Below are 225,831 nucleotides of genomic sequence, written 5' to 3' on the forward strand. Positions count from 1 at the left end.
TTTTTAGGGAAAGCCCCGCACCAGACCGTAGAAATACGGTCACGGTGCGGGGCTTTTTCGCGTTCATGGTCCGCTTTGCGGCGTCGGTAGGGCGCCCGTACCCCCTGTGCAGGCATTGGCCCGCGCTGACGGTAGGGTCAGGGGGCATCGTCGGCACATTTCCCACAGGAGGCCCCCGGGTGGAGGTCCAGGAGACTCGCGTTCAGACGGACCGGGTGCTCACCATCCCCAATATCCTCAGCATGGCGCGCCTCGTGGGCGTGCCGCTCTTCCTGTGGCTGATTCTCCGACCCGTCTTCGGTGGTCCGAACAGCGACGGCTGGGCTCTGCTGGTGTTGGCGCTGAGCGGTGTCAGTGACTACCTGGACGGCAAGCTGGCCCGGCGGTGGAACCAGATCAGCAATCTGGGGCGCCTGCTCGACCCGGCCGCCGACCGGCTGTACATCCTTTCCACGCTGGTCGGCCTCACCTGGCGGGAGATCCTGCCGATTTGGCTGACCGCCGCCCTCGTGGCCCGTGAGTTGATGCTTCTGGTGATGGTGGGAATCCTCCGCCGGCACGGCTATCCGCCGCCCCAGGTGAACTTCCTGGGTAAGGCCGCTACGTTCAACCTGATGTACGCCTTCCCGCTGCTGCTGCTCAGTGACGGAAGCGGATGGCTGGCGTCACTCGCAGCGATTTTCGGATGGGCGTTCGCCGGATGGGGTACAACTCTGTATTGGTGGGCAGGAATCCTGTATGTGGTTCAGGTCCGCCGACTGGTGAAGGCGGACGTAGCGGCCGATTGAGTCCGGCGATCGTGGGCCCCTGGTGATGAGTGGGTAGCCGCGTATGACGCCAGAGACCCGTCCGTACGGGCGAAGTCGGCCAGACCGTCGCTTCTTGAGGAGGACGTTTCCGACATGAAGGCCGTCGTTATGGCTGGTGGCGAAGGCACACGCCTTCGCCCCATGACCTCGAGCATGCCCAAGCCGCTCCTGCCGGTGGTCAACCGGCCGATCATGGAGCATGTGCTTCGGCTGCTCAAGCGGCATGGGCTCAATGAAACCGTCGTCACCGTGCAGTTCCTGGCGTCACTCGTCCGGAACTACTTCGGTGACGGAGAAGAGCTCGGAATGGAGCTCACCTATGCCAACGAAGAGAAGCCCCTCGGCACCGCGGGCAGCGTCAAGAACGCCGAGGAAGCTCTTAAGGACGATGCCTTCCTGGTCATCTCCGGTGACGCCCTCACCGACTTCGACCTGACCGATCTCATCAATTTCCACAAGGAGAAGGGCGCACTCGTCACGGTGTGCCTGACACGCGTTCCCAACCCTCTTGAATTCGGCATCACCATTGTCGATGAAGAGGGCAAGGTCGAGCGCTTCCTTGAGAAGCCCACCTGGGGTCAGGTCTTCTCCGACACCGTGAACACGGGCATCTATGTGATGGAGCCCGAGGTCTTCGACTATGTCGAGGCCGACAAGTCCGTCGACTGGTCCGGTGACGTCTTCCCGCAGCTCATGAAGGAAGGCAAGCCGATCTACGGCTATGTCGCCGAGGGCTACTGGGAGGACGTGGGCACGCACGAGAGCTACGTCAAGGCGCAGGCCGACGTGCTCGAGGGCAAGGTCGACGTCGACATCGACGGATTCGAGATCTCCCCGGGAGTCTGGGTCGCCGAAGGCGCCGAGGTCCACCCCGATGCCGTGCTCCGCGGTCCCCTTTACATCGGGGACTACGCGAAGGTCGAAGCGGATGTGGAAATCCGTGAGCACACCGTCGTGGGATCCAATGTGGTGGTGAAGAGCGGCGCGTTCCTGCACAAGGCCGTCGTCCACGACAACGTGTACATCGGTCAGCACAGCAATCTCCGTGGCTGTGTGATCGGCAAGAACACGGACATCATGCGGGCCGCCAGAATCGAGGACGGCGCCGTTATCGGGGACGAGTGCCTCGTCGGTGAGGAATCGATCGTCCAGGGGAATGTCAGGGTCTATCCCTTCAAGACCATCGAGGCCGGCGCGTTCGTCAACACCTCGGTGATCTGGGAGTCGAGAGGGCAGGCCCATCTCTTCGGAGCCCGGGGCGTCTCCGGCATTCTCAATGTCGAGATCACACCCGAACTCGCCGTACGGCTCGCGGGGGCGTACGCCACCACGCTCAAGAAGGGGTCGACGGTCACCACGGCGCGCGACCACTCGCGTGGTGCGCGGGCGCTCAAGCGGGCCGTCATCTCGGCGCTCCAGGCCAGCGCCATAGACGTACGGGATCTGGAGAACGTGCCGCTGCCCGTCGCGCGCCAGCAGACGGCGCGGGGCAGTGCCGGCGGCATCATGATCCGGACCTCGCCGGGAGTGCCGGACTCCGTCGACATCATGTTCTTCGACGAGCGGGGCGCGGACCTCTCGCAGGCCGGCCAGCGCAAGCTCGACCGGGTCTACGCGCGCCAGGAGTACCGACGCGCCTTCCCCGGAGAGATCGGCGATCTCCAGTTCCCCTCCAGCGTCTTCGACTCGTACACCGGATCGCTGCTGCGCAAGGCCGACACCGCCGGGATCGCGGAGGCGGGCCTCAAGGTCGTCGTCGACGCCTCCAACGGAAGCGCCGGTCTGGTGCTGCCGAGTCTCCTCGGGCGGCTCAAGGTGGACGCCCTGACTATCAACCCCGGTCTCGACGAGTCCAGGCCCACGGAGACGGCGGAGAGCCGGCGGGCCGGGCTCGTGCGGCTCGGGGAGATCGTCGCCTCGGCGCGAGCCGCGTTCGGCGTGCGGTTCGACCCCGTCGGTGAGCGGCTCTCGCTGGTCGACGAGCGGGGCCGGATCGTCGAGGACGACCGGGCGCTGCTGGTGATGCTGGACCTGGTGGCGGCCGAGCGGCGCAGTGGGCGGGTCGCGCTGCCCGTCACGACGACCCGGATCGCCGAGCAGGTCGCCGCGTACCACGGCACCCAGGTCGAGTGGACGACGACCTCGCCGGACGACCTGACGAGGGTCGGCCGTGAGGAGTCCACGATCTTCGGTGGAGACGGGCGCGGCGGATTCATCGTGCCCGAGTTCAGCAGTGTCTTCGACGGTGCGGCCGCGTTCGTGCGGCTTCTCGGGCTGGTGGCGCGTACGCAGCTGACGCTGAGTCAGATCGATGCGCGGATACCGCAGGCACATGTGCTGCGGCGGGACATTCCGACGCCGTGGGCGGTCAAGGGCATGGTGATGCGCCGGGTCGTCGAGGCCGCCGGAGGCCGGTCCGTGGACACCACCGACGGCGTACGCGTCGTCGAGGCCGACGGCCGCTGGGTGATGGTGCTGCCCGACCCGGCCGAGGCCGTGACCCACCTGTGGGCCGAGGGGCCGGACGACGTGTCGGCTCAGGCGCTGCTCGACGAGTGGGCCGCGGTGGTCGACAGCGCGGGTCACTGACGTCCCGAGGGTGTGCCGGGCCGGGCCTTCGGGCCCGGCCCGGCACATCGGTGGGGCCATTCGGTGGTAGCGCCGCCGACGTGCGACGATGTGCGGCATGCCGCAGCAGCCCCCCGTTCGGAGCACACCGTCTCCGCCCCCGCGTCCCGACGCGTCGATGTCGCTGCTGACCAACGTCATGGACCACGCGCTCGACGACGGGTACGCGGAGGCGACCGCTCGGCGTGAGGCCGAGGGCGGCGCCGGAATGCCGCGCACGCTGAAGGCCAAACTGGGCCTCGCGGCCGGACTGGTGCTCGCCGCTCTCGTCGTGACGGTGGGGGCCGCGCAGGCGCGTTTCACCGCTCCCGTGGTCGCCAAGGAGCGCCAGGAGTTGATCAATAGGGTCGAGTCGGCGACCAAGGCCGCCGACAAGCTCGAGGACGACGTGGACGACCTGCGCACCGAGGTCGGCGACCGGCAGCGCAAGGCACTGGAGAAGCACGGCGGCGACCAGGGTGAATTGGTGGCGCTGCTGTCGGGTGCGACGGAAGTGCACGGTCCGGGCGTGAAACTCGTCGTCGACGACGCCAAGGAGACCGCCCCGGGTGACGGCAGCCGACCGCGCGAGAGCACGACGTTCGCGGACACCGGCCGGGTCCGGGACCGCGACATGCAGCGCGTCGTCAACGGGCTGTGGCAGTCCGGCGCGGAGGCGATCGCCATCAACGGGCAGCGGCTGACATCGTTTTCGGCGATCAGGGCCGCCGGCGACGCCATACTGGTCGACAACAGGCCCCTGGTGCCGCCGTACACGGTCCTCGCGGTCGGTGACGGCAAGAAGCTGAGCACCGACTTCCAGGACAGCGCGGACGGGCAGTATCTGCACGTGCTCCAGCAGAACTACGGGATCAGGGCCAGCGTTTCGGCCGAGGGCGACGTGCGCCTTCCGGCTGCGCCGAGCCTGACCGTGCGTACAGCAAAGCCAATGGCCACGGGCGCCGGCAAGGGCGCGGCCGCCACAGGGAAGGGCACATCGTGATCGCCGTACTTGGCCTCGTCGTGGGAGTCGTGGTCGGGCTTTTCGTCCGGCCCGAGGTGCCCGCGGTGGTCGAGCCGTATCTGCCGATCGCCGTCGTAGCGGCACTTGACGCGGTCTTCGGCGGCCTTCGCGCCATGCTCGACGGCATCTTCGTCGACAAGGTCTTCGTGGTCTCCTTCCTGTCGAACGTGGTGGTCGCGGCGCTGATCGTGTTCCTCGGCGACAAGTTGGGTGTCGGCGCGCAGCTGTCGACCGGCGTGGTCGTGGTGCTCGGCATCCGGATCTTCTCCAACGCGGCCGCCATCCGTCGGCACGTCTTCAGGGCCTGACGCCGATGAGTGACGCGGAGAAATACACCGATCAGGGTGACGGCGAGCAGGGGCCGTCCGCCGAGGTACCGGGTGAACCCACGGGGGCGGAGCCGCAGTTGACGGGTCGGCAGCGGCTCGCCGCGGGGCTCTGGCCGCCGCGGGTCAGCCGGGCTCAGCTCATCGTGGCGCTGCTGCTGTTCGTCCTCGGCCTCGGGCTGGCCATTCAGGTCCGGTCCAACAGCGACAACAGCGCGCTGCGCGGCGCCCGCCAGGAGGACCTGGTGCGCATCCTGGATGAACTCGACTCGCGTACGAAGCGTCTTGAGGACGAGAAGCAGCGTCTGGAGGGCCAGCGCACCGAGCTGGAGACCAGCTCCAACCAGGCGGAGGAGGCGCGCAAGCAGACCGTGGAGAAGGAGCAGCAGCTCGGCATTCTGGCCGGCACGGTCGCGGCGCAGGGCCCCGGCATCACGTTGACGATCAGCGACCCCAAGGGCGCCGTCGAGGCGGACAAGGTGCTCGACACGGTGCAGGAACTGCGCGCCGCCGGGGCGGAGGCGATCCAGATCAACGATGTGCGCGTGGTGGCCAACACCTACTTCTCGGACGAGACCGGTGGCATCGGGGTCGACGGCAAGAAGGTCGGCGGGCCGTACGTCTTCAAGGTGATCGGCAAGCCGCAGGATCTCGAGCCGGCGCTGAACATCCCCGGCGGAGTGGTGCAGACTCTGGAGAAGGAGCAGGCCACCGCCACGGTGGTCCGCTCGGAGAAGATCGTTGTGAACGCCTTGCGAGTGGCGAAGCGGCCTGACTACGCTCAGTCGTCCTCGCACTGATGAGGACGGGTATGCGTCCTGGCGCACAACGACAGGAGGTTGCGGGGGGTCGCCGCTCCGTAACAGTGGTGCGTGGTGGAAACTGTTTGGCGGATACGGACGTTGTGAGGGTGTCCGGTTCGGCCGGTGTGTTGGTTCTGGGTTCGTCCTGCCCCACGGGCGGGTCTGTTTCGGTCAAGGGGAATCGCCCGTGAAGTTGTTTGCGAAGTTGTTCGGCAAGAGCGCACGCCAGGACGGCGGCAGCGCCGCCAGGCACCGTGCTCAGCGCCCCGGAGAGCCGGAGGAGCAGGGCGGCGACCGCCCGCTGTTCCGCGATGAGGTGGCCGGTTCCGGTGGTGACATTCCGGGCGTGTCGTCTGTTGACCCGGCGGGCGCGGGACGCATAGGTTTCGGGGAACCGTCAACCTCAAGTACGGGTGGAGGGTTTGCCTCCGACCCGTATGCCACCAGTGCCCACGCGGTGCCGCCGCGGCAGGAGGATCCGTCGATGTCGGGCATGCCGGTCTGTACGAGGTGTGGGCACACCAATCCCGCAGCCAGCCGCTTCTGTTCCAACTGCGGCGCGCCGCTGCGGCCCGGTGTCGTTCCGGAGCGGGCTTCGGAGACCACCTCGACCATCTCGATCTCCGGTCTCGAGGCGTACGACGCCGAGGTCACCGGGCAGACGCAACTGCCGTCGCTCTCCCCGGAGGCGCAGGCCGCGGTCGACGCCCTTCCGCTGGGCTCGGCGCTCCTGGTGGTGCGCCGCGGGCCGAACTCGGGAAGCCGCTTCCTCCTGGACGGCGAACTGACGACGGCGGGCCGTCACCCGCAGAGCGACATCTTCCTGGACGACGTGACGGTCTCGCGCCGCCACGTGGAGTTCCGGCGCGGCCCCGACGGGCGGTTCACCGTCTCCGACGTCGGCAGCCTCAACGGTACGTATGTGAACCGCGAGCGGATCGACGCCGTCGATCTGAACAACGGCGACGAGGTCCAGATCGGCAAGTACCGGCTGGTCTTCTACGCGAGCCAGCGCGCGCTCTGAGCCCAGGCCAGGGAAGGTCCATGCTGCAGACACCGACGGGCGGTGCCGGATCGGGCACCGCCGCCGCGGGCGGCCGGCTGATGAGCATCGGCGGGGTGCTCAACCAGCTGCGCGACGAATTTCCCGAAGTGACGATCTCGAAGATCCGGTTCCTGGAGTCCGAGGGCCTGGTGGAGCCCCGGCGTACGCCGTCGGGGTATCGCAAGTTCAGCCCCGAGGACGTCGAGCGCCTGGCTCAGGTGCTGCGGATGCAGCGGGACCACTATCTGCCGCTCAAGGTCATCCGTGAGCACCTGGACGCCCTGGACCGCGGTGAGCAGCCCTCTCTGCCGGCCCCGGGCGGCGCCCGGGAGCTGCTGGACGGCCTGGGCGAACCGGACGGGGAACGGCCCACGGCAGCCCGGGTGGGCCGCGCCGAGCTGATGGCGGCCGCCGAGGTCACCGAGGCGGAACTGGCCGAGTGGGAGTCCTACGGTCTGCTCACGCCCGGGCCCGAGGGCGGTTTCGACGCCGAGTCGGTGAATGTGGCACGCCTTGTGGCGGATCTGGGGCGATTCGGTCTGGAACCCCGCCATCTGCGCGCCATGAAAGCAGCCGCGGACCGTGAGGCGGGGCTGATCGAGCAGGTCGTGGCGCCCCTGCGATTGCACCGTAATCCGCAGACCAGGGCCCATGCGGAGGCCACCACGAAGGAGCTCGCGGCGCTCTCCGTGCGCCTCCACGCGGCACTGGTGCAGACCGCCCTGGGTGTCCGGCTTCACTGATCTTGTGGCTGCCCGACTACCCAAACCTGCCGAGCACGTCCTAGGGTTGCTGTGTGAACGAGCTCGACGTCGTGGGTGTCCGGGTGGAAATGCCCTCCAACCAACCGATCGTGCTCCTGCGTGAAGTGGGAGGCGATAGGTACCTCCCTATCTGGATCGGTCCGGGGGAGGCGACCGCGATCGCCTTCGCCCAGCAGGGGATGGCGCCGGCGCGGCCGCTGACGCACGACCTTTTCAAGGACGTGCTGGAGGCCGTGGGCCAGGAACTGACCGAGGTCCGCATCACGGATCTGCGCGAAGGCGTCTTCTACGCGGAGCTGGTCTTCGCCAGTGGCGTGGAGGTGAGCGCCCGGCCGTCCGACGCCATAGCGCTGGCGCTGCGCACCGGCACGCCGATCTACGGCAGTGACGGTGTCCTCGATGACGCGGGAATCGCCATCCCGGACGAGCAGGAGGACGAAGTGGAGAAGTTCCGCGAGTTCCTCGACCAGATCTCGCCCGAGGACTTCGGTACCAACAGCCAGTGAGCACCGGAAACGAGTGATCCGGCGGCCGTCCGAGTGGTGCCGCGCACGGCGCGTGCGCCGGAGGGGTTTCGGCGCATTCGAGTAGCCTTTCCCGCAAGAGAGACACGGGAAACCACTCTCAGGGTGATTATCACTCGGCGTGCCGAGTGTGGCGATCGTTGACGCACCCCTGGTGACTGCCTACCGTCGAGTGGGCAGGTCAAGGACGGAGGGTCGGCGTGAGAATGAGCGGCGACGGTACGGCAGGGGGTGCTCCCGGACTCGGTTCGGGAGAGGGCGGGCCGTACCCGCTCCACAGCGGTACGTCCGAGCCGAGCACCGAAACGGTCGGATATCGGGGGCCCACCGCGTGCGCGGCGGCGGGCATCACCTACCGCCAGCTCGACTACTGGGCGCGCACCGGTCTGGTCGAGCCCAGTGTCCGCCCGGCCTACGGCTCGGGCACCCAGCGCCTCTACAGCTTCCGGGACGTCGTCGTCCTGAAGATCGTCAAGCGATTCCTCGACACCGGTGTGGCCCTTCAGAACATCCGGGCCGCCGTGCAGCACCTGCGCGATCGCGGCTTTCGCGATCTGGAGCGGATGACGCTGATGAGCGATGGCGCCACCGTCTACGAGTGCTCTTCGCCGGACGAGGTCGTGGACCTGCTCCAGGGCGGTCAGGGGATCTTCGGGATCGCGGTGGGCGTGGTGTGGCGGGACGTCGAGGCGGCGCTTTCGCAGCTCCACGGCGAGCGCGTCGACACGGGCGAGACCCTGGTCGGGCACAACCCGGCCGACGAGCTGGCCAGGCGGCGCAACCGGGCGGTCTGACCCCGCGGCGGCGGCCCGCGGGGACGATTGTCAGTGGCGTACGGCAGCATCGGAGATGTGAGAGCCGCGCCGACCATTCTGCATCTGGACATGGATGCCTTCTTCGCCGCCGCAGAGCAGGCGTCGAAGCCCAGCCTGCGCGGAAAACCCGTGGTGGTGGGCGGTCTCGGTCCACGCGGTGTGGTCTCGACGGCCTCGTACGAGGCGAGACGTTTCGGGATCCGCTCGGCGATGCCCATGGCGCAGGCCCGGCGGCTCTGCCCGAACGCGGCGTACCTGGTGCCGCGCTTCCAGCTCTACCGCACCATCAGCGAGCAGGTCATGGAGCTGCTTGGCCGGCTGTCTCCGCTGGTCGAGCCGCTGAGCCTGGACGAGGCCTTCGTGGACCTGGAGGCCGGCGGGGTGGCCTTCGGGTCGGCGGCGGCGCGGGAAGCCGGTGAGCGACTGCGCAGGGACATCAGAGCGGTCACCGGGCTGAGCGGGTCCGTCGGGCTCGCCGGGTCCAAGATGCTGGCCAAGATCGCTTCCGAGCAGGCCAAGCCGGACGGTCTGGTCCTCATGGAGCCCGGCACCGAGCGCGGCCTCCTCGCCCCCATGTCGGTGCGCATCCTCCCCGGTGTCGGCCCGGCCACCGGAGAACATCTGCGGCGGGCCGGCATGACCACCGTGTCCGACCTCTTCGAGGCGGGGGAGGACGAGCTCGTACGGCTCCTCGGGAAGTCGCACGGGGCCTCGCTCTACCGGATGGCGTCCGGGTACGACGACCGGCCCGTGGTGGCCGAGCGGGACGCCAAATCCGTGTCCGTGGAGGACACCTTCGACGTGGACCTGCACGACCGGCTCCGAATCACCGGCGAGGTGGGGCGCCTGGCCGACCGGTGTGTGCAGCGGCTGCGGGCCTCCGGGCACTCGGGGCGCACCATCGTGCTCAAGGTCCGGCGGTACGACTTCTCGACGCTGACGCGCTCCGAGACACTGCGCGGCCCCACCGACGACCCCGCCGTGGTCCGGGAGGCGGCGGCGCGGTTGCTGGACTCCGTGGACACCACGGGCGGCGTGCGCCTGCTCGGCGTCGGGGTCAGCGGGCTCACGGACTACACGCAGGAGGACCTGTTCGCGCAGGCCGCGGGCGAGCGGGACACACAGGAGCCGGAGAGCGAGGAGGCCACCGGGGTGGTCGAGGCGGCGGAGGCGGGAATCCCGGCGGAGGCCGTGGAAGCCCCGGCACAGAGGCGCTGGCTGGCCGGGCACGACGTGCGCCATGTCGAGTACGGGGCGGGGTGGGTGCAGGGCAGCGGCGTCGGGCGGGTAACGGTGCGCTTCGAGACGCCGACGGCCCGGGTGCCGGGGCGAGTGCGGACCTTCAAGGTGGACGACCCCGGCCTGGAGCCCTCGGAACCCCTGCCGCTGGTGGAGCGGACCGGCGCGGAGGCGGGAGCGGCCGAGGAAGAGACCGGAGTGCGGGGGGCCGGGGATGCGGACGGGAAGGCGGCGACCCCCGGCGGGTCGAAGCCGGACGGGATGGCGTCACCGGCGGATGTGCCGGAGACCGATGGACGGGAGTCGACCGCGGACGTGCCCGAGGCGGACGGGCAGGCGGCGACCGCGCGCGGCCCGCAGACGGCCCGGGAAGCGTTGGCCGAGGACGCACCTATGGCGGACGGGATGGCGTCGGCCCGGGATGTGCCCGGGGCGGACGGGCAGGCGGCGACCGCGCGCGGCCCGCAGACGGCCCGGGAAGCGTTGGCCGAGGACGCACCGATGATGGATGGGATGGCGTCGGCCCCCGACGTGCCCGGGGCGGACGGGCAGGCGGCGACCGCGCGCGGCCCGCAGACGGCCCGAGAAGCGTTGGCCGAGGATGCACCTATGGCGGACGGGATGGCGTCGGCCCCGGACGCGCCCGGGGCGGACGGACACGCATCGACCGCGCGCGGCCCGCAGCCGCTCGGGATGGCGGTGGCGGTGGCGGTGGACGGGGCGCAGGCGGTCGGGGTGGGCGGGGTGGAGGCCGCCGGGGTGGCGGTCGGCGCGGGTCGCCCGCCGGGTCAGATGTCGCCGCCCGCGAGTCGGCCGAAGTCCCGGTCGGAAGGCGGTGGGCCGGGTTCGGGGGCCGCGATGTCCAGGCCGTAGTGGTGGTAGAGCTGGAGCTCCTGTTCCGGGGAGAGATGGCGGCCCACGCCGAAGTCGGGCGCGTCCTTGATCAGGGCGCGGTCGTAGGGGACGCGCAGCGTCTCGTCGACCAGGGTGCTGGGTTCCAGGGGGACGAAGGCGTCCCTGCTGAACAGTCCGGTGCGTACGGCGGCCCACTCCGGGGCGCCCGTGGCGTCGTCGAGGTAAACCTCGTCCACCGTTCCGATCTTGTGTCCATTGCGGTCGTATGCCTTGCGGCCGATCAGGCTGCGCGGATCGATATCGGTCTGCACGGTCCCTCCAACTGGTCGCAACCGGTTACAACTGCTCCATAAGCACTACGAAAGGGCACATCGTGGGTGTTGGCCACTTGAGCAGTTGAACAAAGAATCGGCTCGGAGTGCGCTGGTAGGCTGGCAAACGGCTGCTGACCCCGTGCGGGAGAGTCCTCCGACGTACTCACTGAGTCCTCGGCGGACGCCGAAGGAGCAACTCCTCCCCGGAATCTCTCAGGCCCACGGACCGCACGGACGAGGTCACTCTGGAAAGCAGGACGGGGGAAGCACGGGCACTTCGGCCCGGGCGGAACCTTTCCTCACCGACGGTGAAAACCGGAGCGCCCCCGCGCGCCCCGGTGAAGCTCTCAGGTTGAGATGACAGAGGGGGAGGCCGTCCGGGTACCCGCGCCGTGGTACCCCTCGCAGGTCGTGCGACCAGGAGGCCTCCGTCATGACCGCCAACCGCATTCCGCTCAGCCGGCTCGAGCGCGGCATCCCCTTCGAGCAGCGCCACATCGGGCCCGATGCCGAGGCTCAGGCGAAGATGCTCGCCCAGGTCGGCTACGGCTCGCTCGACGAGCTGACCGCCGCCGCCGTTCCCGAGGTCATCAAGAGCGCCGGGGCACTGAACCTGCCCGACGCGCGGACCGAGGCCGAGGTGCTCGCCGAGCTGCGACAGCTCGCGGACCGCAACCAGGTGCTCGCCCCCATGATCGGCCTGGGTTACTACGGCACCTTCACGCCGCCGGTGATCCTGCGCAACGTCATGGAGAACCCGGCCTGGTACACGGCGTACACGCCCTACCAGCCCGAGATCTCGCAGGGCCGCCTGGAGGCGCTGCTCAACTTCCAGACCATGGTCGCCGAGCTCACCGGTCTGCCCACCTCGGGCGCCTCGCTCCTCGACGAGAGCACCGCGGCCGCCGAGGCGCTCGCCCTGTCCCGGCGCGTGGGCAAGGTCAAGGGCGGGGTCTTCCTCGTCGACGCCGACACCCTGCCGCAGACCATCGCCGTGATCCAGACCCGCGCCGAGCCGACCGGCGTCGAGGTCGTCGTCGCCGACCTGAGCGACGGCATCCCGGCCGAGGTCGCCGAGCGCGGTGTCTTCGGCGTGCTGCTCCAGTACCCCGGCGCCTCCGGCCAGGTCCGTGACATCAAGCCCGTCATCGACGCGGCCCACGAGCTCGGCGCGATCGTCACCGTCGCCGCCGACCTCCTCGCCCTCACCCTGCTCGCCTCGCCGGGCTCGCTCGGCGCGGACATCGCCGTCGGCACCACCCAGCGCTTCGGCGTCCCGATGGGCTTCGGCGGCCCGCACGCCGGGTTCATGGCGGTCCAGGAGAAGTTCGCCCGCAGCCTGCCCGGCCGCCTCGTCGGCGTCTCCGTCGACGCCGACGGCAACAAGGCCTACCGCCTGGCGCTCCAGACCCGCGAGCAGCACATCCGCCGCGAGAAAGCCACCAGCAACATCTGCACCGCCCAGGTGCTGCTCGCCGTCATGGCCGGGATGTACGCCGTCTACCACGGTCCGGACGGGCTGCGCCAGATCGCCCAGCGCACCCACCGCTACGCCGTCCTGCTCGCCGAGGGCCTCAAGGCCGCCGGGGTCGACGTCGTCCACGGCGCCTACTTCGACACGCTCACCGTGCGGGTCCCGGGCAGCGCCGCCAAGGCCGTGGCCGCCGCCCGCGAGGGCGGGGTCAACCTGTACCTCGTCGACGCCGACACCGTCTCCATCGCCTGTGACGAGACCACCAACCGGGCCCAACTGGCCGCCGTCTGGGCCGCGTTCGGGGCCGACGCCGACATCGAGACGCTGGACGCGACGGCCGCCGACACCCTGCCGGACGCGCTGCTGCGCACCGACGACTTCCTGACCCACCCGGTCTTCCACCAGCACCGCTCCGAGACCGCGATGCTGCGCTACCTGCGCAAGCTCGCCGACCGCGACTACGCGCTGGACCGGGGCATGATCCCGCTCGGCTCCTGCACGATGAAGCTGAACGCGACCACCGAGATGGAGCCGGTGACCTGGCCCGAGTTCGGGCAGATCCACCCCTTCGCGCCGGTCGACCAGGCCGCCGGCTACCTCACGCTCATCCGTGAGCTGGAGGAGCGGCTCGCCGAGGTCACCGGGTACGACGCGGTGTCCATCCAGCCCAACGCCGGTTCCCAGGGCGAGCTCGCGGGCCTGCTCGCGGTGCGCGCCTACCACCGCGCCAACGGCGACACCCAGCGCACCGTCTGCCTCATCCCGTCCTCCGCGCACGGCACCAACGCCGCGAGCGCCGTGATGGCCGGCATGAAGGTCGTCGTCGTCAAGACCGCCGACGACGGCGAGGTCGACGCCGCCGACCTGCGCGCCAAGATCGAGCAGTACCGCGACGAGCTCTCGGTGCTGATGATCACCTACCCGTCCACGCACGGTGTGTTCGAGGAGCACGTCGCCGACATCTGCGCCCAGGTCCACGAGGCCGGCGGCCAGGTGTACGTCGACGGTGCCAACCTCAACGCGCTGGTGGGCCTCGCCAAGCCGGGCAAGTTCGGCGGCGACGTCTCGCACCTCAACCTGCACAAGACGTTCTGCATCCCGCACGGCGGCGGCGGCCCCGGCGTCGGCCCGGTCGGTGTGCGCGCCCACCTCGCGCCGTACCTGCCGAACCACCCGCTCCAGCCGACCGCCGGTCCCGCGACGGGCGTCGGCCCGATCTCCGCGGCCCCCTGGGGCTCGGCCGGCATCCTGCCGATCTCCTGGGCGTACGTCCGTCTGATGGGTGGCGAGGGGCTCAAGCGGGCGACCCAGGTCGCCGTGCTCGCCGCCAACTACATCGCCAAGCGCCTGGAGCCGCACTACCCGGTGCTCTACACGGGCCCGGCCGGTCTCGTCGCCCACGAGTGCATCGTGGACCTGCGCCCGCTGTCCAAGGCGACCGGCGTCAGCGTCGACGACATCGCCAAGCGCCTGATCGACTACGGCTTCCACGCGCCGACCATGTCGTTCCCGGTGGCCGGCACGCTGATGATCGAGCCCACCGAGTCCGAGGACCTGGGCGAGATCGACCGGTTCTGCGACACGATGATCGCGATCCGCGGCGAGATCGAGAAGGTCGCCTCCGGCGCCTGGCCCGCCGACGACAACCCGCTCGCCAACGCCCCGCACACCGCGGCGGCGCTCGGCGGCGAGTGGAACCACGCCTACAGCCGCGAGGACGCCGTCTTCCCGGCCGGGGTGTCGGCCGCCGACAAGTACTGGCCGCCGGTCCGCCGCATCGACGGAGCCTTCGGCGACCGCAACCTGGTCTGCTCCTGCCCGCCGCTGGACGAGTACGACCACTGACCCACCCATGCGTAAGGGCCGGTTCGGGGTTGTCCCCGGGCCGGCCCTCATGTGTCCGTACGGGACGCTTCCGCTGGGGAGGCGTCCCTACGAGCGCTGTCCGTACGAAGCCGCGCTAGGCGGCGGTCGCCACCTGCTCCGCCGTGAGCGACCGGTGCGGGGCGATGATCTGCCCGTCCGGCAGCAGCTCACCGGTGTCCTCGAAGAGCAGGACACCGTTGCACAGCAGGCTCCAGCCCTGCTCCGGGTGGTGTGCCACGGGCTTCGCGGCTTCCCGGTCGGCGGAGAAGGCTGTCGGGCAGGCTGGCTGGTGCTGGCACATGGATGCGTTCTTTCGCTGCGTCGTGGTGAGTGTGCTGCGGCTCGATGCGTTGTTCATGGCCGCCCCCCGTAGTCAGTCGGTCGGTCCGTTCCCAGTGTTGCCCCACGGGAGTCAATCCGCAGGGATTTCGCGGCAGCGCTTCCTACTGCTTAAGGACGTGTCACCCGTGCGGACGGTTCAGCTCAACTGGCCTGTCTTTTCGGGTGGTTCGGGGTGGCCCGGCAGGACTAGCCCGTATGGCGGAGCCGCGCGTACGCAGCATAGACACACCAGGCCCCGCGACCACACTGGTCGCGGGGCACTTTTTTCGCCGGGCGCCGACGGAGGGGTCAGACGGGCTGGCCGAGCAGGGGAGCGGCGGCCAGGCGCAGGGTGAGGACCGGCAGCAGTTCGCTGACCCGCAGCGGACGGTGGGCGCAGATGCCGGGCGGGGCGGGGGCCAGCGGCACCAGGAGGTCGTGGGGCGCGGGGCTGCCCGAGCCGCCGTCGGCGGTCGTGTCCGCGTGCAGCCACAGGGTGAGCATGTACAGCTCGGGGATCGAGAGCAGCCGGGGCTGGTAGTGGGTGGCGAGCGGCTCGGCCTGGCGCAGGGCGCGCTGGGTCGAGGCGATGTAGGGGCCCTCGAAGAAGTGCGAGAAGGCCCAGCCGTCCGGAGTGAGGCGGGTGTCCGCGGCGGCGACCGGGTGGTCGGGGCCGCTGATCAGGAAGCGCCATCCGGCCAGGCGGGTGCGGGGGGTACGGCCGCCCGGGGTGATCCCGTCCAGGACGTGCAGGGGGAGCGGGAGTTCGGGGGTGAGCGGACCTTCGGCGGAGCGGAGGGCCGGGGTGCGGGCCTCGCGTACGGCGGTGGGGGAACCGAGTGCCGCGAGGACGCTGCGCAGGGCGGGCGCGGGGGCCGGGGGGACATGCAGCGGCATGGTGGGTCGCCTCTCACTTCGGAGACACGGTGATGCGTGGGCGGTGCGGACGGCGCTGTCTGCGGTGCGGGGTCAGAGGGGGGCCGACGATGGAGGGCCGGGGCGCCAACTCTCTGCCTCGTTTGCGGAGTTTATACGACACGTGTTCACGCGTTGTTTCGTCTAGCCGTCCCGGTATTTGCCCGCAAGCCGGTATCAGGCCCTTACATGCGGGCGCCCTACCGGGGGAAATATGGTGCGCGCCGCGCCGACCTGGAGATTTGTCCCGGCGGGGGTCGGCCGATTCTCGTCGGTGTTTTTCACCATTGCCGAGAACGCGGTAACTGCACGTTGCCGTATGCCCGCCGAATGTGCCGGAGGCCGTAGTCGGCGACGCTACTCCATCAGCACCTCCCGCGCAGGCGTTATGGATCAGTCAGTCTGGGCATTATCGACCATGACACGGAGTGCCCGGCGCCACCGGGCACCCATTCGAGGAGGGACCCATCGATGGGGGAGAAGGTCGTGGCAGGCGGATTCGACCTGTCCGATCGGCACCGCTACCGGGACAAGCTGCACCAGTGTCTGGAGGGGCTGGAGAAGCTGCTGGCCCAGAAGCGGTTCGACCGTCCCAAGAACATGATGGGGCTGGAGCTGGAACTGAATCTCGCGGGTCCCGACGGTATGCCGCGGATGATGAATGGCGCGGTGCTCGAACGCATCGCGAGCCGGGATTTCCAGACCGAACTCGGAATGTTCAATCTGGAAGTGAACATCGCTCCGCACCGGCTCGGAGGCCGGGTATTCGATCAGCTCGCCGAGGAGCTGCGCACTGCCCTCGGGTATGCCGATCGCAAGGCGGCCGAGGTCGACGCCGGCATCGTCATGATCGGTATTCTGCCGACGCTGACGCAGAACGATCTCGTACCCGGGAACCTTTCCGACGTCGACCGCTACCAGTTGCTCAACGATCAAATTGTGGCGGCCCGTGGGGAGGATTTCACCCTCGACATCCAAGGGGTGGAACGGCTCTCCTGCACCTCCGCGTCGATCGCCCCCGAGGCCGCCTGTACCTCCGTGCAGTTGCATCTGCAGGTGACGCCGGGGCGGTTCGCCGCGGTGTGGAACGCGGCTCAGGCGGTCACGGCCGTGCAGGTCGCGGTGGGTGCCAACGCGCCCTTCCTGTTCGGGCGTGAGCTGTGGCGGGAGTCCCGGCCGCCGCTGTTCGAGCAGGCCACCGACACCCGGCCGGCCGAGCTGCGCGCCCAAGGGGTGCGTCCGCGCACCTGGTTCGGGGAGCGCTGGGTGTCGTCCGCCTATGAACTCTTCGAGGAGAACCTGCGGTTCTTCCCGCCGCTGCTGCCCATCTGCGACGAGGAGGATCCGCTGCGCGTCATCGCGGACGGCGGGGTGCCGGGCCTGAAGGAGCTCGTGCTGCACAACGGCACGATCTACCGGTGGAACCGGCCGGTGTACGGGATCGCCGACGGGGTGCCTCATCTGCGGGTGGAGAACCGGGTGTTGCCGGCCGGGCCCACCGTCGCCGACGTCCTGGCCAACGCGGCCTTCTACTACGGCCTGGTGCGCGCCCTCGCGGAGGAGTCGCGGCCGGTGTGGACGCGGCTTCCCTTCGAGTCGGCCGCTTCCAACTTCGACGCCGCATGCCGCTACGGCATCGAGGCCGAGCTGCTGTGGCCGGTGCCGCGCCGCGGGGGCGGTGTCGCCCGGGTGCCGGCCATCAAGCTCGTCAGTGAGGAGCTGCTGCCGCTGGCGGCCGCGGGGCTCGACGCGTGGGGCATCGAGGCGGCCGACCGGGACCATTACCTCGGCATCATCGAGGAGCGCTGCCGGCGTCGCGTCAACGGGGCGTCCTGGCAGGTCGACACCTACCACCGGGCGCTGGCCGCCGGACTCGGCAGGGAGGCCGCGCTCGCGGCCACCACCCGGCGCTACCGGGAGCTGATGCTGGAGGGCGAGCCCGTGCACACCTGGCCGACCGGCTTCCCCGGCCCTGAGGCGCGCCGGCGCTAGGCGCGGTGCTGGGCCTGGCCCAGGGCCACGATCGCCTTCAGGATCACGGCCTGGATGTCGGCCGGGTCGTTGACCTGATACCCGGCGCCGCCGGCCGCCCGGGCGATCTCCCGCACCTCGTCCTGGTCGGCCTGCGGGCCGACCGCGATGGCGATCAGGGCCACCGGCTTCGAGGGGTCGGCGAGCTTCTGCAGCTGGGTGACGAGGTCGGCGCGGGAGATGCTGCCCGGGTCCTCGTTGGCGCCGTCGGTGAGCAGCACGACCGCGTTGAACTTGCCGCTCGCGTACGTCGATGTCGCCTCCTGGTAGGCGGCCAGAGTCGTGTCGAACAGGCCGGTCGCGCCCTGCGGCACCGGCTGGAGTGCGGCGAACGCCGACGTCAGCCTGGACCGCTGGGTGTGGCCGCCGGCCGCCGGGCCGCCCAGGCGGGCGGTCGGCACCAGGCGGCGGTAGTCGCGCGAGCCGTCGAGCCGGGTGGCGAAGTCCCACAGACCGATCTCGTCCTCGGCGGTGAACTGCGACAGCGCCTGGAGCAGCGAGGCCTTGGTGACGTCCATCCGGGAGCGCCCGCCCGAGCCCGGGACCACGGCCGCCATCGATCCGGAGGCGTCCACCACCGTGGTCAGGCGAGCGCTCTGCACGGTGATCGTCCACATGCCGAGGGCGTCCTGGAGTTCCTGGTTCGAGGGCGGGTCGGCGGTGGCGCTCGCGTACGGCTGGGGTGCGCCGGCCCCGGCCGCCGCAGCGACCTGGGTGGCGTCGGACCGGCCCGGTGTGCGGAACCCCCGCCCGGCCAGGGCGTGTTGGGAGCCGGGATCGCCGAGCAGCGTCAGGAAGCGCATCGCCGCCCGGCTCTCGTCGGTGCTCATGCCCGCCTCGCGGACCATGGTGTACGGATAGTCGAGCTGCGGCGCGCCGTCCTTGGGGTAGAAGAGCCGCAGCCCCGAGCCGGAACTCCCGCCGCCGTGTGCGGCGTTGTAGGAGAAGGCCGCCTGCTCGGACAGGACCACGGCCGCGCTGTGGCGCGAAGTGGCGCCGTCGGCAGGGGAGTTGTCGCGGGCCAGCGTGTCGACCACGTGGCCGTCGCTGTCGGCGACGCGCTGCGAGAGCACTTTGGCGAGAGCCGCGCCCTGGGTGGCGCCCTCGGCGCCCCGAGCCGCCGCGGACTTGCCGATGCAGCTCAGCGCGAGCAGGCCCGCCGCGCTGTGGGCGGGGTCCGCCGAGCCCAGGCCCAGCTTGTCGTCCTCGGCGGTGGCCAGGGCCAACTCGGCCCAGGTGTACGTCTTGTGCGGCCAGCCGAGCGACGTAGCCGCGCCGGGCAGCGCGCCGAGCGCGACGGGGGAGTCGGCGACATGGCCCGCGGTGACCACATTGGCCGAGCCGCTCGCGTCCTTGGCGCGCTCCACCCACATCGAGGCGTCCGGTATCCATACCGCGAAGTCGGGTCTGGAGCGGGAGGTGAAGGACGCGGCCACCTGATAGGAGTCGCGAGCGGTGACCCGGACGTCCATGCACGAGCCGTCCGAGGTGATCCGCTCCTTGCGGGCCCGGTCGGCGACGGCCTCGATCACGGGCGCCACATCGGGGGAGGCGACCAGGTCCAGACGGACGGCGGAGGACGCGCAGGAGCGGCCGAAGGAGAGCGCCCCGCGCTGTACGGCGATGGCGGCGCCCCCGGCCACGGCCAGGACGAGCGCGGTGGCGAGGGCGACGGTGCGCCGCCGGGCGGAGCCCCGGGCCGCCCCGGTGCTCCCGGTCGCGGCGTCGTCGGGCAAGCTGTGACGTCCCATGGCGGTGGTGCCCCTCCTTGAATCCCGAACAAGGAAAAGGGAGACCCGCACCCTCGTAATGGCGCCCGTCCCCCGGCCTGTCGCGCGCGATCTTCGTGATGTCCTTCGAGACCCTAGCGGGGCGGCCGTGGGGAGGGAACGGGATTCGTCAACTGGAGGCAGGTGTGCAGGTGGAGGCCGAGCGCGTGGCTGATTCTCTTCCCGAAGCGGGTACTTCACCGCGAATCCTGCGGTCCGAGACGGTGCTCGTCCTGGCGCTCTCGCTCGGTGCGAGCGGAGTGTCGGCGCTGATCAGCTTCGTGGGATCACTCACCAAGGAGGGCGGGCTCAAGCACCAGGCGGCGAACCTCAACGCTTCGCACGCTCCTGGACGGCCGTGGCTCGATCTCGCCTGGCAGCTCTTCGGCATCGCGACGGCCCTGGTGCCGGTCGCGCTCGTGGCACACCTGTTGTTCCGCGAGCGGGCCGACGGCCTGCGGACGCTCGGTCTGGACCGGAGGCGGCCCTGGTCGGACCTGGGGCGCGGGGTGCTGATCGCCGCCGGGATCGGCAGCGTGGGGCTCGCCTTCTATCTGGTGGCGCGGGCGGCGGGCGGCAACCTGACCGTGGTTCCCGAGTCGCTGCCGGGTGTGTGGTGGAAGTATCCGGTGCTGGTTCTCTCGGCGGTGCAGAACGCGGTGCTCGAAGAAGTGATCGTCGTCGGGTATCTGCTGCGCAGGCTCGGCCAGTTGGGGTGGACACCGATGGCCGCGCTGGTGGCGAGTTCCGTGCTGCGCGGCTCGTACCACCTCTACCAGGGCATCGGCGGCTTCGTCGGCAACATGGTGATGGGCGTGGTCTTCGTCCTGCTCTACCGCCGCTGGCAGCGGGTCGGGCCGCTCGTCGTGGCGCATGCGCTCCTCGACATCGGCGCGTTCGTCGGGTACGCGCTGCTCGCCGGGAAGGTGAGCTGGCTGCCGACGATGTGAGCGGCCGGGGGCGTGCAGGGTGAGCCGTCGAGTGGGCGTGAACGGGTAAGGGGCGTATGGCTATCGCCTACGCCCCTTACCCGTACGCGCCGTTCGACCGGGCGGTGCGGCCATGCGACGCGACCTGCCCTCAGGGGGTGGTCAGCAGCTCGCCGTCGATCACGGTCACGGCCCGGCCGATGAGCAGGGTGCGCTCACCACGCAGCTCGGTGCGGACGAACCCGGAGCGGGCCGAGGCCTGGAGGCCGGTGAGTTCGGTGCGGCCCAGGCGCGCCGACCAGAACGGGGCGAGGACGGTGTGGGCGCTGCCCGTCACCGGGTCCTCGTCGATGCCGACGTTGGGGAAGAAGCAGCGCGAGACGAAGTCGTAGCCGCGGGCCGGGTCGGCGGCCGGGGCCGTCGCGATGATGCCGCGCTCGGAGTGCCGGCCCAGTGCCCGGATGTCGGGCGCCAGGGAGCGTACGGCCGCTTCGTCGGGCAGCTCCACCAGGAGGTCGCCGATGTGGGCGGAGGTGCCGTGGGCCGAGACCACCGGGGCACCGAGTGCCTCGGCAAGAGCCGCCGGGACCGGCTCCTCCCGCAGGGCGGAGGTGGGGAAGTCCAGGGTGATCGTGCCGTCCTCGGCGGTGGTCGCCGTGAGGATGCCGCAGCGCGCGGCGAACCGTACCGTCCCGGTCGCCGCGCCCGTGGTGTGCAGCACGTGGGCGGTGGCCAGGGTGGCGTGGCCGCACATGTCGACCTCGGCGGCGGGTGTGAACCAGCGCAGCGCCCAGTCCGCCTCGCCGCCTGGCGGCAGGGGGTGGGCGAAGGCGGTCTCCGCGTGGTTGACCTCGCGGGCGACGTCCTGGAGCCAGGCGTCGGCAGGGAAGGCGTCGAGCAGCAGGACGCCGGTCGGGTTGCCGGCGAAGGGACGGTCGGTGAAGGCGTCGACGATTCGGATACGCATGGCGGCACCGTACGGGACGCGAAATCCCCGGGGCCAAGGCCAATGCGCGACCGCTGGACCGGTCGTGGGAGACGGCCGCCCCGGGGCGGCGGGCGCCTTTCCGCCGAGGCGGGCCGGGCAGCCACGTGCGCGGGACGGCGGAGTGGGCGCCTTCCCGCCGTCTGCTTGGTGTCGGTGTCGGTGTCGCGGAATTCAGGCGGTCAGGGGGACGGGGTGCACCTCGTCGGCCCGGTGGCCGGCCCGTTCGTGGATGCGCTGTACGGCTTCGGCCGACGGCGCCTCGGAGAGGCAGTAGACGGTGCCCGACTTCGGGTCCGCCCAGGCCTTCTGGAAGTGGACGCCTTCCTCTTTCTCGATGGCGAGGTCCGCTTGGTGGGCCTGCATCAACTGGTCGGCGGTGATGCCCGTCATGCCGTGGTGGACGTCCATGAACTGGGACATGGCGTCGCACCCCCTTCCGGCGATCGCTGCCGGGGCGTTCAGAACCGCCAAGTCCGTTTGGCCGGTTCCAGCTCCGCTCCCTCCATCCTGCGCCCGAAGGGCGGCGCGGGCGAGCGAGGGCGGCGCGATGGCGCGCGGGTCGGCGGCCCGGCGGCGGACTTCCCCGAGAAGGCTTGCCAAGCGTAAGTCGCCGATATATCGTTGACGCATCGCGACAGATCAACGATGGAAGGAAACGAACCATGCGTTCACATGGATACGGACAGCAGGGACCCGGCCATCGCGGTCGGGGCGACTTCGAGGGGCGGCGCGCCGCCTTCGGGCCCTTCGGTCCCGGCTTCGGCGGGGGCCCGTGGGGTGGTGGACCCGGCGGCCGTGGCGGCCGGGGTGGTCCCCGGGGCAGGGCGCGGCGCGGAGATGTCCGCGCGTCGATCCTGGCCCTCCTGAAGGACCGGTCGATGCACGGCTACGAGATGATCCAGGAGATCGCCGAGCGCAGTGGCGGGGCTTGGAAGCCCAGCCCGGGCTCGGTCTACCCCACCCTCCAGCTGCTGGAGGACGAGGGCCTGATCACCAGCGAGAGCGAGGGCGGCAAGAAGCTGTTCACGCTCACCGACGCCGGGCGCACGGAAGCCGAATCGGGAGCCGACGCTCCCTGGGAGGAAGCCGGGCGCGGGGTCGACTGGGAGGCCATGCACGAGATCCGGCAGGCCGGTTCCGGTCTGATGGAGGCGTTCGGTCAGGTCTGGAAGACCGGCTCCGCCGAACAGCGCCGGAAGGCGATCGCCGTCATCAACGACGCCCGTAAGAAGCTCTACCTGATCCTCGCCGACGAGGGCTGAACCTCATCGGGCGCCGAAGCCCCGCGGCCCATGGCCGCGGGGCTTCGGCGCGTTCAGGCGCACAGACCCGCGAGCTTGCGCAGCGACTCGTTGAGGGCCGCCGTCGCCGAGTCCTTCAGCTTGCCCGCCATCAGCGAGACCGCGGCGCCCGTGAACTCGCCGTCGATGCGGACCGTGCTGGCCTCGCCCTCGGGAATGACCGTGTACCGGTTGGTGACGTTCACGCCCATCGGGCCCTTGCCCTTGACGCCGAAGACCCGGCCGGCCTCGAACTCGTCCACCGTCCAGGCCACTTCGGCGGGGAAGCCCATGAGCTTCATGTTCTCCGCGTAGGTCGCGCCCAGCTCCAGCTTGTCCGGCCCGCCCGCGGGGAAGCTGGTGTGCGTGGCGTTCCACTCGCCGTACGAGGAGAAGTCGGTGAGCCGCGCCCACACCTTCTCTGCCGGAGCCTCGATACGTGCCTCCGCGCTGACCTCGGCCATGCGACCACTCCTTCGTGGGACGGTGACGGGGACGTGCGCGGAACGTAGCCGCAGCGGGGCGAACATTCAATACTGATGAACCGTCAGATCCACTGGGTCTCCAGGGCCCAGATCTGGGCGGAGTCGAACAGGTCGCAGGCGCGCGGCCGCGCGGACTCGTCGTGGCAGTGGAACGCGGCCCAGAACAGATCGCCGGGCAGCGCGTCCGGCGGCGCGTACACCCGGTACACGTACTGCTGTCCGTCCTCGGCCAGGAGGGCGACCATCCAGCACATCGGCGCTCCCTCGGCGGGCGGTGGGGACGGCTGTGTCATCCGGGAAGGACGAGCCCGCAGGCCAAAGCGGTTGCGCCGGGGGCGCGGGCGAGGACGGCGGGCGCCTTCGGGTTCCCCCCGGCGGGAGATTTCCGAGATCTCATCCGCAAGGAGGAGAAGCCGGTCATGCGTGCCCACCTTCTGCGGGAGGGCGAATGCTCCCGCACGGGGATGTTCCGCGAGCCGGCGCCTGGTGAGGTGGAGGGGTGCACAGTTCTCCCCCCGGAGCTCCCCGGACGACCGCCCCCGCAGACATCGACACCCGGCTCACCGCTGAGCTGAGCTCGGTGGTCGCGGGCGCCCGCAGGCGTGCGCTGCGCGACGGCGACCGTCAACTGGACACCGCGCACCTGCTGCACTCCCTGATGGAGAGCGACCCCGCGGTGCGCGCCGCCTTCGACGACGGCCCCCAGGTGGCGCGGGTGCTCGGGTATCTGGTGCAGCGCAGCATCGGGTACGGGCTGCGCTGGCAGGGGTCCGTCGAGGACTCGGGGGCCGTGCCCCTGGCGAGCCAGCCCGGCTGGTCGCCCAGCACGTTGGCGGCGGTCGAGTACGCGCTGGGTCTCGCCGACGGCCGCGGCGAACGGGTCACCGGACGGGACGTCCTGGCCGGTCTCGCCGCCGACCGCGACTGCCGCGCCGTCCAGGTGCTCCGGCACGCGGGCGTCGACACGGCCACGCTGGCCGAACGGCTGGCAGAGCCCGGGAGCGGCACGCTGCGCGGCCTGGGCGAGCCCGCGTGGCCGTCCTCGGCGTAGCTCGGCGGGTCCGGGCCCGGGCCCCCGCCCGGCCGTGCGCACGAGGCGCGTTCCGACAGGTGTTACGCGGATGAAGGTGCTGACCGCGGCTGTCATGATGGGCCGATGCACGCGTCTCGGGGAAGAAGCGTCGGCCTGGGACTCGCCCTGGCGTCGGCCTTCGCATTCGGTGGTTCAGGAGTGGCGGCCAAGCCGCTGATCGAAGCGGGGCTCGACCCGCTGCACGTGGTGTGGCTGCGGGTGACCGGGGCCGCGCTCGTCATGCTGCCGGTGGCCTGGCGCCACCGCCGTCTCGTGCTGCGCAGGCCCGCGCTGCTCGCCGGGTTCGGACTGCTGGCCGTCGCCGGGGTCCAGGCCTGCTACTTCGCCTCGATCTCGCGCATACCCGTCGGCGTCGCCCTGCTCGTCGAGTACCTGGCGCCCGCGCTCGTCCTCGGCTGGGTCCGGTTCGTCCAGCGCAGGGCCGTGAGCCGAGCTGCCGCGGCCGGCGTGGTGCTCGCCGTCGCCGGGCTCGCCTGTGTCGTCGAGGTGTGGTCCGGGCTCAGCTTCGACGCCGTCGGACTGCTCCTCGCGCTCGGCGCGGCCTGCTGCCAGGTCGGCTACTTCGTCCTGTCCGACCAAGGCGGCGAAGGCGAGGACACGGCGGACCCGCTCGGTGTCATCGCCTACGGACTGCTCATCGGCTCGCTCGTCCTGACCGCCGTGGCCCGCCCCTGGACCATGCGGTGGCCGGTGCTCGCCGGCAGCGCCGACATGAACGGCTCCCAGGTGCCCGCCGCGCTGCTGCTCTGCTGGATCGTGCTGATCGCGACCGTCATCGCCTATGTCACCGGGGTCGTCTCGGTGCGCAGGCTCTCGCCCCAGGTGGCCGGTGTGGTCGCCTGCCTGGAGGCGGTGCTCGCCACCGTGTTCGCCTGGATCCTGCTCGGTGAGCATCTCTCCGCGCCGCAGATCGTCGGCGGTGCGGTCGTCCTGACCGGCGCCTTCATCGCGCAGTCCGCGGCGCCGAAGGCGCCCTCGGGACCGCTCGTTTCCGGCGGGTCCGTGCCCGCCGAAGGGGAGTTGTCGGCCGGGCACTCCGCCGCCTAGGGTGGCGATCATGCATTCGACCGTACTGCCGCCTCCCGCCGCGTAAAGCGGGCGGCCACTGAGGACGAGGAACCGGCTCGGGCAGTCCCCGAGCGGCTCGCCGCTGCCCGCGTACTCCACGCCAGCGACCAGCCACCACCTTCCTCTTCGGAGTACGTACGTGTCGAACTCTTCGACGGGCCTCGCCATGGGCCCCTCCACCGCGCTGCCCGTCGGCCGTGGTCTGCTCTACCTCGCCGTCGCCGGAGTCGCCTGGGGCACTGCGGGCGGCGCCGCCGCCCTGGTCTTCGGGGCCAGCGACCTCGGACCACTCGCCCTGTCGTTCTGGCGCTGCGCCGGCGGACTCGTCCTGCTGCTCGGGGCGATGGCGCTGCGCCGCCGACCCGCCCCGGCCCCCGTCGCCGAACCGCGCCGCCGCAGGCTGCTGCGTATCCTCGGCAACGGGATCGGCCTGATGGTCTTCCAGAGCGCCTACTTCGCGGCCGTCGAGGCCACCGGACTCGCGGTCGCCACCGTGGTCACCCTGGGCGCGGGCCCCGTGCTCATCGCGCTCGGCGCCCGGCTCACCCTCGGCGAGCGGATCGGCCGGTCCGGCATCACCGCCGTCACCGGCGCGCTCGCCGGGCTCGCGGTCCTGTGTGCCGGCAACGGCGGGGGAGCGGTCCGGCCCGCCGGGATCGCCCTCGCGCTGGTGTCGGCCGCCGGGTACGCGGCCATCACCCTGCTCACCCGGTGGCTCGGCCGGGACGGCCGGGCGGCCGACCCGTCGGCCACCACGGCCTGGGCCTTCGGCGTCGCGGCCGTGCTCCTGCTGCCGTTCGCGGGCGCGGAGGGCCTGCTGCCGCACACCGTGGAACCGGCGCGGGTGGCCGTCCTGCTCGTGTACGTGGCGGCCGTCCCCACCGCCCTGGCCTACGCCCTCTACTTCGCGGGCGCCGCGGTCGTCCGGGCCGCCACCGTCTCCGTGATCATGCTGCTCGAACCGGTCAGCGCGGCCCTGCTCGCGGTGTCCGTGCTCGGCGAGCGGATCACCGCGGCCACCGCCGCCGGCACCTCACTGCTGCTCCTCGCGGTGATCGGGCTCGCGGCGGCCGAGACGCGGCAGGCGGCGAGGTCCCGCCGCGCGGCGGTGGCGGTGTAACGGCTGGGCCCGGCGGCGGTTCAGCGTCCGGTGAGGTAGTCCGGTACGGCCACCGCCGGGTCCAGGTCGTCCGCGGGCACGGGCTCGCCGTAGCCCGGGGCGAGCGGCAGGACGCCGGCCCAGTGCGGCAGCCCGAGGTCCTCGGCGTCGTCGTTGGGGCCGCCGGTGCGGAGCTTGGCCGAGACCTCGTTCAGGTCGAGGCTGATCACCGCGGTCGCGGCCAGTTCCTTGCCGTTCGCCGGACGCGAGTCCCGTGAGCGGCCGGGCACGACCTGGTCCACCAGCGCGTCGAGCGCTTCTCGCCTCTCCTGCGGGTCGGCCACCTCGTGCGCGATTCCGTGCACCACGACCGAGCGGTAGTTGATCGAGTGGTGGAAGGCCGACCGGGCGAGCACGATCCCGTCGACATGGGTGACCGTCAGGCAGACCGGCAGGCCCGGATCGGCCTGCCCGGCCGCGCGCAGCGGACGCGAACCCGTCGAGCCGTGTATGTAGAGCCGCTCGCCGACCCGGGCGAAGAGCGTCGGCAGCACGACGGGCGCGCCGTCCCGGACGAAGCCCAGGTGACAGACGCACGCCGTGTCCAGGATGCCGTGCACCAGTTCGCGGTCGTACGAGGCCCGCTCGCGCGAGCGGGTCGGCACGGTGCGGTCGGTCGCCGGGTAGGGGGCTGCGGTCGCGGTGTCCGCCATGGCGTTCTCCCTTGCGTTCTCTATTGCACTAGTTCATAATCCAGTTTGTGCTAGGAGAATATCGGATCGAGGGGCGCCGTGCATCGGAGATCGCCGAGAGCGTGGAGCGCGCGGTGGGTTCCGGCGGGCTCGAACCGGGCCAACTGCTGCCCCCGCTCAGGGAGTTGGCCACCGAACTCGGCGTGAATCCCAACACCGTCGCGGCCGCCTATCGGCTGCTGCGCGACCGAGGGGTGATCGAGACGGCGGGCCGCCGCGGCAGCCGCGTACGGCCGCGGCCCGCGAGCACCGCCCGCGACCTGATCCGCGCGGACGTGCCCGAGGGGGTGCGGAACATCGCCGACGGCAACCCGGACGCGCGGCTGCTGCCCCCGCTCGCCGAGGCGCTGGCGGCCGCCGCCCGCGACACCGTCGAACGGCCCGGCCGGTATCTGTACGGGCAGGAGCCCGTCGACGAGGAACTCGCCCGGCTCGCCCGCGCCGCCTTCGACGCGGGGGATGTGCCGGCCGGACCCGTCGGGGTGCTCTCGGGATCGCTCGACGCCATCGAGCGGGTGCTCACCGCCCATCTCAGGCCCGGCGACGCCGTGGCCATCGAGGACCCGGGCTGGGGCGCGCTGCTCGACCTCGTACCGGCGCTCGGCCTGAAACCCGAACCCATGGCGCTCGACGAGGAGGGACCGCTGCCCGAGGCGCTCGAACGCGCCCTCGCCGCGGGGGCCCGGGCCGTCGTGGTCACCTGCCGGGCGCAGAACCCGACCGGCGCGGCCGTGAGCGCGGCCCGCGCCCGGGCGCTGCGCGCCGTGCTGGCCGCGCACCCCGGGGTGCTGCTCATCGAGGACGACCACGGCCACGGCATGGTCGACCTGCCCCTGCACCCCATCGCGCCGGCCACCCGGCACTGGGCGTTCGTACGGTCGGTCGCGAAGGCGTACGGACCGGACCTCCGGCTCGCTCTCCTCACCGGGGACGCGGTCACCCTCGACCGGGTGCGGGGGCGCCAGCGGCTCGGCCCCGGCTGGGTCAGCAGGCTGCTCCAGCGGGCCGTCGTCGAGCTGTGGAACTCCGGTGCCGTCGACCCGGCGGAGGTCGCGCGCTCCTACCGCGAGCGGCGCGAGGGCCTTTTGCGGGCCCTGCGCGAGCGGGGTGTCGAGGCCCGGGGCCGCAGCGGGTTCACGGTGTGGGTGCCGGTGCCCGACGAGACGGGCGCGGTGTCCCGGCTGCTGCACGCGGGCTGGGCGGTCGCGCCCGGCGCCCGCTTCCGGATGGCCTCCGCGCCCGGGGTGCGGATCACCGTGTCGAGCCTGGCCCCGCAGGACATCGGCCCGCTCGCGGAGGCCGTCGCCTCGGCGGTCGGCCCGGGGCCGGGCACGCGCTACGCCTACTGACCCCGCTTGGCGCGCGGGCGGCTCTGGGTGAGTGCGGCGCCCGCGAGCACGACGGCGGCCCCGACCGGCGTGTTCCAGCTCAGGCTCTCGCCGAGCACCGCGACCCCGGCGGCCGTGGCGATCACCGGAATGAAATAGGTGACCATCTGCGCGGTCGTCGGCCCCACCTCGTTCACGAGCCCGTACTGGACCAGCACCGCGAGCCCCGTGCCGAGCGCGCCGAGCGCGGCCACGGCCAGCGACGGCACGAGCGGGAACGCATGCGGGAACCCGGCGAACAGCGGGGTGACCAGGGCGAGTTGGAGGCTCGCGACACCGAGCTGGGAGCCGATCAGGGACAGATTGGAGTGGCCGCCGCCCGCCAGGGTGCGCCGGACGTAGATCCAGCCGATCGGGTAGCACAGCGAGGCCAGCAGGGCCATCGCGGTACCCGTGACGTCCAGGCCGTGGAAGCCCTGCCACGCGCCGAGCACCGTCAGCACCCCGAGGAAACCGAGCCCGAGCCCCGCCACCCGGCGGCGGGTCGGCCGGTCCTCGGAGAGCGCCACCATCGACAGGGCCATGCCCCACAGCGGAGAGGTGGCGTTGCAGATGCCGGCCAGGGTCGACGGAATGGTCAGTTCCGAATAAGCGAAGAGGGAGAACGGCGCGGCGTTGAGAAGCAGCGCCGCCACCGTGAGGTGCAGCCACGTGCGGCGCCCGCGCGGCAGCCGCTCCCGCTTGACCGCCATCGCCACCGCGAGCACCAGGGTGCCGAACAGCAGCCGCCCGAGGGTGACCTGGAACGGGGCGTACCCGTCGGTTCCCACCTTGATCAGCAGAAAGCTGAAGCCCCAGATCAGTGAGAGCCCCGCGAACCGGACGCGCCAGTCCAGGGCCGGACGGCGGCGGGCGGCCGGCGTCGAGGACGGCGGAAGGGTGGTGGAGGGTGTAGAGGGTGTGGACCGGGGTGGGGTGGCGGTGCTCATGACCACCACCATGGGGCCCGGATACCGCGTAGCACAAGCGAGACTTCGCGCGAGGGTTCGGTTAGCATCGCTTACATGTTGAACCTGGAGCGTCTGCGAACCCTTGACGCGGTGGCCCGGCACGGCTCGGTGGGTGGCGCTGCCGACACCCTGCATGTGACGACCTCCGCCGTCTCCCAGCAGCTCGCCAAACTGGAGCGCGAGGCCGGCCAGCCGCTGCTCGCCAAGAACGGGCGCGGGGTGCGGCTCACCGACGCGGGCCGCCTCCTCGCCGAGCACGCCGCCCGCATCCTGTCCCAAGTGCAGGTCGCCCAGGCCGAGTTGGAGGCCCAGCGGGACCGCGTCGTCGGTGAGCTCAGGATCGCGGGGTTCGCCACCGCCGCCCGCGGCCTCTTCCCCGCCGCCCTGGCCTCGCTGCGCGCCGATCACCCGCAGCTGACGGTGCGCTCCGAGGAGCAGGAGGCCGACGAGTCGGTGCGGGGCGTGCTGCTCGGCGACCTCGACCTCGCCCTCGTCCTCGACTGGTACAACAAGCCGCTGCCGCTGCCCGACGGGCTCGCCAAGCGGACGGTCCTCGACGACGTGGCGGACGTGGCCCTGCCCGCGGGACACCCGCTGGCCGACCGTGCGACGGTCGATCTGGAGGAGTTTGCCGAGGACGAGTGGATCACCTGGCCGGAGGGCGAGTTCTGCAGCGAGTGGCTGCTCTTCACCCTGCGCGGCAAGGGCGTCGAGCCGAGAATCGCCCATGTGGCCCGCGAGCACGCCACGCAACTCGCCCTGGTCGAGGCGGGGTTGGGGGTCAGCATCGCCCCGCGCCTGGGCCGGGGCCCGGTGCCCGACGGGGTCAGGGTGGTCCCGGTGCGGGCCGCGATGAGCCGCCATGTGTACGCGGTGTGGCGCGCCGACGCCGACCGCAGACCCTCGATCCGGGCGGCGGTCGACGCGCTTGCGGCGGCGGGGGAGGGGCTGGGGTAGGCGTCGGCGCGCCCCGCGCCCGGCGCGGACAGGCGCCCGGCTCCGCCACCGTTCCCGTCACCGGCTCGCTCCCGCGCCTCAGCGCGCAAACTCGCCGCCCAGTTTGCGGAAGTCCCAGGACACCACCCGGTCCGGAGTCAGCCGCAGCCACGCGTGCCGTCCGTCGTGGACCATCTCGTCGAGGCCGAAGTGCTTGGCCGCGAACAGCGCCTCCACTTCGGCGAGTTCGGGGCACGGCTCGCCGGTGCGGGGCGCCTCGCCGACCGGGACGACGCTGCCGCTCAGCTCCACCCCGCGCAGCTCCCCGTACTCCGTGCCGTCGTCCACCACCACCGCGACCCGCGGGTCCTTGCCGAGCTGCCTCCAGCGCCGGCTGCGGGTGATCGAGTACAGCCAGAGCGAGCCGCCGTGCCAGACGTACCAGAGCGGCGCGACATGGGGGCTGCCGTCCGCCGATACGGTGGCGACCCGGCAGGTGCGCTGTGCGCCGAGGAAGGCGTCGCGCTCTTCGTCGCTCATCATGATCCGTCGGCCTCGGCGCTGTATGGCGGCCATGGCGCCTTCCCTTCCGTGCGTCGACGGTGCTGTCGCGTCCAACCATCCGTACCGACAACGGTTCTGACGATACGTCAGGAATCATGGCGCGCTCTTCCCTCGGTGCGCAATGGCGGTTAGCCTCCGGCGCCATGGCGACGAAGGAACTTCTCGCGCGACAGCTCGATCCCGCCTCCACGGCCTTGATGACCGTCGAGTGCCAGCAGGGCGTGGTCGGGGCGGACAGCGCCCTGCCCGAACTCGCCAAGACGGCAAGGGAGTCGGGCGTACTGCACAACGTGGCGCGGCTGGTGGCCGGGGCCCATGAGGCGGGCGTGCAGGTACTCCACGCGGTGGCCGAGCGGCGCCCCGACGGGCGCGGGGCCAACCGCAACGCGCGGCTCTTCCGGGCCGCCGAACGACTGCCGGTGCAGCAGTACTCCGGCTCCCGGGCGGTGCGGATCGCCGAGCCGATCGAGGTGGCCGACGAGGACATCGTCGTGCGCAGGCTGCACGGTCTGTCGCCGGTGGCCGGCACGGACGTGGACCCGCTCCTGCGCAACCTCGGCTGCCGCACCCTGATCGTGACCGGGGTCTCGGCCAACGTGGCGATCCCCAACGCGGTCTTCGACGCGGTGAACCTCGGTTACACCGCGGTGGTCGCCGCCGACGCGATCGCGGGGGTGCCGGCCGACTACACCCCCGCGATGATCCGGCACACCCTCGCCCTGGTCGCCACGGTGGCCACCACCGACGAGATCCTGGGCTGTCTGAGAGTGGGCCGCCGGGTCACGCGAGCCTGATCGAACCGCCCTCCACCGAGATCGCGGCGGCCGGCAGCGGAGCCGGGGCGGGGCCCGCCTTGACGCTGCCGTCCGCGACGTCGAACTTGCTGCCGTGGCAGGGGCAGTTGATGGTGCCGTCCGTGACCGACGACACGGCGCAGCCCTGGTGGGTGCACTTCGCGGAGAACGCCTTGAACCGGCCCGCGGCGGGCTGGGTCACCACGACGCCCTGCTCGGCGAAGATCTTTCCGCCGCCCTGCGGGATGTCCGACGTCTTGCCGAGCACGCCCTTGGTGTCCTTGCCGCCGCCGTCCCCGGCGGGCGCCGCGTTCCCGGTCCCCGCCGCGCTGTCCGAGCCGCCCCCGCACGCGGTGAGCGCGGCCGCGAGCCCGGCCGCGCCCACACACGCGATGACGGTGCGGCGCGCCGGTACCGGGGCGGGTACGGGCTGCGATTCGGTGCTCATGCTGACTGTCCTCTCGACGTACGACGCGTAGCTGCGAGGGGGAGTACGGGCGCGGGAGGCGGGGCGTTCAGCGGCGGGGTGACCTGCCGGGGCCAAGGATGCGGGGCGGGTGCGGGGGCGGCGGAAAAGGAGTCAGGGGCCCCGGGGAGCGCGACGTAGCCTGTGCGCATGCTCACCGAAGTCACCGCGACCCGCTACGTCACGCCGTTGCGTGAGGGCGGGTCGCTTCCGGGCATCGTCGAGGCCGACGATCTCGGAACCTACGTCATGAAGTTCACCGGGGCGGGCCAGGGCCGCAAGACGCTCGTCGCGGAGGTCATCTGCGGCGAACTCGGCCGCAGGCTCGGGCTGCGCGTCCCGGAGCTGGTCACCATCCAACTCGACCCGGTCATCGGCCTGTCCGAGCCCGACCAGGAGGTGCAGGAGCTCCTGAAGGCGAGCGGCGGCCTCAACCTCGGGATGGACTACCTGCCCGGCTCGCTCGGCTTCGACCCGCTCGCCTACCAGGTGGACGCGGCCGAGGCGGGCAGGGTCGTCTGGTTCGACGCGCTGATCAACAACGTCGACCGGTCGTGGCGCAACCCGAACATGCTGGTCTGGCACGGCGACCTGTGGCTCATCGACCACGGCGCCACCATGATCTGGCACCACAACTGGCCGGGCGCCGCCGCGTCCGCGGCCAAGCCGTACAACGCCTCCGACCACGCGCTCGCGCCGTTCGGCCCCGATGTCGCGGCCGCGGCCGCGGCCCTCGCGCCGCTGGTGACCGAGGAGCTCCTGACCGAGGTCGCGGCCCTCGTGCCCGACGAGTGGCTGCTCGACGAACCCGGCTTCGAGACGACCGACGCGCTGCGCCGCGCCTATGTCGAGCCGCTGCTCGCCCGCGCCGCGACGATCCACGAGCGGATCACCCTGGACGCGCCCGCCGTCACCAAGCCCTCGCAGGCCCCCGGCTGGCTGACGGACCACCTCAAGCCCTGGCCCCACCCCACCAAGAACAGCACGAAGGACGACGACCGTTGAGCAAGCGCGATGTCTTCGAGTACGCGCTGCTGCGCGTGGTGCCACGCGTCGAGCGCGGCGAGTGTTTCAACGCGGGCGTCCTGGTCTATTGCCGCGCCCACTCCTACGTCGCGGCGCGCACCCATCTGGACGAGGCGAAGCTGAGGGCGCTCGACCCGGGCGCGGACGTGCTGGGCGTACGGGCCGCGCTGCGCGCCGTCGAGGGAGTCTGCGGCGGCGGCGAGGGCGCCGGGCAGGCGGCGGGTGACGACGCGGGGCGCCGGTTCCGCTGGCTGATCGCACCGCGCTCCACGGTGGTCCAGCCGGGCCCGGTGCACACCGGCCTGACCGCCGATCCCGAGGCCGAGACCGAGCGACTGCTCGACCTGCTGGTGCGCTGAATCCGGCCCGCCGGGAATGTGACATGCGCCGAGGGGATCCGTGGGCCGTTGACACCGGGTGCCAGGGCTTCTAGCGTCTCGTCTGCTGAAGCTACTAAGCGGTTGCTCAGTCACTGAGGGCCGCGGATCCCAGGGCGAGGAGAACAGCATGTCCACCACCGAGCAGCGCGTCGCCATCGTGACCGGGGCGGCGCGGGGCATTGGCGCCGCGACCGCCGTCCGGCTTGCGGCCGAGGGCCGGGCCGTCGCCGTACTCGACCTCGACGAGGCGGCCTGCAAGGACACCGTCGACAAGATCACCGCGGCGGGCGGCCGGGCCATCGCCGTCGGCTGCGACGTCTCCGACAGCGCCCAGGTGGAGGCGGCCGTGGAGCGCGTCGCCTCCGAGCTCGGCGCGCCGACCATCCTCGTCAACAACGCCGGTGTGCTCCGCGACAACCTCCTCTTCAAGATGAGCGAGTCGGACTGGGACCTGGTCATGAACGTGCACCTCAAGGGCGCGTTCCTGATGGCCAAGGCCTGTCAGAAGCACATGGTGGACGCCAAGTGGGGCCGCATCGTCTCGCTCTCCTCGTCCTCCGCGCTCGGCAACCGCGGCCAGGCCAACTACTCCGCCGTCAAGGCAGGCCTCCAGGGCTTCACCAAGACCCTCGCCAAGGAACTCGGCAAGTTCGGGATCACCGCCAACGCGGTCGCGCCCGGCTTCATCGTCACCGAGATGACCGCGCAGACCGCCGCCCGCGTCGGCATGGGCTTCGAGGACTTCCAGGCCGCGGCCGCCGGCCAGATCCCCGTCCAGCGCGTCGGCTTCCCCGAGGACATCGCCAACGCCATCGCCTTCTTCACGGGCGACGCCGCGGGCTTCGTCTCCGGCCAGGTCATGTACGTGGCCGGCGGACCGCTCAACTAAGGCCAGGGACAAGGGACATGACTGAACTTCCTGAACTGTCCGGCAAGGTCGCCCTGATCACCGGCGGCAGCCGGGGCATCGGCTACGGCGTCGCCGAGGCGCTCGTCGCCCGCGGCGACCGGGTGTGCATCACCGGACGCGGCGAGGACGCCCTGAAGGAGGCCGTCGAACGGCTCGGCTCCGACCGCGTCATCGCGGTCGCCGGCAAGGCCGCCGACGAGGCCCACCAGGCCGCCGCCGTCGAGCGCACCATGGAGGCCTTCGGCCGGGTCGACTTCCTGGTCAACAACGCCGGTACCAACCCGGTGTTCGGCCCCATCGCCGAACTCGATCTGGGCGTGGCGCGCAAGGTGTTCGAGACCAATGTGGTCTCCGCGCTCGGCTTCGCCCAGCAGACCTGGAAGGCCTGGCAGCGGGACAACGGCGGCGCGATCGTCAACATCGCCTCCATCGCCGGCGTTTCCGCCTCGCCCTTCATCGGCGCGTACGGCATGAGCAAGGCCGCCATGGTGAACCTGACGCTCCAGCTGGCCCACGAGTTCGCGCCGGTCGTCCGCGTCAACGCGATCGCCCCGGCCGTCATCAAGACCAAGTTCGCCCAGGCGCTGTACGAGGGCCGCGAGGCGGAGGCCGCCGCGGCCTATCCGATGGGCCGGCTCGGCGTGCCGTCCGACATCGGCGGCGCCGCCGCGTTCCTCACCTCCGAGCAGTCGGCCTGGGTCACGGGGCAGACCCTGGTCGTCGACGGCGGGCTCTTCCTGAACGTCGGAGTCCACTGAGGAAGACCCCGGGAAAGGCGCTCGCCGCCCTGAGCGGATTTGCTCCCGAATAGTGCCCAGTGCCCCGTTGAGACGGTCGGTTGACCCAGCGGGGCACTGCGGTATGGTCTGCCGCCACGGCCGATCGAGGAGCGTGCACGTGTTCAGACGGACCAGCCGCCGGCGCACCGGCGCGGCCCTTGCGTCCATAGCCGTGCTGGGTGGCTGCGGACTGCTTCCGGGCAGCGGTTCGGGGCCCCAGCAGGGGATCACGGTGGGGACGACGAGCGAACCGAGCACGCTCGACCCGGCCGCCTCCTGGGACGGATCGTGGGAGCTCTACCGCAATGTCTTCCAGACCCTGGTGGCCTTTCCGACCGGCAGCACCTCGCCCCAGCCGGACGCCGCCCAGTCCTGCCGCTTCTCGGACAGGACGAGTCGCACCTTCACCTGCACACTGCGCAGGGGAATGGCCTTCTCCGACGGGACGAAGCTCGACGCGCACGCCGTCAAGTACTCGATCGACCGCATCGTGAGGATCAACGTGAAGGCCGGGCCCAAGGGCCTGCTCAGCAGCCTGGACACGGTCACCGCCGACGACGACCTGACCGTCACCTTCCACCTGAACAAGCCCGACGCGACCTTCCCCTATGTGCTCGGCGCGCCCGCCATGTCGATCGTCGACCCCGCGACGTACCCGGCCGACCGGCTCCGCGACGACGGCGGCCTCACCGGCTCGGGCCCCTACACCCTGGAGTCGTACAAGGCCGGCGACCGGGCCGTCCTGAAGAAGAACATCGGCTACCAGGGCTTCGCTCAACCCCAGAACGACGGCGTCACCATCCGCTACTTCCACGACTCCACCACTATGGTGGACGCCCTCAAGAGCAAGCGGATCGATCTCACCTATCGCGGCATCACCGCCGACGAGGTCGAGGACATCCGCCAGGAGAAGGCGGCGGGCAAGCCCTTCCAGCTCATCGAGAACACCGGCACCGAGATCCGCTTCCTGGTGTTCAACCCCAAGGACCCGCACGCCGCGAACGCGGCGGTGCGCCGCGCGGTCGCCCAGGTCGTGGACCGCGACGCCCTGGTCGCCAAGGTCTACAAGGGCACCGCCGAACCGCTGTACTCGATGGTCCCCACCGGCGTGAACGGGCACACCACCAGCTTCTTCGACACCTTCGGCTCGCCCAGCGTGCCCAAGGCGAGGGACATTCTGCGCAAGGCGGGCGTCAACGCCCCGGTGCCGCTGACGTTCTGGTACACCACCGACCGCTACGGCTCGTCCATGGCCGCGGAGTTCGCCGAGCTCAAGCGGCAGCTCGACGGCTCCGGGCTCTTCGACGTGACCCTGAAGAGCCGCCCCTGGAAGACCTACACCCAGGGCTTCCAGGCCGGCGACTTCCCCGTCTTCGGACGCGGCTGGTTCCCCGACTTCCCCGACCCGGACAACTTCATCGCCCCCTTCGTCGGCGAGGAGAACGCCGTCGGCACGCCGTACGAGCCCCGCGAGATCACCACCCGGCTGATCCCGCAGTCCCGACAGATCTCCGACCGGGGAGCGGCGAGCCGGCAGTTCGAGCGGGCCCAGGACATCCTCGTCGACGACGTGCGGCTGCTGCCGCTGTGGCAGGGCAAGCTCTGCATCGCGGCGAGCGACGACATCGCGGGCGGCGAGCGGGCCCTGGACCCGCAGACCGTCCTTCAGCTGTGGGAGCTGCACCGCAAGACGAGCTGGTAGGACACGGGCGCGGACGGCGTTGTCAGTGGCGGCGGGTAGGTTCGGAAATCCGCAGTGAGAGTGCGGAGTCGAACCGAATGTCCCACGGAGGTTGTTGACGTGACCGATACCGCCATGCTGCCCGAGTCCTGGCAGGGCGTCCTCGGCGAGGAGCTCCAGAAGCCGTACTTCAAGGAGCTCACCGCGTTCGTCGAGGAGGAGCGGGCGAACGGCCCCGTCTTCCCGCCCCGCGAGGAGGTGTTCGCGGCGCTGGACGCGACACCGTACGACAAGGTCAAGGTCCTCGTCCTCGGCCAGGACCCCTACCACGGCGAGGGCCAGGGGCACGGGCTGTGCTTCTCGGTGCGCCCGGGTGTCAGGACACCGCCCTCGCTGCGCAACATCTACAAGGAGATGCGCGACGAGCTCGGCCTGGAGATCCCCGACAACGGCTACCTCATGCCGTGGGCCGAGCAGGGGGTGCTGCTGCTCAACGCGGTGCTCACGGTGCGCTCCGGCGAGGCCAACTCGCACAAGGGCAAGGGCTGGGAGAAGTTCACCGACGCGGTGATCCGCGCCGTCGCCTCGCGGCCCGACCCGGCGGTGTTCGTGCTGTGGGGCAACTACGCGCAGAAGAAGCTCCCGTTGATCGACGAGGAGCGCCACGTCGTGGTCAAGGGGGCGCACCCGTCGCCACTGTCCGCCAAGAAGTTCTTCGGTTCGCATCCCTTCACGCAGATCAACGAGGCGGTCGCGGCGCAGGGGCACGCCCCCATCGACTGGCGCATCCCCAACCTGGGCTGAGCGGGGCGGGGCGGGGGAGCGGCGAGCGGGCTCTCGGGGGGAGGCGTGACGGCGTCCGGCTGACAGGGCGGGGGCGGCCGACCGAGCCTGAGGCCGATTGTCAGTGGGGGCCGCTAGCGTCGAGGACGTTCGAGTTTCGCGACGACTGGTGGAGACAGCGGTGACGGACATGCAGGAAGCACCCGGGGACCTCGTGATGACCCGCATCGGGCAGGCGATGATGCTGCTGCACGGCGGGGACCGCGAGGAGGCCCGCAACCGCTTCGTCGCCCTGTGGTCCCAGATCGGCGAGGACGGCGACGCCCTCCACCGCTGCACCCTGGCCCACTACATGGCGGACGCCCAGGACGATCCGGGGGACGAACTGGCGTGGGATCTCAGGGCGTTGGCCGCTGCCGACGGGCTGAGCCAGGACCGCCTCACCGAGCACCACGCCTCGCTCGCGGTGCGCGCCTTCTACCCCTCGCTCCACCTCAACCTCGCCGCCGACTACGTCAAGCTGCACCGCCCCGACGAGGCACGGCTCCATATCGAGCGCGCCCACGACGCCCTGGACACGCTGTCCGACGACGCGTACGGAAACGGCATCCGCGAGGCGGTGCGCCGCCTGGAGCGCCAGTTGGACGCCGCGTAGTCGGTGCGGCGTGGCGCGGTGACGGCTGCGGAGAGGGGGCGCGGGCGTGGCGGGCGCGGTGCGGGTATCTCGTGCCAGGGCGTCGCAGCTCCCGACATGACAGGCCGTCAACTGCCGTACGTCTCACGGCAGATGCGTGCCTGTGGGCTGTCGTCGCGCCAGCCGCCGTAGGCCTGGCCGAGCGCGCAGATACCGGCCGGGGCGGCCGGCGCGGGGGCGGTTCGGGGATGCCGCTTCGTCCTGGGTGCGGCGGGGCGGCCTCCGGTGCGCTCGGCGCCGGGACGACGTCCGCGACGGGGCGGATCCGGGCGGGCGGGCTCCTCGGGGGCGGGCGCGGCAGCGGTCGGCGGGGAGGAGGCGGCGTCGGGGGGCATGACGGTCTCCAGGGCCTCGCGGGCCGGGGCCTGGGCGATCCTCGCGGTGGCCTGCGGCCGAGGGACGGCGGGCGGCCCGGACGGCGGGGCGGGGGCGCGGTCCGCCTCGACGGAGACACAGCCCACGAGGCATCCGGACAGGCTCAGCGCCGTCACGGCCGCCAGGAGCCGGAGGGTGTTCGGGGTGCGGTGCATCCCTCAACTCTGCGGCCGCGTAAGGCGGTTGGGTGCCCGTGCGGGCCCGTGATGGCCCGCACGAGTGAAAGGGGTCGACGCGCGCGACGGCCCGGGCCCAGGGGCCGGCCTCCGTGCGGGCCGCCCCGGGTCAGGCTCCCGTCGCGCCGTCGATCGCCTCGCGGAGCAGATCTGCGTGGCCGTTGTGGCGGGCGTACTCCTCGATCATGTGGGTGTAGATCCAGCGCAGGTTGAAGTGCTGCCCGCCCCGTGCGGTGCCCGCGCTGAGGTCGTCGAGGACGTGTGCGGCCGCTATGTCCCGTGCGGCGGCGACCTCACCGCGCCAGGTGGCGAGCGCCTCGGCGTGGGTGTCCTCGGGGCCGAAGTGGAAGTCGCCGTCGGGGTCCTCGTCGGTCCCGTAGACGCCTTCGTCCGTCCCGCCCGCGAACACCGTGACGAACCACCAGCGTTCGACCTCGGCGAGATGGCGCAGCAGTCCGAGCAGGGTGAGCTCGGAGCTCGGGACGGCGGCCCGCTTGAGCTGCTCGTCGGAGAGGCCGGAACACTTCCAGACGAGCGTCTCGCGGTGGTATTCCAGCCAGCCGTCGAGCATGGCCCGCTCCCCGGCGTCCAGTGCGGGTTCATTGCGCTCGGTGGGCTCGGTCACGGGTGCCTCGGGGGTCGTCATGGGGTCATCCTGACTCGTGCCCGCGGCCTTGGCCAACGGTTATCGGCGCCCGGGTCCGGGTCCGATCCCGGGTCCGGTCAGCATGCCGCTCAGCAGCTCGGCGAAGCTCCGGCGGATCTCCGCAAGGGACGGAACCTCCGCGTGGTACGAACCGGCCGCGCAGGAGAACATCAGGCCCTCGCTGAACGAGATCAGCGACAGGGCGTGGCGCTCGGGCGCACTCGATCCGGCGGCCCGCATGAGCCGCACCAGAGGGGCCCTGAACTGTCGCCCGGCCGCGTCGTAGTACGCCCGCAGCTCGGGCCGCCGGGTGGCCTCCAGCGCCAACTCGTAACGGGACACGAGCAGTTCGCGGGGGCCGGTGAGATAGCGGTGCAGGGCGAGGGCCAGCGCCCCGGCGAGCTCGTCGAGGTCGCTGCCCGGTACCGGCATCTCCGCCGGGACGAGCACCTTGGCCTCGCGTTCGGCCTGGCGCCGGACCGCCGCTTCGAGCAGCGCCTGACGGGTTCGCGCCTGGTTGGAGGTCGAGCCCTGCGGCAGCCCGGCCCGCTCGTCGACGGCGCGGTGGGTCAGTCCCCGCATGCCCCGTTCGGTGAGCAGGGCGAGCGCGGAGTCGGCGATGAGATCGGCACGCGAGGTGCCGGGAGTGTGCGCGGGCATGGCCTCAATCTACCCCTCGCACTACAGATGTAGTAACGTCGTCCTCGGTACTACAGATGTAGTCGACAGGGGGCATCATGAGTGGACACAGGGACAGCGAGGGACGGCGCGCGGTGGTCGTCGGCGGGGGCATCGGCGGGCTCACCGCCGCGGCGGCCCTGACCCGGCGCGGCTGGCGGGTCACCGTCCTGGAGCGGGCCGAGGAGCTGAAGCCGGTCGGCGCGGGCATCGCGCTCGCCCCCAACGGCCTGCGGGCCCTCGACGTCATCGGCCTCGGTGACCGGATCAGGGCGCTCGCCGCCTGGCAGGGCGAGGGAGGCCTGCGCACCCCGAGCGGCCGCTGGCTCTCCCGGACCGACCCCGAGGCCGCCATCGAGGCCTTCGGCGACCCGATCGTCCTGCTGCACCGGGCGACGCTGACCGCGACACTGGCCGGGGCGCTCGCGGAGGGGACTGTGCACACCGGATCCGCGGCCGAACTCCTCGACCCCGGCGCCGCCGACCGCCCCGCCGTGGTCCGCACCGCCGACGGTGACATCGAGGCGGAGCTCGTCGTCGGTGCCGACGGCATCCACTCCGCGCTGCGCACGGCGCTCTTCCCCGCCCACCCCGGCGCGACGTACTCCGGATTCACCACCTGGCGCGTCGTGGTGCCGGACCCGGGCCGGCCCTTCGCCCCGCACGAGACCTGGGGGCCCGGCCGGATCTGGGGCACCCAGCCCCTGAAGGACGGCCGGATCTACGCGTACGCGGCGGCCAGGGCTCCTCGGAACGGACACGCCCCCGACAGTGAACAGGCCGAACTACGCAGGCTGTTCGGCACCTGGCACGACCCCATCCCGGCGATCCTCGACGCCGTGGGCGAGGGCCCGGCGCTGCGCAACGACGTGCACCACATCCTGGAAGCGCTGCCCGCCTACCACCGCGGCCGGGTCGCTCTCGTCGGCGACGCCGCACACGCCATGGCCCCCACCCTCGGCCAGGGCGGCAACCAGGCCATCGAGGACGCCATCGTCCTGGCCCACCACGCCGACCCGGCAGGCGACCTCGCCACCGGCCTCGCCCGCTACAGCGCCGAGCGGCTGCCGCGCACCATGGGCCTGGTGCGCACGGCGGACCGCACCGCGCGGCTCAACATGCTGCGCAACCCGCTCGGCATCGCGGTGCGCGACACCCTGATCGGTGCCCTCTCGGCACTGGCCCCCGGTCTCCTGCTGCGCTCCTTCGCCGCCACCGCCACCTGGCAGCCCCCCGCCGCACGTATGCTGACCAGGGAAGAAGGCTCAACACCGCTCGGCGACAGGAGAACCCCGTGAAGGTCGGATGCATCGGGCTCGGGGACATCGCGCAGAAGGCCTATCTGCCGGTTCTGACCACGCTCGCGGGCACGGAGCTGCATCTTCAGACCCGTACCCCCGCCACGCTCGCCGCGGTGGCCGCGGCCCACCGCATACCGGCCGCGCAGTGCCACACCGGCCTCGACTCGCTGCTCGCCCAGGGGCTCGACGCGGCGTTCGTCCACGCGCCGACCGCGGTGCACCCCGAGATCGTGACCCGGCTGCTCGAAGCGGGCGTCCCGACCTATGTCGACAAGCCGCTGGCGTATGAACTGGCCGAGTCCGAGCGGCTGGTGGCGCTCGCCGAGGAGCGCGGCGTCGGCCTCGCCGTCGGCTTCAACCGGCGCCTCGCGCCCGGCTACGCCCAGTGCGCCGACCACCCGCGCGAGCTGATCCTGATGCAGAAGAACCGCGTCGGCCTGCCCGAGGACCCGCGCACCCTGGTGCTCGACGACTTCATCCACGTCGTGGACACGCTGCGCTTCCTGGCGCCCGGCCCGATCGAGCACACCGTCGTGCGCGCCCGGGTCCGCGGGGGTCTGATGGAGCACGTCGTCCTTCAGCTCTCGGGCGACGGCTTCACCGCGATCGGCACCATGAACCGGATGAACGGGTCCACCGAGGAGATCCTGGAGGTCTCGGGCCAGGACACCAAGCGCCAGGTCCTGAATCTGGCCGAGGTCGTCGACCACAAGGGCCAGCCGTCGGTGCGCCGCCGCGGCGACTGGGTGCCCGTGGCCCGTCAGCGCGGCATCGAGCAGTCCGTCCTCTCCTTCCTCGACGCCGTACGGGCCGGAAAGACGCTCAGCGCACAGGACGCGCTGGCGACTCACGAGCTGTGCGAGAGGGTGGTGCGGGAAGCCCTGGAGCAGGCTTCCTGAGCGCCCGCGCGCCCTCGGCCGCGCCATAGGCGCCGAGCGCGACCAGCGCCGCGTGCACCGCCCAGTCGCCCAGGCGCACATAGGGCGTGGTGCCGGTCGCCAGCGGGACGTCGTACACCGCGGAGGTACTGGCCGAGGTGGGCAGCCACGCTCCGATCCGGGCGCCGTCGGGACCGTAGGCGGCGCTGATGCCGGTCAGGGTGGCATGCACCATCGGGCGGCCCGTCTCGGCGGCGCGCAGCGCGGCCAGCGAGGCGTGCTGGGCGGGCGCCCAGGTGTCCTGGAACGACGAGGTCGAGGACTGCGCGATGAGCAACTGAGCGCCACCGCGCACCAGATGACGGCTCATGTCGGGGAACGCCGACTCGAAGCACACCAGGGGACCCAGCCGCGCCCCGTCCGGCAGCGTCATCACCACCGGAGTGGTGCCGCGCCGGCGGTCCTCGTCGGCCGCCTTGCCGACCGAGGTCGCCCAGCCGAGCAGCGAACGCGCCGGGATGTACTCGCCGAACGGCACGAGCCGCATCTTGTCGTAGCGCTGCCCGGTGGGGCCGTGGGGGCCCACGAGGACCGAGCTCTTGAAGATGCCGGGCTTGTCGGACCTGCGCGCGTCCACGTTCACCAGGACGTCCGCGCCGACCTCCGTGGAGAGTTTCGCGATCCGCGCCGCCAGATCCGGCCTGGCCGCCAGGTCCTGCCCGACGCTGCTCTCGCCCCATACGACGAGGTCCACGTGCTGCCCCGCGAGGGCGCGGGTCAGCACCTCACCGCGGGCGAACCGAGCGTCACCGTTCTCGATCACGCCCGGCTGCACCACGGCGACCCTGATCCGGCCGTCCCCCTTCATGTGCGGAGCCCACATCCAGACGCCCCCAGCCGCCAGGGCGCACACCACGAGCGCGGACACCATGGCGAGACGAGCGGGGCGCAGCACCACCAGGAGGGCGACGGCGGTGTTCACCGCCACCACGAGCAGGCTCACCAGCCACACCCCGCCCACCGACGCCAGTCGCAGCGCGAAGGGCACCTCCCACTGGCTCGCGCCGAGCAACCCCCACGGCCCGCCCAGCCCCTGCCACGACCGGCAGAGCTCCACCACCAGCCAGCCCGACGGCACCACCGCGACCGCGGCCAGCGCACGCGGCACGGAGGGACGGCCCCCCATGGCAGAGCGCACCAGGACGCCCCACGGCGCCCACAACAGCCCGAGAAGCCCGGCCAGGACCACGATGAAGACGCTCAGGCTCGGCAGCAGCCAGTGGTGCACCGCCAGCATGAAACCCGTGCCGCCGAGCCAGCCGTCGAGCGCGGCCCGCCGGGCGCTGCCCGCCGAGCGCACGAGCAGCAGCAACGGCACCAGCGCCCCATAGGCGAGCCACCACAGCGCCGGCGCCGGGAAGGCGAGCGCGGGCAGCGCCCCCGCGAGCAGCGCGGCCGCGCCGCGCCACCAGGCGGAGCTCAGGCGTGGACCGTGACGGCCGACCGGGATCCGCATACCGCGCCTCCTTGCCCACCCCCGTGATCAGTTGGCTTCCCGCACTGCCAGTGTGCGGGAGAGGCGGCGTCGCGGACAGACGGCCCCGCGCCCGGCGCGCCCCGTCCGCCCCTCAGTTCCCGGCGAGCGCCCCCGACATCCGCCGCCACTTCTCGTGCACGGTCACCGAGCCGAGCCGCCACCCGGCCTCGGTACGGATCAGCGAGAACGCGTAGCGCCCACCGGATTCGAAGTCGGGCGCCGACGGGGTCCCGCCGCCGTCTGCGCCGAAGCACATCGGGTTGAGGTAGTCGGCGCGCAGCTCGGCGCGGTCGCCCGGGTAACCACCGAGGTCCTGGAGGGCGAGCAGCCGGTTGGCGATGAGGTGCTGGCGGACCGGGAAGAGCCGCATGGTCTCCGCGAGCCACTGGGCCACCTCCTCGACCGAGCCCTCGATGCCGCCCGCGGCGCCGTAGTCCGCGCGCCCGTCGGCGGTGAACAGGGCGCGGTAGGCGGTCCAGTCCCCGTCGTCGACGGCCGCCGCGTATCCGGTGATGAGTTCGTCGATGGCCAAGCGGTCGAGGAGGGTTCCGAGATCCACGCGCTGTGTCATCGGCTCAGTCTCCGCCAGTGGGACCCGAACGCCAAGAGCCCGTCGCTTGTGGCCCGTTGACGCTTCGTGCTACCGCTGGCGCCATGACGGACGAGACGACTCCCGCGGTACGCAGCGAACACGACGGCCCGGTCACCACGGTGATCCTGTCGCGTCCCGGGGCGCGCAACGCGGTGGACGGCCCCACCGCCCGGGCGCTCGCCGACGCCTTCCGTGCCTTCGAGGCGGACGAGCGGGCGGCGGTCGCGGTGCTCTGGGGCGAGGGCGGCACGTTCTGCGCGGGCGCCGACCTCAAGGCGATCGGCACCGAACGCGGCAACACGGTGACCGAGGACGGCGACGGGCCGATGGGCCCGACCCGGCTGCGGCTCTCCAAGCCGGTGATCGCGGCCGTGGCCGGCCACGCGGTGGCGGGCGGCCTCGAACTCGCGCTCTGGTGCGATCTGCGGGTGATGGAGGAGGACGCCGTGTTCGGGGTGTTCTGCCGGCGCTGGGGCGTGCCGTTGATCGACGGCGGGACGGTACGCCTGCCCCGGCTGATCGGGGCCGGCCGCGCCATGGACCTCGTCCTGACGGGCCGGCCGGTGGACGCGGCCGAGGCGCACGCCATCGGTCTAACCGACCGGATCGTGCCGCCCGGCACCGCGCGCACCCGGGCCGAGCGCCTGGCCGCGGAGATCGCCGCCTTCCCGCAGACGTGTCTGCGCCACGACCGGATGTCGCTGCTCGAACAGGAGGGCCTCGGGGAGTCCGAGGCGCTGCTCAACGAGGTGCGCCACGGCGCCCACGCGCTGGGCGAGGCGGCCGAGGGCGCCGCCCGGTTCACGGCGGGGGCGGGCCGGCACGGAGCCTTCGACAACTCCCCCTGAAACAAGGTCCGTTGGGGCCGTGCGCTACGGCCGGCGGATGTAGGGCGTCGTCAGCGTGAGCGGGGTGAAGCCGAGGCGCCGCAGGATGGGGCGGCTCCGGTCCGAGGCGTCGACCTGGAGGTAGCGGTAGCCGCGCTCGGCGGCGATGCGGGTGCGATACGCGATCAGGGCGCGGTAGATGCCCCGGCCGCGCCACTCGGGCAGGGTGCCGCCGCCCCACAGACTGGCGAACTCGGTACCGGGGTGGGCATCCATGCGGGCAGCGCTCACCGGGACCTCCCCCGCCATGGCCACGACCGCCGTGACGGTGTCGGGAACCTCGGCGAACTGGGCGAGCAGGCGCTCGCCCAGGGCGGCCGACGGCCGGCCGAAGGCACCGTCGTGGACGCGGTTCATGAGGGCCACTCCGGCCTCGTCGGTCACCGGGCGCAGGGTGATACCGGCCGGGGGCTCGACGTCGAGGGGGAGGTCGGCGACCCGGGCGACCATCACGGTCTCCTCGGGCTCGGCCTCGAACCCGGCCGCAGCCAGGCGCCGCCCGAGGTCGGCGGGGCGGTCGTGGGCGTACAGCTTCCACTCGAACTCGCTGCCCAGCGAGGCGAAGTGGCGTACCTGCGCGGCGATTTCGGCGTCCGCGCCCGACGCGGTCAGGTCGGACCAGAGGATCCCGTTCCACACGGGGGCGGGCCCCACCTGCCGTACTACGCCGCCGGACCGCTCGACCGTGGCGCCCGGGCCGTCCGGCTGGGCGTGCCGGCGCATCTGCCGGTCGAAGACCGCGAGCAATTCGTCATCGGGGGCGCCGGCCGGCGCGTCGGTGTGCATCGGGCCACTTCACCAGTGGGCGCGGGGCCCGGCAACCGAATTGGGGGCGGCTCAGGCCCGCGGCTTCGAGACGGCTCCCGCGGGGAGCGGGGTCGTCTCACCGACCGCCGCGGCCCAGTCGGCGAGCAGCCGCTCGTACTCCTCGGCGGGCCACTGTCCGTCCGCGCCGTCGACGAGCGCACGGATGGCGTCGTTGGCGGCATCCGCGTCGGACGGCGCGGGGCCGGGACGCTCGGAGGAGGAAGACATGCGACCAGGCTACGGGTCCGCTCGGACACTCGGCCCCGCCCGCTCCGTCGAAGTGCAGGTGGGAGCGGTGCGGGGTGGTCAAGGTCACAGCCGTGGGGGGTTTTGGAGCGGCGTACGTCACGCTGCCTGGGCGGTGTCGACGCGTACCGCGGCGGCCCATTCGACGAGGAGCCAGTGGTAGCGCTCCTCCTCGTCGGGCGAGAGGCGGCCGTCGGACTGCTCCCACAGCGAGCGGATGTCCGCGTTCACCACGTCGGCAGGGCGAAGGGAACGGCAGTCGTAAGTCGGGGGCATGGGGCAAGCCTACGGCCACGAGGTGACCCACCGCCACGGAGTAGGAACTCTCAGCCAACATGGAGCAGTTGAGGGGCGTGAGGCGACCGGTACACAGCGGCCGGGGAGCGAGAACCGGACGGCGAGAACCGGACACGCCGCGCCGCGCCCGCGCCAACTGTCCGCCGCCACCGAGGCGTTGTCCCGCACGAGGACAGGCCCCGCCGCCTATCCTCGCGCAATGGAGCAGAGCGAGGTTCTCAAACGAGTGATCGGCATTCTCACCGAGGCCGGGGACTACCGCCGCCGCATCGAGGAGGACGGCGAACAAGGGCCCCGGGACACGGAGATCGGCATCGTGACCGCACTGCTCAACGAGACGATGCCGCACATCCGGATCCCGGCCGACGCGACGCCGCAGGAGATGGCCACCCTGGTGGCGAGGGAGGTCGGCGGGGCCATCCGGCAGCTCGTGGCCGCCTTCAGCCTGGCGTTCCTGGCCCTGGCCCAGGTCCACGACTCCGGGGAGCCGGACATGTCGTCGGCCGATGTGTTGCGGGATCTGGCGCTGCGCGCGGAGGAGGCCAAGGGGGACGGGCCGCAGGCGCCGCAGGGCTGAGCGCCTCGACTGCGGCACCGCCGGGCCGGGTCAGAGGCCGCCACCCGCGTCCGGGGCGAGGGTGCCGGCGGCAATGAGGACGAACAGGGCGATGCCCAGCAGGACGCGGTAGATGACGAACGGCATGAAGCTCTTGGTCGTGATGAACGTCATGAACCACGCGATGACCGCGTATCCCACCGCGAAGGCGATGACCGCGGCCACCAGGGTGGGCAGCAGGGGGGCCTGCCCCGGGCCGCCCGCGTCCTTCAGCTCGAAGACCCCCGACGCGAGGACGGCCGGAACGGCGAGCAGGAAGGAGTAACGGGCCGCGGCCTCGCGGGTGTAGCCCATCAGCAGGCCGCCGCTGATGGTGGCGCCGGAGCGGGAGACACCCGGGATGAGCGCCATGGCCTGGCAGATGCCGTAGATCAGGCCGTCCTTGGTGCCGAGTTCGCGCAGCGACTTGCGTTCTCGGGCGGCCCGGTGGCGGCCGCCCGACTCGTCACGCGCCGCCAGGCGGTCGGCGATGCCGAGCACGACGCCCATCGCGATCAGGGTGGTGGCGATCACCCGCAGATCGCGGAACGAGGTGTCGATCTGGTGCTTGAGGACGATGCCGAGCACCCCGATCGGGATCGAACCGACGATGACCAGCCAGCCCATCCGCGCGTCGTGGTCGGCGCGCAGCGAGCGGTCGGTGAGCGAGCGGAACCAGGCCGAGACGATCCGCGCGATGTCGGAGCGGAAGTAGATCAGGACGGCCGTCTCGGTGCCGATCTGGGTGATCGCGGTGAACGCCGGCCCGGGATCCTGCCACCCCGCGAAGGCGGCCGTCAGCCGCAGATGAGCGCTGGAGGAGATCGGCAGGAACTCCGTAAGACCCTGGACGAGCCCGAGTATGAACGATTCGAACCAAGACATGGGGTGCTGCGCCATCCAAGGGGGGTCGGGGTCACGGCCGTTGGGCACGCCGAGGACCCGCCGGAACGCCGGGGCGGCCGCGGGCCCCCCCGGTGATCTCGCGCGGATCGAGGGGCACGGTAACGAGCCCGGGTTAACGGACGGTTGACGCCGCGAGGCCTGCGGGCAGCGCGCCGGTCCCATCCCGCACCGGCGGGCGGGGGCGGGATGGGACCGGCCGCCGCTACCGCTTGCGCAGCCCCTGCCGCTTGCGCCAGGCCACCGTCGCGGCGGCGGCGCCGCTCAGGACGATGAAGCCCATGGCGATCAGAAAGGGGGGCGAGGTCGGCGACGAGGCGCTGCCGCCCGCGACGACGTAGGCGAGGGTGTTGGGGACCGAACCGAGCCCCGTCGCCAGGAGGAACGGTGCCCACCCCATGCGGGAGACCGCCGCGCAGTAGTTGGCGGCGGCGAACGGCACCCCGGGGAACAACCGGATCACCATCATCGAGCGGAATCCGTGCCGCGACAGCTGGCCGTCCGCGGCCGTCAGCCAGCGTCCGCGCACCAGCGGCCGCAGCGCGTCCTGGCCCAGCACCCGGCCGAGACCGAACGCGATGCCCGCGCCCAGGACCGTGCCCCCCAGCGACGACACGAACCCGGCCGAGGTGGCGAAGAGGGCCCCGGCCGCCAGGTTGAGGATCGGGCGCGGCACGAACGCCGCGGCGCACAGCCCGTACGCCAGCGCGAACAGGGCCACCGCACCGGCGCCGCCCAGTTCGGGCAGCCGGCCGTCGGCGAGCAGCCGCTGCGGCTGGAGCACCAGCACGGCACTCCCCGCGGCCGCGAGCACCACCACGAGCAGCGTCAGTCTCGACCACGGCGAGAGCAGTGCTCTCCCACAGCGTGCGGCGAGACCGGACGTGGACCGGGCAGCGGGCTCGAACATCCGGGGAGAGTAACCGACAAAGGGCCTCGCCCGCCGTAAGCGAAGTCCCGCGCGAAGTCCTCCACCCCGTCCGCCCGCCGTGCGTACGGTGGGCTCCATGACCCCTCGCGCACCCCACAGCCCGCTCGCCGACGAGGTGCTCGCCCGCCTGGTGCGGATCTATCCCGGCGGCGGGGACCCGCACCGGGCCGGTGAGATGGACGCGTACATGAAGGGCGTCGCGCCCTTCCTCGGCATCCGCAGCCCCGAGCGCCGCGCGCTGTCGCGGACGGTGCTCGACGGCCTGGCGAAGCCCACCGAGGCGGACTGCGCGGCCGTGGCGCTGCGGTGCTGGGCGCTCCAGGAGCGCGAGTACCACTACTTCGCGGTGGACTACCTGCGCCGATACGTCCCGGTCTGCTCGTCGGCGTTCCTGCCGGTCGCCCGGCACCTCGTCGTCACCACCTCCTGGTGGGACACCGTCGACCACCTCGCGGCGCATGTCGTCGGCCCCCTGGTCGCCGCCGACGAGGAGCTGACCGCGGTGATGGACCGCTGGATCGACGACGACGACCTCTGGCTCGCGCGCACCGCCCTGCTCTACCAGCTCACCTACAAGGAGCGCACCGACCCCGACCGCCTCTTCGACTTCTGCCTGCGGCGCGCGGCGGACCCGGACTTCTTCATCCGCAAGGCCATCGGCTGGAGCCTGCGCGAGTACGCCAAGAGCGACCCGGGCGCCGTCCGCGCCTTCGTGGCGGCCGAGGGCGCACGGCTGTCCCCGCTGTCCGTGCGCGAGGCCCTGAAGAACCTGTGACGGGGGTTGGCCGCGCCAACTCCCGCCCGGCGAAAACCATTCGACGCGTCCGCACCCACCAGGGATGATCGGCGACATGTCCAGGTACGCCTTCCTCGCAGCGCCGTCCGCAGTCGCGGGCGCGCTGAAGGCTGCCGTCCTCACCGCGGCCGGCGTGTACGCGGCCGCAGCGCCCCTCGGCGGCGCCCGAAGCTGACCCTTCCCGGATATTCCGGCGGACCCCGCACGGGGAGGGTCGGCCGGATCCAGGGGTCCCAGCTCAGCTCCGCGACCACGCGAGGGACACTCAGCCATGCCCAAGACGGCATATGTACGCACCAAGCCCCACCTGAACATCGGCACCATGGGCCATGTCGACCACGGCAAGACCACCCTGACCGCCGCCATCACCAAAGTGCTCGCCGAGCGCGGCACCGGCACGTTCGTGCCGTTCGACCGGATCGACCGGGCCCCGGAGGAGGCCGCCCGCGGCATCACCATCAACATCGCGCACGTCGAGTACGAGACCGACACCCGCCACTACGCGCACGTCGACATGCCGGGCCACGCCGACTACGTCAAGAACATGGTCACCGGCGCCGCCCAGCTGGACGGGGCGATCCTGGTGGTCTCCGCCCTCGACGGAATCATGCCGCAGACGGCCGAACACGTCCTGCTCGCCCGCCAGGTGGGCGTCGACCACATCGTGGTCGCGCTCAACAAGGCGGACGCCGTCGACGACGGCGAGGACGCGGTGCTCGCCGACCTCGTCGAGCTGGAGGTGCGCGAGCTGCTCTCCGCGCACGGCTACGGGGGCGACGGCGTGCCCGTCGTGCGCGTCTCGGGGCTCAAGGCCCTTGCGGGCGAGCCGCGTTGGACCGAGGCGATCGGCGCGCTGCTCGACGCCGTGGACACCTATGTGCCGCTGCCCGAGCGCTATGTGGACGCGCCGTTCCTGCTGCCGGTCGAGAACGTGCTCACCATCACCGGGCGCGGCACCGTCGTCACCGGGGCCGTCGAACGCGGCACCGTGCGCGTCGGCGACCGGGTCCAGGTCCTGGGCGCGGACCTCGACTCCGTCGTCATCGGCCTGGAGACGTTCGGCAAGCCCATGGACTCGGCGCAGGCGGGCGACAACGTCGCGCTGCTCCTGCGCGGGGTGCCACGCGACGCGGTCCGCCGCGGGCACGTGGTCGCCGAGCCCGGCAGCGTCACGCCGAGCCGGAGGTTCACCGCCCAGGTGTACGTCCTGTCCACGCGCGAGGGGGGCCGCTCCACGCCGATCGCCACGGGCTACCGTCCGCAGTTCTACATCCGCACCGCGGACGTGGTCGGAGACGTGGACCTCGGCGGGCTCGCGGTGGCCCGGCCCGGCGACACGGTCACCATGACCGTGGAGCTCGGCCGCGACACGCCCCTGGAGCCGGGCCTCGGCTTCGCCATCCGGGAGGGCGGCCGCACGGTGGGCGCGGGAACCGTCGGCACGCTGCTGTAACGGGCCCCCGGGGCTCCGCCCCAGACCCCGTATCGCGCCTTAAGGGCGCTCGTCCTCAATCGCCGGACGGGCTGAAATGCCTCGATGCGGGCCAGCACCAGTACCGCTAAGGGGCGCGGGGAACTGCGCGACCAGCCACGCACGGTCCGCAGGATCGTTCTCAGGCGCCGGGCGGGCGGAGGTGGCCTGCGCTGGCCCGCACCGAGTAGTTAGGGGGGCGCGGGGAACTGCGCGACCAGCCCCGCACGGTCCGCGGCCGAAGACGGGTTTGGGGGCGCGGGGAACTGCGCGAGAGGGGACCGCGATCCGCGGACGAAGGCGGGTTTCAGGGGCGCGGGGAACTGCGCGGCCAGCCCCGCACGGCCCGCGGCCGAAGACGGGTTTCCGCGGGCCGGGGTCCGCAGGATCGGCGTGGGGTGAGGGGCGGGCCCGGGCCCGCGCCCCCCGCGTCGGCGGCGGGCGCACAATGGGACCGTGAACGACAACGCCCGCTCCGAGCCGATCCCCGTCATCCGGGAGGTCGACCGCGGCACCGCGAAGCTGCTGCCCGATGTCGACCGCGCGCGGGCGTGGCTGCTGACCGTGGACGGCGCCCCGCAGTCCTATGTCGACCTGGACGACCCCACCTACATCGAGTTCGAGTACGTCCGCAGGCTCGCGCACGTCGTGGACTGCGTGGCCGACGAGGGCGCCCCCCTGGACGTGCTGCACCTGGGCGGCGGCGCGCTCACCCTGCCCCGCTATGTCGCGGCGACGCGGCCCGGGTCGCGGCAGGACGTCGTGGAGGCCGACCGCGCGCTGCTCCAACTCGTCCGCGAAAAGCTGCCGTTGGCTCCCGGCACCGCGACGGCGCTGCACGCGGCGGACGCCAGGGCCTGGACGCTGGCCGCCCCCGCCGCCTCGGCGGACCTGCTGATCGCGGACGTCTTCGGCGGCTCACGGGTGCCGGCGCACCTCACCTCGATCGAGTACGCGCGGGCCGCCGAGCGGGTCCTCAAGCCCGGCGGTGTCTACGCGGCCAACCTCGCGGACGGCGCCCCGTTCGACTTCCTCCGCTCCCAACTCGCCACATTCCAGGCGGTGTTCACGGAGGTCGCGCTCATCGCCGAGCCATCGGTGCTGCGCGGACGGCGGTTCGGGAACGCGGTGCTGCTCGCTTCCCAGCGCCCCTTGGACGTCGCCGCGCTGGCCCGGCGCACCGCGGGGGACGCCTTTCCCGCCCGGGTCGAGCACGGCGACTCGCTGCGCCGGTTCATCGCGCGGGCGCAGCCGGTGGACGACGCGTCCGCACAGCCCTCACCCGAGCCTCCCGAGGGCGCCTTCAGCATCGGCTGAGACCTCGGGCGCGGCCAGGGCCACCGGTTCCCCGCGCCGGGTGAGACGGCGTACGTCGGGCACGCACAGGACCGCGGCTGTGAGCAGCACGATCAGCGCCGAGCAGCCCCACAGCGCGCTGGTGCGCCCGACCGCGTTCTGCGCGGGCCCGGCGAGCGCGGTCGCCACGGGGACCATGGCGATCGAACCGAGCCAGTCGTACGCCGAGACCCGCGAGAGTTTCTCCTCCGGGATCTCCTGGTTGAGGGCGGTCATCCAGGAGACCCCGAAGACCTCGATGGAGACGCCCGTCAGGAGCATGACCGCGGCGAGGCCGGCCACCGGCAGCGGCACCGCGAGCGCGGCCGACGGCAGCGCCAGCGGAAACACGCACAGGGTGCCCGCCAGCAGCAGCCGGCGCGGCTTCCAGCGCATCATCAAAAAGGCCCCGGCGACCGTGCCGGCGCCGAACGCGGCGAGCGCGAGGCCCCACGGCCCCGGTCCGCCCAACTCGTCGCGGGCCACCAGCGGCCCGTACACCGCCTCGGCGGCCGCGACCACGGCGTTGACCACGGCGAACTGCACCACGATCGACCACAGCCAGGGGCGCGTGACGAACTCCCGCCAGCCCTCCCGCAGATCGGAGATCATGCCGCCGCCCGCCGAGCGCGCCGGTATGTGGCTCACGTCGAGGAAGGCGCGCAGCGCACCGGCCGCCGCGAACGCCGCCGCGTCGATCGCGAGCACCCAGCCCGGGCCGAACGCGGCGATCAGCGCGCCGCCGAGCGCGGCCCCGCCGATGCCCGCGCCGTGCATCGCCATCCGGTAGAACGCGAAGGCGCGCCCCGCGTCCGCGCCGCTCACGGCGGACATCAGCATGCCCTCGGAGGCGGGGCCGAAGAACGCCTGTCCCACCCCGCCGAGCGCGGTGAGCGCCATCATCTGCCAGAGCCGGGGGTCACCGGTCAGGACGAGGAGCGCGAAGGCGCCCTGGGAAAGGAAGTTGAGGGTGTTGGCGGCCACCATCACCTTGTGCCGGGGCAGCCGGTCGGCGAGCGCGCCGCCGACCAGGAGGAAGAGCACCAGCGGTACGGTGCGCGCCGCGGCCACCAGCCCCACGTCGCCGGCGTCGCCGCCGGAGCTCAGCACGGCGAACGCCGCCGCGATCAGTGCGCCCTGGCTGCCCAGGTTCGTCACGATCGCGGCGGCGGTCAGCAGGGTGTAGTTGCGGCCCGCCCAGGACGGACGGCGCGTGGGCGGAGAGGTGGCGGCGGAAGTCACCCTGGGACTATCGCCGCCGCCACCCCGCGGTGCCAAACGGTTTGCCGCCCGCCGCCGTCAGGAGGTGGCGGGCACCAGGCGGATGGTGCTGAGGATCTTCTGGATGGTGTCCTCGTCGACCGCGCCCGGGACACCGGTGTTGGCGATGAGGCTCCAGGCGGCGAGGTCGCCCTTGGCGGTCTTGAAGCCGAAGAGCACGGACTGGCCCTCGGTGGAGCACTTGTCCGTCTTCTTCACGCCCGTCGTCTTGGCGCGCGCCACGCTGCCCTGAAGGCCGGACTTGGTGGTGTAGGGGACCGGCTTCTCGCCCGTTATGTGGTCCTTGTCCGGCTGGGTGTAGGCGTAGTACAGCCAGTCGTCCGCCTGCTCGGCCGCCTCACCCGTGGACTTCGCGCCGTTGGCGCCCTTGGTGCCGACGGTGACCAGCGGGGTGTTCGCGTCGCGGCCGCTGCTGCTCTTGGTGGTGCACCACTTGGACTTGAGGTAGGCGGGAGCGGACATCATCATGCCGCCGAACCCGTTGGGGTCCGCCTTGTCGGACCAGCCCGTGCTCATGGTGGGGCTGTCGACCTCCCAGTCCGGCGGCACGTCGAAGGCGTCGCCGCGGGCCGGGTTCACCACGACCTTCCAGCCCGCGATCACCGGCGGGACCGCGGCGCCGGCGCCGCGCGGGTTGGGCGCGGGGGAGGACGGCGTCGACGAGCCCGAGGCAGGAGCGGAGGGCGACTTGGAGCCCTTGCCGTCCGCCTGGGGGGTGCCCTTGTCGTCGTCCTTGAGGACCATGACCCCGGTCACGGCGGCGGCCACGACCACGGCGGTGGCGGCCACGATGGCGATGATCGTGGTCTTCTTCTTGTCGTTGTTCTGCGGCGGCTGCGGCGGCCCGGGCGGACCGGCCACCGGGTACTGCGGAACCGTCGGCTGCTGGTACGGGTTGGGCGTCTGGTACCCCTGCGGCGGGTATCCGGGCGGCTGCTGCCCCGGCTGCTGATAGGGATTGGGCTGCTGGTACCCCGGCTGCTGGTACGGGTTCTGATTCGGATCCTGCGGGTTCTGCTCGCCCCCGGGCGGCTGCTGTCCTGGCCACATGGCCAGTAACCATAGAGGTGCGCACGCGGTGCTGCTACGGCCGCCCCCGGCGGGGATGGCCAAGGAGGGCTACCCATGGGTAACATCGGGGCCCATGAGCGCTGATCAGATGTCCGTGGGCGAGATGCTCACCGCGACCGTTCCCATGGCCCGCACCCTTGAGCTGGAATTCCTGGAGACCACTCCCGAGCGCGCCGTGGTGCGGCTGCCGGACCGGGCCGAGTACCACAACCACCTCGGCGGCCCGCACGCCGGAGCGATGTTCACGCTCGCCGAGTCCGCCAGCGGCGCCATCGTCATCGCCGCCTTCGGCGACCAGATGCACCGCGCCGTGCCGCTGGCCGTCAAGGCGGAGATCGGCTACAAGAAGCTGGCCAAGGGCGTCGTCACCGCGACCGCGACGCTGGGCCGCCCGATCGCCGACGTGGTGGCCGACCTGGACGCCGGGCAGCGTCCCGAGTTTCCCGTCGTCATCGAGATCCAGCGCGCGGACGGCGCCGTGACCGGCGAGATGACCGTCGTCTGGACCCTGCGCCCCAACTCCTGATCCGGAGCGCGGACAACGGACCCCCAAGGCGTCCCGGCCACGGCCGGGACGCCTTCGTCATGTCCCGGCCCCGCCCCGTTCGGCCGCCTTGACTCTTCTATCGGACGGTCCTACGTTTCCGGCGCCTCGTGGCGCCTGACGGGTTGTCAACTCGCTGGTGGCGCATAGTGCGTTCACAGGTCGATCGGCCGCCCGCCGCCTGCTGTGCCGCGGTCCATCACGACGTGCCCGCACACAAAGGAGTGACGGCCCATGTCCGACACCGTTTCCCGAAGGTCGGCGCTGCGGCTGCTGGCCGGCGCCGCCACCGTCGTGGCCGCCGCCACCGGCGACTTCACGGCGTCCGCCCGCCCGCGCACCGACACCGCCGGGTCCCGCCGCACCGAGGCCCTGCTCGGCCGCCTCACCCTCGACGAGAAGCTCGGTCTGCTGCACGGCTCCGAGGACCCCCACGGCCTCGGCCAGGCCGGCTACCTGCCCGGCGTGCCCCGGCTCGGGATCCCCCCGCTGAGGCTGGCCGACGGACCCGCCGGCGTCCGCGTCACCGCGCACGCCACCGCCCTGCCCGCCCCCGTGATGCTCGCCGCCTCCTTCGACCCCGCGCTCGCCCGCGAGTACGGCGAGGTCATCGGCCGCGAGGGCCGAGCGCTGGGACAGGACGTACTCCTGTCGCCCATGGTCAACCTGATCAGGACCCCGTACGCCGGACGCAACTTCGAGACCTTCTCCGAGGACCCGCTGCTCAGCGCCGACATGGTCGCCGCGGAGATCCACGGCATCCAGAGCCAGGGACTCATCGCCACCGTCAAGCACTTCGCCCTCAACAACCAGGAGAAGGGCCGCCTGACCCTGGACGCGCGGATCGCCGAACAGCCCCTGCGCGAACTCGAACTCCGCGGCTTCGAGGCGGCGGTCGACGCCGGGGTGGGCGCGGTGATGGGCGCGTACAACAAGGTCAACGGAGCCTTCGCCTGCGAGAACAAGCCAATTCTCAGCGACGTCCTGCGCACCGACTGGGGCTTCGAGGGCTGGGTGATGACCGACTGGTTCGCCACCCACGGCCTCGGCGCCCTCGCCGCCGGACTCGACATGGAGATGCCCGCAGCCGTGCACTTCGCGGACACCCTCAAGGCGGCCGTGCTCGACGGAAGCGTCCCCGAGGCCCTCGTCGACCGCGCCGTGCGCCGCGTCCTGTCGGTCATGGAGCGCTTCGGACTGCTCGACGGGAGCGCTCCCGCCCGCCCCGCCCGCGACGCCCGGCGCGGGGCGCGCACCGCGCTCGCGGTCGCCCGGGCCGGGGCCACCCTGCTCCACAACCGGCACGCCACCCTGCCCCTTTCCGGCGCCGACGCCCGCCACATCGCGGTGATCGGGCCCACCGCGGTCCTCCCGTTCGTCAGCGGCGGCGGCAGCGCCCATGTCGTGCCCGACCACGCCCGCAGCCCGCTCGACGCCCTGCGCGCCCGGGCCGGGGAAGGTGCACGCGTCTGCCACACGCTCGGCGAGGACCTGTACGGAAAGCCGCTGCCCGGCACCTCCCCGGGCGCCGACTTCGAGGGCCAGCACGTCGACCCCGGCGCCACCTGGACCTACGACGGCACGCTCACCGTGGCCGATGACGACGAGTGGACCTTCTGCATCCACTACTCCGGTGACCGCCCCAAGGTGCTGCTCGACGGCACCGAGCTCTTCCCGCCCGCCCCCGGCCTCGGCGAACTCTTCGGCGGCGGCCTCGTCGGAACCGCCCCCGACGGGCTCGATGTCCGCCGCGCCACCCTCCACCTCCGCGCCGGAACGCACCGGCTCGTCATCACCGCCAAGGGCCGCGAGCGGGGGCAGCTGTTCCGGCTGCGCCGCGTCACCGGAGCCACCCGCGCCGCCGACGTCGCCGCGGCGGTCCGCGCCGCACGCGCGGCCCGCAGCGTGGTGCTGTTCGCGTACGAGGACGCCACCGAGGGCGCCGACCGCACCCGTCTGGCCCTGCCCGGCCACCAGAATGAGCTGATCGAGGCAGTCGCCGCCGCCAACTCCCGCACCACGGTGGTGCTCAACACCTCGTCGTGCACCACCATGCCGTGGCTGGGCCGGGTCGGCGCCGTGCTCCAGATGTACTACCCGGGCCAGGAAGGCGCCGACGCGACCGCCGCCGTCCTGTTCGGGGAGTGCGACCCCGGCGGCCGGCTCACCCAAACCTTCCCGGTCTCCGATGACCGCCACCCGACGGCCGGCGACCCCCGCCGCTATCCCGGAGTCGACGGCACCGAGGAGTACTCCGAGGGCCTGCGCCTGGGCTACCGCTGGTACGACGCCGAGGGCGTGACCCCGCTCTTCCCCTTCGGCCACGGCCTGTCCTACACGACGTTCGCCTACCGGGACCTGAGCGTGCGGCCCGACGGCGACGGGCTCGCGGTCGCCTTCACCGTCCGCAACACCGGACACCGCACCGGTGTCACCGTCGCGCAGGTCTACGTCGGCCCCTCGCCCGACCTGCGCCTCGACCAGGTCCGCCGGGCCCTGGCCGGCTACCGCCGCCTGGAACTGGAGCCCGGCCGCGACCGCCGGGTGACCGTACGCGTCGGCGCCCGCTCGCTGTCCTCGTGGGACCCCGAGCGGCACGCCTGGGTCCTCGGCACCGGACGGCGCGAGGTGAGCGTGGGCGTCTCGGCGGGCGAGACGCGCCTGGTGGGCCATGGCTCGGTCACGGCGCAGGCTCCGGCCCGCCGACCGTGACCGGGTAGGCTTCCCGGAGTGCGCCAGGGGGGCGCACTCCGGGCTCCGGCCCGGGCGAGGGAGGGAAGCGGCGTTGCACATCCAGGAGTGGCTGGAGCACATCCCCGCCGTCAGTGTCTATCTTCTGGTGGCGCTGGTCATCGGGGTCGAAAGCCTCGGGATCCCGCTCCCCGGCGAGATCGTCCTGGTCAGCTCGGCACTGCTCGCCTCCCAACAGGGCCACATCAACCCGGTCGTCCTCGGCGCCTGCGCCACGGCCGGAGCGGTCATCGGCGACTCGATCGGTTACGCGATCGGCCGCAAGGGCGGCAGGCCCCTGCTGGCCTGGCTCGGCGGCAAGTTCCCCAAGCACTTCAGCGAAGGCCATGTCGCCATGGCGGAACGGTCCTTCCAGAAGTGGGGCATGTGGGCGGTCTTCTTCGGCCGCTTCATCGCGCTGCTCCGCATCTTCGCGGGTCCTCTCGCGGGCGTTCTGCACATGCCGTACTGGAAGTTCCTCATCGCCAACGTGCTCGGCGGCATCTGCTGGGCGGGCGGGACGACGGCCGTCATCTACTACCTCGGCATCGTCGCCGAGTCCTGGCTGAAGAACTTCTCCTATCTGGGCCTGGTGGCGGCGCTGTTGATCGGTGTCGCGTCGATGCTGGTCGTCAAGAACCGGGCGAAGAAGTCCATGGCCGAGGCGGAGGCCGCGCAGCCCGCACCGGAGAACGTCCCGGCCGGGGACTGAACTCCCGCCTGCACGGTCCGGGCGCCCGAGCGGCGCCCCGCCGCTCCTCAGGTGCCGCGGTCCCGCAGCAGTACGGTCAGGGCCCGGCCGAACACGAACCGGCCGGCCGTCGCCGTCAACGGGTCCAGGGCGCGCGGCAGTCCACGTACGCGCAGCTCCTCACGCCAGCTCACGAGCGCCCCCGGCCCGGCCGTGGCCACCTCGATCTCGGCCCAGCCGGTGATGACCCGACCGCGCTTCTCCAGGCGGCACACGCCCGGGCGGCCCTCGGCCGGCGGGCGCCAGCGGGTGATCTCCATCGGGTCGTCGAAGGCAAGGCGGCCGAGCCCGGTGCGCGCCACGAAGACCGTGCCCGGCCCGGCCGGCGGCGGGGTGCGCACGGCGATCCGGGTCAAGGGCACGCCCTCGCCGTGCCGTTCCCAGTCGGTGAGCCTCCGCCACGCCTCGGCGGGGGTGACCTCGGTTCGGCGGTCGATCCGGAAGAGTGCCATCGCGTGATCGTAAGCGGGCCCCGCCCGCGCAGGCCGGAACACGGTCGCTTAGCGTGACACCCGGCGCGATGGAATCCGTACAAGGAGTGGCGCATGGCAGAGCAGGCATTGGTCGCGGCAGTGGGCGGCAAGGCGCCCGAGATCGCCCCGACCGCATTCACCGCACCCACCTCGGTGGTGCTCGGTGAGGTGACCCTGGGCGAGCGGGCGAGCATCTGGTACCACGCGGTCCTGCGCGCCGACTGCGGGCCGATCGTCATCGGCGCCGAGAGCAACATCCAGGACAACTGCACCGTCCATGTGGACCCGGGCTTCCCCGTCACCCTCGGCGAGCGGGTCACCGTCGGGCACAACGCGGTGCTGCACGGCTGCACCGTCGAGGACGACGTCCTGGTGGGCATGGGCGCCACCATCCTCAACGGCGCCCGGATCGGGGCGGGTTCACTGATCGCGGCACACGCCCTGGTACCCCAGGGCATGGTCGTGCCGCCCGGCTCCCTCGTCGCGGGCGTACCGGCCAAGGTGCGGCGCGAGCTGAGCGCGGAGGAGCGCGAGGGCATCAAGGTCAACGCCCTGATGTACCTCGGTCTGGCCGAGGACCACCGCGCGGCGCACGGCGGCTGAGGCCGGGCTGAGCGGAAGATCACAGGCGTCGGCCCTGATCGGCCGCGTCGGCGGTGAGTACCGTGAGCGGGTGCCCAAGAACAGAAACACGTTCTCGTCCCTGACCGCCTGGCGGCGCGAAATCGCCTCCCGCGCGGTCCATGGGGGCTGGGACTGGATCAAGCGGACGGGCGCGGTCACCGCCGAGCACCCGGGGCGGCTGCGCTTTCGCCGGATCGGCATCGGCACCCGCCTCGCCTTTCCGCAGGGCACCGTCTTCGGCGAGCCCTGGATCGAGCTGGGCGACCACTGCATCATCGGCGAACAGGTCACTCTGACCGCCGGGATGATGCCGGGCCTGGACCTCGGCGCCGAGCCGATCCTGACGCTGGGCAACGGGGTCGTGCTCGGCCGGGGCAGCCATGTCATCGCCGACACGACGATCACCATCGGCTCGGACACGTACTGCGGCCCGAACGTCTACATCACCTCGACCAATCACAGCTACGACGATCCCCGGCAGCCGGTGGGCAAGCAGTGGCCGCGCATGGAACCGGTGGAGATCGGCCCGGGCTGCTGGCTGGGCACGGGCGCGGTCGTCCTGCCCGGCGCGCGGCTCGGCCGCAATGTTGTCGTGGCGGCGGGCGCGGTGGTACGCGGTGAGGTGCCCGACCACGCCGTGGTGGCCGGGGCGCCCGCGAAGATCGTGCGTACCTGGGACGAGCAAGGCGGCTGGCAGCCGCCGCTGCGCACCCCCGCGCCGGTCCCCATCCCGGACGGCGTCACGCCCGAACAGCTTCTCGCCATCGCGGAGTTGAGCCCCGAAGAGGCCTGATCGGCCGGGTGCCCGATCGGCTGGTGGACTGATCAGCCGGTCGCCAGCAGCACGGTGCCGACCAGCGCGAGTCCGGCGCCCGCCGCCTGCACCGTACGCAACCGCTCCTTGAGCACACCGCGCGCCGCGAGCGCGGTGACCACCGGGTAGAGCGAGGCGAGCACCGCCGCGACGGTGACCGGGCCCTGCTGGGCGGCGATCGCGTACGTGCCGTTGGCGGCCACGTCGGCGAGGCCTACGAAGGCGAGCGCGGGCAGCGCGAGCCATACGGCGCGCGATCCGCCGTCCTCGGGCAGGGCGGCGCCGCCGCGCCGCACCGAGACCAGCAGCGCGGTGCCGCCGACGGCGACATTGGTGACGCGCTGCACGAAGAGCGCGAGGAAGAGACCGGTCACCGTGGTGGACGCCTCGGAGATCAGGGCCATCACCGCGCCGAAGCCGAAGGCGGCGAGCAGGGTCAGGAGAACGGCCTGGCGCCGCACCGCGGCACCCCGGAACTCCGGGCCACCCGCGAGCAGGACACCGGCCACGGCCACCGCGATCCCGGCGAACTGGAGCAGGCCGGGGCGCTCGCCGAGGACGAGACCGACCCCGACCGGCACCGCGACGCCGAGCGAGCCGAGCGGCGAGACGACACCCATGGGGCCCAGCGCCAGGGCCTTGTAGAAGCTGAGCATGGCGACCGGGCCCACGGCGCCCGCCGCCACAGCGAACCACAGCTGCGGGCCCGCTTCGCCGAGGCCGCCCGTGGCGACCACGACCGCCCCGAGGACCACCACGGCCACCGTCTGCGAGGCGACCACCACGGTCAGGGCGGGCATGCGCCGGGTGAGCAGTCCGCCCCCGAAGTCGGCCAGCCCCCACAGGAGGCTGGTGGCCAGGGCGAACAGTGCTGTCATGGGGGGCCTCGCAGTACAGTGCGGTGACACGGGAGATCAGTGGAGTGCACTCCACGGTAGTGCACTCCACTGGACTCTGTCATCGAAAATATTTGACGCCCTCTCTCTGTGGAGGGGGCCCTCCTCATGGACGGAATGTGTCGGACCTAGAACTGCTGACCCAGTCACTGGCCCGCAACGTCAAGCGCTGGCGCACCGAGCGGGGCTTCACCCTCGACGCGCTCGCGACGCGCGCCGGGGTCAGTCGCGGCATGCTCATCCAGATCGAGCAGGCCCGGACCAATCCCAGCGTGGGCACCGTGGTGAAGATCGGAGACGCGCTGGGCGTCAGCATCACCACGCTGCTCGACTACGAGAGCGGCCCCAAGGTGCGCATCGTCCCGCCCGAGCAGGCCGTCCGGCTGTGGTCCACCGAGCGGGGGAGCTCCAGCACGCTGCTCGCCGGCACCGAGGCGCCCGGTCCGCTGGAGATGTGGCGCTGGCACCTGATGCCGGGCGACGGCAGCTCCTCGGATCCGCACCCCGCGGGCACCGTCGAGCTGATCCACGTCACCGAAGGCACCCTCACCCTCGGCGTGGACGGCGTCGACCACCCGGTTCCGGCGGGGCATTCGGCGGCCTTCGAGGCCAACGCCGCGCACACGTACCGCAACGAGGGCTCCGAGCCGGTCGTCATGACGATGGCGATCTCCGTCCCGTTCGAACGCTGAGATGCCAACGGCCGGGCGCCCGGCGCCCTGTTAGCGTGGAACGCGCGCGCCCGCGCGTGCGGGGGAGTGGTGGGGCGGGAGGGGCGTGAGGCGTCGTGCCCACGGATGAACCGGTGTGTACTCCTTGGCGCGCACTCCGACCGGTTCCTCTACACGTTCTGGACGATTTTGGCCTTGTATCTGGTAATGGGGGCCGCCACGGGTGGAGGCTGACTATCGTCACTCTCGCGCCTGCGGGAGCGACGGAAGCGCGGTTCTTCGCGGACGAAACCACTCGTGCGGGTGGTTTCGGCGTCATCGCCGAACCTGGGGACGGGGCACGGCAGTTGTGGTGTCCCGGGGAGGCGGCAGTGGTCGGACCGGTCGCATGGCGTCGAAGCGCCCAGGGGCACGGCGTGCGGCCGCGAGTGGCTCGACGCACGCAACAGCCCATGCACTGATCCACCTGATCTACGAGCCGTGTTCCGCACAGCGATCCCCCAGACCCTGCTGCGAAGACGGCGCTTCGACACCGAAAGGCGCTCACGTGGAAGCTCTCGTCTCGGCGGCCGTACGGCCCGGCCCCGCCACCCACCGGTCGGCCGACCGGGGACTGCCGCTGGCCCGGCGGGCCGCGGCGCAGCACGCCGGGCGGGCTCCGGCGAATCTGGCCCGGGTGATCGCGGCCTGTGGCGCCCCACACGTCCCCGCCGCCTCCGCGTTCCAGTCGGCGCTCTGACGGGCGGAACGACTCCACCCATGGACCAGACGCTTTCGCCCGCCCTGTCGCAGTTCGTGCTGAAGGTACACAGCCGCTGCGATCTGGCGTGCGACCACTGTTACGTCTACGAGCACGCGGACACGAGCTGGCGGGGAAAGCCCCGGGCCGTGTCGCCGGAGATCCTCGCCCAGGTGGCGAACCGTATCGCCGAGCACGCCCGCAGCCATCGACTCCCCACCGTCCACGTCGTCCTGCACGGCGGAGAGCCCCTGCTCGCCGGCCCCGACCGGCTGCGCACCGCCGCCGACGAACTGCGCCGGGCCCTGCGAGGTGTGAGCGCCCTCGATCTGCGCATGCACACCAACGGCGTGCTCCTCGACGAGGAGTTCTGCGAACTCTTCCTCGAACTCGGCATCAAGGTGGGGGTGTCCCTGGACGGCGACAAGGTCTCCAACGACCGCCACCGGCGCTACGCCGACGGCCGCAGCAGCCACGCCAAGGTCATCCGGGCGATCGAGCTCCTCAACCGCCCCCGCTACCGGCCCCTGTTCGCCGGACTGCTCTGCACCATCGACGTCGAGAACGACCCGGTCGCCGTGTACGACGCCCTGCTCGAACTCGCGCCCCCGCGCATCGACTTCCTTCTGCCGCACGCCACTTGGGACACCCCGCCCCCGCGTCCCGGCGGCGCGCCCACGCCGTACGCGGACTGGCTCGACGCGATCTACCGGCGCTGGGACGCGGCGGGCCGGCCCGTGCCGGTCCGCATCTTCGACTCCGTCCTGCGCACCCTGCGGGGCGAGAGCAGCCTGACCGAGTCGCTCGGGCTCGCGCCCGCCGACCTCGTCGTGATCGAGACCGACGGCACCTTCGAGCAGGCCGACAGCCTCAAGACCTCGTACGACGGCGCCCCGGCCACCGGCATGGACGTCTTCCGGCACTCGCTCGACGACGTCCTCGCGCACCCCGGCATGCTCGCCCGCCAGCAGGGCGCCGAGCAGCTCTGCGCACAGTGCAGGGCCTGCCCGGTCGTCGAGTCCTGCGGCGGAGGCCTCTACGCCCACCGCTACCGGACCGGAACCGATTTCGACAACCCGTCGGTGTTCTGCCCCGATTTGATGGCTCTGGTCACCACCATCAGGGACCGGGAGGCGGCCGTGCCCGCGCCGGCCCCCGTTGCCGCCCAACTCCCGCTGGAACAGGGGGACTTCGAAACACTCGCGGCCGGCTTCGGCGGGGTGGACACCGTCGGGCGCCTCGCGGCCGCCCAACTCGACATCAACCAGGAACTGCTCGCCGCCGTCAGCGCGCAGCGCATCGCGCTCTCGGACCGCGAGGGCGCCGAGGCCTGGGAAGCCCTCACCGACTTGGACGCCGAGGTCCCCGATGAACTCGCCGGCGTACTCGCCCACCCCTACACCAGGCCCTGGGCGCTCGGCGTGCTCGGGGGCCGGGAGGCCCCCGCGGGCGGCCTCGCCGAAATCGCGGCCACCACCGCCCTGCGCGCCCGGCTCGACCGGACCGTCACGGTGCCGCTGCGCGGCACGACCCTGCGCCTGCCCGGCTTCGGCACCGTGCGGCTCGACGTCGCGGCCACCCACGCCGAAGTGACGGCGGGCGCCGACGGGTTCACCGTGCGCGCCGGTGCGCGCCGGATCGACATCGGCTGGCACGAGGGCATGGACGGGCTCACCCCGCACTGGCGGCCCGTGCGCCTCTTCGAGGGCGAGGGCTGGAACGTCGCGATCGAGGACACCGACCCGCTGCGGGACCGCCACGAGTGGCCCGTCGCCGATCGCCTCCCGGCCGGCGAGGCCAAGCTGTGGTCCGAGGACCTCACCGGAGCCTGGTCCCTGATCCGGCGCGAACTGCCCGCCTACGCCGACGGCGTGGCGGCGGGGCTGCGGGTGATCACCCCCCTGAACGCGCCGGACGGCAGCGATGTCAGCGCCGCCTGCAAGGACGCCTGGGGGGCGATCGGGGTGGCCCGGCCGGCCTCCCCCGAACAGCTCGCCCTGCTGATCGTCCACGAGTTCCAGCACGTGAAGCTCGCCGCCGTCCTCGACGCGGTCGACCTGTACGACACGGCCGACCACGACCGCTACTACGCCCCCTGGCGCGAGGACCCCCGCCCGATCGGCGGCCTGCTCCAGGGAACGTACGCCCACATCGCGGTGACCGACTTCTGGCGGGTGCGCCGCGAGACGGCTCCGCTGGCCACCGAACGCGGCGCCGCCGAGGCCGAGTTCGCTCGCTGGCGGCAGCAGACGGCGCGGGCCGTGGAGGTGCTGCTCGGCTCGGGCTCCCTCACCGACCTGGGAGAACGCTTCGTCGGGCGCATGGGCGAGACGGTGGCCGGCTGGCGGGACGAGGCGGTCTCACCCGCCGCGCTCGGCGCCGCGGAGGAGTCCGCCCGTCGCCACCGGGCCGCCTGGGAGGCCCGTACCGAAGGCGGAACCCGCTGAATTCATCAGCGAATTGAGCGAATTCTCCCCCCATTTGATTGATCCACTCCCGGAGCGCCGCATGATTTCGGTCATGATCTGATCGAAAATCCGGGAGTGGATCTCCCCATGGGTTTGTTCGTTCTGTTCCGCCGGAGAATCTTCCGTTCCTACACTGAGGTCCCATCCACTTGGACCGGGGGAGACAGTGGTGCAGGGATCAGTGGGGGCCGGGGGAGACGAGCAGAAGCCCTATTTCTTCCTCAGCTACGCGCACACGCCGAAGAGCGACCCCAAGGACAAGGACCCGAACCTCTGGGTCCAGCGTTTCTTCCGGGACCTCTGCGCCCATGTGATGCAGTTGACGCCCCTCCCGGCCGGCAGCGCCGGCTTCATGGATCAGCAGATGCAGCCCGGGGAGGGGTGGCAGGAACGGCTCTCGGAGGCGCTCGCCTTCTGCAAGGTGTTCGTACCGCTCTATTCGCCGCGCTATTTCCTCAGCGAACAGTGCGGCCGGGAGTGGTTCGCCTTCTCCAGCCGGGCCGCCGCGCAAAACACCCGTAACAGCAGCAACAACAGCAACCCCGTCACCGGAATAGTGCCGGCCCTGTGGGTGCCCGTGCCCACCCGGCAGCTCCCGCAGCCCGCGGAACGCCTCCAGTTCAACCACGCCACGTTCGGCGACGAGTACGCCGACGAGGGCTTCTACGGGCTCATCAAACTCAACTACCTGCGCGACCAGTACGAACGCGCCGTCTACCGGCTGGCCAAACGCATCGTCAACGTGGCCCAGCAGACCCAACTGGAACCCGGCGACCCCCACCAGGACTACGCCAAGGTGCCGCCCGCCTTCGGTCCGGCCGGGGGGCCCGCCCGGGAAATGGAGGTCGCCGTCCTCGCCTGCTCGCGCTCCAGCCTCCCCACCGGACGCAGCCCGGACTGCTACGGAACCGAGGCCCTGGACTGGAACCCGTACCATCCGGCTTCCTCCAGACCGCTCGCCGACCACACCGTCGACGTCGTACGCAATCTGAACTACACCGTGCACCTCAGCGACTTCGAGGCCGAGCCCCAGCGGCTCCTCGCCTCCGGACCGCCCGGGCCCGGTCTGCTGCTGCTCGACCGCTGGGCGCTGGACGCCCGGCGCCGCCGCGAACTGCTCGACCAGTTGGGCGCCACCCGCCGACCTTGGATCAGTGTCATGATCCCCGGAAATGTGGCGGACCCCGAAACCCGGGAGCGCGACGAGGAGCTGTCGCTGGGCACCGACGCCGCGCTCTCCACCCGGGTCAACGAGAGCGACGGACACCGCACACCCAGCGGCGGACTGCCCACCCTCGAAGCCTTCAGCAAGGCGATCCCGGGAGCCGTGAAGGCGGCGGTACGCCACTACGAGGCTCACGCGCCGACCTACCCACCGCCCGGAAGCGGCGGCCGGATGCCCCGGGTGCTCCCCGGCGGCATCGGCTACGGCGCACCGGGCCCCAGCGCCCGCGGTCGCGGTACTGACCAGGAGAAGAACCACGGTGATAAGGCGGAGGGCTCATCAGATGACTGAGAACCGCAACGGGACCGTCGTCACGTTCTACTCGTACAAGGGCGGCACCGGACGGACCATGGCGCTGGCCAACTGCGCCTGGATCCTGGCGGCCAACGGGTACCGGGTGCTGGCGGTCGACTGGGACCTGGAGGCGCCAGGTCTGCACCGGTTCTTCCACCCCTTCCTCGACCTCGCCGACCTGGAGGCGACCCCGGGCCTGATCAACCTGATCACCGACTACCAGGACGAGGCCCGGCGACCGGCCGACCGCGACCCCGACTGGCACCGCGAATACGCCCGGGTCCGCCCCCACGCCACCTCCCTCAACTGGAACTTCCCCCAGGGTGGCAGCCTGGACTTCCTCTCGGCCGGACGGCGCAACCGCGACTACCCCTCCATCGTCGGCAAGATGGACTGGGACGACTTCCACGAACGGTTCGGCGGCGGTCAGTTCTTCGACGCCATGCGCGACGACATGCAGCGCCATTACGACTACACCCTCATCGACAGCCGCACCGGCCTGAGCGACATCGCCGACATCTGCACCGTCCAGATGCCCGAAGTCCTCGTCGTCTGCTTCACGTTGAGCGACCAGAGCATCGACGGCGCTTCCGCGGTGGCCCGCGACATCGAGGAGCGCTACCACGAGCGGCGCATCCGCATCCTGCCCGTCCCGATGCGCATCGACGACGGCGAGAAGGAGAAGGCGGACGCCGGCCGGGCCCTGGCCCGCGAGAGCTTCCCCGGCTTCCCCAGCGGACTGAGCCCCGAGGAACTCGGCAACTACTGGGGCACGGTGGAGGTCCCGTACCGCCCCTTCTACGCGTACGAGGAGATCCTGGCCACCTTCGGCGACGCGCCCAACGTCAGCAGCTCCATGCTCAGCGCCTGCGAACGCCTCACCTCCGTCCTCACCGGCGGCCTGGTGAACTCGCTGCCGCCCATCGACGAGGCCGACCGCCTCACCCATGTCGCCGCCTACACCCGGCGCCGGCCCATGCCGCCGTCGAACCTGGTGCTCACCCATGTCGCCGAGGACCAGATGTGGGCCGACTGGCTGGTGTACGTCCTCACCGCGGCCGGTTTCCACGTCGTGCCGGTCGACGTCCGCGCCCCCCGGTCGAGCGCCACCGAGGCCGAGTTCACCTCCGGCGCCGGCTACCGGGTGATACCGGTCGTCTCCCAGGCCTACCTCAACTCCGAGCGGGCCAGGAGCTCCTGGGAGTCCGGGACCGGACTCGACATCTCCGGCGGCCGGCGCCACATCCTGCCGGTGCGCGTCGGCGACGTACGGCTCAGCCCGCCGCTCAGCAGCCGGGGCGTCATCGACCTCGTACGGCTCGACGAAGGGGATGCCGCGGCCGCCGTGCTCAGCGCGCTGGACCGGTCCGAGGCCGTCGCCGCCCTGGCGTCCGGGCCTCCCGGACCGCGCTATCCGGGCAGTGTGCCCAAGGTCTGGAACGTACGGCCCCGGCACGCCTGGTTCACCGGACGCACCTCCGTCCTGGAGCGGCTGCGGGACCAACTGCGCGGCGACAGCCGCTCCGCCCAGCGCTTCCCGCAGGTCCTCTACGGCCTCGGCGGCGTCGGCAAGACCCAGGTCGCGCGGGAGTACGCCCACCGTTTCCGCGCGGACTACGACCTGGTGTGGTGGATCGAGGCCGAGCAGCCCGACCGCGTGGTGTCCTCGCTCGCCGAGCTGGCCGCCGAGATGGATCTCAGGGCCGGCGACGTGGTGGCCGAGGCCGCGACCGCCGCCCTCCAGGCGCTGCGGCGCGGCGCGCCGTACTCGCGCTGGCTGCTGATCTTCGACAACGTCGAGGACCTCGACCGGGCGCTGAAGCTGCTCCCCGAGGACATGGAGCCCATCCCCGGCGAGACCTACGGCCACATCCTGGCGACCTGCCGCAACAAGCCCGCCTCCACCCAGGTGGAGGCCATCGAGGTCGAGGTCTTCACCCGGGCCGAGAGCATCGAGCACCTGTGCCGCCGGGTCACCAAACTCCCGACCGCCGACGCCGACCGGGTCGCCGACGCGGTCGGCGACCTGCCGCTCGCGGTCGAGGTGGCGGCCGCCTGGCTGGCCGAGACGGCGACCCCCGTCGACGCCTATGTGGAACAGCTCAGGGAGCAGAGCACCAAGGTCCTCTCGCTCGGCAAGCCCGAGGACTACTCGGAGCAGATCGGCGCGACCTGGAACATCTCGATCAGCCGGCTGCGCGATGAATCCAAGGCCGCGGTACGCCTGTTGGAGCTCTGCTCGTTCTTCTCCGCCGAACCGATCTCGATGCGGCTCATCGGCAGCGACTCGATGTTCGAGTCCCTCCTGCCGTACGACCCCGACCTGCGGGAGCGGTACATGCTGGGCAAGGTCATCCAGACCCTGAACCGGTTCGCGCTCGCCAAGGTCGACCCCGCCGACAGCAGCATCCAGGTCCACCGCCTGGTGCAGGCCGCCGTGCGGGCGGGCCTGAGCGACGAGGAGGTCGACACCGCCAAGCACGAGGTGCACCGCATCCTCGCCGAGGCCCGGCCCGTCGAGGGCGTCGACCGCGACAACCCGGTCAACGACCCCAAGAGCTGGCCCAGTTTCGAACTGATCTGGCCGCACCTGAGCGCCTCCGGCATCGCCGACTGCGACGAGGAGAAGGTCCGCCAGCTCATGGTCGACCGCATCCGCTATCTGCTCAAGCGCGGCGAGCTGGAGAGCGCCCGGGTGCTCGGCACCCAGCTCAACAAGGTCTGGACGCGCGAACTCGGCGAGAACGACCTCCAGACCCTCAACATCCGCTTCGAACTGGCCAACGCGCTGCGCGCCCAGGGCAAGTACCAGGAGGCCCGGGCGATGGACGAGGACACCCTCGCCCGCCAGATCAGCGTCCTGCGCAAGGACCACCCGGGCGACGACCACCCCAGCATCCTCATCACCACCGGCAGCCTCGCCGCCGACCTGCGCGCCCTCGGCCGGTTCGACGAGGCCCTCACCCGGGACCTCACGATCTACCACGGCCTTCGCCAGATCTTCGGCGAGAACCACCCGCGCACCCTCATCGCGGCCAACAACCTCGCCATCGACTACCGGCTCAGCGGTGACAGCGAGGCGGCCCGCAGGCTGGACGAGGAGACGGTGGAGCGCCGCAGCGCCCTCCTGGGCGAGGACCACCCCTTCACCCTCACCACCAAGGGCCACCTGGGCAGGGATCTGCGCGAGAGCGGCGAGTACACGGCCTCGGTGCAGGTGCTGCGCGAGGTGGTCTCCGCGTTCGAGCGGGTGCTGAACGCGGATGTGCCCGAGGCGCTGCGGACCGCCAAGAGCCTCGCCGTGTCGCTGCGCAAGGCGGGCCACCCGCACGAGGCGAAGCGGTTGACCGAGGAGACGTACAACCGCTACCGGGGCCGGTACGGGACCAAGGCGCCGGACGCGCTCGCCTGCTGTCTCAATCTGGCGGCCGACTTCTCGGCGACCGGTGACAAACAGGCGGCCTACGACCTCTCCCTCCAGGCCCTTGAGGGCTATCAGGGCACCCTGGGCGAGGAGCACCCCTTCACCCTGGCCTGCCGCAACAACGTCTACATCTATCAGCGGGGCCTCGGCGCCGCCGAGGAGGCGGCGCGCGGCGGTGAGGACGTGCGGGCCGCCCTGGAGGAAGTGCTGGGCTCACGCCACCCGTTCACCCTCTCCGCGGCGATCAATCTGGCCAACGCCTACGGTGACATGGGCCGGCCGGACCTGGCCGAACGCTGGGAACGGACGGCGCTCAAGGGCCTGTTGGAGCGGTTCGGACCGACCCACCCCGATGTGCTCGCCTGCCGCTCCAATCTGGCGATCACGCTGCGGGCGGCCGGGCGCGAGGACGAGGCGCAGCGGCTGCGGACCTCCATCCTGGAACCGGCCGCGAAACAGCTCGGCGTGGACCATCCGATCGCCGAGGCGGCCCGCGCCTGGCGCCGCATCAACCGCGACCTGGAGCCGCAGCCGGTGTGACGCGGCCCGGGGAGCGCACGGGTCTCAACGGCCCCGCGCTCCCCGGCTCGTCCGCACCCGCCCAACGGCCCGGCGCAGCCCGGCTCGCGCGTCCTCAGCCGCTCACCAGGTGGCCCAGCTCAGCACCCGGGTGAGCACCCGAAGCGCTCCGAAGTGGGCGGCGCCGCGCTCGACGATCAACTGGGCGCCGGGGATCCGCTCGGCCAGCCAGCGGGTGTGCTGCACGGGCGCGAACACGTCCTGTTCGCCGTGCCACAGCAGGACGGGCGCGGTGATGTCCTCCGGGCGGAACTCCCAGTCGGTGCTGAACGCCATCACGTCGTCCACCCAGCCGTCGGCCGAACTGCGCAACGCCTCCTCGAAGTTGCGCTCCAGCATCGCCCGGATGCCGGCGTCCGCGACGATGCCCCGGTCCGGCTTGGGCAGATCGTGCCGCATGTCGGCGACGGAGCGGCGCGGATCGGAGCGGATGGTGATCGAGCGCATCTCGAGCGCTGTCGTCAACTGCCCTTTACCGGCAGCCGCGTTGATGTACTCACGGACATTGGCCTCGGTCATTCCGTCGAACCAGTCGAGCCCCTGCGCGTCGCGCGGCGCGAGCCCCACCAGGGCCGCGGCCCGCGCCGTGCGGTCCGGGAGCAGCGCCGCACAGGCGAGCGCGTGCGGGGCGCCGCCGGAGCGGCCCACGACGGCGAACTCGTCGATGTCAAGGGCGTCGGCGATGGCCTCCACATCGGCCGCCGCGTGCGCCACCCGGCGCCCGGGCAGCCGGTCCGAATCTCCGTATCCCGGCCGGTCGAACGTGATGAGGCGGACACCGAGGCGGTAGAGCACCGCACTGCGAGGGGCCGGGCCGAGCCGGCTCCCCGGGGTGCCGTGCAGCAGGAACACCGGTCTGCCCTTCGGGTTCCCATAATTCTCGACCGCTAAGTCCCGCCCGTCCCTGGTACGAATCAGCTCCCCCAACTGGTGCCTCCCCCTAGGTCTGGTTGGCGCCAGTATGAGCGTGTGCGATTCAGTGGTACATACCCGCACTCGCCGAATGCGCGGCGGGCCCGCTCCGCTCAGCCGAGGCGGGGGATCTCGATCGCCGGGCACCGGTCCATGACCATGTCGAGCCCGGCCGCGCGCGTGCGGTCGTACGCGTCCTGGTCGACGACCCCGAGCTGGAACCAGACGGCCTTGGCCCCGACGGCGACGGCCTGATCGGCCACGGCACCGGCGAGCTCACTGTTGACGAACACGTCGACGACATCCACGGGAAAGGGAATGGCGTCGAGCGAGGCGTACCCCTGCTCCCCGTGCACGGTCTCCGCCTTGGGATGCACGGGCACGACCCGCTTCCCGAACCCCTGAAGCACCCGGGCCACGCCGTAGGCGGCCCGCCCCTGATTGGACGAGAGCCCCACGACGGCCCAGGTGTCGCCGGTCTCGGCGAGGATCCTGCGGATGACGTCCTGCTCGGACTGCTCGGACTGCTCGGGTTGCACGGTGGCTCCTGGGGGTCGGGGGTGGCCCATGGTCACTCGGGCAACGTCCGCACCGCCCGGCCGCATTCCGGTCAGGACCCCGCAATGAGGTCCGCGTGCTGGTCGGCGTGGGTCCCGCGCCCCACCCGCCGCGCGACCCCGTACTCCCGCAGCAGCACCCCCGCGGCGCCCCGCACCGACGGGCGGGCGGAGGATTTCAGGAGGGCGGGGCCCTTGCGGGTTGCCGCTGTCAGGGTGAGGTGGTCGAGGGCGATCAGGGCGCGGACCAGGGGGCGGCCGGGGGGCGGGACGAGGTGGGTCAGGGGGGCGCTTGCGGTGAGGGTGGTGCTGGCCCGGTCGAGCGAGGAGGCGATCAGCCTCCGGGTGCCGGGGAGGTCGCGGGCCTGCTCCAGGTCCTCGCGGGTGACCCCGCAGCGCTCCAACTCCTCGCGCGGCAGGGTGAGTCGGCCGTCGGCGAGGTCCTCCGCGAGGTCGTTGACGAAGTCGATCCGCTGGGCGGCGTCGATGTAAGTACGGCACGCCGCGCGGAACTCCTTCGCGTCGCCGTCCGGGGCCAGCAGACAGGCGACGAGCATGAACGCGGGCAGCGAGTACGCGTCGATGTAGGCCTGGTGGTCCGCCTCCGTGGCGAAGCCCGCGAAGTCCAGGTCGGCGCGGGCGGTGCGCAGGTAGTCCTCGACGTGGCCGCGCAGGCGGGGGTGGGCGCTGATGGTGTGCAGGAGCGGGCAGATAACCGGGTGGGCGCTGTCGCCGTCGGCCAGACCGTCACGCACCTGCCGCTCCCAGGCGGCATACGCCCCGGTCCGGTCGTCGAGGGGGCCGCTGTCCAGCAGGTTGTCGCTGTGGTGCATGAACGCGGTCGCCGCGACCACATGCGGGAACAGCGGTCGCGGCAGCAGCAGCCGGGCGGCCAGATAGGCGCTGCGCTTGAAGCGTGCGGCCAGTTCGCGCTGGCGGGTGTAGTCGTCGCGCAGTCCCGGGTCGCGGATGTCCGCGGCGTCGAGGGCCTGGTTCCACGCACTCATCGATGACCTCTCCCGGGGTGTGGATGCCGGGCTCCAGTGGATCACGGCCGGGCGGCCGGCCGCCCCTCAGGCCGTCGTGAACGTGTGGGTGCCCCCGAACGACCCGGCGACCTCGATGTCCACCACCAGCCTCGGGTGGGTGGCGACCACGGTGACGGAGGGGTCGGCGTGCCGCACGCGGTGGCCCGCCCCCTCGACGGTCACCCGCACCGTGTCCTGCGTCTGCGTGGGGTCGGACAGGGCGAACGTCCACCCGTGGGCGGTGCGCCCCCACATCATCGCGGCGGCCCCGGACACCCGGACCCGCTCGACGCCGCCCGCCGTGAAGAACGACGCCGCCGTCAACTGCCCGTCCAGGCGGGCTGATTGGACCTTCTCCGTGTTGGCCAGCACGTGCCAGCGCCCGCACGCCCGGCGTGTGCGGTCCGCCGAGGCGCCCGGCAGCACCGCGTAGGCGTAGCTCGCGGCGGCCGGGCGGACACCGTGGTCGAGGACGATCTTCTGGTAGCGCCGGGTGTAACGCTCCGCCGTGCCATGGGTGTTGGCCCCGGTGTCGATGCCGAGCCAGCTCCCGGTGCGGTCCTCACGCAGGAGGGTGAGGGGCTGTCGCCGTGGCCCGTCGAGGAGTACGTAGCCCGCCGTGCCCTCCAGATGCAGCCACCGCGCGTCGGGTACGGCGACCGGCGTACCGGGGAGGGCCCGGTCCGGGCGGCCGTCGACCAGCAGGCGGGCGGCGCCCCGCTCGCCGAGGTTGCGGTTCTCGATCGCCGTGCGCACCGGGGCACCGGAGGCGTCCGTGATGGCGGCGCCGAGGCAGATCACCGCGTCCGGGGTGAAGAACCAGGACTTCCTGGCCGACAGGGTGCCGTCCTGCGAGACGAAGTCCAGGCCGTGCGCGCCATGGGCGTCGTCGAAGCGCACCCCGCCGGCGTACGCGGTGGTGGTGCGCGGCGGGTCGGGGAGCAGCGTGGGCGGGGTGGCGTCCTTCTCGGTGGTGCCCGGGAGCAGGGTGGCGTCCACGGTCGGCCAGTAGGCGTCGCTGTAGTGGCCCTGTCGGCCCGGCAGGAAGGTGTAGAGCACGCCGTCGCCGGTGTACCACCCGTGCAGGTTCATGCCGTTGATGGACTCGTACCGGCAGATCCGCCGTGATCCTGTTCCGAGCGAAGCCGACCATCCCGGGGTGGTGTGCACCATCCGGTCCATCTGCGGGAACACCCGGTGTTCGCGGACGGCGGCGGCGGTGACGGCGCGCGGCGCGGAGGTGAGCCGTTCGGCGAACTCCACCTCGGGTACGCCCACGGGTTGCAGCCCGCCCGAGTACCTGCCGAGGTCGGCTACGTCGAGATAGGGCGCCCAGGTGCCCTCGTCGATCCAGCGCGCGGCCAGCGACGCGAGCCGGGAGCGGGCCGGTTCGGCGGCGGTCCTGGCGAGGAGAACCACGGCGGCGATGAACTGGTGCCCGGCGTCGTGCCCGGTCTCACCCTGGCGGGACAGCATCCGGCCGCGCACCGGCTCCATCATCGACCCGGCGAACAGGAACGGCGCGTACACCTCGGTGACCGCCGCCTCGAACATCTCCCGTACCGGCGGCGGGAGTTGGGTGCCGGTGGCGGCCGTGACATGGGTCAGGGCGGCGATCGCGCTCAGGAGCACCAGACCGTAGTGACCCGGGTAGGGCACCACCTCGTGCTGGATGAAGGACCCGTCGGTGCGGTAGCCGTCGCCCTCGGTGGACCGGCGGGTGAGGTCGGCGGCGCCGTGGCCCGCGACGTCGGTCACCGCCGCGAGGCCGGCGGCCACCCGGGCGGGGTCCTGCGCGAGCGCTCCGGACACCACCGTGATGAGCGCCTTGTCCGCCCGGTTGGCTCCGGTCTCGACCAACCCTGGTGTATTCGTGCGGTGGTTGGGGTCGGCGACGAAGCGCAGCACGGGACGCAGCACGCGTTCCCGGTCGGCGGCGGGCAAGTGGTCGCCGAGCGCCACGACGATCTGGAGCAGCCAGTAGGGCACGCCGATCTCGTAGGAGTACCAGTTGCCCATCTCCGGGGTGCCCTCGTTGTACTGCGTGCGGTAGAGGGTGGTGAGCGCGGTCACGAGGCGCTCGGGCAGGCCGGGGCGGCCCGACAGGGCGGAGCCGGGTGTCGCCCAGTCCACGGCGATCGTCCTCAACCGGTAGTACATGGTGGGGAAGTAGGTGCTGCCGGGCCCGGTCGGCAGGTCCGCCCAGAGCTGGTCGCCGGTCACATCCATGGCCGCGTCATACGCGAGAGCCACCTTGTCCAGGGCGGCAACGGCCCGGTCGCGCCGGAGCGAGGGGCGGCCCACGCCGACCTGGAGCTCGCGGTAGGCGGCGACGATCCGGGCGTGGTCCCCGGCGCCGGACGGGCCGCGCGGTGCGGCCGATGCGGGCTCCCCGAGCCCGAGGGGAACCGTGGCGGCCGCGGCCGCGGTTGCTCCGAAGCGCAGCACGTCTCTGCGGTCAAGCGACATCGCTCGTCCTCACACGGGGTTCGTCGGCGGCGGGAACCACATCACCCTCTGGTTCAACTACATGAACAATGCCTATGTACGAGAACTCTTGGGTGCAGCCAAGGTAGCCCCGGCCCCGAAAGGTGGTCAACGCCCCTGCCGGAAGCGCTACTTGAGAACCCCGCTTGTTGAGGAACGCCGCGGGATCGCCGAAAAACCCCGTGCCCTCTCCCCGCGCCGCTGCCTACACTCGCCGAGCGCGCCGCCCAGTAGGCGCCGCGCCGCACTTCGAGTAACGAGTGACGAGTGACGCCGACGAGCGAAGAGGAAGGGGGCCGGGCCATGCGTACGCAGTGCATCGCGGCCCTCGCCCCCTCGTGCCGGTACGACGTGATTCCGGTGTCCCGCGTCGGTCGGTGACGGCCGCGCGGCTTTCACCGCACGTAAGTGACGCAGCGTCAAACCCTTTGCCTGAGCGCACCGTTGTCGCAAGACGGCGGTCCCCTGGGCAGACCCGGTGACGCCGTCCGCAATCGCGCTGCCAGTTTCCGCGGTCCCTGAGACATCTCAGCGGCAGCACTCGAAAGGGCCTCAGGCCATGCGTACTCCCGTCCGCGCCCTCGCGACGACCCGTCTCTCCGCCCTGCGCAACCTCGGCATCCTCGCCCATGTCGACGCGGGCAAGACGACCCTCACCGAGCGGATCCTGTTCGCGACCGGCGCCGTCCACAAGCGCGGCGAGGTCCACGACGGGACGACCGTCACCGACTTCGACGCCCAGGAACGCGATCGCGGCATCACCATCTTCGCCGCCGCCGTGAGCTGTGACTGGGACGGACATCGCATCAACCTCATCGACACCCCGGGCCACGTCGACTTCGCGGACGAGGTCGAGCGGTCCCTGCGGGTCCTGGACGGCGCGGTCGCGGTGTTCGACGCGGTCGCCGGTGTGGAACCGCAGAGCGAGTCGGTCTGGCGCACGGCCGACCGGCACGGCGTGCCGCGGATCGCGTTCGTGAACAAGCTGGACCGGGCGGGCGCCGACCTCGACACGGCGGTCGCCTCCATCAAGGAGCGGCTCGGCGCCGTGCCGCTGGTGGTCCAGCTGCCCGTCGGACGCGAGGACGGCTTCACCGGCGTCATCGACCTGGTGCGCATGCGCACCCTGCTGTGGGACGGCGACACCCGTACCGAAGGGCCCGTCCCCGAGGGATGGTCCGACGAGGCCGCCGGACGGCGCCGGCTCCTGGAGGAGACGGTGGCGGAGCTCCATCCGGACGCGCTCGAAGAGCTCTGCGCGGCCTCGGCGCTGAGCGAGCGGACCCTGGTGCGCGCTCTGCGCGAGCTGACCCTCGCCGGTGACGCGGTGGTCGTGCTGTGCGGTTCGGCGTACCGCAACCGGGGGATCGAACCGCTCCTCGACGCGGTACTCGCCTATCTGCCCTCGCCCGCCGACATGCCGCCGGTACGCGGCACCGCCGACGGCCAGGAGCAGGAACGGGCGCCCGACCCGGCGGCACCGTTCGCGGCGCTCGCCTTCAAGGTGAACGCCACGGCGCGCGGCCGCCTGACCTATCTGCGGATCTACTCCGGCACCCTGCGCAAGGGCGCGTGGGTACGTGACGCGGCGAGTGGCCGCACCGAACGCGTCGGCAGGATCCTGCGTGTGCAGGCCGACCAGCACGAGGAGAGGGAGGAAGCGATGGCCGGGGACATCGTCGCGGTGGTCGGCCTCAAGACCGCCCGGCCCGGGGCGACCCTGTGCGCGCCGGACGCGCCCGTGCTGCTGGAGCCGCCCTCGGTCGCCGATCCCGTGGTGTCGGTCGCGGTGGAGGCCAGGCTCGCCACCGACACGGGACGGCTCGCCTCGGCCCTGGCCCGCCTGGCCGAGGAGGACCCGTCCCTGGTGGTGCGGTCCGACCCGGAGACCGGCCAGACCGTGCTCTCGGGCCTGGGCGAGCTCCATCTGGAGGTCGCGGTGGAGAAGATCCGCCGCGACCAGGACGTGGAGGTCACCGTGGGCCGCCCGCGGGTCTCCTACCGCGAGACCGTTCTGCGCGGCGTGAGCGGACTCGTGTACCGGCACGTCAAACAGGACGGCGGCGCCGGGCAGTTCGCGCACATCGTCCTGGACGTGGAGCCCTTGGACGAGGTGGGATTCGAATTCCGCTCGACGGTGGTCGGCGGCCGCGTGCCGCAGGAGTACGCGCGGGCCGTGGAGGCGGGCTGCCGTGACGCCCTGGCCGAGGGCCCGCTCGGCGGCCACCCGGTCACCGGCCTGCGGGTCACGCTCACCGACGGAGCGACCCACTCCAAGGACTCCTCGGAGATGGCGTTCCGCAGCGCGGGCCGGTTCGGGCTGCGTGAAGCGCTGCGGGCGAGTGAGATCGGACTCCTCGAACCCGTCGCGGAGATCACGGTGACCGTGCCCGAGGACGGCGTCGGCGGCGTCCTCGGCGATCTCGCCGCCCGTCGCGGCCAGGTCTCGGCGTCCACCGCCGACGCCGGAACCGCGGTGATCACCGCCACGGTTCCGCTGGCCGAGCTGTTCGGGTACGCCTCCCGGCTGCGCGGGCGGACCCAGGGCCGGGGCACCTTCACCACCCGCCCTGCCCCGCTCGCGCCGGTACCGGCCGCGGTCGCCGACGCCCTTCTGGCGCGGTAGCCGCCCCCTGCCCCGCCCCGGTCCGCCGGGGCGGGGCGCGTGGGGGCGCATAGGGTGGGCGGATGCAGGAGCAGTACCGCACCGTCGCCCGAGCGGGCGTGCACGAGAGCGAGATCAACCGGTCGCGCTTCATCTGCGCGCTCGCGCCCGCCGCCACCGAACAGGAAGCCCAGGACTTCGTCGCCCGCGTCCGCAAGGAGCACCCGACGGCCGGCCACCACTGCTTCGCCTACGTCATCGGGGCCGACGCCTCCGTACAGAAGGCGAGCGACGACGGCGAACCCGGCGGCACCGCCGGAGTCCCCATGCTCCAGATGCTGACCCGGCGCGAGGTGCGGTACGCCGTGGCCGTCGTCACCCGTTACTACGGCGGGGTCAAGCTGGGCGCGGGCGGTCTGATCCGGGCGTACGGAGGCGTCGTCGGCGAGGCGCTGGACGAGATCGGCACCATCGTGCGCCGGAGGTTCCGGCTGGCGACCGTCACCGTCGACCATCAGCGCGCCGGGAAACTGGAGAACGACCTCAGGGCGACCGGCCGCGCGGTGCGCGAGGTGGCCTACGCCGAGGCCGTCACCATCGAGATCGGGCTTCCCGAGGCCGACATCGAGGCCTTCCGGGGCTGGCTCGCCGACGCCACGGCCGGCACGGCCACGCTGGAGCTGGGCGGAGAGGCGTACGGAGACGCCTGAGCCGTACGACACCGGATGGCCACCCCTGTGCGCCTGAGCCGCCGGGGGCGGCCGGATGTTCCCGTTACCGCCCGTGATGTCAGACCCCACCGTTACCCTCGAGGATCATGAGATTCCTGCACACCTCGGACTGGCACCTGGGCCGGTCCTTCCACCGGGTCGATCTGCTCGGTGCCCAGGCCGCGTTCGTCGACCACGTGGTGGCGACGGTGCGTGACCGAGGTGTGGACGCGGTCCTGGTGGCGGGCGACGTATACGACCGCGCGGTGCCGCCGCTGGCCGCCGTCGACCTCTTCGACCGGGCGCTGCACCGCCTCGCCGACGTCGGCGTGCCCACCGTGATGATCTCCGGCAACCACGACTCGGCGCGCAGGCTCGGGGTGGGGGCCGGGCTCATCCAGCGGGCCGGAATCCATCTGCGGACCGACCCGGCGGGCTGCGGCACCCCGGTCATGATCGGCGACGTGGCCTGCTACGGGCTGCCCTATCTGGAACCCGCGCTGGTCCGCGACGAACTAGGCGCGCCCAGGGGCGGCCATGAGGCGGTGCTCTCCGCGGCCATGGACCGGGTGCGGGCCGACCTCGCGGAGCGCCCCGAAGGCACCCGCTCCGTCGTCCTGGCGCACGCCTTCGTGGCCGGCGGCGAGCCGAGCGACAGCGAACGCGACATCACCGTCGGGGGAGTGGCCGCCGTGCCCGCCGGGGTCTTCGACGGCGTGGACTACGTGGCCCTGGGCCACCTCCACGGCAGCCAGGTCATCACCGAACGGGTCCGCTACTCGGGCTCCCCGCTCGCCTACTCCTTCTCGGAGGCCGACCACCGCAAGTCCATGTGGCTGGTGGACCTCGCGGCCGACGGGGCCGTGGAGGCCGAGCGGATCGACTGCCCGGTGCCGCGACCCCTCGCCCGCATCCGGGGCCGGCTCGACGAGCTCCTCGACGACCCGGCCCTGACCCGGCACGAACAGGCCTGGGTGGAGGCCACGTTGACCGACGCCGTGCGCCCGGCCGACGCGATGACGAGGATCGCCACCCGCTTCCCCGGCACCCTGAGCCTCGCCTTCGACCCCGAGGGAGCCGACGGCGAGCCGCACGCCTCGTACGCGCAGCGCCTCAGCGGACGCAGCGACCAGCAGATCGCGGAGGACTTCGTGGCGCACGTACGCGGTGGCAGCGGCCCCGACGACCACGAACGGACGGTCCTGCAAGGGGCGTTCGACGCCGTGCGGGTGGACGACGGGGTGCGCGAGGTGGCCCGGTGAGGCTGCACCACATGCGGGTCACCGCCTTCGGCCCCTTCGCGGGCAGCCAGGAGGTCGACTTCGACGCGCTGTCCGCCGCGGGCCTGTTCCTGCTGCACGGCCCCACCGGCGCCGGCAAGACCTCGGTCCTCGACGCGGTCTGTTTCGCCCTGTACGGAGCGGTCCCCGGCGCCCGGCAGAGTCCCGCCACCCCCCTGCGCAGCGACCACGCCGCGCCGGACGTCTTCACCGAGGTCCTGCTCGAACTGACCGTCTCCGGACGGCGGTTGGAGGTCACCCGCCGTCCGCAGCAGGAACGGCCCAAGAAGCGGGGCAGCGGCTTCACCACCGAAAAGGCGCAGACCTGGCTGCGGGAGTACGACCCGGCGACCGGAGCCTGGCGGGCACTGAGCCGTTCGCACCAGGAGATCGGCGAGGAGCTCGGTCAGCTCATCGGGATGAGCCGGGAGCAGTTCTGCCAGGTGGTGCTGCTGCCGCAGGGGGAGTTCGCCAAGTTCCTGCGGTCCGACGCCGAAGCGCGCGGAAAGCTGCTCGGCAGGCTCTTCGACACCCGCCGGTTCGCGGCCGTCGAGGACCGGCTCGCCGAGCTGCGCAAGACCGCCGAGCGCCAGGTCAAGGACGGCGACGAACGATTGCTGGCCCTCGCCCAGCGGATGGCGCAGGCCGCCGGCGACACCGCGGACGCTCGCGCGTGGCCGCTGCCCGACGCACGGCCCGGCGACCCGGGCCTCGCTTCGGCCGTCCTGCAATGGGCGGCCGTCGCGCGCTGCGGGGCACGCGAACGCCTCGACATCGCCTCGGCCGCCGTGGCCACCGCCGAGAGCAGGCAGGCCGCCGCCCGCCGCACCGCCGAAGAGACCCGACGGCTGGCCGCACTCCAGGAGCGGTACGCCCAAGCCCGTTCCCGAGCCGATGAGTTGGCGGCCCGCCGCCCCGAGCTGGACGAGCTGAAGGACCGCCTGGAGACGGCCCGCAAGGCCGAACGGGTCTCGCCCGCCCTCGAATGGCAGGAACAGGCCCAGCGCGCCCACCGCGCGGCGACCGCCGAGCGGGACCGGTCCCGCGCCCGGCTGCACCCGGACCTCGCCGACGCCGGAGCGGAGCAACTGGCCGCCCTGGAACGGCGGATGCGCCAGGACCTCGGCGCCCTGGAGTCCGCCCGCCGGGCCGAGCGCCGCAGCGCCGAGATCGACGAGGAGCGTAACCGCCTCGACCGGCAGGCCCGCGCCGACGAGGACGTTCTCACCGACACCACGGCATGGCTCGCGGGCTGGGAGAGCGTCCGGCTCGGCCACCAGAACAGGATCGACGCCGCCCATGAGGCGGCGGCCCGCGCGGAACAGCTCGCCGGACAGCTCGAACCGGCCACCCGGCGCCTCGCCGCCGCCCGTGAACGCGACGCGCTCCAGGCCCGCTCGGCCGAGGCGACCCGAGCCCACGACGCCTCCCGCGAAGCCGCCAACACGGCGCACGAGCACTGGCTGACCCTGCGCGAGGAGCGGCTGCGCGGCATCGCGGCCGAGCTGGCCGCGCGGCTCCAGGAGGGCGAACCCTGCGCGGTGTGCGGCTCGGCCGAGCACCCGGCGCCCGCCCGCCCCGGCACCGGCCAGGTCGACCGCGCCGCCGAGGACGCCGCCCACCAGGCGTACCGCCGGGCGGACCGGATCCGCGCCGAGGCGGAGGCCGCCCTGTCCCGGGTACGCGAGGAGCTCGCGGGCGCCCGGGCCGCCGCGGGCGAGGCCGATGTCGCCGAACTGGCCGACGAGGCGGCGGAGTTGCAGCGAGAGCACCGCGCGGCGCGGGACGCGGCGGCCGGGCTGCACGAGGCCCGGCTCGCCCTCGCCTCGGCCGAGCGGGAGCACGGGCAACGCCTCGCCGCCCAGCGCACGGCCCAGGAGAACACCGCGGCCCGCACCGCGAGCCGTGAAGCCCTTGAGCGTGAACAGGCCGCGCTGGAAAGGGAGTTGAGCCAGGCCCGGGCCGGGGCGTCCAGCGTCGCGGAACAGGCCGGGCTGCTCGAACGCCGCGCCGCCATCCTCGCCGAGGCGGTGGAGGCGGTCCGCGCCGTCGAGGACAGCGCCGAGCGGCTCAAGGAGGCCGACGGACGGCTCTCGGAGGCCGCGTTCCGGGCCGGCTTCGACACCCCGGCCGCGGCGGCGGCAGCCCTGGTCGACGAGCGCGGCCAGCGGGACATCCAGCACCGGCTCGACGCCTGGCAGCAGGAGCGGGCCGCGGTGACCGCGTGCCTGGCCGAGCCGGAGACGGCCGCGGCCGGCCGTGCCGCGCCGGCCCGCACGGCGGAGGCGGACGCCGAGTCCGCGGCAGCCGAACGCGCCCTGCGCGACGCCGCGTCGGCCCTCGCCGCCGCCCGGGCCCGCTGTGCGGAACTGGGCACCCTGAGTGATGCGGCCGCCGAGGAGACCCGCGGGATCGGCCCGCTGCGCGAGGAGTACGAGCGGGTGGCCCGCCTGGCGGGGCTCACCGCGGGGACCTCCGCCGACAACGAGCGCAAGATGCGCCTGGAGTCCTACGTCCTGGCCGCCCGCCTCGAACAGGTCGCGGCCGCCGCCACGGCCCGCCTCCGGCGCATGTCGGGCGGGCGGTACACCCTGGTCCACTCCGACGCCAGGGGAGGCCGCGGCCGTTCGGGCCTCGGGCTGCATGTGGTGGACGCCTGGACGGGCCGCGAGAGGGACACCGCGACCCTGTCCGGGGGAGAGACCTTCTTCGCCTCCCTCGCCCTGGCACTCGGGCTGGCCGACGTCGTCACGGACGAGGCGGGCGGGGCGCGCCTGGACACCCTGTTCATCGACGAGGGCTTCGGCAGCCTCGACGACCAGACCCTGGACGAGGTCCTGGACGTACTGGACTCCCTGCGGGAGCGGGACCGCAGCGTAGGAATCGTCAGCCACGTGGGCGACCTGCGCCGCCGGATCCCGACGCAACTGGAAGTGGTGAAGGATCGCGCGGGGTCGACGGTACGGCTCCAGGGCGTCGGGGCCGAGGGCTGAGAGGAGCAGCCGGGGCCGGGCGGAGCGCTCCCGGGGGCTCCTGCCTGCGGTGACCGTCTCCACGACAGGAATCGAGATCCGGCTGTCACTGAGCAGGGTGGTATGTCCGCCGGCGCGGTCGCAGACTGGAGATGGAAGCGGACAATGGGGATAGCGCCGACATGACACTCAGGCGGCGCACTCGCTTCCCGCTGACGCGTCCGAGGAGCAGACATGCGTCGACAGAAGGTCAAGGCGGCAGTCTTCATCGGCGCAGTCGCGGCCCTGGCCGCAGCCCTCGGGCCAGCCGCCGCCGAGGGCCAACCCGGAGGGTCCGACACCGTCGTCGTCGACTGCTCCGGTCGCCCTCAGGTCCGGCCCAGCAGCTATTTGATCGCCTGCGGTGACGGCAACAACGGCCTCGTCTCCCTGCACTGGACGCAGTGGGGCCCGGCATCGGCCGCAGCCCGGGGCTTGGACCGGGTGAACGACTGCGTCCCGTACTGTGCCGCCGGCCGCTTCCACTCGTACCCGGTAACAGTCCGCCTCGACACCGTCCGCCCCAGACCAGGCCAACAAGGCCGGCCGCACTACACCGTCCTGCACGTGCACTACATGGCCGATACCCCGGCCCAGACGCCTCGTGACGCGGAGTACCCGATCTTGGAAGGCCGATAGGGAGTGCGCGGCTGGGGATGGTAGGTGGTGGCGGGGGTGAGGGCGATGACGTCCTTGGATACGACCCGTGGCACCTGATGGTGTACGGGGGCCCGAAGCGTAGGAATCGTCAGCCACATGGTCGACCTGCGGCGCCGCATCCCGGCGCAGCCCCCCCGGCAACCCCGCCAGGGGCGCGGGGAACTGCGCGATCGGCCCCGCACGGCCCGCACCCGACCGCACTCCACTCACCCCCCCCGGAGGGAATCCGCGGGGACGGGCCGGGCGCCTCACCGGGGTCTGGGGCGAAGCCCCAGGACAGGCCTCGGGGTAGGCTCGCCTCAGAGACCGATCGCCCGCCGCGGCAGCGGCGACGAATACACCACGCTCGTCGTCACCGCCCCCAACGCCCCGATCTTCCCCGAGATCTCCTCAAGATGGCTCATCGACCGCGCCCCCACCTTGATCACGAAGCAGTCGTCCCCCGTCACATGGTGCGCCTCCATGATCTCGGGAGTCGCCTCCACCAGATCGTGGAACGGCTTGTAGTTGCCGTTCGGATAGCGAAGCCGCACAAAGGCGAGGATCGGCCGGCCGAGACGTTCCTGGTCGACGACGGCCGTGTAGCCCGCGATCACCCCGGCCTCTTCGAGGCGGCGTACCCGCTCGGTCACGGCGCTCGCCGACATCGAGACGGCCCGGGCCAGCTCGGCGAAGGTCGCCCGCCCCTGCCGCTGGAGGGCTTCCAATATGCGCCAGTCGGTGGCGTCCGGGGAATACGCGTTCATCGCCCCAGACAACCGTGGAATCCCCGGCGAATCAAGGGGCGTTCCGGGGATCGGACCTTCCCGGAGTTGATCATCGACGGATAATTTTTCAGCCATGACAACACAGCTCACCGCCCCCGCCAACCCGGTCCTGCGCGTGGCCCCGGCCGCCCCAGACGACGCCGCCGCCTACTTCCGCGCCAGTCTGGTCTTCCACGCGGACGTCTCCGACGTGGCCTCGGTCCTGGCCGCCGGAGGCGACCCGGGCTTCGTGGTGCTGGACTCCCGCTCCACCGCGTCCTGGGACCAGGGCCATGTGCCCGGCGCCGTCCATCTGCCGACCGCGCAGATCGCCGAACAGGCCGAGACGCTCCTGGACAAGTCGGTCCCCGTCATTACGTACTGCTGGGGCCCGGGATGCAACGGCGGCACCCGCGCGGCGCTCGCGCTGGCCGAACTCGGCTTCCAGGTCAAGGAGATGCTGGGCGGCTTCGAGTACTGGGTGCGCGAGGGCTTCGCGTTCGAGACGTGGGAGGGCGAGGAGCGGCGCGACGCCGACCCGCTGACCGCGCCGGTCGGCGCGGACGACTGCGGCTGCTGAGGAACGGGACGGGGACGGCCCCGGGAAGGGACCGCCCCCGCGCGAACCTCAGAGCCTCACGGGCTTGAGCCTCACGCGCTCACAACCGCACGCGCTCACAACCGCACGCGCTCACAACCGCACGCGCTCAGAACCTCCCGACCCGGGACCGCACGACCCCGGAACCGCACAACCCTCAGAGCTTGGAGAGCTCGTCGACCAGGTCGTCGAGGCCGAGCGAACCCTGAGAGAGGGCCGCCATGTGCCAGGCCTTCGGGTCGAAGGCGTCGCCGTGGCGGGCCCGGGCGTTCTCCCGCCCGAGCAGCCAGGCACGCTCGCCCAGCTTGTAACCGATCGCCTGCCCCGGCATCGACAGATAGCGGATGAGCTCGCTCTGCACGAAGTCCGCCGGACGGCTGCTGTGGCCGCTGAAGAACTCATGGGCCAGCTCCGGCGTCCAGCGCTCGCCCGGGTGGAACGGCGAGTCGGCCGGGATCTCCAGCTCCAGGTGCATGCCGATGTCGATGATCACGCGACAGGCGCGCATCATCTGCGCGTCCAGGTAGCCGAGCCGGCGCTCCGGGTCGGTGAGGAAGCCCAGCTCGTCCATCAGGCGTTCCGCGTACAGCGCCCAGCCCTCGGCGTTGGCGCTGACGTGGCCGACGGTCGCCTGGTAGCGCGAGAGCTGGTCGGCGACGTGCACCCACTGCGCGATCTGGAGGTGATGGCCGGGCACGCCCTCGTGGTACCAGGTCGACACCAGGTCGTATACGGGGAAGCGGGTCTCGCCCATGGTGGGTAGCCAGGTGCGGCCGGGGCGGGAGAAGTCCTCGGAGGGGCCCGTGTAGTACGGGGCCGCGGCGCCGCCGGGCGGCGCGATGCGGGACTCCACCTTCCGTACCCGCTCGGCGAGTTCGAAGTGGGTGCCGTCGAGCGCCTCGATGGCCTCGTCCATCAGAGCCTGCAACCAGTCGCGCACCTCGTCGACGCCCTCGATGTGCGTGCCGTGCTCGTCGAGGTGGGCCAGCGCCTCCCAGGGCTCGGCGCCGGGGAGGATCTTGGCGGCCTCGGTCTTCATCTCGCCGAGCAGCCGGTGGTACTCGGACCAGCCGTAGGCGTACGCCTCGTCGAGGTCGAGCGCGGTGCCGTTGTAGTACTGCGACCAGCGCTGGTACCGCTCGCGTCCCACGGTGTCGGGGGCGCCCTCGATGGCCGGCGCGTATACGTCGCGCAGCCAGTCGCGCAGGGCGGTGAGAGCGGCGGAGGCGCCGGCCGCCGCGGTGTCGAGCTCGTCGCGCAGCGCGTCCGGGCCGGGTGCGGCGAGGCCCTCGAAGAAGCCGGTCTCCACCCATTCGCCGAGCTGCCCGATGACGGTTTCCGTGGCGCGCGGGCCGCCGAACAGCTTGCGTTCCAGGCCCAGTTCGAGCGAGGCGCGGTAGCCCTCGATGGCGTCGGGCACCGCGCGCAGCCGGGAGGCCAGCGCGCGCCAGTCCTCCTCGGTCTCCGTGGGCGACATGGTGAACGCCATCCGGACGCTGTGGACCGGCGAGTGCAGATTGCTGACCGTGCGCAGGCCCTCGTCCGCCTCGTGCACGCCGAGTTCGGAGGTCAGCCGCTCGCGCAGCAGTCGGCCGCAGCGCCGTTCGGCGTCGCTGTCGGCGCCGGGCAGGCGCTCGGCCTCGTCGAGGCGGGCGAGCGTGGTGCGTGCCAGGTCGGCCACGGCCGACTGTCCTGCGGGGGAGAAGTCCGGCAGGAGGGCGTGACTGGCCCTGACGCCCAGATAGCTTCCGGTGATCGGGTCGAGTTCGATGAGTGCGTCGACATAGGCGTCGGCGACCTGGCGGGGCAGCGCGCTGCTGGAAGTGACTGACATGCGGACATCCTCTCCGAGTGAGGGCTCCGCGTCACCACCCAGCTTGCCGAGCCACCTGACCGGGACGCCCGGCCGTTCGTACGACGACGCGCGGCCGGCCGCGATCGGCCGCGCATCCGCACTCCCTCAACGGCTCAGCCGCGCCCGAAGTGCCCGCGCCGCACGGCGTAGTTGGTGGGGGCCGCGGTGTCCAGGCGGGCGGTGACCACCAGGGTGCCCTCCTCGATCTGGTAGTCCAGGGGCAGTCCGAGCCCGCGCATGGCCGCGACCATGCCGGTGTTGGAGGCCTGGGTGACGGCGTACACGCTGTCGCAGCGGGCCTCGACGGCGAGGTCGACCAGGCGGCGCAACAGTTCGGAGCCGATGCCCCGGCGCTGCCAGGAGTCCTCGACGAGCAGGGCGACCTCCGTCTCGTCGCCGTCCCACAGGAGGTGGCCGAGCGCGACCAGGCGTCCCGAGGCGGTCTGCACCGCGAGGGTGCGGCCGTAGCGCGGACTGAGGAGGTGCCCGAGATAGCGGTCCGCGTCGGCGACCGGGCCGTGGTAGCGCAGTGCCAGCGTACGGTCGGAGCAGCGCTCGTGCATGGCCTTGGCGGCCTCGATGTCGCCCGGGGCGGCACGCCGTACGGTGATCTCGTTGCCCTCGGGCAGCGTCAGGACGTCCTCGCCGCGCGGGACGCGGGGGCCGAGCCGGGCGTCCAGCTCGACCAGCGCGCGGGCCCGCGCGAACTCGGTCGGGGTGAACGGGAGATGGGGCCGCTCGATGGTGATCGCCCCGCCGTTGGGGTCGCGCAGCCGCATCGTGGTCGACTCCAGTACGCCCTCCACCGGCGCGGTTTCACCCGTGGGGCGGCCGGTCAGGGAGACCGCGGGCAGCGAGTGGATCGTGCAGCGGCCGAGCAACTGGCGCAGCGCGAGCGGGAGTTCGGCGGCGTCGAGAGCGGTGCGGGTGGCGAGGCCGAGCACCCGGGTCGGCGCGTCCACCAGATCGTGGGCGTCGGCCCGCTCCGTCCAGGTGTCGCTGCCGCCGGCCGCCGCGACGGCCCGGGACAGTTCGTTGGCGGACAGTTCCGCCGGGGCGCGCAGCAGGAACTCGTCCACCGTGCCCTCGGCGAGCGGGTGCGTCTGGAGGGTGAGGATGTCCACACGGTGCCCGGCCAGCGCGACGCACAGCGCGGCGAGGCTGCCCGGCTCGTCCCGCACGGTCGTCCGCATCCGCCAGAGCGCCGTCTCGCGGGGAACGTCCTCGCCCTGCGGGCCGGTGGCGCTCGCCGGGTCGAGGCTCTCGCCCGTATCGACGGTGTCCGCGGGCGGAGGCGCATGGCTGTGGCGGCGTGCCCACCAGGTGTGGAACGCCGCCGTGGCGACCAGCGCCACCGCGGAGGCGATCAGCAGGACCGGCCCGTCGGGGCCGTGGGCGACCAGGTTCGCGAGCCCGTCGGCGACGGCCACGGCCGTGAACAGCGCGGCGAGTTCGACCAGGTCACGCCGCCAGTGGTGCCGGCGGCGGGCGCGCGGGTGGGAGATCCGTACTTGGGCGTCAGTCATGGCACCACTGTGACGCAGCGGTGTTGCGTGATCACGAACGCTTTGTGACTGACGGGTTAAGTGTGCTTCTGATGGCCTTTTGGTCGTTTTCTGTTGAACGTGTCCTGGAGTGATCGCCTCCGACTCCAGGCTCGCCACCCCGGCGGCGGGCCAGAAGAACCCGAAGTCGGTCTCGGATCAGACGAGTTGGATCGCCGACCGGGGCGACGGTCCGCCCACGGTACGGCTGCCGTCCAGGATGACGCGGGTCACCAGGGCGGGATCGTCGTTCATGGGCACATGGCCGCAGTCCGGGAGGCGGACGAGCCGGGCACCCGGAACGGCGAGTTTGGCGCGCACTCCCTGGCGACGCAGCAGCAGCCGGTCCTTGCTGCCCCACGCTATGGTCACCGGCACGCCGGGCACGTCATGCGTGAACAGGACGTCCTGCCCGGCGGCCAGGGTCTGCTCGAAGCCGGGCGCGGTGCGCAGCGCGACCGTCTCGGCCACGACGGCCTCGGGGGAGCGCCGGCTGGGCCGGGCGTAGATCGTGCTGGTCAGCGCGGTACGCCCGAGGGCCGTGCGGGCCATCCGCTCGATGAGGGGGAGCGGAAGCGCCTTCGCCGTCCGGCGCATCGTCTTGAGGACGGTGAACGCGTACTGCCGCTCGGCGGGGGTCCAGAAACCCGCGGGGGAGAGCACCGTCACGGAGCGGACGAGCTTCTCGCGCCCCAGCTCCAGGGCGAGCAGGCCACCCAGCGAATTGCCCGCGACGTGCGGTCGCTCGATGCCGAGCGCCTCACAGAGCGCGCCGAGGACCGGAACCACGGTGGACAGGCCGTAGGAGACGCCGTCCGGCAGGCCGGGCGAGGCGCCGAAGCCCGGCAGATCGATCGCGATCACATCGCGGTCGGCGGCGAGCAGATCGAAGACCGGGTCCCAGGCCTGAAGGTGATGGCCTATGCCATGGAGCAGCAGGAGCGGCTCACCCGTCCCTCGCCGTCGATAGGTCACCGAGGTGACGCGGCTCCCCAGGGGAGTGTCGATCGTGAACGAGACCTCTTCGGTCATGGGGCTGCTCCCTGATCCGGGGACCACGCTTAGACATCTTGTCAGCAACAACTACCGCCCAGTAGCCCGGAGTTCAAGAGGCATACCGGACAGGGGAGCGGCCGGCCGTCCATTCCCGGGGTGAGGCGAGGTGAGGCGGGGTGAGGCGGGGCGGTGCGGGGAGAGGTGAGGCGGTGCGGGGCGGCGCGAGGTGAGGCCCGAGCCGCGACGCCGACCGCGGGAGTCCCCTCCGCCCGTGGCCGGCCCAGTGGTGCGAACGCCGCGTGAACGCTGTGCGGAAACCCTCGTGTGCGCTCCGTAACGGACCGACCATTGGTCTTGACCAAGGGGGTGGGCCGCCCTATGGTCGCAGAGTTAGTGCAGGAACCTTTAATAAACAAGGGCACGGAAAGCCGCCGCGGACACGGCGATTGCGGAGGATCAGGGTGGGGACCACGCAGCTGGAATCGGTGCCGGAACCGAAGTACTGGCACCTCAAGACGGTACTCAGCGAGGCGCTCGACTCGGACTTCGCGGTGGGCGAGATCCTGCCCAACGAGCGTGATCTCGCGGCCCGGTTCGGCGTCGCACGGGCCACGCTCCGCCAGGCACTGGAACAGCTCGAACTCGAAGGCCGGCTCCAGCGCCGCCGCGGCGTGGGCACCACGGTCGCCCCGCCGCGCACGGCCGTGTCGGTCTCCACCGCCCGCCACGACTGGCCCGGCGCCCCCGGTGACGACTGGGAGACCGCCGACGCCACCGCCGCCGTGCCGCCCCTGGCCGTACGCCGCATGTTCGAGGGGGACGCCGCCGACGAGACGCACGTCGTGCGCCGCACCCGCCTCGCCCATGGCCAGGCCGTCGCCGCCGAGCTCCTCTATGTACCGGCCGGCTCGGTGCCCGAACTGTCCGCGATCGACGTGCCCTCGGGGCCGGCCCGCGGCCGCGCCGTGCTGCGCGAACTGCAGCGCCTGGATCTTGAAGGCCAGGACCGCGCGGTCGAACTGGGCTCCGCCCGCGCCGACGACGCCAAGGAACTGGACCGGCTGCCCGGTGCCCCCGTCCTCGTCGTGACCACCCGCTACTTCAGCGAGGGCCGTACCGCGGCGGTCTCTGTCGCCACCTACCGCGCGGACACCTGCCGGCTGACGTTCGGCGACTCCGGCGACGTCGAGATCAGCCACCCCGGCCAGCAGCGCCAAGCTTCCTGAACCACCCCACGGCCACGGCGTGGCGCCCCGTTATGGGCGCCCCGCGGTGGCCCGGCGTGGCGATCTCCGGCGCGGCGCAGGCTCAGCGCCGCGCCGTCACCGTTCCCTCGACGGCGAAGAGCTCCTCCTCGACATGGTCGAGGGCGAGACGCAGCGCGCCCGTCGCCACCACCGCCTCACCCAGCATGGAGAGCACCACGCGGGGCGGCCGCAGGCAGTAGCGGGCCAACTCCCTGCGCAGCGGCTCCAGTACGCCGTCGATGCCGGCCGCCCAGCCACCCACGACGACCAGCTCGGGGTCGAGGGCGAGCACCAGCGCGGCCACGTCGTGCACCAGGCGCTGAAGGAACCGTTCGACCGCCGCCTGCGCCCGCTCGTCTCCCTGCCGGGCCAGCGCGAACACATCCGCGACGGCCTGCTCGTCCAGCGGGTGCAGAGGCTCGCCCGTCGTCGAGAGCAGCTTCTCCGGCGTGACGTCGCGGCCGAGCAGATGCAGCGCGCCGATCTCGCCCGCCGCGCCGCCGAAGCCGCGGTGCAACCTGCCGCCGATCAGCGATCCGGCCCCCGGACTCAGCCCCGCCATGACGAAGACCACGTCGTCGGAGTCGACCGCCGCACCCTTCCAGTGCTCGGCCACGGCCGCCGCGTTGGCGTCGTTCTCGACCAGGACCGGGCAGCGGAAGGAACGCCTCAGCCGCTCGCCCAGCGGCAGACCCGTCCACTCGGGCAACGCGGTACCCAGCCGCACGGTGCCGTCGGCCTCCACGATGCCGGGGCTGCCGACGCCGACCGCGCGCAACGAACTACGGGCCACCCCGGCCCGGCGCAGCACATCCGCGACGGTCATCCGGACCCGTTCGAGGCGCTCGTCGGCCGAGGCGGTCTCGGGCACCTCACGTGATCCCGCGCCGAAGATCCGGCCGTCCAGACCCGACAACAGCGCGGCCACCCGGTGCGGACCGATCTCGATGCCCAGCAGATGGCCCGCCTCGGCACGGAACCGGAAGCGCCGCGCGGGCCGGCCCTGGCGGCGCGCCTCGCCCTCCTCGGGGGCGGACTCGACGACGAGCCCCGCCTCCATCAGCCCGTCGACCACACCCTCGACCGTCGGCCGGGACAGACCGGTGATCCGGGTCAGATCCGTCAGCGTCGGGGATTCCGCGCCCCGCAGGGCGTGCAGCACCACCGCGGAATTGATCCTCCGCAGCAGAGAGGGATCCCCGCCGGTCAGCCGCCCCAACGTGTGTCCTCCCAGCTCGTGCGCGTGTCTGCCGGATCGTACTCGCTGGTCAGGTGTACGGCGAGCGGCGGCCGGTAACGGAGGCGCATCAGCTCGGGGCCACGAATCCGGACTCGTACGCGGCGATGACCGCCTGGGTGCGGTCCCGCGCCCCCAACTTCGCCAGCACCGCGCTGACATGCGTCTTCACGGTCTCGGTGCCGACGATCAGCTTCGCGGCGATCTCGGCGTTGGAAAGCCCGCGCGCCATCAACCGCAGCACCGCGGCCTCCCGGTCGGTGAGCGCCGCCTCGGCCAGTGCCGTACGCGCCGAGCCGTTGCCGTACTCGGCGGCCAGGGCGCGCACCGCGGCCGGAAACAGCAGCGAGTCGCCCTCCGCGACCAGCCGGACCGCGTTCACGATCTCGGCGGGCCGGGCCCGCTTGAGCAGAAAACCGTCCGCCCCGGCCCGCAGCGCCTCGTACACGTACTCATCGTTCTCGAAGGTCGTCACGACGAGGATCTTCGGTGGATCGTCGACCGTGCGCAGCACCGCCCGGGTCGCCTCTATGCCGTCCAGGAGCGGCATCCGCACATCCATCGCGACGACGTCCGGGCGCAGTTGCCGCACCAGGGGGATCACGGCCGCGCCATCGGCCGCCTCGCCCACCACCTCGATGTCGGGTTGCGCCTCGAGCACGGCCCGCAGACCCGCGCGGACCAGGGGTTCGTCGTCGACCAGAAGTACGGTTACCGGCATCGGACCAGCGTAGTGGCAGTCCTCGCACAGACCGGCCGGCCTGTGGACAACGTCGGTGCCAGGACCCCTCCTGCCGGAGGCTGGGCGGCTGGGGCGGGGGCAGGGGCCGAGCCATATGCCCCCGTCCGCACCCCGGCCGCCACCCCAACTCCCCGTCAGATCAGGGAGTCCAGCGGCAGCCGCACCCGCACCCGCCACTCACCCTCGTGCGCCCCCGTGTCCGCCTCCCCTCCGAGCAGCGCGGCCCGCTCCCGCATCCCGCGCAGACCGCTTCCGCCCTTTGCGCCGGGTGCCGCGCCGCCCGTCAGCGGATTGGTCACGTCCATCTCAAGTCGCCCGCCCAGCACGGCCATCCGGATCCGCACGGGCACGGGCCCCGAGTGCCGCAGCACATTGGTGAGGGCCTCCTGAAGGATGCGGTATCCCTCCCGGGAGACGGGCCCCGGCACCTGTTCCAGGGGTCCGGAGAACTCCGCGTCGACTTCGGCGCCCGAGCCCCGGGCCGACTCGATGAGCCGGTCGGCCTCCAGCAGCGTGGGCCGCTGGCTGGCCGGGAGCCCCGTCTCACGCAGCACGAGCAGCACCCGCTCAAGATCCTCCAGAGCCGCCCGGCCGGTCTCCTCGATCGCGATGAGCGCCCGGTCGGTGAACGCGGGATCCCCGGCGGCGCGGGCCGCACCCGCCTGCACGACGGCGACGGTGAGCGCGTGGCCGATGGAATCGTGGATCTCGCGGGCGATGCGGTTGCGCTCGAGAAGCAACTCGGTCCGCTCCTCCAGAGCGGTGAGCCGCTCGGTGGCCGAGGGTCCGAGCAACGTGCGCGCGAGGAAGGTGATGAGGTCGCCTGCCAGCACCAGGCAGACCGCCATGACCATGAGCGGAACCACCGCGAGCGGTATCAGCCACCACCGCGAGGGCGGGCACGCGTCCAGCCAGCTGAAGACGGTCGGCGGGTTGCCGAGCCCGCGTGCGACCAGGTCCACGGAGAGCGACGGGGCCCATACGGTGCACGCCACCACCACCCCGGACAGCACGAGCCGGGCCTCCAGCCACAGCACGGTCCGCCAACGGTCGCGCCATGTGGCGGACGGCGCCACGGCGATGGACGCGTCGGGTCTCCCACGCTCGCCGGGGGTCAGGAGGAGCTGAGCCTGTATGCCCTCTTCGAGCCGCACCGCGGGGATCAGCCCGAGCGGCACGACGACCAGCGCGAGCACCCACATGTGGTCCATGTCGATGAAGAGCCAAATGGCCACGAACGCGACGGGGATGAGCAGATGCAGCCATCGTGTGTAGGTGACCGGGCGGGCCAGCAGGCGAAGAATGCGGTGCATCGGCCCATCGTCGCAGCGCGCGGATCCGTTGGGCTCCCCCGCGCGGGGGAGAAGCTCCCCTCGGCCGGGGGAGGCGTCCGACCTGCGTGGACGGCCAGGCTTGGGGGCATGACACGGATCGACGTCCAAGAGCTTCGCAAGGAATATGGCCGCACGCGAGCGGTGGACGGGCTGACCTTCACGGTCGAGCCCGGCCGGGTGACCGGCTTCCTCGGCCCCAACGGTGCGGGCAAGTCCACCACCCTGCGCATCATGCTCGGCCTCGACCGGCCGACGTCCGGCAGCGCGCTGATAGGCGGCCGCGCGTACGGGGATCTGGTGGAGCCGTTGCGCGAAGTGGGCGCGCTGCTCGACGCCCAGGCCGCACACGGCTCCCGCACCGCCCGCGCCCATCTGCTGGCCCTCGCGGTCAGCAACCGTATACCGCGGCGCCGAGTGGAGGAGGTCCTGGAGGAAGCCGGGCTCGCGGCGGTGGCGAACCGCCGGATCAAGACGTTCTCCCTCGGCATGCGCCAGCGGCTCGGCATCGCGGCCGCCCTCCTGGGCGATCCCGCGGTGGTGATCCTGGACGAGCCGTCCAACGGGCTCGACCCCGAAGGCATCATCTGGACAAGGGAGTTGATGCGCGCCCTGGCCCGGGACGGCAGAACGGTGCTCGTCTCCAGCCACCTCATGAACGAGACCGCGTCGTTCGCCGATCATCTCGTCGTCCTCGGCCGCGGCCGGCTCCTCGCCGACACCCCGATGCGTGACTTCATCGACTCCCGCATCCGCCCCAGGGTCCGGCTCCGCACCACTGACGACGCCCGGCTGCGGACCGTCCTGCGGGGCAAGGGATTCGACCCCGTGCGAGAGGAGGGCGGCGTGTGGACGGTGGAGGGCGCGAGCATCGACGACATCGGCCGCATCGCCGCCCATGAAGGCATACCGATTCTGGAACTCGCGCAACAGCAGGCCACGTTGGAGCAGGCCTATCTCGATCTGACGGCCGGCGAGGCGGAATACACGTCCACCGGCGCATCCCTCGACCAGGAGGCCTGAACCATGACGTTTCCCGCGGCGCTGCACACCGAGTGGATAAAGATCCGTTCGCTGCGCTCCCTGACGGGCTCCCTCCTGACCGTTCCCCTGGCGACGGCGGGCCTCTCCCTCCTCGCCTGCGGCGCGCTCGGTCGCCCGGCGCCCGGCAGCACGGACTTCGACCCGGTGCTGTTCTCCTACTACGGCCTGAACTTCGGGCAGTTGGCCGCCATCATCCTCGGCGTCATCGCGATGGCGGGGGAGTACAAGAACGACGGCATCCGGATATCGCTGGCGGCCGTGCCGAACAGAACCCTCTTCTACGGCGCCAAACTCGCCGCGGTGGGCGGCTGTGTGCTCGCCGCGGGCCTGGTGGCCAGCCTGATCAGCTTCCTGGGGGGCCAGGCGCTGATGGACCCGGGGTTCGGCATAGGCATCGCTGACCGGGGCGCGCTGCGCGCGATCATCGGCTGCGCCCTCTACCTGTCCCTGATCAGCCTGCTCGCGGCGGGCACGGCCGCGCTGCTGCGCAGTGTCACCGGCGCGCTCAGCGTCCTTGTGCCGCTGTTCCTGATCGTCCCGTTCGTGGTGGGAGACATGGCCCAGGGCGGCGGCGCCGCCGATTTCCTGCCCGACCGCGCCGGCCAACAGGTCCTTCTCCAGCACCCGGTGGGGGCGCTGGGGCCGTGGAGCGGGCTGGCCGTCCTGGCGGGATGGACAGCGCTCGCGGTGGCGGCCGGCTGGTGGTCGCTGCGGCGGCGGGACGCCTGACCGAATGGCGTCGGAGCCGAGCCTGACGACGCGCCAATTGTCAGTGCCGGGCGGTTTACTGACGACATGACCACCGCCCTGTATCTCCAGCACATCGACTGGTTGCGCTCCCGGGAGTTCCCCGGCGAGCGCAGCCGAAGCGGCTCGGATGTGAGCGGGCCGGGATACCACTGCTCATGCCTGAGCGCCGACGAGGAGGAGTGGGAGGACCTGACGGAACGCCTCGAAAAACGTGCCCAATGCGTCGCGGACCACGACGCGTTGGTGGCCGAGCTCACGCGACGCTGGGAGGAGCCGCAGTGGATCAGCCTCTGGAGTGCCCAGGCCCGGCTGGTCGCGGGCGAGGAGATACCGGAGCCGTGGGCGGAGTTCGCCGTCGGGTTCGACTTCCTGCACCTGTGGCGGGTCGACGGCCGCTGGATCGCGCTGGGCCTGGACCTGGAGGCGGAGGGACCGGGCTGGGACCTGAGCGTCACGGTGACGGAGATAGACCCTCCGTAGGAACAGGTTGGCGGTCGCTCCCTCGGAAGCGGCCACGGCGCCCGTCAGCGGTGTCAGTCGGAGGGGGAGCCCTGCGCGGCGAGGCGCAGCCGGGCGTATTCCTCGGCCATGGTCTGCGCGGTCCAATGGGCGTTGAGACCGCTGGGGTTGGGCAGCGCCCACACCCGGGTCGTGCCGATGGTGCGCTCCTGGGGCCCGATCCGGGCCTTGCGGTCATCGAAGGCCGTGCGGTACGCGGTCACTCCGACCACGGCCAGCCAGGTGGGCCGAAACCGCTCGACCTTCGCCGCCAGCAGGCGCCCGCCCTCGCGGAACTCCTCGGCGTCGATCTCGTCGGCCCGCGCGGCGGCCCGGGCCACCACATTGGTGATGCCGAGACCGTAGGAGAGAAGCTCGTCCTGCTCGGAGGGCTTCAACTGCCGTGGGGTGAAGCCGGACAGATGCAGTACCGGCCAGAAGCGGTTGCCGGGGCGGGCGAAGTGGTGGCCCGTGGCGCCGGACATCAGGCCGGGGTTGATGCCGCAGAAGAGTACGGACAGGCCGCTCGCGATCACGTCGGGGATGACGGTGTCACGAGCGGCCTGGAGTTCCTGGGGAGTCAGCACGGAAGCAGGATCACAGAATCGAGCCCGGGGCGTAACCGGCTGCCGCGGGGTGCTGCTTGAGGATCTCCTCGATGCGGGAGACAACGGCGGTCACCTGGTCGCCGGCCGCACCGGTGAAGGACAGCTTGTCGGCCATCAGCGCGTCGAGCTGGGAGCGGTCGAGCGGCATGCGCTCGTCGGCGGCCAGCTTGTCGAGCAACTCGTTGCGCTCGGCGCCCTGTTCGCGCATCGCGAGTGCGGAAGCCACCGCGTGCTCCTTGATGACCTCGTGCGCGGCCTCCCGGCCGACCCCGGCGCGGACGGCGGCCATCAGGACCTTGGTCGTCGCCAGGAACGGCAGGTAGCGGTCCAGCTCACGGGCGACCACGGCCGGGAACGCGCCGAACTCGTCGAGGACCGTCAGGAACGTTTCGAGCAGGCCGTCGAAAGCGAAGAACGCGTCGGGCAGCGCGACCCGGCGGACCACCGAGCAGGAGACGTCACCCTCGTTCCACTGGTCGCCCGCCAGCTCACCGGTCATCGAGGCGTAGCCGCGCAGGATCACCATCAGGCCGTTGACGCGCTCGCAGGAGCGGGTGTTCATCTTGTGCGGCATCGCGGACGAGCCGACCTGGCCGGGCTTGAAGCCCTCGGTGACCAGCTCGTGCCCGGCCATCAGCCGGATGGTCTTGGCGACCGAGGACGGGGCGGCGGCCAGCTGCACCAGCGCGGTCACCACGTCGTAGTCGAGAGAGCGGGGGTAGACCTGGCCGACGGAGGTGAAGGCGTGCGCGAAGCCGAGGTGGCCCGCGATGCGCTGCTCCAGGTCGGCGAGCTTCGAGGCGTCGCCGCCCAGCAGGTCCAGCATGTCCTGCGCGGTGCCGACGGGACCCTTGATCCCGCGCAGCGGGTAGCGGGCGAGCAGGTCCTCGAGGCGGCCGTAGGCGACGAGCAGCTCGTCGGCCGCCGTCGCGAAGCGCTTGCCCAGGGTGGTGGCCTGCGCGGCCACGTTGTGCGAGCGACCGGCCATGACCAGCTCGGCGTACTCGCCGGACAGCTTGCCGAGGCGGGCGAGGACCGCCACCGTGCGGTCCCGCATCAGTTCGAGGGAGAGCCGGATCTGGAGCTGCTCGACGTTCTCGGTCAGGTCGCGCGAGGTCATGCCCTTGTGGACCTGCTCGTGCCCGGCGAGGGCGTTGAACTCCTCGATGCGGGCCTTCACATCGTGCCGGGTGACCTTCTCGCGCTCGGCGATGGAGGCGAGGTCGACCTGGTCGATGACGCGCTCGTAGTCGGCCAGCGCTGCCTCGGGCACCTCGATCCCCAGGTCCTTCTGGGCGCGCAGCACGGCAAGCCACAGCTGGCGCTCCAGCTTGACCTTCTGCTCGGGGGACCAGAGGACGGCGAGCTCCGCGGAGGCGTAGCGGCCGGCCAGAACGTTCGGGATGCGAGGCTTCGCAGACACAGCAGTCACGGGTGGAGAGTCTACTGGCGATTTCTGCAGGCCAGCGCCCCACCCCGGTTTGTGCCTTACTACGAGCGGGGCCGCGATCCACGGAGCGCCACGGCGCATGGGCTCATCGTGATGGCCCGTTCACGCGTCGGCGTCCTCGTCCAGCTCGAACCCGAGAGCCTCGGCGGCGGCGAGCGGGGTCGGCTGGGCCCACCGCGAGGACATCGCCTCCCGCGAGGACAGCGAGCGCGGTTCCGCGCGGTCCAGATAGAGCACGCCGTCGAGGTGGTCCGTCTCGTGCTGCACGATGCGCGCGGGCCAGCCCGTGAACAGCTCGTCCACCACACGGCCCCGCTCGTCCAGCGCCCGCAGCCGCACCGTCGGGTGGCGGGCGACGACCGCGCCCCAGCCCGGCACACTCAGGCACCCCTCGAAGAAGGCGGCCCGGCCGGTGCCGACGGGCTCGTACGACGGATCGACGAGGACCCGGAACGGCTGCGGTACGCGGCCCCTGACCTGCCTGATCTCCTCGGACACCTCCGCCGCGTCCTCGATGACGGCGAGCCGCAGCGGCAGACCCACCTGCGGCGCCGCGAGACCGACACCGGGGGCGGCACGCATGGTCTCGCGCATCGCCTCGATCAGCCGGTCCAGACGCCGGCGGTCGAGGCGATCGCCGAACGCTTCGGTGGGCTGCCGCAGGACCGGGTCGCCTGCGGAGACGATCGGCAGGGGACCCGGTAGGGCGAGGAGGGCGTCGACGAGGTCGGGGAGCGCGGGAGACGACATGTGCCCAGCATGCCAAGGGTGATCACCCGGCGGGCACGCCGGGGTTCGCCAGGTTCGGGCGTCGGGTGCGCGCACGCCGGAATCGGGCCGGACGCGTCCGGCGCGGGCGTCCGACTCCGCACGGCGCGGGGCCACCGGCGCGAGCAGTCGGGTCGGGGCAACCGGCGCCCCTGCCGGGGCTCAGCGCTGCACCCCGCTCAGTCCTCCACGCGTACCCACTCCGAGACCGGGCCCGGATGCGCGTCGTCCGCCGGTGTGACCCAGAACGCCCGTCCCTGTTCCGCGCTGAAGTGGGCGCCGCTGCGGCCGTCGCCGGAGGACCGACCGGTGAGGCGACGTCCTATCCAGGGCACCAGATGCCGCCGGGCGAAGGCCAGATCGGCGGTACGGCTGCGGGCCCAGCCGGGCCGGACCGCGGGAGGCAGGGGCGCGCGCCAGTCGTCCTCGGCGTCCAGGCCCAGGGTCTGCCAGACCGCCTCGGCCACCTTGCGGTGCCCGTCCGCCGTCAGGTGCAGCCGGTCCACGTCCCACATCCGCTGGTCGCCGAGGGCCGGCACCCCGTACAGGTCGACCACCAACGCGCCGTGCTGTTCGGCGAGTTGGTCGACATGGGCGAAGAGTTCCTCCATGCGGGGCCGGAAACGTTGCAGCACCGGCCCGTCGCGGCCCGGGCTGCGCATCAGCACCAACTGCTTGCAGGCCGGGGCGAGCCGCTCGACCGCCTCCGTCAGGAGCCCGCGCACCCGGCCCATGTCGCACTTGGGCCGCAGCGTGTCGTTGAGGCCGCCGACCAGGGTGATGACGTCCGGGCGCAGGGCGACCGCCGGGGCCACCTGCTCCTCGACGATCTGCCCGATGAGCTTGCCGCGCACCGCGAGGTTGGCGTAGCGAAAACCCGGCGTACGGGCCGCGAGCCGGGTGGCGAGCACATCGGCCCAGCCGCGGTAGGACCCGTCGGGAAGCCGGTCGGACATGCCCTCCGTGAAGGAGTCCCCGAGCGCGGCAAAGCTGGTGTATGAGGCATTCATCTCCATGGCGGAGTGATCGTACCGCGCGGTACGGAAGTGGTCCGGGGCGGTGGCACCTGGCCGGGACCGTGATCACAAAGAGGCCGACCGGGGCCTGTCAGGGGTGTCCCGTTCTTGGTATGCCAGGAACACATCAACTATTCCGAACCCGGCCGGGACCGGCCGGTGAGAGAGCGAGCGAGCGATGCTGTTCACCGCGGCCTTCTGGAAGGCCACCGCCGAGCGGGCCATCCGCACCTTCGCACAGGCGCTCGCCGCCGTGCTGACGGCGGGCGCCACCAACCTGCTCGACGTCCACTGGACGGCGGCGTTCGCCACCGCCGGCATGGCCGCGCTGCTCGCCGTGCTGATGGCGGTCGGATCCTCGGGTCTGGGGCAGCCGGGCCCGGGCCTCACCGAGACCGTGATCCCGAGCCACCCCGCCAAATCCGCCCGGTGAGCGGAGCCTAGGCCGCGGCCGCCGGAGGCCCGACGAGCTCGCGCAGCACGTCCTCCATGGTCACCAGACCGGCCAGCCGGCCGTCCTCGTCGAGGACGGCCGCCAGGTGCGTACGGCTGCGGCGCATCGCGGTCAGCACGTCGTCCAGCGGGCTCGCGCCGCGCACCCGGGCGATCGGCCGCAGCGCGGCGACCGGGAAGGCCACCTCGCGCGGGACCGCGTCCAGCGCGTCCTTGACGTGCAGATAGCCCAGGATGCGGCTGCCGTCGTCGACGACCGGGAAGCGTGAGAACCCGGAACTCGCGGCGAGCCGCTCCAGCTCCTCCGGAGTGGTGCCGACCGCCGCCCGCACCACCTTGTCCAGCGGCACGACCACCTCCCGCACCGGTCGTCGGCCGAGTTCCAGCGCGTCGCGCAGGCGCTCGGCGGACCGGTCGTCGAGCAGTCCCGCATCGCCCGCGTCGGTCACCAGACGGGCCAGCTCGTCGTCCGAGAAGGTGGCCGCGACCTCGTCCTTGGCGTCCACCCTGAGCAGTTTCAGGAGGGTGTTGGCGAAGGCGTTGATCGCGAAGATCACCGGACGCAGCGCCCGGGTCAGCGTCACGAGCGGCGGACCGAGCAGCAGCGCCGTACGCGAGGGTTCGGCAAGGGCGATGTTCTTCGGCACCATCTCGCCGAGCAGCATGTGCAGATAGGTCGCGACGGCCAGGGCGATCACGAACGACACCGGGTGGATGAGTCCTTCCGGCACGCCCACCGCGTCGAAGACCGGGGCGACCAGGTGCGCGATGGCGGGTTCGGCGACCACACCGAGCACCAGGGTGCACAGCGTGATGCCGAGCTGCGCCGCCGCCATCAGGGCCGAGATGTGTTCCAGGCCCCAAATGACGCTGCGGGCTCGGCGGTTGCCGTCCTCGGCGAGCGGTTCGATCTGGCTGCGGCGCACCGAGATCAGCGCGAACTCGGCGCCGACGAAGAAGGCGTTGACGACCAGCGTGGCCAGGCCGATCAGAATCTGGATCACGGTCATCGGCCGGCCTCCTCGTCGTCCTCGTCGTCCTCGGTGTGCGGCGCGTGCAGCAGGACGCGGGCGGCGCGCCGGCCGGCGGCGTCGACCACGTCCATGCGCCATCCGGCCAGTTCCACCCGGTCGCCGACCCTCGGGATCCGGCCGAGCTCGGTGGCCACCAGGCCGGCGAGGGTCTCGTACGGGCCGTCCGGGACGCGCAGTCCGATCACGGCGAGCTGGTCGTCGCGGGCGGCGCCGTCGGCGGAGTACAGGGTGCGGCCGTCCGCGTCCTGCCCGGCGGGCGCGAGGTCGGGGGTCTCGTGCGGGTCGTGCTCGTCCCGCACCTCGCCCACGACCTCCTCCACGATGTCCTCCATGGTCACGACGCCCGCGGTGCCGCCGTACTCGTCGATGACGACGGCCATGGTGCGCTTGCCGTAGAGCTGGTCCAGGAGGCGGTCCACGGTGAGCGTCTCGGGTACCAGCAGCGGCTCGCGCAGCAGTGAGGTCACGGGATACAGGCGCCTGCGCTCGGCCGGCACTGCCAGGACGTCCTTGATGTGCGCGATGCCCACGACCGAGTCGAGGCTGCCGCGGTACACCGGGAAACGGGACAGGCCGGTGGCGCGGGTCGCGTTCGCGACGTCCTCGGCGGTGGCCTGGATGTCGAGCGCGGTGACCTGCACGCGGGGCGTCATCACGTTCTCCGCGTTGAGCTCGGCGAGCTTGAGGCTACGGACGAACAGCTCGGCGGTGTCCGCCTCCAGCGCGCCCTGCTTGGCCGAGTGCCGGGCGAGGGCGACCAGCTCCTGCGGGCTGCGGGCGGAGGCCAGCTCCTCGGCGGGCTCCAGACCGAAACGGCGTACGAGATGGTTGGCCGAGGTGTTGAGGTGGCTGATCAGCGGGCGGAAGGCCGCGCTGAAGGCGCGCTGCGGGGTCGAGACGACCTTCGCCACGGCGACCGGCGAGGAGATCGCCCAGTTCTTGGGGACCAGCTCGCCGACGACCATCAGGAACACCGTCGAGAGGACCATGCCGAGTACCAGCGCCACCGAACTCGCGGTCGTCGCGGACAGGCCGACCGCTTCGAGCGGGCCGGTGAGCAGCTTCGCGATCGACGGCTTGGCGATCATGCCGATGACGAGGCCGGTGACGGTGATGCCGAGCTGGGCGCCGGACAGCTGGAAGGTGAGGCTGCGCACCGCCTTGAGGGCACTGGAGGCACCGCGTTCGCCGCGCTCCACGGCCCGCTCCAGATCGCTGCGCTCGGCGGTGGTGAGGGAGAACTCGGCCGCCACGAAGACCGCGCACACCAGCGAGAGCAGTACGGCCGCCAGGAGCAGGAGCACTTCGGTCATCGGGTCACCTCCGTCCCATGATCGGCCAGAGGGAGGCGGGGCGCGCGGTGTCGCGCGGCGGTACTGGTACTGGGAGGCTCGCCCATGGGCGGACGCTCACACCTTTCAGTCGATGGGCAGAAGTCCACCCATGGTAAAGCAGTGGCAAAAGGACCGGCTCGGGCCGTTCAGGCCAGCGGCTTCACCCAGCGCCGCCACTGCTCCTGCGGACCGTAGCCCGCGGCCCGCCAGGCGTGCTGGGCCGTTTCGTTGCGCACCAGCACCATGGCGTCTGCCCGGCGCCCGCCGAGCGCCACGAACCGGTCCTCGGCCGCGGCCAGCAGCGCCCCGCCTATCCCGCGGCGGCGGTGGTCCGGATGGACGGCGAGCCGGTACAGATGGCAGCGCCAGCCGTCGAAGCCCGCGATCACGGTGCCGACCAGCGCGTCGCCGTCCTCGGCCAGGAGCAGCGCCTCGGGGTCGCGGGCGACCAGGCGCTCGACGCCAGCCCGGTCGTCGCTGATGCTCGTTCCCTCGGCGGCCGTCTTCCAGAAGGCCAGCACGGCGTCCAGATCCTCGGGCCGTGCGGCCCGGATGCGCGACTCGTTCATGCCCTCATCCCACCACCGGCGCGCGCGCCGCGGCGATCCGTTTTGGCATGCGGACGCGCAGCGCGGCGGCCGTCCGCCCAGGAGGGCGAGGCACGCCGCGGCCCTCGGCATCGCGCCCCGCCGCTATTCGTCCGGGCCCAGGGCCGGGCGGCGCGCCACCCCGAGCACACAGGGCGAGGACGGTGCGGGGACGCCCTTCTCCGGCACCCGAAGCCGCCGGTGGCCGACGATCTCGAAGCCCGCCGCCTCGATCGCGCGCAGCGGATCGCGTGCCGTGTGACAGCCGCCGAACAGGAGCGGCCACACCGTGCGGTCCAGGCCCCGCTGCACCGTCGCCAACGCACGGCCCTCGGCGCGGCCGTGCTCGAAGAAGCGCAGCTCGCCGCCGGGGCGCAGGACTCGCCGGATCTCGCCCAGCGCGCGGGGAAGATCCCGCACCGAGCACAGCACCAGGGAGGCGACCGCCGCGTCGAAGGCCTCGCTCTTGACCGGAAGCGCCTCTGCCGCGCCCGGCACCACATCCACCGGGACGTCCGCCTTCAGGGCCGCGCGGACCGCCAACTGCCGCAGCGTGCGCTCCGGTTCGAGTGCGACGACCTCGGACACGGCCGCCGGATAGTGCGCGAAGTTGAGCCCGTTGCCCGCGCCGATCTCGATGACCCGCCCCGAGAGTCCGTCGAGCAGTTCACGGCGGTACGCCTCGATCCCGGCCCTGACGTCCATCGCCTCGCTGAAGCGCGCGTAGAAACGGGCGAAGAGGGGGTGGTGCACGGCATCCGGGGCGATCTTGGTGCGCTGCGCCATGACGGACCTCCTGAGCCGGCGGACAACCCCTGTCGGCATTGTCCCCGCGCGGCGCCCGCTTCTACCCGTCCGCGGACGCCACGAAGCAGAACTCGTTGCCCTCGGGGTCGCGCATCACCTGGAAGGTGCCCTGCGCGTCGGTGACCGTCCCGCCCACGGGGTGTGCCCCGCGCCGCACGGCCGCCGCCCGGGCCCGGCGCACGTCCTCGACGGCGAGGTCCGGATGCAGCCGGTTCTTGGCCGTCTTCGCCTCCGCCACGCGCTGGAAGGCCAGGCGCGGCGAGCCCGGCGGATCGACGTACGCCCAGGAGGCGTCCCGCACCACCGGGCGCCCGCCGAGCAGCCCGGCCCAGAACCGGGCGAGCCGCTCCGGGTCGGCGCAGTCCACGACGAGCTGCCCGAGGCGGGCCCGTAACACAGCCATCAGCTACTCCAAACGCCGCCGAGCGCCGGGGCGAGCCAACCGGCCGCTCGGGTACGGAAGTCGGCGGGCGCCAGCCGTCCGGCGCCCTCGGGCACGGTGCCGAGCAACGGGGCGCCGGCCACCTTGGGAAGGTCCACGAGGTTGCATCGCGAGGCCAGGTCCGGCTCGGCGGGCCAGCTCCCCACGACGATCCCGGCGCATGCGAGGTCGCGGGCCCGCAGCGCCTCGGCGGTCAGGGCCGTCGAGTTGAGTGTGCCCAGTCCGGCGGGCGTCACCACCAGGACGGGGGCGCCGAGCAGCCGGGCCGCGTCCGCGAGGGTGCCGCCCTCGTCGTCGAAGCGGACCAGGAGGCCGCCCGCGCCCTCGACCAGGACCAGGTCGTGCTCGGTGGCCAGCTTGGCCGCCGCCTCGGCCACCTCACGGGGACCCACGGGCCTCATGCCCGCCCGGCGCGCCGAGGTGTCGGGCGCCAACGGCTCGGGGAACCGGGCCAGTTCGACCCCGGTCACCTCCTCGCCGGCCAGCCGCCGCACCTCGAAGACATCGCCGGGCTCGCCCGGCGCGACCCCCGTCTGGGCCGGTTTCAGGACGGCCACCGAGCGGCCGTCGGCGAGCGCGAGGGCGGCGACGGCGGCCGTGGTGACCGTCTTGCCGATCTCGGTCCCGGTGCCGCTCACGAACAGAATCGTCATCTCAGCCCTCCCGCGCCGCCGCGCACACGGCACGGCAGATGGTCGCCAGGTCGTCGTCGTCCGTCACATAGGGCGGCATCGTGTAGATCAGGTCCCGGAACGGCCGCAGCCACACGCCCTCGCGCACGGCCGCGGCGGTCGCCGCCGTCATGTCCACGGCGTGGTCGAGCTGCACCACGCCGATGGCGCCGAGCACCCGCACCTCGCGTACGCCCTCGATCGAGCGGGCCGCGCCGAGCCCGTCGCGCAGCCCGGCTTCGATGCGCTTGACCTCGCCCCGCCAGTCCTGGCCGAGCAGCAGGTCGATCGAGGCGAGCGCCACCGAGGCGGCCAGTGGGTTGCCCATGAAGGTCGGGCCGTGGGCCAGCACCGGCACCTCGCCCGAGGAGATGCCCTCGGCGACCTCGCTCGTGCAGAGCGTCGCCGCCATCGACAGATAACCGCCGGTCAGCGCCTTGCCGAGGCACATCACATCCGGCGAGATCGCCGCGTGACCGGCCGCGAACAGCTCGCCGGTGCGGCCGAAGCCGGACGCGATCTCGTCGAACACCAGGAGCACGCCGGACGCGTCGCACGCCTCGCGCAGCACCCGCAGATACTCGGGCGCGTGGAAGCGCATGCCGCCCGCGCCCTGTACCACCGGCTCCACGATGACCGCGGCCAGCTCGTCGGCGTGGCGCGCGATCGTCTCGCGCAGCTCACGGGCGTACGCCTCGTCGAACTCCGCGGGCGGGGCGCCCACGAACAGCTGGCGGGGCAGCGCGCCCTGCCACAGCTCGTGCATCCCGCCCTCGGGGTCGCACACCGACATCGGCTGCCAGGTGTCGCCGTGGTACCCGCCGCGCCAGGTCAGCAGCCGCTGCTTGCGCGGCTGCCCCACCGAGCGCCAGTACTGAAGGCACATCTTCACCGCGACCTCGACCGAGACCGACCCGGAGTCGCTGAGGAAGACGTGCTGGAGCGGGCCGGGCGTGATCTCCACCAGCCGGGCGGCGAGCCGGACGGCGGGCTCATGGGTGAGCCCGCCGAACATCACATGGCTCATCCGGTCGAGCTGGCCGCGCACCGCTTCGTTGAGCACCGGGTGGTTGTAGCCGTGCACGGCCGACCACCACGACGCCATGCCGTCGATCAACTCGCCCTGCCCGTAAGCCGGTTCGGCCAGGCGCAGCCGTACGCCCGACGCCGACTCGACGAGGAGCTGCTCCTGCCGGTTGGGCATCGGACCGTAGGGGTGCCACACATGGCGGCGGTCCAGGTCGAGCAGATCCGCGGGGGAGTGCTCAGGCATTGGGCGCGAGGTCCGTTCCGGCACCCCGGCGGCGTACGGCCACCAGATCCGTGCGGGCCTGGTCGGCGGCCACCTGCTCGGGCACCTCCGGCGCGCCGTGGCCGCCGCAGGGACCGCAGCCGCCGCCCTCGTGGGAGCCGCAGCCGCTGTCCTCGTGCGAACCGCACCCGGCCGGGCTCGTACCGCAGCCGGCTGCGGCGAGCGCGTCGGCGCGGTGGCGGGGCAGCGTCGTGGTGCCCGCGCCCTCCACCTCGAACCCGGCGTCCGCGATCATGTCGAGGTCGGCCTGCCCGGCCTGGCCCTCACTGGTGAGGTAGTCGCCGAGGAAGATCGAGTTCACCAAATGCAGTGCGAGCGGCTGCATGGTGCGCAGATGTACCTCGCGCCCGCCGGCGAGGCGCACCTCGACGTCCGGGCACACGAACCGGGTCATGGCGAGGATGCGCAGGCAGCGCTGCGGGGTGAGGTTCCACTCCTTGCCCAGGGGGGTGCCCTCGAACGGGATGAGGAAGTTCACCGGCACCGAGTCCGGGTCCAGCTCGCGCAGCGCGAAGACCACGTCCACCAGGTCCTCGTCGGACTCGCCCATGCCCGCGATCAGACCCGAGCAGGCCGAGAGGCCCGCGTCGTGGGCCTTCGTCACGGTGTCCACGCGGTCCTGGTAGGTGTGCGTGGTCGTGATGTCCCCGTACGTCCCCTCGGACGTGTTGAGGTTGTGGTTGTAGGCGTCGGCCCCGGCGGCGCGCAGCCGCTCGGCCTGGCCGTCCGAGAGCAGTCCGAGGCAGGCGCAGACCTCGACGCCCTCGTTCTGCTCCTTGATCGTTTCGATGGTCTCGGAGACGCGGGCGATGTCACGGTCGGTGGGGCCGCGGCCGCTGGCCACCAGGCAGACCCGCTTCGCGCCGCCCGCCACGCCCGCGGCCGCGGCCTTGGAGGCCTCGTCGGGCTTGAGCCACGTGTACTTCAGGATGTCGGCCTTGGAGCCGAGCCGCTGGGAGCAGTACGAACAGTCCTCGGGGCACAGGCCCGACTTCAGATTCACCAGATAGTTCAGCTTCACCCGGCGTCCGAACCACTGGCGGCGCACCTTGCCGGCCGCGGCCACCACATCGAGCAGTTCGTCGTCGGAGGTCGCCAGTACGGCGAGTGCCTCTTCGCGGGTCGGCAGTTCGCGCCGCAACCCCTTGTCCACCAGCGTGTTCAGCAGGTCCATGGCGCCGATCTTCGCGCACGCGACCGCCCCTGGCCAAGGTAGGGATCCCACAACACGGGCGGTTTGAGGTGTGTGTATCGCCACATCCTGACCAGGCATGGCACCCGCTAGGGTCTGTCGGCAGCCTACAAAAAGGGACTCCACCATGCCGCGAGCGCCGTTCGACTGGATCGACGGAGAATCACAGCGCCGCGAGCGCGCCGGTCTGGTCCGCACCCTGCGGCCGCGCGCGGCCGACCAGGACCTGCTCGACCTGGCGAGCAACGACTATCTCGGCCTGACCCGGCACCCCGCGGTCATCAAGGGCGCGGCCGAGGCGGCCCACCGCTGGGGCGCGGGTGCCACCGGCTCCCGTCTGGTGACCGGCACCACCGCGCTGCACACGGAACTGGAGCGCGAACTCGCGGCGTTCTGCGGCTTCGAGGCCGCCCTCGTCTTCTCCTCCGGTTACGCCGCGAACCTGGCGGCGCTGACCGCGCTCGGCCCGCACGGCTCGCTGATCGTCTCCGACGCGGGCAACCACGCCTCCATCGTGGACGGCTGCCGACTGGCGCGCGCCCGTACCGAGGTCGTTCCGCACGCCGAGCCGGAGGCCGTCCGCAAGGCCCTGGAGGCCCATGGCGGTCCCGGGCTCGCCGTGTCGGACTCGGTGTTCTCGGTGGACGGCGATGCCGCTCCGCTGTCCCAACTGGCCGACGCCTGCCGGGAGTTCGGGGCCGCCCTGGTGGTGGACGACGCCCATGGGCTCGGGGTGCTCGGCGAGGGCGGGCGCGGCGCGCTCCACGCGGCCGGGCTCTCGGGCGCGGACGACGTGGTCGCCACCGTCACCCTGTCGAAGTCGCTGGGCAGTCAGGGCGGCGCGGTGCTCGGCCCGGCCCGGGTCGTCCGCCACCTGGTGAACGCCGCCCGCACCTTCATCTTCGACACCGGACTCGCCCCCGCGGCGGTCGGCGGTGCGCTCGCCGCCCTGCGACACCTGCGCGCGGAGCCGGAGTTGGCCGCTCGGGCCCGCGCGGTCGCCGCTGAACTGCACAGCAGGCTCACCGCCGCCGGCCACCTCGCGGTCCGTCCCGACGCCGCGGTGGTCTCGGTGCGCGCTCCCTCGCCCGAGGCCGCGGTGGCCTGGGCGGCCGACTGCCGTGCGGCCGGGCTCGTGGTGGGCTGCTTCCGGCCGCCGTCGGTACCGGACGGCATCTCGCGCCTCCGCCTGACCGCGCGAGCCGACCTGACGGAGCGGCAGATCGACAGCGCGGTGGACACGATCCTGCGGACCGCCCCCACCGCCTGACGGCCCATCACCTGGTCGGTGCGTGGCGGTGAGGGGTCGTCAACTCGCCTATGGAAGCGTTGAGATGAAGCGCTGCCAGGCGGGGCTGCCGAAGAGCAGTGCGGGTCCGTCGGTGCGCTGGGAGTCGCGTACGGCGAGGAGCTCGCCAGGGAGCCGGGCCGTCTCGACGCAGTTGTTCATGCCCACGCTGCGGCTGCTGCGCCGCCAGGTGGCACCGGTGAGGGACGTACTGCAGGGAACGTGCGCAGGGTGTGCGGACATCATGCCTCCCCACTCGCCATGAACTAGCCCGGGCCTTCCCGGGCTGCTCTGGCGATGAGATCCAACGAGTTCTCGGAGGAAAGCGCGAGTGCCTGGACGGTCTCGAACGCGGCACTGTACGCCGTGAGGTCTTCTCTCCGTTCGAGATAGAGGCTACTCGTCAGATGGTCGATAACGACCACATCCAGATCTGAAATGGCCGGAAACGAAAAGACAATGAAAGGCCCGGTGAGGCCGACATAGCCGCCGTAATGGAAGGGAATGACCTGCAACCGCACATGCGGCAGCGCGGCGACCTCCAGCAGATGGCGCAACTGCTCCCGCATGGCGGCCCGGCCGCCCACCCAGCGCCGCACCACCGCCTCGTCGAGCACCGCGCTGAGCACGAGGGGAGGATCGCCGCGCAGCACCTCCTGGCGTGCGATCCGTACCTCCACCAGTGCGTCCACGGTCTCCGGCGACAGTCCCCGGAGCGCGGCCCGGGTCACCGCCCGCGCGTAGTCAGGCGTCTGCAACAGGCCGGGCACCACCGAGGTCTCCAGCGTGCGCGCCGAGCACGCCTGCGACTCCAGACTGATGAAGTCGCGGTACTGGGGCGGCAACAGACCCCGGTAGGCGTGCGCCCAGCCGACCCCGCCCCGGTCCGCTGAGTCGGCCAACGCCTGGAGCAGGTCCCGTAGTTGGGGATCATGAGCGTCGTACGCGTCGAGCAGCCGGGCCACATCGGCGGGCTTCGCCGCGCTGCGGCCGGTCTCGATCCGGCTCACCTTCGACTGGTGCCAGCCGACCCGCGAGGCCGCCTCCCCGCTCGTCAGGCCCGCGTCGTCGCGCAGTTTGCGCAACTCCTCGCCGAGCTTGCGCCTGCGCACCGCCGGTCCGTGCCCCATGGTCACCTCCTTCGCCTGCGGCGAAGGGTAAGTGTGGGCCCAAATCCGGTCTTCCGTCGGAGAGTTCACTGCTTTGAGGGACAGATATATGCATATCTTGGTGGATCGCACCCAAGACCGGCACGATGAGTGGCACTCTGGCGCGAAGCACAATCCGAGGTCGGCACCGTCGTCTCAGTGAGCGCTCATCCGCTACGAGTTCTCCAGCCGGTCCGGGTGGGAAAGGGACAGCGTCGCCATGGCAGACCATCTCGAAGCAACCATCACTCTGCCGAGCGACCCCGCCTCGGTCTCCGCGGCACGGCGGTATGTCGCCGAGGCTCTCGCCGACTGGGGTCTGCCGCCCGACGCCGAGGCTGCCGACACGGTCCGCCTCATCGTCTCCGAACTCGCCACCAACGCCGTCCAGCACACCTTCGGTCAGTCGCCCACCTTCACGGTGGAGATCCATCTGGAGCGCGAGGAGGAGCTGCGGATCGGCGTCACCGACAGCCATCCGCGCTGGCCGAAACGATTGCCCGCCGCCGTCCAGCAGGACAACGGCCGAGGCATGGTGATCATCCGCTGGCTGGCGGCCGAGTCGGGCGGCCGGCTCTCGGTCGCGCCCACCGAGGACGGCGGCAAGACGGTCTGGATCGCCCTTCCGTGGACGGCGCCGGTACAGAGCGGCTAGTTCCGTCAGCCCACCCGCCCGTACCAGACGGCGCCGCTCCAGATCCGTTCCAGGCGGACCACGTCGCCGGTCTTGGGGGAGTGCCAGATCCGCCCGTTCCCGGCGTAGATCCCGACGTGGTACACCCTGCGGCCGGAGTGGAAGAACACCAGGTCGCCGGCTTGGCGGGAGGACGCGGTGACATGCCGGGAGATGTTGTACTGCTGCTGCGCGGAGTGGGGCAGTTTGCGGCCCGCCTCCTTGAAGGAGTAGAGCGTGAGCCCCGAACAGTCGAAGCGGTGCGGACCCGTGGCGCCGTACTGATAGGGCGAGCCCTTCTTCGAGGCGGCCACATGGAGCGCCCTGCTCGCCACGGCCGCGGCGCTCGCCCCGGGCGTGATGCCCGGTGCCAGCGTCGACGCGCCCGTCACGGCGAGGGTGAGGACACAGACGGTGCCGAGACGGACCGCCAGGGACGGGACGTATGTCTGCGCGGTCATGCGCAACCCTTCGTCAAACCGCCTGCGAAGGATGACCTGTCGGGTTCGGACTGGCGAAGACGCCCGGCCGCGTCAGCGGCTTCACCCCGAGGGAGGGCCGGCGCTCGGCCCTCCCGAAGTACTCGGGTCCTCCACTCCTGCCGGTCCACTCCTGTCGACCAGAGGCCCGGAAACGGCGGCAGGACTCGGCGTCCGCCCGGACCGCCCCGCCGCGGTGGCGGGGCTTGTCGTTTCCAGGGATCTTCACGCACCGACTGTCGGATTACCGGACCAAAACGGCTTTCTGTGAGACTGCTCACGACTGACTCATTTGGGTGGACACGGGCAATCCGGCCTTCCCCATCGAGGGGCCGACGAGCCTCGTACCAGCGACGGAAGGATCGATTCCGCACTGTGGCCACACGCTGTAAGCGACTCGTAAGGGCCAGTCGACGGATCCGCCGGTGGTCCGAACGGGGGTAGCCCGTCTGGTCCGTTTCGCCGGTCCGGCGAGCGCGTTGGACGTCGCGAGCGCGTTCCGGCCCCTCAGGGCGTCGTCCGCGGCGGCACCATGAGCCGCCCCGCGCGCCGTTCGCCGTCCAGGACCCGCAGCGCCCGTGTCAGCGTCGGCGCGTACACCCGCGTCTCTCCGCGCCCGTGCATCAGCGCGAGCGCGTCCCGGACCGCGGCCGCGCGGCCGACCAGGGCCTGGGCCGCCCGCAGGGCCCCGTAGGTGTCATGGCCGTGCGCCGGATTGATCCGGCCGAGCAGATCGACCACTTCGAGATAGGAGTCGACGAACGCGGCCTCGGCACGCGTGAGGGCGGGCAGGGGCGGAAGTTCCGGTGGCAGCACGGCACTTCACCGCCCGCGCGAGGACGTCTTGCGGGACACGAGCACGTGGTCGGCGAGTCCGTACGCCACCGCACCCTCGGCGTCGAAGATCACGTCCCGCTCGATGTCGGCCGCCACCCGCTCGGCGGTCTTCCCGGTGTACTGGGCCAGGAGTCCGGTCAGCAGCCGTCGGCCGCGCAGGACTTCGGCCGCCTGGATCTCCAGATCGGACGGCTGGCCGCGCAGCGGCTCCTCGATGGCGGGCTCGCGCAGCAGCACCCGCGAGGCCGGCTGCACGGCGCGCTTGCCGGGCGTGCCCGCCGCGAGCAGCACCGCGGCCACCGAACTCACCTGCCCCAGGCAGAACGTCTGCACATCGCAGGTCACGAAGCGCATCGTGTCGTGGATCGCGGTCATCGCGGTGAGCGAGCCGCCCGGGGAGTTGATGTACAGCGAGATGTCCCGGTCCGGATCCGCGTGCTCCAGGTGCATCAGCTGGGCCATCACGTCATTGGCCGACGCGTCGTCGACCGGGGTGCCGAGAAAGACGATCCGCTCCGCGAAGAGCTTGGAGTACGGATCGAGCGTGCGGACGCCGATGGCGGTGCGCTCCTCGAACTGGGGGAGCACATGACGGGCGGCGGGACGGTGGTTCATGGCATACCTCTCCTCGACCGGCGGACCTGAGGGCCTCTGTAAAAAATGTACAGGACGTACGGAATGAAATACGGTCCTGATGCTGCCTCGATGAAGACATGCCAGGTCAGAGGCGGTTTCGCTGTGAGCGAGCGGAGGCTTTGCGCCGCCGGACGGCGGGGGAGCTGGCTCAATAGGCCCTCTCCCCAGGGTTTCCGCGGCTGACTAGCGTGCGTCGGCGCGGGGTCACCTGGGGAGAGGGCTCACTGACGTGTTCTATTTCGCATTCCGTCTCGTGCTGCTGCCGCTGCTGCGGTGGCTGTTCAGCCCACGCGTCGAGGGGGTGGGGCGGGTGCCCGAGACGGGTGCGGTGATCCTCGCGGGGAATCACCAGTCGTTCACCGATCAGCTCCTGCTGGGGGCGGCGCTCCGGCGTCGGCTGACCTTCCTGGCCAAGCAGGAGTACTTCACCGCGCCGGGCCTCGGTGGCCGGGCGACCGCGGCCCTGTTCCGTGCGCTCGGGCAGATCCCCGTCGACCGCTCCGGCAAGGACGCGGCCCGGGCAGCGATCGACACGGCGCTCCAAGTGCTGGCCCGGGAAGGGGTGTTGGGGATCTTCCCCGAAGGCACCCGCTCCCATGACGGACGCCTGTACAAGGGCAAGGTCGGGGTGGCGGCGATGGCGCTGCGCTCCGGTGCGCCGGTGGTCCCGGTCGCGATCATCGGAACGTTCGAGGCGCAGCCGAAGGGGCGCAGGCTGCCCCGGCGCGTACCGGTCGTCCTCCGATTCGGTGAACCTCTGGACTTCTCCCGCTACGCCGGGATGGAGGACGAGCGCCTGGTGCTGCGGGCCTCACCGACGAGATCATGTACGCGGTGCAGCGGTTGTCGGAGCAGGAGTACGTCGATGTGTACGCGGCCGAGGCCAGGGTGGCGTGGGAAGCCGGAGCCGCGGCGGCCTGACGTCACGGTGTCCGGGGGCGGGCTCCGACCGGGGCCCGCCTGCCTGCGCCGGAGCCGTCGCGCACGCCTCTGACCTGCGCACCCACTATGGCCGACGGACTTCTGTGGCCGCCGGTGAGCGGCGTCTAAGCTGGGAGACATGGCCTACGAGATTCCGGTGACGCAAGCCCGCGCAGAGCTCGCGGAGCTGATCAACCGCGTGGTGTACGGCGGGGAGCGGGTCGTGGTGACCCGCCACGGCAAGCCGCTCGTCGCCCTCGTCTCGGCCGCCGACCTGGAGAAACTCGAGGCCGCGCAGCAGGAGGAGGAACAGCAGGTGGCGAGCTCGCTCTCGTCCGTGCACCCCCTGAGGCCGTCCGCGCCGGCCGAACCCAGGCGCTTCGGGATCGCCGCCGAGCACCGGGGACCGCACGCCGGCGACTGACCCCCTGTCGCGTCCCCCGTAGGTGCTCCATACATGTACCGCCTGCCGTCCGGCACCCCCTCGATGATCATGCGTTCTTAAAGCGCCAGTTAACGCGCCGGAAAAACTTCCGCCCTAACGTGCAATGCCTGGCCAAGGGGCCGGGAGATGGCCCTCAACAGGATGTTGACGTCGGATACGGTTCCGCTGCGTCCGGGCGGAAGATGCCGGTCCGGCCCTTCTCCCTCCTCGACGCTCGCTGGGCCCGTCCACGGCCGTCCGTGGAGGGAAGGGCACGACTGTGAGGTGGGAAGCGTGCAACTGACGCCGCACGAGCAGGAACGGCTGCTCATCCATGTGGCCGCCGATGTGGCCGAGAAGCGCAGAGCCCGCGGGGTGAAGCTCAACCACCCCGAGTCCGTCGCCCTCATCACCTCGCACATCCTGGAAGGCGCCCGCGACGGTCGCACCGTCGCCGAACTCATGGCGTCGGGGCGGAAGTTGCTGTCCCGCAGCGATGTCATGCCGGGCATCGCGGAGATGATCCACGACGTCCAGGTCGAGGCCACGTTCCCCGACGGCACCAAGCTCGTCACCGTCCACGAACCGATCGTCTGACGGGGGCGCCGCCGTGATTCCCGGAGAGATCCTGTTCGCCGAGGACCCCATCGTGCTGAACGAAGGCCGCGAGGTCGTGCGCCTGACCGTCCTCAACGCCGCCGACCGGCCCGTCCAGGTCGGCTCCCACTACCACTTCGCCGAGGCCAACCCCGGTCTCCACTTCGACCGTACGGTTGCCCGGGGCAAGCGACTTCACATCGCCGCAGGCACCGCCGTCCGCTTCGAACCCGGCGTTCCCGTCGACGTAGAACTCGTCCCCCTGGCCGGACGGCGCATCGTGCCGGGGCTGCGCGGCGAGACCGGAGGGTCCCTCGATGACTGACCTCGACCGCGCCGTCTACGCCGACCTGTTCGGCCCCACCACCGGCGACCGCATCCGGCTCGCCGACACCCAACTCCTCGTCGAAATCGAGGAGGACCGCTCCGGCGGGCCCGGACGGTCGGGCGACGAGGCGGTGTTCGGCGGCGGCAAGGTGATCCGCGAGTCCATGGGGCAGGCGCGGACCACCCGCGCCGAAGGCGCACCCGACACCGTTGTCACCGGGGCCGTCATCATCGACCACTGGGGCATCGTCAAGGCCGACATCGGCATCCGCGACGGCCGGATCACCGGCATCGGCAAGGCCGGCAACCCGGACACCATGGACGGCGTCCACCCCGACCTCGTCATCGGACCCGAGACCGAGATCATCGCCGGCAACGGGAAGATCCTCACCGCGGGGGCCGTCGACACCCACGTCCACTTCATCTCGCCCACCCTCATCGACCAGGCGCTCTCCTCGGGCATCACCACCCTGGTCGGCGGCGGCACCGGCCCCGCCGAGGGGACCAAGGCCACCACCGTCACGCCCGGCCCCTGGCACCTGGCCCGGATGTTCGCCGCCCTGGAGAACGCGCCCGTCAATATCGGGCTGCTCGGCAAGGGCAACACCATGTCCCGCGAAGCCATGCACTCCCAACTGCGCGGTGGCGCCCTCGGATTCAAGATCCATGAGGACTGGGGGGCGACCCCGGCCGTCATCGACGCCTGCCTCGGCGTGTGCGAGGAGACCGGTGCCCAACTCGCCATCCACACCGACACGTTGAACGAGGCCGGTTTCGTCGGCGACACTCTCGCCGCCATCGCGGGCCGTTCCATCCACGCGTACCACACCGAAGGCGCGGGAGGCGGACACGCGCCCGACATCATCACCGTCGTCTCGCAGCCCAACGTGCTGCCCAGCTCGACCAATCCGACCCGGCCGCACACCGTCAACACCATCGAGGAACACCTCGACATGCTGATGGTCTGTCACCACCTCAACCCGGCGGTGCCGGAGGACCTGGCGTTCGCCGAGTCCCGGATCCGCCCCTCCACCATCGCGGCCGAGGACTTCCTGCACGACCTCGGAGCCATCTCGATCATCTCCTCCGACTCCCAGGCGATGGGCCGGATCGGCGAAGTCGTCCTGCGGACCTGGCAGACCGCACACGTCATGAAGGTGCGGCGCGGCGCGCTGCCCGGCGACGGACAAGCCGACAACCACCGGGCGCGGCGCTATGTCGCCAAATACACGATCAACCCCGCGGTCGCCCAGGGCCTCGACCGCGAGATCGGCTCCGTCGAGCCGGGCAAGCTCGCCGACCTCGTGCTGTGGGAGCCCGCGTTCTTCGGGGTCAAGCCGCTCCTCGTCATCAAGGGCGGCCAGATCGCCTACGCGCAGATGGGGGACGCCAACGCGTCGATCCCCACCCCGCAACCCATCCTGCCGCGGCCCATGTTCGGCGCCCAGGGCCGGGCGCCCGCCGCCAACTCCCTCAACTTCGTGTCCCAGTCCGCGCTGGAGGACGGGCTGCCCGAACGGCTCGGCCTGGACAAGCGGTTCGTGTCGATCGAGAACACGCGCCGGGTGAGCAAGGCGGACATGCGGGAGAACGACGCGCTGCCGGATGTCCGGGTCGACCCGGACACGTTCACCGTGACCATCGACGGGGATGTGGTGGAGCCCGCGCCCGCCACCGAACTCCCCATGGCCCAGCGGTACTTCCTCTTCTGACGGGTTGTCATTCCATGAGCCGCGCAGCCCTGCTCGTCCTCGCCGACGGCCGCTTCCCCGCCGGTGGCCACGCCCACTCCGGCGGCGCCGAAGCCGCCGTAGCCTCGGGGCGCGTCCGGACCGCCGCCGACCTCGCGGAGTTCTGCCGGGGGCGGTTGCACACCGCGGGCCTCACCTCCGCCGCGCTCGCGGCCGCGGCGGCGTCCGGCCTCGATCCGCTGATCCTGGACGAGGCCGCCGACGCCCGCACCCCGTCGCCGGCGCTCCGGGCCACCGCGCGCAAACTCGGCCGCCAGATGATGCGGGCCGCCCGCGCCACCTGGCCCTCGGCCGAACTCGACGCGCTGGCCGCGGCTCGCCCGCGCGGCGCCCATCAGCCGATCGTGCTCGGCCTCGCGGCCCGGGCGGCGGGGCTCGGGCCCGAGGACGCGGCGCACTGCGTGGCGTACGAGGTGGTCAGCGGGCCGGCCACGGCCGTGGTGCGGCTGCTGAGCCTCGACCCCTTCGAGGCGACGGGCGTCCTCGCCCGGCTCGCGCCGGAGATGGACGCGGTGGCCCGGCGGGCGGCGGTCGCCGCGGCTCAGGCGGTGCGGGGTGGGGTCGACGCGCTGCCCGCGGCGTCGGCTCCGTTGCTCGATGTCATGGCCGAGGCGCATGCGGGGTGGGCGGTGCGGCTGTTTGCGTCTTAGGGGTGCTTCGCCTCCGCGGCGGGCGCCTCTTTGGCAGGGCGCCGCGTCGTCCCTGCCGGGGGCTCCGCCCCCGGACCCCCGATCGCGCCTTAAGGGCGCTCGTCCTCAATCGCCGGACGGGCTCAACGGGTTGCACCCGGCCCGAACCTGTTGGAACGCCCGGTGTGGCTCAAGGGGTTGCACCCGGCCCGAACCTGTTGGAGTCCACGGCCTTCCTTCGTCCTCAAGCGCCGGGCCGGCTCAGGGAGTTGACCCTGCCCGGACCGGTTGTCCGTACCTACATCCCAAGGAGACCCCATGCACCTCGACCACTCCCACGAAGGACCCGCCGCCATCAGTGCCGACGCCCATCGGGGCGACGGGACACGGCGGGCGTTGCGGGTGGGGCTCGGGGGGCCCGTGGGGTCCGGGAAGACCGCTACCGTGGCCGCGCTCTGCCGGGCCCTTCGTGACCAGTTCTCCATCGCCGTCGTCACCAACGACATCTACACCCGCGAAGACGCCGCCTTCCTGCTGCGCAACGCCGTGTTGCCGCCCGAGCGGATCCAGGCCGTGGAGACCGGGGCCTGTCCGCACACCGCCATCCGCGACGACATCTCCGCCAACCTCGAAGCCGTCGAGGACCTGGAGGACTCCGTCGGGCCGCTGGATCTGATCCTCGTGGAGTCCGGCGGGGACAACCTCACGGCCACCTTCTCCAAGGGACTTGTCGACGCCCAGATCTTCGTCATCGACGTGGCGGGCGGGGACGACATTCCGCGCAAGGGCGGGCCGGGGGTCACCACGGCGGATCTGCTCGTCGTCAACAAGACCGACCTCGCGCCGTACGTCGGGTCCGACCTCGGGCGGATGGCGCGGGACGCCAAGGAGCAGCGGGCCGAACTCCCCGTCGTCTTCCAGTCGTTGAGGTCGCAGGCGGGCGTCGCCCAGGTCGCCGACTGGGTGCGGGAGCAGCTCGCGGCATGGGCGGCCTGACGCTCGGCGCGCCGGGAGTGCGCGCCACCGCCCGGATGGTCGCCACCCCGGGGGGCCTGCCCGTGCTGGAAGGCGGGGGGCCGCTCGCGCTGCGCCGCACCCGCGCGCGCGGTCCGTACCACCGGGTGACCGTCGTCGGCGCGATGAGCGCGCCACTCGGTGGCGACCGGATCGCGATCGAGGCCGAGGCGCGTGACGGGGCCCGCCTGCACGTGGACTCGGCCGCGGCCACCATCGCGCTGCCCGGCCGCGACGGTGAGCGGGCGCACTACGACGTACGCCTCGGCGTCGGCGAGGGCGCCGAACTGCGCTGGCTTCCCGAGCAGCTCATCTCGGCAGCCGGCAGCGAGCTCGTGATGCGTACGAGGATCGAGCTCGCGGCCGGTGCCCGTCTGGTGTTCCGTGAGGAGCAGGTGCTCGGCCGCCACGGTGAGACGCCCGGCACCCTCCTCACCCGCCTCACCGTGTACCGCGCCGGGCGCCCCCTGCTCGACCAGGAGCTGGCGTACGGGCCGGGCGCGCCGGGTGGCTGGGACGGGGGAGCGGTGCTCGGCGGCCACCGGGCGGTCGGCCAGTTGCTCATCGTCGGGCCGGAGTTCGCCGACCGTCCGGCCGAGCCGAAGGTGCTGGGCGAGAACGCCGTGCTCACCCCGCTCGCCGGGCCCGGCCTGCTCGTCACGGCCCTCGCTCCGGACGCCCGATTGCTGCGCCGCACCCTCGACGAGGTGCTGCGCGCCCACCCCCCGACACGCTGACCGCTCAGCGGAACACGTCGCACCGGCTATCGGTTCGGTAAAAAAACACCTGTACGGCCTGTGCACAGTGGCCTCACAGACGAAAGGATCGCCCGACAGGCCCAAACGGAGCGCTGAGACTGACAGCGCACTTCAGCAGGGGGAGGTACCACTTGAGACGCACCGCAGTGCTCGGCTCGGCCGGCACACTGATCGCGGGCACGCTGATGGTGGGCGCGATAGCGGCTCCGGTCGCCAACGCCGACAACCGCGACCACGGTTGGTCCGAGGCACGTGGCACGCAGGTCGCGGCAGACCGGGCCGCCAAGCAGGGCATCGCCTGGACCGACTGCCCGGCCGACTGGGCGTTGGCCAAGCCCATCCAGTGCGGCTACGTGAGCGTTCCGCTCGACTACTCGCGGCCCAACGGCAAGCAGATCAAGCTGGCCGTCGACCGCATCGGCAACACCGGCACCAAGGCCGAGCGCCAGGGCGCGCTCGTCTACAACCCGGGCGGCCCCGGCGGTTCGGGCATGCGCTTCCCGACCCGGGTGACCGGCAAGAACCCGCTGTGGACCAACACGTCCAAGGCGTACGACTTCGTGGGCTTCGACCCGCGCGGCGTGGGCCACTCGACGCCGATCTCCTGCGTCGACCCGCAGGAGTACGCCAAGGCTCCGAAGGCCGACCCGGTCCCGAGCAGCGAGGCCGACAAGCGCGCCCAGCGCAAGCTCGCCGCCGAGTACGCGGACGGCTGTGCCGAGCGCAGCGGCTGGATGCTGCCGTACATGACCACCCCGAACACCGCCCGCGACCTGGACGTCATCCGTGCCGCGCTCGGTGAGAAGCAGCTCAACTACCTGGGCGTCTCCTACGGCACCTACCTGGGCGCGGTCTACGGCACCCTCTTCCCCACGCATGTGCGCCGCATGATCGTGGACAGCGTGGTCAACCCGGACCGGGACAACATCTGGTACCAGGCCAACCTGGAGCAGGACGTCGCCTTCCAGGCCCGCTGGAACGAGTGGGAGGACTGGGTCGCCAAGTACGACGCCACCTTCCACCTCGGCACCACCCGGGCTCAGGTCGAGGCGCAGTGGCTGAAGCTGCGCGCCGACGCGAAGAAGAACCCGCTCGATGGCAAGGTCGGCCCGGCCGAACTCCTCGGCTTCTTCCAGAAGGCCCCGTACTACGACTCGTACTGGGTGCCGGTCGCCAAGGCGCTCAGCGCCTACGCGGCGGGCGACTCCAAGCCGGTCGTCCAGGCCGCCGCGTCCGACATGACGGACATCGCGGGCAACATCGCCTCCGAGAACGGCAACGCCGTCTACACGGCCGTCGAGTGCGCGGACGCCAAGTGGCCGACCAGCTGGCGCAAGTGGGACCGGGACAACACCCGTCTGAACAAGGACTACCCGTTCCTGACCTGGTCGAATGCCTGGATGAACCTGCCGTGTGCCACCTGGCCCACCAAGCAGCACAACCCGATCGAGGTCAAGACCGGCAAGGGTCTGCCCACCGTCCTGATCGTGCAGAGCACCAATGACGCCGCCACCCCGTTCCAGGGCGCCGTCGAGCTGCACAAGGCGTTCAAGAACTCGCGCCTCATCATCGAGAAGGGCGCCGGTTCGCACGGTGTGACCGGTCTCGTCAACCCGTGCATCAACTCGCGCGTGGACGACTACCTGCTCACCGGCAAGACCGACAAGGCGGACTTCACGTGCACCCCGCACGCGACGCCCGTTCCGTAACGGTCGACTGAGTGAAGGGGGGCGGCCGGATCCTTCCGGTCGCCCCCCTTTTTTTGCCGTCGTCCTGTCCGGCCTCAGCCGCGCCCGGCCAGCCAGGCGTCCTCGGCCGCGTAGTCGAACAGACCGACCGACGCGTAGTTCTTGGCCATCTTCGGGAACGCCTCGCTCCACTCCCGGCCCTCGAGCCGCGAGGCCAGATACTCCACCGTGGCCGGCAGCGACTCCGCGTACCCCGTCACCGGGCGGTAGCCCAGCTCCCGTTCGGCCGCCGACATGTCGTACACGATCGGATGCGCGGCGCTCCACGGCGTGATGCCGACGGTGCCGTGCGGCGGGGGCCCTTCCACCAGGACGAGTTCGCTGCGCACGCCGAGGACCTCGTCGATGGCCGCGCCGATCTCGGCGACCGTCGGCGCCTCGCCGTCCGCCGCGTTCAGGACCCGGTCGCCGGGCTTGAGCGCGGCCAGCCTGATCAGCTCCGCGAGGTTGGAGACATGCGCCGGATGGAAGCGGCTCTCGCCGTTGTGGGCGAGCACCCGCACCGGACGACCGTCCAACGCCCGCTTCACGAAGTACAGTTCGCGGGGCGTCTGGCATTGGGGCCCGTGGATCGCCCCCGCGCGCAACAGCGTGGAGGGGATGGAGGAGCCGAGCAGTTCCCGCTCCAGGGCCACCTTGCGGGTGCTGTACGTCGCGTCTCCGGGAGCGACGGTGCCCAGGGACTCCGGGATCGGGACCGGGTAGCGGGGCGATCCGTCCGGCTCGTCCTGGGTGTCGAAGTTACGGCCCTTGTCGTCCTCGTAGACGGCGCCGCTGGAGATCACCACCGTCGAGCCGATCCGGTCCGCGAGACCGATCAACTGCCGTGCGTGGTCCGGCCCCCACGCCACCATGTCGACCAGCACGTCGACGCCCTCCCCGAGGGCCGCCGCGAGAGCCGCGCCGTCCTCCCGGTCCACGCGGACGGTCCGCACCTCGCCCGGCCAGTTCGGGTCCGCCTCCCCTCCTCGCGAGGCGGCACGCACCTCCCAGCCGTCCTCGGCGAGCGCGCGCACCGCGGCCCGGCCGATCTGTCCCGTAGCGCCGATGACGAACGCGGTTCCTTGAGTCATGGCCCGGACGCTACGCCCGCGCCGACCACCGCGACCAGGCCGTTTCGCCGTGCGCGGATCCGCTCAGGGCCGAGCGCCGGCGGGAACTTCCGGCTCAGCCGATGAGGCCCCGGAAACGCCGCGACTCCTCCGCCTTCACATCGGCCGCGTACCGGTCCACGTACTCCTGACCCGACAACTCCATGACCTTGTACATGATTTCGTCGGTGACCGCCCGCAGGATGGCCTTCTCGTCCTCCATCCCCTCGTACCGGGAGAAGTCGAGGGGCTCACCGAAGCGGACCGACACGCGCCGGATCTTCGGGACGACCCGGCCGGGCGGCTGGATCTCGAAGGTGCCGACCATGGCGCAGGGGATCACGGGGACCTTGCCCCGGATGGCCATCACCGCGACGCCGACCTTGCCCTTGTACAGCTTGCCGTCCGGCGAACGCGTGCCCTCGGGGTAGATGCCGAGGAGCTCGTCCCTGGCGAGCACTCCGAGCCCCTCGCGGATCGCGGCCTTTCCCGCCTCCTTGCCGGAGCGGTCCACCGGGATCTGCCCGACCGCCCGGAAGAAGGCGGCGGTCAGCCGGCCCTTGATGCCGGGACCAGTGAAGTACTCCTGTTTGGCGAGGAAGGTGATGCGCCGCTTCAGCATCACCGGCATCAGGAAGTGGTCGGAGAACGAGAGGTGGTTGCCCGCGACGATCGCCGCGCCCTCCTCGGGAACGTACTCGAGACCCTCCAGCCTCGGCCGGAACAGCACTCTCAACAGGGGCCCCAGAACTGCGTACTTGAGGATGTAGTAGAGCACCCGCGAGCTCCTCACCATGCAGAAGGGTGGCCAGTGTAAAGGGCGGCTCCGGCCTCGGGTAACCATCTCGCCCGGCCCGCCACGGATCGATCATTCGATCATTTGTGTGCGAGTCATTGAGCGAACGAAGCGCGGAGTGTACAAACCGTTCACGTCTGCGTGTGAACCCTCCGCCTTCCTCATGCCTTTCCCCCTCATCCTCCGGGTTGGAGTCCCCATGACCACTCCCTGGTCCCGCCGTGGCTTCCTCTGCGCCACGGGCGCGTCCGCCCTCGCACTGGGGATCGCCGCCGCCCCGCCGGCGAGCGCCGCCGACGCCTATGACACGCTGCGCGCCAGATGGCGCACCCTGATCCTCGGGGCGGGGGTGGACCCCGCCGTCGAACCGTTCACGTCCAGGCTCGCCGACCTCGGCGCCTCGGCCGCGTCCCTGCGGGCCACGATGGCCCCCGCGAGCGGCTCCCTGTGGCCCGACGCCGTGTACGCGGACCCCGAACCGGACACCGACCAGGAGTCGTTCGGCTACTCGGCCCGGCTGAACGACAGCTGCACCCGGCTGCGCACCATGGCCGAGGCGTACAGCTGGCCGGGCACCGGCCTCACCGGCGACGGCGCCCTCGCCGCGGCCATCGCCACCGGCCTCGACCACCTCCACGCCGACGTCTACAACGAGAACCGAGCCGCCTACGGCAACTGGTACAACTGGCGGATCGGCGCCCCCCAAGCCCTGCTCGACACGTGCGTCCTGCTGTACGACCACCTGCCCGCGGCCCAACTGGGCGGCATCCTCACGGCGGTCGACCACTTCGTGCCGGACAGCGCCGTCGCCGTCTACGGCGGCACCAGCACCGGCGCCAATCGCGTCGACCTCTGCCGGGTGCTGGCCCTGCGCGGACTCCTCGGCAAGAACTCCGCGAAGCTCTCCCTGGCCAGGAACGCGCTCTCGCCGGTCTTTCCGTATGTGACCGAGGGCGACGGCCTCTACCGCGACGGCTCCTTCGTGCAGCACGCCCATGTGCCGTACACCGCCTCCTACGGAACGGTGATGCTCGGCGGCCTCGGCCTGCTGTTCGCGCTGCTCACCGGCTCCGCCTGGGAGGTCTCGGACCCCGCCCGGCAGGTCGTCCTCGACGCGGTCGAGAACGCCTGGGCGCCCTTCCTCTACAACGGCCTCGCCCTGGACTGCGTGGCGGGCCGCGCCATCAGCCGGGGTGTCGCCGCCTCGGACCCCGGGGCCCGCAGGCAGGACGACCATGTGCGCGGCCACGCGATCCTCGCCTCGATCCTGCTGCTCGGGCAGGGCGCCTCCGCCGCCGAGAACACCCGCTGGCGGGGACTGGTCAAGGGCTGGATGCAACGCGACTACTACAGCCCACCGCTGAGCGACCCCTTCCTCGGCCTGTCAAGTCTGGCTCTGCTCAAGGGAGTTCAGGACGACCGCACGGTGGCCGCGATCGCCGAACCCGTCGGCCACCGGATCTTCCCCTCCATGGCCCGGGCCACCCACCGCCGACCCGCCTGGGCGGCCGCCATCAGCATGGCCGACCAGCGGATCACGTACTACGAGACCGGCAACGGCGAGAACCTGCACGGCTGGCACACCGGCTCCGGAATGCTCTCCTGGTGGGGCGGCGGCTACGCCAACGGACAGTACAGCGACGACTTCTGGCCCACCGTGGACCCCTATCGGCTGCCCGGCACCAGCGTCTCGCGCAAGGTCCTCGCAGACGCGGCGGGCGGCGACTGGGGCGCGTCCCGCCCGGACGTCCACTGGGTGGGCGGCGCGAGCGACGGGCAACGGGCCACGATCGGCCAGTACCTCAAAGGGCTCCAGAGCACCCTGCTCGCCAAGAAGGCCTGGTTCTGCCTCGACGACGCGATCGTGTGCCTGGGCGCGGGCATCACCTGCCGGGACGGCACGGTGGTCGAGTCGACCGTCGACAACCGCAACCTCGGGCCGAGCGGAAGCGCGGCCCTCACCGTCGACGGCACCGTGCAGCCGCTCACCCACCCCTGGTCGGCGACCCTGACCGACGTCTCCTGGGTCCACCTCGCGGGTCATGCGGGCTATGTCTTCCCCGGCCGGGCCACGGTACGGGCCCGGCGCGAGGAGCGCACCGGGCGCTGGAGCGACATCAACAAGGGCGGCTCGACGGCGGCGGCCGGCCGCCACTACCTCACCCTGTGGGCCGACCACGGAACCGATCCGTCCGGCGCGGGCTACGCCTACCTTCTGATGCCGGGCGCCTCCGCGGCCCAGAGCGCCGCGCGCGCCGCCGACACCGGCTGGCTGACCGTGCTCGCCAACACCGACGACCAGCAGGGCGTACGGGTGCCCTCGCTCGGCTTCACCGGGGCCGCCTTCTGGTTCGGCGGCACGGTCGGCGCGCTCACCGCGAGTGCGCCGTGCGCGGTGATGATCAGCGAGCGGAGCGACGGCACGGCCGCGATCTGCGTCAGCGATCCCATGCGCGCGCAGACCTCGCTCACCCTCACCTGGAGACGGGCCGTGGCCTCGGTGATCTCACGGCCGGCCACCGTCACGGGTGTCGGCACCGGCGCGGCCCTGACCCTCACGTTCGGCGACCTCAGCGGCACCGGCGGGGCCACCCAGACCACCGTCGTCCGGCTCGGCTGACCCGCACGGCCGCCTCAGGTGCTGCGCGACACCGCGGCCGTCCCGATCGCGGTGAGCCCGAGCACCACCCAGCCGAACCACAGCCAGCCGCTGCTGCCGAGCGCCACCGTGTACGCCGTGATCACCACCAGCATCACCAGGGTGAGCACCATCATCGACTTCGTCGAACGGGGCATCGCGGTCCCCTTCCTCCCGGCAGGTGCCGTGAAGGCCATGGTCACCCCGAGAGGGGCCGGCGCGCTACTGCCCGCGCGTGTTCAGCGAGGCGAGATAGGCGTTGTAGGCCTGAAGTTCCTTGTCGCCGTCGCGCTCGGCGGCCCGGTCGGTGCGGCGCGCGTGCCGCTTCTCGGTGGCGTACCACTGGAAGACCAGGGCGATCAGGACGAGCACCGAGGGGATCTCGCTGAACGCCCAGGCGATGCCGCCGCCCGCCTGCTGGTCGGCGAGCGCGTCGATGCCGAGCGAGGCCGGGGGGTTCTTGTACGTGCTGATCATGGGCTCGCTGGCCATCATCAGGGCGATGCCGAAGAAGGCGTGGAAGGGCATCCCGGCGAAGAGCTCCAGCATCCGCATCACATAGCCGGGCCGGTGCGGCCCCGGGTCCACGCCCATGATCGGCCAGAAGAAGACCAGACCGACCGCGAGGAAGTGGACCATCATCGCGATGTGCCCGGTCTTGGACTCCATCAGGAAGTCGAACAGCGGCGTGAAATAGAGCCCGTACAGGCTCGCGATGAACAGCGGGATCGTGAACGCGGGGTGCGTGACGATCTTCATGTACCGGCTGTGCAGCAGCATCAACAGGACTTCACGCGGGCCCCTGCGGCCGCGCGGGGCGACCGGAAGCGCGCGCAGCGCGAGGGTGACCGGCGCCCCGAGCAGCAGCAGGATGGGCGACAGCATGCTGATCACCATGTGCTGCACCATGTGCGCGCTGAACATGACCATGCCGTAGTCGTTCAGCTTGGTGCACATGACGAGGGCGATGGTCAGGACGCCCACGGTCCAGAAGACCATCCGGCCGACCGGCCAGCTGTCGCCGCGCCGCCTCAGCCGGGCCACGCCCCACGCGTAGAGGGCGAGGCCGAGCAGACAGCCGATGAGGAAGAAGGGGTCCGCCGACCATTCCAGGCCCCGCGCCAGCGTGAACGGCGGCAGGTCCATGTTCATGTCCATGCCGTGCCCGCTGTGATCCATCCGCTGACTCCTGATTCGTACCGGTTGTCCCGCACCAGACTAGAACCGCCCCCGGCCGATGGTGCGGCCGGGGGCGGTTCCGTGCGGATCGAACGATCCGGAAAGCGGACGGAGGCGAGCGGTGCCTAGAGGACGCACTCCGCTTCGGCGTACCGCTCGGCCGGGACGGTCTTCAAGGTGGCCGTCGCCTCGGCGAGCGGGACCATCACGATGTCGGTGCCGCGCAGCGCGGTCAGCATCCCGAACTCGCCGCGGTGGGCGGCCTCCACCGCGTGCCAGCCGAACCGGGTGGCGAGCACACGGTCGTACGCGGTGGGCGTGCCGCCGCGCTGGACGTGCCCGAGGATGACCGGCCGGGCCTCCTTGCCGAGGCGCTGCTCCAACTCGATGGAGAGCTGCCGGGCGACTCCGGCGAAGCGCTCGTGACCGTAGACATCGGTGCCGCCCACGTCGAACTGCATCGAGCCCTCACGCGGCTTGGCGCCCTCGGCGACCACCACGATCGCGAACTTCTTGCCCGCCGAGAAGCGTCGGCCGACCAGCTCGGTCAGCTCGCCGATATCGAAGGGACGCTCGGGCACCACGATGGCGTGGGCGCCGGCCGCCATGCCGGAGTGCAGCGCGATCCAGCCGGTGTGGCGGCCCATGACCTCGACGATCAGCACGCGCTGGTGCGACTCGGCGGTGGTCTTCAGACGGTCGAGGGCGTCGGTGGCCACGCCCACGGCGGTGTCGAAGCCGAAGGTGACATCGGTCGACGCGATGTCGTTGTCGATGGTCTTCGGCACGCCGACGATCGGAAGGCCCGCCTCGGACAGCAGGGTCGCGGCCTTCAGGGTGCCCTCGCCGCCGATCGGGATGATCGCGTCGAGGCCCAGCTCCGCGACATGCCCCTTGGCGCGCTCCACGCCGTCGCGCAGATGCGCGGGCTGGACGCGGGAGGAGCCGAGGATGGTGCCGCCACGGGCCAGGATGCCGCCGACCGCGTCGAGGTCGAGCTTGCGGTAGTCGGCTTCGAGCAGGCCCCGCCAGCCGTCGTGGAAGCCGATGACCTCGTCGCCGTGGTCGACGACCGCGCGGTGCACGACGGATCGGATGACGGCGTTGAGGCCGGGGCAGTCGCCGCCGGAGGTGAGCACACCAATTCGCATTGCCCGGAGAACCTTTGCAACGTGGGCCGACGACCGGACCACGTCGTCCGGTTGGATCCCCGTCACCCTACCGGCGCAAGGTGACGGGGGCCGAATCGGAGGTCCGCCTGATGGACGTCGTACGAACCTACGAGCCGTCCGGCGGCCGGGCCGGGAGGGCGCCGGTGCCGGACGCGCGCGTCATGCGGGCTGCGTCGCCGACGCGATGCGCTCCGCGCGCAGCGCCTCGTACCAGCGGTCGTCGGTCGGCGGCAGCGCGTTCACATCGAGGGCCAGCTTCAGGAGCATGTCCGCGATCTGTGGATTGCGGGCGAGGACCGGACCGTGCATGTACGTGCCGAACACGGTGTCGTTGTACGCGCCCTCGGTGCCGTCCCCGGTGCCGTTGCCCTTGCCCAGGCGCACCCGGGCGAACGGGCGGGCGGTGGGACCGAGGTGGGTGATGCCCTGGTGGTTCTCGAAGCCGGTCAGCTGGGGCAGGCCGAGGCGCTCGTCGATGTCTCCGAGCACATCGCCGACGCACCGCTCGCCCTCGCCGCGGGTCGAGATCACATCGATCAGGCCGAGGCCCTGCTGGCGCTCGCCGACGTCGTTGATGAACTCGTGGCCGAGGATTTGGTATCCGGCGCACACCGAGAAGATGATCGCGCCGTTGGACGCGGCGCGCTCCAGGCCGCCGTCGCGGCGCAGCCGCTCGGCCGCCAGCCGCTGCGGCCGGTCCTCGCCGCCGCCGATCAGGTAGATGTCACCGGAGGTCGGGATCGGCTGGTCGCTGCGGACGTCGAGCCGGTGCACCTCCAGACCGCGCTGGCGCGCACGGCGCTCCACGACCAGGGCGTTCCCCTGGTCGCCGTAGGTGCTCAGGAGGTCGGGGTAGACCCACACGAGGCGCAGGCTGTTGTCTGCCATGTCGCTTGCTTGCTCCTTGCTGAGTCAGTTGCCGACGACGCGGCGGACGTCCTGGAACGCGGTGTAGTTGGCGATCAGCTCGATCCGCCCGGGCGGCGCGAGTTGCGTGCACTCCTCCAGGCTCTCGCAGACCCGGAAGTTCAGGTTCGCGACCTCCAGGCGCACCGCCAGGTCCAGCTTGCGGTCGCCGATCACGAAGAGCGGATGGCCCGCGAGCCGGGTGTAGTCGACGTCCCACAGCCAGGAGGTGTCCGTGCCGTCCGCGCCACGGGCGTTGACGGACAGGACGACCGGCGTGGGCGGCGGGTCGATGAGGGAAAACGTTTCGAGCCAGCCCGCCGGGTTCTTCGCGAGCAGCAGCCGCAGCTCCCGGCCCTGGAAGGTGACGACGTCATAGCGGCCGGCCACCGCCTGCACCTGGTACATGCGTTCCAGGGCGACCTGCGGCGGCACCCCGAACACCGCGGCGACCGCGGCGGAGGTGGCGGCGTTGGCCTTGTTGGCGCGGCCGGGAAGCTGGAGGTGGATCGGCCAGGCCGAGCCGTGCGGGTCCAGCACGTAGTCGCCGTTGAGGACCCAACTGGGCGCCGGGCGGCGGAAACCGCACTCGCCGCAGAACCAGTCGTCGCCGGGCCGCTGCATCACACCGCCGCAGGCGGGGCACGACCAGGCGTCGTCCTTCCACTCCTGACCGGCCGCCACCCACACCACGTTGGGGGAGGAGGACGCGGCCCACACCACCAGCGGGTCGTCCGCGTTGGCGATGACCACGGCCTTCGAGCCGGACAGGCCCTCGCGCCACTTCTCGGCGAGCATCCGGGTCTCGGCGGCGCGGTCGAGCTGGTCGCGCGAGAGGTTCAGCAGCGCGATCGCCTTCGGCGTCACATCGCGCGCGACACCGGCCAGATACTTCTCGTCGACCTCGATCACGCCGTACTTGGCGTCCGAACCGCCCGCGAGGGCGGAGGTGATGCCGGCCGGCATGTTCGCGCCGAGCGCGTTCGACACCACGGGGCCGCTGGCCCCCAGTGCCTCGGCGATCAGCCGGGTCGTGGTCGTCTTGCCGTTCGTCGCCGACACCAGGACGACGTCCAGATGAGTGGCGAGCCGCCCGAGCAGATCGGGGTCGAGCTTGAGCGCGACGCGCCCGCCGATCACCGATCCACTGCCCCGGCCCGCCGCGCGCGACACCGCCGCGGCGGCCTTGCCCGCGGTCACCGCCAGCTTGGCTCGCGGTGACAGGGGCCCGGCACCTCCAACGTGTCCTGACATCGTCCTTGATCCTCCTTGCGCCTGGGTCGGGTGTCAGCCTATCGAGATCCGGTCAGCGCCCCGAACCGCGCCACCATCCGAAATGGCCCCGGCCCCTGGGAACGTACTCTTGCGCCCATGCGCCACCGCCCCATTCCCGGCAGTTCCGGCACCGTACGAGAGATGAGTCTCCTCGGTGACCGCACGCTCCATGCCCCCTGCGAGCCCGTCACGGACTTCGGTCCCGCCCTGCGCCGCCTTGTCGAGGACATGTTCGCGACGATGTACGCGGCGGACGGGGTCGGCCTGGCGGCCAACCAGATCGGCGTCGCCCAGCGGGTGTTCGTGTACGACTGCCCCGACGACGAGGATGTGCGACACCTGGGGTACGTCGTCAACCCCCGCCTCGTGGAGGCGGACGGCGTCGAGGTGCGCGGGCCCGAGGGCTGTCTGTCGCTGCCGGGGCTGGAGGCGCCGACCTCGCGCTTCGACCGTGCGGTGGTGGAGGGAGTGGACCTTGCGGGCGCGCCCGTGCGCGTCAAGGGTACGGGGTTCTTCGCGCGCTGCCTCCAGCACGAGTGCGATCACCTCGATGGGGTGGTGTACGCGGACCGGGTGACGGGCTGGGCCAAGTCCCGCCTGCACCGCGCGATCCGCAAGACCCCCTGGGGCTCCGCCCCGGCCCCCGTTCGCACCTGAACGTCGCTCGTCCTCACGCCGGAGCAGCTGAGGGGCGCGGGGAACCGCGCGAGCAACCACGCACGGTCCGCGGGCGCCCTGGGGCTCCGCCCCAGACCCCGTATCGCGCCTGAACGGCGCTCGTCCTCAATCGCCGGACGGGCTGAAGGTGCTCCAGCACCGAGCAGCTGAGGGGCGCGGGGAACTGCGCGAGCAACCACGCACGGTCCGCGGGCGCCCTGGGGCTCCGCCCCAGACCCCGTATCGCGCCTGAACGGCGCTCGTCCTCAAGCGCCGGACGGGCTGAAGGTGCTCCAGCACCGAGCAGCTAAGGGGCGCGGGGAGCTGCGCGAGCAACCACGCACGGTCCGCGGGCGCCCTGGGGCTCCGCCCCAGACCCCGTATCGCGCCTGAACGTCGCTCGTCCTCAATCGCCGGACGGGCTGAAGGTGCTCCAGCACCGAGCAGCTGAGGGGCGCGGGGAACTGCGCGACCAGCCGTCCACGGTCCGCGGACGACATGCTCCGCCGGAGGCTTTCGGGAAGGGGCGGGGTGGGGGATCAGAACCCCGGACCGTCGGCCCGGTCGCCCGCCCCGGCGAGCCGACCCCACAGCAGATCGGCGAGCGCCCGCACCAACTCCGCGCGGGAGCAGGGGCGTTCACCCAGCCACCAGTCGCCCGCCGCATGCATCATGCCGACGATTCCGTGCCCCCAGACCCGCGCGAGCACATCGCTCCCCGGCCCGAGGTCGATCCGCTCGGCTATGACGACGCCGAGGTCCTCGCCCATGCGGCGCAGCAGCGGCGCCGAGTGACGGCCCACGTCGAAGCCCTGCTCGGACTCGGGCGCCGGTGCGTCCTCGGCCGGATGCATCAGGAAGCGGTAGACCTGCGGCCGCGCCTCGATGGCGGCGAGATACGTCTCCAGGGTCGCCTCGACCCGCTCGCGGCGCTCGGCCGGCGCGTCGAGCGCGGCCCGCAGCGCGGAGAGCAGGGCGTCGGTGTGCCGTTTGGCGAGCGCCCGGTAGAGGCCGCCCTTGTCGCCGAAGTGGCGGTAGAGGATCGGCTTGGTGATGCCCGCCTCCGCCGCGATCGCGTTCATCGACGCCTTGGGGCCGTCCCGCAGCACCACCCGGTCCGCCGCCTCCAGCAGTTCGCGCCGCCGGCGCTCCGCCGCCGTTCGCTGCTGTTCGGCCTGCTGCGTGGTCTCCATGGGTCTCTTCTCCCCGCCCGTACTGCGTCTTCCGTGGGTTCCCGCTGTCGAAAGCCTTGCGCAACGTAACACTCCGCCCGCCTGCGGTGCTGCCGGGCGGGTGGCCGGTTGACAGCGGCTACCCGTCGGTAACAGACTGTTGTTACCGTAAGTAACAGTTGGAGTGGTGGAGGGGTCATGGCCGAGTTCACAATGGATCTCAACGACGACCAGAAGCAGGTCCGGGACTGGCTGCACGGCTTCGCCAAGGACGTGATCCGCCCCGCCGCCGCCGAGTGGGACGAGCGTGAGGAGACGCCCTGGCCGGTGATCCAGGAAGCCGCCAAGGTCGGAATCTACTCCCTCGACTTCTACGCGCAGCAGTTCTTCGACCCGACGGGTCTCGGCATCCCGGTCGCCATGGAGGAGCTGTTCTGGGGGGACGCGGGCATCGCGCTCTCCATCGTCGGCACCGGTCTCGCCGCCGTCGGCGTCCTCGCCAACGGCACCGAGGAGCAGATCGGCACCTGGATCCCGCAGATGTACGGCGATGTGACCGATGTCAAGGTCGCCGCCTTCTGCTCCTCCGAGCCGGACGCCGGCTCGGACGTCGCCTCGATGCGTACCAGGGCCGTCTACGACGAGGCCAAGGACGAGTGGATCCTGAACGGCACCAAGACCTGGGCCACCAACGGCGGCATCGCCAATGTCCACGTCGTCGTCGCGGTCGTCGATCCCGAACTCGGTTCCAAGGGCCACGCCTCCTTCATCGTGCCGCCGAACACCCCGGGCCTGACCCAGGGCCAGAAGTTCAAGAAGCACGGCATCCGCGCCTCGCACACGGCCGAGGTCGTCCTCGAAGACGTCCGTGTCCCCGGCCACTGCCTGCTGGGCGGCAAGGAGAAGCTCGACGAACGGCTGGCCCGCTCCCGTGAGAAGGCGAAGGCGGGTGGTGAGCGCGTGAAGAACGCCGCGATGGCCACCTTCGAGGCCTCCCGCCCGGCCGTCGGCGCGATGGCCGTCGGCACCGCGCGGGCCGCGTACGACTACGCGCTCGACTACGCCAAGACCCGTGAGCAGTTCGGCCGGCCCATCATCGACAACCAGGGCATCGCCTTCCAGCTCGCCGACATGCGCACCCGGATCGACGCGGCCCGCCTGCTGGTGTGGCGCGCGTCCTGGATGGCGACCACGGGCAAGAAGTTCGAGTCCGCCGAGGGCTCGATGTCCAAGCTGTACGCGAGCGAGACCGCGAAGAAGGTCACCGGGCAGGCCATCCAGATCCTCGGCGGCAACGGCTACACCCGCGAGTACCCGGTGGAGCGGATGCACCGGGACGCCGCCATCTACACGATCTTCGAAGGCACCAGCGAGATCCAGCGCCTGGTCATCGCCCGCACCCTGTCGGGCATGCCGATCCGCTAGGCGCGCCCGCCGTACAGGCGCACAGCCGCCCGGGCGTGCCCGGTCTGCCCGGGCGGCCCCGCAACAGTGCCCTCCCGTACCTGGCCCTGGGCCGCCTTCACCGCGTATGCAGAAAGGGATGTATTCCAGCGCAGGAAGAGGCTCCGTGCACGACCATGACGATGCCAGAAGGGTCGGCGCCGCGAACGGGCGCGGCCCGGCGGACAAGCCCGCGGCCAAGGGCGCGGCACCGCCGCAGGGCCTGCGCGCACTACAGGGCACCGTGGGGAACGCGGCCGTCGTGCAGATGCTCCGCCGGGCCGGTCACCCGGGGGAGCGGGAGGAGCACCGGCACGGGGCCGGCTGCGGGCACGCGGCCGAGCAGCCCGCCGTGCAGCGTTCCGCCGTGCACGACGTCCTGCGCGGCAGCGGCCGCCCCCTGGACGAGGCGACCCGGGGCGACATGGAGGCGCGGCTCGGCGCGGACTTCTCCGACGTCCGCATCCACAACGACTCCGCCGCCCGAGCCTCCGCGGCGGAGGTCGGCGCCCGCGCCTACACCTCGGGCAGCCATGTCGTCATCGGCGACGGCGGGAACGACAAGCACACGCTGGCCCACGAGTTGACCCATGTCATCCAGCAGCGCCAGGGCCCGGTCGCGGGGACCGACAACGGCTCGGGGCTCAAGGTCTCCGATCCCTCCGACCGGTTCGAGCGGGAGGCGGAGGCCAATGCCACCCGGGTGATGTCGGGCGGCTCCGCCCGGCAGTCCGCGCCCTCGGCCCCCGAGTCCGGACCCTCGGCATCGGTCCAGAGCGCCCCAGCCGAACCGGCGGTGCAACGCGCCATCACGGTCACCCTCGACGGATACGCCAGTGCCAAGAACGTCGCGGACAAGAACGATCTGACGCGGCAACAGGTCGGCGAGTACTACCGGATGGTCGTCGTGGACGACTACAAGCTGGCCGTCGGCTACGCCCAGGACGGCGGCACCACGCTGAAGGGCCTGGCGAAGGCGCTGCGAACTCCCGCCGGGAACGGGGCAGTTGAGCTGGACGCCCTCGTCGCGGAGATTCGGCGCGTGATCGCCACCGATGTGCCGGCGGACCTGCGGGCCAACAAGAACACCCGGTACGCGGTGGAGCCCCAGGGCGGCTACGAGCACCAGAGCCTGCCCAACGGCGGCAAGGAGGGCGTCTGGGCGAATGACGACGTCATGTGGGACGAGTTCGGCCAGGGGCTTGGCGAGCGCGCCGCCGAGGCGCAGGAGACCACCGGCCGCATCGGCAGTGACCCCCTCAAGCAGCTCACCTGGGGCATGGCCAAGGAACTGCTGCCCAGGCCGCTGACCAACCTGATCTTCGACGTGCGGTTCCAGCTGGAGAGCGGCACCCTGCTCGACGAGCGGACACCGGACCAGCTCACCAGGCGGGACGCGACACCGAACGAGCCGGGCACGCTGAGGAGTTGGCACCAGGACGACTCGGGCCGACTGCCTTCCACCGGCGCGGACCACACCGGCGGCCCCGAGGCCTTCCGCGCCCAGGTCCCCGAGGAGAGCCGGGGCCTGCACGACCACTACCGCGCCCACTCCCAGGCGGGCACCGGGTCCTCGACCCTGAATGCCGCCGGGTTCCCCCGTGGCTTCGCCGAGTACACGGGAACCGGCTCGAACTCCGAGCACAACACCAAGGTCGTCCTCGACTACATCCAGAAGCGCGTCTATCTGACGCTCACGCACTACCAGTACTGGGGCCTGGCCGTCGCCAACGGGCGCACCTACTTCGTGCCCTCCGAAACCCAGGACGCGGTTCAGGCCGACGGCAAGATCCGCAACGGGATGCAGCGCCAGCGCATCCCGGCGGGGACGCCGTACCGCCTCATGAGCCCCTGGGTACAGATCCTGGCGTGAGACATGACGAGGCGCTCCGCCCTCGGGTGAGGACGGAGCGCCGGGGTGTCGCGTACCGGGTCAGGCCGGCAGGTTGGCCTCGATGAGGGCCACGACCTCGGGGGCCTCGGGCTCGGTGCGCGGCCGGATGCGGGCGGCGACCTCGCCCTGCGGCGAGATCAGGAACTTCTCGAAGTTCCACTGGATGTCGCCGGCCTCGCCGTCGGCGTCCGCCGTCTTCGTCAGCTCCGCGTAGAGCGGGTGGCGGCTCTCGCCGTTGACGTCCGTCTTCTCCAGGAGCGGGAACGTCACGCCGTACGTCGCCGAGCAGAACGTGCCGATCTCCTCGGCGGTGCCGGGCTCCTGGCCGCCGAACTGGTTGCACGGCACGCCGAGCACGGTCAGGCCGCGCTCGCCGTACTGCTGCTGGAGCCGCTCCAGGCCGGCGTACTGCGGGGTCAGACCGCACTGGGACGCGACATTGACCAGGAGCACGGCCCGGCCCTTGTACTCGCCGAGCGAGGTCGTCTGGCCGGTGAGGGTGCGCAGCGGAATGTCGTACAGGCTCATTCGGTAACTCCTTCTGGAAAAAGGTGAGTTGATCAGTCGCCGGACGGGGTGAGGGGCCGGAAGAGGCCCTCTTGGACCACCGACACCAGCAGTTCGCCCGCGCGGTTGTAGATCCGGCCGCGGGCGAGGCCCCGCCCGCCCGTCGAGACCGGGGACTCCTGGTCGTACAGGAACCACTCGTCGGCGCGGAAGGGGCGGTGGAACCACATGGCGTGGTCGAGCGAGGCCATGTCGAAGCCGCGCGGGCCCCACAGCGGCTCGACCGGGATGCGCACCGCGTCGAGCAGCGTCATGTCGCTCGCGTACGTCAGCGCGCAGGTGTGCACCAGCGGGTCGTCGCCGAGCGGGCCCACCGCGCGCATCCAGACGGCGCTGCGCGGGTCCGCGCCCTTGATCTCCTCGGGCGTCCAGCGCAGCCGGTCCACGTACCGGATGTCGAACGGCTGGCGGCGCGCCATCCGCTCCAGGGACTCCGGCAGCGCCCCCAGGTGCGCGCGGATCTCCTCGGTGACCGTCGGCAGCGACTCAGGCTCGGGGAAGTCCAGGCGCGGCGGCAGTTGGTGCTCGATGCTGCCGGGCTCGGGGCGGTGGAACGACGCCGTCAGGTTGAAGATCGTGCGGCCCTGCTGCACCGCCGTGACCCGCCGGGTGGTGAAGGAGCGCCCGTCGCGCACCCGCTCCACCTGGTACACGATCGGCACACCGGGACGGCCCGGCCGCAGGAAGTAGGCGTGCAGCGAGTGCACCGGACGCTCGCCGTCCGTGGTGCGCCCAGCCGCGACCAGGGCCTGGCCCGCGACCTGGCCGCCGAAGACCCGCTGGAGGGACTCCTCGGGGCTGCGGCCGCGGAAGATGTTGACCTCGATCTGCTCCAGATCGAGCAGGTCGACGAGTCTCTCCGCCGGGTTGGTCATGTCGTCGCGGTCCTCTCGGAACGGGGGAGTGGGGGTCAGAGCTCGCCGACGTCGGTGACGCGCAGCACCGCGCGGCCCTCTTCGTCGGAGGCCGCCAGATCGACCTCGGCGCTGATGCCCCAGCCATGGTCGCCGTTGGGGTCGGCGAACGCCTGGCGGACGCGCCACAGGCCGTGCGCCGCGTCCTCCTCGATGGACAGGAGCTTGGGGCCGCGGGCGTCGGGCCCGGTGCCGAGGTCGTCGTACTCGTCCCAGTACTTGTCCATCGCCTCGCCCCACGCGTCCGCGTCCCAGCCGGACTCCGCGTCCAGCTCGCCGAGCGCGGTGAGGTTGTCCAGGGCGGCCAGCTCCACCCGGCGGAACATCGCGTTGCGCACGAGGACCCGGAAGGCGCGGGCGTTGGCCGTGACCGGCTTGACCTCGTCGGCCTTCTCCTGCGCCTCCTCGGCGGTCTGCACCTCGGGGTTGGCGAGCTGCTCCCACTCGTCCAGCAGGCTGGAGTCGACCTGGCGGACCATCTCGCCGAGCCAGGCGATGAGGTCTTCCAGGTCCTCGGTCTTCAGGTCGTCGGGGATGGTGTGGTCCAGCGCCTTGTACGCGCTCGCCAGATAGCGCAGGACGATGCCCTCGGTCCGCGCGAGCTCGTACCAGGAGGTGAACTCCGTGAAGGTGAGCGCCCGTTCGTACATGTCGCGGATCACGGACTTGGGCGAGACCGGGTGGTCGCCCACCCACGGGTGCGAGGTCTTGTAGACGTTGTAGGCGTGCCAGAGGAGCTCCTCCAGCGGCTTGGGGTAGGAGATCTCCTGGAGGCGCTCCATGCGCTCCTCGTACTCGACGCCGTCCGCCTTCATCCGCCCCACGGCCTCGCCGCGCGCCTTGTTCTGCATCGCGGCGAGGATCTGGCGCGGGTCGTCGAGGGTCGACTCGACGACCGAGACCATGTCGAGCGCGTAGGAGGGCGACTCCGGGTCCAGCAGGTCGAAGGCGGCCAGCGCGAAGGTGGACAGCGGCTGGTTCAGGGCGAAGTCCTGCTGGAGGTCGACGGTGAGCCGGATCGTGCGGCCCTCGGCGTCGGGGGTGTCCAGCTGCTCCACCACGCCGCCGTCGAGCAGCGAGCGGTAGATCGCGATGGCCCGGCGGATGTGCCGCAGCTGCGCCTTGCGCGGCTCGTGGTTGTCCTCCAGGAGGTGCCGCATCGCCTCGAAGGCGTTGCCCGGCCGGGCGATCACCGAGAGCAGCATGATGTTGGTGACCCGGAAGCGGGAGGTCAGCGGCTCGGGCTCGGAGCCGATCAGCTTCTCGAAGGTGGTGTCCGACCAGGCCACGAAGCCCTCGGGGGCCTTCTTGCGGACCACCTTGCGGCGCTTCTTCGGGTCGTCGCCGGCCTTGGCGAGCGCCTTCTCGTTCTCGATGACGTGCTCGGGCGCCTGCGCGACGACATACCCCGCCGTGTCGAATCCCGCCCGGCCCGCGCGGCCCGCGATCTGGTGGAACTCCCGGGCCCGCAGGGTGCGCACGCGGGTGCCGTCGTACTTCGTCAGAGCCGTGAACAGCACCGTGCGAATGGGGACGTTGACGCCGACGCCGAGCGTGTCCGTGCCGCAGATGACCTTCAACAGGCCTGCCTGGGCGAGCTTTTCGACCAGGCGGCGGTACTTGGGCAGCATGCCCGCGTGGTGGACGCCGATCCCGTGGCGGACGTAACGGGACAGGTTCTGGCCGAACTTGGTGGTGAAGCGGAAGTTGCCGATCAGGTCGGCGATCTTGTCCTTCTCCTCGCGTGTACACATGTTGATCGACATGAGCGACTGCGCCCGCTCGACCGCCTGCGCCTGCGTGAAGTGCACGATGTAGACGGGCGCCTGCCTGGTTTCGAGCAGCTCGGTCAGCGTCTCCGTGATGGGCGTCGTGACGTACTCGTACGAGAGCGGCACGGGCCGGGTCGCCGAGCGGACCACGGTGGTCTCACGGCCGGTGCGGCGCGTCAGGTCCTTCTCGAACATCGAGACGTCGCCGAGCGTGGCCGACATCAGGACGAACTGGGCCTGGGGGAGCTCCAGGATCGGGATCTGCCAGGCCCAGCCGCGGTCGGCCTCGGCGTAGAAGTGGAACTCGTCCATCACGACCTGGCCGATGTCGGCGTGCTTGCCGTCGCGCAGCGCGATGGAGGCGAGCACCTCGGCGGTGCAGCAGATGACGGGCGCGTCCGCGTTGACGGAGGCGTCGCCGGTCAGCATGCCGACGTTCTCGGTCCCGAACAGCTTGCACAGGTCGAAGAACTTCTCCGAGACCAGCGCCTTGATCGGCGCGGTGTAGAAGGTCACCTCGTCCCGGGCCAGCGCCGCGAAGTGCGCACCCGCCGCCACCAGGCTCTTTCCCGAGCCCGTCGGGGTGGACAGAATGACGTTGGCCCCCGAGACGACCTCGATCAGCGCCTCCTCCTGGGCCGGGTACAGGGTGATGCCCTGTTCCTCGGCCCAGGTGGAGAAGGCCTCGAAAAGGGCATCGGGGTCGGCACTCGGCGGCAGCTGATCGATAAGGGTCACGACCCCATCTTGCCTGGCGCGGGACCGTAAGCGGGAACCGGCCACCGACGCCAAGATCATCACGGGTAGGCTGCCGGCTCGGGCCGTCCACGGACGGGCCGTCAACGGGGCTTGTCGGCAAGAGGGATGGGGCGGGGCGCGGCCATGATGGGACCAGCACACTCACTGTCGGGGGCCGCGGCCTGGCTCGGGGTGGGCGCTGCCGCTGCCGCCGCCGGGCACCCCATGCCATGGCCGGTGCTCGCCGTCGGCGCCCTCATCACGGCGGGCGCGGCCCTCGCCCCCGACCTGGACCACAAGTCGGCGACCATCTCGCGCGCGTTCGGGCCGATCTCCAAGGGCCTGTGCGGCATCGTGGACGAGCTCTCGCACGCGGTCTACAAGGCGACCCGGGGCCCCGGCGACCCCCGCCGCAACGGCGGCCACCGCACCCTCACCCACACCTGGCTGTGGGCCGTCCTGATCGGGGCGGGCGCCTCGGCGGCGGCGGTGTTCGGCGGGCGCTGGGCGGTCCTCGCGATCCTCTTCGTGCATCTGGTGCTGGCGGTGGAAGGCCTGCTGTGGCGGGCCGCCCGCGTCTCCAGCGACGTACTGGTGTGGCTGCTCGGCGGGACGAGCGCGTGGATCCTCGCGGGCGTCCTCGACAAGCCGGGCAACGGCTCGGACTGGCTGTTCGCCGGCCCCGGCCAGGAGTACCTGTGGCTGGGCCTGCCGATCATTCTCGGCGCGCTGGTGCACGACATCGGCGACGCCCTGACGGTCTCGGGCTGCCCGATCCTGTGGCCCATCCCGCTGGGCCGCAAGCGCTGGGCTCCGCTCGGACCGCCGAAGGGCATGCGGTTCCGTGCGGGGAGCTGGGTGGAGCTGAAGGTTCTGATGCCGGCGTTCATGGTGCTGGGGGGTTTGGGGGCGGCGGGCGCGCTGAACTTCATCTGACCCCGGCGTCGCGCTTCCCTGCGGGGGTGGGGGGTTCGGGGGGTGGTTTGGCGTGCGGGGTTGGCCGTGCCCGTTTGCGCAGTTCCCCGCGCCCCTGAGGCCGCCGTCCGCCGTTGCCCGGGGCCGCCCCTTGCGCAGTTCCCCGCGCCCCTGGGGTGGTGCGGTTCGTCTTTGTCCGTCGGTGGTGGGTGGTTGCTCGCGCAGTTCCTCGCGCCCCTGAGGGGGGTGCGGTTTGTTTGTGTCGGTCGGTTGTGTGTGGTTGGTCGCGCAGTTCCCCGCGCCCCTGGGGGGGGTGCGGTTTGTTTGTGTCGGTCGGTTGTGTGTGGTTGCTCGCGCAGTTCCTCGCGCCCCTGGGGGTGCCGTCTGTCTTTGTTTGTTGGCTGTGTGGGGTCCCTTGTGGCCCTACGGGCGCCGTCCGGGACAGCGCCCTGAAGGGGCGCGGGGAACTGCGCGAGCAACCACGCACGGTCTGCTGTGAAAGACGGACGGTGGGGGCCCGCGCCGCGGTGCTGGGAAGCAGCGCGTTCCAGGGGCGCGGGGAACTGCGCGAGCAACCACGCACGGTCCGCAGCGAGAGAGGGACGGTGGGAGCCCGCGCCGCGGTGCCGGGGAGCAGGGTGTCCAGGGGCGCGGGGAACTGCGCGAGCAACCACGCACGGTCCGCAGCGCACAGACGGCCCGGGGCCACCCCGAGCGTGCCGGGCCGCACCTTGCCCCGAGGGCGCCCCGGCGCAGCCGAGCACGCCGAGCCGCACCCTGCCCCGAGGGCACCCCGGCCCAGCCGAGCGTGCCGGGCCCCCGCCCCGAGGGCCGCCCGCGCGCCGCAGGCTAGCCGTGCCAGGACCGCCAGAGCGCGGCGTACGCGCCCCCCGCCGCCACCAGTTCCTCATGGCTGCCCAGCTCCGCGATCCGCCCCCGCTCCACCACCGCGATCACATCCGCGTCGTGCGCGGTGTGCAGCCGGTGGGCGATCGCCACCACCGTGCGGCCGTCCAGGACGCGCGCCAGGGAGCGTTCCAGATGGCGGGCCGCCCGGGGGTCGAGCAGGGACGTCGCCTCGTCCAGGACCAGCGTGTGCGGGTCGGCCAGGACCAGGCGGGCCAGCGCGATCTGCTGGGCCTGCGCCGGGGTGAGGGCGAGGCCGCCCGAGCCGACCTCCGTGCCGAGACCGTCGTCGAGGGCGCGCGCCCAGCCGTCCGCGTCGACCGCCCCGAGCGCCGCCCACAGCTCGGCGTCGTCGGCGCCCGTGCGCGCCAGGAGCAGGTTGTCGCGCAGCGAGCCCACGAAGACGTGGTGCTCCTGGTTGACCAGGGCCACATGCTCGCGCACCCGCTCCGCCGGCATCCGCGAGAGCTCCGCCTCGCCGAGCGTGACGCTGCCCCGGCGCGGCGCGTAGATCCCCGCGAGCAGCCGGCCCAGCGTCGACTTGCCCGCCCCCGAAGGACCGACCAAGGCGACCCGGGTGCCCGGTGCCACCGAGAGCGACACCTCGTGCAGGACGTCCACGCCCTCGCGGTAGCCGAAGCGGACCGCGTCCGCCTCGACCTGCCGGCCCGAGGGGCGTACCTCCTCGTCGCCGGTGTCCGGCTCGATGTCGCGGACCCCGACCAGACGGCCGATCGAGACCTGCGCCACCTGGAGCTCGTCGTACCAGCGCAGAATGAGCCCGACCGGCTCGACCAGCATCTGGGCCAGGAGCGCGCCCGCGGTGAGCTCGCCCACGGTGATCCAGTCCTTGAGGACGAAGACCCCGCCGATCGTCAGCACGGACACCATGATCGTCATATGGGTGATGCTCACCACGGGGAACAGCACCGAGCGCAGGAACAGGGTGTACCGCTCCCACGCCGTCCACTCCCTGACCCGCTGGTCCGAGAGCGCGATCCGCCGCGCCCCCAGCCGGTGCGCCTCGACCGTGCGCCCCGCGTCGACCGTCTCCGTCAGCGCGGCGGCGACCGCCGCGTACCCGGCGGCCTCCGAACGGTAGGCGGCCGGGGCCCGGCGGAAGTACCAGCGGCAGCCCGTCACCAGGACCGGCAGCGCGATCAGCACCGCGAGGGCCAGCGGCGGGGCCGTGACGCCGAGGGCGCCGAGCAGCAGCGCCGCCCACACCACGCCGATGGCGAGCTGGGGCACGGCCTCACGCATCGCGTTGGCCAGGCGGTCGATGTCCGTGGTGATCCGGGACAGCAGGTCGCCCGTGCCGGCCCGTTCGAGCACGCTGGGCGGCAGGCCGACCGAGCGCACCAGGAAGTCCTCGCGCAGATCGGCCAGCATCTCCTCGCCGAGCATGCCGCCGCGCAGCCGGACGATCCGTACGAAGACCGTCTGCACGACCAGCGCGGCCGCGAACAGGGCGGCCACGCGCCCGAGTTGGAGGTCGCGCACCCCCGTCGAGAGGTCCTCGACGACGCCGCCCAGGAGATAGGGGCCCACCATCGACGCGATCACCGCGACGGCGTTGGTCCCGATCAGGATCGCGAACGCCCCGCGGTGGCGCCGCAGGAGTTCCCGTACGTACGCACGGACGGTGGCCGGGGTGCCCACCGGCAGGGTGGTGGCCGACTGGGGGGCCGCCGGGTCGTACTGCGGTGCTGCCACGCCGATCATGCCGACTCCTCCACTTTCTCCATCGCCCGCGCCTGCTCCTCGTCGGTCTCCCGGGTGACGACCGCCCGGTAGCGGGCGTCGGTGTGCACCAGTTCGCGGTGCAGCCCCACCGACACGACCTCGCCGTCGTGTACGAACACGATGCGCTCGGCCACGTCGAGCAGCAGCGGCGACGAGGTGAACACCACCGTGGTCCGGCCGGCCCGCAGTCGCTTGATGCCCTCCGCGACCCGCGCCTCGGTGTGCGAGTCGACCGCCGAGGTCGGCTCGTCGAGCACAAGGACCTCGGGATCGGTCACCAACGACCGTGCCAGCGCCAGGCGTTGACGCTGTCCGCCCGACAGCGACCGGCCGCGCTCGGTGATCCGGGTGTCCATCGGGTCGCCGTCACTGATCACCGACGCCTGGGCGAGCGCCTCCAGCACGTCCTCGCAGCGCGCCGCCGCGAGCGCGTCGGCCGCCTCGACCTGTCCCGACGACGGGACGTCGAGCAGCTCCCGCAACGTGCCGGAGAGCAGCACCGGGTCCTTGTCCTGGACGAGGACTGCGGTACGGGCGCGCTCGAGCGCCAACCCGTCGAGGGCGACCCCGCCGAGCAGTACCGAGGGCAGCCCGCCCGGCTCGGCGGCATGCCCGCCGAGCCGGTCCGCGAGCCGTCCCGCGGCGTCCGGGTCGCCGCACACCACGGCCGTGAACCGGCCCTCGGGTGCGAGAAGCCCGGTCGCCGGGTCGTACAGATCACCGGTCGGCAGATCCGCCGGCGGCCCGGACGACACCCCCGTGTCCGTCCCGGCCGGGTCGGTGACCCGCTGGAGCGCGAGCACCCGCGCCGCCCGCTTCGCGGAGGGCCGCGAGAACGAGTACGCCATCGCGATCTCCTCGAAGTGCTGCAAGGGGAACAGCATCAGCGTCACCGCGCTGTACACGGTGACCAGTTCACCCACCGCGATCCGCCCGTCCAGCGCGAGACGCGCGCCGTACAGGACCACCGTGATGAGCAGCAGCCCCGGAAGCAGCACCTGGACCGCCGAGATCAGCGACCACATGCGGGCGCTGTGCACGGCTGCCCGGCGCACCTCCTGGGAGGCCTCGCGATAGCGGCCGAGGAACAGCTCCTCGCCACCGATGCCCCGCAGCACCCGCAGCCCCGCGACCGTGTCGGACGCCAACTCGGTGGCCCGGCCCGCCTTTTCGCGCTGAAGGTCGGCACGCCGGGTGGCGCGCGGCAGCAACGGCAGGACGGCCAGGGCGAGTACGGGCAGCGCGACGGCGACGACCACGCCGAGCGCGGGCTGGTAGATCAGCAGCCCGACGCAGATGACGACCAGCGCGCCGGCCGAGGCCGCGAACCGTGACAGCGCCTCGACGAACCAGCCGATCTTCTCGACGTCACCGGTGGAGACCGCCACCACCTCGCCGGCCGCGACCCGGCGGGTGAGCACCGAGCCGAGTTCGGCCGTCTTGCGCGCGAGCAACTGCTGCACCCGAGCGGCCGCCGTGATCCAGTTGGTGACCGCGGTGCGGTGCAGCATCGTCTCGCCGACCGCGATGGCCACGCCGAGCAGCACATTGAGCGCGGCGGCGAACGCGAGCCGGTCGCCCGAGCGGTCGACGGCGGCCTGTACCGCGAGGCCGACGGTCAGCGGCAGCCCGGCGATGCCGCACTGCTGGAGCAGGCCCCACCCGACGGCCTTGAGCTGGCCGCCCAGCTGGTTGCGCGCCAGCCAGTACAGGAAGCGGGGCCCCGAGCGGACATCGGGTTCGCCGGGATCCGAATAGGGAAGATCGCGAATCTGCATGGTGTCCCGGGCTTCCTCGCGTCGAGTGGCTGGAGCCGTGCAAGGTTCGCCCTTCGTGCCCGCGGATTTCAATCGATTTTTCCGCGTTGGGGCCCAGAACCCGCCATCGCCCACTCCCCGGGTCTGGCGCCCCGGCCGCGCTCGCGCTTCACTCCTGGTCCATGAGACGACGAAGGATCATGTCCATGCTCGGCGGCCTGACCCTGGCCGCCGGTCTGGTGCTCGGCGCGGGCCCGGCCGCGGGCGCCGACACCCCGCCCGCCGAGTTCGGCACCGACTGGCACGACCCGCTGACCGCGGCGCCTCCGGTGACGACCCCGCACACCAGGTCCTGCCATGTCACCCTGGCCGAGGCCCAGTTCCGCGACTTCACGCCGTACAAGGGGAGTTACACGCCTCCCAGGGGCTGCGGCGACCGGTGGAGCAAGGTGGTGCTGCGCCTCGACGGCAAGGTCAAGGGGCGCCAGTACGACCGGCTCGGCTATCTCCACGTCGGTGGCACCGAGGTGTTGCGCACCTCCACGCCGGAGCCCTCCGTGGACGGCATCGCCTGGAACGTCGAGAAGGACGTCACCCGGTACAGCGCCACCTTCCGCTCCGCCCAGCCGGTCGAGATGCTCATCGGCAACACCGTGAACGACACCTACACCGGGGTCATCGACGTCAAGGTGACGCTCACCTTCTACGCCGCCGAAGGGCGCACCCCGCCCGCCGCGACCCCCGACACGGTGCTTCCCCTCGACACCCCGCGGGTGACCACGCCCCGCAACGCCGAGCGCGTCGTCGCCGAGGTGTATGCGACCGGATCGGGGGGCGGCTGCGAGGAGTTCTGGTATTTGGCGGTTCCCGAGCCCGCCCCGTACTCCTGCAAGGCGCCGGCCGGCCCCAACCGGGAGGTGCAGGTCAGGGTCGACGGTCAACTCGCCGGCATCGCCGCGCCGTTCCCCACGGTATGGACGGGCGGCTGGTCCAATCCCTTCCTCTGGTACGTCCTTCCCGCGCCCCGGGCCTTCGACGTGAAGCCCGTCGAGTACGACCTGACGCCGTACGCGGCCCTGCTCAACGACGGCCGCCCGCACCAGGTCGAGGTGTCCGTGGCCGGGGTTCCCGCCGGACAGGACGGCTGGTCCACGCCCACCAACCTCCTCATCTGGCAGGACGCGGGGAGGCAGGTCGTCACGGGCGCGCTGAGCCGGCACGAGGAGACGGCCCCCGTCAACTCGACCAATTACAAGCCGAGTTCGGCCGAACTGCGGCTTGACGCCACCGGCGAGCACCGGCTCACCACGGCCGGATACCTCGACACCTCGCACGGCCGCGTCACCACGACGGTGACCCGCTCGGTGACGTCCGACTCGACGCACCGCTGGACCGAAGGCGAGAACCTCGATGCGCTGAAGGCGAGTTGGCACGACGACCAGAGCGTCACGACCTCCGGCCGGGGCCCCGCGGTGACCGTCCGCGACAACCGTACGTACACGATGGACGGCACGACGACCATCGGCGCGGACGGCAGGCTGCGCACCGCCATCACCCTCGGCGACCGTGCGGACTCCCTGACCCTGCGCGGCGCGCGCCCCACCGCCTTCTCCCACCTCGACGACACCTATCGCGGTGACGCCTCCTGGACCATGAACGTGCCGCGCGAGCAGCGCCACGCGACCGGTACCTCCGCCGAGCGCTACCGCCTCTACGGCTCGGACGGCTGCTACGACCGGAGCCTGAAGACGGCCCAGGGCGCCCTGACCGAGGACGTCCGGTACTGCTGAGCCACCGTCCGCCCCCGGCCCGCGCGGCCGGGGGCGGACAGTGGCCTCACGCCTCGGCGGGCTTCTCGGAGTCCATCCCGGGGCGGGACCTGCGCCACTCGCCCCGGGTGAAGTCGGGGATCTGCTGCGGCAGGCCCCGCTCCTTGATGGAGCGATGGCTCAGCGGGACCGGCGAGGTCCAGGTCGCCGCGTCGTACACGTCGAAGTCGGGCACCAGGCCCAGGCGCATGCACTGCATCAGCCGGAACACCAGCATGTAGTCCATCCCGCCGTGTGCGCCGGGCGGGTTGGCGTGCTCCTTCCACAGCCAGTGGTCCCACTCGGCGTACTTCGAGAAGTCGCCCCAGGCGTCGTCCCGGTGGTCCGCCTCCAGATAGATCCGTTCGGGATAGTCCTCGAAGAGACCCTTGGTCCCGCCCAGGCTGTTGATCCTGCTGTAGGGGTGCGGCGTCGACACGTCGTGTTCCAGGCGGATCACCCGCCCCTTCGCGGTCGTCACCAGGCTGATCGTGCGATCGCTCCCGATGTACGTCTCCCTCCAGCTCGGGTCGCCCTCAGGCATGTGGGCGGCCCGGTACTGTGCCAGGCCCAGCGAGGGCGAGCCGACACTGACGATGCTCACCGCCCGGTCACCCCGGTTGAGGTCCATGTAGTTGGCGACGGGGCCGAAGCCGTGGTTGGGGTAGAGGTCGCCGCGCAGCCGGGTGTGCCAGAGCCTGCGCCAGGGGCCCTCGTAGTAGGAGGGGTCGAACATCATCGAGCGCAGATCGTGGTTGTACGCGCCCGCCCCGTGCAGCAGATCCCCGAACTTGCCCGCGTGCGCCATGCGCAGCACCCGCAGCTCGTTGCGCCCGTAGCAGCAGTTCTCCAGCTGCATGCAGTGCCTGCGGGTGCGCTCGGAGAGGTCCACCAGCTCCCAGAGCTCTTCGAGACGGAGCGCGACGGGACACTCCACCCCGACGTGAACTCCGTTCAGGAGCGCCGACTTGGCGATCTCGAAATGGGAGTCCCAGGGCGTGGCCACATGCGCGAAGTCGATGTCGCCGCGCTTGAGGAGTTCCTCGTAGTCGTGGTCACCGTGGACGTAGACGGCGGGGGAGGGCTGTCCGGCGGCCGTGACCTTGGCGGCGGCCCGCTCGGCCTTCGCCTTCACCGGATCACACAGGGCCACCACCTTGACGCCCGGCACGGCCAGATACAGATCGATCATCGCGCCACCGCGGTTGCCGAGGCCCACCATCGCGACGCGCACGGTCGACCGCCGCTGGAACGGCACCCCGATCATGGTGCTGCCCTGCCGCCGGGGGCTTTCCTCCTCCGGCTCCGCCGCCTCGGCGGACTGGCCGAACGCCCCGAGACCGAGCCCGGCGCCGGCCGCTCCCGCGGTCCACAGCACGGAGCGCCGGCTGACGTCGTGGTGTTCCGGACGTGCGTCGTTCATCGAGCCTCCTGGTGAGCTACAGGAATTCCGTGGGCTGACGACCGCGCGACGTCAACCGACCCAGGGAGCGACCCTGAAGGTGGGGTGCGTGCCGCGCAGGAGCGCCGCCGGTCTCTTGATACCGGCCCAGGCAGGCCCGATGGCGTTTCATCGGAAGGGCGACCGCGCGTGTCGGCCACCGGACGTCAGCAGCGGCGCTCCGGGTCTCCGTCCACCAGGGCCGTCAACAGCCCGCCGAGCACCTCGCGTTGATCATCCGTCAGGGGGGCCAGGATCTCCTCGGCGGCCCCCCGACGGGCGCCCCGCAGCGCGCGCAGCGTGGCGCGGCCCGCGTCGGTGAGCTCGATGCGGATCACCCGGCGGTTGGTCGGATCGGGCACCCGGCGCACGTCCCCGCTCTCCTCCAGGGCGTCGACCAGGCTGGTCACGGCGCGGGGCACGACCTCCAGGCGCGCGGCGAGATCGGCCATGCGCGGCGGCTCGGGCCAGTGGGCGACCGTGCGCAGCAGCCGCGCCTTGGCGGGCGTGATGCCCACCGGCTCCAGGTGCTGCTTCTGGATCCGGTGCAGTCGGCGGGTCAGCCGCAGCAACTGCTCGGCGAGCATGCCGTCGGCGTCGGGGGCCCGGGAAATAGGTGGCTGCATACGGGAACAATAACAGGACCCTGTTCATTGTGAGTATAGGTAACAATGAGCTATGCTCCCGAAGTCGTCACCGCTCCCGCCCCCGCCGGGCGGGCGCCCTCACCCCTGTCGAAGGAGCCCATGCGCCCCGAAACATCCACCTGGACGCCCCCGCCCCGCGGCACCGAGCCGCAGGAACCGGCGCAGATCCGCCGTATCCTCGGCCTCTTCCGCCCCTACCGTGGCCGGCTCGCCGTGGTCGGCCTGCTCGTCGCCGCCTCCTCGCTCGTCTCGGTCGCCTCGCCGTTCCTGCTGCGCGAGATCCTCGACGTGGCCATTCCGCAGAACCGCACGGGCCTGCTGAGCCTGCTGGCCCTCGGCATGATCGCCACGGCGGTCGTCAACAGCGTCTTCGGTGTCCTTCAGACGCTCATCAGCACCACCGTCGGCCAGCGCGTCATGCACGACCTGCGCACCGCCGTCTATGCCCAGCTCCAGCGAATGCCGCTGGCCTTCTTCACCCGGACGCGCACCGGCGAGGTGCAGTCCCGCATCGCCAATGACATCGGCGGCATGCAGGCGACCGTCACCTCCACCGCGACGTCATTGGTCTCCAACCTGACGGCCGTCGTCGCCTCCGTCGTCGCGATGCTCGCGCTCGACTGGCGCCTGACCTGCGTCTCGCTGCTTCTGCTGCCGCTCTTCGTGTGGATCAGCCGCAGGGTCGGCCGGGAGCGCAAGAAGATCACCACCCAGCGCCAGAAGCAGATGGCCGCGATGGCCGCCGAGGTCACCGAATCGCTGTCCGTCAGCGGCATCCTGCTCGGCCGCACCATGGGCCGGGCCGACTCGCTGACCAAGAACTTCGCCGCGGAGTCCGAGCGCCTCGTCGACCTCGAAGTCCGCTCCAACATGGCCGGCCGCTGGCGGATGTCCACCATCGGCATCGTCATGGCCGCCATGCCCGCCGTCATCTACTGGGCGGCCGGCATGGCCCTCCAGACCGGTGGCCCCGCCGTCTCGATCGGCACCCTGGTCGCGTTCGTCACGCTCCAGCAGGGCCTGTTCCGGCCCGCCGTGAGCCTGCTGTCCACGGGCGTCCAGATGCAGACCTCGCTCGCCCTGTTCCAGCGGATCTTCGAATACCTCGATCTGCCGGTGGACATCACCGAGCCCGACGAGCCGGTACGGCTGCCGGCGGCGCGCGGCGCGGTCCGCTTCGAGGGCGTCGACTTCCACTACGACGACACGCAGGAACGGCCCACCCTCTCCGGCATCGACCTGACTGTGCCCGCCGGGGGAAGCCTGGCCGTCGTCGGCCCGACCGGCTCCGGAAAGTCCACGCTCAGCTATCTGGTGCCGCGTCTGTACGACGTGACGGGTGGCCGCGTCACCCTCGACGGCGTCGACGTGCGCGAGCTCGACTTCGACAGCCTGGCCCGGGCGATCGGCGTGGTCTCCCAGGAGACCTATCTCTTCCACGCCTCGGTCGCCGAGAACCTGCGCTTCGCCAAACCGGAGGCCACCGACGAGGAGTTGGAGTCGGCGGCCCGCGCGGCCCAGATCCACGACCACATCGCCTCGCTGCCCGACGGCTACGACACCCTGGTCGGTGAGCGCGGCTACCGGTTCTCCGGTGGCGAGAAGCAGCGCCTGGCCATCGCCCGGACGATCCTGCGCGATCCGGCGGTCCTCATCCTCGACGAGGCCACCAGCGCGCTCGACACCCGTACCGAACACGCGGTGCAGCAGGCCATCGACGCGCTCTCCGAGGGGCGCACCACCATCACGATCGCCCACCGTCTGTCCACCGTGCGCGACGCGGACCAGATCGTCGTCCTCGACGGCGGCCTGATCGCCGAGCGCGGCACCCACGAGGAGCTCCTCGAGCGGGACGGCCGGTACGCGGCGCTGGTCCGCAGGGACGCCGAGCCGGCCCCCACGCGCGGGTGAGCCCGCGCACGGCCACGGCCGGCGCCCCGGCCACACGGCGAGCCCGGTCATATGTCTGATCCATCCCATATGCGGGGGTAGCGTGCCGCCATGAGCGAGACCACGTACCGCCGAAGCCGCCGGCTGACCCGCCGTGGCCGACTGCTCCTGCTGTTGTTCGCGCTGCTCCTGTCGGCGGGTGTGGTGCTCGTCCTGGTCCTGCGCGAGACCGGCGCTCCGGCCAGAACCCTCCTCGTCCCCGAGGGGTGGCGCGCCACGCAGGTGTACGCGGCCGTCGACAAGCGCCTGGAGCTGGCGCCCGGCACCACGCGCCGAGCCGCGTCGACGGCGAACCTCGACCTTCCGGCCGAGGCCAGGGGCAACCCCGAGGGCTATCTGTTCCCGGCCACCTATCCGGTCACGGACGACACGACCCCGGGCGGGCTGCTCGCGTACATGGTCCAGACGGCCAACAAGCGCTTCGGGCAGGACCGCATCGCCGAGGGCGCCCGGCGCGCGGGTCTGTCGGTCTATCAGGTGGTGACGATGGCCGGGATCGTGCAGGCGGAGGCGGACACCCCGGCCGACATGGGCAAGGTGGCGCGCGTCATCCGCAACCGGCTCGCCCACGGCATGCCGCTCCAGATGGACTCGACCCTGAACTACGCACTGAACCGCTCCACGCTCGCCACGACCACGGGCGACACCAAAATCGACAGCCCGTACAACACCTATGAACGCAAAGGACTGCCGCCCACGCCCATCGGCAACCCCGGCCGGCAGGCCCTCGACGCCGCCATCGACCCGACCCCCGGCACATGGCTGTACTTCGTGACGGTGGCCCCCGGGGACACGCGCTTCACCGACAGCTATGCCCAACACCGGCTGAACGTCAGCGAGTTCAACGAAAACCGCAAGAGCCACAAGGAGACGGACGGGACAGGCTGAAGGCGTTCGTTCCCAACGGACGGGACAGGCTGAACGCGTTCGTTCCCAACGGACGGGACAGGCTGAACGCGTTCGTTCCCAACGGACGGGGCGGGCTGAAGGCGTTCGTGGCGTTCGTTCCCATCGGGCAGGGCCGGCTCAAGGCGCCCCGTTCCCGTCGGCGCCGGCTGAACCTCGCCTGGCTCACACCCCCACGGCCTCGCGGTCGAGCAGCCGCCGGATCTCCCGCACCGCCGCCCGCCCGGCCCGGTTCGCGCCGATCGTCGAGGCGGACGGGCCATAGCCCACCAGATGGATCCGTTCGTCCCTGGCCGCCCTCGTTCCTTCGAGGCGGATGCCGCCGCCCGGCTCGCGCAGCCGCAGCGGGGCGAGGTGATCGATGGCCGGGCGGAAGCCGGTGGCCCACAGGATGACATCGGCCCCGATGCTCCGTCCGTCGTCCCACGCCACCCCGTGCTCGGTGATCCGGTCGAACATCGGCAGCCGGTCCAGGACACCACCGGCCCGCGCCGCCCGGACGGCGTCGTTCAGGGGCAGCCCCGTCACCGAGACCACGCTCGCCGGCGGCAGCCCCAGCCGCACTCGCTCCTCGACCAGGGCGACGGCGTCGCGCCCGGCCTCCTCGTCGAAGGGGCCCTCGCGGAAGACCGGCGGCCGCCGCGTCACCCAGGTCGTGTCCGCCGCGACCCCGGCGATCTCCATCAGGTGCTGGGTGCCCGAGGCCCCGCCACCCACCACGACCACCCGCTGCCCCCGGAAGGCGTCGGGGCCCGGATAGTCCGCGGTGTGCAACTGCCGCCCCCGGAACGTCTCCTGGCCCGGATAGCGCGGCCAGAACGGGCGGTCCCACGTCCCGGTGGCGTTGATCAGCGCACGGGTGGCGTAACCGCCCTCCGAGGTCTCGACGAGCAGCCGCCCCGCCTCGCCCTCCCGTACGGCGCTCACCTCGACGGGCCGGTGCACCCGCAGGTCGAAGGCGTCCTCGTAGGCGGCGAAATACGCGCCGATGACCTCGGCGGAGGGGCGGTCGGCGGACGCCCCCGTCAGCTCCATGCCGGGCAGCGCGTGCATCCCGTGGACTTTGCCATAGGTGAGCGAGGGCCAGCGGAACTGCCAAGCGCCGCCCGGCCGCGGCGCGTGGTCGAGCACCACGAAGTCCCGGCCGGGCTCCAGGCCCGCCTTCCGCAGGTGGTACGCGCCGGACAGGCCCGCCTGCCCGGCGCCTATGACCACCACGTCCATCGCGCGCACCCCGGAGTCGTTCACGGTTCTACCAACCTCCCAGGGGCCCGGGATCTTCCCGGGAGGCGCTCAGCGGCCGCCGCCCACCAGGAGCGGGGCCCCGCCGGGCGCCGAGGCCGGACGCCCGTTCGCGGCGGGCACCCCGAGCAGCGGGGAGGCCGGGATCGTCGGGAGCAGCCCGCGAGCCGCCAGCTCGGGCGTCACGCCCTCGCCGAACCAGTACGCCTCCTCCAGATGCGGATACCCGGAGAGCACGAAGTGCTCGATGCCGAGCGCGTGGTACTCCTCGATCCGGTCGGCCACCTCGCCGTGGCTGCCGACCAGCGCCGTGCCCGCTCCGCCCCGCACCAGGCCCACCCCCGCCCACAGGTTCGGCGAGATCTCCAGAGCGTCCCGCGAGCCGCCGTGCAGGGCCAGCATCCGCTGCTGGCCCACCGACTCGCTTCGGCCGAGCGCCTGTTGGGCCGCCGCGATGGTCTCGGCGTCGAGATCGCCGAGCAGCCGGTCGGCCGTGGCCCATGCCTCACGCGAGGAGTCCCGCGAGATGGTGTGCAGCCGGATGCCGAACCGCACCGTGCGCCCGCGCTCCTCCGCGAGTCCCCGGATCCAGTCGATCTTCTCCTTCACCTGGGCGGGCGGCTCGCCCCAGGTCAGATACACATCGGCGTGATCGGCGGCCACCGGCCCGGCCGCCGCCGAGGAACCCCCGAAGAAAATCTCCGGCAGCGGGTCCGGCGGCAGCGCGGTCAGACCGCCCTCCACCTGGTAGTGCTCGCCGTCGAAGTCGTACGGCCGGCCGCGCCAGACGCCGCGTACGACCGAGAGGAACTCCGAGGTGCGGGCATAGCGCCGGTCGTGGTCGAGGTGGTCACCGAAGCGGCGCTGCTCGGTGGAGTCGCCTCCCGTCACCACGTTGAGCAGCAGCCGCCCGCGCGTGATCCGCTGGTAGGTGGCCGCCATCTGCGCGGCGAGCACGGGGGAGATCACCCCGGGCCGGAAGGCGACGAGGAACTTCAGCCGGTCGGTGTGCTGGGCGAGCGCGGCCGTCGTGAGCCACGCGTCCTCGCACCAGGTGCCCGTAGGGGTCAGCACCGCCTCAAAACCCAACTGCTCGGCCGCTTTGGCGATTTGGGTCAGATACGCGATGTCGGGCGCGCGCACCCCGGTCACCGGGGCGATCCCCGAGCGCTTGAGGCCACCATCGGTGTAGGCGTGCCGGTCGACCAGGGTCCGGCCGTCACCGCCGGTGGGCAGGAACCAGTGCAGGTGAACGGTCATCAGGAAGAGGCCTTTCCGTACGAACGGGGCGTGGTGGTGGAGGCGGGCAGCGTGCCGTTGAAGCGGGTGTCGACGTAGTCCTTGAAGGCGAAACGGTGCGGTATCAGCCGGAGATCGGCGAAGGTGTCGGCGATCCGCTGCTCGGAGGAGACCGCCGCGTCGTCCACGGCCACCGGGACCCGGGTGCCGTTGCTGCGGCGCACCGAGTCGAGCGCCACCGTGTAGGGCAGCCCGGTCTCCTTCGACCAGACCTTGGCCCAGGCCTCGGGGTGCTTGAACACCCACTCCTGGGCGCGGTTGAGCCGCTGGAGGTAGTCCCCGATGGCCCGCGCCTTCGCCGGGTTCTTCAGCGCGGCGGGCGAGGCGACCTGGAACCCGAGGCCGTTGACGGTCCCCTCGCCCGTCGCCAGCACCCGCCCCTTCCCCGAGCCGAGGACCTGGGCGGTGTACGGATCCCACACCGCCCAGGCGTCGACCTTGCCCCGGTTGAACGCGGCCAGCGCGTCGGCGGGTTGGAGGAGCTTGACCTGGACGTCCCCGATGCCGAGCCCGGCCTTCTTCAGGGTGGCGAGAAGCTGGTAGTGGGCGGAGCTTCCCTGCGCGACGGCGATCGACTTGCCCCGCAGGTCCGCGGGGTGCTTCAGCGGGGAGCCGGGGGCGACGAGGATCGCCTCGCCGGCGGACGAGCCATGACTGGCCGCCACGACCTTGATCCTGGAGCCCGCGCCGGCGGCGAACACCGGCGGCGTGTTGCCGACCGCGCCGATGTCGACGGCCCCGGCGTTGACCGCTTCGAGCAGGGGTGGCCCCGAGGTGAACGTGGACCACTTGATCTTGTAATCGAGGTGGTCGAGCTCGCCGGCTGCCTTGAGGAGTGACTCGGAACCTCCCTTCTGGTCACCGGCGTTGAGCGTGAGGGAGCCGGAGCCGGAGCCGGATCCTGAACCAAGCCCGGTCCTGGAGTCGGCGGCCGGGCTGCCACCGCAGGCGGCGAGCAGCAGGGCGAGCGGCGGGAGCAGGGCGGGCAGGAGGTGGCGTCGCATGGGTGGGTGCTCTTTCTCGTGGATCGGAGGTCGTGGGTCGTGGGTCGGTGGCGTGGGTCAGCGGGAGGAGACGGCGGGTTGCTGTACGCCCAGTTCGGCGAGGAGCGCCGAGCGCAGCGCGGCGAAGCCGGGGGCGCCGACCGTGCGGGGCCGGTCGAGGGCGACGGGGGTGTCATGCGCGATGGCGCCGTCCCGCATCACCAGGACGCGGTCGGCGAGCAGCAGCGCCTCGTCCACGTCGTGCGTCACCAGCAGGACCGCGCAGCCGCGCCGCTGCCACAGCTCGGCGACGAGCTGCTGTGCCTTGATCCGGGTCAACGCGTCGAGCGCGCCGAACGGTTCGTCGAGCAGCAGCAGATCGGGCTCGCGCACCAGGGCTCTGGCGAGCGAGGCGCGCTGGGCCTCGCCACCGGACAGCGTTCGGGGCCACGCACCGGACCGGTGACCGAGGCCCACCTCCTCCAACGCGCTCTGGGCGACGGCCCGTTGAGGCTTTCCCGGAAGTCCGAGCAGGACATTGCGCCACACCCGCTTCCACGGCATGAGCCGGGGTGACTGGAAGGCGACGGCCCGCCGCTCGGGGACGAGCACCGTGCCCTCGATCTCCCGGTCGAGACCGGCGAGCACCCGCAGCAGGGTCGACTTGCCGCAACCGCTGCGCCCGAGCAGCGCGGTGAACTCGCCCGCCCGCAGGGTGAGATCGAGTCCGTCGATCACGGGGCGCCCGTCGAAGGCGCGGGTCAGGCCCTCGACCCGTACGGCGTCGGCGTCGGCCGAGGGGGTCACTGGCCGGTGAAGGTCGGTCGCCATTGGAGCAGCAGCCTTTCGAGAGTGCGGACGACAGCGTCGGCCAGCAGGCCGAGGAAGGCGTAGACGACGAGGCAGACGACGATCACGTCCGTGCGGAAGAACTCGCGGGCCTGGTTCATCAGGAAGCCGATGCCGGCGTCCGCGTTGATCGACTCGCCGAACACCAGGGCCAGCCAGGCGGTGGCGAGGGAGTAGCGCAGCCCGGTCATCGCGCCGGGCAGCGCGCCCGGCAGCACCACATGACGCACCAGTCCCCAGCGGCCGAGGCCCAACGCCTGGCCCGCTTCGACGAGTTGGGCATCGACGCCGCGGATTCCGGCGTACACGTTCAGATAGAGGTGGAAGGCCACACCGAGCGCGATGAGGGCGACCTTGGGGGCCTCGCCGATGCCGAGCCAGATGATGAACAGCGGGATCAGGCCCACCCAGGGCACGGTGCGCAGCATCTGCACGGTGGCGTCGATCAGGTCCTCGCCCAGCCGGGAGAGCCCGGAGGCGAGGGCCAGGACGATGCCGGCCGCGCCGCCGATGAGCAGGCCCACGGCCACCCGCTGGAGCGAGATGCCCATCGCCGACGGCAGCGTCCCGTCCCCGACGAGATCGGCCCCGGCGCGGGCGACCGTACCGGGCGAAGCCAGGGTGTCCGGGCTCAACACCCCACTGGCGCTGAGGACTTGCCACAGAACGAGCAGGGTCACGGGACCCACGGTGCGGCGCAGCCAGCGCGGCACCGAGCGCAGCCGACCGCCCCGGGACGTGAGGGGTACGACGATTTCCAGAGGGGGGCCGGCGGGCGGGGCGGGGGCGAGCCCGCCGGATGGGGCGGTCGTGTCCGGCGGGGCATGGTCGACGGTCATGGGGACTCCATGGGTCAGGGCAGCGAGAAGCGCTGGGGGAGGGGCGGACCCCGGGGCGTGCTCGGCCGCCGCACGACGACGTCGCCCCGTGCGGAGCCCGCCCCCACCGGAGGCGGGTGCGGGGCGTGACGGGCCGTGCGTGGGCGGGTGCGTGCGACGACTGCGAGGCAGGGGGCGGTCGGGCAGGGGACGGTGAGGTGGGAACCGCCGGGCGCGGCACGTTCCGGAAAGCCGCGAGGAAGCCTCGGGACTTGAGGACGCCTCAGGAGAACCTTCGGAACGCCCGCGTGACGCCGCGAAGAACGCGAGGCGTCAGACGCGGCGAAGGCGGGATCGGTGACCGCGGTCGGCCGAAGCGGCTGAGGGGAAGGGGCTCGGCCGTCGGGCGGGTGGGGTCAGGAGGTCAGCAGCCGCGGCGACAGGCGGCGGACGCCACCCGCAGCAGGTCGATGTGACCGCGCGTGGTGAGCAAGGCTGAACGTGACATGGCGTGAACGTAGCGACCCGTTCCGGACCGGGTCAACGGTGTCTCGCCGGTCGGACGCGCGATCTTGCCCCTCGGGCACGCCGTCGGTGCGGCTGCCGGGCGTACGCGGAGTGTGCGCGGGAAGATGGGAGGCATGTCCGACGCCTTCACCACCCACGTCCTGAACATCACCACCGGCTCCCACGAGACGGTCACCGATCTCACCGGGGACTGCGAGGAGTTCCTGCGCCGGCACGCGGCCGGCCGCGACGGTCTGCTCAACGTGTTCGTGCCGCACGCCACCGCCGGCGTCGCCGTCCTGGAGACCGGCGCCGGCAGCGACGACGACCTGCTCGCCACCCTGCACACCCTGCTCCCCGCCGACGACCGCTGGCAGCACCGCCACGGCAGCCCCGGCCACGGCCGCGACCATGTGCTGCCGGCCCTCGTCCCGCCGCACGCCACCCTGCCCGTCGTCGGGGGACGGCTCGCCCTGGGAACGTGGCAGTCGGTGTGTCTGGTGGACACGAACAAGGACAATCCGAACCGCGAGGTGCGGCTGAGTTTTCTCGGTTGAGTCCGGTGAAAGGAACTTTCCCCGTAGGGGAGTTGGGGGTGTGGCATCATAGCCGCGTCGTTCTCCCGGAGTGGGGAAGCCGAATCCGGGGAACCAGTCGAATCGGCATTGCAACGGCCTGCTTCTCCAACGTGGAAGGCGTGGAAGGCTAAGGATGAAGGTGTCTGGCTCTGCGTTACCGTCGCCGGAGGACCGTCGGCTCAGGCGCCGTCTCAAAAAGGTTCGTCACACGTGTGAGGCGCTGCTCGCGGAGTGGGGCATGGAGCACGGCTGCGGCATCGATGAACTGCACCGCTACCTCAGTGCGCAGAACCGGCGTCCGATCCATCTGATTCCGATGCCCTTCCCCGAGCGCCATCTCTTCGGACTGTGGCTGAAACTCGACGATTTCGACATCATCGCCTACGAGAAGGCGGCATCCGCGTCACACAAAGAACACATCATCGCCCATGAGCTCTCCCATATCGCCTTCGCGCACCGGGGCTCCGTGGAATTCGATCACACTGATACGAGTCAGTTGTTCACGAATGCCGAACCGGCGGCGGTTCGGAGCATGTTGATGCGTTCCCGCTACAGCGACGACGAGGAACAGGAAGCCGAGACGATGGCCTCGTTGATCCTGGCCCGCGCCACCAAGCGCTGGCTGGAACCCGCCTGGGGCGTTCCCGAGGAGGCCGCGGAGATCGTCGCCCGCATCGAGAACGGCGTCGGCCACCCGGACCCGTCATGAACACGGTCAATGGAGTCCTCACCTGGGTCTGCGCGTTCGGCGGGATCGCCGCCTTCGGCTACCGTCTCCCGGATCTGCTGCGCAGGAGGCAGGACGTCGCCCTGTGGGCGCTGTGTGTCTACTTCCTGTGTTCCGGGATCAGTTTCCTGGTCGACCTGGACGCGCTGCGGGTGCACATCTCCGCGCTGTTCGGACTGCCCAACATCACGTCGCTGATCGTCCAGGTCGCCGTCGTCGTCCTCACCGCGGCCCAGCAGGTCGTCCTCGTGTACTGGTCGTCGCCGCCCGAGGAGGCCCGCCACCGGGCCCGGCGCCGGGTGCTGTTCTTCGGCGCCGCCCTGTGCGTCCTGGTGGTGGCGTCCCTCGCCGTCAGCCCGGTCGCCAGCGCCAAAACGGCCACCTCCACCATCCTGCTCAGCATCCAGGACGGCCAGTACGCGCTGTACATGTCGTTCTATCTCGTCATGTGCGGTGTGGGGCAGTTCGAGACGGTCCGGCTCTCGCTGCGCTTCACCAAGATGGCCAACCGGCAGTGGCTCAAGGTCGGCATGCGCACGGTGACCGTCGGCGCGAGCCTGATCCTGGTCTACTGCGTCACCCGCAGCATCCAGATCGCCGGGACCCGGCTGCACTACGACGCCTCGGCCCTCGACCCGATCCAGTGGTCGTGCGGCACCATCGGAGCCCTGCTCCAGATCACCGGCTGGACCATCCCGTCCTGGGGCATCCATCTCACCCGCGCCGCGGGCTGGCTGCGCAGCTACCGCTCCTATCTGCGGCTGCGCCCCCTGTGGTGGGCGCTCTACCAGGCCTCCCCGGACATCGCGCTCGACCCGCCCCGGTCCTGGGCGCGCGACCTAGTCCCGCCGCGCGACCCGCACTACAGCCTCTACCGGCGGGTCATCGAGATACGCGACGGCCAGCTGATGCTCCGCACCTCGCTCTCACTCGCCGACTTCTCGCGGGTGGCCCGCTCGCTGGGCCTGCCCCAGGACCCGACCTCTCCCCTCGGTGAGGCGCTCCAGGTGCGGGCCGTCCTGGACCGTCCGGCCGAGGAGCGGGACGAGCAGGCCGACGCCGCCGACATCCCGGCGCGACCGCCGTACGACGACTTCCGTGACGAGGTGGAGTGGCTGACCCAGGTGGCGTCCTCGTTCACCGCGCTCACCCAGGGCCGGGCGGTGCGCGCACCCGACAGAATCCCCTCATGACACAGCCGCCCCATCCCGCTGCCGCGCCCTCCGGCAGGGCCGCCCGCGAGACGCTGACCGGCCTGGCGCGTAAGGAAGTCGTACGTCTGGTGGCGCTGGACGCGGCACAGGGGGCGAGGGCGGCCCTGCCCGCGGTGCGCGCGCTGCTGAGAAGCGTCCCGGAGCTGTCCGCCGAGCCGGCCGCGGGGGGCGGCGAGGACAGCGACCTGCTCGCGGCACTGGCCGAACTGTGCGAAGTGATCGGCTGGATCCTCTTCGACGCGGGTTCGGACCAGGCGGCCCACCGCATGAACACCCGGGCCCTCGCCCTCGCCGACCTCTGCGGCGACCGGGCCGTCGCCCGACTGGTGCTGCTCAACGACAGCATGCTGCACGCCCGCGCCGAACGGCCGCTGGCCGCCCTGGAGTCCGCCGCCCGGGTGGCCGGACCCCGCCCCCTGCCGACCCTGGTCGCCACCCTCGTCCTCGTGCGCCGGGCCCATGCCCTCGCCCTGCTGGGCGCGTCCCGCCCGGCCGAGCGCCTCATCTCCCGCGCCCGGAGCCGGTTCCTCGACGGCGCCTCGCCCCACGACCCGCCCTGGGCCTGGTGGATCGACCAGGCCGAACTCACCGGCCACCACGGCTGGGTGCTGGCCAGGCTGGGCGCCCGGGACCGGGCGATCCCCCTGCTGCACGAGGCCGCCACGGCACCCGGCCCCTCCTACCGCGACCTGTTCACCGCGGAGTTGCTCCAGGCGCTGGCCGGCGCCCGGGCCTGGAGCGAGGCCGAGGACCTCATCGTGGACATCGCCCCGCGCGCCGCCGGCATCGGCTCCGCGCGTACGACCCAGACCCTCACCAGGACCGCCACCCGGCTGCGCGGATGTGCGAAGGCGCCCGCGAACCTGCGGGACGCGGCGGTCCACCTGCTGGAGTCCGTGCCGCCGTACCCCGGCGGCCGAGGCCGTCCCTCCCGTTAGGGCCCGCCAGGACCGGCAGGGCACCACCCCCATCAGAACCCGACAGACAGGGATCACATGCTGCACATCAGGGTGTCCACGCCCGCGGCCGCCGCTCTCGTGGCGGTCGTTCTTCTCCTCACGACCGGCGGGCAGGTGTCCGAGGTCGCCTACGGCAAACCGGTCGCCCCGGTGGCGCAGCAACAGACCGCCACCGGCAGCGCCTATCTGGCGACACACCTCTACTTCGGGACGGGCCGCCACAACGGTCAACCACCCATAACCGACGAGCAGTTCATGAAGTTCGTCGCGGACGTGATCACCCCGCGCTTCCCCTCCGGGCTCACCATCCAGCAGGGCCGCGGCCAGTGGCGCGACAGGAGCGGCAGCATCAACCGGGAGATCTCCTACGAGCTGACCGTGCTCTATCCCACCCGCGAGGCCCGCGCCCACAACCTCGACATCGAGTACATCCGCGCCCTGTACTGCTCGATGTACGGCCTGGAATCCGTCGGGCGGGCCGACGTCAACGCCCAGGCCGACTTCTGACCGGTCCGGCCCCGGCCCCCGGGCGGGGGGTGCTCACAGTGCGAGCCGGCGTACGACGAAGACCATCGCGCCGAGCAGTACCAGGACCGCCCCCGTGATCAGGGAGTCCAGGTCCGTGACCCCGGTGAGCGCGAACCGGCGCCCGCCCGCCTGCGCCGCGCTCTCGCGGGGCGCGGCGGACGCGGCCGTCGCGCCCGTGGCACGCTCAGCGCGTGCCGGGGGGCCGGCGCCGGCCGCCGGGGAGGGGGAGTCCGGGGCACAGTCCAGTACGCCGGCGACGTCCTGACGGAAACCGCCGGGGCCAAGGACGGTGAACCGGTAGCTCTGCCCGTCGGCGACCGGGACCAGGACGGTGCGCGATCCGCCGGGCTCCACGGCGGCCGCGACACCCGCAAGACGGAAGGTGAACGGCTCGTCGCCCCCGTTGTTGGCGGTGACGGCCACACCGCCGCGGGCGCAGTCGTCCGCCGCGCTGACGGACGGCTGGGGCCCCCGCGCGGGCAGTGCCGCTCCGGTGCTCGCGACCGTCGCGACGGTCGCGAGCACAACGGCCCAGCGGGCCGCCCTCCGCTTCGGTGCGTACCTCACAAGGAGCCCTTCGGGCCGGGCGCGACAGGGGGACGTCCTCCAGTACGCGACCGAGCCGCCCGGTGTTCAACGCCGGGCGGCGGAGCATGAGTTGGGGTGAAGAGGGTCCCTCGTCACACGCTGCTCAACGCAGTTGGCGGCGGACCAGTTCGTGCAGGCGCCCGTGGGGGTCGGCGAGGAGTTCGGCGGGCGGCCCCTGCTGGACGATGCGGCCCTCGGACATGACGATCACCCGGTCCGCGTCCAGGACGGTGGAGAGGCGGTGGGCGATCACGAAACGGGTCGCCCTGAGGGCCTTGGTGCTCTCGATCACCGTGCGCTGGGTCTCGTTGTCCAGGGCGCTGGTCGCCTCGTCGAGGAAGAGGACGCGCGGGCGCCGCACCAGTGCCTGGGCGATCATCAGGCGCTGGCGCTGGCCGCCCGAGATGGCGCCGCCGCCGGAGATCATGGTGTGCAGGCCCATCGGCATCCGCTTGATGTCCTCGGCGAGACCCGCCATCGCCACGGCCTCCCACACCTCCTCCTGGCTGTACACCTCGGCCCCGCAGACGCAGTCCAGGATCGACCCGGTGAGCGGCTGGGCGTTCTGGAGCACCACCCCGCACTGGCGGCGCACGGCCGCCCGGTCGAGGGCCGCCAGATCCTGGCCGTCGTACAGGACGCTGCCGGAGACCGGGTCGTCGAAGCCGATGAGCAGCCTCAGCAGGGTCGACTTGCCGCAGCCGCTGGGCCCGACGACCGCCACGAACTCGCCCGGCGCCACCTTCAGCGACACGTCGTCCAGGACCAGCGGACCGTCGTCGCCGTAGCGGAACGACACACCCCGCGCCTCGATCTCCCCGGTGAGCTCACCGGGCCGGGTACCGGCCCCGCGCACCTCGGGCGCCTCGTCCAGGACCGGCTTGATCTGCTCGAACAGGGGCAGCACCGCGGCCGCCGAGACGAAGGCGCCGGTCAGTTGCGTGACGGCGGTGAGCAGCATCGTCACGGCCGTGTTGAAGGTCAGGAAGGCGCTCGCCGACAGCGTGCCGCGGGCGGGACCGGCGAGGAGGACGAACATGAGGAGCGAACACAGCGGCAGATAGACGGAGTTGAGGACCGTCGTCAGGTTCGTGATCCGGCCCGCCCGCTGTTGCAGCTCACGGCTGCGGGCGAACTCCGCCGCCCACGCCCCGTACGCGAAGCTCTCCGCCGCCGCGACCCGCAGCTTGGGCAGACCGCGCAGGGTCTGGAACGCCTGGTTGTTCAGCTTGTTGCCCAGCTCGACCAGGCGGCGCTGCCAGCGCAGCTCCCACATCCCGAGGGTGAGGAAGACGGCGACGATGACGATCAGCAGGGCCACGGTCACCAGCGCCAGCGGCACACTGAAGCACAGCAGCAGGACGAGGTTCATCACACCGACCGTGCCCGCCTGCACAACGACCGGCCCGATGCCCGAAAGGACCCGCCGGATCGCGCTCACGCCCATCGCCGCACTGGCCAGCTCACCGGTGGAGCGCCCGGCGAAGAACCGGGTGGGCAGGCTCAAAAGCCGGTCCCAGACGGCGGGTTGCAGGGTGCTCTCGATCCGTCCCTCCATCCGCAGCACGGTGAGGTTCTGGAGCAGCATGAACGAGGCGGAGACGATGCCGGTCACGACCACGGCCAGCGAGACCTGCACGATGAGGCCGCTCTGGGCGCGCGGCACATACACGCCGAGGACCTGTCCGGTCGCGATCGGCACCAGCGCGCCGAGCGCCACCGTCACCAGGGCCGCGAGCAGCAGCCGGCGTACGTCGGCGCGGGTGCCGCGCAGGCTGAACCGGAGCAGGCCCCACGTGCTCAGCGGCTGGTCCGGCAGCGGCCGGTAGAGCATGACGGCGCGCCCCTCGAACTCCTCGGCGTTGCCGGCGTCCACCCGGGTGCGCCGACCGGAGAGCGGATGCACCGCCTCGTACCCGCCGCGCCGCCACAGCAGGGCGACGGGCGTGCCGCTCGCTCGCCGCCCGACCAGCGGCCCCGCGTCCTCGCGCCACCAGCGCCCGGCGAGCCGGATGGGCCGGGTACGGATCCGGGAGGCCATCGCGACCCGCTCCACCGGATCGACGCGGTCGCCGGCCGCGCCGTCGAGGGACGGGTCCGCGAGCGTGATCCCGGCCGCGTCCGCGACCAGCCGGCAGGCCGCGTAGGTCGCGTCGTCGGCGGAACCCGCGGTGCGCGCGGGCGCCTTGCGGGTGCGCCCGATGGAGGTGAGCAGAGCGCGGTCGGCCTCCTCGCGGACGGCCTCACCCGCCTTGATCCCGGCCGCCGTACGGTCCTCGTGGGCCCGCTCCACGCGCTCGATCCAGCGGTCGAGGGCGGAGAGCAGCCGGTACTGCCGGTTGACCATGCCCTGCCACAGGGCCCCGTCGACGAGCAGGTCACCGGCTGCCTCGGCACTGAACGCAGCGCCGTACTGCACACTGCCCGGTGCCACCGGAAGCCACAGGATGTCGTCGTCGGCCACCGACTCGTCGGGCGCGGTCCGCCCGTCCAGCGGCGCCTCGAACAGAACCCGTTGGCCGCGCCCGACGCCCAGCGAGAAGGCGTGTTCCACCAGGCTGAGGGCCGCGTCCCCGGAGTCGTACCGGCTCGGGTGGGCGGCCCCGTACCCGTCGTAGTGCGGTTCGCGGTACAGCTCGCGCAGCGGAATGCGGCGCAGTACGCACTCCCGCAGGGGCCGCCCCACCAGCGTGTGCCGAGGGCCCTCGACGGGGCCGAGCAGCAGGGTGCCCGGTTCGAGCCGGCCCAGGAAGTGCCAGTGCCCCTGCTCCGCCGCGTCCACCGCGAACAGGTCCAGCGCTCCGCCAACCACGAGCCACAGCACCTGGGGGCCCTCCAGGGAGAAGCCTCCGGTGCCGGTGCAGTCGATGGGCTGCCCCAGCCCGCCGAGCGCGCCGACGACGGCGTCCTGCCCGGAGGCGTCCTGGGCCGTCCACGGGTGTACGGAGGTCACTCAGTGCTCCCCGACCAGCTCGGCGTACGGCCCCCGGGCGGCGACGAGCTCCTCGTGGCGGCCGCGCTCCACGACGGTCCCGTGGTCGAGGACCACGATCTCGTCGCTGTCGCGCACCGTGCTCAGCCGGTGGGCGATGACGACACAGGCGCAGCCGCGACGGCGCAGGTTGTCGATGATGGTGTGTTCGGTCTCGGCGTCCAGGGCGCTGGTGACCTCGTCCAGGACCAGGATGCTGGGCCGGCGCACCAGCGCCCGCGCGATCTCCAGGCGCTGGCGCTGGCCGCCGGAGAAGTTGCGCCCGTCCTGCTCGACCCGGCTGTGGATGCCGCCCGGCCGGCGCGCGACGACCTCGTACAGAGCCGCGTCCTTGAGAGCGGCCACCACGGCGTCGTCCGGGATCGAGGGGTCCCACAGCGCGACGTTGTCCCGCACCGTGCCCTCGAACAGGAAGACGTCCTGGTCGACGAAGGACACGGACGAGGCGAGGGCGCCGCGCGGGATGTCCTCCAGGCGCTGCCCGTCGATGCGGATGGTGCCCTCCCACGGTGCGTACAGACCCGAAATGAGCCTGGAAACGGTCGACTTGCCGCTTCCCGAGCCGCCCACCAGGGCCACCTGCTGCCCCGGCCCGACCGTGAGCGAGAACCCGGAGAGCAGGGGCTTGTCGAGCGGGCTGTAGCCGAAGGTGATGCCTTCGAGGCTGACATGGCCCTTGAGACGGCGGGTGCTCGCGGCCGGCTCGCGGCGGCTGTGCAGCGCGTCCACGGGGAAGTTCTCGACGTCTTTGAGGCGGGCCACATCGGCCGCGAAGTCCTGGATCCGGCCCGCGACGCCGTTCAGCCGTGTCACCGGCGCCGTGAAGCGGGTCACCAGCGCCTGGAAGGCGACGAGCAGACCGATGGAGATGTGCCCCTCCACCGCCCGAAGCCCGCCGATCCACAGGATGAGCGCGCTGTTGAGGGTGGCGAGCGCGGGGGCGACCACACCGAGCCAGGCGCTCGGCACCCCCAGGCGCTGCTGCTCCTCCAGGGTGGTGGCGTGCTGCCCCGCCCAGCGCCGGAAGAACCCGTTCTCACCGCCGGTGGCCTTCAGCGTCTCGATCAACTGGAGCCCGGTGTAAGCGGTGTTGGTGAGCCGCGCGCTGTCGGCGCGCAGCTTCTGCGTACGGGTGGCCCGCAGCCGGACCACGACGCGCATCGCGACCACGTTGAGCAGGGCGATACCCACCCCGATGACGGTGAGCTGGGGATCGTAGGTCCACAGCAGGGCGGCGTACAGCAGCACGACGACACCGTCCACGGCCGCCGCCGTCAGATCGCGGGCCAGCGTCTCGGCCACCGCGTCGTTGGACTGGAGCCGCTGGACGAGGTCGGCGGGGCTGCGCTGCGCGAAGAACGTGACCGGCAGCCTGAGCAGATGCCGGAAGAAGCGGGCGCTGCTGAGCGTCGAGGAGATGACGCGCCCCCGCAGGAGATTGGCCTGCTGAAGCCAGGTGAGCACGACGGTGAGGGCCACCATGGCGCCCATCGCCGCGAACAGCACGCCCAGCAAGGAAGTCTGATGGCCTATCAGGAAAAGGTCGATGTAGGTGCGGCTCAGCGCGGGCAGCGCGGCGCCGACGGCGACGAGCAGCAGACTCGCGAGCAGCGAGGCCAGCATCGTGCCCGTGGTGCCGCGCAGTCGTGCGGGCAGCGCGGCCAGCACGCCGGGCTTGCGCCCACCGGGGCGGAAGTCGGGGCCGGGCTCCAGGACCAGCACGACCCCCGTGAAGCTGGTGTCGAAGTCCTCCGACGCCACGAACCGGCGTCCCTTGTCCGGGTCGTTGATGTGCACGCCCCGGCGGCCGAGCCGACGCCCCATGCCGTCGTACACGACATAGTGGTTGAACTCCCAGAACAGGATGGCGGGCGCCTGGACCTCGGCGAGTGCGGCCGGTTCCATCTGCATGCCCTTGGCGGTGAGGCCGTAACCGCGCGCCGCCTTCAGGACGTTGCTGGCCCGTGAGCCGTCGCGTGAGACGCCGCACGCGATGCGCAGCTCCTCCAGCGGGACATGGCGTCCGTGGTGGGCGAGGACCATGGCGAGGCAGGCGGCGCCGCACTCCAGGGCCTCCATCTGGAGGACGGTGGGGCTGTGCACCGCCTTGGCCCGTGGAGCCCTCGGCGTTCGGCGCGCCCGCGCACGGCGCCTGCCGCCGGGCGGCTCCGCCGGGCGGCGCCGTCCGTGACCGGGGGGCGGGAGCTGGGAGGTGGAGGTGCGGGGTGCGGTCACGGGAGCAGCCAATCGAGGGGGCGCCGGTCGGCCAGGTGGACCGTGCCGGTGGCCGGGGTCATGGAGTCGACCGCGTAGGGCGGCCCGTCCGCCGACGACCAGCGGTAGCCGGACTTCGTGCCGGGCATACGGTCGAGGCGCACCAGGACCGGCACCGGCATGCCGTCCCGCGAGAACTGTTCGGCGAGCTGGTCGTCGCCGAGGAACGCGGCGATCTGGCGGGGGGTCTGCGCCGTCCTGCCGACGGCGGCCACCGTCCCGCGCAGCACCCCGTACCGCTCGGTCGGCACGGACTGCACGGCGAGGTCGACGGCCGCGCCGACGGGGACACCGGCCGCGCTGTCGCCGGGCACGTACACCATCACCACCAGGGGATCGTCGGGGCCGTCCGTGCGCTCCACGCTCGCCACGTGGGCACCGGTGGCGATGACCGAGCCGATGGTGGCGGAGAGACTGGTGAGACGGCCGGCGGCGATCGCGTGGACGACCCGGTCGCCCTGGGGCGTGTGGACCTTCAGGAGCGGCGCGTTGGCCGCCAGGGTCGCGCCCTCTTGGGCGAACATCCCGGTGACCTGGCCCTCGACGGGGCTCTGGAGGATGTAACTGCCCTGCGCGTGGGTGAGGATGCCGGGTGCGTCGATCGTGGAGGAAAGGGACCCCGTCACGGCCCAGAAAGAAGCGGCCGCCATGACCAGAACGGTGATGAGAAGGACAAGTCGTCCTTGCGGGCGCGCGAAACGCACGGGCAGGTCGAGTTCTTCGGGCGACTGCAGTTTGGAAAGGGCTTGCTGACGAAATTGCACGGAACTCTTTCCTCACCCGCGAAACATTCGCAAACCGTTGACCGTCGGCAATGAGCCCCGGAACCGAGCGGTTCCGGGGCTCGTGCGCGATCTCAGAGACCGGCGACGAGACCGGTGGCCAGGCCCGTGACGGCGCCCGTGTTCACGCCGGTGACCGAGCCGACCAGGCCGGTGACCGAGTTCACGATGCCCGAAACCGGCAGGACGGAGTCGGCGGTGCCGGTCACGTTGCCGAGCACGGTGCCCACGAGGCCGCCGGACACGTTGTCCAGGTCGGCGTCGGAGATCTCAAGGGTCTCGACCTGGGGAGCGTTGTTCATGGTGAGTACTGCCTTTCATGGGGACATTTCCTATCGGGAACACCTCGTCGGTGCTCCCGCAGTGGCCAGGATCAAAACACGCCGACGGCATGCACAGCCAATCGCCAAGGCGTGTTGTGACGGTTCCCCACCGGCTCGAATTGCCGTCACGTGCAGGCGCGTTCATGGTTTGGGAGCAGTTTCTTCACGAGCTTCACGAATCGAATTCCTCCGGGCTCGGCAGCGCTTTTCTCAAGTGGGACACTCCCGCACCAATGCCCCTCGGCCCGCCCCCGCGCCGGAGCGGGCTCGTGGTCGCGGTGACGGGTCCGCGCACGCGATGTGCAGATTCTCGGAAGGAGCCCTTCCGCTTGCCTCGCGGGCACGGACCGCCCACGGATGACACGCGTCAACGGCCTTGCAGCGCCTTGACGTTGGAGCCGAACGTCCAGTTCCTCGCACCGTCCCAGTTGAGGGACCACGTCATCAGACCCTTGAGGGCGCCGCCGTAGGCGTTCCACGCCTGCGCCACCTGACCGGTGGTCATATAGCCGCCTCCCGCGCCCGGCTGGGCCGGAAGTCCGGGCACCTGCTTGTCGTACGGGACCTTGATCGTGGTGCCCTGGACGACGAGCCCCTTGTTGAGGCAGGTGGTCTGCGCGGTGAACCCGGCGACGGTGCCGGCCTCGTAGGAGTCGCCGGAGCAGCCGTACATGCTGCCGTTGTAGTACTGCATGTTGAGCCACCACAGCCGGCCGTTGTCCGCGTACTTCTTCACGATCGGCAGATACGCGCCCCAGATGGAGCCGTAGGCCACGCTGCCGCCGGTGACATAGGCCGTCTCGGGCGCCATCGTCAGGCCGAAACCGGCCGGCATCCTGGCGAGCACGCCGTCGATGATGCGGATCAGATTGGCCTGGGAGGCCGACAGGGTGGTGATGGAGCCGCTGCCCACCAGGCCCGTCTCGATGTCGATGTCGATGCCGTCGAAGTTGTACCGCTGGAGGATCGGCACGATCGACGCCACGAAGCGGTCGGCCACGGCGCTCGAACTCAGGTCGATGCCGGCGGCGGCCCCGCCGATCGACATGAGGAGGGTCTGTCCCGACGCCTTGGCCTGGCACATCTCGGCGGGAGTGGGCACCTTCACCGTCGCGTCCATCCCGTCCTCCCACAGCACCGTGCCGTCCGAACGGATCACGGGGAAGGCCGTGTTGAGCACGTTGTAGCCGTGGGCGGCGATGCGGGAGTCGGTGATCGGGATCCAGCCGAGCGGCGGATGAACGCCGTTGGACGCCCCGTCCCAGTTCTCCCAGTACCCCTGGAGCACCTTGCCCGAGGGTCTCGGCTTCACCGCGCAGGTGTCGGCCCGGGGCGCACTCGGCGCCGCGCTCACCGGAGTCTGCGTCGCGAGCGCGAGCACGAGCCCGGCTCCCAGCAGACGTAACGTACGACCGATCATGCTGTGCTCCTTGCCTCCGGGAGCGCCCGCGACGGGGCACGGCCGCTCCTGGACCGTGGGGGGACCTGAGGAGGTGCGAGGGGGGTGGCGCCCCACACCGTAGATTGGTCCAGACCTTCCGTCAATCGGGTCGGCGGCTGAAGTCCTGGACCTGTCGGAGCGTCAGGAGGCGTGCGGCAGAGGGCAGTTGGGCATGAAGCGGCCGCAGGGGACCCGGCGCCGCCTACTTGGCGGCGGCCCGCCCCACCGACTCGACCAGCGGGAGCAGCCGGTGCGCGACGCGCTCGCGCAGCGCCACTTCGGTCCGGGTGCGGACCACCCCCGGAAGCTGGATGAGCCGCTGGATGACGTCTTCGAGGTGCTCGTTGTCGCGCGCGGCGACCCGGGTCAGCAGATCACCGCCACCGGTGATCGAGAACGCCTCGATGATCTCGGGCACCGCCGCCAGCGCGTCGCCGACCTCGTTCAGATGCCCCTGGGTCACCTCGATGTGGACGAAGGCGAGCACCGGGTGGCCGAGCGCCGCGGGGGAGAGCACCGGGCCGGTGCCGGTGATCACGCCGTCCCGCTCCATGCGGTCGAGCCGGGCCTGGAGCGTGCCGCGCGCGATGCCGAGGATGCGCGCGTACTCGCGGACGCTGGTGCGGGGCTGCTCGATGAGCAGACGCAGGATCCTGGTGTCGAGCGAGTCCACCGTCACGGTCCGTTGGCTCCTTCTGGTCCTGCCGATACGGGTGCCGACAGTACCAATGGCGCCCCGAACCGGACGGAGACGTACCGAAGGGCCGGGAGCGCGCCCGGGCACGAGATGCCGGCGGACACCGACGCCCGCGGGCCGGATGGGAGAGGATGGCCGGATGAATACTGGAGAGCTTGTGGCGGACGCGCTCGGACGCGTCCAGGGCGAAGTGCACGCCGCCGTCAAGGGTCTGTCGGCCGAGGACCTCGCGTTCCGGCCCGACGACGAGGCCAACTCGATCGCCTGGCTGATCTGGCATCTGACGCGGGTTCAGGACGACCACATCGCGGATGCCGCCGACCGGACCCAGGTGTGGACCGACCAGGGCTGGGCCGAACGGTTCGGCCTGTCGCTCGACGACGAGGAGACCGGCTACGGGCACACGACCCAGCAGGTGGCGGCGGTGCGGGACGTGTCCGCCGAGCAGCTGCGCGGCTACTACGACGCCGTCCACGAGCAGACCCTGTCGTTCGTCCGCGACCTTGACGACGCGTCGCTCGACCGGATCGTCGACGAGCGCTGGACGCCCCACGTCACGCTGGGCGTCCGCCTGGTCAGCGTCATCGCCGACAGCCTCCAGCACGTCGGCCAGGCCGCGTATGTCCGGGGTCTGCTGAAGCGCCGGTAGACGCGCGGGCGAGTGCCGCGTGCCCGTCGGTGACCCCCGTCCGCCGGCGGGCACGCGTGCGTGCGGGGCGCGGGGCGCACCCGGCGGTGGGGCCGACACTGGGCCGATGGGCCCCCATGGACGGAGGAACGCCGAACCAGCTGGGCCATTGGCCCAGTCTCGCGGGGACGAGTTGAGCCATTGGGCTCAGGATGTTGTCATAGGCGAGTCGATGGCGCTGTGGTCTCCGCAGCGCCTTTCTCATGTCCGGACGGGAAAAGGAGCAGTGGGTCAGTGGTGAAGAGGGTGTTCGTGGCTCCCGACCCGGGACGGCTGCGGCTGCGCGCCGCGACACGTGCCGTGCTGGGGATCGGGCTCGCGGTCGTGGCGTGCGGCACGGTCGGTCACTCACTCGTGGCGGCCATCACCGGTGGTCTCGCCGCCCTGCTGGCCCTTTTCACCGTGACGGACCCGAGCGTGCGGAGCCAGGCGGTGACCACGGCCCTGCTGCCGGTGGTCGGCCTGCCGGTCTTCGCCCTCGCGGCCGTGCTCCACGGCCACCCCTGGGCGCGCGACCTGGCCTTCCTCGCCATCGTGGGCGGTGGCGTCTACGCGCGCCGCTGGGGCCCGCGCGGCCATGCGCTCGGCGTGTTCGCCTTCATGGCGTTCTTCGTCGCGCAGTTCCTGCACATGGTGCCGAGCCAGCTCCCCGAGCTGTATGTGGCCGTACTGCTGTCCCTGGCGATGGCCGCGGCGGTGCGCTTCGGCGCCTGGTGCTACGAGCGCCGCCACGCGGGACCCGTCGTGATGACGGCCCCCACGCCGGGCCGGGGCCTGTACCGGGCGACCACGCGCCAGGCCGTGCAGGCCGTGGCCGGAGCGGGCTTCGCCCTGGCCGTCGGCCAGCTCCTGTCGCCGGACCGCTGGTACTGGGCGGTCGGCGCGACCTGGTGGATCTTCGTGAACACGACATCGCGGGGCGAGACCCTCGTCCGTGGCTTCCGCCGGGTGCTCGGCACCGTCATCGGCGTCGGCGTCGGTCTGGCGGTGGCCGTACCGCTGCACGGAGCCCCCGTGCCGACCGCGGTGCTGATCGCGCTCTGCGTCTTCGGCATCTTCTACACAGCGGCCGTCTCCTACACCTGGATGATGCTCGCGGTCACGGTGATGGCCAGCCTGCTCTACGGACTCCTGGGCGTCCTCGACACCGACCTGCTCGCTCTGCGCTTCTTCGAGACGGGAGTCGGCATGACGGGATCGGTTCTCGCCGTGCTGATCGTCCTGCCGATCACCACGCACGCCACGACGGACGCCTGGGTGCGGCACGCGCTGCACAGCGTCCGGGCCTCCGCCGCGACGGCCGCCGCCCGCCTCGCGGGCGCCGACGCCGACCCGCTGCCGCACATCACCGAGCTGGAGTTCACCCTCCACAAGGTCCGGCTCTCGCTGGCGCCTCTCGTCCACCCGCTCAATCCGCATCGGGCGCGCAAGGCGCGGGCCCGGCAGGTCCTGGAATACCTCGACGACTGCGCCCGGCAGGCGCGTCAGCTCGCGGCTGTCGCCGCCGACGCCGAGGCCTCCCACGACCAGCGGCTGACCGCCGCGTGCGAGCGCGTGGAAGCCGCCGTCGCGGTGCTGGTCTCCGCCCCGTCGGCGGGGAGCCCGGCGGCCCGGGCGAGCACACCGGAACACAAGGACACCACCGTCGCGGCGGAGCACCCGGCCCTCGCCCATCTGCACGCCCTGGAGCGCGCGTTGGTGGGCCTGGGAAGGCCGCTCCAGGCCGCCCCCGGGTCGCCACTCGCCGACGCCTGACCGCGGCCTCCTGACCGCAGCCCGCCGACCGCGGCCTCCTGACCGCAGCCCGCCGACCGTCACCGCCCCGGCCGCCCGGCCCCAACTCCGGCCGTTTCGGCGCCACTTGAGGCTCCGGCGCACTGCTCTGCGTCACCATCCGGCCGGGGCCGTGGCACCCCCTGCTACGGTCGCCGCAGCACAGCTGTGTGCGGGCGGGTTCCGGCCGGCGGGACCGGTATGGGCGAGAGGGGTGGCACGGTGGGCACGGACAGGGCCGGGCGGGCATTCATCGGGTCGTTCACCACGGCGGGCGGGCGCGGGGTGACCGCGGTCGCCGTCGACGAGGAGACCGGGGCGCTGACCCCGCTCGGCTCGTCGGACCACGTCGCGAACCCCTCGTTCCTGGTCGCCTCGCCGGACGGAGCCGTCCTGTACGCCGTGGGGGAGAACGCCGACGGCACCGCCGCCGCCTTCGACATCCGCGGGGACCTGCCCCGGCCGCTCGGTGCGCCCGTGCCGGTGGGGGGCGCCGGGCCCACCCATCTCGACCTCGCCGCGGGGCACCTGCTGACCGCCAACTACGACTCCGGCAGCGTCAGCGCGCTGCCCGCGCTGCCCGGCGGCGGCCTCGGGCCCGCCGCGTCCGTCCTGGTCCACCAGGGGTCGGGCCCCGACCCCGACCGCCAGCGGGAACCGCACGCCCACCAGGTGCTCGCCGACCCGAGCGGACGCTGGATCGTCAGCGTCGACCTCGGCACCGACTCCGTACGCGTCTGCGCGCTCACCGAGGAGACCGGCGCCCTGAGCCTGCGTTCCGAGGCCGCGCTCCGGCCCGGCAGCGGCCCCCGCCACCTCGCCTTCCACCCCTTGGGCCGGCACGCCTACGTCCTCAACGAACTGGCGCCCACGCTGACAGTGTGCCGCTGGGACGCGGAGAGCGGCACCCTCGAACCCCTCCACGAGGTGCCCGTCGTCGAGGACGGCGCGCACGGCGAGATCTATCCCTCCGAGGTCGTCGTCGGCCGCGACGGACGCTTTCTGTGGGCGGCCAACCGCGGACACGACTCGATCGCGGTCCTCGCGCTCGACCCGACGGGCGAGAAGGCCGAACTCGTCACCACCGTGGACTGCGGTGGCCACTGGCCGCGCGACCTCACCCTGGACCCCGCGGGGCGCCGTCTGTACGCCTCCAACGAGCGCTCCGGCGACGTGACCTGGTTCGGCATCGACGCGCGCACCGGCGTCCCCACCCGCGCGGGCTCCCTTCAGGCACCCGCCGCCTCGTGCGTGGTCTTCGCCTGATCCCGCCCGGCGACGCGACGGGGCCCGCACCGGTCATCGGTGCGGGCCCCGCCTCTTCACGTCGTACGGACGGTCAGTGGACCGGCGATCCCTGCGCCTGCGGGGTGATCCCCAGCGCGGCCGCGTACTTCGACAGGACCAGCTTGCCGATCGCCGGGTAGGCGCCCAGCGCCTCGGCGACCGAGCACTCGGCCTCCTTGGCGGCGGCGTCGAGCAGCCCGTCGGCCACCTCCGGGCCGATCAGATACGGGGCGACGGCGAGCTGCACCGAACCCGAGCCGCGCAGCTGCGCGGCCATCGCCGCGATCGCGCCCTCCTGGTCGAGCGCGGCGGCCATCACCGGCACGGCGAGACGCGCGGCGAGCAGCATGCCGGTGATCCCCGCGGCCTGTACGGCCTCCTCGCCGCCCACCGTCGCCAGGATGATCCCGTCGGCGGCGGTCGCGACCGTGAAGAGGCGGGCGCGGTCGGCGCGGGCCAGACCGGCCTCGGAGAGCCGCACGTGCAGGCCCTCGGCGAGCAGCGGGTGCGGGCCGAGCACGTCGGTCAACTCGGCCGCGGCACGGCTGTCCATGACGGCCTGCCGTATCCGGCGGATCAGGGCGCTGTCGGGCCCCGCGAGCAGGGGGACCACCACGGCGGCCGGGCCCTGCGGGTCGGCGACCTCGCGGCCCGCCGCGCGCGCCTGCTCGGCACGCGCGGTGCGCTCGGCGGCGGTGTGGGCGAGCACGGCTTCGAGCGTGGGGTACTCGGCGGCCTCGGCCTCGGTGCTGTCCAGGTAACCGATGCGGGCGTGCAGGCCGGGCAGCTCGGAACGCGCGATGCTGATGACCTCGTCGGCCAGACTGCGCACAGCCGGGCCGGGAGCGCCGGGAACGGCGAGAACGAGCGCGGGCGCGCCCTCCGGAGCAACCACCGGCTCCGGGCGGCGGTGCCGGCCGGACTGACGGGGCCGCGGCATTCGTACGGGCAGGCCGGATGCCGGCCCAGTGGGGGTGCTCATGGCGTCGCATGCTACTGGTTTTGCGTGGGCGGCTGTTCGGGGAGGGGACAGCTGAGCGGTATCTGCCCCGATATTCCCGGAGAGTGGCATAAGGATCAACTGTCCTGGTCTGTCGTGGCCCTCACCCGGTCACGACCCACAACATGCGCGCATCCAGCGGCAGTCCCGGCTCCCCCTCGGCGAGCCCCGACGCGATGCGCAGGGCGCCCTCCAGCGGGTCCCCGGCCGCCTCGACCACGCGGGCGTACGGCAGTTGACGGCGGAGCTCCTCCTCCAGCGGTACGAGCAGAGGATCGCCGAGTTTCAACAGGCCGCCGGTGAGGGCGACGTGGGGCTGCTCGTCGGTGCCGGGCGGCGGGCAGACCGCGGCGGCGGTGCCGGCGATGTGCCGGGCCGCCTCCCGCAGGATTCCGGCGGCCACCGGGTCGCTCTGGGCGCATGCCGCGACCTCGGGCGCGAACGAGGCGAGCACGGCGGCCCGGTCGCCGCGCGGATACAGCAGCCCCGGCAGCTCGCCCGGAGCGCCGAAGGCCGCCTCCAGGCGGGCGAGGAGGGCCGCCGAACCGTTTGGCCGGCCGTCGTGGTGGCGCAGGGCCGCGTCGAGTCCCGCCCGGCCGATCCAGGCGCCGCTTCCGCTGTCGCCGAGCAGATGCCCCCAGCCGTCGGCCCGCCGCCAGCCGCTGAGGTCCGTGCCGAGCGCGATCATCCCGGTTCCGGCCGCGACCACCACCCCGGCCCGGCGGCCGAGCGCGCCCGCGTAGGCGGTGACCGCGTCGGCGGCCAGGGCGAGGGTGCGCACGCCCAGCGAACGCGCCAGGGCGCCCGGCAGTTCGGCCCGCAGTCCGTCCCCGAGCGTGGCCATCCCGGCCGCCCCGACTGCGGCGGCCGCGATCCGCTCCGCCCCGGTGCGTACGCTCAACTCCTCGACGGCGGGCAGCAGTTGGGCCAGAAGGTGCGCGGCGTCGATCCCGGCGGGGCCGGTGCGCACCGGCTCCTTCGAGGTGATGACCTCGGCCGGGGCGTCCGCGGTGGCCCGGCGCAGCGCGAACCGGACGCCGGAGCCCCCCGAGTCGACCCCGAGCACCCAGGGCGCGCCCCGGCCCGTCACGGCAGGCGCCAGTCGACCGGCTCGGCGCCCTGCCGCTCGAGAAGTTCGTTCGTACGGCTGAAGGGGCGCGAGCCGAAGAAGCCGCGGTCGGCCGACATCGGGGAGGGATGCGCGGACTCGATCGCCGGAAGGTCGCCGAGCAGCGGGCGCAGATTGCGCGCATCCCTGCCCCACAGCACCGACACGAGCGGGGTGCGGCGCGCCACGAGCGCCCGGATGGCCTGTTCGGTGACCTCTTCCCAGCCCTTGCCCCGGTGGGCGGCGGGCTTGCGGGGCGCCGTCGTCAGCGCCCTGTTGAGCAGCAGCACCCCCTGCCGCGTCCAGGGCGTCAGGTCACCGTTGGACGGCCTCGGCAGCTCCAGGTCGGAGCCCAGCTCGCGGAAGATGTTCTCCAGGCTGCCGGGCAGCGGCCGCACCTCGGGTGCCACCGAGAACGACAGGCCCACCGCGTGCCCCGGCGTGGGATACGGGTCCTGGCCGACGATCAGCACCCGCACCTCGTGGAACGGCTGCTGGAAAGCCCGCAGTACGTGCGCTCCCGACGGCAGGTAGGTGCGACCTGCCGCGATCTCCTGCCTCAGGAAGTCGCCCATCGCGGCGATCCTTCCGGCCACGGGTTCCAGTGCGTCCGCCCAGCCGGGCTCGACGATCTCTTTCAACGGTCGTGCTGCCACGGCCGTCACTCTACTGGCGCACCGCCCACGGCATGTTCGCCCCGGTCAACCGATCACCGCCGCCCGCACACAGAGCACGTCCGGCAGGTGCGAGGCGAGCAGCTGCCAACTGTCGCCGTCGTCGGCGCTCGCGTACACCTCGCCGTTGCGGTTGCCGAAGTAGACCCCCGCCGGATCGGCGTCGTCCACGCACAGCGCGTCGCGCAACACCGTGCCGTAGTGGGCTTCCTGGGGAAGGCCCGCGGAGAGCGGCTCCCAGTTCTTGCCCGCGTCCTCGGTGCGGAAGACGCGGCACTTGTTGTCGGCCGGCACCCGGTCGGAGTCCGCCGTGATCGGGAAGACATAGGCGGTGCCGCCCCGGCGGGGGTGGGTGGCGGTCGCGAAGCCGAAGGTGGAGGGCAGGCCGGCGCCGATGTCCGTCCACTGCTCGCCCGCGTTGTCGCTGCGGTAGACGCCCCAGTGGTTCTGGAGATAGAGCCGGTCCGGGTCGGCCGCGTCCTGGGCGACCTTGTGGACGCACTGGCCGAACTCCGGGTTCGGGTCCGGCAGGAAGACCGCGGAGACCCCCTTGTTGGCGGGCGCCCAGCTCGCCCCGCCGTCCCGGGTGCGGAACACCCCGGCCGTGGAGACGGCGACCGTCAGGGCCTGGCTGTCCCGTGGGTCCGTGACGATGGTGTGCAGTCCCTCGCCCCCGCCGCCGGGTACCCAGCGCGAGCGCGTCGGATGCTCCCACAGGGGCCGTACGAGCTCGAAGCTCTCGCCGCCGTCCTGCGAGCGGAACAGCGCGGCCGGTTCCGTGCCCGCGTAGACGACGCCCGGGGCCTCGGCCCCCGCGGGGCGCAGTTGCCACACGCGTTCCAGGGACGTGCCCGTGAACTCGGGGAACTTCACCGCGGGTTGCTTCGGCTCGACCCAGCTGCGGCCCAGGTCGTCGGAGTGGAAGACGGACGGCCCCCAGTGCGCGCTGTCGCCGCCCACCAGCAGCCGGGGGGCGGGGGAGTGCCGGGTGTCGATGGCGACGGAGTACACCGCCTGGGCGTTGAAGTGCGGGCCGTCGAAGTCCCAGGCCCCGCCTCGCCTCCGGCCCAGAAACAGTCCCTTGCGTGTACCCACGGTGAGCAGTACCTCGGTCATGCCGGTCCCTCCAAAACGCCGTTGTTCCGGATAGGGGCCAGTGTGCACCCGGCCACTGACAATGGCGTCCAGGGTCGGGGAATTGGCAGGTCAGAGCGGTTTCGTCGCGGGTTGGGTCAGCGCTTGGAGCAGATGCGGCAGAAAGCGCTCGGCGAGCGCCGCGGGCTCCAGCGCCCCGGGCTCGACGTAACTCTGTCCGAGCGCCCCTTCACGCAGGGCGACCACGACCCGCACCAGATCGGTCAGCTCTGCGCGCGGCTCCAGGCCGGCCCGCGTCAGGAGGGCGCCGAGCAGGGCCGCCGCCTCCTCGCGCAGCCGGGCGTCGTGGTCGGCGAGCCGGGCGGCCGCCCCCGGGTTGCGGATCGCGTACAGGGTGAACTCGGTGGTCACCAGGAACCAGGTGCGTTCGTCGGGCTCGATGTGTGCGAGCAGCGCCGCGATCCGCTCCGGCGACAGGTCGCGGTCCTCGGTCCGCGCGGCGAGCTGGGTGATCCGTTCCAGCTCGCGGGCGGCGTGTGCGTCGAACAGGGCGAAGAACAGCTCCTCCTTGGAGGAGAAGTTGGAGTAGAAGGCGCCGCGCGTATATCCGGCGCGTCGGCAGATGTCCTCGATCCGGGCCGCCCCGAACCCGGACTCCGCGAACACCTCCAGCGCGGCGTCGAGCAACCGGGCCAGCGTCCGTGGCCGCCGCTTCGTCGTTCCCTTGGGCACTGCTCGCTCCCGGACCCTTGACAGCGCGTGGGCGCTCGGAAAGCATCCAAGCGCGTATCGGATACGTGAATGTATCCGATGATGGCTCCCGGCGGCCCGTCCGGGCGAGTCCGGCAACTCCCATCAGGAGGAACCCTCATGACCGACTTCGTCACGGCTGCGGCCCCCGCCGAGGTGCTGGCGGACGCGGCGGGACCCCTGCCCGACGGGGTGACCGTGCCCATGCCGCCCACCTTCGAGGACGTGGCGCAGGAGCGGCGCCACCGCAAGGAGCAACTCGCCGCGGGCTTCCGCCTGTTCGGGCGCTTCGGCTTCTCCGAGGGCGTGGCCGGACACATCACCGTCCGGGACCCGGAGCACCCGGACCGGTTCTGGGTGAACCCGTTCGGCATGAGCTTCGGCCGGATCACGGCGTCCGACCTGATCCTGGTCGACCACGAGGGCAACCTGCTGCACGGCGCCCGCCCGGTGAACCGGGCGGCGTTCCTCATTCACGGCGCCGTCCACCGGGCGCGTCCCGACGCGGTGGCCGCCGCCCACTCGCACTCCTTGCACGGCAAGGCGTTCTCGTCCCTGGGGATCCCCCTCGACCCGATCACCCAGGACGCCTGCGCTTTCTTCGAGGACCACGGCCTCTACAGCGACTACCGGGGCGTCGTCAGTGACGCGGAGGAGGGCAGGCGGATCGCGGCGGCGCTCGGCGCCTACAAGGCGGTGATCCTCCAGAACCACGGGCTGCTGACCGTCGGCCACTCGGTCGCCGAGGCGGTGTGGTGGTTCATCACGATGGAGCGCTCCTGCCAGGCCCAGCTCCTGGCCATGGCCGCCGGCACCCCGCGTCACATCGACCGCGAGACCGCACTGCACACCCGAAGCCAGCTCGGCGGCCACTTCGCGGGCTGGTTCCAGGCCCAGCCGCTCTACGAGCAGATCGCCCACTCCGACCCGGACCACGTCAACTAGCCTGCCAGGCAAGGCAGTTGCAGGTTCCCCGAGACCGCCGCCGGGCCGGGCGCCGCGTGCTCAGACCGAGCGGTGGTACTGGTCGGGCACCCGCACCTCGGCGCCGAGTTCGCGGGCGGCCCGGCGGGCCCAGGAGGGGTCGCGCAGGAGTTCGCGGCCCAGCAGGATCGCGTCCGCCTCGCCGTTGGCGAGGATCTTCTCCGCCTGCCCGGGCTCGGTGATCAGGCCGACCGCCGAGACCGCGAGCGGGCTCTCGCGGTGGACGCGCTCGGCGAACGGCACCTGGTAGCCGGGCCCGACCGGGATGCGGACGCCCGAGGCGTTGCCACCGCTCGACACGTCGAGGAGGTCGACGCCGTGCTCCTTGAGCAGCGCCGCCAGGCGCACCGTGTCGTCCGGTGTCCAGCCGCCCTCCTCCAGCCAGTCGGTGGCCGAGACGCGGAAGAGGAGCGGCAGCTCCTCGGGCCACACCGCCCTTACGGCGTCGGTGACTTCGAGCGCGAAGCGGATGCGGTTCTCGAACGAGCCGCCGTACCGGTCGGTGCGCCGGTTGGAGTGCGGGGAGAGGAACTGGCCGATCAGGTAGCCGTGCGCGCCATGGATCTCGACGACCTTGAAGCCGGCGTCCAGGGCCCTGCGGGCCGCGGCCGCGAACTCGCCCACGATGTCCTGGATCTGATCAACCGTCAGCTCTGTGGGGACCGTGTGGTGCTCGTCCCAGGCCACCGGGCTCGGGCCCACCGGCTGCCAGCCCTCCTCGCTGTGCGGCGCCAGCGGGGCGCCTCCGCGCCAGGGGCGGTCCGTGGAGGCCTTGCGCCCGGCGTGCGCGATCTGGATGCCGGGCACCGTGCCCTGGCTCTCCAGGAACGCGGTGATCCGGCGCAGCGCGGTGACCTGGGTGTCGTTCCAGATGCCGAGGTCCGCCGGGGAGATGCGGCCCTCGGGGCTGACGGCCGTGGCCTCCACCAGGATCAGACCCGTGCCGCCGACGGCGCGGGCGGCGTAGTGGGCGAAGTGCCAGTCGTCGGCCACGCCCGCGTTCGGCCCGAAGGCCTCGGCCGAGTACTGGCACATCGGAGCCATCCAGACCCGGTTCGGGACGGTCAGGGAGCGCAGGGTGAGGGGTTCGAAGAGGGCACTCGCAGCAGCCACGGCATACTCCAGTCGAAACGGCCCGGGGCACCGGTGCGGTGCCGGGATCGCTTCGTACGATAACTCTCGTAGTACGGGAGATGTCAAACTACGACGGTCCTCGTACAATGAGCGGCGTGACCACCGCGACGAACACCCGTGAACTCGCCCACCCGGCGCGCGACGAGATCCGCCTGGAAGGCATCCTGCACGCGCTCTCGGACCCCATGCGGATGCGGGTCGTGCGGGCGCTCGCCACCACCGAGGGCGAGCTCTCCTGCTCGTACTTCGTGCTGCCCGTCACCAAGTCGACGACCACCCACCACTTCCGCGTGCTGCGCGAGAGCGGGGTGATCCGCCAGGTCTACCGGGGCACCGCCAAGATGAACGGCCTGCGCCGCGACGACCTCGACGCCCTGTTCCCCGGACTGCTCGACAGCGTTCTGGACGCGGCGGCCCGGCAGGCGGAGCGCCTCGGCGACGGCGCCTGAGGGCGGTACGGCTCAGCCCGCGTCGCCCGAGGCCGAGAGCAGTCCGTCCCAGTCGGGGATCTTCACCGAGCCGCGGCCCAGTGACCGGCCGAGCTCGGCCTCCGCCCGCTCGATCGCCAGCCAGCCGCGCCAGGTCACCGGGCGCAGCCCCAACTCCCGCAGGGCGTCCAGGGGTTCGGCCGGAACCGTCCGCCCGGCCAGGCGCGGCGCGTCCGCGAGGAGCGAGCTCACCGTCTCCTTCGCGCAGGGCCGGTTGGTGCCGATGACGCCCGTGGGGCCGCGCTTGATCCAGCCCGCCACGTACTCGCCCGGCGACGGGACGCCCGCGCGCCGCACCCTTCCCGCCGTGTGCGGCACGGTCCCGGTCGCCGGATCGAACGGGAGGCCCAGCGGAGGCACCCCGAGGTAGCCGACGGCCCGCAGCACCAGGTGCGCCTCGATGTCCTCGTACGTTCCGGTGCCGAGCACCCCGCCGCCGCCGTCCGGCGTCGTCCGCTCGAAGCGGACCGCGCCCACCCTGCCGTCCCGCTCCAGGATCTCCACCGGCCGCAGATAGAACCGCAGGTGCAGCCGCCGCGCACCGGGCCGCTCCGCGCGCCCCACCCAGCCGCGCATCACCTCCACATTGCGCCGCACCGGCCCCGGCAGCCCGGCCGGGTCGACGAAGTCGGGGTCCCGGGCCAGCTCGTCCACGCGCACCGTGACATCGGCGCCGGGCAGGGCGCCCAGCTCGCGCAGCTCCTTGGTGGTGAAGCGGGCCTGGGAAGGGCCGCGCCGGGCCGCCATGTGCACCTCGCGCACCCGGCTGACGGCGAGCGCGCCGAGCGCGGACTGCGGAACGTCGGTGGACCGCAGCTCGTCCGCGCCGCGCGCCAGCATGCGGGCCACGTCCACCGCCACATTGCCCGCGCCGATCACCACGGCCGAACGGGCGCCCAGCACAAAGCCACCCGGGTCGCTGTCGGGGTGCGCGCTGTACCAGGAGACGAACTCGGTCGCGGAGAAACTGCCCGGCAGCTCCTCGCCCGGGATCCCCAGATGCCGGTCGGACTTGGCGCCGACGCAGTACACCACCGCGTGGTAGAGCCGCAGCAGCAGCTCCGGCGAAACGCCGCCCGGGCCGACCTCGACATGTCCGAGGAAGCGGACCCGGTCGTCCTCCAGCACCGTACGGAGGTTGTTCTGGAGCGACTTGATCTTCTCGTGGTCCGGGGCGACCCCGTAGCGGACCAGGCCGTACGGGCACGGCAGCCGGTCCAGGACGTCCACCCGGACCTCCGTCACCGCGCTCTGTTCCACCAGACTCTGGGCGGTGTAGACACCGCTCGGTCCGGATCCGACGACGGCGATGCGCAGCATGGCGGGTGCTCCTCGGGAGAGAGAACCGCGGAAACCGCAGGGCCTTCAGGATGGCACCGCCGTGCGTGCCGCGGATAGACGTGCGCCGCCGGTCAGGCGACGGGCACCACCTTCGCCGGACCGGGGAGGGGCGCGGCGCTCACGGGACCGGAACCGGCGGAACGCCCAGCTCCCAGTCGAGCCCGTACCGCTGGAACAGCTCGGCCCGCAGCTGCACCGCGTCCATCGGGGCGCCCGGCAGCAGCGCGGCGAAGACCGCGCCCATCAGATTGGCCCGCAGCAGCGGGTACTCGGTGTCCACGTCCCGGGCGCCGTACCGCTCGACGGTGTCCCGCAGCAGGGCCGCGAGGCGCTGCTGCTCCGGGCACCGCACGAAGCCCTGGGCCTGGAGGATCCCCGCCATGTGGGCCCGCATGAGGACCGGCTGCTCATGGGTGAGGCCGAGGATCGCGTCGATCGCCCGGGCCAGGCGCTCGCGCCCGTCGGAGGGTCGGGGCTCCCGCTCCAGGCCCTCCTCCAGGGTCAGGTGCATCAGCCGGTGCACCGCGGACTGGAGCAGTTGGCGCTTGCCCGGGAAGTAGTACGACACCAGGCCGCGGGCCGAGCCCGCGCGGTCCGCGATGTCGGCGAGGGTCGTCGCCTCGTAGCCGCGTTCCGCCACCAGCTCCACAGTGGCCTGCAGCAGCCGCTCGCGAGAACGTCTGCGCAATTCTTCATTGACCGATGCGCTGCGCGGGGACATGCTGTAACTCCTGCGTTGACTGGCTCTGAGCCAATATACTCAGGCTGTCGCAGGGCGGTACCCCTTCGCCGGGGACCGACCTGGGCGCGGGCTGCTCGTTCGGGGTGACGCGGGGGATCACCCCGGACGGGTGGCCCCTCTTTCGCCCTTCTTCCGCCCTCAGCGGTCCTCTCCGGCCAGCGCGAGCACCGCGAGCAAGGCGTCCGGCCGCTCGTCCGCCGGCAGATGGTCCACGAAGTGCACCGCACAGCCGAGGGCCGCCGCGCCGCCGTCCGCCCGCCGGTCGTCGCCCACCATCAAGACCTCGGCCGGCTCCAGGCCGATCGCCTCGCACGCCGCCCGGAACAGACGCTCGCCGGGCTTTTGCACCCCGTGCTCGAAGGACAGCAGATACGCGTCGACGAAGTCGTCCAGGCCGTGCGCACGGAAGACCGGCCGCAGGTCCCAGCCGATGTTGCTCACCACGCCGACCTTGACGCCCCGCTCCCGCAGGGAGGCGAGCACCGGCTTGGTGTCGGGGTAGGGCCGCCAGGCCTCCGGGGTCATGTGGCGGTCGTAGAGCAGGTCGTACAGGCGCGGATCGGGCAGCTCCACCTCGCGGGCAAGGCCCGTGTACGTCCGGCGGTGGCGCTCGCCGTCCTTGTCCCGCACGCCCCACAACTCCGTGAGATGCGCGGGGATCCGCAGCGGGTTGGCGCCGCCGGGCAGGGCGCCGGCTTCCTCCAACTCCCGTGCGCAGCGCGCGAATTCATCGGCGGGCAGCGTGATCCCGCAGTCTTCGAGCACGGCGGACAGCCAGTCACCCACCGGCTCGACGCGAAAGAGAGTGCCGGAGAAGTCGAAGAGAACGCCCTTGATCGTCATGCCCGTGATCCTCGCGTGCTCAACGGGCCCGGTTCAAGGCCCAGCGGCGATGGGCCGCCGCGCTCAGCGTCACGATCGCCACGCCCAGCAGCCAGCCGCCCAGCACGTCCGTGAACCAGTGCACGCCCAGGAACAGCCGGGTGAACCCCACACCCAGCGCGGACACCACCCCCACCACCAGGACGGTCCCGCGCACCGCGCGCCCCGCCCCGTGCAGCGAGAGCAGCCACACGATCAGCCCGAAGGCGACCGTCGCGGTCAGCGCGTGGCCGGAGGGGAACGCGGCGAAACCGGCGGAGTCCACCGGGTCGGGCCAGCGCGGCCGGTCCCGGCCCACGGCCGCCTTCATCCCCTGCTGCACCAATGTGCCGAGGGCGCTGGTCGCCGCGACCCACAACGGCAGCAGCCGCTCGCCGCGCCGCAGCAGCACGGCCACGACCACCGCGAGCAGGGCGCGCATCGCCCAGGGGTCCCACACCCAGTCGCTCAGGATCCGCTGGGCGTGGGTGAGGCCGGGGTCGGCGACCGCCCGGCGGTGCAGCCCCTGCGCGATCGCCCGGTCAAGGGACGTCAGCGGGGACCACTGCGCCACCACCAGAGCGAGCAGCACCGCGGCGAGCGCGAGGCAGAGGAGACCGGCGCGCAGGGGCGCGGCCGGGCGGGAACGGGCCTCGGGGGCGGTGAGCAGCATGGGAATGATCCAAGCCGATCGGGGCGGGCCCCGGCTAGCCCAGCGCGTGCAGCCCGGGCACGAAGGCGACGGCCAGCGGCACGGCGGGGACGAGCGCGGCGTACGCGGTCAGCCGCAGCCGGCGGCTCGCGGAGAGCCGTGGGGCCGCCGACAGCAGCCGGTGCACCCGCTGGGGGAGTTGGCCGTCCGGGGCCGGACAGGGCCCGAACACCCCGCGGTGCTCGTTGAGTTCGACCAGCGCGAGCGCGATCGTGAGGCGGCCGAAGCGACGCGAGGCGACGTCGTCGGCGGCCAGCTCCACCAGCCGGTGCATCTCGTCGCGGAACGCGGCGAACACCGGCACCTGCGGGAACCCCCGCGCGAGCGCCCCCGCGCAGTGCAGCAGCCAGTCGTGGCGGGCCCGGGCGTGCCCCACCTCATGGGCGAGCACCGCATCGAGCTGATGGCCCTTCAGACGCTGAAGTGCCGCCGTGGTGATGACCAGTTGGGGCGTCTGGCCGGGCAGCCACCAGGCGTCGGGCCGAGCCGCCTCCAAAACCACCAGACGCTCGCCCGACGGCTCCTCCCCGGGCAGCAGCGGCGAGCGCAGGCGCAGCTCCGCGCGGCGCCGGCGGCGCCTGGCCCAGCTGTCCCGGACCTCGCGGGTGAGCATCGCCCCCGTCCAGGCGCCGCCCAGGAAGAGCACCACCGCGAGCGCCGCCGACCAGGGGCCGTACGGGCCCAGGGCGTACGCCTCGACCACGGCCCGGGGCGCGGGCGCGAACACCTGGCCACGCACGGTCCGCCACGCGGACGCGGCACTGAGGACCATCGCGAGCCCGAAGCAGAGCAGCACCGCCGCCACCGCGCACTGCCACACCCACAGCGCCACCACCGGCTCGCGCTCGACCCAGTCGGCGCGGGCCAGCAGTCGCGGGGCGGCGACGGCGGACACCAGGCCGAGCACCAGCAACGCGAGGGAGACCGTCATGGTCTCAGCCTATGAGCGGGGCCGCCGTCATAGGTATGTCCGCGGCCGTCAAGTGACGCACGCCACGAACCGTCCGGCCGCCGGGCGGTTCAGACCGTCACCAGCATCGCGAGCATGGCGATCCCCATCGACAGGCGGCAGGCCAGCGCCAGTTCGGGCCGCGCGCCCCACGAGAGGGTCGCGCCCGGGGCTCCCGCTGCCGCTCCGGGCAGCAGCCGGGCGCCCGTCGACAGGACGTACCCCGCGAAGTACACGAGGAGCACCCCGGTCAGCAGCGGGACCCCGCCCGCGGTGTGCCCCTCGTGCCCGGCAGGGGCTCCGGTCCCGCCGGCCGGTGGCGCCATCGCCAGCGCCATGTAGACCATCGCGAGGGAGCCCACCACGTGATGCAGATGGTGCGCCCCGCCCCGCGCGAGCCACAGCGCGCGCAGCGCGGCGCCGCCGAAGACCACCGCGTACCCCGTCAGCATCCAGGGCGGTGGCGCCAGGAAGGCGGCCGGCACGGCCATCGCGGCCATGCCGAACCCCATCACCGCCTCGCCGCCCGCCGCCCGCCGGGCCCGCGCGGAGCCGCTGCGCATCCGCAGCAGACAGTACGAGCCCGTCGCCGCGCACAGCGCGACGAGCAGCCAGCCGGGCAGCACCGGACCGTGCACGGCGTACCTCCCCGCTCGATGTGACGCCCTGCCGACGAGTCGATGCCCGTCGCCGGGGCCGCATACGCGGGCGCAGGGACACACAAGGGGAGCGCGCGGGGGATCTTCGCCGGTCAGGAGCGGGTGGGGAGCCGGTCGGCGGGACGCCCGAGGGAGAAGGTGCGCCCCCGGGCCTTCAGGGGCGGTAGCGCAGCGGGTGGTCGGCGGGGACCTCCACGACCGCGATGCGCACCCCGTCCGGGTCCTCCAGCCACATCTCGACGAGCCCCCACGGCTCGCGCACCGGCGGCCGCGCGATCGTCACCCCGCGCGCCACGAGCTCCTCGTGCGCCTCGGCCACATCCGCGACCTGAAGCCACATCTGGAGCCCCGGAGCGGGCGGACGTTCGGAGCGGCCGGACACCTCCAGGAAGCCGCCACCCAGGAAGTACACCGTGCCGCGCTCGGGCCCCGTACCGAACTCGCGGTAGACGGGCAGGCCCAGCCGCTCGCCGTAGAAGTCCCGTGAACGCTCGGGGTCGGTAGGGCGCAGAAGGGTCCGGCTGCTCAGTACATGCACCATGACAGGGGACCCTAGCCGCCGGGTTACGCTCGGGAGGCCGCCCCAGCGCAATCGATCAGCAGGGAGACCGCCCGATGGACACCGCCCGCCGCCCCGACACGGAGCTGACCTACCGGGACGGCACGGAAGCCGACATCGACGCGCTGGTGCCGCTCATCGAGTCGGCGTATCGCGGTGACTCCAGCCGGGCCGGCTGGACCACCGAGGCCGACATCCTCGAAGGCCAGCGCACCGACCCCGAGGGCGTGCGCGCGGTCATCACCACGCCCGGCAGCAAGCTGCTCACCGTGTGGCGCGACGGCGTCCTGGTGGCGTGCTGCCAGCTCGAACACCGCGGTGAGGTCGCCTACTTCGGCATGTTCGCGGTCTCTCCCGCGCTCCAGGGCGCGGGCCTCGGCAAGCGGATCATCGCCGAGGCCGAGCGCGTCGCGCGGGCCGAGTGGGGGGTGGGCGAGATGCACATGACCGTCATCTCGGTGCGCGAGGAGCTGATCGCGTTCTACGAGCGGCGCGGCTACCGCCGTACGGGAAAGCTGACGCCCTTCCCGTACGGCGACGAGCGCTTCGGCCTGCCGCAGCGCGACGACCTCGCGTTCGAGCTGCTGGTCAAGGACCTGGGCTGAGCCAGGGCGCGAGCCGGGCCAGGACTCGGCGGAGCCGGGAGCCGCGCGCCTGGCTCACGCGGTGAAGCGGCCGGTGCGGCGGATCTCCGGGTGGTCGGTCGTCGCGCCGTCCAGTTGCAGGGCGCGTACGAGGCGCAGCTGGTCCTGGGTGTTGACGGTCCAGCCGATCACCTTGAGCCCCGCTGTGTGGGCCCGCTCGACCGTCTCGAAGGTGATCCGCTCGATGCTCAGGACCAGGCTCTTCGCGCCGACGGCCAGGGCCCGGTCCAGGAGATCGGGGCCCCAGTCGTCGTCGACGAGCCCGGTGCGCAGGCCCGGCACCAGCGCGGCGATCTCGGCGAGCGCCGCGTCGTGGAACGAGATGACCTCCACCCGGCCCACCAGGTCCCGCCGCAGGATCACCTCGGCGAGCGCGCGGGCCGCCGCGGTGTCCTTGATCTCTGCCTGGATAGGGGTCTTCACCGCGTCGAGCACTTCCTCGAACACGGGGACGCGCTCGCCCTGTCCCGCGTCCAGCTCCCGCAGCTCGGCCAGGGTCAGCTCCCCGATGGGGCCCGTGCCGTCCGTGGTGCGGTCGACCTCGGCGTCGTGCATGACGACGAGGGCGCCGTCCTTGCTGAGGTGCAGATCGAGTTCGATGACGTCCATGCCCGCGCGTTCCGCGCGGACGAAGGAACGCAGGGTGTTCTCCGGTTCGACACCCATGACCCCGCGATGACCGATGGTGAGGAACGTCAAGACAGGCCTCGCTTCCGTCGACGGCGGTATGCGCGCGCGATGCGGTCCCGTGCGCACGCGGCAGCCGCAGCCTAACGGCCCGCCACCGCAACGGACCCCGGCTCGCGGGGCGCATCGGAGTCGTCCGCGCGGGTTGACGCGATCCCGAGGACGAGACCGGTGATCAGGGCTGCGACAAGGACGGCGCGGGTACTCACGGGCGCGGCTCCGGGGTGCGGTCGACGGGCGGGGGGACTCCGTCCTACCTGTGCGCACCCCGCGCGGGCCAACCCGTGTCACCCGCCCGTGGGCGATTCCTTTCACCCTTGACGCGCCCGCCGTCCGGGCCTCAGCCGGGGCCGGGCCACCCGTCGTCGCTGTCCGAAACCGCACCCCTCGGCGGCACCAGACGGTCCAGGTCGGCGAGCATCGCCCGAGCGAGCTCCAGCTCGGCCAGCTCCCGCAGCTCGCTCCAGCGCAGCGCGATGCGGGGATGGGCCCACTCCTCGTGGTCCTCGGCGCGGGCCAGCGCGGCCCGTACCTGCCGCAACTCGGCCTCGGTGCGCGCCAGATGCTCCTCGACCAGCGCGCGCAGCCGCTCCGGCGCCGCCAGGTGCCCGAGCCAGATGCGCAGCACCAGGGGATGCTTGAGCACCGGGGGGCCCACGTCCTGCGTCGAGTCGGCCCAGTCGGCGAGCGCGGCGCGGCCCGCCTCGCTGATCGCGTACCGCCGCTTGGTGCGCGGCTCCTCGGGACCGGAGCGGCGGGAGGTGGCGTACCCGAGCGTCTCCAGACGGCGCAGCTCGGCGTAGATCTGGCTGATGGCGGGTGACCAGTAGAAGAAGCGCAGCGAGGCGTCGGCCCACTTCTTGAGCTCGTAGCCGGTCCGTTCGCCGGGGAACGAGAGCAGCCCGAGGACCGCCCAGGCGGTCGGCGGCAGCTGCTGCCGCGGTTCGTGCTCGCGGGAGAACGGACGACTGGTCATACGGCGAATTGAAGTGAGCGCGGCACCGGGAAACAAGCCCCGAAGGGCCCGTGAGATGCTCCGTGATCTTCGCGGCGGCGTTGGCGGATCGCACCGGACGGTCGCCCTCCGGTAGTGACGCCGCTCACCTCGGGGACCGCAGCCATTAACCGTGCCATTGCGTCGGCACAGGAAGATGAGCGGTGCAACGCGAACATCACAGGATAATTTATTGAGCTTCCTCTTGAGGGAAAGAACCGAACGCGGATACGGTGTCTTGACGCGAGGTTCTCCTGTGGAGGAAGTGACATGACGGAAATTCTTGTGCAGGACCCGGCCGTGGGGGGCGCAACAGCCGACCGGCGGGTGGTCGACCACCCCGCGTGGACCGCGCTCAAGAATGCCGTCGAGGAGATCCGGCCCTGGCAGTCGAAGGACGGCTCGATCGACTTCGACGCCGAGGGCGCCCCGCCCCGCGCCGTCGTCGAGGCCACGCTCGACCAGGTGATAGCGGCGGTCGAGCAGCTCTCCCCGCTCCTGCCGCACGACGCGGCCTACCACCGCGCCATGATCGGTGACCTGCGCAAGTGGGCCGACAGCGCCTTCGACGTGCCGGACTTCCTGGACTCGCTGCTGCGGTTCCACCCGGCCGCCGACCGCGCCGACGGTCTCCAGCGCCTGGTGCTCTTCCCCATGTACACGCAGAACGGCAACCCCGACCGCAACCTCGAAGCGGTCGTGCTGCGCATGGTCTGGCCCGAGTGGCTCGCCGAGCTGGAGGCGACCCGCTACGACAACCCGCTGTTCTGCGGCATCACCTTCGAGGACTTCACCTCGGGCTACGACACCCACTCGGCGGTCCTGTTCCCCGAGACGATCGCCGTGCGCGAGGCCCCCGAGCGCTTCACCTGGGGCGGCATCTTCTGCGACCGCGAGGCGGCCCGCTTCCGCGCCGTCACCGAGGCGTCCGTGGACATCCTGGGTCTTGAACTCCCCGAGGACATCCGGGAGATGGTGGCCGACCAGGAGCGCTGCGAGAAGGCCTTCGTGCTCTGGGACATGGTCCACGACCGCACCCACAGCCACGGCGACCTCCCGTTCGACCCCTTCATGATCAAGCAGCGCCAGCCGTTCTGGATGTACGGCCTGGAAGAGCTGCGCTGCGACCTCACCGCCTTCAAGGAGGCCGTGAAGCTGGAGGCCGAGGGCAACCAGCACGGCCGCGACGTGCAGTACGCGGTGCTCTTCGACCGGATGTTCCGCTTCCCGGTCTCCGGCGACCGCGTCCGCAACTACGACGGGCTCGGCGGCCAGCTCCTCTTCGCCTACCTGCACAAGCACGACGTGGTGCGCTGGACCGACAACAAGCTGCACATCGACTGGGACCGCGCCCCGCAGGTCACCAACCAGCTCTGCGCCGAGATCGAGAAGCTCTACCGCGACGGCATCGACCGGCCCAAGCTGGTCCACTGGTTCGCCGCGTACGACCTGGTCTCCACCTACCTCGCCCCGCACCCGGGATCGCGCTGGGCCAAGGGCCCCGACGCCCTGGATCTGACGCAGCCGCCCCGCAAACTCGTCGACGACGTGCTTCCGGACGAGTTTCCGCTCAGCATGTTCTATGAGGCGCTCTCCAAGAAGCTGAAGAACGTGATCGCCTCCACCAAGGGGATCACCGCCGCTTCCGCTCCGGCCGGGGCCGCCGCGTGAGCACTCGTACGGACGGTTCGGAAGGGGCGAGGAAGATGAACAACGGACCTCTCAACGGCGCTGTCGTCGCCGTCGCGGGTGCGGCGGGACCCGCCGGGCGGGCCGCGCTGCTGCGGCTCGCCGAAGCGGGCGCCGTCGTCGTCGGCGCGGACGCGGACGCGGAACGCCTGGCCGAGGCCGTGGACGCCGCGCGGTACGCGCACGGCGGGGCCACCGTCACCGGCGACACCGTGGACCTCCTCGACCTCCAGGCCACCCGGGACTGGGCCGAGCGCACCCAGAAGGACTTCGGGCGCATCGACGGCCTGGTCCACCTCGTCGGCGGTTGGCGCGGCAGCACCTCCTTCCCGGAGACCGATCTGGCCGACTGGGAGCTCCTTGAGAAGCTGCTGATCAAGACCGTGCAGCACACCTCGCTCGCCTTCCACGACGGGCTGCTGCGCAGCGACCGGGGCCGCTTCGTCCTGGTCAGCCAGTCCGGGGCGCACAAGCCCACCGCGAACAACGCCGCGTACAACGCGGGCAAGGCCGCCGCCGAGGCGTGGACCCTCGCGCTCGGCGACTCGTTCCGCAAGGCGGGGGGTGAGGACGGGCCGACGGCCGCTGCTGCGATCCTGGTGATCAAGGCACTGGTGCACGACGCGATGCGCGCCGAGCGACCCAATGCGAAGTTCGCGGGCTTCACCGATGTCACGGAGCTGGCCGACGCCATCGCCGGAGTGTGGGACAAGCCCGCCCAGGAAGTGAACGGACAGCGCCTGTGGCTGACCCCCAAGCCGTGAGGACGGACGCGCGAGCGCACCACGACCCGGCGGTGCGCGGCTTCGCCAGCGACAACTACGCCGGCGCGCACCCCGAAGTCCTCGCCGCCATCGCCCTCGCTAACGGCGGCCATCAGATCGCCTACGGCGAGGACGACTACACCGAACACCTTCAGCGTGTCATGCACAGCCACTTCGGCTCGGACGCGCAGGCCTACCCGGTCTTCAACGGAACGGGCGCCAACGTCACCGCGCTCCAGGCGCTGACCGACCGCTGGGGCGCGGTCGTGTGCGCCGACACCGCGCACATCAACGTGGACGAGGGCGGGGCGCCCGAGCGCATGGCCGGCCTGAAGCTGCTCACGGTGACCACACCCGACGGCAAGCTGACGCCGGAGCTCATCGACCGGCAGGCCTGGGGCTGGGAGGACGAGCACCGTGCGATGCCGCAGGTCGTCTCGATCACCCAGAACACCGAGCTGGGCACGGTCTACACGCCCGACGAGATCAAGGCCATCTGCGACCACGCCCACGAGCGCGGCATGAAGGTCCACCTCGACGGTGCGCGGATATCCAACGCGGCCGCCTCGCTGAACGTGCCGATGCGTACGTTCACCAACACGGTCGGCGTGGACGTCCTGTCGTTCGGCGGCACCAAGAACGGGATGCTGTTCGGCGAGGCGATCGTCGTCCTCAACCCGGACGCCGTCCAGCAGATGAAGCACATCCGCAAGATGTCGATGCAGCTCGCCTCCAAGATGCGCTTCGTCTCCGTGCAGTTGGAGGCACTGCTCGCCAAGGACCTGTGGCTGCGCAACGCCCGCCACGCCAACGCCATGGCCCAGCGCCTGGCCGAGGGGGTGCGCCAGGTCGACGGCGTGGAGATCCTCCACGCGGTGCAGGCCAACGCGGTGTTCGCCCGGCTTCCGCACGACGTCAGCGAGCGGCTCCAGAAGCGCTACCGCTTCTACTTCTGGGACGAGAAGGCCGGCGACGTCCGGTGGATGTGCTCCTTCGACACCACCGAGGACGACGTGGACGGCTTCCTGCTGGCGCTGAAGGAAGAGATGGCGCGCTAGGCGACCGATCCATCTGAATACTTATGCGGTCGACCGTAAAGTCATTGACTTGCGGTCGGCCGCATTCGTACGCTCGCGTGCCATGCAGCTCATCCAACGCAATCCTCAACTCTCCGCCTATCTGGTGGCGGACGACGTCGTCGATCATCACCACCCCCTGGTGCGCGAGACGGCCGCCCGGCTCGCCTCCGCTTCCCCCGACGCATACGCATACGCCGAGGTGGCCTACACCTTCGTACGGGACGAGATCGCGCACTCCGAGGACTCGGGTGACCTGGCGGTGACCTGGCGCGCCTCCGACGTGCTGGCCCGGCGCACCGGCATCTGCTGCGCGAAGTCGCATGCGCTGGCCGCCCTGCTGCGGGCCGGGAACATTCCCGCCGCCTTCTGTTATCAGCGGCTCGCCGACGACGACGGATCCCGCCCCTTCGTGCACGGCCTCGTCGCCCTCCGGCTGCCGGGATCGGGCCTCTGGGCGCGCGTCGACGCCCGGGGCAACAAGCCGGGGGTGGACGCCCGGTTCTCCCTCGACGAGGAGCGCCTCGCCTGGCGGGCGCGGCCCGAGTTCAGTGAAGTGGACTACCCGGTGCTCTACGATGTACCTCATGAGGCGGTTCTGCGGGCCCTGAGGACCGCACCCGACCGGCCGTCCCTGTGGCCGATCTACCCGACCGAACTGTGAGGCACCACCGATCATGACACTCGCACTCACCGTGTCCGACGACGTCCGGGCCCTCGCGCCGGGCTTCACCTATGTCGCCGTCGAGGCGTCCGGACTCCTCAACGCGCCCAGCGACGCGGCGAGTTCGGCCCTGCTCGACGACGCCGCACACCGCCTCGCCGGACGGCTGGGCGGCCGTGCCCCGCACGAGGATCCGCACCTGGCCGCCTGGCGCGCCGCGTACACCGCCTTCGGCTCCAAGCCGAACCGCACCCGCAATTCGGCGGAAGCGCTCGCCAGGCGGGCCCTCGCCGACGGCGGGCTGCCGCGCGTCAACCGGCTCGTCGACGTCTACAACGCGGTCAGCGTCGCTCATCTGGTGCCGGTCGGCGGCGAGGACGCCGACCGCATCGAGGGCGCGATGCGCCTGGTGCGGGCCTCCGGCGAGGAGGCGTTCCACACCGTCGCGGGCGGCGAGGCGGTCATCGAGCACCCCGACGCGGGCGAGGTGGTGTGGCGCGACGACGCGGGCGTCACCTGCCGTCGCTGGAACTGGCGTCAGGGGGTACGCACCAGGCTCACCGAGGAGTCGGCCGACGCGCTCTTCCTCCTGGAGGGCATGGCCCCGCACTGTGACCTGGCCGCGGCCGGGGCCGAACTGGCCGAGCTCCTGGAGAAGTTCAGCCCCGGGGCGCGGATCACGGTCCACGCCCCGGTCGCCGTCTCCGGTCAGGAGTGACGATTCAGCCGCGCGTCTCGGAGGCCTTGACCTGCTCGGGCGTCGGGGCCGTGCCGCCCAGGTGAGCCGGCACCCACCAGGTGTCGCTCGCGTCCTTGGGGCGTACCGGGTAGGCACGCTGCGCGGCTTCCAGGAGCTCCTGGCAGGCCTCCCGCAGGCGCCGGGTGATGGCGCCTGCGTACTGATCGGTGGGCGCCTCCAGGGGCTCGCCCACCCGGATGGTGACCGGGATGTGGCTGCGCTTGAAGTTGCGCGGGCGCCCCTTGGTCCACACGCGCTGCGTGCCCCACAGCGCCATCGGGATCAGCGGCACCCCGGCCTCCTGGGCCAGGCGCGCGGCGCCCGACTTGAAGCTCTTGAGCGTGAACGACTGCGAGATCGTCGCCTCCGGGAACACCCCGATGACCTCGCCGGAGCGCAGCGAGGCGAGCGCGTGCTGATACGCGTCCTCGCCCTGCTTGCGGTCGACCGGGATGTGCTTCATGCCGCGCATCAAGGGGCCGGAGATCTTGTGCCGGAACACCGACTCCTTGGCCATGAAGCGCACGAGCCGCTTCTGCGGCAGTGCCGCGAGCCCGGTGAAGATGAAGTCGAGATAGCTGATGTGATTGCTGACGAGCACCGCGCCGCCCGTGCGCGGGATGTTCTCCGAACCCTGGGTGTCGATCTTCAGGTCGAGCGCCTTGAACATCGCGAGTGCGGCGCCGATGACCGGCCGATAGACGAGTTCTGCCATCTGAGGGGAGACCCTTCGTGTGCCCGGGGAGGGTGCTCCCGGAGAAATAAGTTACGCGCCCGTAGGTTTTGGGCTTTGGGCAGATGGTGCCCGATACGAGCCGAGCTGGCCAGTCCCCCCGTGGTGCGCGGGCGAGATCCTCATCACGTCTTCGCAGGTCGCGGCCCGGGGAGGAATCATTGTGGGCCCATACGTGCTGCAACCGTACGGCAGTGCGGGTAGTGGCCGTGTGAAGACGAGGGAGGGCCGGGGCGGTGGCGGTGGGAGACGGCTTGAGTGACGACGAAGGACGCAGGCTCGGCGAGGCCGAACTCGGAACCGGGCTCGGGCGGCGGGCCACCCTGGTGCAGTTCTCCAGCGCCTTCTGCCAGCCCTGCCGGGCGACCCGGCGCACCCTGGCCGAGGTGGCCGCCATGGTGGACGGCGTGGCCCATGTGGAGATCGACGCCGAGGAACGTCTCGCGCTCGTCCGGGAACTGCGCATCGCCCGCACCCCGACCGTGCTCGTCCTGGACGCCCGGGGCGCCATCGTGCGCCGGGCCGAGGGACAGCCACGCCGGGCGGACGTCATCGCCGCGCTCGGGGAGGCCGTGTGACGCCCCCCCACGCCTCGGCGCGACGCACCGTGAGGGATCTCCCACATCCCGGAAGGCACTTGACTGGGGCGGCGCCGCATCGTCAGTCTGACGATGTGCCGACAAACCTTCTTCTCCATGGACGCGTCCCAGTGGACCTCGCCCGCACCGCGAGCGCGCGCTGTCCGGGCTGCTGAAGACCCGCAGCCCCTGTCGCACCTCTTGAAGAAGGACACTGTCGTGACGGCTTCGCCCGAGCTCCGTACCGCCCAGGCCGCCTCTCCCGAACTGCTCAGGTCGGTCTTCCGCCGGCACGCCGCAGGCGTCGCCGTGATTACCGCCCAACGGGGCGGCCGGCCCGTCGGATTCACCGCCACCTCCCTCAACTCCGTCGCCGCCGAGCCTCCGTTGGTCTCCTTCGGCATCGGCACCGGCTCCTCCAGTTGGCCCGTGGTGGCCGAGACCGACCACATCGGCGTGCACATCCTCGGTGAGCACCAGCAGGAGCTGGCGGCCACCTTCGCCCGCAGCGGCGCCGACCGGTTCGGGCCCGCCACCGACTGGAGCACCGGCCCGGAAGGCGTGCCCGTCATCGGCGGCGTCCTCGCGTGGCTGGTGTGCAAGGTGGTGGCCCGCGTCCCGGCCGGTGACCACCGCATCGTGCTCGGCCAGGCGGTCGCCGGCGACCTCACGGGCGCCGGCCGCCCGCTCCTCTACCACCAGGGCCGCTTCAACGCGCTGCGCGACTGAGAGTTCCCCCACCGGGTGATTACTCACCGTTGCCAAGGTCACAGTGCAAAGCGCTTGCTTACTGGGAACAAGCTGGGTGTACTGACGAGTAATATTTCGTTCGGAGCGCCGGTCGCCCCGACCGGAAACCGCCCCATCAGGCGCCTATGCTGCGTGCAACAAGGCAGCCCAGAAATGACGATGCAGTAGGAGAGCCGGCGTGAGCTTGAGGATCGTTGTCTGTGTGAAGTACGTGCCCGACGCCACCGGCGACCGGCACTTCGCCGATGACCTGACCGTCGACCGCGACGACGTCGACGGCCTCCTTTCGGAGCTCGACGAGTACGCGGTCGAGCAGGCACTGCAGATCGCCGACGAGGCGGACGACGCGGAGATCACCGTGCTGACCGTCGGCCCCGAGGACGCCAAGGACGCGCTGCGCAAGGCGCTGTCGATGGGCGCCGACAAGGCGGTCCACGTCGAGGACGACGACCTGCACGGCACCGACGTGATCGGCACCTCCCTCGTCCTGGCCAAGGCCATCGAGAAGACCGGCTACGACCTCGTCGTCTGCGGCATGGCGTCCACCGACGGCACCATGGGCGTGCTGCCGGCGCTGCTCGCGGAGCGCCTGGGCGTCCCGCAGGTCACGCTGCTCTCCGAGGTCTCGGTCGAGGACGGCACCGTGAAGGGCCGCCGCGACGGCGACGCCGCCACCGAGCAGCTGGAGGCCTCGCTTCCGGCCGTCGTCTCGGTGACGGACCAGTCGGGCGAGGCCCGCTACCCGTCCTTCAAGGGCATCATGGCCGCCAAGAAGAAGCCGGTGGAGTCCCTGGACCTGGGCGACCTGGACCTGGAGGCCGACGAGGTCGGTCTCGAAGGCTCCTGGACCGCGGTCGACTCCGCGGCCGCGCGCCCGGCCCGTACGGCCGGCACGATCGTCAAGGACGAGGGCGAGGGCGGCAAGCAGCTCGCCGAGTTCCTCGCGAGCCAGAAGTTCATCTGAGCACCCGGCCCGGGAACCTTCCCGGCCGTGTTCGCTCACGGCTCGCCGAGCCCCTCAACCGCCCGCCTTTTCTTCGCACGTGCAGGAGATTGAAGTCCCATGGCTGAAGTTCTGGTCTACGTCGACCACGTGGACGGCGCCGTCCGCAAGCCCACCCTCGAACTGCTGACGCTGGCCCGCCGCATCGGCGAGCCCGTCGCCGTCGCGCTCGGCGCGGGTGCCGAGAACACCGCGGCCGCGCTCGCCGAGCACGGCGCGGTCAAGGTCCTCACCGCCGACGCCCCCGAGTTCGCCGACTACCTCGTCGTGCCGAAGGTCGACGCGCTCCAGGCCGCGTACGAGGCCGTATCGCCCGTGGCCGTGCTCGTCCCGTCCTCCGCCGAGGCCAAGGAGATCGCGGCCCGCCTCGCGCTCCGCATCGGTTCCGGCGTCATCACCGACGCGGTCGACCTCGAAGCCGGCGACCAGGGTCCGGTGGCCACGCAGTCCGCGTTCGCCGCCTCCTTCACCACCAAGTCCCGTGTCTCCAAGGGCACTCCGGTCATCACGGTCAAGCCGAACTCGGCCGCCGTCGAGGCCGCCCCCGCCGCGGGCGCCGTCGAGGCCCTGTCGGTCACCTTCTCCGCGCTCGCCACCGGCACCAAGGTCACCTCGCGCACCCCGCGCGAGTCGACCGGCCGCCCCGAGCTGACCGAGGCCGCGATCGTGGTCTCCGGCGGCCGCGGCGTCAACGGCGCCGAGAACTTCGCGGTCATCGAGGCCCTCGCCGACTCCCTCGGCGCGGCCGTCGGCGCCTCGCGCGCCGCGGTGGACGCGGGCTGGTACCCGCACTCCAACCAGGTCGGCCAGACCGGCAAGTCGGTCTCGCCGCAGCTCTACATCGCCAACGGCATCTCCGGGGCCATCCAGCACCGGGCCGGCATGCAGACCTCGAAGACCATCGTGGCCGTCAACAAGGACGCCGAGGCCCCGATCTTCGACCTGGTCGACTACGGCGTGGTCGGCGACCTGTTCCAGGTCGTCCCGCAGCTCACCGAAGCGGTCCAGGCCCGCAAGGGCTGACCTGCGAGTTCTTTCCGGTCCCGGGGCCGCGTGGTGATCCTCACCGCGCGGCCCCGGGTCGTTTCGGAGACCCGCTGGTAAGCATTGACGCGGGGGAGTGGGCCGATTAACTTCGCTATACGGATTATTGATTCCGTGAAGCGGAAAAGTTTCGACCGTGTGGAGGATGCAGGATGGGTCAGCAGGAGCAGGTGGCAACGAGCCTCGCCGGCGTCGTCAGCGAGGAGATCAGTGCCTCGCTCGTCGCCGTGGACGAGGAGCTCGCCCGCCGTTACCCGGGCGACCCCGGCACCCGCCAGCCCGTCCACACCGTCTACGTGCCCGGCGACGCCTTCGACGCGGACACCCTCCGCACCTGGGGCGACCAGGCGCTGGCCGCACTCGACGAGCACGCCCCCGACGCCGCCTCCTTCGCGAAGGTGCTCGGCATCTCCGACGAACTCGCCGGGCCGGTGTACGACCGGGTGCGCGCCAAACTGACCCGCGAGCCCATCGAGGACCTGCGCGTCGACTTCGAGGACGGCTACGGGCCGCGCCCCGACGCCGAGGAGGACGCCGACGCCGCCCGCGCCGCCCGCCTCATCGCCGAAGCCTTCCGCAACGGCACCGCGGCCCCGTACATGGGCATCCGCATGAAGTGCATGGAAGCCGCCGTCCGCGACCGCGGCATCCGTACCACCGACGTCTTCCTCACCACCCTCATGCACAACGGCGGCCTGCCCGACGGTCTCGTGCTCACCCTGCCCAAGGTGACCTACCCCGAGCAGGTCACCGCCTTCGTGCGCCTGCTCAGCGCCTTCGAGAAGGCCCACGACCTGCCCGAGGGCCGGCTCGGCTTCGAGATCCAGATCGAGACCAGCCAGTCCATCCTGGCCGCCGACGGCACCGCCGCCGTGGCCAGGATGATCGACGCCGCCCAGGGCCGCGCCACCGGCCTGCACTACGGCACCTTCGACTACAGCGCCTGCGTCGGCGTCTCCGCCGCCTACCAGGCCAGCGACCACCCCGCCGCCGACCACGCCAAGGCCGTCATGCAGGTCGCCGCCGCGGGCACCGGCGTACGCGTCTCGGACGGCTCGACCAACGTGCTGCCCATCGGCTCCACCGAACACGTCCACGAGGCCTGGCGCCTGCACTACGGCCTCACCCGCCGCGCCCTGGCCCGCGCCTACTACCAGGGCTGGGACATGCACCCGGGCCACCTGCCGACCCGCTACGCCGCGGTGTACGCCTTCTACCGCGAGGGCCTGGAGCAGGCCGCCGGACGCCTCGCCGCGTACGTCGCCAAGACCGGCGGCGACGTCATGGACGAGCCCGCCACCGCCAAGGCGCTCAGCGGCTACCTGCTGCGCGGCCTGGACTGCGGCGCCCTCGACAACGCCGAGGTGGCCCGGCTCACCGGCCTGACCCGCACCGACCTCGACGCGTTCTCCTCGCCCCGCCGCGGCAGCCTCACCGTCACCGCCCCGTAGCGGAACCGGAACCGGACGCCCCCGGACGCCGTCACCCCTGCCCCGTACTCTGTACGCGACCACAATCGCCACACAGGGACGGGGCAGCGGTGTCTACGGGGGAGAGCCACGTACTGGCGGGCCGGTACCGGATCGTCGAGCAGCTCGGCCGGGGCGGCATGGGCGTCGTATGGCGTGCCCATGATGAGGTGCTGGGCCGCGAGGTCGCCGTCAAGGAACTGCGCGCCTACACCGACGCCTCCGCACCCGAACTGGGCGACCTGCGGCTGCGGATGCAGCGCGAGGCGCGTGCCGCGGCCCGGGTGCGCCACCCCTCGGTCATCGCCGTGCACGACGTCACCGAGCACGAAGGCCGCCCCGTCATCGTCATGGAACTCGTCGACGGCCCCTCCCTCGACGACGTCCTGGGCGAGCGCGGCGTCCTGGGACCGGGCGAGGCAGCGGCCATCGGCGCCAAGGTCCTCCACGCGCTGGCCGCCGCCCACCGGGTGGGCGTCCTGCACCGCGATGTGAAGCCCGGCAACGTCCTGCTCGACGCCTCGGGCCGGGTGGTCCTCACCGACTTCGGCATCGCCGCCATGGACGACCCCGGCGACGGCTCGCAGACCCACCTCACCCGCAGCGGCGAACTGGTCGGCTCCCTCGACTACTTGGCGCCCGAGCGGGCCCAGGGCCAGGACCCCGGCCCCGCCTCCGACATCTGGGCACTCGGCGCCACCCTCTACGCCGCCGTCGAGGGCGCCGCGCCGTTCCGCCGGACCTCCACCTGGTCCACGCTCAACGCCATCGTGGTCGACCCGCTGCCCCAGGCGCGCCGGGCCGGCCCGCTCGGGCCCGTCCTGCTGCGCCTGATGGACAAGGACCCGGCCCACCGTCCCGACGCCGAGACCGCGGCGCGCCTGCTCGAAGAGGTCGCGGGCACCCACGGCACCGCCACACCGGCCCCCACCGCCGTCCAGACCGTCCCGACCGCCCTGCCCGGGCCTCCCCGCGCCGCCGCCCAGCCACCGCGCAGCTCGACCGTGCGCGACGCCCTGCCCCACCGCCCCGAGGGCTTCGGCCCCGCGATGGCGGCCCATGCCCCCGGCCTCGATTCCCACCCCGCGCCCCAGGCGCCGAACGAGATCGTCCCCCCAACACCCGCCCCAGGCACCGGACTTGAGCCGCACCCCGCGCCCCACACCCCGCAAGCCTTCGGCCCGGTGATCACGAATGCCCCCGAGCCACGACCGGCCGGCGGACAGAACCGGGGCCGGGTGCTGGTGGCGGCCGGGGTCGCCGCCGTCGTCCTCGTCGGAGCCGGAGTCGGGTATGCGCTGCTCGACCGGAAGGACACCTCCGGCGACGGCCGGCAGGCCGTGGGGGCGGCGCGGAGCGGGACCCCGGGCGCCTCGGAGGAGCCGGGCGACGCCGCACGGCTCGGCGGCGCGGCCGACGCCTCCGCGGCATCCCCGAAGGCGTCACCGCCGAACTCGTCGCCGAGCACCGGCGCGAAGCCCTCCGCGACGGGAGGCCCCGCCAAGGGCGACGACCAGAAGGGCACGGCCGGCAAGACGCCGGACGCGAAGAAGAACACCCCGAGCGCCTCCGGCCCGGCCGGCCCCGGCGGCACGGGAGGCGGGGCCGCGCCCCCGGCCGGCAGCTGCCGGCCGATCGCAGCGGGCAAGGTCAACTGCCAGGTGTGGCGCAGCGCGAAGTCCATACGCCAGGACGGCGCCGCGGCCGGCGTGCTCAATGCGGGCACCAACTACTTCTACTGCCAGACGAATCTGGGCCGCCGCGAGACGTACGGGAAGTGGACCAACACCTGGTGGGCCAGGACCGACGACGACAGCGGCAACACCAACGTCTACGTGAGCGTGGTCTACCTCAAGGGCGGCGACAACGACCAGCCGGTCCCAGGCCTAAAAACCTGCTGACCCCTGTCAGCCCCGCAAGGCCCCTGAGGCCCCGCAACCCCCAGCCCTCCCACGACCCCGCCGCCCGCGGCAGGATCTACACCCAGGGCAACCCCCAGCCCTGCCAGCCCTCCCACGACCCCGCCGCCCCCCAACCCTGCCAGCCCTCCCACGACCCCGCCGCCCCCCCGGCCCTGCCAGGGGCGCGAGGAACTGCGCGCTCAGCCCTCCACGGCGGAGGACAAAAGCGGGCCAGGGGCGCGAGGAACTGCGCGCCCAGCCCTCCACGGCGGAGGACAAAAGCGGGTCAGGGGCGCGAGGAACTGCGCGCTCAACCGTCCACGGCGGAGGACGAAGACGATCAAGGGGCGCGGGGAACTGCGCGCCCAGCCCTCCACGGCCGAGGACAAAAGCGGGCTAGGGGCGCGGGGAACTGCGCGCTCAGCCCTCCACGGCGGAGGACAAAAGCGGGTCAGGGGCGCGAGGAACTGCGCAAGCGCGGCGGACCCTAGCCGTGCGCGGGCGGCGGAACTTCGCCCGACCCGCGTTGAATCAGCACCGTGGGCAACTCGACCCGCGCCGGCGTCTCGTCGGCCCCGTCGAGCCGCCGGAACAGCAGCTCCGCCGCCGTACGGCCCAGCGTCGCCGCGTCCTGCGATATGACGGTGATGCCGAGCAGATCGGCGAGCTCGATGTCGTCGAAGCCGACCAGCGCCACCGGATGCGAGCGCCCCGCGAGGACCCGCACCGCCGTCACCGTCACCCGGTTGTTGCCCGCGAAGAGCGCCGTGACCGCGCCGGGCCCGGCCAGCATCGACTCGGCGGCCCCCCGCACCCGGTCGGGGGAGGTCGAGCCGAGCGACACCCAGGAATCCTCGACGGCCAGCCCCGCGTCGGCCATCGCCGCGTGATAGCCGCGCAGCCGCTCCGTGGCGGTGTGGATCCGCGGCTGGTCGCCGATGAAGCCGATCCGGCGGTGCCCGTGCGCGATGAGGTGGGCCACTCCCGCCCGGGCGCCGCCGAAACTGTCGGACAGGACCACGTCGGCCTCGATCTGCCCGGCCGGCCGGTCCACGAACACCGTGGCCACACCCGCCTTTATCTCGGGTTCGAGGTAGCGGTGGTCCGACCCGGCGGGGATCACGATCAGCCCGTCGACCCGTCGGGCGCAGAACGCCAGCACCAACTCCTGCTCACGATCGGCGTCCTCGGCGCTCGAACCGTTGATCAGGAGCGCCCCGTGCTCGCGGGCCACTTCCTCCACGGCGCGGCTGAGCGGCCCGTAGAACGGGTCGGCCAGGTCTTCGAGCACCAGACCGATCGAGGCGGTGCGGCCCTTGCGCAGCACCCGGGCGCTGTCGTTGCGGCGAAAGCCCAGCGCCTCGATGGCCTCCTGCACCCGCCGCTCGGTGTCCGGCGTGACGCCCGGCTCGCCGTTGACCACCCGGGACACCGTCTTGAGGCCGACACCGGCGCGCGCGGCGACGTCCTTCATCGTCGGACGGTTGCCGTAGCGGTGCTCGGGGTGGCGGGCGTTCTCGGCCACAGTGCGCTGTCCTGTCGTCGTCGGGAGCCGTCCGGCGGGGTCCGGTGCCATAACGGTGTGTGTGGCGTCGAGCATAGGCCCTGGACAACGTTGTCACATCCGGGGAGACTCTCATCTTGACCTGCTGTTACCCGTTCTCACCAGGAGATCCGACCTCGATGCACACCGACCTCGTGGCCGCGCTCGACATCGGCGGCACCAAGATCGCCGGAGCCCTGGTGGACGCCGACGGACGGCTGCTCGTCCGGACGCAGCGGCCGACTCCCGCCCACGAGGACGGCGACACGGTGATGCGCGCGGCCGAATCGGTCCTCGCCGAGCTGACCGGATCCCCTCTGTGGGAGCGTACGGGCGCCGTCGGCATCGGCAGCGCGGGACCGGTCGACGCCTCGGCGGGCACGGTCAGCCCCGTCAACATCCCCGGCTGGCGCGGCTTCCCGCTGGTCGACCGGGTGCGTGCGGTCACCGGCGGACTCGACGTCACGCTGGTCGGCGACGGCGTCGCGATGACGGCGGCCGAACACTGGCTCGGCGCCGCACGCGGTCATGACAACGCCCTGTGCATGGTGGTGTCGACCGGCGTCGGCGGCGGACTCGTCCTCGGGGGCACCCTCCACCCCGGCCCCACCGGAAACGCCGGCCACATCGGCCACATCAGCGTCGACCTCGACGGGGACGCCTGCCCCTGTGGAGCGCGCGGCTGCGTCGAGCGCATCGCCAGCGGCCCCAACATCGCCCGGCGCGCCCTGGACAACGGCTGGCGCCCCGGCCCGGACGGCGACACCTCGGCCGCCGCCGTCGCCTCGGCCGCACGCTCCGGCGACCCGGTGGCCACCGCCTCCTTCGAGCGCGCGGCCCAGGCGCTGGCCGCCGGCATCGCGGCCACCGCGACGCTCGTCGAGATCGACATCGCCGTCATCGGCGGGGGAGTGGCCGGCGCCGGCGACGTCCTGTTCACGCCCCTGCGCCGAGCCCTGCGCGAGTACGCCACGCTCTCCTTCGTCCAGCGCCTCACCGTTACGCCCGCGGTGATGGGCACGGACGCCGGTCTGGTCGGGGCGGCCGCCGCGGCGTCGGTGCGGAGGTCCGGGGAGGCGGCGGCGCTGCTGAAGTGACGGACGCGCCTCGAGCGGCCCGCTACCGCACCCTCCAGTGCTCCGACGACTGACGCAGGCCCCCAACCCCCGTTGGGCCGCGCGAGTTGACGCATCGTCATGTCCTCCCGGCCGTACGCAAGATCGGATGACACCACTCCCCACCCACCCCTCCACGCCGGCGCGCGCTTTCGGTAGGGCTTGTTGGACTCTGTTGGGTGAGAAGCGATAACGGTTGCTCGCCTTCGCGTCAAAACCCTTGACGACGTCCTGACTTGGGGGTGAGATCCAAGCCTCGCGTTTGGTTGTGTTCGGTTGCACCCCGAAGGAGGGGGACATGGCGCAGTCATCGTTCAACGGTTCTGTGGCGCCCGGCGGCGTGGCAGGACATCGGATGTCTCGGCGAAATCTTCTGCGGGGTGCGGCGATCGGCGCCGGGGCGGTCGCGCTGCCCTCGCTGCTCGCGGCGTGTGACAGCGGCCCCGGCAGTGACCCCAAGACGATCCGGCTGGGCTCGAATTCGTCGGACGCCGTCCCCAAGAAGGCGTTCGCCGACGCGTTCGCGGCGTACCAGAAACAGTCCGAGGAAGGCCGCACGATCAAGGTCAACACCGTTGACCACAACAGCTTCCAGGAGAACATCAACCGCTATCTCCAGGGCAAGCCGGACGACGTCTTCATGTGGTTCGCGGGCTACCGCATGCAGTTCTTCGCGCAGAAGGGACTGCTCTACGACATCAGCGACATCTGGCAGGGTTTCCAGGGTTTCTCCGACGCGCTCAAGGCGCAGTCGACCGGCGCGGACGGCAAGCAGTACTTCGTGCCGTACTACTACTACCCGTGGGCGGTCTTCCACCGCGCGAGCCTCTTCCAGGAGCACGGCTACACCGCGCCGAAGACCTTCGACCAGTACGTCGATCTCGCCCGGCAGATGCGCAAGGACAAGCTCGATCCCATCGCGTTCGGCGACAAGGACGGCTGGCCCGCCATGGGCACCTTCGACTATCTCAACATGCGCAGTAACGGATACGACTTCCACAAGAGCCTGATGGCCGGCAAGGAGGCGTGGACCGACAAGCGGGTCCGGAACGTCTTCGACAGCTGGCGCCGCATCCTTCCGTACTGCCAGCAGGGCGCCAACGGGCGTACCTGGCAGGAGGCCGCGCAGAGCCTGCAGAAGAAGCAGTCGGGCATGGCGGTGTTCGGACTCCCGCACGTGGGCCAGCAGTTCCCCGCGGCCGACCAGGCGGACATCGCGTTCTTCCCGTTCCCGGAGATGGATCCGCAGTACGGACAGGACGCGGTGGAGGCGCCCATCGACGGTTTCCTCCTCGCCAAGAACGCCAAGGAGCTGAAGAACAAGCAGTCCATGGAGAGCGCGAAGGACCTGCTCAAGTGGCTCGCCACGCCCCGGGCGGAGGATGTCTACCTGGCCGGTGACCCGAACAACATCGCGGTCAACTCCGGGGCGGACACCTCGAAGTACAGCCCGTTGCAGAAGAAGGCCGTCGAGCTGGTCTCCGGGGCCAAGCAGATCTCGCAGTTCCTGGACCGCGACACCCGCCCCGACTTCGCGTCCACGGTGATGATCCCGGCCATCCAGAAGTTCATCGGCAACCCGAACGACGTGGACGGCCTCGTGAACGACATCGAGCGGCAGAAGAAGAGCATCTTCGCGTCCGAGGGCTGACGGTCTCGTCCGCCGGCCTTCCGGGTGCTGACGGCCCCACCCGCCGGCCATTCGTCCGGTGGCTGCCGGCTCTCCTCGCGTCACCCACCCCGCTCAACTCCCTTGCTACCGCCCCTACTTGGAGTACATCGCCGTGGCGCTCATCACCGCGCGGCGCGGAGGACGACGAGGTCCCCGGCGGTTCGCCGCCCGTGACCTCGTCGTCCTCGGCGTGCTGCTAGGCCTGCCCGTCCTGCTCGACCTCGCCATCGTGTGGGGCCCGACCCTCGCCTCCGTCGTCCTGTCCTTCACGAGCTGGGACGGCATCGGGGACGTGAAGTGGGTGGGCACCCGGAACTACACCGACCTCTTCACCGGCTACCCGCCGTTCTGGCCGGCGGTCCGGCACAACCTGATGTGGCTGGGCGTACTCGGCCTGGTGGCAACGCCGTTCGGGCTGCTGCTCGCCGTCCTCATCGACCGGGGCGTACGGTTCAGCCGCTTCTACCAGTCGACGCTGTACATGCCGGTCGTGCTGTCGCTCGCCGTCGTCGGGTTCATCGCCCAGCTGGTCTTCTCGCGCGACCAGGGAGCGCTCAACGCCGTGCTCGGCAACCGCAGCGATCCGACCGACTGGCTCGGCGATCCGGACCTGAACATCTGGATGATCCTGCTGGCCGCGGCCTGGCGGCACACCGGCTACGTGATGATCCTGTACCTCGCGGGACTCAAGGCGGTGGACCCCACCCTGAAGGAGGCCGCGGCCATCGACGGCGCGAGCGAGCGCCAGACCTTCTTCCGGGTCGTCCTGCCCACCCTGCGCCCCGTCAACGTCATCGTGGGCGTCATCACGGTGATCGAGTCGCTGCGCGCGTTCGACATCGTGTACGCCGTCAACCACGGGCGCAACGGCCTGGAAGTGCTCTCGGTGCTCGTCACCGACAACATCATCGGCGAGGCCAGCCGCATCGGCTTCGGCTCGGCGATCGCCGTGGTGCTGCTGACCGTCTCCCTCGGGTTCGTCATCACGTACCTGGTCCAGGAGATCCGAGGGGAGAAGAACCGATGACCACCGACACCGCGCCCGCGACCGCCGCCCCGGCCGCGACCCCGGCCACCCGCGGACGCCGGGTGCGACCGGGCCGCCTCGGCGTGCACGCCTTCCTCATGGCGGTCTCGCTGGCCTTCCTCGCGCCGCTGCTGCTCGCCGTCTACGCCTCCCTGCGCCCGTACGAGGAGACCTCGCGCGACGGCTACTTCTCCCTGCCCGAACACCTCTCCTTCGACTACTACCAACAGGCGTTCTCCGACGCGGGCATGACCAAGTACTTCGTCAACACCCTGATCATCGCGGTGCCGGGCGTGGTGATCGTGCTGTTCCTGGCGGCTTTCGTCGCCTTCGCCGTCTCGCGCCTTCGCCTGCGGGGCGGAATGCTCCTGCTGATGCTGTTCACGGCGGGCAACCTGCTGCCCCAGCAGGTCATCGTGACCCCGCTGTACGTGGTCTTCAACCGCATCCCGCTGCCCTACTGGATGTCCGACTCGATGACGATGTTCGACTCTTACTGGGCCGTCATCGCCGTCCAGGTGGGCTTCCAGCTCGGGTTCTGCGTCTTCGTGCTCGCCAACTTCATGCGCACCCTGCCGCAGGAGATCCTGGAGGCGGCCATCGTCGACGGCGCCGGCGTATGGACGCAGTACTGGCGCATCACCCTGCCCCTGTGCCGCCCGGCCCTCGCGGCGCTGGCGACGCTCCAGTTCACCTGGATGTACAACGACTTCCTGTGGGCCCTGGTCTTCATGTCCGACGGCGACAAACTCCCCATCACCTCGGCCCTGAACAACCTGCGCGGCCAATTTTTCACCGACTACAACCTGCTGGCGGCCGGCTCGGTGATCGTCGCGCTCCCGACACTGATCGTCTTCCTGCTGCTGCAACGCCACTTCATCGCGGGGCTCACGCTGGGGTCGAGCAAGGGGTGAACTCGCCCTCCGGGCACGGGCGTTCCGGTCCGGCTCGTTCCTCCGGCGAGCCGGACACGGCCCGCCCACCACCGCGCGTCCACGCCCCCTCCACCACGACCCCACCACCCCTCAAGGCGATCGCCCCATGGTCTGCGGCCTCAAGCAGACCTCGTCCGCTCCGCCCGGCCGTGCGGCCCGTACTGGGTACGCGGGGCCGGGGGGTGGCGGCCCGGCACCGGGAGAGCGCCATGACCGTCGAACTGCACGTCGCCACCGCCCTGTTGCACGACATCGACCCGGTACGCAATCCGCTGCCGGGGCGCGAGGTCGCCCGGCGGCAGAGTCCCGTGGATCCCATGGTCACCATCGTGGACCTGGAGCCCACGGACGCCCCCGAGGGCGCCGCGCTCGTGGACCCCATCTTCCGGCGCGCCGGATTCCACGACATCCGCATCACCGAGATCCGCTGGTACGACCGGGACGGCTACTTCATCGCGCCCAGCGTCCCGCTCGCGGCGTAGAGGGAACCGAAATCCGCTGGCCACAGGGGGAGCGGACCGGCCAAGCTGCTGGTGACAGCCCACCTTTCTGGAGCAGCAGTGATCGACCTCGACCGCATCGTTTCGCCCGCCGGCCTGGCCACCGCCATGGACGCGGGACACGTCGTCCGCAAGACGCACCCCGAACTGCCGCTGTCCATCTACTCGTACAGCAGGTCGTGCCAGTACGCACAGGCGTGGGACGCGGTCACCACGCGCTGCCGCGGGCTCGTCGTCGACGAGGTGAGCGGGACGGTCGTCGCGCACTGCCTGCCGAAGTTCTTCAACGTCGGTGAGCACGGCCACGGCCGCCCCTATGCGCCGCCGCTGCCCGACGAGCCGTTCGAGGTGTACGACAAGGTCGACGGCTCGCTCGGCATCGTCTTCCACTACGAGGGGCGCTGGCGCGTCGCCTCCCGCGGCTCGTTCACCTCCGAACAGGCCACCTGGGCGAGCGCCTGGCTGGACGGCCGGGACACCGCGAAGCTGCGCCCCGGCGTCACCTACCTCGCCGAGATCCTCTACCCGCAGAACCGGATCGTCGTCGACTACGGCGGCCGCCGCGACCTCGTGCTCCTGGCCGCGTACGACGCGATGGGGCGTGAGATCGAGCTGTCCCGGGCCGCCGCCGACTGGGCGGCGGTCGGGTCCGTGGCCCGTACCTGGCCCGCGATGGCCCTCGCCGACCTCCTCAAGCGCACCGAGGGCAACGCCCACGCCGACGGCCGCGAGGCCACCGGCACCGACGCCGAGGGCTATGTCATCCGGTACGCCTCCGGGCTCCGGGTCAAGGCCAAGATCAGCGAGTACGTCCGGCTGCACAAGGTGCTCACCGGCATCACCGAACGCGACATCTGGCGCTTCCTCGGCATCCGCCGCTTCGCCGGGCGTGACCTCCGGCAGGTCGCGCAGGCGCTGGGCTGCGGCCCGGGTGAGATCGCCGAACTCACCGCGGACGGCGCCGACCCGCTGGAGGCCCTGCTCCAGCAGGTTCCCGACGAGTTCGACGCCTGGGTACGGTCGGTGGTGGCGCGCCTGGACGCCCAGGCCGCCGAACGGGCCGGGACGGCCGCCGAGGGGTTCGGTGAGCTCGCGCATCTCGCCGAGGACCGGGGCGCCTTCGCGCGGGGCGCGCAGAGGATCGCGGACCGTACCGTACGGGCGGCCGTCTTCCAGCTCCTCGACGGCCGCGACATCGACCTGATGATCTGGCGGTCCGTCAAGCCGACGGCCGCCGACCCCTTCACGAACGACGAAGAAAGCTGAACCACGCCATGCCCACCGTCCACGTCATGACCGGACTGCCCGCGTCCGGCAAGACCACCGCCGCCCGCGAGCTCGTCGCGGACTCCGCCGGCCAGTGCCGCCGCGTCAACCTCGACGACCTGCGCGCCATGTTCAACGCGGCCGGCAGCCGGGGAGAGCGGTCGCACACCGCCGAGCAGAGCGTCCTCGCCGTCCAGGACGCCGCGGTGCGCGAGACGATCGCCGCCGGGTTCGACGTCGTCGTCGACAACACGCATCTGACCCCGCACATCCCCAAGCGCCTCAAGGCCGCCGTGGCCGGGCGGGCACGGTTCGCCGTACACGACTTCACGGACGTGCCCGTCGAGGAGTGCCTGCGCCGTGACGCGGCCCGCACCGACCCCGTCGGCGAGGACGTCATCCGCCTCCTCGCCGACAAGCACGCCAAGGCCGTACGCAACGGCTGGCGGCTCACCGACGCCTGGATGAACGACACCGTCGTCCTCGCGGAGGTCGAGCCCTACACCCCGGACACGTCCCTGCCGAGCGCGGTGATGTGCGACATCGACGGCACGCTCGCCATCAACCTCGACCGCAATCCGTACGACTTCACACGTTGCGAGCAGGACGGTCTCAACGGTTGCGTGCGCGACGCCCTGATCGGCTTCCGGCAGGCGCACGGCGACACCATCGTGCTGCTGTCGGGCCGGGGCGAGGAGTACCGGCCGCAGACGCGGGCCTGGCTCGCCGCGCACGACGTGCCCTACGACGAACTGTGGATGCGGCCGCCCGGCGACGGGCGCCGCGACGACCTCGTGAAGGCCGAGCTGTTCGACGCCCACGTACGCCACCGGTTCAACGTGCGGGTCAGCCTGGACGACCGGGACCGGGTCGTCGCCGTGTGGCGCCGCCTCGGGCTGCCCACCTGGCAGGTCAACTACGGTGATTTCTGAGGGAGTTCGCCTCTCGCCCGGGATATGAAGGGCCGGGGGGCCCGCTGCGGGCCGGTGTCGACCGGCGGAAACCGGACGTCGCTCCGAGCGGCCGCGCGCGCGAGCCGGCCCGGAGCGGGGCGGGCGTCAGCCCAGGGGCTCCTGCCGGGGAGGGGTGACGACGACCAGGAAGGCGTCGCTCTCCAGATCCATCACGACCTCGGCGGCGAGCCCCTCGCTCCGGCGCTCGTGGGCGAACTCCTCAGCAGGCCAGTGACCGCGCGGGCCACCCGCGGGAAAACGTTCCAGAACCGTATGACGCATGATGTCGCGCCCCCTTGTGTCTCGTGCGGCACTCGCACAACGACCTCCCCGCCGTCGGCGTTACGGCCCCCCGCGGCCGGTGCTCGAACACCCGGACGCGCCGGGGGCCGAAACGCCGGGCCCGCGCAAGCAACAGCCCGGCCACAGTTGTGTCCACGATCAAGGACGGCCCGAGCCCGTCGGGGGTTTCCGTGGCAGGGTGTTGCGGGCAGTCCACTGGGGGCTACCTATGAGGGGGAACCGTGATCGTCTGGGTCAACGGTGCGTTCGGCGCGGGCAAGTCCAGCACCGCGCGCGAGCTGATCGACCTGATCCCGAACAGCACGTTCTACGACCCCGAGGTCATCGGCGGGGCGCTGCGGCATCTGCTGCCGCAGAAACTCCTTGCGCAGGTGAGCGACTACCAGGACCTGCCGATCTGGCGGCGCCTGGTGGTGGACGGCGCCGCCGCGCTGCACGCGGAGGTCGGCGGCGTCCTGGTGGTGCCGATGACCCTGCTGCGGCAGGAGTACCGGGACGAGATCTTCGGCGGGCTCGCGGCTCGCCGGATCCCCGTACGCCATGTGCTCCTCACCCAGGACGAAACGATCCTGCGGGCGCGCATCGCGGGCCGTGTGGAGTTTCCCGACGACCCCGAGGCCGACGAGCAGCGCGTCCGCAAATGGGCCTATGAGCACATCGAGGTGTTCCGGCGCGCGCTGGAATGGCTCGCCGTCGACGCGTACATGGTCGACAACGGGACGCTCACCGCGCGCGAGACCGCCGGGCGAATAGCCGACGCGGTCCGCTCCGGAGCGGCCCGCGCCTGCGAGATCGTGCAGACCCCCGAGCCCACCGCCGAGACGCTCGCCGCCGGGGTGCTGCTCTTCGACGAGGAGGACCGGGTGCTGCTCGTCGACCCCACCTACAAGCCCGGCTGGGAGTTCCCCGGTGGTGTCGTCGAGCGCGGCGAGGCCCCGGCCAGGGCCGGTGTCCGCGAGGTCGAGGAGGAGCTGGGCGTACGGCTCGACCGCGTCCCGAAGCTTCTCGTGATCGACTGGGAGCCGCCGAGACCGCCCGGTTTCGGTGGTCTGCGGCTGCTGTTCGACGGCGGCCGCCTGGAGAGCGCGCGGGCGCACGAGGTTCTGCTGCCCGGCGCCGAACTGCGCGGCTGGCGCTTCGTCAGCGAACAGGAAGCGGCCCACCTGCTGCCGCCCGCCCGCTTCGAGCGGCTGCGCTGGGCGCTGCGGGCGCGGGAACAGTCAACCGTGCTCAACCTGGAGGCCGGAGTCCCGGTCGGCTGAGGCCTTCATGACGGCCACCGCGTCCTTGGTGAGCGGGTCGCCGTGCCCGAAGCAGACGGTGTGCGCGCCGAGTTCGGCGAGGCGGCGGAACGAGGCGAGCGCACGCTCCCGGTCGGTGTTGAAGACACCCAGCATCACCTGGCCGACCCCGGCCACGCTGTCACCCGTGAACAGCACGCCGTGGCGCGGCAGATGGACCGCCATCGAGCCGTCGGTGTGACCGGGGGAGTGGACGACGACCGCGCCGTCACCGAAGCCCAGCGCGTCCCCGTCGCCCACCTCGCGGTCCACCCGGGTCGGCGGGGCCTGAGGCACCGTCAGACCCAGCTCGTACAGCGGGACTTCCCACTCCAGGAGCACCGGCTCGGCCAACGGGGCCTCGCCCCGGATCACCGGGGCGTCGAGCCGGTGCGCGATCACCTCGGCGCCGTACCGGCCGGCCAGCTCGCCGGCCGCGCCGTAGTGGTCGCGGTGGCAGTGGGTGATCACGATGCGGCGGATCGCGGCCGGATCGAGCCCGAGTCCGCGCACCGCCTCCTCGATCGGCGCCGCCGCGTCCACATGACCCGCGTCGATGAGCGTCAACTCGTCCTCGTCGCGCCACAGATACGCCTGGCCGATCGGGAAGCGGAACATGTGCAGCCGGGGAGTGATGTCTAGGAGATCCATGGAGCGAACGTACGTCGAGGACGCGGCCCGCCCCATGGATCTACGCTCTGGGCGATGTCCGCCGAGCGCTTAACCTCTCCCGGTTCGCTCAACCACGCTTCGACTGCGCGTAGTTGACCAGGAAGTGGGCCTCCGCGACCGAGAGGCGCTCCAGCTCCTGGGGCGACACGCTCTCGTTCACCGCGTGGATCTGCGCCTCGGGCTCGCTGAGGCCGATCAGCAGGATCTCGGCCTGCGGGTAGAGCGCGGCCAGCGTGTTGCACAGCGGGATCGAGCCGCCCATGCCCGAGGACTGCATCTCCTCACCCGGGTAGGCCACCGCCATCGCCTCGGCCATCGAGGTGTACGCCGGGCTGTTGACGTCCGCGCGGAACGGCTGGCCCTGGCCGACCTGCTCCAGGGTGACCCGGGCGTTCCACGGGACGTGCTTCTCGATGTGCGCGTAGAGCAGCTTGGTCGCCTCGGCCGCGTCCTGACCGGGCGGAATCCGCAGGCTGATCTGTGCGCGGGCGCTCGCCGGGATGGACGGCGTCGCACCGGCCACCGGGTGGCAGTCGATGCCGACGACCGTGACGGCCGGGCGGGCCCAGATGCGGTCGGCGACCGTGCCGGTGCCGGGCAGCGCCACACCGTCGAGCACCTTGGCGTCCTGGCGGAACTCCTCCTCCGGGTACTGGAGGCCGTCCCACGCGGAGTCCGCGGCGAGACCCTCGACGGCCGTCTGGCCGTTCTCGTCGCGCAGCGAGTCCAGGACGCGGATGAGCGCGGCCAGCGCGTCCGGTGCCGCGCCGCCGAACTGGCCCGAGTGCAGGTTGCCCTCAAGGGTGTCGACCCGTACGCGGACCATCGTCATCCCCCGCAGCGTCGCCGTCACGGTGGGCAGGCCCACGCGGAAGTTGCCGGTGTCGCCGATGACGATCGCGTCGGCCGTGAGCAGCTCCGGGTGCGCCTCGGCGTACTGTTCGAGGCCGCCGGTGCCCTGCTCCTCCGAGCCCTCCACGATCACCTTGACGGAGACGGGCACGCCGCCGTTGGCCTTGAGGGCGCGCAGCGCGAGCAGGTGCATGATGAACCCGCCCTTGCAGTCGGCGGCCCCCCGGCCGTACCAGCGGCCGTCGCGCTCGGTCAGTTCGAACGCCGGGCTCACCCACGCCGACGCGTCCAATTGGGGCTGCACGTCGTAGTGCGCGTACAGAAGGACCGTCGGCGCGCCCACCGGGCCGGGCAGCAGTCCGTACACCGACTGCGTGCCGTCCGGGGTGTCGAGCAGCGCCACGTCCTGGAAGCCCTCGGCGCGCAGGGCGCCGGCCACCCAGTTCGCGGCGGCCTCGCACTCACTCCTGGGCGCCACCGCCTCGTCCGCCACCGACTGGAACGCGACCAGCTCCGTCAGCTCCGCCTTGGCGCGGGGCATCAGCGAGGCGATGGTCTCGGCGATCGGATTCGCGGTCATGGGCACGCTCCTCGTGGGTGCGACGTTGTAAGTACAGACACGTGTAGTGCACGTGGGTGTACGACGAAGGTATGGCCGATCCTCCCACAGCGGGCCAGCACAGGAGGGCGGGGCTACTGCCCCGTAGGATGCGGTCGTCAACACGGGCCACTGGTCGGACGGGGAGCAAAGGCACATCGTGAGCAGCGAGAACGCAGACGCCGGGACGGACGGACCGCTGGGGGAGAACCAGCGAGAGCCCGGCGCCGAGCCGGTGACCGGACCGGCCGAGGGGCCCGTCTGGGATGTCGTGGTGGTCGGCGCGGGCCCCGCGGGAGCCACCGCCGCGCACGCGGCGGCCGTCGCGGGGCGCACGGTGCTCCTCTTGGAGAAGGCCGAACTGCCCCGCTACAAGACGTGCGGCGGCGGCATCATCGGCCCCTCGCGCGACGCCCTGCCGCCCGGCTTCGAACTGCCGCTCCGGGACCGGGTGCACGCGGTGACCTTCTCCCTGAACGGGAAGCTGACGCGCACCCGCAGGTCCAGGAAGATGCTGTTCGGCCTGATCAACCGCCCCGAGTTCGACGCGGGCCTGGTCGCCGTCGCCGAGAAGGCGGGAGCGGTGGTGCGCACCGGTGTCACCGTCTCCAAGGTCGAGCAGCACGGCTCGGCCGTGCCCGACCGGCGCACCGTCGCCGTGATCCTGTCCGACGGCGAGACCGTGCTGGCCCGCGCCGTCGTCGGCGCCGACGGCAGCGCCGGCCGCATAGGGGCACATGTCGGGGTGCGCACCGAGCAGGTCGACCTCGGCCTCGAGGCCGAGATCCCCGTGCCACCGAGCGTGGCGGAGGACTGGGCGGGCCGGGTGCTCATCGACTGGGGCCCCCTGCCCGGCAGTTACGGCTGGGTCTTCCCCAAGGGCGACACCCTGACCGTCGGCGTCATCGCGACGCGAGGCGAAGGCGCCGCCACCAAGCGATACTTGGAGGACTTCATCGCCCGCCTCGGGCTCGCCGGCTTCGAACCGGCCATCTCCTCCGGGCACTTGACGCGCTGCCGCACCGACGACTCGCCGCTCTCCCGCGGCCGCGTCCTGGTCTGCGGCGACGCGGCGGGCCTGCTCGAACCGTGGACGCGGGAGGGCATCTCCTTCGCGCTGCGCTCGGGCCGGCTCGCGGGCGAGTGGGCGGTGCGCATCTCCGAATCGCAGGACGCGGTGGACGCCCGGCGCCAGGCGCTGAACTACGCGTTCGCCATCAAGGCGGGGCTCGGCGTCGAGATGGCGGTGGGCCGCCGGATGCTCAGCCTCTTCGAGAAGCGGCCGCTGCTGCTGCACGCCGCCATCACGGGTGTGCGGCCCGCGTGGAAGGCCTTCGCGGACATCACGCGCGGCGCCACGACCCTGGCCGGCCTGGTGCGCGCCCACCCGATGGCCCGCCGGGCCCTGGACGCCGTCGACCGCTGACCCGCGCCGGCGGGGCCGGAGATCTTCCGGCCCCGCCGGGTACGGGTGACCGCGCTCGCCGGGCGCCCTGCGCGAGGGGGCCGGTTACTTGGTGAGCGTGACGCGGAAGACGGGATGGTCGGGGGCGATCCGGCGCAGTTCCGCCTCGCTGGAGTCGGGCCCCACACCGTTGAAGAAGACGCCGACCTCCGCCTTCCAGCGCTTGAGGTAGGCGCGCAGCACGGCGGGCTTGTCGTCGTCGGCGACCTCCACCGCGCTGAACGCCTCGACCTTCTTGCCCAGGTGCAACTCGCCACCGCCGGCCGCCCGCATGTTGTGCGTCCACTGCACATGGCCGCGCGGGGCCACCAGATACTGCTCGCCGTCCAGCGTCAGCAGATTGACCGGGGTCCGGCGCCACTCGCCGCTCTTGCGGCCGCGGACGGCCAGGACCCGCGAGCCCCATACGCTGATCCCGCGCCGGGTGATCCAGGCGACGGACCGGTTGAGGACGTTGACCGTGAACCAGCCGGGCTTCTGGACATGTGCGGATGCGGACATGGTGTGTCTCCCTGACCCTGCGAGAGAGCGGTGCTCTCGTTCGTGAGCAGTGTGCACCCCGCAAGTGCTCCAAAGCAAGAGCAGCGCTCTCGTATGTGGCGGATGCTCCACTTTGTGTGCGCCAGTCGCGTCGTTGGCCACTGCTCTCCGAACTGGCAGACTGGCGTCATGAGCACCGTCCAGGGAGCCCGCGCACGGGCACGTATCGAAGTCACCGCGGCCATCAAGGACGAGGCCAGAAAGCAGCTCGCCCAGGACGGCGCGGCGAAACTCTCGCTGCGCGCCGTCGCCCGCGAACTCGGCATGGTGTCCTCCGCCCTCTACCGCTACTTCCCCAGCCGGGACGACCTCCTGACCGCCCTCATCGTCGACGCCTACGACGCGGTGGGCGAGAGCGCCGAACACGCCCTCGCCCAGCAGCGGGCATCGGCCTCGCCCGCCACCCGCTGGACGGCCGTCTGCCGCGCGGTGCGCGCCTGGGCGCTGGCCCATCCGCACGAGTACGCCCTCATCTACGGCTCGCCCGTCCCCGGCTACAGCGCCCCCGAGGACACCGTCGCCCCCGCCGCGAGGGTCTGGCTGGTGCTCGTGTCCATCGCCCGGGAGGCCCACCGGGGCAAGGGCATCGCCCCGCCCAGGACCCCCGCGCCGCTGCGCGCCGAGGCCGAGCGGATGGCGGCCGACCTGGCGCCGGATCTGCCCCCTGCGGTGGCGGTCGCCCTGGTCGCCGCCTGCGCCCAGTTGTTCGGGCTCGTCTCCTTCGAGGTGTTCGGCCAGTTCCACCGGGTCGTCGAGGACCGGGAGCCGTTCTTCGCGCACGCCGCCGAGCAGCTGGCCGGCTCGGTCGGTCTCGTACTCCCCGCGTAGTACGCGCGATCACCCCGCTCGGCCGACGCCGCGGCGCCCGGGCCCGGTCTAGCGTGGCCGGTATGGAAGAGCAGCAGTCTCCGCCCGGCACCGCCCGCCGCGGTCCGCCCCGGTCGCCCAAGGGGCCGCCGCCCCTGCTGCGGCGCTGGGTGCGGGGGCCGGACGGCGGGGACGGTCCGGCCGGGCCGCCGTGGCGTTCGACGGTCGCGCTCACCCTGATCGTGCTGGCCGGCTCCCATGTCGCGGGGCGCTCCCAGGCGGGCCGGGCCCCGATCGACGCCTTCGCCCTCGTGCTGCTTCTCGCCGGGTGCGCCGCCCTGCTGATCCGTCGGCGCCACCCCGTGGTCGCGGTGTTCGGCGCCTCGGCGGCGGTCATGGTCTACCTCGGCGCCGGATATCCCTACGGCCCGGTGTTCCTGCCCGTGGCGGTCGGCTGTTTCTCCGCGGTCATCGCCGGATACCGCCGTCAGGCCTGGTGCGCGGTGGCCATGCTGTGGCTCGGGCACCTCCTCGTCGCGCACTGGCTCTACCGGTGGCTGCCGCCGTCCGGGGACTCGGCCGCGCCGTGGAGTCAGGAAGTGGCCGTCGCCGCCTGGGCGGTGGCCGTCGTCGCGGTCGCCGAACTCGTCCGCGTACGCCGGGAGCAGTGGGCCAAGGAGCGCGCAGGGCGGGCCGCGGCGGCCAGGCGGCGGGCCGAACAGGAACGGCTGCGCATCGCCCGCGAGCTGCATGACGTGCTGGCCCACAGCATCTCCGTCATCAACGTCCAGGCCGGTGTGGGCTTGGCTCTGCTGGACTCCGACCCCGAACAGGCCCGCACCGCGCTGACCACCATCAAGTCCGCGAGCAAGGAGGCGCTCGGCGAGGTGCGCCAGGTACTGGAGAACCTGCGCACACCGGGGGAGGCCCCCCGCTCCCCGGCGCCGGGCCTGGACCGGCTCCCCGAACTGGTCGAGCAGGCCGCGAGCGCCGGTCTCACCGTCGAGACCACGACCGGCGGCGGACGCCCGGCCCTGCCGCCGGGCACCGATCTGGCGGCCTTCCGCATCGTGCAGGAGGCCCTCACCAATGTGGTCCGCCACTCCGCGGCACGCAGGGCACGGGTCGCGATCGGCTGGGAACCCGGCGCGCTCGTGCTGTGCGTCGATGACGACGGGCCGCCGTCCGGCGGCGAGGCGGGCGGCAGCGGCAACGGCCTGATCGGCATGCGGGAGCGGGCCGCCGCGCTCGGGGGCAGCATCGAGGCCGGCCCGCTCCCGTCCGGCGGCTTCCGGGTCACCGCCCGCCTTCCGCTGGCCGGCCACTCCGAGGAGACCTCATGATCCGCGTCCTGCTCGCCGACGACCAGCTCCTGGTACGGGCGGGGTTCCGGGCCCTCCTCGACGCTCAGGGCGACATCGAGGTGGTGGGGGAGGCCGCCGACGGCCGGGAGGCAGTCGTCCTGGTACGCGAACTGCGCCCGGACGTCGTCCTGATGGACATTCGGATGCCCCGGCTCGACGGTCTGGCCGCCACCCGCGAGATCACCTCCGAGCCGGCCCTGGCCGGGGTGAAGGTGGTCATGCTCACCACCTTCGAACTCGACGAGTACGTCTTCGAGGCGATCCGCGCCGGTGCGTGCGGCTTCCTCGTGAAGGACACCGAGCCGGACGAACTGCTGCGCGCGGTCCGGGCGGTGGTCGACGGAGACGCCCTGCTCTCTCCCGGAGTGACCCGGCGGCTGATCGCCGAGTTCGCCGCGCGTTCCAAGGAACCGGCCGCCGACGGCGCTCTGGCGCAGCTCACCGAGCGGGAGCGGGAGGTGATGGCGCTCGTCGGCATCGGGCTGTCCAACGACGAGATCGCCCGCCGTCTCGTGGTGAGCCCGCTGACCGCCAAGACCCATGTCAGCCGCGCGATGGTGAAGCTCGGCGCCCGGGACCGGGCCCAACTGGTCGTCCTCGCCTACGAGTCGGGGCTCGTACGCCCCGGCTGGCTGGGCTGACGCGGCCCCCGGCCGGACCCGTACGGAAAGCGCCACAGCACATGCACGGTCCGCCAGACGAAGACGATGAGCGCGCCGCCGCCGCCGAGGAGCAGCAGGACCCGCCGTAGCGGGTGCGGGAGTTGGAGGGCGTAGCCGGAGCCGGTGATGACGCCGAACACCACACCGGCCGCCAACAGGGCGCTGGCCAGCGCGTATCCGATCTCGATCGTGATGGCGTCCCGCTCGGCCCGACTCCGTGTCACCATGCGCGAAGTCTCACAGCAGGGACGGCCGACGGGCAACCGTCGCCCGCCGGCCGTCCCTCCCCCCGCTTGCACCACGAGATTACCTGTACGTGCATTGAATGCAAGCGCATTTAATTACGATGCAACAAAACCAGCCGTTTCTGCTAGCGTGCCGCCATGGCGACTGAGAAGCCCGAGCGCCTGCTCGTGGAGGAGTGGCGGGACATCCTCGCGGTTCACGCGCGCACCACGTGCGAGCTCGACCGCGAGTTCCAGGCGTTCGGCATCTGCGCGAGCGACTTCGAGGTCCTCGACATCCTGGCCGAGGGACGCGAGGGCGACCCGGGGTGCGCCTTCCGGGTCCAGGAGCTGGCCTCACGGATCCACCTCAGCCAGAGCGCGCTGTCCCGTCTCATCGGGCGCCTGGAGAAGGACGGCCTGGTCACGCGCGGGATGTGCAGTGAGGACCGGCGCGGTGTGAGCGTGGTGATCACCGAGTCCGGCCGCGCCCGCCACGCCGAGGTGCTCCCGGTCCAGCGTGCGGTGCTCGCCCGGATGCTCGCGGACCGGCCCAAGGGCTGACGCCCGTAGTGCTCGCGCCGGCACGAGGGCTGACGCCCGTAACGCTCGCGGACCGGCCCAAGGGCTGACGCCCGTCGTGAATCGGGCCCGAACTCCCCTCCCCTTCCGGCGAGTTGAGGTCGCCCGCGGTGTCGAATCAGTCCCGGGGGGCGGTCGCGTTGCGGGCGGCGTAGCCGATCAGCGCGGCGGCCGCGGCGAGTACGGCGACCGTGGTCAGGGCGAGCGGCAGCGAGAACCACTCGGCGAGCAGCCCGATCGCGGGCGGCCCCAGCAGCATGCCGCCGTAGCCGAGCGTGGAGGCGGCGGCCACCCCGCCGGGCCCGGCGAGGGCGCCCGCCCTCGCTATGGCGACGGGGAAGATGTTGGCGAGGCCCAGGCCCATCACGGCGAAACCGGCCAGTGCGAGCCAGGCCGTGGGGGCCAGCGCGCCGAGCAGCATCCCGGCCGCGGCCGTGAGCCCACCCGCCACCAACGTGCGGGTCTGGCCGAGCCGTTCGAGCAGGGCGGTCCCCGAGAGGCGGCCGGCCGTCATGGCGAGGGCGAACAGGGAGTACCCCACCGCCGCCACACCCGGGGCGGCGGCCAGGTCCTGCTCCAGGTGCAGCGCGCCCCAGTCCGCCATCGCTCCCTCCCCGTACGCGGTGCACAGCGCGATCACCCCGAAGAGCAGCACCAGACGCCGGGCCCGGCCGTCGAGGCGGCGTCCCTCGGGGTGCGGCGTCCTCGTGCGGACCGGCGCGGGGTGGTTGAGGAGCACCCGCCCGGCCAGTGCGGTCACCACGAGCCCGAGGCCGGTCAGGGCCAGGAGATGCGCGGTCGGGGAGAGGCTTGACGCGACCAGCGCGCCGGCGCCCGCTCCGACCATCCCGCCGAGGCTGAAGGCCGCGTGGAAACTCGGCATCACCGGTCGGTGCAGCGCGGCCACCAGGTCCACGGCGGCGCTGTTCATCGCGACGTTGATACCGCCGTACGCGGCACCGAACACGAGCAGCACCAGGCCGAGCGCGAGGGCGGAGTGGGTCCGCGCGGGCAGCGCGATGGCGAGGGCCATCAGCGCACCGCAGACCACGGTCACCGGATGGCTGCCGAAGCGCCGGCACAGCCGGCCGGTGAGCACCATCGTGACCACCGCTCCGGCCGAGACGCCCAGCAGGGCCAGGCCCAACTCGCCCGCGGAGGCGCCGGTCTGCTGCTTGATGGCCGGGATGCGGACCACCCACCCGGCGAACAGGAAGCCGTCGAGGGCGAAGAACACGGTCAGGGCGGAGCGGAGGCGGGACAGGGAGGGTGCGGCGGTGGTGTCGCCAGGGCCCCCCGGAGCGGCCGTCCGTACTTTGTTTAGTAGCGGCACAAAGTCAGGATAGGGGCAGGGCCAGGGCTCCATCAACCGGCTGGGGAGGGGGAGCCTGGTCGATCACGGGCGTCGGGGAGGCGATGGGCGGCCGAGCTTCGAGGCTCGGCGGGCCGCCGACCCGCCCGGCCTCGGCGAGGAAACCGGTCCCCGGACCCCGGGTCGGCCGACCACCGGCCGGAAGGGCGGCTTCCGTCCGGGATCATGGGAGACTCGCCCCCATGAACGGCAAGGCGACGACCACGCGGACCAGACTGGAGAGGGGCCGCAGCGCGCTCGGACCCGCGCTCGAACTGGTACACACCGGCCGTGCGCCGACCCGTGCCGTGCTCACCTCCGAGCTGGGCGTCACCCGTGCCACCGCGGGCGCGGTCGCCGCGGAACTCGAAGCGCTCGGCCTGATCCGGGTCGACTCCCGTCCCGCCGCGGCCGGCTCGCAGGGCCGTCCCTCGCACCGCCTCGCCGTCGACGACGCCGGGCCCGTCGCGCTCGCGGCTCAGGTGCACGCGGACGGTTTCCGGGCGGCGCTGGTCGGCCTCGGCGGCGAGATCGTCGCCACCGACCCGGGCTGTGTCATCGTCTCCGCCGACCCGGCCCAGGTGCTCGGCGAGGTCGTCGACGCGGGCGCCGCACTCCTCAAGGGCAGCGGCCGCCGCTGTGTGGGCGCCGGGCTCGCCGTGCCGTCCGCCGTCGCCGAACCGGAGGGGACCGCGCTCAACCCGCTCCACCTGGCCTGGCCGGCGGGGGCCCCGGTGCGCGAGATCTTCGCCGAGCGCGTCCGCGCCGCCGGCATCACGGGCCCCGCCTTCACCGGCAACGACGTCAACCTCGCCGCGCTCGCCGAGCACCGGCACGGCGCGGGACGCGGCTCCCAGCACCTGCTCTGCGTGGCCACCGGACACCGCGGCGTCGGCGGCGCGCTGGTGCTCGACGGCCGTCTGCACACCGGGAGTTCGGGCCTGGCGCTGGAGGTCGGCCACCTCACCGTCAACCCCGACGGCCGCCCCTGCTACTGCGGCAGCCGCGGCTGCCTGGACGTCGAGGCCGACCCGCTGGCCTTCCTCACCGCGGCGGGTCGCACGCCCGGGCCGGAGGTGTCGCTCCTGGAGCAGTCACGGGCCCTGCTGCGCCACGAGTACGCGAGGGACGCTTCCGTGCGCCGGGCCGCGGAGGAACTCGTCGACCGGCTCGGCCTCGGCCTCGCGGGCCTGGTCAACATCCTCAACCCCGACCGGATCGTCCTGGGCGGGCTGCACAAGGCGCTCCTGGAGGCCGACCCCGACCGGCTGCGTGCCGTCGTCGCCGACCGCAGCCTGTGGGGGCGCAGCGGCGGCGTCCCGATCCTGGCCTGCTCCCTGGACCACAACAGCCTGGTCGGGGCCGCCGAGCTGGCCTGGCAGCCGGTGCTCGACGACCCGCTGGGGGCGCTGACTCACCAGGCGTAGGCCCGCGCCGGATTGGTGACCAGGATCTGCTCCACCAGGGCTTCGCCCAGGGCGAGTTCGAGCCGCGGCCGGACCCTGCGCAGCAGATATGTCATCCCCGGGGTGTCCGGCGTCACGGTGTCCCCGCCGAGCAGCAGCCGGTCGGCGAAGCCCGCGTCCGCGAGCGCCCGCAGCGCGTCCGGCATCCGCCAGTCCGTGGCGTGGTTGGCCCGCGAGGGCCCGTCGAAGGCGAGCCGGGCCCCGGCCTCGGCGGCCAGCCGGTGCACGGTGAAGTCGGGGGAGCGGTTGAGGTGGCCGAGGATCACCGAACCGGGCGCCACCCCCAACTGCCCGCACAGCAGGTCGAGTACGTCGAGCGCGCCGGTGCCCAGCTCCAGGTGGACGGCGATCGGGGCGCCCGTGCGGCGGTTGGCTTCGGCGGCGGCCCGCATCGTGAACACGGCGTGGTCGTCGAGCCCGTGGAAGCCGCCCGCCACCTTGATCAGCCCGGCCCGCACCCCGGTGTCGCCGATGCCTTCGGTCAGCTCGGTGATGAACAGCTCGGCGAGCCGGTCGCGTACGGAATCGAGCAGCTCGGCCGGGTAGTGGGCGGCTTGGTGAAGGCCGGTGGCGGCGATGATGTGCACCCCCAAGTCCCGTGACAGGGCGGGCAGTTCGGCGATGCGGCGGCCCATTTTGTACGGCGTCCACTGGACCACGGTGCCGCCGCCGAGCGCGCCGAACCCGGAGAGCCGCACCGCCGCGTCCGCCACGTCGTCCAGCTCCTGGCCGGGGAGCAGCGGGCTGCGGATGAAGAGGTGGTCATGGGCGTCGACGACGCCGAGCCGGTCGGCCGCGACCTCGCCGAGGACGGTGTGTGCCGCGCTCACCAGTGCCGCCCCACGGGCAGGTCCGCACGTGCGGGCCGCGACAGGTGCAGCACCTGGAACACGTCGCCGTCCGTCGGCGCGGCGCCCTGCTCCCACAGGGTGAACCGCACCAGTTCCCAGCGGCTCGGGTCGATGGCCACGGCGCTCGCCACCACCCCGGCGGCCGGCTCCTGGGCCACCTCCCGCGCCACGAACCGGGCCGGTTCGGCCCTCTCGGGGACCGGGACCCGCAGACGGGTCGCGGTGGCGGGCACCGCCCCGCTCGCGGGCCCCTCGGCATAGGAAAGTCCGGTCCAGTGCTGGACCCGGGGACGGCCGAAGTCGTCGACGATCCCCTGGAATCCGGGGCCCCACAGGAAGGAGTTCATGCCTTCGGGGGTGGCCCAGAGGTAGAACGGGGCGTAGGAGTTGACCGGCGACCCGGCACTCCGCTCACGGATCAGATAGGCCTTGAGGCCGAGCCCGGGGAAGTCGTCCAGGAGGTGGCCCCGGGTCGCGACGCGCTTGCGGATGATCTCCATGTCGTAGTCGGCGGGCAGCGTTATCTCGTACTGCATGGCATGCATGACGTACTCCTCGTGCGGTGGGCCGGGGCATGAACAGCCTTTGTCTCAGCGGGAGTTGGCGGGTGGCGCCAGCAGAGAGAGCAGGCCGCGCACCCCCGCGTCGAAGGCGTCGGGCGACCCGGAGGCGCGGGCCAGCACATAGCCGCCCTGGACGGTCGCCACCACGGCCGCGGCGATCTCCTCGGGCACGACGCGGCCTTCGAACTCGCCCTGATCCAGGCCCTCTTGGACGATTTCGGCGAGCCGTCCGCGCAGCCAGCCGAGGGTCTCGTCGACCGGTGCGCGCAGCTCCGCGTCGGCGATGA

Annotated in this window: 216 protein-coding genes, 1 pseudogene and 2 riboswitches (1 of these 219 only partly in view); of the genes and pseudogenes, 110 read left to right on the forward strand and 107 right to left on the reverse strand. The window is 72.0% G+C overall.

Annotated elements, in window-relative coordinates:
* The first annotated feature begins 179 nt into the window (after positions 1-179).
* The 10 genes from N4G70_RS06020 (at position 180) to N4G70_RS06065 (ending at position 10,829) form a co-directional block, all read left to right on the forward strand.
* Positions 180-788: a CDP-alcohol phosphatidyltransferase family protein gene (locus tag N4G70_RS06020; RefSeq protein WP_189960694.1), complete on the forward strand. Its 609-nt coding sequence runs from the start codon at positions 180-182 to the stop codon at positions 786-788.
* 114 nt (positions 789-902) lie between these two features.
* A complete protein-coding gene (locus N4G70_RS06025) occupies positions 903-3,398 on the forward strand; it encodes a mannose-1-phosphate guanyltransferase (protein WP_261711396.1) in 2,496 nt (831 codons plus the stop codon).
* Between the two features lie 88 nt (positions 3,399-3,486).
* Positions 3,487-4,419, forward strand: coding sequence for a DUF881 domain-containing protein (locus N4G70_RS06030; protein ID WP_261711398.1), 933 nt, complete (start codon positions 3,487-3,489; stop codon positions 4,417-4,419).
* Positions 4,416-4,748, forward strand: a complete 333-nt coding sequence (locus N4G70_RS06035; protein ID WP_031069011.1) for a small basic family protein — start codon at positions 4,416-4,418, stop codon at positions 4,746-4,748. The genes N4G70_RS06030 and N4G70_RS06035 overlap by 4 nt, the downstream gene beginning before the upstream one ends.
* Before the next feature lie 5 nt (positions 4,749-4,753).
* Positions 4,754-5,566 (forward strand): DUF881 domain-containing protein, encoded by an 813-nt coding sequence (locus N4G70_RS06040; RefSeq protein WP_261711399.1) that lies wholly within the window; start codon positions 4,754-4,756, stop codon positions 5,564-5,566.
* A gap of 82 nt (positions 5,567-5,648) precedes the next feature.
* A complete protein-coding gene (locus N4G70_RS06045) occupies positions 5,649-6,593 on the forward strand; it encodes an FHA domain-containing protein (RefSeq protein WP_261712051.1) in 945 nt (314 codons plus the stop codon).
* Positions 6,594-6,613: 20 nt separating this feature from the next.
* Complete coding sequence (locus N4G70_RS06050; RefSeq protein WP_261711400.1) at positions 6,614-7,357, forward strand: MerR family transcriptional regulator; 744 nt, start codon at positions 6,614-6,616, stop codon at positions 7,355-7,357.
* 53 nt (positions 7,358-7,410) lie between these two features.
* Positions 7,411-7,884 carry a bifunctional nuclease family protein gene (locus N4G70_RS06055; protein WP_006123076.1) on the forward strand — a complete coding sequence of 158 codons (474 nt, stop codon included), beginning with the start codon at positions 7,411-7,413 and terminating at the stop codon, positions 7,882-7,884.
* A 224-nt stretch (positions 7,885-8,108) separates the two neighbouring features.
* Positions 8,109-8,696 (forward strand): MerR family transcriptional regulator, encoded by a 588-nt coding sequence (locus tag N4G70_RS06060; protein WP_261712052.1) that lies wholly within the window; start codon positions 8,109-8,111, stop codon positions 8,694-8,696.
* A gap of 57 nt (positions 8,697-8,753) precedes the next feature.
* Positions 8,754-10,829, forward strand: a complete 2,076-nt coding sequence (locus tag N4G70_RS06065) for a DNA polymerase IV (RefSeq protein ID WP_399034350.1) — start codon at positions 8,754-8,756, stop codon at positions 10,827-10,829.
* Here the strand turns inward: N4G70_RS06065 and N4G70_RS06070 are convergent.
* Complete coding sequence (locus N4G70_RS06070) at positions 10,745-11,122, reverse strand: PRC-barrel domain-containing protein (protein ID WP_261711401.1); 378 nt, start codon at positions 11,120-11,122, stop codon at positions 10,745-10,747. The two genes, N4G70_RS06065 and N4G70_RS06070, sit on opposite strands and share 85 nt — an antisense overlap.
* Before the next feature lie 135 nt (positions 11,123-11,257).
* Positions 11,258-11,364, forward strand: a riboswitch (glycine riboswitch).
* 194 nt (positions 11,365-11,558) lie between these two features.
* On the opposite strand from N4G70_RS06070, the gene gcvP reads away from it, so the two are divergent.
* Positions 11,559-14,444, forward strand: coding sequence for an aminomethyl-transferring glycine dehydrogenase (gene gcvP, locus N4G70_RS06075; RefSeq protein ID WP_261711402.1), 2,886 nt, complete (start codon positions 11,559-11,561; stop codon positions 14,442-14,444).
* A gap of 115 nt (positions 14,445-14,559) precedes the next feature.
* Here the strand turns inward: gcvP and N4G70_RS06080 are convergent, their stop codons facing one another.
* Together N4G70_RS06080 and N4G70_RS06085 are read right to left on the reverse strand one after the other, a co-directional pair.
* Entirely contained in the window at positions 14,560-14,766 is a 207-nt protein-coding gene (locus N4G70_RS06080) for a DUF5999 family protein (protein ID WP_053729707.1), read from the reverse strand.
* Positions 14,767-15,095: 329 nt separating this feature from the next.
* Entirely contained in the window at positions 15,096-15,683 is a 588-nt protein-coding gene (locus tag N4G70_RS06085; RefSeq protein ID WP_261711403.1) for a hypothetical protein, read from the reverse strand.
* 489 nt (positions 15,684-16,172) lie between these two features.
* Between N4G70_RS06085 and N4G70_RS06090 the strand changes: the two genes are divergently transcribed.
* Positions 16,173-17,693, forward strand: coding sequence for a glutamate--cysteine ligase (locus N4G70_RS06090; protein ID WP_261711404.1), 1,521 nt, complete (start codon positions 16,173-16,175; stop codon positions 17,691-17,693).
* Here N4G70_RS06090 and N4G70_RS06095 read toward each other — a convergent pair.
* Positions 17,690-19,483, reverse strand: coding sequence for a substrate-binding and VWA domain-containing protein (locus N4G70_RS06095; RefSeq protein ID WP_261711405.1), 1,794 nt, complete (start codon positions 19,481-19,483; stop codon positions 17,690-17,692). The genes N4G70_RS06090 and N4G70_RS06095 overlap by 4 nt on opposite strands.
* Before the next feature lie 185 nt (positions 19,484-19,668).
* Between N4G70_RS06095 and N4G70_RS06100 the strand changes: the two genes are divergently transcribed.
* Entirely contained in the window at positions 19,669-20,451 is a 783-nt protein-coding gene (locus tag N4G70_RS06100; RefSeq protein ID WP_261711406.1) for a CPBP family intramembrane glutamic endopeptidase, read from the forward strand.
* Positions 20,452-20,581: 130 nt separating this feature from the next.
* On the opposite strand, the gene N4G70_RS06105 is transcribed toward N4G70_RS06100, so the two are convergent.
* Together N4G70_RS06105 and N4G70_RS06110 are read right to left on the reverse strand one after the other, a co-directional pair.
* On the reverse strand, positions 20,582-21,397 hold the full coding sequence (locus tag N4G70_RS06105; protein ID WP_261711407.1) for a PhzF family phenazine biosynthesis protein: 816 nt from the start codon (positions 21,395-21,397) through the stop codon (positions 20,582-20,584).
* A gap of 192 nt (positions 21,398-21,589) precedes the next feature.
* Entirely contained in the window at positions 21,590-21,838 is a 249-nt protein-coding gene (locus N4G70_RS06110) for an SCO4226 family nickel-binding protein (RefSeq protein WP_261711408.1), read from the reverse strand.
* Between the two features lie 242 nt (positions 21,839-22,080).
* Here N4G70_RS06110 and N4G70_RS06115 point away from each other — a divergent pair, with 242 nt between their 5' ends.
* Positions 22,081-22,680 (forward strand): PadR family transcriptional regulator, encoded by a 600-nt coding sequence (locus N4G70_RS06115; protein WP_261711409.1) that lies wholly within the window; start codon positions 22,081-22,083, stop codon positions 22,678-22,680.
* A 53-nt stretch (positions 22,681-22,733) separates the two neighbouring features.
* On the opposite strand, the gene N4G70_RS06120 is transcribed toward N4G70_RS06115, so the two are convergent.
* Together N4G70_RS06120 and N4G70_RS06125 are read right to left on the reverse strand one after the other, a co-directional pair.
* On the reverse strand, positions 22,734-23,162 hold the full coding sequence (locus N4G70_RS06120) for an SRPBCC family protein (RefSeq protein WP_261711410.1): 429 nt from the start codon (positions 23,160-23,162) through the stop codon (positions 22,734-22,736).
* A gap of 83 nt (positions 23,163-23,245) precedes the next feature.
* Entirely contained in the window at positions 23,246-23,437 is a 192-nt protein-coding gene (locus N4G70_RS06125; protein ID WP_261712053.1) for a hypothetical protein, read from the reverse strand.
* Positions 23,438-23,682: 245 nt separating this feature from the next.
* Between N4G70_RS06125 and N4G70_RS06130 the strand changes: the two genes are divergently transcribed.
* From N4G70_RS06130 to N4G70_RS06140, 3 genes are all read left to right on the forward strand, one after another.
* The gene (locus N4G70_RS06130) at positions 23,683-24,234 is read left to right on the forward strand and encodes a Clp protease N-terminal domain-containing protein (protein WP_261711411.1); all 552 of its coding nucleotides are present in this window, start codon (positions 23,683-23,685) and stop codon (positions 24,232-24,234) included.
* 105 nt (positions 24,235-24,339) lie between these two features.
* Positions 24,340-25,323 (forward strand): DMT family transporter, encoded by a 984-nt coding sequence (locus N4G70_RS06135; RefSeq protein WP_261711412.1) that lies wholly within the window; start codon positions 24,340-24,342, stop codon positions 25,321-25,323.
* Positions 25,324-25,510: 187 nt separating this feature from the next.
* Entirely contained in the window at positions 25,511-26,464 is a 954-nt protein-coding gene (locus N4G70_RS06140) for a DMT family transporter (RefSeq protein WP_261712054.1), read from the forward strand.
* Positions 26,465-26,484: 20 nt separating this feature from the next.
* Here the strand turns inward: N4G70_RS06140 and N4G70_RS06145 are convergent, their stop codons facing one another.
* Complete coding sequence (locus N4G70_RS06145; protein WP_261711413.1) at positions 26,485-27,156, reverse strand: pyridoxamine 5'-phosphate oxidase family protein; 672 nt, start codon at positions 27,154-27,156, stop codon at positions 26,485-26,487.
* A gap of 47 nt (positions 27,157-27,203) precedes the next feature.
* On the opposite strand from N4G70_RS06145, the gene N4G70_RS06150 reads away from it, so the two are divergent.
* Positions 27,204-28,544, forward strand: coding sequence for an aminotransferase class I/II-fold pyridoxal phosphate-dependent enzyme (locus N4G70_RS06150; protein WP_261711414.1), 1,341 nt, complete (start codon positions 27,204-27,206; stop codon positions 28,542-28,544).
* Here N4G70_RS06150 and N4G70_RS06155 read toward each other — a convergent pair.
* The gene (locus N4G70_RS06155) at positions 28,538-29,512 is read right to left on the reverse strand and encodes a DMT family transporter (RefSeq protein ID WP_261711415.1); all 975 of its coding nucleotides are present in this window, start codon (positions 29,510-29,512) and stop codon (positions 28,538-28,540) included. The genes N4G70_RS06150 and N4G70_RS06155 overlap by 7 nt on opposite strands.
* A 75-nt stretch (positions 29,513-29,587) precedes the next feature.
* Here N4G70_RS06155 and N4G70_RS06160 point away from each other — a divergent pair, with 75 nt between their 5' ends.
* The gene (locus N4G70_RS06160; RefSeq protein WP_261711416.1) at positions 29,588-30,490 is read left to right on the forward strand and encodes a LysR family transcriptional regulator; all 903 of its coding nucleotides are present in this window, start codon (positions 29,588-29,590) and stop codon (positions 30,488-30,490) included.
* Between the two features lie 78 nt (positions 30,491-30,568).
* On the opposite strand, the gene N4G70_RS06165 is transcribed toward N4G70_RS06160, so the two are convergent.
* Positions 30,569-31,045 carry a pyridoxamine 5'-phosphate oxidase family protein gene (locus N4G70_RS06165; protein WP_261711417.1) on the reverse strand — a complete coding sequence of 159 codons (477 nt, stop codon included), beginning with the start codon at positions 31,043-31,045 and terminating at the stop codon, positions 30,569-30,571.
* Positions 31,046-31,176: 131 nt separating this feature from the next.
* Here N4G70_RS06165 and N4G70_RS06170 point away from each other — a divergent pair, with 131 nt between their 5' ends.
* Positions 31,177-31,827, forward strand: coding sequence for a cysteine hydrolase (locus tag N4G70_RS06170; protein WP_261711418.1), 651 nt, complete (start codon positions 31,177-31,179; stop codon positions 31,825-31,827).
* On the opposite strand, the gene N4G70_RS06175 is transcribed toward N4G70_RS06170, so the two are convergent.
* Positions 31,814-32,275, reverse strand: coding sequence for a Rieske (2Fe-2S) protein (locus tag N4G70_RS06175; RefSeq protein WP_261711420.1), 462 nt, complete (start codon positions 32,273-32,275; stop codon positions 31,814-31,816). The genes N4G70_RS06170 and N4G70_RS06175 overlap by 14 nt on opposite strands.
* 168 nt (positions 32,276-32,443) lie before the next feature.
* Here N4G70_RS06175 and N4G70_RS06180 point away from each other — a divergent pair, with 168 nt between their 5' ends.
* The 7 genes from N4G70_RS06180 to N4G70_RS06210 all read left to right on the forward strand — a co-directional run bounded on the left by N4G70_RS06180 (position 32,444) and on the right by N4G70_RS06210 (position 38,507).
* Entirely contained in the window at positions 32,444-33,298 is an 855-nt protein-coding gene (locus N4G70_RS06180) for a HipA family kinase (RefSeq protein ID WP_261711421.1), read from the forward strand.
* Entirely contained in the window at positions 33,295-33,678 is a 384-nt protein-coding gene (locus N4G70_RS06185; RefSeq protein ID WP_120725423.1) for a DUF3037 domain-containing protein, read from the forward strand. Before N4G70_RS06180 ends, N4G70_RS06185 begins: the two co-directional genes overlap by 4 nt.
* 148 nt (positions 33,679-33,826) lie before the next feature.
* Positions 33,827-34,588: a 3-oxoacyl-ACP reductase FabG gene (fabG, locus tag N4G70_RS06190; protein ID WP_261711422.1), complete on the forward strand. Its 762-nt coding sequence runs from the start codon at positions 33,827-33,829 to the stop codon at positions 34,586-34,588.
* Between the two features lie 17 nt (positions 34,589-34,605).
* Positions 34,606-35,367: an SDR family oxidoreductase gene (locus tag N4G70_RS06195; protein WP_261711423.1), complete on the forward strand. Its 762-nt coding sequence runs from the start codon at positions 34,606-34,608 to the stop codon at positions 35,365-35,367.
* Between the two features lie 139 nt (positions 35,368-35,506).
* Positions 35,507-37,090 carry an ABC transporter substrate-binding protein gene (locus N4G70_RS06200; RefSeq protein ID WP_399034365.1) on the forward strand — a complete coding sequence of 528 codons (1,584 nt, stop codon included), beginning with the start codon at positions 35,507-35,509 and terminating at the stop codon, positions 37,088-37,090.
* Between the two features lie 99 nt (positions 37,091-37,189).
* Positions 37,190-37,873, forward strand: a complete 684-nt coding sequence (locus N4G70_RS06205) for a uracil-DNA glycosylase (protein WP_261711425.1) — start codon at positions 37,190-37,192, stop codon at positions 37,871-37,873.
* 160 nt (positions 37,874-38,033) lie between these two features.
* A complete protein-coding gene (locus N4G70_RS06210) occupies positions 38,034-38,507 on the forward strand; it encodes a hypothetical protein (RefSeq protein WP_261711426.1) in 474 nt (157 codons plus the stop codon).
* A gap of 107 nt (positions 38,508-38,614) precedes the next feature.
* Here N4G70_RS06210 and N4G70_RS06215 read toward each other — a convergent pair whose 3' ends face one another.
* The 3 genes from N4G70_RS06215 to N4G70_RS06225 form a co-directional block, all read right to left on the reverse strand.
* A complete protein-coding gene (locus tag N4G70_RS06215; protein WP_261711427.1) occupies positions 38,615-39,076 on the reverse strand; it encodes a hypothetical protein in 462 nt (153 codons plus the stop codon).
* A 130-nt stretch (positions 39,077-39,206) separates the two neighbouring features.
* The gene (locus tag N4G70_RS06220) at positions 39,207-39,743 is read right to left on the reverse strand and encodes a DinB family protein (protein ID WP_261711428.1); all 537 of its coding nucleotides are present in this window, start codon (positions 39,741-39,743) and stop codon (positions 39,207-39,209) included.
* A 39-nt stretch (positions 39,744-39,782) separates the two neighbouring features.
* Positions 39,783-40,403 carry a TetR/AcrR family transcriptional regulator gene (locus N4G70_RS06225; RefSeq protein ID WP_261711429.1) on the reverse strand — a complete coding sequence of 207 codons (621 nt, stop codon included), beginning with the start codon at positions 40,401-40,403 and terminating at the stop codon, positions 39,783-39,785.
* A 77-nt stretch (positions 40,404-40,480) separates the two neighbouring features.
* Between N4G70_RS06225 and N4G70_RS06230 the strand changes: the two genes are divergently transcribed.
* Positions 40,481-41,719 (forward strand): FAD-dependent oxidoreductase, encoded by a 1,239-nt coding sequence (locus tag N4G70_RS06230; protein ID WP_261711430.1) that lies wholly within the window; start codon positions 40,481-40,483, stop codon positions 41,717-41,719.
* Positions 41,716-42,621 (forward strand): Gfo/Idh/MocA family protein, encoded by a 906-nt coding sequence (locus N4G70_RS06235; protein ID WP_261711431.1) that lies wholly within the window; start codon positions 41,716-41,718, stop codon positions 42,619-42,621. Before N4G70_RS06230 ends, N4G70_RS06235 begins: the two co-directional genes overlap by 4 nt.
* On the opposite strand, the gene lnt is transcribed toward N4G70_RS06235, so the two are convergent.
* A complete protein-coding gene (gene lnt / locus N4G70_RS06240; RefSeq protein ID WP_261711432.1) occupies positions 42,545-44,116 on the reverse strand; it encodes an apolipoprotein N-acyltransferase in 1,572 nt (523 codons plus the stop codon). The two genes, N4G70_RS06235 and lnt, sit on opposite strands and share 77 nt — an antisense overlap.
* Before the next feature lie 112 nt (positions 44,117-44,228).
* Positions 44,229-44,708, reverse strand: coding sequence for a nuclear transport factor 2 family protein (locus tag N4G70_RS06245; protein WP_261711433.1), 480 nt, complete (start codon positions 44,706-44,708; stop codon positions 44,229-44,231).
* Positions 44,709-44,791: 83 nt separating this feature from the next.
* On the opposite strand from N4G70_RS06245, the gene N4G70_RS06250 reads away from it, so the two are divergent.
* Positions 44,792-45,577, forward strand: a complete 786-nt coding sequence (locus N4G70_RS06250; RefSeq protein ID WP_261711434.1) for a crotonase/enoyl-CoA hydratase family protein — start codon at positions 44,792-44,794, stop codon at positions 45,575-45,577.
* A gap of 24 nt (positions 45,578-45,601) precedes the next feature.
* On the opposite strand, the gene N4G70_RS06255 is transcribed toward N4G70_RS06250, so the two are convergent.
* The 3 genes from N4G70_RS06255 to N4G70_RS06265 all read right to left on the reverse strand — a co-directional run bounded on the left by N4G70_RS06255 (position 45,602) and on the right by N4G70_RS06265 (position 46,945).
* The gene (locus N4G70_RS06255; RefSeq protein WP_261711435.1) at positions 45,602-46,402 is read right to left on the reverse strand and encodes a GNAT family N-acetyltransferase; all 801 of its coding nucleotides are present in this window, start codon (positions 46,400-46,402) and stop codon (positions 45,602-45,604) included.
* Between the two features lie 51 nt (positions 46,403-46,453).
* Positions 46,454-46,651, reverse strand: a complete 198-nt coding sequence (locus N4G70_RS06260) for a hypothetical protein (RefSeq protein WP_261711436.1) — start codon at positions 46,649-46,651, stop codon at positions 46,454-46,456.
* Positions 46,652-46,768: 117 nt separating this feature from the next.
* Complete coding sequence (locus N4G70_RS06265) at positions 46,769-46,945, reverse strand: hypothetical protein (RefSeq protein WP_261711437.1); 177 nt, start codon at positions 46,943-46,945, stop codon at positions 46,769-46,771.
* A 220-nt stretch (positions 46,946-47,165) separates the two neighbouring features.
* On the opposite strand from N4G70_RS06265, the gene N4G70_RS06270 reads away from it, so the two are divergent.
* Complete coding sequence (locus N4G70_RS06270; protein WP_261711438.1) at positions 47,166-47,543, forward strand: hypothetical protein; 378 nt, start codon at positions 47,166-47,168, stop codon at positions 47,541-47,543.
* Positions 47,544-47,573: 30 nt separating this feature from the next.
* Here the strand turns inward: N4G70_RS06270 and N4G70_RS06275 are convergent, their stop codons facing one another.
* Both N4G70_RS06275 and N4G70_RS06280 read right to left on the reverse strand, forming a co-directional pair.
* Positions 47,574-48,446 (reverse strand): undecaprenyl-diphosphate phosphatase, encoded by an 873-nt coding sequence (locus N4G70_RS06275; protein WP_261711439.1) that lies wholly within the window; start codon positions 48,444-48,446, stop codon positions 47,574-47,576.
* A 223-nt stretch (positions 48,447-48,669) separates the two neighbouring features.
* On the reverse strand, positions 48,670-49,374 hold the full coding sequence (locus N4G70_RS06280) for a TVP38/TMEM64 family protein (protein WP_261711440.1): 705 nt from the start codon (positions 49,372-49,374) through the stop codon (positions 48,670-48,672).
* Between the two features lie 97 nt (positions 49,375-49,471).
* Here N4G70_RS06280 and N4G70_RS06285 point away from each other — a divergent pair, with 97 nt between their 5' ends.
* The 3 genes from N4G70_RS06285 to N4G70_RS06295 all read left to right on the forward strand — a co-directional run bounded on the left by N4G70_RS06285 (position 49,472) and on the right by N4G70_RS06295 (position 52,979).
* A complete protein-coding gene (locus N4G70_RS06285; RefSeq protein WP_261711441.1) occupies positions 49,472-50,170 on the forward strand; it encodes a DNA alkylation repair protein in 699 nt (232 codons plus the stop codon).
* A 292-nt stretch (positions 50,171-50,462) separates the two neighbouring features.
* Complete coding sequence (gene tuf, locus N4G70_RS06290; protein WP_261711442.1) at positions 50,463-51,644, forward strand: elongation factor Tu; 1,182 nt, start codon at positions 50,463-50,465, stop codon at positions 51,642-51,644.
* 474 nt (positions 51,645-52,118) lie between these two features.
* Complete coding sequence (locus N4G70_RS06295) at positions 52,119-52,979, forward strand: spermidine synthase (RefSeq protein WP_261711443.1); 861 nt, start codon at positions 52,119-52,121, stop codon at positions 52,977-52,979.
* Here the strand turns inward: N4G70_RS06295 and N4G70_RS06300 are convergent.
* Together N4G70_RS06300 and N4G70_RS06305 are read right to left on the reverse strand one after the other, a co-directional pair.
* The gene (locus tag N4G70_RS06300; protein ID WP_261711444.1) at positions 52,941-54,239 is read right to left on the reverse strand and encodes an MFS transporter; all 1,299 of its coding nucleotides are present in this window, start codon (positions 54,237-54,239) and stop codon (positions 52,941-52,943) included. The genes N4G70_RS06295 and N4G70_RS06300 overlap by 39 nt on opposite strands.
* Positions 54,240-54,296: 57 nt before the next feature.
* On the reverse strand, positions 54,297-55,328 hold the full coding sequence (locus N4G70_RS06305) for a hypothetical protein (RefSeq protein WP_261711445.1): 1,032 nt from the start codon (positions 55,326-55,328) through the stop codon (positions 54,297-54,299).
* A gap of 109 nt (positions 55,329-55,437) precedes the next feature.
* Between N4G70_RS06305 and N4G70_RS06310 the strand changes: the two genes are divergently transcribed.
* The 3 genes from N4G70_RS06310 to N4G70_RS06320 all read left to right on the forward strand — a co-directional run bounded on the left by N4G70_RS06310 (position 55,438) and on the right by N4G70_RS06320 (position 59,335).
* Entirely contained in the window at positions 55,438-55,875 is a 438-nt protein-coding gene (locus N4G70_RS06310) for a DUF4442 domain-containing protein (RefSeq protein ID WP_120725462.1), read from the forward strand.
* Positions 55,876-56,127: 252 nt separating this feature from the next.
* Positions 56,128-58,605 carry a beta-glucosidase gene (locus tag N4G70_RS06315; protein WP_261711446.1) on the forward strand — a complete coding sequence of 826 codons (2,478 nt, stop codon included), beginning with the start codon at positions 56,128-56,130 and terminating at the stop codon, positions 58,603-58,605.
* A gap of 73 nt (positions 58,606-58,678) precedes the next feature.
* Entirely contained in the window at positions 58,679-59,335 is a 657-nt protein-coding gene (locus N4G70_RS06320; protein WP_261711447.1) for a DedA family protein, read from the forward strand.
* 47 nt (positions 59,336-59,382) lie between these two features.
* On the opposite strand, the gene N4G70_RS06325 is transcribed toward N4G70_RS06320, so the two are convergent.
* Positions 59,383-59,826: an SRPBCC family protein gene (locus N4G70_RS06325; RefSeq protein WP_261711448.1), complete on the reverse strand. Its 444-nt coding sequence runs from the start codon at positions 59,824-59,826 to the stop codon at positions 59,383-59,385.
* 93 nt (positions 59,827-59,919) lie between these two features.
* On the opposite strand from N4G70_RS06325, the gene N4G70_RS06330 reads away from it, so the two are divergent.
* Positions 59,920-60,450 carry a gamma carbonic anhydrase family protein gene (locus N4G70_RS06330; protein ID WP_261711449.1) on the forward strand — a complete coding sequence of 177 codons (531 nt, stop codon included), beginning with the start codon at positions 59,920-59,922 and terminating at the stop codon, positions 60,448-60,450.
* 70 nt (positions 60,451-60,520) lie between these two features.
* Positions 60,521-61,264, forward strand: a complete 744-nt coding sequence (locus N4G70_RS06335; RefSeq protein WP_261711450.1) for an acyltransferase — start codon at positions 60,521-60,523, stop codon at positions 61,262-61,264.
* 32 nt (positions 61,265-61,296) lie between these two features.
* On the opposite strand, the gene N4G70_RS06340 is transcribed toward N4G70_RS06335, so the two are convergent.
* Complete coding sequence (locus N4G70_RS06340) at positions 61,297-62,163, reverse strand: DMT family transporter (RefSeq protein ID WP_261711452.1); 867 nt, start codon at positions 62,161-62,163, stop codon at positions 61,297-61,299.
* Between the two features lie 137 nt (positions 62,164-62,300).
* Here N4G70_RS06340 and N4G70_RS06345 point away from each other — a divergent pair, with 137 nt between their 5' ends.
* The 5 genes from N4G70_RS06345 to fxsT all read left to right on the forward strand — a co-directional run bounded on the left by N4G70_RS06345 (position 62,301) and on the right by fxsT (position 71,542).
* A complete protein-coding gene (locus N4G70_RS06345) occupies positions 62,301-62,873 on the forward strand; it encodes a helix-turn-helix domain-containing protein (protein ID WP_261711453.1) in 573 nt (190 codons plus the stop codon).
* A 526-nt stretch (positions 62,874-63,399) separates the two neighbouring features.
* Positions 63,400-63,591, forward strand: coding sequence for a hypothetical protein (locus N4G70_RS06350; protein ID WP_261711454.1), 192 nt, complete (start codon positions 63,400-63,402; stop codon positions 63,589-63,591).
* Between the two features lie 20 nt (positions 63,592-63,611).
* Positions 63,612-66,038 (forward strand): FxsB family cyclophane-forming radical SAM/SPASM peptide maturase, encoded by a 2,427-nt coding sequence (locus N4G70_RS06355; RefSeq protein ID WP_261711455.1) that lies wholly within the window; start codon positions 63,612-63,614, stop codon positions 66,036-66,038.
* 190 nt (positions 66,039-66,228) lie between these two features.
* Positions 66,229-67,575: a TIR-like protein FxsC gene (locus N4G70_RS06360; RefSeq protein WP_261711456.1), complete on the forward strand. Its 1,347-nt coding sequence runs from the start codon at positions 66,229-66,231 to the stop codon at positions 67,573-67,575.
* On the forward strand, positions 67,568-71,542 hold the full coding sequence (fxsT, locus tag N4G70_RS06365; RefSeq protein WP_261711457.1) for an FxSxx-COOH system tetratricopeptide repeat protein: 3,975 nt from the start codon (positions 67,568-67,570) through the stop codon (positions 71,540-71,542). The genes N4G70_RS06360 and fxsT overlap by 8 nt, the downstream gene beginning before the upstream one ends.
* A 102-nt stretch (positions 71,543-71,644) precedes the next feature.
* On the opposite strand, the gene N4G70_RS06370 is transcribed toward fxsT, so the two are convergent.
* From N4G70_RS06370 to N4G70_RS06385, 4 genes are all read right to left on the reverse strand, one after another.
* Positions 71,645-72,508: an alpha/beta fold hydrolase gene (locus N4G70_RS06370; RefSeq protein ID WP_261711458.1), complete on the reverse strand. Its 864-nt coding sequence runs from the start codon at positions 72,506-72,508 to the stop codon at positions 71,645-71,647.
* 98 nt (positions 72,509-72,606) lie between these two features.
* Positions 72,607-73,032, reverse strand: coding sequence for a CoA-binding protein (locus N4G70_RS06375; protein ID WP_261711460.1), 426 nt, complete (start codon positions 73,030-73,032; stop codon positions 72,607-72,609).
* A gap of 71 nt (positions 73,033-73,103) precedes the next feature.
* Complete coding sequence (locus N4G70_RS06380) at positions 73,104-74,057, reverse strand: squalene/phytoene synthase family protein (protein WP_261711461.1); 954 nt, start codon at positions 74,055-74,057, stop codon at positions 73,104-73,106.
* Positions 74,058-74,123: 66 nt separating this feature from the next.
* Positions 74,124-76,547, reverse strand: coding sequence for a polysaccharide lyase 8 family protein (locus N4G70_RS06385; RefSeq protein WP_261711462.1), 2,424 nt, complete (start codon positions 76,545-76,547; stop codon positions 74,124-74,126).
* 577 nt (positions 76,548-77,124) lie between these two features.
* On the opposite strand from N4G70_RS06385, the gene fusA reads away from it, so the two are divergent.
* From fusA to N4G70_RS06410, 5 genes are all read left to right on the forward strand, one after another.
* On the forward strand, positions 77,125-79,191 hold the full coding sequence (fusA, locus tag N4G70_RS06390) for an elongation factor G (protein ID WP_261711463.1): 2,067 nt from the start codon (positions 77,125-77,127) through the stop codon (positions 79,189-79,191).
* Positions 79,192-79,253: 62 nt separating this feature from the next.
* Entirely contained in the window at positions 79,254-79,880 is a 627-nt protein-coding gene (locus tag N4G70_RS06395; protein ID WP_261711464.1) for a YigZ family protein, read from the forward strand.
* A gap of 107 nt (positions 79,881-79,987) precedes the next feature.
* Positions 79,988-81,142, forward strand: a complete 1,155-nt coding sequence (locus tag N4G70_RS06400) for an exonuclease SbcCD subunit D (protein ID WP_261711465.1) — start codon at positions 79,988-79,990, stop codon at positions 81,140-81,142.
* Complete coding sequence (locus N4G70_RS06405) at positions 81,139-84,153, forward strand: SMC family ATPase (protein WP_261711466.1); 3,015 nt, start codon at positions 81,139-81,141, stop codon at positions 84,151-84,153. The genes N4G70_RS06400 and N4G70_RS06405 overlap by 4 nt, the downstream gene beginning before the upstream one ends.
* Before the next feature lie 213 nt (positions 84,154-84,366).
* Positions 84,367-84,810, forward strand: a complete 444-nt coding sequence (locus N4G70_RS06410; protein WP_261711467.1) for a hypothetical protein — start codon at positions 84,367-84,369, stop codon at positions 84,808-84,810.
* A 320-nt stretch (positions 84,811-85,130) separates the two neighbouring features.
* On the opposite strand, the gene N4G70_RS06415 is transcribed toward N4G70_RS06410, so the two are convergent.
* The gene (locus N4G70_RS06415) at positions 85,131-85,577 is read right to left on the reverse strand and encodes an Lrp/AsnC family transcriptional regulator (RefSeq protein ID WP_261711468.1); all 447 of its coding nucleotides are present in this window, start codon (positions 85,575-85,577) and stop codon (positions 85,131-85,133) included.
* Between the two features lie 94 nt (positions 85,578-85,671).
* Here N4G70_RS06415 and N4G70_RS06420 point away from each other — a divergent pair, with 94 nt between their 5' ends.
* Positions 85,672-86,157: a rhodanese-like domain-containing protein gene (locus tag N4G70_RS06420; RefSeq protein ID WP_261711469.1), complete on the forward strand. Its 486-nt coding sequence runs from the start codon at positions 85,672-85,674 to the stop codon at positions 86,155-86,157.
* 175 nt (positions 86,158-86,332) lie between these two features.
* Here N4G70_RS06420 and N4G70_RS06425 read toward each other — a convergent pair whose 3' ends face one another.
* The 3 genes from N4G70_RS06425 to N4G70_RS06435 all read right to left on the reverse strand — a co-directional run bounded on the left by N4G70_RS06425 (position 86,333) and on the right by N4G70_RS06435 (position 90,606).
* Positions 86,333-88,009 (reverse strand): DUF885 domain-containing protein, encoded by a 1,677-nt coding sequence (locus tag N4G70_RS06425; RefSeq protein WP_261711470.1) that lies wholly within the window; start codon positions 88,007-88,009, stop codon positions 86,333-86,335.
* A 134-nt stretch (positions 88,010-88,143) separates the two neighbouring features.
* On the reverse strand, positions 88,144-89,556 hold the full coding sequence (locus N4G70_RS06430; RefSeq protein WP_261711471.1) for a GNAT family N-acetyltransferase: 1,413 nt from the start codon (positions 89,554-89,556) through the stop codon (positions 88,144-88,146).
* 177 nt (positions 89,557-89,733) lie between these two features.
* Positions 89,734-90,606: an alpha/beta fold hydrolase gene (locus N4G70_RS06435; protein WP_261711472.1), complete on the reverse strand. Its 873-nt coding sequence runs from the start codon at positions 90,604-90,606 to the stop codon at positions 89,734-89,736.
* Positions 90,607-91,031: 425 nt separating this feature from the next.
* Here N4G70_RS06435 and N4G70_RS06440 point away from each other — a divergent pair, with 425 nt between their 5' ends.
* Positions 91,032-91,796 carry a GntR family transcriptional regulator gene (locus N4G70_RS06440; protein WP_261711473.1) on the forward strand — a complete coding sequence of 255 codons (765 nt, stop codon included), beginning with the start codon at positions 91,032-91,034 and terminating at the stop codon, positions 91,794-91,796.
* Positions 91,797-91,878: 82 nt separating this feature from the next.
* On the opposite strand, the gene N4G70_RS06445 is transcribed toward N4G70_RS06440, so the two are convergent.
* The 3 genes from N4G70_RS06445 to N4G70_RS06455 all read right to left on the reverse strand — a co-directional run bounded on the left by N4G70_RS06445 (position 91,879) and on the right by N4G70_RS06455 (position 95,109).
* Complete coding sequence (locus tag N4G70_RS06445; protein ID WP_261711474.1) at positions 91,879-93,036, reverse strand: ROK family transcriptional regulator; 1,158 nt, start codon at positions 93,034-93,036, stop codon at positions 91,879-91,881.
* A gap of 88 nt (positions 93,037-93,124) precedes the next feature.
* On the reverse strand, positions 93,125-93,775 hold the full coding sequence (locus N4G70_RS06450) for a response regulator transcription factor (RefSeq protein WP_261711475.1): 651 nt from the start codon (positions 93,773-93,775) through the stop codon (positions 93,125-93,127).
* A gap of 155 nt (positions 93,776-93,930) precedes the next feature.
* Entirely contained in the window at positions 93,931-95,109 is a 1,179-nt protein-coding gene (locus N4G70_RS06455; protein WP_261711476.1) for a sensor histidine kinase, read from the reverse strand.
* 108 nt (positions 95,110-95,217) lie between these two features.
* Here N4G70_RS06455 and N4G70_RS06460 point away from each other — a divergent pair, with 108 nt between their 5' ends.
* The 3 genes from N4G70_RS06460 to N4G70_RS06470 all read left to right on the forward strand — a co-directional run bounded on the left by N4G70_RS06460 (position 95,218) and on the right by N4G70_RS06470 (position 97,401).
* Positions 95,218-96,150 carry an ABC transporter ATP-binding protein gene (locus N4G70_RS06460; RefSeq protein ID WP_261711477.1) on the forward strand — a complete coding sequence of 311 codons (933 nt, stop codon included), beginning with the start codon at positions 95,218-95,220 and terminating at the stop codon, positions 96,148-96,150.
* A gap of 3 nt (positions 96,151-96,153) precedes the next feature.
* On the forward strand, positions 96,154-96,900 hold the full coding sequence (locus N4G70_RS06465) for an ABC transporter permease (protein ID WP_261711478.1): 747 nt from the start codon (positions 96,154-96,156) through the stop codon (positions 96,898-96,900).
* Between the two features lie 66 nt (positions 96,901-96,966).
* Positions 96,967-97,401, forward strand: coding sequence for a hypothetical protein (locus N4G70_RS06470; RefSeq protein ID WP_261711479.1), 435 nt, complete (start codon positions 96,967-96,969; stop codon positions 97,399-97,401).
* A gap of 53 nt (positions 97,402-97,454) precedes the next feature.
* Here the strand turns inward: N4G70_RS06470 and mug are convergent, their stop codons facing one another.
* The 4 genes from mug to N4G70_RS06490 form a co-directional block, all read right to left on the reverse strand.
* A complete protein-coding gene (gene mug / locus N4G70_RS06475; protein WP_261712055.1) occupies positions 97,455-98,003 on the reverse strand; it encodes a G/U mismatch-specific DNA glycosylase in 549 nt (182 codons plus the stop codon).
* Positions 98,004-98,016: 13 nt separating this feature from the next.
* The gene (gene purB / locus N4G70_RS06480) at positions 98,017-99,459 is read right to left on the reverse strand and encodes an adenylosuccinate lyase (RefSeq protein ID WP_261711480.1); all 1,443 of its coding nucleotides are present in this window, start codon (positions 99,457-99,459) and stop codon (positions 98,017-98,019) included.
* 120 nt (positions 99,460-99,579) lie between these two features.
* On the reverse strand, positions 99,580-100,227 hold the full coding sequence (locus N4G70_RS06485; RefSeq protein ID WP_261711481.1) for a peptide deformylase: 648 nt from the start codon (positions 100,225-100,227) through the stop codon (positions 99,580-99,582).
* 197 nt (positions 100,228-100,424) lie between these two features.
* Complete coding sequence (locus N4G70_RS06490) at positions 100,425-101,261, reverse strand: SGNH/GDSL hydrolase family protein (RefSeq protein WP_261711482.1); 837 nt, start codon at positions 101,259-101,261, stop codon at positions 100,425-100,427.
* A gap of 178 nt (positions 101,262-101,439) precedes the next feature.
* Between N4G70_RS06490 and N4G70_RS06495 the strand changes: the two genes are divergently transcribed.
* On the forward strand, positions 101,440-101,694 hold the full coding sequence (locus tag N4G70_RS06495; protein WP_261711483.1) for a holin: 255 nt from the start codon (positions 101,440-101,442) through the stop codon (positions 101,692-101,694).
* A gap of 7 nt (positions 101,695-101,701) precedes the next feature.
* Here the strand turns inward: N4G70_RS06495 and N4G70_RS06500 are convergent, their stop codons facing one another.
* The 8 genes from N4G70_RS06500 to bioB form a co-directional block, all read right to left on the reverse strand.
* Positions 101,702-102,724, reverse strand: coding sequence for a hemolysin family protein (locus tag N4G70_RS06500; protein WP_261711484.1), 1,023 nt, complete (start codon positions 102,722-102,724; stop codon positions 101,702-101,704).
* Positions 102,721-104,061 (reverse strand): hemolysin family protein, encoded by a 1,341-nt coding sequence (locus tag N4G70_RS06505; protein ID WP_261711485.1) that lies wholly within the window; start codon positions 104,059-104,061, stop codon positions 102,721-102,723. The genes N4G70_RS06500 and N4G70_RS06505 overlap by 4 nt, the downstream gene beginning before the upstream one ends.
* Before the next feature lie 167 nt (positions 104,062-104,228).
* Positions 104,229-104,762, reverse strand: a complete 534-nt coding sequence (locus N4G70_RS06510; protein WP_261711486.1) for a GNAT family N-acetyltransferase — start codon at positions 104,760-104,762, stop codon at positions 104,229-104,231.
* Positions 104,763-104,774: 12 nt separating this feature from the next.
* Positions 104,775-105,455, reverse strand: coding sequence for a class I SAM-dependent methyltransferase (locus N4G70_RS06515; protein ID WP_261711487.1), 681 nt, complete (start codon positions 105,453-105,455; stop codon positions 104,775-104,777).
* A 61-nt stretch (positions 105,456-105,516) separates the two neighbouring features.
* The gene (locus N4G70_RS06520) at positions 105,517-105,879 is read right to left on the reverse strand and encodes a VOC family protein (protein ID WP_261711488.1); all 363 of its coding nucleotides are present in this window, start codon (positions 105,877-105,879) and stop codon (positions 105,517-105,519) included.
* Complete coding sequence (gene bioD / locus N4G70_RS06525; protein WP_261711489.1) at positions 105,879-106,571, reverse strand: dethiobiotin synthase; 693 nt, start codon at positions 106,569-106,571, stop codon at positions 105,879-105,881. The genes N4G70_RS06520 and bioD overlap by 1 nt, the downstream gene beginning before the upstream one ends.
* A gap of 1 nt (position 106,572) precedes the next feature.
* Positions 106,573-107,862, reverse strand: a complete 1,290-nt coding sequence (locus N4G70_RS06530; RefSeq protein ID WP_261711490.1) for an adenosylmethionine--8-amino-7-oxononanoate transaminase — start codon at positions 107,860-107,862, stop codon at positions 106,573-106,575.
* Positions 107,855-109,075, reverse strand: coding sequence for a biotin synthase BioB (bioB, locus tag N4G70_RS06535; protein WP_261711491.1), 1,221 nt, complete (start codon positions 109,073-109,075; stop codon positions 107,855-107,857). The genes N4G70_RS06530 and bioB overlap by 8 nt, the downstream gene beginning before the upstream one ends.
* A 145-nt stretch (positions 109,076-109,220) precedes the next feature.
* Here bioB and N4G70_RS06540 point away from each other — a divergent pair, with 145 nt between their 5' ends.
* On the forward strand, positions 109,221-110,363 hold the full coding sequence (locus N4G70_RS06540; RefSeq protein ID WP_261711492.1) for an 8-amino-7-oxononanoate synthase: 1,143 nt from the start codon (positions 109,221-109,223) through the stop codon (positions 110,361-110,363).
* 48 nt (positions 110,364-110,411) lie between these two features.
* Here N4G70_RS06540 and N4G70_RS06545 read toward each other — a convergent pair whose 3' ends face one another.
* Complete coding sequence (locus N4G70_RS06545; protein WP_261711493.1) at positions 110,412-110,624, reverse strand: DUF397 domain-containing protein; 213 nt, start codon at positions 110,622-110,624, stop codon at positions 110,412-110,414.
* A 23-nt stretch (positions 110,625-110,647) separates the two neighbouring features.
* Entirely contained in the window at positions 110,648-111,511 is an 864-nt protein-coding gene (locus tag N4G70_RS06550; protein ID WP_261711494.1) for a helix-turn-helix transcriptional regulator, read from the reverse strand.
* Between the two features lie 238 nt (positions 111,512-111,749).
* On the opposite strand from N4G70_RS06550, the gene N4G70_RS06555 reads away from it, so the two are divergent.
* Positions 111,750-112,184, forward strand: a complete 435-nt coding sequence (locus N4G70_RS06555) for an ATP-binding protein (RefSeq protein WP_261711495.1) — start codon at positions 111,750-111,752, stop codon at positions 112,182-112,184.
* Positions 112,185-112,189: 5 nt separating this feature from the next.
* Here N4G70_RS06555 and N4G70_RS06560 read toward each other — a convergent pair whose 3' ends face one another.
* From N4G70_RS06560 to N4G70_RS06570, 3 genes are all read right to left on the reverse strand, one after another.
* The gene (locus tag N4G70_RS06560; RefSeq protein ID WP_261711496.1) at positions 112,190-112,663 is read right to left on the reverse strand and encodes a C40 family peptidase; all 474 of its coding nucleotides are present in this window, start codon (positions 112,661-112,663) and stop codon (positions 112,190-112,192) included.
* A 4-nt stretch (positions 112,664-112,667) separates the two neighbouring features.
* Positions 112,668-112,851: riboswitch (cyclic di-AMP (ydaO/yuaA leader) on the reverse strand.
* 337 nt (positions 112,852-113,188) lie between these two features.
* Positions 113,189-113,497 (reverse strand): hypothetical protein, encoded by a 309-nt coding sequence (locus N4G70_RS06565; RefSeq protein ID WP_261711497.1) that lies wholly within the window; start codon positions 113,495-113,497, stop codon positions 113,189-113,191.
* A gap of 6 nt (positions 113,498-113,503) precedes the next feature.
* Positions 113,504-114,133: an ATP-dependent Clp protease proteolytic subunit gene (locus N4G70_RS06570; RefSeq protein ID WP_261711498.1), complete on the reverse strand. Its 630-nt coding sequence runs from the start codon at positions 114,131-114,133 to the stop codon at positions 113,504-113,506.
* Positions 114,134-114,383: 250 nt separating this feature from the next.
* Between N4G70_RS06570 and N4G70_RS06575 the strand changes: the two are divergent.
* The 9 genes and pseudogenes from N4G70_RS06575 (at position 114,384) to N4G70_RS06615 (ending at position 122,284) form a co-directional block, all read left to right on the forward strand.
* Positions 114,384-115,075, forward strand: a pseudogene (locus tag N4G70_RS06575) (lysophospholipid acyltransferase family protein).
* Positions 115,076-115,214: 139 nt separating this feature from the next.
* Positions 115,215-115,499: a type II toxin-antitoxin system Phd/YefM family antitoxin gene (locus N4G70_RS06580; RefSeq protein ID WP_261711499.1), complete on the forward strand. Its 285-nt coding sequence runs from the start codon at positions 115,215-115,217 to the stop codon at positions 115,497-115,499.
* Positions 115,500-115,793: 294 nt separating this feature from the next.
* Entirely contained in the window at positions 115,794-116,096 is a 303-nt protein-coding gene (locus tag N4G70_RS06585) for an urease subunit gamma (protein WP_261711500.1), read from the forward strand.
* Positions 116,097-116,109: 13 nt separating this feature from the next.
* Complete coding sequence (locus N4G70_RS06590; RefSeq protein WP_261711501.1) at positions 116,110-116,421, forward strand: urease subunit beta; 312 nt, start codon at positions 116,110-116,112, stop codon at positions 116,419-116,421.
* On the forward strand, positions 116,414-118,135 hold the full coding sequence (locus N4G70_RS06595) for an urease subunit alpha (RefSeq protein ID WP_261711502.1): 1,722 nt from the start codon (positions 116,414-116,416) through the stop codon (positions 118,133-118,135). Before N4G70_RS06590 ends, N4G70_RS06595 begins: the two co-directional genes overlap by 8 nt.
* Positions 118,136-118,149: 14 nt before the next feature.
* A complete protein-coding gene (locus tag N4G70_RS06600; RefSeq protein WP_261711503.1) occupies positions 118,150-118,824 on the forward strand; it encodes an urease accessory protein UreF in 675 nt (224 codons plus the stop codon).
* A gap of 297 nt (positions 118,825-119,121) precedes the next feature.
* Positions 119,122-119,799, forward strand: a complete 678-nt coding sequence (ureG, locus tag N4G70_RS06605) for an urease accessory protein UreG (protein WP_261711504.1) — start codon at positions 119,122-119,124, stop codon at positions 119,797-119,799.
* The gene (locus N4G70_RS06610) at positions 119,787-120,554 is read left to right on the forward strand and encodes an urease accessory protein UreD (protein ID WP_261711506.1); all 768 of its coding nucleotides are present in this window, start codon (positions 119,787-119,789) and stop codon (positions 120,552-120,554) included. The genes ureG and N4G70_RS06610 overlap by 13 nt, the downstream gene beginning before the upstream one ends.
* Before the next feature lie 152 nt (positions 120,555-120,706).
* A complete protein-coding gene (locus tag N4G70_RS06615; protein ID WP_261711507.1) occupies positions 120,707-122,284 on the forward strand; it encodes an alpha/beta hydrolase in 1,578 nt (525 codons plus the stop codon).
* A 74-nt stretch (positions 122,285-122,358) separates the two neighbouring features.
* Here the strand turns inward: N4G70_RS06615 and N4G70_RS06620 are convergent, their stop codons facing one another.
* The gene (locus N4G70_RS06620) at positions 122,359-123,396 is read right to left on the reverse strand and encodes an NAD(P)-dependent oxidoreductase (RefSeq protein ID WP_261711508.1); all 1,038 of its coding nucleotides are present in this window, start codon (positions 123,394-123,396) and stop codon (positions 122,359-122,361) included.
* Between the two features lie 94 nt (positions 123,397-123,490).
* Positions 123,491-124,192, reverse strand: coding sequence for a 1-acyl-sn-glycerol-3-phosphate acyltransferase (locus tag N4G70_RS06625; protein ID WP_261711509.1), 702 nt, complete (start codon positions 124,190-124,192; stop codon positions 123,491-123,493).
* A 217-nt stretch (positions 124,193-124,409) separates the two neighbouring features.
* On the opposite strand from N4G70_RS06625, the gene N4G70_RS06630 reads away from it, so the two are divergent.
* Positions 124,410-126,830, forward strand: coding sequence for a polysaccharide lyase 8 family protein (locus N4G70_RS06630; protein ID WP_261711510.1), 2,421 nt, complete (start codon positions 124,410-124,412; stop codon positions 126,828-126,830).
* Positions 126,831-126,844: 14 nt separating this feature from the next.
* Here N4G70_RS06630 and N4G70_RS06635 read toward each other — a convergent pair whose 3' ends face one another.
* From N4G70_RS06635 to N4G70_RS06655, 5 genes are all read right to left on the reverse strand, one after another.
* Positions 126,845-127,006, reverse strand: a complete 162-nt coding sequence (locus N4G70_RS06635; protein WP_162952649.1) for a hypothetical protein — start codon at positions 127,004-127,006, stop codon at positions 126,845-126,847.
* Positions 127,007-127,070: 64 nt separating this feature from the next.
* A complete protein-coding gene (locus N4G70_RS06640; RefSeq protein ID WP_261711511.1) occupies positions 127,071-128,027 on the reverse strand; it encodes a cytochrome c oxidase assembly protein in 957 nt (318 codons plus the stop codon).
* Positions 128,028-128,152: 125 nt separating this feature from the next.
* Positions 128,153-129,178, reverse strand: a complete 1,026-nt coding sequence (locus N4G70_RS06645; RefSeq protein WP_261711512.1) for a 6-phosphofructokinase — start codon at positions 129,176-129,178, stop codon at positions 128,153-128,155.
* A gap of 180 nt (positions 129,179-129,358) precedes the next feature.
* Complete coding sequence (locus tag N4G70_RS06650) at positions 129,359-130,087, reverse strand: type 1 glutamine amidotransferase (RefSeq protein WP_261711513.1); 729 nt, start codon at positions 130,085-130,087, stop codon at positions 129,359-129,361.
* Positions 130,088-130,111: 24 nt separating this feature from the next.
* Positions 130,112-131,359 carry a MurT ligase domain-containing protein gene (locus tag N4G70_RS06655; protein WP_261711514.1) on the reverse strand — a complete coding sequence of 416 codons (1,248 nt, stop codon included), beginning with the start codon at positions 131,357-131,359 and terminating at the stop codon, positions 130,112-130,114.
* Between the two features lie 117 nt (positions 131,360-131,476).
* Here N4G70_RS06655 and def point away from each other — a divergent pair, with 117 nt between their 5' ends.
* The gene (gene def, locus N4G70_RS06660; protein ID WP_261711516.1) at positions 131,477-132,037 is read left to right on the forward strand and encodes a peptide deformylase; all 561 of its coding nucleotides are present in this window, start codon (positions 131,477-131,479) and stop codon (positions 132,035-132,037) included.
* A 539-nt stretch (positions 132,038-132,576) separates the two neighbouring features.
* Here def and N4G70_RS06665 read toward each other — a convergent pair.
* The gene (locus N4G70_RS06665) at positions 132,577-133,230 is read right to left on the reverse strand and encodes a TetR/AcrR family transcriptional regulator (protein ID WP_261711517.1); all 654 of its coding nucleotides are present in this window, start codon (positions 133,228-133,230) and stop codon (positions 132,577-132,579) included.
* A gap of 177 nt (positions 133,231-133,407) precedes the next feature.
* Between N4G70_RS06665 and N4G70_RS06670 the strand changes: the two genes are divergently transcribed.
* Positions 133,408-134,634 (forward strand): acyl-CoA dehydrogenase family protein, encoded by a 1,227-nt coding sequence (locus tag N4G70_RS06670; RefSeq protein ID WP_261711518.1) that lies wholly within the window; start codon positions 133,408-133,410, stop codon positions 134,632-134,634.
* A gap of 118 nt (positions 134,635-134,752) precedes the next feature.
* The gene (locus tag N4G70_RS06675) at positions 134,753-136,525 is read left to right on the forward strand and encodes a DUF4157 domain-containing protein (protein ID WP_399034417.1); all 1,773 of its coding nucleotides are present in this window, start codon (positions 134,753-134,755) and stop codon (positions 136,523-136,525) included.
* Positions 136,526-136,585: 60 nt separating this feature from the next.
* Here N4G70_RS06675 and N4G70_RS06680 read toward each other — a convergent pair whose 3' ends face one another.
* From N4G70_RS06680 to N4G70_RS06690, 3 genes are read right to left on the reverse strand one after another with little or no spacing between them, the layout of a single operon-like run.
* Positions 136,586-137,074, reverse strand: a complete 489-nt coding sequence (locus N4G70_RS06680) for a glutathione peroxidase (RefSeq protein ID WP_261711519.1) — start codon at positions 137,072-137,074, stop codon at positions 136,586-136,588.
* A 32-nt stretch (positions 137,075-137,106) separates the two neighbouring features.
* Positions 137,107-137,988 (reverse strand): acyl-CoA thioesterase II, encoded by an 882-nt coding sequence (locus tag N4G70_RS06685; RefSeq protein ID WP_261711520.1) that lies wholly within the window; start codon positions 137,986-137,988, stop codon positions 137,107-137,109.
* A 35-nt stretch (positions 137,989-138,023) separates the two neighbouring features.
* A complete protein-coding gene (locus N4G70_RS06690) occupies positions 138,024-140,597 on the reverse strand; it encodes an RNA helicase (RefSeq protein WP_261711521.1) in 2,574 nt (857 codons plus the stop codon).
* A gap of 84 nt (positions 140,598-140,681) precedes the next feature.
* Between N4G70_RS06690 and N4G70_RS06695 the strand changes: the two genes are divergently transcribed.
* Positions 140,682-141,473, forward strand: coding sequence for a metal-dependent hydrolase (locus N4G70_RS06695; protein WP_261711522.1), 792 nt, complete (start codon positions 140,682-140,684; stop codon positions 141,471-141,473).
* Positions 141,474-142,301: 828 nt separating this feature from the next.
* On the opposite strand, the gene N4G70_RS06700 is transcribed toward N4G70_RS06695, so the two are convergent.
* Positions 142,302-144,083, reverse strand: a complete 1,782-nt coding sequence (locus N4G70_RS06700) for an ABC transporter ATP-binding protein (protein WP_261711523.1) — start codon at positions 144,081-144,083, stop codon at positions 142,302-142,304.
* Positions 144,080-145,882, reverse strand: a complete 1,803-nt coding sequence (locus N4G70_RS06705) for an ABC transporter ATP-binding protein (RefSeq protein WP_261711524.1) — start codon at positions 145,880-145,882, stop codon at positions 144,080-144,082. Before N4G70_RS06705 ends, N4G70_RS06700 begins: the two co-directional genes overlap by 4 nt.
* A 161-nt stretch (positions 145,883-146,043) precedes the next feature.
* Between N4G70_RS06705 and N4G70_RS06710 the strand changes: the two genes are divergently transcribed.
* The gene (locus N4G70_RS06710; RefSeq protein WP_261711525.1) at positions 146,044-147,651 is read left to right on the forward strand and encodes a peptide-N4-asparagine amidase; all 1,608 of its coding nucleotides are present in this window, start codon (positions 146,044-146,046) and stop codon (positions 147,649-147,651) included.
* Positions 147,652-147,697: 46 nt separating this feature from the next.
* Here N4G70_RS06710 and N4G70_RS06715 read toward each other — a convergent pair whose 3' ends face one another.
* Entirely contained in the window at positions 147,698-149,092 is a 1,395-nt protein-coding gene (locus N4G70_RS06715) for a Gfo/Idh/MocA family protein (RefSeq protein WP_261711526.1), read from the reverse strand.
* A 185-nt stretch (positions 149,093-149,277) separates the two neighbouring features.
* Complete coding sequence (locus N4G70_RS06720) at positions 149,278-149,736, reverse strand: MarR family winged helix-turn-helix transcriptional regulator (protein WP_261711527.1); 459 nt, start codon at positions 149,734-149,736, stop codon at positions 149,278-149,280.
* A gap of 120 nt (positions 149,737-149,856) precedes the next feature.
* On the opposite strand from N4G70_RS06720, the gene N4G70_RS06725 reads away from it, so the two are divergent.
* Together N4G70_RS06725 and mltG are read left to right on the forward strand one after the other, a co-directional pair.
* Positions 149,857-151,668, forward strand: a complete 1,812-nt coding sequence (locus tag N4G70_RS06725) for an ABC transporter ATP-binding protein (protein WP_261711528.1) — start codon at positions 149,857-149,859, stop codon at positions 151,666-151,668.
* Positions 151,669-151,758: 90 nt separating this feature from the next.
* On the forward strand, positions 151,759-152,595 hold the full coding sequence (gene mltG, locus N4G70_RS06730; protein ID WP_261711529.1) for an endolytic transglycosylase MltG: 837 nt from the start codon (positions 151,759-151,761) through the stop codon (positions 152,593-152,595).
* Positions 152,596-152,778: 183 nt separating this feature from the next.
* Here mltG and N4G70_RS06735 read toward each other — a convergent pair whose 3' ends face one another.
* From N4G70_RS06735 to N4G70_RS06755, 5 genes are all read right to left on the reverse strand, one after another.
* Positions 152,779-153,837, reverse strand: a complete 1,059-nt coding sequence (locus tag N4G70_RS06735) for an NAD(P)-binding domain-containing protein (protein ID WP_388729963.1) — start codon at positions 153,835-153,837, stop codon at positions 152,779-152,781.
* Between the two features lie 69 nt (positions 153,838-153,906).
* A complete protein-coding gene (locus tag N4G70_RS06740; RefSeq protein WP_261711532.1) occupies positions 153,907-155,115 on the reverse strand; it encodes an LLM class flavin-dependent oxidoreductase in 1,209 nt (402 codons plus the stop codon).
* Positions 155,115-156,158 carry an ABC transporter substrate-binding protein gene (locus N4G70_RS06745; RefSeq protein WP_261711533.1) on the reverse strand — a complete coding sequence of 348 codons (1,044 nt, stop codon included), beginning with the start codon at positions 156,156-156,158 and terminating at the stop codon, positions 155,115-155,117. The genes N4G70_RS06740 and N4G70_RS06745 overlap by 1 nt, the downstream gene beginning before the upstream one ends.
* Before the next feature lie 57 nt (positions 156,159-156,215).
* Complete coding sequence (locus N4G70_RS06750; protein WP_261711534.1) at positions 156,216-156,968, reverse strand: ABC transporter ATP-binding protein; 753 nt, start codon at positions 156,966-156,968, stop codon at positions 156,216-156,218.
* Positions 156,941-157,825 (reverse strand): ABC transporter permease, encoded by an 885-nt coding sequence (locus tag N4G70_RS06755; protein WP_261711535.1) that lies wholly within the window; start codon positions 157,823-157,825, stop codon positions 156,941-156,943. The genes N4G70_RS06750 and N4G70_RS06755 overlap by 28 nt, the downstream gene beginning before the upstream one ends.
* Before the next feature lie 620 nt (positions 157,826-158,445).
* On the opposite strand from N4G70_RS06755, the gene N4G70_RS06760 reads away from it, so the two are divergent.
* The 5 genes from N4G70_RS06760 (at position 158,446) to N4G70_RS06780 (ending at position 162,296) form a co-directional block, all read left to right on the forward strand.
* Positions 158,446-158,868: a YjbQ family protein gene (locus tag N4G70_RS06760; RefSeq protein ID WP_261711536.1), complete on the forward strand. Its 423-nt coding sequence runs from the start codon at positions 158,446-158,448 to the stop codon at positions 158,866-158,868.
* Between the two features lie 259 nt (positions 158,869-159,127).
* Complete coding sequence (locus tag N4G70_RS06765; protein WP_120725627.1) at positions 159,128-159,598, forward strand: ImmA/IrrE family metallo-endopeptidase; 471 nt, start codon at positions 159,128-159,130, stop codon at positions 159,596-159,598.
* Positions 159,595-160,809 carry an MAB_1171c family putative transporter gene (locus N4G70_RS06770; protein ID WP_261711537.1) on the forward strand — a complete coding sequence of 405 codons (1,215 nt, stop codon included), beginning with the start codon at positions 159,595-159,597 and terminating at the stop codon, positions 160,807-160,809. The genes N4G70_RS06765 and N4G70_RS06770 overlap by 4 nt, the downstream gene beginning before the upstream one ends.
* Positions 160,806-161,768 (forward strand): DNA-binding protein, encoded by a 963-nt coding sequence (locus tag N4G70_RS06775; RefSeq protein ID WP_261711538.1) that lies wholly within the window; start codon positions 160,806-160,808, stop codon positions 161,766-161,768. The genes N4G70_RS06770 and N4G70_RS06775 overlap by 4 nt, the downstream gene beginning before the upstream one ends.
* 57 nt (positions 161,769-161,825) lie before the next feature.
* Positions 161,826-162,296 (forward strand): DUF3574 domain-containing protein, encoded by a 471-nt coding sequence (locus tag N4G70_RS06780; protein WP_261711539.1) that lies wholly within the window; start codon positions 161,826-161,828, stop codon positions 162,294-162,296.
* Between the two features lie 33 nt (positions 162,297-162,329).
* Here N4G70_RS06780 and N4G70_RS06785 read toward each other — a convergent pair whose 3' ends face one another.
* From N4G70_RS06785 to N4G70_RS06815, 7 genes are all read right to left on the reverse strand, one after another.
* Entirely contained in the window at positions 162,330-162,884 is a 555-nt protein-coding gene (locus N4G70_RS06785; RefSeq protein WP_261711541.1) for a phospholipase domain-containing protein, read from the reverse strand.
* A 124-nt stretch (positions 162,885-163,008) separates the two neighbouring features.
* Complete coding sequence (locus tag N4G70_RS06790; protein WP_261711542.1) at positions 163,009-165,858, reverse strand: NHLP bacteriocin export ABC transporter permease/ATPase subunit; 2,850 nt, start codon at positions 165,856-165,858, stop codon at positions 163,009-163,011.
* Positions 165,859-168,144 (reverse strand): NHLP family bacteriocin export ABC transporter peptidase/permease/ATPase subunit, encoded by a 2,286-nt coding sequence (locus N4G70_RS06795; protein WP_399034432.1) that lies wholly within the window; start codon positions 168,142-168,144, stop codon positions 165,859-165,861.
* Positions 168,129-168,935 (reverse strand): HlyD family efflux transporter periplasmic adaptor subunit, encoded by an 807-nt coding sequence (locus tag N4G70_RS06800; protein WP_261711544.1) that lies wholly within the window; start codon positions 168,933-168,935, stop codon positions 168,129-168,131. Before N4G70_RS06800 ends, N4G70_RS06795 begins: the two co-directional genes overlap by 16 nt.
* A 92-nt stretch (positions 168,936-169,027) precedes the next feature.
* The gene (locus N4G70_RS06805) at positions 169,028-169,255 is read right to left on the reverse strand and encodes a type A2 lantipeptide (protein ID WP_120725641.1); all 228 of its coding nucleotides are present in this window, start codon (positions 169,253-169,255) and stop codon (positions 169,028-169,030) included.
* Positions 169,256-169,643: 388 nt separating this feature from the next.
* Positions 169,644-170,696 carry a chitinase gene (locus N4G70_RS06810; protein ID WP_261711545.1) on the reverse strand — a complete coding sequence of 351 codons (1,053 nt, stop codon included), beginning with the start codon at positions 170,694-170,696 and terminating at the stop codon, positions 169,644-169,646.
* A 223-nt stretch (positions 170,697-170,919) separates the two neighbouring features.
* Entirely contained in the window at positions 170,920-171,396 is a 477-nt protein-coding gene (locus tag N4G70_RS06815; protein ID WP_261711547.1) for an Lrp/AsnC family transcriptional regulator, read from the reverse strand.
* 157 nt (positions 171,397-171,553) lie between these two features.
* Here N4G70_RS06815 and N4G70_RS06820 point away from each other — a divergent pair, with 157 nt between their 5' ends.
* From N4G70_RS06820 to N4G70_RS06830, 3 genes are all read left to right on the forward strand, one after another.
* Positions 171,554-172,063 (forward strand): mycothiol transferase, encoded by a 510-nt coding sequence (locus N4G70_RS06820; RefSeq protein ID WP_261711548.1) that lies wholly within the window; start codon positions 171,554-171,556, stop codon positions 172,061-172,063.
* 273 nt (positions 172,064-172,336) lie between these two features.
* Entirely contained in the window at positions 172,337-173,857 is a 1,521-nt protein-coding gene (locus tag N4G70_RS06825) for an FUSC family protein (RefSeq protein WP_261711549.1), read from the forward strand.
* A 219-nt stretch (positions 173,858-174,076) separates the two neighbouring features.
* A complete protein-coding gene (locus N4G70_RS06830) occupies positions 174,077-175,141 on the forward strand; it encodes a lactonase family protein (RefSeq protein WP_261711550.1) in 1,065 nt (354 codons plus the stop codon).
* Between the two features lie 73 nt (positions 175,142-175,214).
* Here the strand turns inward: N4G70_RS06830 and N4G70_RS06835 are convergent, their stop codons facing one another.
* The 5 genes from N4G70_RS06835 to N4G70_RS06855 form a co-directional block, all read right to left on the reverse strand.
* Positions 175,215-176,144, reverse strand: a complete 930-nt coding sequence (locus tag N4G70_RS06835; RefSeq protein WP_261711551.1) for a sirohydrochlorin chelatase — start codon at positions 176,142-176,144, stop codon at positions 175,215-175,217.
* 121 nt (positions 176,145-176,265) lie between these two features.
* Positions 176,266-177,252 carry an N-acetylglucosamine kinase gene (locus tag N4G70_RS06840; RefSeq protein WP_261711552.1) on the reverse strand — a complete coding sequence of 329 codons (987 nt, stop codon included), beginning with the start codon at positions 177,250-177,252 and terminating at the stop codon, positions 176,266-176,268.
* Entirely contained in the window at positions 177,249-177,926 is a 678-nt protein-coding gene (locus tag N4G70_RS06845; protein WP_261711553.1) for a uracil-DNA glycosylase, read from the reverse strand. The genes N4G70_RS06840 and N4G70_RS06845 overlap by 4 nt, the downstream gene beginning before the upstream one ends.
* A gap of 45 nt (positions 177,927-177,971) precedes the next feature.
* Positions 177,972-179,060, reverse strand: a complete 1,089-nt coding sequence (locus N4G70_RS06850; protein ID WP_261711554.1) for an exo-alpha-sialidase — start codon at positions 179,058-179,060, stop codon at positions 177,972-177,974.
* 90 nt (positions 179,061-179,150) lie between these two features.
* Positions 179,151-179,771: a TetR/AcrR family transcriptional regulator gene (locus tag N4G70_RS06855; protein WP_261711555.1), complete on the reverse strand. Its 621-nt coding sequence runs from the start codon at positions 179,769-179,771 to the stop codon at positions 179,151-179,153.
* Between the two features lie 138 nt (positions 179,772-179,909).
* Here N4G70_RS06855 and N4G70_RS06860 point away from each other — a divergent pair, with 138 nt between their 5' ends.
* Positions 179,910-180,734 carry a class II aldolase/adducin family protein gene (locus tag N4G70_RS06860; protein WP_261711556.1) on the forward strand — a complete coding sequence of 275 codons (825 nt, stop codon included), beginning with the start codon at positions 179,910-179,912 and terminating at the stop codon, positions 180,732-180,734.
* A 60-nt stretch (positions 180,735-180,794) separates the two neighbouring features.
* Here N4G70_RS06860 and N4G70_RS06865 read toward each other — a convergent pair whose 3' ends face one another.
* Complete coding sequence (locus tag N4G70_RS06865; RefSeq protein ID WP_261711557.1) at positions 180,795-181,886, reverse strand: NADH:flavin oxidoreductase/NADH oxidase; 1,092 nt, start codon at positions 181,884-181,886, stop codon at positions 180,795-180,797.
* Positions 181,887-181,993: 107 nt separating this feature from the next.
* Between N4G70_RS06865 and N4G70_RS06870 the strand changes: the two genes are divergently transcribed.
* Entirely contained in the window at positions 181,994-182,356 is a 363-nt protein-coding gene (locus N4G70_RS06870) for a helix-turn-helix transcriptional regulator (RefSeq protein WP_261711558.1), read from the forward strand.
* Positions 182,357-182,368: 12 nt separating this feature from the next.
* Here N4G70_RS06870 and N4G70_RS06875 read toward each other — a convergent pair whose 3' ends face one another.
* From N4G70_RS06875 to N4G70_RS06905, 7 genes are all read right to left on the reverse strand, one after another.
* A complete protein-coding gene (locus N4G70_RS06875; protein ID WP_261711559.1) occupies positions 182,369-183,715 on the reverse strand; it encodes an FAD-dependent oxidoreductase in 1,347 nt (448 codons plus the stop codon).
* Positions 183,716-183,854: 139 nt separating this feature from the next.
* A complete protein-coding gene (locus tag N4G70_RS06880; protein WP_261711560.1) occupies positions 183,855-184,457 on the reverse strand; it encodes a TetR/AcrR family transcriptional regulator in 603 nt (200 codons plus the stop codon).
* A 159-nt stretch (positions 184,458-184,616) separates the two neighbouring features.
* On the reverse strand, positions 184,617-185,321 hold the full coding sequence (locus N4G70_RS06885; RefSeq protein WP_261711562.1) for an HAD family hydrolase: 705 nt from the start codon (positions 185,319-185,321) through the stop codon (positions 184,617-184,619).
* A 19-nt stretch (positions 185,322-185,340) separates the two neighbouring features.
* Positions 185,341-186,012, reverse strand: a complete 672-nt coding sequence (locus N4G70_RS06890; RefSeq protein ID WP_261711563.1) for a phosphatase PAP2 family protein — start codon at positions 186,010-186,012, stop codon at positions 185,341-185,343.
* A gap of 34 nt (positions 186,013-186,046) precedes the next feature.
* A complete protein-coding gene (locus tag N4G70_RS06895; protein ID WP_261711564.1) occupies positions 186,047-186,982 on the reverse strand; it encodes a M56 family metallopeptidase in 936 nt (311 codons plus the stop codon).
* Positions 186,983-187,071: 89 nt separating this feature from the next.
* Positions 187,072-187,638 (reverse strand): DUF5134 domain-containing protein, encoded by a 567-nt coding sequence (locus N4G70_RS06900; protein WP_261711565.1) that lies wholly within the window; start codon positions 187,636-187,638, stop codon positions 187,072-187,074.
* 175 nt (positions 187,639-187,813) lie between these two features.
* Positions 187,814-188,200, reverse strand: a complete 387-nt coding sequence (locus N4G70_RS06905; RefSeq protein ID WP_261711566.1) for a VOC family protein — start codon at positions 188,198-188,200, stop codon at positions 187,814-187,816.
* Positions 188,201-188,274: 74 nt separating this feature from the next.
* Here N4G70_RS06905 and N4G70_RS06910 point away from each other — a divergent pair, with 74 nt between their 5' ends.
* Entirely contained in the window at positions 188,275-188,823 is a 549-nt protein-coding gene (locus N4G70_RS06910; RefSeq protein ID WP_261711567.1) for a GNAT family N-acetyltransferase, read from the forward strand.
* A gap of 54 nt (positions 188,824-188,877) precedes the next feature.
* On the opposite strand, the gene N4G70_RS06915 is transcribed toward N4G70_RS06910, so the two are convergent.
* Together N4G70_RS06915 and N4G70_RS06920 are read right to left on the reverse strand one after the other, a co-directional pair.
* On the reverse strand, positions 188,878-189,561 hold the full coding sequence (locus N4G70_RS06915; protein ID WP_261711568.1) for a glycerophosphodiester phosphodiesterase family protein: 684 nt from the start codon (positions 189,559-189,561) through the stop codon (positions 188,878-188,880).
* Positions 189,562-189,889: 328 nt separating this feature from the next.
* On the reverse strand, positions 189,890-190,525 hold the full coding sequence (locus N4G70_RS06920; RefSeq protein ID WP_261711569.1) for a PadR family transcriptional regulator: 636 nt from the start codon (positions 190,523-190,525) through the stop codon (positions 189,890-189,892).
* 288 nt (positions 190,526-190,813) lie between these two features.
* Between N4G70_RS06920 and N4G70_RS06925 the strand changes: the two genes are divergently transcribed.
* The 5 genes from N4G70_RS06925 to N4G70_RS06945 all read left to right on the forward strand — a co-directional run bounded on the left by N4G70_RS06925 (position 190,814) and on the right by N4G70_RS06945 (position 195,454).
* Positions 190,814-192,214, forward strand: a complete 1,401-nt coding sequence (locus tag N4G70_RS06925; RefSeq protein WP_261711570.1) for a DUF6421 family protein — start codon at positions 190,814-190,816, stop codon at positions 192,212-192,214.
* A 35-nt stretch (positions 192,215-192,249) separates the two neighbouring features.
* Positions 192,250-192,996, forward strand: coding sequence for an SDR family oxidoreductase (locus N4G70_RS06930; RefSeq protein WP_261711572.1), 747 nt, complete (start codon positions 192,250-192,252; stop codon positions 192,994-192,996).
* Entirely contained in the window at positions 192,975-194,054 is a 1,080-nt protein-coding gene (locus tag N4G70_RS06935) for a low specificity L-threonine aldolase (protein WP_261711573.1), read from the forward strand. The genes N4G70_RS06930 and N4G70_RS06935 overlap by 22 nt, the downstream gene beginning before the upstream one ends.
* 82 nt (positions 194,055-194,136) lie before the next feature.
* Entirely contained in the window at positions 194,137-194,736 is a 600-nt protein-coding gene (locus N4G70_RS06940; RefSeq protein WP_261711574.1) for a transglutaminase family protein, read from the forward strand.
* A 13-nt stretch (positions 194,737-194,749) separates the two neighbouring features.
* Entirely contained in the window at positions 194,750-195,454 is a 705-nt protein-coding gene (locus N4G70_RS06945) for a B3/4 domain-containing protein (protein WP_261711575.1), read from the forward strand.
* Between the two features lie 4 nt (positions 195,455-195,458).
* Here the strand turns inward: N4G70_RS06945 and N4G70_RS06950 are convergent, their stop codons facing one another.
* Positions 195,459-196,190 (reverse strand): 1-acyl-sn-glycerol-3-phosphate acyltransferase, encoded by a 732-nt coding sequence (locus N4G70_RS06950; protein ID WP_261711576.1) that lies wholly within the window; start codon positions 196,188-196,190, stop codon positions 195,459-195,461.
* A 272-nt stretch (positions 196,191-196,462) separates the two neighbouring features.
* Here N4G70_RS06950 and N4G70_RS06955 point away from each other — a divergent pair, with 272 nt between their 5' ends.
* From N4G70_RS06955 to N4G70_RS06980, 6 genes are all read left to right on the forward strand, one after another.
* Positions 196,463-196,786 carry a thioredoxin family protein gene (locus N4G70_RS06955; protein ID WP_261711577.1) on the forward strand — a complete coding sequence of 108 codons (324 nt, stop codon included), beginning with the start codon at positions 196,463-196,465 and terminating at the stop codon, positions 196,784-196,786.
* A 219-nt stretch (positions 196,787-197,005) separates the two neighbouring features.
* Positions 197,006-197,515: a flavin reductase family protein gene (locus N4G70_RS06960; protein WP_261711578.1), complete on the forward strand. Its 510-nt coding sequence runs from the start codon at positions 197,006-197,008 to the stop codon at positions 197,513-197,515.
* 199 nt (positions 197,516-197,714) lie between these two features.
* Positions 197,715-198,500, forward strand: coding sequence for an electron transfer flavoprotein subunit beta/FixA family protein (locus N4G70_RS06965; RefSeq protein ID WP_261711579.1), 786 nt, complete (start codon positions 197,715-197,717; stop codon positions 198,498-198,500).
* A 99-nt stretch (positions 198,501-198,599) separates the two neighbouring features.
* Positions 198,600-199,562, forward strand: a complete 963-nt coding sequence (locus N4G70_RS06970) for an electron transfer flavoprotein subunit alpha/FixB family protein (RefSeq protein ID WP_261711580.1) — start codon at positions 198,600-198,602, stop codon at positions 199,560-199,562.
* A gap of 173 nt (positions 199,563-199,735) precedes the next feature.
* Positions 199,736-201,034, forward strand: a complete 1,299-nt coding sequence (locus N4G70_RS06975; RefSeq protein ID WP_261711581.1) for an HpcH/HpaI aldolase/citrate lyase family protein — start codon at positions 199,736-199,738, stop codon at positions 201,032-201,034.
* A gap of 89 nt (positions 201,035-201,123) precedes the next feature.
* Entirely contained in the window at positions 201,124-202,953 is a 1,830-nt protein-coding gene (locus N4G70_RS06980; protein ID WP_261711582.1) for a serine/threonine protein kinase, read from the forward strand.
* 487 nt (positions 202,954-203,440) lie between these two features.
* Here the strand turns inward: N4G70_RS06980 and N4G70_RS06985 are convergent, their stop codons facing one another.
* Positions 203,441-204,478 (reverse strand): LacI family DNA-binding transcriptional regulator, encoded by a 1,038-nt coding sequence (locus tag N4G70_RS06985; RefSeq protein WP_261712057.1) that lies wholly within the window; start codon positions 204,476-204,478, stop codon positions 203,441-203,443.
* A gap of 158 nt (positions 204,479-204,636) precedes the next feature.
* Between N4G70_RS06985 and N4G70_RS06990 the strand changes: the two genes are divergently transcribed.
* The 7 genes from N4G70_RS06990 to N4G70_RS07020 all read left to right on the forward strand — a co-directional run bounded on the left by N4G70_RS06990 (position 204,637) and on the right by N4G70_RS07020 (position 211,943).
* Entirely contained in the window at positions 204,637-205,593 is a 957-nt protein-coding gene (locus N4G70_RS06990) for an ROK family protein (protein ID WP_261711583.1), read from the forward strand.
* 373 nt (positions 205,594-205,966) lie between these two features.
* Positions 205,967-207,262, forward strand: coding sequence for an ABC transporter substrate-binding protein (locus N4G70_RS06995; RefSeq protein WP_261711584.1), 1,296 nt, complete (start codon positions 205,967-205,969; stop codon positions 207,260-207,262).
* A 133-nt stretch (positions 207,263-207,395) separates the two neighbouring features.
* Positions 207,396-208,310, forward strand: coding sequence for a carbohydrate ABC transporter permease (locus N4G70_RS07000; protein ID WP_261712058.1), 915 nt, complete (start codon positions 207,396-207,398; stop codon positions 208,308-208,310).
* Entirely contained in the window at positions 208,307-209,224 is a 918-nt protein-coding gene (locus N4G70_RS07005) for a carbohydrate ABC transporter permease (protein ID WP_261711585.1), read from the forward strand. Before N4G70_RS07000 ends, N4G70_RS07005 begins: the two co-directional genes overlap by 4 nt.
* Before the next feature lie 230 nt (positions 209,225-209,454).
* Entirely contained in the window at positions 209,455-209,727 is a 273-nt protein-coding gene (locus N4G70_RS07010) for a hypothetical protein (RefSeq protein ID WP_261711586.1), read from the forward strand.
* A gap of 78 nt (positions 209,728-209,805) precedes the next feature.
* A complete protein-coding gene (locus tag N4G70_RS07015) occupies positions 209,806-211,011 on the forward strand; it encodes a T4 RnlA family RNA ligase (protein ID WP_261711587.1) in 1,206 nt (401 codons plus the stop codon).
* A 26-nt stretch (positions 211,012-211,037) separates the two neighbouring features.
* Positions 211,038-211,943 (forward strand): AAA family ATPase, encoded by a 906-nt coding sequence (locus N4G70_RS07020; protein ID WP_399034456.1) that lies wholly within the window; start codon positions 211,038-211,040, stop codon positions 211,941-211,943.
* Between the two features lie 126 nt (positions 211,944-212,069).
* On the opposite strand, the gene N4G70_RS07025 is transcribed toward N4G70_RS07020, so the two are convergent.
* Entirely contained in the window at positions 212,070-212,246 is a 177-nt protein-coding gene (locus tag N4G70_RS07025; protein ID WP_261711589.1) for a hypothetical protein, read from the reverse strand.
* A 242-nt stretch (positions 212,247-212,488) separates the two neighbouring features.
* Between N4G70_RS07025 and N4G70_RS07030 the strand changes: the two genes are divergently transcribed.
* Positions 212,489-213,529 (forward strand): NUDIX domain-containing protein, encoded by a 1,041-nt coding sequence (locus N4G70_RS07030; RefSeq protein WP_261711590.1) that lies wholly within the window; start codon positions 212,489-212,491, stop codon positions 213,527-213,529.
* On the opposite strand, the gene N4G70_RS07035 is transcribed toward N4G70_RS07030, so the two are convergent.
* A complete protein-coding gene (locus tag N4G70_RS07035) occupies positions 213,488-214,198 on the reverse strand; it encodes an MBL fold metallo-hydrolase (RefSeq protein WP_261711591.1) in 711 nt (236 codons plus the stop codon). The two genes, N4G70_RS07030 and N4G70_RS07035, sit on opposite strands and share 42 nt — an antisense overlap.
* 88 nt (positions 214,199-214,286) lie before the next feature.
* Positions 214,287-215,651: a dipeptidase gene (locus tag N4G70_RS07040; protein ID WP_261711592.1), complete on the reverse strand. Its 1,365-nt coding sequence runs from the start codon at positions 215,649-215,651 to the stop codon at positions 214,287-214,289.
* A gap of 178 nt (positions 215,652-215,829) precedes the next feature.
* On the opposite strand from N4G70_RS07040, the gene N4G70_RS07045 reads away from it, so the two are divergent.
* Complete coding sequence (locus tag N4G70_RS07045; protein WP_261711594.1) at positions 215,830-217,095, forward strand: geranylgeranyl reductase family protein; 1,266 nt, start codon at positions 215,830-215,832, stop codon at positions 217,093-217,095.
* An 84-nt stretch (positions 217,096-217,179) separates the two neighbouring features.
* On the opposite strand, the gene N4G70_RS07050 is transcribed toward N4G70_RS07045, so the two are convergent.
* Positions 217,180-217,635 carry a nitroreductase family deazaflavin-dependent oxidoreductase gene (locus N4G70_RS07050; protein WP_261711595.1) on the reverse strand — a complete coding sequence of 152 codons (456 nt, stop codon included), beginning with the start codon at positions 217,633-217,635 and terminating at the stop codon, positions 217,180-217,182.
* 168 nt (positions 217,636-217,803) lie between these two features.
* On the opposite strand from N4G70_RS07050, the gene N4G70_RS07055 reads away from it, so the two are divergent.
* The 3 genes from N4G70_RS07055 to N4G70_RS07065 all read left to right on the forward strand — a co-directional run bounded on the left by N4G70_RS07055 (position 217,804) and on the right by N4G70_RS07065 (position 220,486).
* Positions 217,804-218,502, forward strand: coding sequence for a TetR/AcrR family transcriptional regulator (locus N4G70_RS07055; protein WP_261711596.1), 699 nt, complete (start codon positions 217,804-217,806; stop codon positions 218,500-218,502).
* A gap of 62 nt (positions 218,503-218,564) precedes the next feature.
* Positions 218,565-219,824, forward strand: a complete 1,260-nt coding sequence (locus N4G70_RS07060) for a sensor histidine kinase (protein ID WP_261711597.1) — start codon at positions 218,565-218,567, stop codon at positions 219,822-219,824.
* On the forward strand, positions 219,821-220,486 hold the full coding sequence (locus tag N4G70_RS07065) for a response regulator transcription factor (RefSeq protein WP_261711598.1): 666 nt from the start codon (positions 219,821-219,823) through the stop codon (positions 220,484-220,486). The genes N4G70_RS07060 and N4G70_RS07065 overlap by 4 nt, the downstream gene beginning before the upstream one ends.
* Here the strand turns inward: N4G70_RS07065 and N4G70_RS07070 are convergent.
* Entirely contained in the window at positions 220,447-220,734 is a 288-nt protein-coding gene (locus N4G70_RS07070; protein ID WP_261711599.1) for a DUF6332 family protein, read from the reverse strand. The two genes, N4G70_RS07065 and N4G70_RS07070, sit on opposite strands and share 40 nt — an antisense overlap.
* 156 nt (positions 220,735-220,890) lie before the next feature.
* Here N4G70_RS07070 and N4G70_RS07075 point away from each other — a divergent pair, with 156 nt between their 5' ends.
* Entirely contained in the window at positions 220,891-221,295 is a 405-nt protein-coding gene (locus N4G70_RS07075; protein WP_261711600.1) for a MarR family transcriptional regulator, read from the forward strand.
* 136 nt (positions 221,296-221,431) lie between these two features.
* Here N4G70_RS07075 and N4G70_RS07080 read toward each other — a convergent pair whose 3' ends face one another.
* Positions 221,432-222,646: an MFS transporter gene (locus N4G70_RS07080; protein ID WP_261711601.1), complete on the reverse strand. Its 1,215-nt coding sequence runs from the start codon at positions 222,644-222,646 to the stop codon at positions 221,432-221,434.
* Positions 222,647-222,867: 221 nt separating this feature from the next.
* Between N4G70_RS07080 and N4G70_RS07085 the strand changes: the two genes are divergently transcribed.
* On the forward strand, positions 222,868-224,091 hold the full coding sequence (locus N4G70_RS07085; RefSeq protein ID WP_261711602.1) for an ROK family protein: 1,224 nt from the start codon (positions 222,868-222,870) through the stop codon (positions 224,089-224,091).
* On the opposite strand, the gene N4G70_RS07090 is transcribed toward N4G70_RS07085, so the two are convergent.
* The 3 genes in view from N4G70_RS07090 to N4G70_RS07100 are tightly spaced (at most 45 nt apart) and all read right to left on the reverse strand, a layout consistent with a single transcriptional unit that may run on beyond the window.
* Positions 224,079-224,963, reverse strand: coding sequence for a phosphotriesterase (locus N4G70_RS07090; RefSeq protein ID WP_261712059.1), 885 nt, complete (start codon positions 224,961-224,963; stop codon positions 224,079-224,081). The two genes, N4G70_RS07085 and N4G70_RS07090, sit on opposite strands and share 13 nt — an antisense overlap.
* Entirely contained in the window at positions 224,957-225,526 is a 570-nt protein-coding gene (locus tag N4G70_RS07095; protein ID WP_261711603.1) for a DUF4865 family protein, read from the reverse strand. The genes N4G70_RS07090 and N4G70_RS07095 overlap by 7 nt, the downstream gene beginning before the upstream one ends.
* A 45-nt stretch (positions 225,527-225,571) precedes the next feature.
* Positions 225,572-225,831, reverse strand: partial view of a TetR/AcrR family transcriptional regulator gene (locus N4G70_RS07100; protein ID WP_261711604.1) — the 3' end only. It continues 325 nt past the right edge of the window; 260 of the gene's 585 nt are visible here — the last part of the coding sequence; its start codon lies beyond the right edge, outside the window; its stop codon occupies positions 225,572-225,574.

The sequence above is a fragment of the Streptomyces sp. ASQP_92 genome, from assembly GCF_025399895.1.
Lineage (GTDB): Bacteria > Actinomycetota > Actinomycetes > Streptomycetales > Streptomycetaceae > Streptomyces.

Coding starts and splice junctions, on each gene's coding strand:
- N4G70_RS06025 (WP_261711396.1), top strand. CDS start 903: ATGAAGGCCGTCGTTATGGCTGGTGGCGAAGGCACACGCCTTCGCCCC.
- N4G70_RS06030 (WP_261711398.1), top strand. CDS start 3,487: ATGTGCGGCATGCCGCAGCAGCCCCCCGTTCGGAGCACACCGTCTCCG.
- N4G70_RS06040 (WP_261711399.1), top strand. CDS start 4,754: ATGAGTGACGCGGAGAAATACACCGATCAGGGTGACGGCGAGCAGGGG.
- N4G70_RS06050 (WP_261711400.1), top strand. CDS start 6,614: ATGCTGCAGACACCGACGGGCGGTGCCGGATCGGGCACCGCCGCCGCG.
- N4G70_RS06060 (WP_261712052.1), top strand. CDS start 8,109: ATGAGCGGCGACGGTACGGCAGGGGGTGCTCCCGGACTCGGTTCGGGA.
- gcvP (WP_261711402.1), top strand. CDS start 11,559: ATGACCGCCAACCGCATTCCGCTCAGCCGGCTCGAGCGCGGCATCCCC.
- N4G70_RS06080 (WP_053729707.1), bottom strand. CDS start 14,766: ATGTGCCAGCACCAGCCAGCCTGCCCGACAGCCTTCTCCGCCGACCGG.
- N4G70_RS06085 (WP_261711403.1), bottom strand. CDS start 15,683: ATGCCGCTGCATGTCCCCCCGGCCCCCGCGCCCGCCCTGCGCAGCGTC.
- N4G70_RS06090 (WP_261711404.1), top strand. CDS start 16,173: ATGGGGGAGAAGGTCGTGGCAGGCGGATTCGACCTGTCCGATCGGCAC.
- N4G70_RS06095 (WP_261711405.1), bottom strand. CDS start 19,483: ATGGGACGTCACAGCTTGCCCGACGACGCCGCGACCGGGAGCACCGGG.
- N4G70_RS06105 (WP_261711407.1), bottom strand. CDS start 21,397: ATGCGTATCCGAATCGTCGACGCCTTCACCGACCGTCCCTTCGCCGGC.
- N4G70_RS06110 (WP_261711408.1), bottom strand. CDS start 21,838: ATGTCCCAGTTCATGGACGTCCACCACGGCATGACGGGCATCACCGCC.
- N4G70_RS06115 (WP_261711409.1), top strand. CDS start 22,081: ATGCGTTCACATGGATACGGACAGCAGGGACCCGGCCATCGCGGTCGG.
- N4G70_RS06120 (WP_261711410.1), bottom strand. CDS start 23,162: ATGGCCGAGGTCAGCGCGGAGGCACGTATCGAGGCTCCGGCAGAGAAG.
- N4G70_RS06125 (WP_261712053.1), bottom strand. CDS start 23,437: ATGTGCTGGATGGTCGCCCTCCTGGCCGAGGACGGACAGCAGTACGTG.
- N4G70_RS06135 (WP_261711412.1), top strand. CDS start 24,340: ATGCACGCGTCTCGGGGAAGAAGCGTCGGCCTGGGACTCGCCCTGGCG.
- N4G70_RS06140 (WP_261712054.1), top strand. CDS start 25,511: ATGGGCCCCTCCACCGCGCTGCCCGTCGGCCGTGGTCTGCTCTACCTC.
- N4G70_RS06145 (WP_261711413.1), bottom strand. CDS start 27,156: ATGGCGGACACCGCGACCGCAGCCCCCTACCCGGCGACCGACCGCACC.
- N4G70_RS06155 (WP_261711415.1), bottom strand. CDS start 29,512: ATGAGCACCGCCACCCCACCCCGGTCCACACCCTCTACACCCTCCACC.
- N4G70_RS06160 (WP_261711416.1), top strand. CDS start 29,588: ATGTTGAACCTGGAGCGTCTGCGAACCCTTGACGCGGTGGCCCGGCAC.
- N4G70_RS06165 (WP_261711417.1), bottom strand. CDS start 31,045: ATGGCCGCCATACAGCGCCGAGGCCGACGGATCATGATGAGCGACGAA.
- N4G70_RS06170 (WP_261711418.1), top strand. CDS start 31,177: ATGGCGACGAAGGAACTTCTCGCGCGACAGCTCGATCCCGCCTCCACG.
- N4G70_RS06175 (WP_261711420.1), bottom strand. CDS start 32,275: ATGAGCACCGAATCGCAGCCCGTACCCGCCCCGGTACCGGCGCGCCGC.
- N4G70_RS06180 (WP_261711421.1), top strand. CDS start 32,444: ATGCTCACCGAAGTCACCGCGACCCGCTACGTCACGCCGTTGCGTGAG.
- fabG (WP_261711422.1), top strand. CDS start 33,827: ATGTCCACCACCGAGCAGCGCGTCGCCATCGTGACCGGGGCGGCGCGG.
- N4G70_RS06195 (WP_261711423.1), top strand. CDS start 34,606: ATGACTGAACTTCCTGAACTGTCCGGCAAGGTCGCCCTGATCACCGGC.
- N4G70_RS06215 (WP_261711427.1), bottom strand. CDS start 39,076: ATGCACCGCACCCCGAACACCCTCCGGCTCCTGGCGGCCGTGACGGCG.
- N4G70_RS06220 (WP_261711428.1), bottom strand. CDS start 39,743: ATGACGACCCCCGAGGCACCCGTGACCGAGCCCACCGAGCGCAATGAA.
- N4G70_RS06225 (WP_261711429.1), bottom strand. CDS start 40,403: ATGCCCGCGCACACTCCCGGCACCTCGCGTGCCGATCTCATCGCCGAC.
- N4G70_RS06230 (WP_261711430.1), top strand. CDS start 40,481: ATGAGTGGACACAGGGACAGCGAGGGACGGCGCGCGGTGGTCGTCGGC.
- lnt (WP_261711432.1), bottom strand. CDS start 44,116: ATGCGGATCCCGGTCGGCCGTCACGGTCCACGCCTGAGCTCCGCCTGG.
- N4G70_RS06245 (WP_261711433.1), bottom strand. CDS start 44,708: ATGACACAGCGCGTGGATCTCGGAACCCTCCTCGACCGCTTGGCCATC.
- N4G70_RS06250 (WP_261711434.1), top strand. CDS start 44,792: ATGACGGACGAGACGACTCCCGCGGTACGCAGCGAACACGACGGCCCG.
- N4G70_RS06255 (WP_261711435.1), bottom strand. CDS start 46,402: ATGCACACCGACGCGCCGGCCGGCGCCCCCGATGACGAATTGCTCGCG.
- N4G70_RS06260 (WP_261711436.1), bottom strand. CDS start 46,651: ATGTCTTCCTCCTCCGAGCGTCCCGGCCCCGCGCCGTCCGACGCGGAT.
- N4G70_RS06265 (WP_261711437.1), bottom strand. CDS start 46,945: ATGCCCCCGACTTACGACTGCCGTTCCCTTCGCCCTGCCGACGTGGTG.
- N4G70_RS06270 (WP_261711438.1), top strand. CDS start 47,166: ATGGAGCAGAGCGAGGTTCTCAAACGAGTGATCGGCATTCTCACCGAG.
- N4G70_RS06275 (WP_261711439.1), bottom strand. CDS start 48,446: ATGTCTTGGTTCGAATCGTTCATACTCGGGCTCGTCCAGGGTCTTACG.
- N4G70_RS06280 (WP_261711440.1), bottom strand. CDS start 49,374: ATGTTCGAGCCCGCTGCCCGGTCCACGTCCGGTCTCGCCGCACGCTGT.
- N4G70_RS06285 (WP_261711441.1), top strand. CDS start 49,472: ATGACCCCTCGCGCACCCCACAGCCCGCTCGCCGACGAGGTGCTCGCC.
- tuf (WP_261711442.1), top strand. CDS start 50,463: ATGCCCAAGACGGCATATGTACGCACCAAGCCCCACCTGAACATCGGC.
- N4G70_RS06305 (WP_261711445.1), bottom strand. CDS start 55,328: ATGTGGCCAGGACAGCAGCCGCCCGGGGGCGAGCAGAACCCGCAGGAT.
- N4G70_RS06310 (WP_120725462.1), top strand. CDS start 55,438: ATGTCCGTGGGCGAGATGCTCACCGCGACCGTTCCCATGGCCCGCACC.
- N4G70_RS06315 (WP_261711446.1), top strand. CDS start 56,128: ATGTCCGACACCGTTTCCCGAAGGTCGGCGCTGCGGCTGCTGGCCGGC.
- N4G70_RS06325 (WP_261711448.1), bottom strand. CDS start 59,826: ATGGCACTCTTCCGGATCGACCGCCGAACCGAGGTCACCCCCGCCGAG.
- N4G70_RS06330 (WP_261711449.1), top strand. CDS start 59,920: ATGGCAGAGCAGGCATTGGTCGCGGCAGTGGGCGGCAAGGCGCCCGAG.
- N4G70_RS06340 (WP_261711452.1), bottom strand. CDS start 62,163: ATGACAGCACTGTTCGCCCTGGCCACCAGCCTCCTGTGGGGGCTGGCC.
- N4G70_RS06355 (WP_261711455.1), top strand. CDS start 63,612: ATGGACCAGACGCTTTCGCCCGCCCTGTCGCAGTTCGTGCTGAAGGTA.
- fxsT (WP_261711457.1), top strand. CDS start 67,568: ATGACTGAGAACCGCAACGGGACCGTCGTCACGTTCTACTCGTACAAG.
- N4G70_RS06380 (WP_261711461.1), bottom strand. CDS start 74,057: ATGAGTGCGTGGAACCAGGCCCTCGACGCCGCGGACATCCGCGACCCG.
- N4G70_RS06385 (WP_261711462.1), bottom strand. CDS start 76,547: ATGTCGCTTGACCGCAGAGACGTGCTGCGCTTCGGAGCAACCGCGGCC.
- fusA (WP_261711463.1), top strand. CDS start 77,125: ATGCGTACTCCCGTCCGCGCCCTCGCGACGACCCGTCTCTCCGCCCTG.
- N4G70_RS06395 (WP_261711464.1), top strand. CDS start 79,254: ATGCAGGAGCAGTACCGCACCGTCGCCCGAGCGGGCGTGCACGAGAGC.
- N4G70_RS06400 (WP_261711465.1), top strand. CDS start 79,988: ATGAGATTCCTGCACACCTCGGACTGGCACCTGGGCCGGTCCTTCCAC.
- N4G70_RS06410 (WP_261711467.1), top strand. CDS start 84,367: ATGCGTCGACAGAAGGTCAAGGCGGCAGTCTTCATCGGCGCAGTCGCG.
- N4G70_RS06415 (WP_261711468.1), bottom strand. CDS start 85,577: ATGAACGCGTATTCCCCGGACGCCACCGACTGGCGCATATTGGAAGCC.
- N4G70_RS06420 (WP_261711469.1), top strand. CDS start 85,672: ATGACAACACAGCTCACCGCCCCCGCCAACCCGGTCCTGCGCGTGGCC.
- N4G70_RS06425 (WP_261711470.1), bottom strand. CDS start 88,009: ATGTCAGTCACTTCCAGCAGCGCGCTGCCCCGCCAGGTCGCCGACGCC.
- N4G70_RS06430 (WP_261711471.1), bottom strand. CDS start 89,556: ATGACTGACGCCCAAGTACGGATCTCCCACCCGCGCGCCCGCCGCCGG.
- N4G70_RS06435 (WP_261711472.1), bottom strand. CDS start 90,606: ATGACCGAAGAGGTCTCGTTCACGATCGACACTCCCCTGGGGAGCCGC.
- N4G70_RS06450 (WP_261711475.1), bottom strand. CDS start 93,775: ATGCCGGTAACCGTACTTCTGGTCGACGACGAACCCCTGGTCCGCGCG.
- N4G70_RS06455 (WP_261711476.1), bottom strand. CDS start 95,109: ATGCACCGCATTCTTCGCCTGCTGGCCCGCCCGGTCACCTACACACGA.
- N4G70_RS06460 (WP_261711477.1), top strand. CDS start 95,218: ATGACACGGATCGACGTCCAAGAGCTTCGCAAGGAATATGGCCGCACG.
- N4G70_RS06465 (WP_261711478.1), top strand. CDS start 96,154: ATGACGTTTCCCGCGGCGCTGCACACCGAGTGGATAAAGATCCGTTCG.
- N4G70_RS06470 (WP_261711479.1), top strand. CDS start 96,967: ATGACCACCGCCCTGTATCTCCAGCACATCGACTGGTTGCGCTCCCGG.
- N4G70_RS06485 (WP_261711481.1), bottom strand. CDS start 100,227: ATGTCGTCTCCCGCGCTCCCCGACCTCGTCGACGCCCTCCTCGCCCTA.
- N4G70_RS06490 (WP_261711482.1), bottom strand. CDS start 101,261: ATGGAGATGAATGCCTCATACACCAGCTTTGCCGCGCTCGGGGACTCC.
- N4G70_RS06495 (WP_261711483.1), top strand. CDS start 101,440: ATGCTGTTCACCGCGGCCTTCTGGAAGGCCACCGCCGAGCGGGCCATC.
- N4G70_RS06500 (WP_261711484.1), bottom strand. CDS start 102,724: ATGACCGTGATCCAGATTCTGATCGGCCTGGCCACGCTGGTCGTCAAC.
- N4G70_RS06505 (WP_261711485.1), bottom strand. CDS start 104,061: ATGACCGAAGTGCTCCTGCTCCTGGCGGCCGTACTGCTCTCGCTGGTG.
- N4G70_RS06510 (WP_261711486.1), bottom strand. CDS start 104,762: ATGCCGAGGGCCGCGGCGTGCCTCGCCCTCCTGGGCGGACGGCCGCCG.
- N4G70_RS06515 (WP_261711487.1), bottom strand. CDS start 105,455: ATGGCGCAGCGCACCAAGATCGCCCCGGATGCCGTGCACCACCCCCTC.
- N4G70_RS06520 (WP_261711488.1), bottom strand. CDS start 105,879: ATGGCTGTGTTACGGGCCCGCCTCGGGCAGCTCGTCGTGGACTGCGCC.
- bioD (WP_261711489.1), bottom strand. CDS start 106,571: ATGACGATTCTGTTCGTGAGCGGCACCGGGACCGAGATCGGCAAGACG.
- N4G70_RS06530 (WP_261711490.1), bottom strand. CDS start 107,862: ATGCCTGAGCACTCCCCCGCGGATCTGCTCGACCTGGACCGCCGCCAT.
- bioB (WP_261711491.1), bottom strand. CDS start 109,075: ATGGACCTGCTGAACACGCTGGTGGACAAGGGGTTGCGGCGCGAACTG.
- N4G70_RS06540 (WP_261711492.1), top strand. CDS start 109,221: ATGCCGCGAGCGCCGTTCGACTGGATCGACGGAGAATCACAGCGCCGC.
- N4G70_RS06545 (WP_261711493.1), bottom strand. CDS start 110,624: ATGTCCGCACACCCTGCGCACGTTCCCTGCAGTACGTCCCTCACCGGT.
- N4G70_RS06550 (WP_261711494.1), bottom strand. CDS start 111,511: ATGGGGCACGGACCGGCGGTGCGCAGGCGCAAGCTCGGCGAGGAGTTG.
- N4G70_RS06555 (WP_261711495.1), top strand. CDS start 111,750: ATGGCAGACCATCTCGAAGCAACCATCACTCTGCCGAGCGACCCCGCC.
- N4G70_RS06560 (WP_261711496.1), bottom strand. CDS start 112,663: ATGACCGCGCAGACATACGTCCCGTCCCTGGCGGTCCGTCTCGGCACC.
- N4G70_RS06570 (WP_261711498.1), bottom strand. CDS start 114,133: ATGAACCACCGTCCCGCCGCCCGTCATGTGCTCCCCCAGTTCGAGGAG.
- N4G70_RS06580 (WP_261711499.1), top strand. CDS start 115,215: ATGGCCTACGAGATTCCGGTGACGCAAGCCCGCGCAGAGCTCGCGGAG.
- N4G70_RS06595 (WP_261711502.1), top strand. CDS start 116,414: ATGACTGACCTCGACCGCGCCGTCTACGCCGACCTGTTCGGCCCCACC.
- N4G70_RS06600 (WP_261711503.1), top strand. CDS start 118,150: ATGAGCCGCGCAGCCCTGCTCGTCCTCGCCGACGGCCGCTTCCCCGCC.
- ureG (WP_261711504.1), top strand. CDS start 119,122: ATGCACCTCGACCACTCCCACGAAGGACCCGCCGCCATCAGTGCCGAC.
- N4G70_RS06610 (WP_261711506.1), top strand. CDS start 119,787: ATGGGCGGCCTGACGCTCGGCGCGCCGGGAGTGCGCGCCACCGCCCGG.
- N4G70_RS06620 (WP_261711508.1), bottom strand. CDS start 123,396: ATGACTCAAGGAACCGCGTTCGTCATCGGCGCTACGGGACAGATCGGC.
- N4G70_RS06630 (WP_261711510.1), top strand. CDS start 124,410: ATGACCACTCCCTGGTCCCGCCGTGGCTTCCTCTGCGCCACGGGCGCG.
- N4G70_RS06635 (WP_162952649.1), bottom strand. CDS start 127,006: ATGCCCCGTTCGACGAAGTCGATGATGGTGCTCACCCTGGTGATGCTG.
- N4G70_RS06640 (WP_261711511.1), bottom strand. CDS start 128,027: ATGGATCACAGCGGGCACGGCATGGACATGAACATGGACCTGCCGCCG.
- N4G70_RS06645 (WP_261711512.1), bottom strand. CDS start 129,178: ATGCGAATTGGTGTGCTCACCTCCGGCGGCGACTGCCCCGGCCTCAAC.
- N4G70_RS06650 (WP_261711513.1), bottom strand. CDS start 130,087: ATGGCAGACAACAGCCTGCGCCTCGTGTGGGTCTACCCCGACCTCCTG.
- N4G70_RS06655 (WP_261711514.1), bottom strand. CDS start 131,359: ATGTCAGGACACGTTGGAGGTGCCGGGCCCCTGTCACCGCGAGCCAAG.
- def (WP_261711516.1), top strand. CDS start 131,477: ATGCGCCACCGCCCCATTCCCGGCAGTTCCGGCACCGTACGAGAGATG.
- N4G70_RS06665 (WP_261711517.1), bottom strand. CDS start 133,230: ATGGAGACCACGCAGCAGGCCGAACAGCAGCGAACGGCGGCGGAGCGC.
- N4G70_RS06670 (WP_261711518.1), top strand. CDS start 133,408: ATGGCCGAGTTCACAATGGATCTCAACGACGACCAGAAGCAGGTCCGG.
- N4G70_RS06675 (WP_399034417.1), top strand. CDS start 134,753: ATGTATTCCAGCGCAGGAAGAGGCTCCGTGCACGACCATGACGATGCC.
- N4G70_RS06680 (WP_261711519.1), bottom strand. CDS start 137,074: ATGAGCCTGTACGACATTCCGCTGCGCACCCTCACCGGCCAGACGACC.
- N4G70_RS06685 (WP_261711520.1), bottom strand. CDS start 137,988: ATGACCAACCCGGCGGAGAGACTCGTCGACCTGCTCGATCTGGAGCAG.
- N4G70_RS06690 (WP_261711521.1), bottom strand. CDS start 140,597: ATGATCTTGGCGTCGGTGGCCGGTTCCCGCTTACGGTCCCGCGCCAGG.
- N4G70_RS06695 (WP_261711522.1), top strand. CDS start 140,682: ATGATGGGACCAGCACACTCACTGTCGGGGGCCGCGGCCTGGCTCGGG.
- N4G70_RS06700 (WP_261711523.1), bottom strand. CDS start 144,083: ATGATCGGCGTGGCAGCACCGCAGTACGACCCGGCGGCCCCCCAGTCG.
- N4G70_RS06705 (WP_261711524.1), bottom strand. CDS start 145,882: ATGCAGATTCGCGATCTTCCCTATTCGGATCCCGGCGAACCCGATGTC.
- N4G70_RS06710 (WP_261711525.1), top strand. CDS start 146,044: ATGAGACGACGAAGGATCATGTCCATGCTCGGCGGCCTGACCCTGGCC.
- N4G70_RS06715 (WP_261711526.1), bottom strand. CDS start 149,092: ATGAACGACGCACGTCCGGAACACCACGACGTCAGCCGGCGCTCCGTG.
- N4G70_RS06720 (WP_261711527.1), bottom strand. CDS start 149,736: ATGCAGCCACCTATTTCCCGGGCCCCCGACGCCGACGGCATGCTCGCC.
- N4G70_RS06725 (WP_261711528.1), top strand. CDS start 149,857: ATGCGCCCCGAAACATCCACCTGGACGCCCCCGCCCCGCGGCACCGAG.
- mltG (WP_261711529.1), top strand. CDS start 151,759: ATGAGCGAGACCACGTACCGCCGAAGCCGCCGGCTGACCCGCCGTGGC.
- N4G70_RS06735 (WP_388729963.1), bottom strand. CDS start 153,837: ATGGACGTGGTGGTCATAGGCGCCGGGCAGGCGGGCCTGTCCGGCGCG.
- N4G70_RS06740 (WP_261711532.1), bottom strand. CDS start 155,115: ATGACCGTTCACCTGCACTGGTTCCTGCCCACCGGCGGTGACGGCCGG.
- N4G70_RS06745 (WP_261711533.1), bottom strand. CDS start 156,158: ATGCGACGCCACCTCCTGCCCGCCCTGCTCCCGCCGCTCGCCCTGCTG.
- N4G70_RS06750 (WP_261711534.1), bottom strand. CDS start 156,968: ATGGCGACCGACCTTCACCGGCCAGTGACCCCCTCGGCCGACGCCGAC.
- N4G70_RS06755 (WP_261711535.1), bottom strand. CDS start 157,825: ATGACCGTCGACCATGCCCCGCCGGACACGACCGCCCCATCCGGCGGG.
- N4G70_RS06760 (WP_261711536.1), top strand. CDS start 158,446: ATGTCCGACGCCTTCACCACCCACGTCCTGAACATCACCACCGGCTCC.
- N4G70_RS06765 (WP_120725627.1), top strand. CDS start 159,128: ATGGAGCACGGCTGCGGCATCGATGAACTGCACCGCTACCTCAGTGCG.
- N4G70_RS06770 (WP_261711537.1), top strand. CDS start 159,595: ATGAACACGGTCAATGGAGTCCTCACCTGGGTCTGCGCGTTCGGCGGG.
- N4G70_RS06775 (WP_261711538.1), top strand. CDS start 160,806: ATGACACAGCCGCCCCATCCCGCTGCCGCGCCCTCCGGCAGGGCCGCC.
- N4G70_RS06780 (WP_261711539.1), top strand. CDS start 161,826: ATGCTGCACATCAGGGTGTCCACGCCCGCGGCCGCCGCTCTCGTGGCG.
- N4G70_RS06805 (WP_120725641.1), bottom strand. CDS start 169,255: ATGAACAACGCTCCCCAGGTCGAGACCCTTGAGATCTCCGACGCCGAC.
- N4G70_RS06810 (WP_261711545.1), bottom strand. CDS start 170,696: ATGATCGGTCGTACGTTACGTCTGCTGGGAGCCGGGCTCGTGCTCGCG.
- N4G70_RS06820 (WP_261711548.1), top strand. CDS start 171,554: ATGAATACTGGAGAGCTTGTGGCGGACGCGCTCGGACGCGTCCAGGGC.
- N4G70_RS06830 (WP_261711550.1), top strand. CDS start 174,077: ATGGGCGAGAGGGGTGGCACGGTGGGCACGGACAGGGCCGGGCGGGCA.
- N4G70_RS06835 (WP_261711551.1), bottom strand. CDS start 176,144: ATGAGCACCCCCACTGGGCCGGCATCCGGCCTGCCCGTACGAATGCCG.
- N4G70_RS06850 (WP_261711554.1), bottom strand. CDS start 179,060: ATGACCGAGGTACTGCTCACCGTGGGTACACGCAAGGGACTGTTTCTG.
- N4G70_RS06860 (WP_261711556.1), top strand. CDS start 179,910: ATGACCGACTTCGTCACGGCTGCGGCCCCCGCCGAGGTGCTGGCGGAC.
- N4G70_RS06870 (WP_261711558.1), top strand. CDS start 181,994: ATGAGCGGCGTGACCACCGCGACGAACACCCGTGAACTCGCCCACCCG.
- N4G70_RS06875 (WP_261711559.1), bottom strand. CDS start 183,715: ATGCTGCGCATCGCCGTCGTCGGATCCGGACCGAGCGGTGTCTACACC.
- N4G70_RS06880 (WP_261711560.1), bottom strand. CDS start 184,457: ATGTCCCCGCGCAGCGCATCGGTCAATGAAGAATTGCGCAGACGTTCT.
- N4G70_RS06885 (WP_261711562.1), bottom strand. CDS start 185,321: ATGACGATCAAGGGCGTTCTCTTCGACTTCTCCGGCACTCTCTTTCGC.
- N4G70_RS06890 (WP_261711563.1), bottom strand. CDS start 186,012: ATGCTGCTCACCGCCCCCGAGGCCCGTTCCCGCCCGGCCGCGCCCCTG.
- N4G70_RS06895 (WP_261711564.1), bottom strand. CDS start 186,982: ATGACGGTCTCCCTCGCGTTGCTGGTGCTCGGCCTGGTGTCCGCCGTC.
- N4G70_RS06905 (WP_261711566.1), bottom strand. CDS start 188,200: ATGGTGCATGTACTGAGCAGCCGGACCCTTCTGCGCCCTACCGACCCC.
- N4G70_RS06910 (WP_261711567.1), top strand. CDS start 188,275: ATGGACACCGCCCGCCGCCCCGACACGGAGCTGACCTACCGGGACGGC.
- N4G70_RS06920 (WP_261711569.1), bottom strand. CDS start 190,525: ATGACCAGTCGTCCGTTCTCCCGCGAGCACGAACCGCGGCAGCAGCTG.
- N4G70_RS06925 (WP_261711570.1), top strand. CDS start 190,814: ATGACGGAAATTCTTGTGCAGGACCCGGCCGTGGGGGGCGCAACAGCC.
- N4G70_RS06930 (WP_261711572.1), top strand. CDS start 192,250: ATGAACAACGGACCTCTCAACGGCGCTGTCGTCGCCGTCGCGGGTGCG.
- N4G70_RS06940 (WP_261711574.1), top strand. CDS start 194,137: ATGCAGCTCATCCAACGCAATCCTCAACTCTCCGCCTATCTGGTGGCG.
- N4G70_RS06945 (WP_261711575.1), top strand. CDS start 194,750: ATGACACTCGCACTCACCGTGTCCGACGACGTCCGGGCCCTCGCGCCG.
- N4G70_RS06950 (WP_261711576.1), bottom strand. CDS start 196,190: ATGGCAGAACTCGTCTATCGGCCGGTCATCGGCGCCGCACTCGCGATG.
- N4G70_RS06970 (WP_261711580.1), top strand. CDS start 198,600: ATGGCTGAAGTTCTGGTCTACGTCGACCACGTGGACGGCGCCGTCCGC.
- N4G70_RS06975 (WP_261711581.1), top strand. CDS start 199,736: ATGGGTCAGCAGGAGCAGGTGGCAACGAGCCTCGCCGGCGTCGTCAGC.
- N4G70_RS06990 (WP_261711583.1), top strand. CDS start 204,637: ATGCACACCGACCTCGTGGCCGCGCTCGACATCGGCGGCACCAAGATC.
- N4G70_RS06995 (WP_261711584.1), top strand. CDS start 205,967: ATGTCTCGGCGAAATCTTCTGCGGGGTGCGGCGATCGGCGCCGGGGCG.
- N4G70_RS07005 (WP_261711585.1), top strand. CDS start 208,307: ATGACCACCGACACCGCGCCCGCGACCGCCGCCCCGGCCGCGACCCCG.
- N4G70_RS07010 (WP_261711586.1), top strand. CDS start 209,455: ATGACCGTCGAACTGCACGTCGCCACCGCCCTGTTGCACGACATCGAC.
- N4G70_RS07020 (WP_399034456.1), top strand. CDS start 211,038: ATGACCGGACTGCCCGCGTCCGGCAAGACCACCGCCGCCCGCGAGCTC.
- N4G70_RS07025 (WP_261711589.1), bottom strand. CDS start 212,246: ATGCGTCATACGGTTCTGGAACGTTTTCCCGCGGGTGGCCCGCGCGGT.
- N4G70_RS07035 (WP_261711591.1), bottom strand. CDS start 214,198: ATGGATCTCCTAGACATCACTCCCCGGCTGCACATGTTCCGCTTCCCG.
- N4G70_RS07040 (WP_261711592.1), bottom strand. CDS start 215,651: ATGACCGCGAATCCGATCGCCGAGACCATCGCCTCGCTGATGCCCCGC.
- N4G70_RS07050 (WP_261711595.1), bottom strand. CDS start 217,635: ATGTCCGCATCCGCACATGTCCAGAAGCCCGGCTGGTTCACGGTCAAC.
- N4G70_RS07055 (WP_261711596.1), top strand. CDS start 217,804: ATGAGCACCGTCCAGGGAGCCCGCGCACGGGCACGTATCGAAGTCACC.
- N4G70_RS07060 (WP_261711597.1), top strand. CDS start 218,565: ATGGAAGAGCAGCAGTCTCCGCCCGGCACCGCCCGCCGCGGTCCGCCC.
- N4G70_RS07065 (WP_261711598.1), top strand. CDS start 219,821: ATGATCCGCGTCCTGCTCGCCGACGACCAGCTCCTGGTACGGGCGGGG.
- N4G70_RS07070 (WP_261711599.1), bottom strand. CDS start 220,734: ATGGTGACACGGAGTCGGGCCGAGCGGGACGCCATCACGATCGAGATC.
- N4G70_RS07075 (WP_261711600.1), top strand. CDS start 220,891: ATGGCGACTGAGAAGCCCGAGCGCCTGCTCGTGGAGGAGTGGCGGGAC.
- N4G70_RS07085 (WP_261711602.1), top strand. CDS start 222,868: ATGAACGGCAAGGCGACGACCACGCGGACCAGACTGGAGAGGGGCCGC.
- N4G70_RS07095 (WP_261711603.1), bottom strand. CDS start 225,526: ATGCATGCCATGCAGTACGAGATAACGCTGCCCGCCGACTACGACATG.